Annotated in this window: 175 protein-coding genes (1 of these 175 only partly in view); 69 read left to right on the forward strand and 106 right to left on the reverse strand. The window is 49.9% G+C overall.

Features of this window, described 5'->3' with window-relative positions:
* The coding region (locus AC07OI_RS08370; protein WP_495256888.1) for a HAMP domain-containing protein at positions 1-1,485 on the reverse strand (1,485 nt) is incomplete at its 3' end.
* Positions 1,486-1,805: 320 nt separating this feature from the next.
* On the opposite strand from AC07OI_RS08370, the gene AC07OI_RS08375 reads away from it, so the two are divergent.
* A complete protein-coding gene (locus tag AC07OI_RS08375; protein ID WP_495256889.1) occupies positions 1,806-3,413 on the forward strand; it encodes an ATP-binding response regulator in 1,608 nt (535 codons plus the stop codon).
* Positions 3,414-3,602: 189 nt separating this feature from the next.
* Here the strand turns inward: AC07OI_RS08375 and AC07OI_RS08380 are convergent, their stop codons facing one another.
* The 5 genes from AC07OI_RS08380 to AC07OI_RS08400 form a co-directional block, all read right to left on the reverse strand.
* Positions 3,603-4,022 (reverse strand): response regulator, encoded by a 420-nt coding sequence (locus AC07OI_RS08380; RefSeq protein WP_492704360.1) that lies wholly within the window; start codon positions 4,020-4,022, stop codon positions 3,603-3,605.
* 365 nt (positions 4,023-4,387) lie between these two features.
* On the reverse strand, positions 4,388-6,754 hold the full coding sequence (locus tag AC07OI_RS08385) for a hybrid sensor histidine kinase/response regulator (protein WP_495256890.1): 2,367 nt from the start codon (positions 6,752-6,754) through the stop codon (positions 4,388-4,390).
* Positions 6,755-7,020: 266 nt separating this feature from the next.
* Positions 7,021-8,151, reverse strand: a complete 1,131-nt coding sequence (locus tag AC07OI_RS08390) for a mechanosensitive ion channel family protein (RefSeq protein WP_495256891.1) — start codon at positions 8,149-8,151, stop codon at positions 7,021-7,023.
* 175 nt (positions 8,152-8,326) lie between these two features.
* Positions 8,327-8,863: a hemerythrin domain-containing protein gene (locus tag AC07OI_RS08395; RefSeq protein WP_495256892.1), complete on the reverse strand. Its 537-nt coding sequence runs from the start codon at positions 8,861-8,863 to the stop codon at positions 8,327-8,329.
* Between the two features lie 132 nt (positions 8,864-8,995).
* The gene (locus AC07OI_RS08400) at positions 8,996-9,193 is read right to left on the reverse strand and encodes a hypothetical protein (protein ID WP_495256893.1); all 198 of its coding nucleotides are present in this window, start codon (positions 9,191-9,193) and stop codon (positions 8,996-8,998) included.
* Here AC07OI_RS08400 and AC07OI_RS08405 point away from each other — a divergent pair.
* On the forward strand, positions 9,192-9,605 hold the full coding sequence (locus tag AC07OI_RS08405; RefSeq protein ID WP_186953755.1) for a CopG family transcriptional regulator: 414 nt from the start codon (positions 9,192-9,194) through the stop codon (positions 9,603-9,605). The two genes, AC07OI_RS08400 and AC07OI_RS08405, sit on opposite strands and share 2 nt — an antisense overlap.
* A gap of 42 nt (positions 9,606-9,647) precedes the next feature.
* Positions 9,648-10,913 carry an extracellular catalytic domain type 1 short-chain-length polyhydroxyalkanoate depolymerase gene (locus tag AC07OI_RS08410; protein ID WP_495256894.1) on the forward strand — a complete coding sequence of 422 codons (1,266 nt, stop codon included), beginning with the start codon at positions 9,648-9,650 and terminating at the stop codon, positions 10,911-10,913.
* A 69-nt stretch (positions 10,914-10,982) separates the two neighbouring features.
* On the opposite strand, the gene AC07OI_RS08415 is transcribed toward AC07OI_RS08410, so the two are convergent.
* From AC07OI_RS08415 to AC07OI_RS08425, 3 genes are all read right to left on the reverse strand, one after another.
* Complete coding sequence (locus tag AC07OI_RS08415) at positions 10,983-13,100, reverse strand: catalase (protein WP_495256895.1); 2,118 nt, start codon at positions 13,098-13,100, stop codon at positions 10,983-10,985.
* Positions 13,101-13,364: 264 nt separating this feature from the next.
* Positions 13,365-13,883 (reverse strand): hypothetical protein, encoded by a 519-nt coding sequence (locus AC07OI_RS08420; RefSeq protein ID WP_492704367.1) that lies wholly within the window; start codon positions 13,881-13,883, stop codon positions 13,365-13,367.
* 73 nt (positions 13,884-13,956) lie between these two features.
* On the reverse strand, positions 13,957-14,373 hold the full coding sequence (locus AC07OI_RS08425; protein WP_495256896.1) for a BON domain-containing protein: 417 nt from the start codon (positions 14,371-14,373) through the stop codon (positions 13,957-13,959).
* A gap of 411 nt (positions 14,374-14,784) precedes the next feature.
* On the opposite strand from AC07OI_RS08425, the gene AC07OI_RS08430 reads away from it, so the two are divergent.
* Both AC07OI_RS08430 and AC07OI_RS08435 read left to right on the forward strand, forming a co-directional pair.
* On the forward strand, positions 14,785-14,991 hold the full coding sequence (locus tag AC07OI_RS08430; RefSeq protein WP_492704369.1) for a hypothetical protein: 207 nt from the start codon (positions 14,785-14,787) through the stop codon (positions 14,989-14,991).
* 159 nt (positions 14,992-15,150) lie between these two features.
* Positions 15,151-15,330, forward strand: coding sequence for a hypothetical protein (locus tag AC07OI_RS08435; RefSeq protein WP_492704370.1), 180 nt, complete (start codon positions 15,151-15,153; stop codon positions 15,328-15,330).
* 79 nt (positions 15,331-15,409) lie between these two features.
* Here AC07OI_RS08435 and AC07OI_RS08440 read toward each other — a convergent pair whose 3' ends face one another.
* Positions 15,410-17,380 carry a hybrid sensor histidine kinase/response regulator gene (locus tag AC07OI_RS08440; protein WP_492704371.1) on the reverse strand — a complete coding sequence of 657 codons (1,971 nt, stop codon included), beginning with the start codon at positions 17,378-17,380 and terminating at the stop codon, positions 15,410-15,412.
* 814 nt (positions 17,381-18,194) lie between these two features.
* Here AC07OI_RS08440 and AC07OI_RS08445 point away from each other — a divergent pair.
* On the forward strand, positions 18,195-19,121 hold the full coding sequence (locus AC07OI_RS08445) for a helix-turn-helix domain-containing protein (RefSeq protein ID WP_495256897.1): 927 nt from the start codon (positions 18,195-18,197) through the stop codon (positions 19,119-19,121).
* Between the two features lie 16 nt (positions 19,122-19,137).
* Here AC07OI_RS08445 and AC07OI_RS08450 read toward each other — a convergent pair whose 3' ends face one another.
* Genes AC07OI_RS08450 through AC07OI_RS08475 form a run of 6 tightly spaced genes read right to left on the reverse strand, consistent with a single transcriptional unit; the run spans position 19,138 to position 28,960 of the window.
* Positions 19,138-20,895, reverse strand: coding sequence for an ABC transporter ATP-binding protein (locus AC07OI_RS08450; protein ID WP_495256898.1), 1,758 nt, complete (start codon positions 20,893-20,895; stop codon positions 19,138-19,140).
* On the reverse strand, positions 20,895-22,763 hold the full coding sequence (locus AC07OI_RS08455; protein ID WP_495256899.1) for an ABC transporter ATP-binding protein: 1,869 nt from the start codon (positions 22,761-22,763) through the stop codon (positions 20,895-20,897). The genes AC07OI_RS08450 and AC07OI_RS08455 overlap by 1 nt, the downstream gene beginning before the upstream one ends.
* Entirely contained in the window at positions 22,763-23,956 is a 1,194-nt protein-coding gene (locus AC07OI_RS08460) for an FAD-dependent monooxygenase (protein WP_495256900.1), read from the reverse strand. The genes AC07OI_RS08455 and AC07OI_RS08460 overlap by 1 nt, the downstream gene beginning before the upstream one ends.
* Positions 23,953-25,611: a thioesterase domain-containing protein gene (locus AC07OI_RS08465; protein ID WP_495256901.1), complete on the reverse strand. Its 1,659-nt coding sequence runs from the start codon at positions 25,609-25,611 to the stop codon at positions 23,953-23,955. Before AC07OI_RS08465 ends, AC07OI_RS08460 begins: the two co-directional genes overlap by 4 nt.
* Positions 25,608-26,912 (reverse strand): MFS transporter, encoded by a 1,305-nt coding sequence (locus tag AC07OI_RS08470; RefSeq protein ID WP_492704377.1) that lies wholly within the window; start codon positions 26,910-26,912, stop codon positions 25,608-25,610. Before AC07OI_RS08470 ends, AC07OI_RS08465 begins: the two co-directional genes overlap by 4 nt.
* Complete coding sequence (locus AC07OI_RS08475; RefSeq protein WP_495256902.1) at positions 26,909-28,960, reverse strand: TonB-dependent receptor; 2,052 nt, start codon at positions 28,958-28,960, stop codon at positions 26,909-26,911. The genes AC07OI_RS08470 and AC07OI_RS08475 overlap by 4 nt, the downstream gene beginning before the upstream one ends.
* Positions 28,961-29,168: 208 nt before the next feature.
* Here AC07OI_RS08475 and AC07OI_RS08480 point away from each other — a divergent pair, with 208 nt between their 5' ends.
* The 5 genes from AC07OI_RS08480 to AC07OI_RS08500 are packed head-to-tail and all read left to right on the forward strand — an operon-like array spanning position 29,169 to position 52,478.
* Complete coding sequence (locus tag AC07OI_RS08480; protein WP_495256903.1) at positions 29,169-41,897, forward strand: amino acid adenylation domain-containing protein; 12,729 nt, start codon at positions 29,169-29,171, stop codon at positions 41,895-41,897.
* Positions 41,898-41,949: 52 nt separating this feature from the next.
* Positions 41,950-48,933 carry a beta-ketoacyl synthase N-terminal-like domain-containing protein gene (locus AC07OI_RS08485; protein ID WP_495256904.1) on the forward strand — a complete coding sequence of 2,328 codons (6,984 nt, stop codon included), beginning with the start codon at positions 41,950-41,952 and terminating at the stop codon, positions 48,931-48,933.
* The gene (locus tag AC07OI_RS08490) at positions 48,926-50,074 is read left to right on the forward strand and encodes a Gfo/Idh/MocA family oxidoreductase (RefSeq protein ID WP_495256905.1); all 1,149 of its coding nucleotides are present in this window, start codon (positions 48,926-48,928) and stop codon (positions 50,072-50,074) included. The genes AC07OI_RS08485 and AC07OI_RS08490 overlap by 8 nt, the downstream gene beginning before the upstream one ends.
* Positions 50,071-51,780, forward strand: a complete 1,710-nt coding sequence (locus AC07OI_RS08495) for a thioesterase domain-containing protein (RefSeq protein ID WP_495256906.1) — start codon at positions 50,071-50,073, stop codon at positions 51,778-51,780. The genes AC07OI_RS08490 and AC07OI_RS08495 overlap by 4 nt, the downstream gene beginning before the upstream one ends.
* Positions 51,771-52,478, forward strand: a complete 708-nt coding sequence (locus AC07OI_RS08500; protein ID WP_495256907.1) for a 4'-phosphopantetheinyl transferase family protein — start codon at positions 51,771-51,773, stop codon at positions 52,476-52,478. Before AC07OI_RS08495 ends, AC07OI_RS08500 begins: the two co-directional genes overlap by 10 nt.
* Before the next feature lie 315 nt (positions 52,479-52,793).
* Here the strand turns inward: AC07OI_RS08500 and AC07OI_RS08505 are convergent, their stop codons facing one another.
* Together AC07OI_RS08505 and AC07OI_RS08510 are read right to left on the reverse strand one after the other, a co-directional pair.
* A complete protein-coding gene (locus tag AC07OI_RS08505) occupies positions 52,794-54,314 on the reverse strand; it encodes a tryptophan halogenase family protein (RefSeq protein ID WP_495256908.1) in 1,521 nt (506 codons plus the stop codon).
* Positions 54,315-54,421: 107 nt separating this feature from the next.
* A complete protein-coding gene (locus tag AC07OI_RS08510; protein WP_495256909.1) occupies positions 54,422-57,544 on the reverse strand; it encodes a TonB-dependent receptor in 3,123 nt (1,040 codons plus the stop codon).
* Between the two features lie 861 nt (positions 57,545-58,405).
* On the opposite strand from AC07OI_RS08510, the gene AC07OI_RS08515 reads away from it, so the two are divergent.
* From AC07OI_RS08515 to AC07OI_RS08535, 5 genes are all read left to right on the forward strand, one after another.
* Entirely contained in the window at positions 58,406-60,310 is a 1,905-nt protein-coding gene (locus tag AC07OI_RS08515) for a beta-N-acetylhexosaminidase (RefSeq protein ID WP_495256910.1), read from the forward strand.
* Between the two features lie 113 nt (positions 60,311-60,423).
* A complete protein-coding gene (locus AC07OI_RS08520; RefSeq protein WP_495256911.1) occupies positions 60,424-63,096 on the forward strand; it encodes a beta-mannosidase in 2,673 nt (890 codons plus the stop codon).
* 11 nt (positions 63,097-63,107) lie between these two features.
* On the forward strand, positions 63,108-65,552 hold the full coding sequence (locus tag AC07OI_RS08525; protein ID WP_495256912.1) for a glycoside hydrolase family 31 protein: 2,445 nt from the start codon (positions 63,108-63,110) through the stop codon (positions 65,550-65,552).
* A 1-nt stretch (position 65,553) separates the two neighbouring features.
* Positions 65,554-66,531 carry a glucokinase gene (locus AC07OI_RS08530; protein WP_495256913.1) on the forward strand — a complete coding sequence of 326 codons (978 nt, stop codon included), beginning with the start codon at positions 65,554-65,556 and terminating at the stop codon, positions 66,529-66,531.
* Complete coding sequence (locus AC07OI_RS08535; protein ID WP_495256914.1) at positions 66,528-67,262, forward strand: copper homeostasis protein CutC; 735 nt, start codon at positions 66,528-66,530, stop codon at positions 67,260-67,262. Before AC07OI_RS08530 ends, AC07OI_RS08535 begins: the two co-directional genes overlap by 4 nt.
* An 85-nt stretch (positions 67,263-67,347) precedes the next feature.
* Here the strand turns inward: AC07OI_RS08535 and AC07OI_RS08540 are convergent, their stop codons facing one another.
* The 11 genes from AC07OI_RS08540 to gspK form a co-directional block, all read right to left on the reverse strand.
* Positions 67,348-69,780: a GH92 family glycosyl hydrolase gene (locus AC07OI_RS08540; RefSeq protein ID WP_492704391.1), complete on the reverse strand. Its 2,433-nt coding sequence runs from the start codon at positions 69,778-69,780 to the stop codon at positions 67,348-67,350.
* A gap of 61 nt (positions 69,781-69,841) precedes the next feature.
* On the reverse strand, positions 69,842-71,218 hold the full coding sequence (locus AC07OI_RS08545; RefSeq protein ID WP_495256915.1) for a glycoside hydrolase family 47 protein: 1,377 nt from the start codon (positions 71,216-71,218) through the stop codon (positions 69,842-69,844).
* 59 nt (positions 71,219-71,277) lie between these two features.
* Positions 71,278-72,192: a carbohydrate kinase family protein gene (locus AC07OI_RS08550; RefSeq protein ID WP_495256916.1), complete on the reverse strand. Its 915-nt coding sequence runs from the start codon at positions 72,190-72,192 to the stop codon at positions 71,278-71,280.
* Positions 72,182-73,411, reverse strand: coding sequence for an AGE family epimerase/isomerase (locus AC07OI_RS08555; RefSeq protein WP_495256917.1), 1,230 nt, complete (start codon positions 73,409-73,411; stop codon positions 72,182-72,184). The genes AC07OI_RS08550 and AC07OI_RS08555 overlap by 11 nt, the downstream gene beginning before the upstream one ends.
* A 69-nt stretch (positions 73,412-73,480) precedes the next feature.
* Positions 73,481-74,464, reverse strand: a complete 984-nt coding sequence (locus AC07OI_RS08560) for a LacI family DNA-binding transcriptional regulator (protein ID WP_423004601.1) — start codon at positions 74,462-74,464, stop codon at positions 73,481-73,483.
* A 376-nt stretch (positions 74,465-74,840) separates the two neighbouring features.
* Positions 74,841-76,229 carry an MFS transporter gene (locus tag AC07OI_RS08565; protein ID WP_495257174.1) on the reverse strand — a complete coding sequence of 463 codons (1,389 nt, stop codon included), beginning with the start codon at positions 76,227-76,229 and terminating at the stop codon, positions 74,841-74,843.
* Positions 76,230-77,510: 1,281 nt separating this feature from the next.
* Positions 77,511-77,975 (reverse strand): Fur family transcriptional regulator, encoded by a 465-nt coding sequence (locus AC07OI_RS08570; RefSeq protein ID WP_495256918.1) that lies wholly within the window; start codon positions 77,973-77,975, stop codon positions 77,511-77,513.
* Between the two features lie 557 nt (positions 77,976-78,532).
* Positions 78,533-80,863, reverse strand: a complete 2,331-nt coding sequence (locus AC07OI_RS08575; protein WP_495256919.1) for a GH92 family glycosyl hydrolase — start codon at positions 80,861-80,863, stop codon at positions 78,533-78,535.
* Positions 80,864-80,922: 59 nt separating this feature from the next.
* Entirely contained in the window at positions 80,923-83,280 is a 2,358-nt protein-coding gene (locus AC07OI_RS08580) for a GH92 family glycosyl hydrolase (RefSeq protein ID WP_495256920.1), read from the reverse strand.
* 599 nt (positions 83,281-83,879) lie between these two features.
* Positions 83,880-84,728 carry a glycoside hydrolase family 12 protein gene (locus tag AC07OI_RS08585; RefSeq protein WP_495256921.1) on the reverse strand — a complete coding sequence of 283 codons (849 nt, stop codon included), beginning with the start codon at positions 84,726-84,728 and terminating at the stop codon, positions 83,880-83,882.
* A 131-nt stretch (positions 84,729-84,859) separates the two neighbouring features.
* Positions 84,860-85,891 carry a type II secretion system minor pseudopilin GspK gene (gene gspK / locus AC07OI_RS08590; RefSeq protein ID WP_495256922.1) on the reverse strand — a complete coding sequence of 344 codons (1,032 nt, stop codon included), beginning with the start codon at positions 85,889-85,891 and terminating at the stop codon, positions 84,860-84,862.
* Between the two features lie 925 nt (positions 85,892-86,816).
* On the opposite strand from gspK, the gene AC07OI_RS08595 reads away from it, so the two are divergent.
* From AC07OI_RS08595 to AC07OI_RS08605, 3 genes are all read left to right on the forward strand, one after another.
* Positions 86,817-87,734, forward strand: a complete 918-nt coding sequence (locus AC07OI_RS08595; RefSeq protein WP_495256923.1) for a hypothetical protein — start codon at positions 86,817-86,819, stop codon at positions 87,732-87,734.
* 35 nt (positions 87,735-87,769) lie between these two features.
* Complete coding sequence (locus AC07OI_RS08600) at positions 87,770-89,899, forward strand: ATP-binding protein (protein ID WP_495256924.1); 2,130 nt, start codon at positions 87,770-87,772, stop codon at positions 89,897-89,899.
* Between the two features lie 148 nt (positions 89,900-90,047).
* The gene (locus AC07OI_RS08605; RefSeq protein WP_495256925.1) at positions 90,048-90,317 is read left to right on the forward strand and encodes a hypothetical protein; all 270 of its coding nucleotides are present in this window, start codon (positions 90,048-90,050) and stop codon (positions 90,315-90,317) included.
* A gap of 71 nt (positions 90,318-90,388) precedes the next feature.
* On the opposite strand, the gene AC07OI_RS08610 is transcribed toward AC07OI_RS08605, so the two are convergent.
* The 13 genes from AC07OI_RS08610 to AC07OI_RS08670 form a co-directional block, all read right to left on the reverse strand.
* Entirely contained in the window at positions 90,389-92,551 is a 2,163-nt protein-coding gene (locus AC07OI_RS08610; RefSeq protein WP_492704404.1) for a S46 family peptidase, read from the reverse strand.
* Positions 92,552-92,893: 342 nt separating this feature from the next.
* Positions 92,894-95,416 carry a response regulator gene (locus AC07OI_RS08615; RefSeq protein ID WP_495256926.1) on the reverse strand — a complete coding sequence of 841 codons (2,523 nt, stop codon included), beginning with the start codon at positions 95,414-95,416 and terminating at the stop codon, positions 92,894-92,896.
* A 9-nt stretch (positions 95,417-95,425) separates the two neighbouring features.
* Positions 95,426-96,466, reverse strand: coding sequence for an ABC transporter substrate-binding protein (locus tag AC07OI_RS08620; protein WP_492704406.1), 1,041 nt, complete (start codon positions 96,464-96,466; stop codon positions 95,426-95,428).
* A gap of 154 nt (positions 96,467-96,620) precedes the next feature.
* Positions 96,621-97,436: an arginase family protein gene (locus AC07OI_RS08625; RefSeq protein ID WP_495256927.1), complete on the reverse strand. Its 816-nt coding sequence runs from the start codon at positions 97,434-97,436 to the stop codon at positions 96,621-96,623.
* Positions 97,433-98,611 carry a sulfotransferase gene (locus AC07OI_RS08630; RefSeq protein ID WP_495256928.1) on the reverse strand — a complete coding sequence of 393 codons (1,179 nt, stop codon included), beginning with the start codon at positions 98,609-98,611 and terminating at the stop codon, positions 97,433-97,435. The genes AC07OI_RS08625 and AC07OI_RS08630 overlap by 4 nt, the downstream gene beginning before the upstream one ends.
* Positions 98,612-98,670: 59 nt before the next feature.
* Positions 98,671-99,372 carry a methyltransferase gene (locus tag AC07OI_RS08635; RefSeq protein WP_495256929.1) on the reverse strand — a complete coding sequence of 234 codons (702 nt, stop codon included), beginning with the start codon at positions 99,370-99,372 and terminating at the stop codon, positions 98,671-98,673.
* Positions 99,373-99,430: 58 nt separating this feature from the next.
* Positions 99,431-101,068 carry a response regulator gene (locus tag AC07OI_RS08640; RefSeq protein WP_492704410.1) on the reverse strand — a complete coding sequence of 546 codons (1,638 nt, stop codon included), beginning with the start codon at positions 101,066-101,068 and terminating at the stop codon, positions 99,431-99,433.
* A gap of 262 nt (positions 101,069-101,330) precedes the next feature.
* Complete coding sequence (locus AC07OI_RS08645; protein ID WP_492704411.1) at positions 101,331-101,798, reverse strand: RrF2 family transcriptional regulator; 468 nt, start codon at positions 101,796-101,798, stop codon at positions 101,331-101,333.
* Positions 101,799-101,914: 116 nt separating this feature from the next.
* Complete coding sequence (hmpA, locus tag AC07OI_RS08650; RefSeq protein ID WP_492704412.1) at positions 101,915-103,132, reverse strand: NO-inducible flavohemoprotein; 1,218 nt, start codon at positions 103,130-103,132, stop codon at positions 101,915-101,917.
* Between the two features lie 236 nt (positions 103,133-103,368).
* Positions 103,369-103,929, reverse strand: coding sequence for an HNH endonuclease (locus tag AC07OI_RS08655; protein WP_492704413.1), 561 nt, complete (start codon positions 103,927-103,929; stop codon positions 103,369-103,371).
* Between the two features lie 179 nt (positions 103,930-104,108).
* A complete protein-coding gene (locus AC07OI_RS08660; protein WP_495256930.1) occupies positions 104,109-104,336 on the reverse strand; it encodes a hypothetical protein in 228 nt (75 codons plus the stop codon).
* 460 nt (positions 104,337-104,796) lie between these two features.
* Complete coding sequence (locus AC07OI_RS08665; protein WP_492704415.1) at positions 104,797-105,048, reverse strand: hypothetical protein; 252 nt, start codon at positions 105,046-105,048, stop codon at positions 104,797-104,799.
* Positions 105,049-105,178: 130 nt separating this feature from the next.
* On the reverse strand, positions 105,179-106,144 hold the full coding sequence (locus tag AC07OI_RS08670; protein ID WP_495256931.1) for a helix-turn-helix transcriptional regulator: 966 nt from the start codon (positions 106,142-106,144) through the stop codon (positions 105,179-105,181).
* Between the two features lie 99 nt (positions 106,145-106,243).
* Here AC07OI_RS08670 and AC07OI_RS08675 point away from each other — a divergent pair, with 99 nt between their 5' ends.
* Entirely contained in the window at positions 106,244-106,741 is a 498-nt protein-coding gene (locus tag AC07OI_RS08675) for a DUF1579 domain-containing protein (RefSeq protein WP_492704417.1), read from the forward strand.
* A gap of 47 nt (positions 106,742-106,788) precedes the next feature.
* Here the strand turns inward: AC07OI_RS08675 and AC07OI_RS08680 are convergent, their stop codons facing one another.
* Positions 106,789-107,754: a bifunctional helix-turn-helix transcriptional regulator/GNAT family N-acetyltransferase gene (locus AC07OI_RS08680; RefSeq protein WP_492704418.1), complete on the reverse strand. Its 966-nt coding sequence runs from the start codon at positions 107,752-107,754 to the stop codon at positions 106,789-106,791.
* 262 nt (positions 107,755-108,016) lie between these two features.
* On the opposite strand from AC07OI_RS08680, the gene AC07OI_RS08685 reads away from it, so the two are divergent.
* The 4 genes from AC07OI_RS08685 (at position 108,017) to AC07OI_RS08700 (ending at position 111,151) form a co-directional block, all read left to right on the forward strand.
* On the forward strand, positions 108,017-108,328 hold the full coding sequence (locus AC07OI_RS08685) for a FeoA family protein (protein WP_492704419.1): 312 nt from the start codon (positions 108,017-108,019) through the stop codon (positions 108,326-108,328).
* On the forward strand, positions 108,328-110,217 hold the full coding sequence (gene feoB, locus AC07OI_RS08690) for a ferrous iron transporter B (RefSeq protein ID WP_495256932.1): 1,890 nt from the start codon (positions 108,328-108,330) through the stop codon (positions 110,215-110,217). The genes AC07OI_RS08685 and feoB overlap by 1 nt, the downstream gene beginning before the upstream one ends.
* Before the next feature lie 2 nt (positions 110,218-110,219).
* Positions 110,220-110,489, forward strand: a complete 270-nt coding sequence (locus AC07OI_RS08695) for a hypothetical protein (protein ID WP_495256933.1) — start codon at positions 110,220-110,222, stop codon at positions 110,487-110,489.
* A 110-nt stretch (positions 110,490-110,599) separates the two neighbouring features.
* The gene (locus AC07OI_RS08700; RefSeq protein WP_495256934.1) at positions 110,600-111,151 is read left to right on the forward strand and encodes a hypothetical protein; all 552 of its coding nucleotides are present in this window, start codon (positions 110,600-110,602) and stop codon (positions 111,149-111,151) included.
* Between the two features lie 98 nt (positions 111,152-111,249).
* Here the strand turns inward: AC07OI_RS08700 and AC07OI_RS08705 are convergent, their stop codons facing one another.
* Entirely contained in the window at positions 111,250-112,851 is a 1,602-nt protein-coding gene (locus AC07OI_RS08705) for an ABC-F family ATPase (protein WP_492704423.1), read from the reverse strand.
* 227 nt (positions 112,852-113,078) lie between these two features.
* On the reverse strand, positions 113,079-115,157 hold the full coding sequence (locus tag AC07OI_RS08710) for a 3-hydroxyacyl-CoA dehydrogenase NAD-binding domain-containing protein (RefSeq protein WP_495256935.1): 2,079 nt from the start codon (positions 115,155-115,157) through the stop codon (positions 113,079-113,081).
* 332 nt (positions 115,158-115,489) lie between these two features.
* Here AC07OI_RS08710 and AC07OI_RS08715 point away from each other — a divergent pair, with 332 nt between their 5' ends.
* The gene (locus tag AC07OI_RS08715; RefSeq protein WP_495256936.1) at positions 115,490-116,941 is read left to right on the forward strand and encodes a GGDEF domain-containing protein; all 1,452 of its coding nucleotides are present in this window, start codon (positions 115,490-115,492) and stop codon (positions 116,939-116,941) included.
* 74 nt (positions 116,942-117,015) lie between these two features.
* On the opposite strand, the gene AC07OI_RS08720 is transcribed toward AC07OI_RS08715, so the two are convergent.
* The 12 genes from AC07OI_RS08720 to mltG all read right to left on the reverse strand — a co-directional run bounded on the left by AC07OI_RS08720 (position 117,016) and on the right by mltG (position 128,709).
* Positions 117,016-117,726, reverse strand: coding sequence for an ABC transporter ATP-binding protein (locus AC07OI_RS08720; protein WP_492704426.1), 711 nt, complete (start codon positions 117,724-117,726; stop codon positions 117,016-117,018).
* Positions 117,723-118,487 (reverse strand): ABC transporter ATP-binding protein, encoded by a 765-nt coding sequence (locus tag AC07OI_RS08725; protein WP_492704427.1) that lies wholly within the window; start codon positions 118,485-118,487, stop codon positions 117,723-117,725. The genes AC07OI_RS08720 and AC07OI_RS08725 overlap by 4 nt, the downstream gene beginning before the upstream one ends.
* Positions 118,484-119,770 (reverse strand): branched-chain amino acid ABC transporter permease, encoded by a 1,287-nt coding sequence (locus AC07OI_RS08730; RefSeq protein ID WP_495256937.1) that lies wholly within the window; start codon positions 119,768-119,770, stop codon positions 118,484-118,486. Before AC07OI_RS08730 ends, AC07OI_RS08725 begins: the two co-directional genes overlap by 4 nt.
* Positions 119,771-119,773: 3 nt before the next feature.
* Positions 119,774-120,721 (reverse strand): branched-chain amino acid ABC transporter permease, encoded by a 948-nt coding sequence (locus tag AC07OI_RS08735; RefSeq protein ID WP_495256938.1) that lies wholly within the window; start codon positions 120,719-120,721, stop codon positions 119,774-119,776.
* 94 nt (positions 120,722-120,815) lie between these two features.
* Positions 120,816-122,051 (reverse strand): branched-chain amino acid ABC transporter substrate-binding protein, encoded by a 1,236-nt coding sequence (locus AC07OI_RS08740; protein ID WP_495256939.1) that lies wholly within the window; start codon positions 122,049-122,051, stop codon positions 120,816-120,818.
* A gap of 104 nt (positions 122,052-122,155) precedes the next feature.
* Positions 122,156-123,808, reverse strand: coding sequence for a 3-(methylthio)propionyl-CoA ligase (locus tag AC07OI_RS08745; RefSeq protein WP_495256940.1), 1,653 nt, complete (start codon positions 123,806-123,808; stop codon positions 122,156-122,158).
* A 266-nt stretch (positions 123,809-124,074) separates the two neighbouring features.
* Positions 124,075-124,980, reverse strand: coding sequence for a 23S rRNA (adenine(2030)-N(6))-methyltransferase RlmJ (locus AC07OI_RS08750; protein ID WP_492704432.1), 906 nt, complete (start codon positions 124,978-124,980; stop codon positions 124,075-124,077).
* 107 nt (positions 124,981-125,087) lie between these two features.
* Positions 125,088-125,591, reverse strand: a complete 504-nt coding sequence (locus tag AC07OI_RS08755) for a GNAT family N-acetyltransferase (protein ID WP_492704571.1) — start codon at positions 125,589-125,591, stop codon at positions 125,088-125,090.
* Between the two features lie 5 nt (positions 125,592-125,596).
* The gene (locus tag AC07OI_RS08760; protein ID WP_492704433.1) at positions 125,597-125,986 is read right to left on the reverse strand and encodes a PilZ domain-containing protein; all 390 of its coding nucleotides are present in this window, start codon (positions 125,984-125,986) and stop codon (positions 125,597-125,599) included.
* A gap of 24 nt (positions 125,987-126,010) precedes the next feature.
* Complete coding sequence (gene holB / locus AC07OI_RS08765) at positions 126,011-127,051, reverse strand: DNA polymerase III subunit delta' (RefSeq protein ID WP_495256941.1); 1,041 nt, start codon at positions 127,049-127,051, stop codon at positions 126,011-126,013.
* Positions 127,048-127,695: a dTMP kinase gene (gene tmk / locus AC07OI_RS08770; protein WP_492704435.1), complete on the reverse strand. Its 648-nt coding sequence runs from the start codon at positions 127,693-127,695 to the stop codon at positions 127,048-127,050. The genes holB and tmk overlap by 4 nt, the downstream gene beginning before the upstream one ends.
* A gap of 27 nt (positions 127,696-127,722) precedes the next feature.
* A complete protein-coding gene (mltG, locus tag AC07OI_RS08775) occupies positions 127,723-128,709 on the reverse strand; it encodes an endolytic transglycosylase MltG (protein WP_495256942.1) in 987 nt (328 codons plus the stop codon).
* A gap of 140 nt (positions 128,710-128,849) precedes the next feature.
* Here mltG and ygfZ point away from each other — a divergent pair, with 140 nt between their 5' ends.
* Genes ygfZ through AC07OI_RS08790 form a run of 3 tightly spaced genes read left to right on the forward strand, consistent with a single transcriptional unit; the run spans position 128,850 to position 130,944 of the window.
* Entirely contained in the window at positions 128,850-129,890 is a 1,041-nt protein-coding gene (ygfZ, locus tag AC07OI_RS08780) for a CAF17-like 4Fe-4S cluster assembly/insertion protein YgfZ (RefSeq protein WP_495256943.1), read from the forward strand.
* A gap of 29 nt (positions 129,891-129,919) precedes the next feature.
* Complete coding sequence (locus tag AC07OI_RS08785) at positions 129,920-130,207, forward strand: DUF4936 family protein (protein ID WP_495256944.1); 288 nt, start codon at positions 129,920-129,922, stop codon at positions 130,205-130,207.
* Positions 130,198-130,944, forward strand: a complete 747-nt coding sequence (locus tag AC07OI_RS08790) for an NRDE family protein (protein WP_495256945.1) — start codon at positions 130,198-130,200, stop codon at positions 130,942-130,944. Before AC07OI_RS08785 ends, AC07OI_RS08790 begins: the two co-directional genes overlap by 10 nt.
* A 34-nt stretch (positions 130,945-130,978) precedes the next feature.
* Here the strand turns inward: AC07OI_RS08790 and AC07OI_RS08795 are convergent, their stop codons facing one another.
* The 3 genes from AC07OI_RS08795 to AC07OI_RS08805 all read right to left on the reverse strand — a co-directional run bounded on the left by AC07OI_RS08795 (position 130,979) and on the right by AC07OI_RS08805 (position 134,874).
* Positions 130,979-132,220: an MFS transporter gene (locus AC07OI_RS08795; protein ID WP_495256946.1), complete on the reverse strand. Its 1,242-nt coding sequence runs from the start codon at positions 132,218-132,220 to the stop codon at positions 130,979-130,981.
* An 85-nt stretch (positions 132,221-132,305) separates the two neighbouring features.
* On the reverse strand, positions 132,306-133,616 hold the full coding sequence (locus AC07OI_RS08800; RefSeq protein WP_492704441.1) for a homoserine dehydrogenase: 1,311 nt from the start codon (positions 133,614-133,616) through the stop codon (positions 132,306-132,308).
* A gap of 28 nt (positions 133,617-133,644) precedes the next feature.
* Positions 133,645-134,874 carry a pyridoxal phosphate-dependent aminotransferase gene (locus tag AC07OI_RS08805; protein WP_495256947.1) on the reverse strand — a complete coding sequence of 410 codons (1,230 nt, stop codon included), beginning with the start codon at positions 134,872-134,874 and terminating at the stop codon, positions 133,645-133,647.
* Positions 134,875-135,219: 345 nt separating this feature from the next.
* On the opposite strand from AC07OI_RS08805, the gene bla reads away from it, so the two are divergent.
* The 11 genes from bla (at position 135,220) to AC07OI_RS08860 (ending at position 146,171) form a co-directional block, all read left to right on the forward strand.
* Positions 135,220-136,131, forward strand: a complete 912-nt coding sequence (gene bla, locus AC07OI_RS08810; RefSeq protein WP_495256948.1) for a class A beta-lactamase — start codon at positions 135,220-135,222, stop codon at positions 136,129-136,131.
* A gap of 85 nt (positions 136,132-136,216) precedes the next feature.
* Positions 136,217-136,594 carry an Mth938-like domain-containing protein gene (locus tag AC07OI_RS08815; RefSeq protein ID WP_495256949.1) on the forward strand — a complete coding sequence of 126 codons (378 nt, stop codon included), beginning with the start codon at positions 136,217-136,219 and terminating at the stop codon, positions 136,592-136,594.
* Positions 136,591-138,282 (forward strand): glycosyltransferase family 39 protein, encoded by a 1,692-nt coding sequence (locus tag AC07OI_RS08820; protein WP_495256950.1) that lies wholly within the window; start codon positions 136,591-136,593, stop codon positions 138,280-138,282. The genes AC07OI_RS08815 and AC07OI_RS08820 overlap by 4 nt, the downstream gene beginning before the upstream one ends.
* 6 nt (positions 138,283-138,288) lie before the next feature.
* Positions 138,289-138,660 (forward strand): EamA family transporter, encoded by a 372-nt coding sequence (locus tag AC07OI_RS08825; RefSeq protein WP_162041263.1) that lies wholly within the window; start codon positions 138,289-138,291, stop codon positions 138,658-138,660.
* Positions 138,661-138,724: 64 nt separating this feature from the next.
* Complete coding sequence (locus AC07OI_RS08830; protein WP_495256951.1) at positions 138,725-139,852, forward strand: DegT/DnrJ/EryC1/StrS family aminotransferase; 1,128 nt, start codon at positions 138,725-138,727, stop codon at positions 139,850-139,852.
* Positions 139,853-139,871: 19 nt separating this feature from the next.
* Complete coding sequence (locus AC07OI_RS08835; protein ID WP_495256952.1) at positions 139,872-140,837, forward strand: glycosyltransferase; 966 nt, start codon at positions 139,872-139,874, stop codon at positions 140,835-140,837.
* 10 nt (positions 140,838-140,847) lie between these two features.
* Positions 140,848-141,774 carry a formyltransferase gene (locus tag AC07OI_RS08840; protein ID WP_495256953.1) on the forward strand — a complete coding sequence of 309 codons (927 nt, stop codon included), beginning with the start codon at positions 140,848-140,850 and terminating at the stop codon, positions 141,772-141,774.
* Positions 141,775-141,831: 57 nt separating this feature from the next.
* Positions 141,832-142,872, forward strand: coding sequence for a bifunctional UDP-4-keto-pentose/UDP-xylose synthase (locus AC07OI_RS08845; RefSeq protein WP_110253336.1), 1,041 nt, complete (start codon positions 141,832-141,834; stop codon positions 142,870-142,872).
* A 12-nt stretch (positions 142,873-142,884) separates the two neighbouring features.
* Positions 142,885-143,820, forward strand: a complete 936-nt coding sequence (locus AC07OI_RS08850; protein WP_495256954.1) for a polysaccharide deacetylase family protein — start codon at positions 142,885-142,887, stop codon at positions 143,818-143,820.
* A gap of 36 nt (positions 143,821-143,856) precedes the next feature.
* The gene (locus AC07OI_RS08855; RefSeq protein WP_495256955.1) at positions 143,857-144,339 is read left to right on the forward strand and encodes a peroxiredoxin; all 483 of its coding nucleotides are present in this window, start codon (positions 143,857-143,859) and stop codon (positions 144,337-144,339) included.
* A gap of 116 nt (positions 144,340-144,455) precedes the next feature.
* A complete protein-coding gene (locus AC07OI_RS08860) occupies positions 144,456-146,171 on the forward strand; it encodes a PhoH family protein (RefSeq protein WP_495256956.1) in 1,716 nt (571 codons plus the stop codon).
* Positions 146,172-146,305: 134 nt separating this feature from the next.
* Here AC07OI_RS08860 and AC07OI_RS08865 read toward each other — a convergent pair whose 3' ends face one another.
* The 5 genes from AC07OI_RS08865 to AC07OI_RS08885 form a co-directional block, all read right to left on the reverse strand.
* On the reverse strand, positions 146,306-148,192 hold the full coding sequence (locus AC07OI_RS08865) for an MFS transporter (RefSeq protein ID WP_495256957.1): 1,887 nt from the start codon (positions 148,190-148,192) through the stop codon (positions 146,306-146,308).
* An 88-nt stretch (positions 148,193-148,280) separates the two neighbouring features.
* Positions 148,281-149,012 (reverse strand): polysaccharide deacetylase family protein, encoded by a 732-nt coding sequence (locus tag AC07OI_RS08870; protein WP_495256958.1) that lies wholly within the window; start codon positions 149,010-149,012, stop codon positions 148,281-148,283.
* Positions 149,013-149,014: 2 nt separating this feature from the next.
* Complete coding sequence (locus AC07OI_RS08875) at positions 149,015-150,394, reverse strand: hypothetical protein (protein ID WP_495256959.1); 1,380 nt, start codon at positions 150,392-150,394, stop codon at positions 149,015-149,017.
* Between the two features lie 7 nt (positions 150,395-150,401).
* A complete protein-coding gene (gene lolD / locus AC07OI_RS08880; RefSeq protein WP_495256960.1) occupies positions 150,402-151,127 on the reverse strand; it encodes a lipoprotein-releasing ABC transporter ATP-binding protein LolD in 726 nt (241 codons plus the stop codon).
* On the reverse strand, positions 151,120-152,376 hold the full coding sequence (locus tag AC07OI_RS08885) for a lipoprotein-releasing ABC transporter permease subunit (protein WP_492704456.1): 1,257 nt from the start codon (positions 152,374-152,376) through the stop codon (positions 151,120-151,122). Before AC07OI_RS08885 ends, lolD begins: the two co-directional genes overlap by 8 nt.
* A gap of 137 nt (positions 152,377-152,513) precedes the next feature.
* Between AC07OI_RS08885 and AC07OI_RS08890 the strand changes: the two genes are divergently transcribed.
* Positions 152,514-153,437 (forward strand): hypothetical protein, encoded by a 924-nt coding sequence (locus AC07OI_RS08890; protein WP_495256961.1) that lies wholly within the window; start codon positions 152,514-152,516, stop codon positions 153,435-153,437.
* A complete protein-coding gene (gene recJ / locus AC07OI_RS08895; RefSeq protein WP_495256962.1) occupies positions 153,434-155,122 on the forward strand; it encodes a single-stranded-DNA-specific exonuclease RecJ in 1,689 nt (562 codons plus the stop codon). Before AC07OI_RS08890 ends, recJ begins: the two co-directional genes overlap by 4 nt.
* Positions 155,123-155,138: 16 nt before the next feature.
* On the opposite strand, the gene AC07OI_RS08900 is transcribed toward recJ, so the two are convergent.
* Both AC07OI_RS08900 and AC07OI_RS08905 read right to left on the reverse strand, forming a co-directional pair.
* A complete protein-coding gene (locus AC07OI_RS08900; protein WP_495256963.1) occupies positions 155,139-155,495 on the reverse strand; it encodes a hypothetical protein in 357 nt (118 codons plus the stop codon).
* Entirely contained in the window at positions 155,459-155,845 is a 387-nt protein-coding gene (locus AC07OI_RS08905) for a hypothetical protein (RefSeq protein ID WP_495256964.1), read from the reverse strand. Before AC07OI_RS08905 ends, AC07OI_RS08900 begins: the two co-directional genes overlap by 37 nt.
* Before the next feature lie 357 nt (positions 155,846-156,202).
* Here AC07OI_RS08905 and AC07OI_RS08910 point away from each other — a divergent pair, with 357 nt between their 5' ends.
* The 6 genes from AC07OI_RS08910 to AC07OI_RS08935 all read left to right on the forward strand — a co-directional run bounded on the left by AC07OI_RS08910 (position 156,203) and on the right by AC07OI_RS08935 (position 164,203).
* A complete protein-coding gene (locus AC07OI_RS08910; protein ID WP_495256965.1) occupies positions 156,203-157,822 on the forward strand; it encodes an ABC transporter substrate-binding protein in 1,620 nt (539 codons plus the stop codon).
* Positions 157,823-157,954: 132 nt separating this feature from the next.
* Complete coding sequence (locus tag AC07OI_RS08915; protein WP_492704461.1) at positions 157,955-158,959, forward strand: ABC transporter permease subunit; 1,005 nt, start codon at positions 157,955-157,957, stop codon at positions 158,957-158,959.
* 56 nt (positions 158,960-159,015) lie between these two features.
* The gene (locus tag AC07OI_RS08920; RefSeq protein ID WP_492704462.1) at positions 159,016-159,966 is read left to right on the forward strand and encodes an ABC transporter permease subunit; all 951 of its coding nucleotides are present in this window, start codon (positions 159,016-159,018) and stop codon (positions 159,964-159,966) included.
* Positions 159,967-159,979: 13 nt separating this feature from the next.
* On the forward strand, positions 159,980-160,996 hold the full coding sequence (locus tag AC07OI_RS08925; protein ID WP_492704463.1) for an oligopeptide/dipeptide ABC transporter ATP-binding protein: 1,017 nt from the start codon (positions 159,980-159,982) through the stop codon (positions 160,994-160,996).
* Complete coding sequence (locus AC07OI_RS08930) at positions 160,996-161,982, forward strand: peptide ABC transporter ATP-binding protein (RefSeq protein ID WP_495257175.1); 987 nt, start codon at positions 160,996-160,998, stop codon at positions 161,980-161,982. The genes AC07OI_RS08925 and AC07OI_RS08930 overlap by 1 nt, the downstream gene beginning before the upstream one ends.
* Before the next feature lie 157 nt (positions 161,983-162,139).
* Positions 162,140-164,203 (forward strand): M13 family metallopeptidase, encoded by a 2,064-nt coding sequence (locus AC07OI_RS08935; protein ID WP_495256966.1) that lies wholly within the window; start codon positions 162,140-162,142, stop codon positions 164,201-164,203.
* Between the two features lie 91 nt (positions 164,204-164,294).
* Here the strand turns inward: AC07OI_RS08935 and yoaA are convergent, their stop codons facing one another.
* Entirely contained in the window at positions 164,295-166,286 is a 1,992-nt protein-coding gene (yoaA, locus tag AC07OI_RS08940; protein ID WP_495257176.1) for a DNA repair helicase YoaA, read from the reverse strand.
* A gap of 44 nt (positions 166,287-166,330) precedes the next feature.
* Positions 166,331-166,531 carry a YdcH family protein gene (locus AC07OI_RS08945; RefSeq protein ID WP_492704465.1) on the reverse strand — a complete coding sequence of 67 codons (201 nt, stop codon included), beginning with the start codon at positions 166,529-166,531 and terminating at the stop codon, positions 166,331-166,333.
* Between the two features lie 84 nt (positions 166,532-166,615).
* Between AC07OI_RS08945 and AC07OI_RS08950 the strand changes: the two genes are divergently transcribed.
* Complete coding sequence (locus AC07OI_RS08950) at positions 166,616-167,416, forward strand: PP2C family protein-serine/threonine phosphatase (protein ID WP_492704466.1); 801 nt, start codon at positions 166,616-166,618, stop codon at positions 167,414-167,416.
* Between the two features lie 49 nt (positions 167,417-167,465).
* On the opposite strand, the gene AC07OI_RS08955 is transcribed toward AC07OI_RS08950, so the two are convergent.
* The 3 genes from AC07OI_RS08955 to AC07OI_RS08965 all read right to left on the reverse strand — a co-directional run bounded on the left by AC07OI_RS08955 (position 167,466) and on the right by AC07OI_RS08965 (position 171,287).
* On the reverse strand, positions 167,466-168,113 hold the full coding sequence (locus tag AC07OI_RS08955) for a glutathione S-transferase (RefSeq protein WP_495256967.1): 648 nt from the start codon (positions 168,111-168,113) through the stop codon (positions 167,466-167,468).
* Between the two features lie 96 nt (positions 168,114-168,209).
* The gene (locus AC07OI_RS08960; RefSeq protein WP_495256968.1) at positions 168,210-170,087 is read right to left on the reverse strand and encodes a type IV pilus assembly protein FimV; all 1,878 of its coding nucleotides are present in this window, start codon (positions 170,085-170,087) and stop codon (positions 168,210-168,212) included.
* A gap of 441 nt (positions 170,088-170,528) precedes the next feature.
* Positions 170,529-171,287 carry an RNA methyltransferase gene (locus AC07OI_RS08965; protein WP_495256969.1) on the reverse strand — a complete coding sequence of 253 codons (759 nt, stop codon included), beginning with the start codon at positions 171,285-171,287 and terminating at the stop codon, positions 170,529-170,531.
* A 194-nt stretch (positions 171,288-171,481) separates the two neighbouring features.
* On the opposite strand from AC07OI_RS08965, the gene AC07OI_RS08970 reads away from it, so the two are divergent.
* Together AC07OI_RS08970 and AC07OI_RS08975 are read left to right on the forward strand one after the other, a co-directional pair.
* Positions 171,482-172,273, forward strand: a complete 792-nt coding sequence (locus AC07OI_RS08970; RefSeq protein WP_422950012.1) for an inositol monophosphatase family protein — start codon at positions 171,482-171,484, stop codon at positions 172,271-172,273.
* 89 nt (positions 172,274-172,362) lie between these two features.
* Positions 172,363-173,745, forward strand: a complete 1,383-nt coding sequence (locus AC07OI_RS08975) for a DEAD/DEAH box helicase (RefSeq protein WP_492704470.1) — start codon at positions 172,363-172,365, stop codon at positions 173,743-173,745.
* A 64-nt stretch (positions 173,746-173,809) separates the two neighbouring features.
* On the opposite strand, the gene AC07OI_RS08980 is transcribed toward AC07OI_RS08975, so the two are convergent.
* A complete protein-coding gene (locus AC07OI_RS08980) occupies positions 173,810-174,607 on the reverse strand; it encodes a bestrophin-like domain (RefSeq protein WP_495256970.1) in 798 nt (265 codons plus the stop codon).
* A gap of 259 nt (positions 174,608-174,866) precedes the next feature.
* On the opposite strand from AC07OI_RS08980, the gene mutS reads away from it, so the two are divergent.
* The gene (gene mutS / locus AC07OI_RS08985) at positions 174,867-177,497 is read left to right on the forward strand and encodes a DNA mismatch repair protein MutS (protein WP_495256971.1); all 2,631 of its coding nucleotides are present in this window, start codon (positions 174,867-174,869) and stop codon (positions 177,495-177,497) included.
* A 65-nt stretch (positions 177,498-177,562) separates the two neighbouring features.
* Here the strand turns inward: mutS and AC07OI_RS08990 are convergent, their stop codons facing one another.
* The gene (locus tag AC07OI_RS08990) at positions 177,563-178,120 is read right to left on the reverse strand and encodes an FKBP-type peptidyl-prolyl cis-trans isomerase (protein ID WP_495256972.1); all 558 of its coding nucleotides are present in this window, start codon (positions 178,118-178,120) and stop codon (positions 177,563-177,565) included.
* Between the two features lie 78 nt (positions 178,121-178,198).
* On the opposite strand from AC07OI_RS08990, the gene AC07OI_RS08995 reads away from it, so the two are divergent.
* Complete coding sequence (locus tag AC07OI_RS08995; protein ID WP_495256973.1) at positions 178,199-179,332, forward strand: JmjC domain-containing protein; 1,134 nt, start codon at positions 178,199-178,201, stop codon at positions 179,330-179,332.
* A 306-nt stretch (positions 179,333-179,638) separates the two neighbouring features.
* Here the strand turns inward: AC07OI_RS08995 and AC07OI_RS09000 are convergent, their stop codons facing one another.
* The 3 genes from AC07OI_RS09000 to AC07OI_RS09010 form a co-directional block, all read right to left on the reverse strand.
* Positions 179,639-179,896 (reverse strand): hypothetical protein, encoded by a 258-nt coding sequence (locus tag AC07OI_RS09000; protein ID WP_492704475.1) that lies wholly within the window; start codon positions 179,894-179,896, stop codon positions 179,639-179,641.
* 165 nt (positions 179,897-180,061) lie between these two features.
* On the reverse strand, positions 180,062-180,409 hold the full coding sequence (locus AC07OI_RS09005; RefSeq protein WP_492704476.1) for a c-type cytochrome: 348 nt from the start codon (positions 180,407-180,409) through the stop codon (positions 180,062-180,064).
* A 15-nt stretch (positions 180,410-180,424) separates the two neighbouring features.
* The gene (locus AC07OI_RS09010; RefSeq protein ID WP_492704477.1) at positions 180,425-180,748 is read right to left on the reverse strand and encodes a c-type cytochrome; all 324 of its coding nucleotides are present in this window, start codon (positions 180,746-180,748) and stop codon (positions 180,425-180,427) included.
* A gap of 282 nt (positions 180,749-181,030) precedes the next feature.
* Here AC07OI_RS09010 and AC07OI_RS09015 point away from each other — a divergent pair, with 282 nt between their 5' ends.
* Entirely contained in the window at positions 181,031-181,894 is an 864-nt protein-coding gene (locus AC07OI_RS09015) for an AAA family ATPase (RefSeq protein WP_492704478.1), read from the forward strand.
* Between the two features lie 69 nt (positions 181,895-181,963).
* Here the strand turns inward: AC07OI_RS09015 and acs are convergent, their stop codons facing one another.
* Positions 181,964-183,958 (reverse strand): acetate--CoA ligase, encoded by a 1,995-nt coding sequence (acs, locus tag AC07OI_RS09020; RefSeq protein WP_495256974.1) that lies wholly within the window; start codon positions 183,956-183,958, stop codon positions 181,964-181,966.
* Positions 183,959-184,294: 336 nt separating this feature from the next.
* Here acs and AC07OI_RS09025 point away from each other — a divergent pair, with 336 nt between their 5' ends.
* The 7 genes from AC07OI_RS09025 (at position 184,295) to AC07OI_RS09055 (ending at position 190,362) form a co-directional block, all read left to right on the forward strand.
* Positions 184,295-184,894, forward strand: coding sequence for a TIGR00645 family protein (locus AC07OI_RS09025; protein WP_492704574.1), 600 nt, complete (start codon positions 184,295-184,297; stop codon positions 184,892-184,894).
* 58 nt (positions 184,895-184,952) lie between these two features.
* On the forward strand, positions 184,953-186,476 hold the full coding sequence (locus tag AC07OI_RS09030; RefSeq protein WP_495256975.1) for a fumarate hydratase: 1,524 nt from the start codon (positions 184,953-184,955) through the stop codon (positions 186,474-186,476).
* Between the two features lie 46 nt (positions 186,477-186,522).
* A complete protein-coding gene (gene murI / locus AC07OI_RS09035; RefSeq protein ID WP_492704481.1) occupies positions 186,523-187,377 on the forward strand; it encodes a glutamate racemase in 855 nt (284 codons plus the stop codon).
* Between the two features lie 140 nt (positions 187,378-187,517).
* Positions 187,518-188,177, forward strand: a complete 660-nt coding sequence (locus AC07OI_RS09040) for a MarR family winged helix-turn-helix transcriptional regulator (RefSeq protein WP_495256976.1) — start codon at positions 187,518-187,520, stop codon at positions 188,175-188,177.
* Between the two features lie 215 nt (positions 188,178-188,392).
* Complete coding sequence (locus tag AC07OI_RS09045) at positions 188,393-189,157, forward strand: hypothetical protein (RefSeq protein ID WP_495256977.1); 765 nt, start codon at positions 188,393-188,395, stop codon at positions 189,155-189,157.
* Positions 189,158-189,187: 30 nt separating this feature from the next.
* A complete protein-coding gene (locus AC07OI_RS09050) occupies positions 189,188-189,736 on the forward strand; it encodes a carboxymuconolactone decarboxylase family protein (protein WP_495256978.1) in 549 nt (182 codons plus the stop codon).
* Positions 189,737-189,804: 68 nt separating this feature from the next.
* Complete coding sequence (locus AC07OI_RS09055; RefSeq protein ID WP_492704485.1) at positions 189,805-190,362, forward strand: redoxin domain-containing protein; 558 nt, start codon at positions 189,805-189,807, stop codon at positions 190,360-190,362.
* A gap of 32 nt (positions 190,363-190,394) precedes the next feature.
* Here AC07OI_RS09055 and AC07OI_RS09060 read toward each other — a convergent pair whose 3' ends face one another.
* The 5 genes from AC07OI_RS09060 to AC07OI_RS09080 form a co-directional block, all read right to left on the reverse strand.
* Complete coding sequence (locus tag AC07OI_RS09060; RefSeq protein ID WP_495256979.1) at positions 190,395-190,742, reverse strand: hypothetical protein; 348 nt, start codon at positions 190,740-190,742, stop codon at positions 190,395-190,397.
* A gap of 15 nt (positions 190,743-190,757) precedes the next feature.
* A complete protein-coding gene (locus AC07OI_RS09065) occupies positions 190,758-191,273 on the reverse strand; it encodes a hypothetical protein (protein ID WP_495256980.1) in 516 nt (171 codons plus the stop codon).
* A 95-nt stretch (positions 191,274-191,368) separates the two neighbouring features.
* Positions 191,369-191,866, reverse strand: a complete 498-nt coding sequence (locus tag AC07OI_RS09070; RefSeq protein ID WP_495256981.1) for a hypothetical protein — start codon at positions 191,864-191,866, stop codon at positions 191,369-191,371.
* An 81-nt stretch (positions 191,867-191,947) separates the two neighbouring features.
* Positions 191,948-193,141 carry an amino acid aminotransferase gene (locus AC07OI_RS09075; RefSeq protein WP_492704489.1) on the reverse strand — a complete coding sequence of 398 codons (1,194 nt, stop codon included), beginning with the start codon at positions 193,139-193,141 and terminating at the stop codon, positions 191,948-191,950.
* A 259-nt stretch (positions 193,142-193,400) separates the two neighbouring features.
* Positions 193,401-196,673 carry an amidohydrolase family protein gene (locus AC07OI_RS09080; protein ID WP_495256982.1) on the reverse strand — a complete coding sequence of 1,091 codons (3,273 nt, stop codon included), beginning with the start codon at positions 196,671-196,673 and terminating at the stop codon, positions 193,401-193,403.
* A gap of 246 nt (positions 196,674-196,919) precedes the next feature.
* Between AC07OI_RS09080 and AC07OI_RS09085 the strand changes: the two genes are divergently transcribed.
* Positions 196,920-200,816 (forward strand): ATP-binding protein, encoded by a 3,897-nt coding sequence (locus AC07OI_RS09085; protein WP_495256983.1) that lies wholly within the window; start codon positions 196,920-196,922, stop codon positions 200,814-200,816.
* 5 nt (positions 200,817-200,821) lie between these two features.
* Here the strand turns inward: AC07OI_RS09085 and AC07OI_RS09090 are convergent, their stop codons facing one another.
* The gene (locus AC07OI_RS09090; protein WP_495256984.1) at positions 200,822-201,973 is read right to left on the reverse strand and encodes a CaiB/BaiF CoA transferase family protein; all 1,152 of its coding nucleotides are present in this window, start codon (positions 201,971-201,973) and stop codon (positions 200,822-200,824) included.
* 27 nt (positions 201,974-202,000) lie between these two features.
* Complete coding sequence (locus tag AC07OI_RS09095) at positions 202,001-203,143, reverse strand: acyl-CoA dehydrogenase family protein (RefSeq protein ID WP_495256985.1); 1,143 nt, start codon at positions 203,141-203,143, stop codon at positions 202,001-202,003.
* Between the two features lie 141 nt (positions 203,144-203,284).
* Here AC07OI_RS09095 and AC07OI_RS09100 point away from each other — a divergent pair, with 141 nt between their 5' ends.
* Entirely contained in the window at positions 203,285-203,941 is a 657-nt protein-coding gene (locus AC07OI_RS09100; RefSeq protein WP_492704494.1) for a TetR/AcrR family transcriptional regulator, read from the forward strand.
* A 3-nt stretch (positions 203,942-203,944) separates the two neighbouring features.
* Here AC07OI_RS09100 and AC07OI_RS09105 read toward each other — a convergent pair whose 3' ends face one another.
* From AC07OI_RS09105 to AC07OI_RS09170, 14 genes are all read right to left on the reverse strand, one after another.
* Complete coding sequence (locus AC07OI_RS09105) at positions 203,945-204,937, reverse strand: hypothetical protein (RefSeq protein ID WP_495256986.1); 993 nt, start codon at positions 204,935-204,937, stop codon at positions 203,945-203,947.
* A gap of 40 nt (positions 204,938-204,977) precedes the next feature.
* Positions 204,978-205,352, reverse strand: coding sequence for a hypothetical protein (locus AC07OI_RS09110; protein WP_492704496.1), 375 nt, complete (start codon positions 205,350-205,352; stop codon positions 204,978-204,980).
* 237 nt (positions 205,353-205,589) lie between these two features.
* Positions 205,590-207,020 carry an aldehyde dehydrogenase family protein gene (locus AC07OI_RS09115; RefSeq protein ID WP_495256987.1) on the reverse strand — a complete coding sequence of 477 codons (1,431 nt, stop codon included), beginning with the start codon at positions 207,018-207,020 and terminating at the stop codon, positions 205,590-205,592.
* Positions 207,021-207,085: 65 nt separating this feature from the next.
* Positions 207,086-208,378: an FAD-dependent oxidoreductase gene (locus AC07OI_RS09120; protein ID WP_495256988.1), complete on the reverse strand. Its 1,293-nt coding sequence runs from the start codon at positions 208,376-208,378 to the stop codon at positions 207,086-207,088.
* Positions 208,379-208,380: 2 nt separating this feature from the next.
* Positions 208,381-208,665 (reverse strand): 2Fe-2S iron-sulfur cluster-binding protein, encoded by a 285-nt coding sequence (locus AC07OI_RS09125; protein ID WP_492704499.1) that lies wholly within the window; start codon positions 208,663-208,665, stop codon positions 208,381-208,383.
* Positions 208,658-209,785, reverse strand: a complete 1,128-nt coding sequence (locus AC07OI_RS09130) for an NAD(P)/FAD-dependent oxidoreductase (RefSeq protein WP_495256989.1) — start codon at positions 209,783-209,785, stop codon at positions 208,658-208,660. The genes AC07OI_RS09125 and AC07OI_RS09130 overlap by 8 nt, the downstream gene beginning before the upstream one ends.
* 41 nt (positions 209,786-209,826) lie before the next feature.
* A complete protein-coding gene (locus AC07OI_RS09135) occupies positions 209,827-210,723 on the reverse strand; it encodes a dihydrodipicolinate synthase family protein (protein WP_492704501.1) in 897 nt (298 codons plus the stop codon).
* 325 nt (positions 210,724-211,048) lie between these two features.
* Positions 211,049-211,651: a HupE/UreJ family protein gene (locus tag AC07OI_RS09140; RefSeq protein WP_495256990.1), complete on the reverse strand. Its 603-nt coding sequence runs from the start codon at positions 211,649-211,651 to the stop codon at positions 211,049-211,051.
* 20 nt (positions 211,652-211,671) lie between these two features.
* Positions 211,672-212,316: an urease accessory protein UreG gene (gene ureG, locus AC07OI_RS09145; RefSeq protein WP_492704503.1), complete on the reverse strand. Its 645-nt coding sequence runs from the start codon at positions 212,314-212,316 to the stop codon at positions 211,672-211,674.
* Between the two features lie 24 nt (positions 212,317-212,340).
* Positions 212,341-213,021, reverse strand: a complete 681-nt coding sequence (locus AC07OI_RS09150) for an urease accessory protein UreF (protein WP_495256991.1) — start codon at positions 213,019-213,021, stop codon at positions 212,341-212,343.
* A 2-nt stretch (positions 213,022-213,023) separates the two neighbouring features.
* The gene (ureE, locus tag AC07OI_RS09155) at positions 213,024-213,542 is read right to left on the reverse strand and encodes an urease accessory protein UreE (protein ID WP_495256992.1); all 519 of its coding nucleotides are present in this window, start codon (positions 213,540-213,542) and stop codon (positions 213,024-213,026) included.
* Between the two features lie 3 nt (positions 213,543-213,545).
* On the reverse strand, positions 213,546-215,243 hold the full coding sequence (ureC, locus tag AC07OI_RS09160; RefSeq protein ID WP_495256993.1) for an urease subunit alpha: 1,698 nt from the start codon (positions 215,241-215,243) through the stop codon (positions 213,546-213,548).
* Positions 215,240-215,545, reverse strand: a complete 306-nt coding sequence (locus AC07OI_RS09165) for an urease subunit beta (protein ID WP_495256994.1) — start codon at positions 215,543-215,545, stop codon at positions 215,240-215,242. The genes ureC and AC07OI_RS09165 overlap by 4 nt, the downstream gene beginning before the upstream one ends.
* A gap of 9 nt (positions 215,546-215,554) precedes the next feature.
* Complete coding sequence (locus AC07OI_RS09170) at positions 215,555-215,857, reverse strand: urease subunit gamma (protein ID WP_492704508.1); 303 nt, start codon at positions 215,855-215,857, stop codon at positions 215,555-215,557.
* A gap of 289 nt (positions 215,858-216,146) precedes the next feature.
* Between AC07OI_RS09170 and AC07OI_RS09175 the strand changes: the two genes are divergently transcribed.
* The 5 genes from AC07OI_RS09175 (at position 216,147) to AC07OI_RS09195 (ending at position 221,122) form a co-directional block, all read left to right on the forward strand.
* Positions 216,147-216,749 (forward strand): RNA polymerase sigma factor, encoded by a 603-nt coding sequence (locus tag AC07OI_RS09175; protein WP_495256995.1) that lies wholly within the window; start codon positions 216,147-216,149, stop codon positions 216,747-216,749.
* A gap of 8 nt (positions 216,750-216,757) precedes the next feature.
* Positions 216,758-217,252, forward strand: coding sequence for a hypothetical protein (locus AC07OI_RS09180; RefSeq protein WP_495256996.1), 495 nt, complete (start codon positions 216,758-216,760; stop codon positions 217,250-217,252).
* Between the two features lie 66 nt (positions 217,253-217,318).
* Complete coding sequence (locus tag AC07OI_RS09185; RefSeq protein ID WP_495256997.1) at positions 217,319-218,530, forward strand: hypothetical protein; 1,212 nt, start codon at positions 217,319-217,321, stop codon at positions 218,528-218,530.
* A gap of 395 nt (positions 218,531-218,925) precedes the next feature.
* Positions 218,926-219,999: a threonine ammonia-lyase gene (locus tag AC07OI_RS09190; RefSeq protein WP_495256998.1), complete on the forward strand. Its 1,074-nt coding sequence runs from the start codon at positions 218,926-218,928 to the stop codon at positions 219,997-219,999.
* A 178-nt stretch (positions 220,000-220,177) separates the two neighbouring features.
* Positions 220,178-221,122 carry a VTT domain-containing protein gene (locus tag AC07OI_RS09195; protein WP_492704513.1) on the forward strand — a complete coding sequence of 315 codons (945 nt, stop codon included), beginning with the start codon at positions 220,178-220,180 and terminating at the stop codon, positions 221,120-221,122.
* 4 nt (positions 221,123-221,126) lie between these two features.
* Here the strand turns inward: AC07OI_RS09195 and AC07OI_RS09200 are convergent, their stop codons facing one another.
* Entirely contained in the window at positions 221,127-222,023 is an 897-nt protein-coding gene (locus AC07OI_RS09200; RefSeq protein ID WP_492704514.1) for a LysR family transcriptional regulator, read from the reverse strand.
* Between the two features lie 99 nt (positions 222,024-222,122).
* On the opposite strand from AC07OI_RS09200, the gene AC07OI_RS09205 reads away from it, so the two are divergent.
* Positions 222,123-223,190 carry an NAD(P)H-binding protein gene (locus AC07OI_RS09205; protein WP_492704515.1) on the forward strand — a complete coding sequence of 356 codons (1,068 nt, stop codon included), beginning with the start codon at positions 222,123-222,125 and terminating at the stop codon, positions 223,188-223,190.
* On the opposite strand, the gene AC07OI_RS09210 is transcribed toward AC07OI_RS09205, so the two are convergent.
* The 6 genes from AC07OI_RS09210 to urtA form a co-directional block, all read right to left on the reverse strand.
* The gene (locus AC07OI_RS09210) at positions 223,134-224,012 is read right to left on the reverse strand and encodes an urease accessory protein UreD (protein ID WP_495256999.1); all 879 of its coding nucleotides are present in this window, start codon (positions 224,010-224,012) and stop codon (positions 223,134-223,136) included. The genes AC07OI_RS09205 and AC07OI_RS09210 overlap by 57 nt on opposite strands.
* A 28-nt stretch (positions 224,013-224,040) precedes the next feature.
* The gene (gene urtE / locus AC07OI_RS09215) at positions 224,041-224,739 is read right to left on the reverse strand and encodes an urea ABC transporter ATP-binding subunit UrtE (RefSeq protein WP_422640600.1); all 699 of its coding nucleotides are present in this window, start codon (positions 224,737-224,739) and stop codon (positions 224,041-224,043) included.
* A 12-nt stretch (positions 224,740-224,751) separates the two neighbouring features.
* Entirely contained in the window at positions 224,752-225,594 is an 843-nt protein-coding gene (gene urtD / locus AC07OI_RS09220; protein ID WP_492704575.1) for an urea ABC transporter ATP-binding protein UrtD, read from the reverse strand.
* An 11-nt stretch (positions 225,595-225,605) separates the two neighbouring features.
* Positions 225,606-226,715 carry an urea ABC transporter permease subunit UrtC gene (gene urtC, locus AC07OI_RS09225; RefSeq protein WP_495257000.1) on the reverse strand — a complete coding sequence of 370 codons (1,110 nt, stop codon included), beginning with the start codon at positions 226,713-226,715 and terminating at the stop codon, positions 225,606-225,608.
* Positions 226,712-228,310, reverse strand: a complete 1,599-nt coding sequence (gene urtB, locus AC07OI_RS09230) for an urea ABC transporter permease subunit UrtB (RefSeq protein WP_495257177.1) — start codon at positions 228,308-228,310, stop codon at positions 226,712-226,714. Before urtB ends, urtC begins: the two co-directional genes overlap by 4 nt.
* A gap of 99 nt (positions 228,311-228,409) precedes the next feature.
* Positions 228,410-229,663, reverse strand: a complete 1,254-nt coding sequence (urtA, locus tag AC07OI_RS09235) for an urea ABC transporter substrate-binding protein (protein ID WP_423032630.1) — start codon at positions 229,661-229,663, stop codon at positions 228,410-228,412.
* 632 nt (positions 229,664-230,295) lie between these two features.
* Between urtA and AC07OI_RS09240 the strand changes: the two genes are divergently transcribed.
* Positions 230,296-230,686, forward strand: partial view of an ATP-binding protein gene (locus AC07OI_RS09240; protein ID WP_492704518.1) — the beginning only. 932 nt of this gene lie beyond the right edge of the window; 391 of the gene's 1,323 nt are visible here — the first part of the coding sequence; the start codon lies at positions 230,296-230,298; the stop codon falls past the right edge of the window.

The raw sequence follows: 230,686 nt of genomic DNA on the forward strand, positions 1-230,686 counted from the left end.
CTTCGATAAGTCACCATTCGCTACAGCTGTTGTCACATCAGCAATATTTCTCACCTGTCCCGTCAGGTTACCTGCCATGGAGTTGACCGAGTCGGTCAGATCCTTCCAGGTACCGGCTACACCTGGTACATTTGCCTGCCCGCCCAGCTTGCCCTCTGTACCTACTTCGCGGGCGACACGGGTTACTTCAGATGCAAATGAGTTCAATTGATCCACCATCACGTTGATGGTGTTTTTCAATTCCAGAATTTCGCCTTTAACGTCCACCGTGATTTTCTTGGACAAGTCACCATTCGCCACCGCCGTTGTCACTTCGGCGATATTACGCACCTGCCCTGTCAGGTTGCCCGCCATCGAGTTCACTGAATCAGTCAAGTCTTTCCAGGTACCACCTACACCCTTGACCTGCGCCTGACCACCCAGTTTACCTTCGGTACCAACCTCCCTTGCCACCCGAGTCACCTCTGATGCAAACGAGCTGAGCTGATCCACCATGACATTGATAGTGTCTTTTAACTGCAGAATTTCGCCCTTGGCATCCGCCGCGATTTTCTTCGACAGGTCACCGTTTGCCACCGCCGTTGTCACTTCAGCGATATTACGTACCTGCCCGGTCAGGTTGGATGCCATGAAATTGACGTTATCCGTCAAATCCTTCCAGGTACCACCCACACCTGGCACATAAGCCTGCCCACCCAGTTTGCCTTCGGTACCCACTTCACGCGCTACCCGGGTTACCTCGGATGCAAACGACCGTAACTGATCGACCATGGTGTTGATAGTGTCTTTCAGTTGCAAAATCTCGCCACGGACGTCGACCGTGATTTTCTTGGATAAGTCACCGTTTGCCACGGCCGTGGTCACTTCGGCGATATTGCGCACCTGTGAAGTCAAATTACCGGCCATGGAGTTGACTGAGTCGGTCAGATCTTTCCAGATACCTGCCACGCTGGGCACATTTGCCTGACCACCGAGTTTGCCCTCGGTACCGACTTCACGCGCCACCCGGGTTACTTCTGACGCAAAAGAGCTGAGCTGGCTCACCATCGTATTTGCTGTAGTCGCCGCACTCAGAAATTGTCCTTGCAAGGCGCGGCCATCCACTTCCAGCGCCATGCTTTGAGAAAGATCGCCTTTTGCCACAGCACCAATTACCCTGGCCATCTCAGTCGTGGGACGTACCAGATCGTCGATCAGGGAATTGACAGAATTGACGATGGTTCCCCAGTCTCCCTCCGCCCGTACGGAAGAAGCGCGCTGCAGCAAACGCCCTTCCTGGCCCACCAGTTGGCTGACATTCAGGATACCCTGCGTCATATGCGAGCTATTTTCTATGATCTCGTTTAAGGTGTCAGCGATCTTGCCATTGAGGCCAGTCAGGTCAGATGGCATTTTTACTGAGAAATCACCCTTCTTGAGCGCCGTCAGTGCAGCAAGCAGGAGCTTGGGATCGAGTGTTTCCGAGATGTCAGTGAGCGTGTTCATTCTGGCCTTTTAAGCGATGAAATTGATAGCAAATGTTGCAAAAACACCGTCTCGCTCACCTTCTTCACAAGAGCCTGACTTAGACTGATATGGTGCCCGCCAGGCAGCACCCAAATAAACTATGTATTTTGCAGTGCAATATGCATGCAGGTGATACTAAAAACCTGCAAACAACTATTCAGCGGTATTCGAGTATTTTTCTTTCCGTGAAATGAGATACGGTGACATAATTTACTTCAAATTTAAGGATTTGTGACAATTCAATATTTGTATAATGATAAAAGTGTCGCCAACTGGAAACGGTGCAGGTGAGGAAACCCGTGCAAGCAAAATATAAACCCAAGATCCTTGTAGTCAATGACGATGCGGCGAGTTTGTTTGCCTTAAGCGGATTGCTCACAACCTGTGCAGACGAAAACCAATGTTCGGTGGTCACTGCCAAATCTGGCGAAGATGCGCTACGTCATGTACTGCAAGATGACTTTGCCGTGATACTGCTCGATGTCAACATGCCGGGCATGGATGGATTCGAAACTGCAGAAGCGATACATAAGCGCGCCCGCTCCTCTTCCATACCGATTATTTTCATTACAGCTTTTCTGGCTGATGACCTGAATAAATTACGGGCTTACCAGCAAGGCGCGGTCGATTATCTTTTCACCCCCATCATTCCCCAGGTATTGCAAGCCAAGGTGTCGGTGTTTGTTTCACTGGCGAAAAAAAACCTGGAATTGAAAGCGCAAACAGATGCTCTTGGTCTGCGTACACAGGATTTACAGGCGGTCAATGACAAGCTTCAGCGGGAAATAAAAGAAAGAAAAATAGCCGTCGAACAAAATGAAGCGAAAGATAAATTCCTGGCCATGCTGGGTCATGAGTTGCGCAACCCTTTAAGTGCCATCACCAGCGCAGCATCCATCATCGGGTTTCCAGGCGCAAAAGCAGATAGTGTAGAGCGCGCAAAGAAAATTCTTTCCAGACAATCACAACATCTGACACGCATAGTCGATGATTTACTGGATTTGGGGCGAGTGATGTCAGGAAAAATTGTGCTCGACAAAACTGCGGTCAGTCTTGCAGACGTGGTCACGTCTTGCCTGGATAGCCTCAGAGCCAGCCGCCCTGTTGATAGTTACCAATGGAGTATTGATCCTATCGACGCATGGATAGACGCAGATCCCACTCGCGTAGAGCAAATCGTTACCAACTTGCTGGATAATGCCATCAAATATACCCCCGCTGGTGGCACCATTGCCATCAGAAACAATCATTCTGACGGCAAAGTAAGCCTGATGATTACCGACTCTGGAATAGGCATTACAAAAGACTTATTACCACGTATTTTTAATATTTTTGTCCAGGGTGAACATTCGCTGGATCGGGCTAAAGGTGGTCTGGGTATAGGCCTCGCTCTGGTTAAACAATTAGTCGAATTGCATGGGGGCGACATTATCGCCCATAGTGAAGGTGAAAATCTTGGTAGTACCTTTTCTATCGTATTACCCCAGGCCAGGCAGGGTAAACCCTCACCTGAGCATCACGAGGTTCGCAAACTGGAAACAAGCAGAAAGTTGCTGCTTATTGAAGACAATGAAGATGCCCGAGAAATGACTACACAGTTGCTCAAAGCTCATGGATTCCAGGTTATTGAAGCGGCAACTGGTACCGAAGGGATCGTTCTGGCGAAGAGTGAGAAACCCTGTATTGCCCTTATCGATATCGGCCTGCCGGGTATGGATGGTTATGAAGTGGCACGACGCTTGCGCAGCGACAAGGACACCCGTGACATGTACTTGATCGCATTAACCGGTTATGGCCTCAGAGAAGATCAGAGGCTGACATCAGAAGCTGGCTTTGATTCTCACTTTGTAAAGCCTTTGAAACTCCAGCAACTCATACTTACGATAGAGTCTCTGCAAGTTGCATGAAACCTGCTTAGTACCTTTATCTGAAGTCCTCGGTTGATTGATATAGATTCATAAAACAGTGCTACATAAAGCAGTACCTGCAATCAAGAAACAAAACCCAGTCTGAACTTCAAGATCAATTGGTGGCAAATAATTCGTTGTCGTCAATGGTCAATGTGCATTGTTAAAATCAAAACTCCCTCATTATTATTATGCAGCAAATCCATCAAGGAGTTGTTGTATCTGGCTCAGCTCATAGGGCTTGGTTAACATATGACAGGGGAAATTCACATAAGAATGCATATGCGCACCATGACCGGATGAAAAAACAATATGCATATCAGGCGCATCAAGTACCGCTTGCTTTCCCAAAGCGATGCCGGACATTTTTGGCAGGTTGATGTCCGTCAGCAGCACATCAAAACGTCCTTGTTGAAGTAGCTCCAAAGCGCTCTCCCCACTTCCGGCAGGGGTGGGAATATGACCTATCATATCCAGCATTTCACATAACATCTCCAGCAAATCCTGATTATCTTCAACAACCAGAATACGCAAGCCTGCACCTCGCTGACCATCAGACTCATTAACGAGGGAGGCCTCGTTCCCATTCTCGGGGATAGTATTTATCATAGTTACCTATCTGGACTAAGGACTTCCCTGTCTGGGCAGCGCAGGCAGGATCAGATGCATTTCATTTGTCTGAAGCGAACAAAGTTTTTCATTATTTTGATCAGCTAAAAAACGTGCTCACCTTCAAATTTGCAATCATTTGTAGTTGACATGTTCAAATGCTTTTCTTTGCTTCCATACTTTGCAAAATTGATCAAAACATATATCAAAAGAATATACTTTGAATCCTAAGTCCAAACAGTCTTAAACCCTAGCAATTTAATCCCAAAATCACGTAAGGCAATTCCTACAAACAGGCTTGCACGTCTTTCGTGTCCGGTATTATTCAATTGATTTTTACTACTCCACTATGTCTGCAAGCCTGGTTATCTTCCTTCAATGATAAGTTTCTGCAAATAGTCCAGTTCGACAGGCTTGATCATATGCGCGTTAAATCCAGCATTCTGGCTACGTTCCTTATCATGTTGCTGTCCGTAACCGGTCAAGGCTATCAGCCGAATATTGGTACCACCTGGCAAATCCCGTATGGCGTTCGCGAGTTCATAACCGTCCATGCCTGGCAAGCCTATATCAAGAATGGCAAGCTCAGGTATCGATCGCTGCACTTCTTTCAATGCATCTACAGGATCGTAGACTGCTTTGACATCATGTCCCAGGCTTGAGAGCAATTCAAAGAGTGAATCGGCAGCATCGCGATTATCATCCACGATAAGGATACGTCTTTTTACACTGAGTGACATATGTACTTGTTCTTTTTGTTTTTCCGCCTCCACAACAGTCAATGTATGTGGCAAGGTAATGGTAAAGCGACTTCCCAAGCCTTCGCCGGGGCTCTCTGCGTGCACACTACCTTGATGCAATTGAACCAGATTTGCCACCAGCGCAAGGCCTATGCCCATACCTCCATCCGACCTGTCTACACTTCGCCCACCTTGTACGAAAAGATCAAAGATATTTGGCATCAGACTGTCGGAAATACCGACACCGTTGTCGCTGACACATATCTTGACCTGATCGTCTTCGTGATAGCTCACCAGCGAAATTTCTCCGCCATCAGGCGTATATTTTGCGGCGTTCGTTAACAGGTTTGCTACCACCTGTGCAAGACGTGCGGGATCTCCCACCCAGGTGATCGGTGCAACATCCATGGTCAGGTGATGATTTTTTTTCTCCAGCAGATGACTGGCCATTTCCACTGCCTTATTCATCACGTCACGCAAATTGGCAGCGACTATCCTGAGTTGAACCTTGCCACTGGTTATCCTTGAAACATCCATGAGGTCGTCAACCAGACGTACCAGATGATCAACCTGGCGCTGGATAACTGCCTGCTCCCTGCTGATAACGGGGTTACGCATTTTCATCAACTCCAGGGCAGTCACTATGGGTGCCAGAGGATTGCGCAATTCATGACCCAGCATGGCCAGAAAGTCGTCTTTTGCACGGGAAGTGACATTCAGGTTGTCATTCAGGCGTTCAATCTCGGTTCGTGCCAACACCTGCGTTGTGATATCAATGCCTATGGCCATCAAACCATATACCTGGCCATCTACACGCCTTATCGGGGCAAGGTTGTAAATATAATAGCGATCCTCAGGCTCGCCGCCATGCAGACTAAGACGTATCATGGTTTCATCAGAAACAAAGGGCGTGCCTTCCCGGAAAACCTGCCTGAAAGTCGCACGTACTGATGAATCCAGCAATTCCGGGAAAACTTCGTCAAAGCTACGCCCCAGCACCTGACTTTCCAGTCGGCCAATCATTTTGCAATAGATGGGATTGGCTAACTGATAAACCAGATCCTCCCCTACCATGATCGCGGTTCCTACCGGGGCATCGAACAGCAGACGGTCTCTTTCTGCCGCAGCAAAATCGCGCGCCAATACACTTTCCAGATGAGTGAGTGCGCGACAGACAACTGCGGTAAATTCATGCAGGAATTCCCTGTAAGCAGTATCAAACGGCAAACGTTGCGAGATTTCGAATGTCAGTGAACAATCATGATGAAAATGGAGTTCAATTGCATGGATACTAAAATGAGTATCTTTATTCAAACTGGCGGCATCTTCATGATTGACGGATACAGCCACAATATCTGCCGCATTGTCAGCAGCGACAGCACTGACGGTCATAAAAATTTCTTCCCGGCTTTTACAAAGCATCAATCGCTGCGTCAGGGAAGACAAGGTGGCTTGCCTGCGCTCCGCCAGGATATGCGATGTTGTTTCGGTACACACTACCAGTGTGCCTGCGATGCGGTCGTCGTCACCAAAGACAGGTGTATAGGTATAAGTCCAGTACACATCTTCGATACGTGAATTTCGCCAGATGGGAACCAGGTTATCTTCATACCATAGTGCTGCACCACCAGTCATGACATGGGCTATCTGCGGCCCGATGACAGGCCAGATTTCTTGCCAGCATTCAGCCCCCTCTTGACCTAGTGCTGCAGGATGTTTACCAGCGCCAAAACTGGGTACATAGGCGTCGTTGTATATCTGGATCAGCTTTGGTCCCCACCAGAGAAACATGGGGTGTGCAGAATTCAGGACAATGCCCACGGTCGCCCTCAAGGCTGGCGGCCAGTTGCTGATGGGGCCAAGTTCTGTTGCAGACCAGTCAAAATTCCTGACTGCCTCACGCATAGGTGTCCCGCTGCCTATGAATGCCCATCCCGGCGCGGGAGCCGGAACGGCTGATTTGCCGGCATTATCGTTTTGTATCGGGGACATACTCGGTCCTGAAAATGGGTAAGCAACATCACGGTGCTGCATGGGTCAATATACCGAATAATGCCTCACCCAAATGGCAATAGCAGGCAAACGCATACGCCCAGCATATTTTGAATGCAAGGTTAACGCCATTTTGCAGTATCGGCAACAATTCAAGTGAATGAATTTATGCGTTTGTACTGACTTGGCGGATAGAGAACTTAATATTGGGGAAAATTAAAAGCTCTGGAATCGGTAATACGTCAAAATCCAGCTATCAGGAAAAATCAAAGTTGCCGCGACAACTTTATCTGACTGGCTTGCTGCGGCTTACGCATCTCGCTGTTTTCAATGCTGCTTGCATTCAGGTGTTTTACTTTTTGTACAGGATCAGAAAATGATATATCCCTCTGCAGTAATTCTTTCATAATCTTTAAATTAACCGCCTGCTGTGTATCCATATACAAGCCATAATCCGGTTTCAATACAAAGTAAATTACTTCAAACTCTATAGAGTTGCGGTCGAATAATTTGAGATGGGCACGATCAAAACGTACTTCTGCCTGATCTTCTACAATTTTTTGCAACATGGGTGGAACCTGCTCCACGACATCGGGCGGGGTATCCGAAGCGACTTTGACCGACAATTGTACGCGCCTGTCTTTCATGCGCTTGTAATTGCGTATGGTGTTCTTTAATAAGTCAGCATTAGCGATAACGATCTGTTCACCGCTATCAGCGCGAAGGCGCGTGGTCTTCAAGCCCACATGTTCGACCGTACCTGTTATGCCATTGATATTAATGGCGTCTCCTACTTCAAAAGGTTTGTCTACGGCAATCGCCAGCGAGGCAAACAAGTCGCCCAACACATTCTGCACTGCCAGTGCAATCGCAATCCCGCCTATGCCAAGACTGGCGATGAAAGCCGATACATTGATACCTACGTTCGACAACATCGCCAGGAGAAAAACCACCCACAATACAAACTGCAATGCCCAAACAATAATGGTATGTGAAACCCGGCTGACCGGCGCGCCATCAGTCGCCATCGACGTAAAGTAACGCTTACTCAATACCTTGATGGTTTTGTTGATCCACAACGCCAATTGCAAGCCAAACGCCAGGAACCACAAATGATTGACACGGTCACTCCAGCGCGCTGGCAAATCCAGCACGGCCACACCGATCAGCACTGAAGTAATAATGAGAGTGATATTGCTGGTACCGCCCAAAATTTGAGGGACCAATTGTGAGGTGGCGACTGTACCAGGTTCATTCTCTGCGACCAGCTTGCGTTTAAAGACCCCGATTAAGGCATGCATCACAAAGTAAGCAATTACAGCAACGCCACATGCCGTGATCCAGCTGATGAGTGGAATATCCAGAAAGTTACTATTGATGGCCGATTGAAAATCCATAATTTCCCTGAATTTTTTATGTCATGAGTGTTGCGTGTTGCCCTGTGCGCTCAGGCGATTGCGCTTGGACAGTTGGTATGATGTACGCTTGCATACGCAACACAGTTACTGATGCCGGATTGCAGAAAAATTTCACGCAGCCCGGCACCCATTTTGCGGTGTGGCTTATTTTGGCTTATTGCATAGATGGGAGGCTGATTTCATCCTTGCGTTCTTGTATTGCCTCTCCCAGAGATACCAGGTCAAGCTTTGCTTTTTTTGCCTTGGGAAACATCTCCCCTTCCTCTTCCTTTACATGATGCTCAATTTGTTCGGATAAGACTTTGACCTTGGCATCATACAGATCGTCATCAGGCTCCATAGCCAGAATCTGTGTAATCAAGTCTTTGGCGGCAGCGTGTTCGACAGTGGCCTCATCCATCAAATCCTTGACATCTTCACCAGTCTCGCGCATGGCAGTATAAAAAATCTCTTCCTCAGCGATGGTGTGTTTGGTCAATTCCAGGCAAATCTGATGAGCGACTTTTTTCTTACTGGCAAAAGCGTTATTACCCAGGCTCTCGAATTTACTGAACAGTGCTTTCACATTTTTATGATCTTGCTTAAGCAGACTGACCGCATCTTGCGCTTCAGCACCTTTGTTTTTTTTGGGGAGAGCTACAGCAGAAATGTTCGCAGGTTTGGCTTTTGCCGTAGGGGTCGCAGTGCGCATGATGGTTCCTTTAAGTCATTAATGAGAGAAGTTAATTTCAATAATTACCTGCCTGTCACCATCGCATCCCGCGAATGGCATTCCCCGTGCAGCTTTGCCTTATTCATCTATTCAAAAACATAAGCTACCAACTCAGGCGAGCAGTAAGTTCATCTTAAAACCTGCACCCGCAAATGCCGGTAAGCCGCCGCGCTGACGCCATGTAGGACAAAAACCAAAGATTCTTGTGGCAGCAATTAATGCTTTACTTTGATAAATTCGTTGATATACTCCAATAAACATCCTATTACCATCCATATGGATGGTTAATTTAAAGTAAAGGCGTACCATGACTGTCACCGATATACGGGCCAAGGCCAGCGATACAGAAAAAATCACCATCAATCTTGGCCTGGTCGATCTTGGCCAGGTTGACTTGCTGGTGCAGGAAGGCTTTTATTCGAACCGTACCGACCTGATACGCACAGCGATACGCAATCAGTTGCTGACCCATGCTGAAGTCATACGCCAGACGGTAATACGCAAGAGTCTGGTGCTGGGCCTGCAGCATTACACTCGTGCCGATCTTGAAGCCGTGCGGGATGCAGGGCAGCGTTTGCAGATACAGGTCCTGGGTCTGGCCAGCATTGCAGCAGATGTCAGCCCCGAGCTTGCTGTGGCGAGTATCGAATCCATTTCTGTCCTGGGTGCATTCCAGGCCAGTAGCGCGGTAAAAGCCGCGCTGGCAGACCGCATCCTTTGAATGCACATTCAATCTCACATGCAGCAACATTGAAAGTACAACATGAATTTTAATCAAAACCTGCTAGCCCGTATGCGCATGGCAGGTAAATCCTGGCGCGATGCTCAGGCGTTTGCCGTGCCTACCCAAGGCGCCATTCATCCAGATCAATTGCAGAAATTGACAGCCGTCACAGAATTGATACAACGTACCCTCAACGATAATTTACCAGGGCTGGCTCCAGCTTATCGTGGCACAGGCTCCGCCCATGCGGGACAAGACGATGCAAATGGGAACAACTCTCTGCATGACATCAACCCACGGCCTGAAAAGAAGCACGATAGTGAGGTACGAGGCCAGGCACTACACCAGACAGATGTCATTGATGCTGAAACTGCGGCTGAAACTGTTCCTGAAACTTCACAGACCAGGAAAGCAGATGAAAGTAATATTGGTCGCTTCATTAGCGGCAACTATGCCAACGCACATGGCAAGCGTGCTTATAAGCTGTATATCCCCTCCAGCTATACTGGCAATACCGGGCAAGCCTTGCCGCTGATCGTCATGCTGCATGGCTGCACGCAAGGGCCAGATGATTTTGCCACAGGTACAGGTATGAATCTGATAGCCGAGCAACAACATTGCATTGTGGTCTATCCGGCTCAGGAGCAAGGTGCAAACACGTCCAAATGCTGGAACTGGTTCAAGGCCGTGGATCAAAAACGTGATCAGGGAGAGCCTGCCCTGATTGCTGGCATTACCCGAGAAATCATGGCTGACTATCATATCGACGATAGCCGTGTGTTTATCGCTGGCATGTCTGCTGGTGGAGCAATGGCCGCCATCATGGCTGATGCCTACCCTGAGCTGTATGCAGCAGTTGGTATACATTCTGGCTTGCCGTTTGGTGCAGCAAACGATTTGCCTTCCGCACTGGCGGCCATGCGTGGGGCATCAAGCCAGATTAAAACCCCATCTACTGGTACTGCGATACCGATCATCGTCTTCCACGGCGATCAGGATCACACCGTCAATAGCAAGAATGCCGACCGCATCATGACGCGTTATCTCGACCATAGCCAGTCAAAGGCACTGAAGGCACAAAAAGAAAACGGTAGCGGAAAGCTGGGCCGCCGCTACACCCGCACGCGCTTTGCTGAAAATGCCGCAATCCAGCCAGCCCGTGCCGAACAATGGGTCATTCACGGTGCTGGTCACGCGTGGTCAGGCGGCAATAGTCAAGGCAGTTTCACAGATGCATCAGGGCCAGATGCCAGCAGTGAAATGCTGCGTTTCTTTTTGTCGCAAGTAAATCAGAATCAGGTATAACGCGATAAAATCCAATGAGGAAAGCCTGATGCATAACGATGCACCAGGCTTTCCTCAATAGTGCCGTCTTTACAAAGGTGGTCGCACAAATTTTTCGCGGGCCCACAGCCGTGTTTTTGCCGCAGCGATGAAGTCTTTCAATTTATCTGTCGAAATCACAGCATCATCTTTATCGACACCTGCCGCAGTCAACAGCATTTCACTGCCAGCATCATAGGCTATCGCTTTCAAGTGACTGAATGCATCGCTAACAAAGCCTTTCGCTGTCGTATCCCGTTCCAGTTTTTTTGCAGCTTCATCTGAAAGAACAAGAACGACTGCATCAAATATCACAGAAGGGCTGCCTGCCAATTGACCATTTACCTTGGCTTCCTTACCGTCAGACAAGAGTATGCCATTGATACGCGGAGCAATGAGCTTACACTTGCCCTCTGCGGCTCCAACAACCGCTTTGACTTTTTCCAGAAGCTTGGCATCTGAACCGTCGGCGATGAGAATGCCAACCACACGGCCTGCAAGAGTATCTTTCATCTTGTCAATCAAACCCAGGGCTGGTGATACTGGTAAATCCTGTATCTCTGCGTGAATGGCGGGTGCCGCAGGCAAGTCTTTCACGCCCAGGCCAGCGGCGACGCGTTGCGCCAATTCTTCATTGATATGCAACATATGGCCGACCATCGCTAAGCGTATATGTGGATGCTCAACTTTTGACAGTTCAAAGACCAGCGCCGCAACTATATGCGCTTGCTCGGTTTCGTTCTGGCTAGCAAAAAATTGACGCGCCTGGCTGTAATGATCAGCAAAACTTTCAGGGCGTATCCTGCCTTTGTCACCAGCAACTGGCTCTGCCATACTGTTAAAACCTGTTGCTGGCTGCTCGCGCGGCGCATCCTTTGCCAGAGTATTTGGCTCATATGCAACCCTGCCAACGGGGCGCGTCATTTGCATATGGCCATCACGCTGGTGATTGGCAAATGGGCACTTTGGCGCATTGACGGGAATTTGGTGAAAATTAGGCGAACCCAGTCTGGACAACTGTGTATCCAGATAAGAAAATAAACGCCCCTGCAACAAAGGGTCATTGGAGAAGTCAATGCCGGGGACTATATGCGATGGGCAAAACGCCACTTGCTCAGTCTCGGCAAAGAAATTATCAGGCCACCTGTCCAGCACCATGCGCCCTATGACAATCAGTGGCACCAGTTCTTCGGGGATGAGCTTGGTGGCATCAAGATGATCAAACGGAAATTCATCTGCTTCTTCCTGCGTAAAAAGCTGCACCGCCAGTTCCCATTCAGGGTAGTCGCCAGCAGTGATGGCTTCAAAAAAATCACGCCTGTGAAAGTCAGGGTCAGTTCCCGCAATTTTGACTGTCTCATCCCAAATTGTGGATTGCAAGCCTGCTTTTGGACGCCAGTGAAACTTCACGAAAGTGGCTTCGCCATCCTTGTTAATGAGTCGGAAAGAATGTACACCAAAGCCTTCTATCATGCGCAGTGATCTTGGCAGTGTGCGGTCAGACATGATCCACATCACCATATGCATGGTTTCTGGTGTCAGTGAAATAAAATCCCAGAACGTGTCATGTGCTGTCGCGGCTTGCGGGAAGCCGCGATCAGGCTCCATTTTTACTGCGTGGACAAGATCAGGAAATTTAATGGCATCCTGAATAAAGAACACTGGAACATTATTGCCCACCAGGTCCCAATTGCCTTCAGGGGTATAAAATTTGACTGCAAAACCGCGCACATCCCGTGGTGTATCTACAGAGCCAGAACCACCCGCAACCGTCGAAATGCGGGTAAATACCGGTGTTTGCAGACCCACATCAGTCAGGACTTTGGCCGTCGTGTATTTTTCAAGCGAATGTGTCAGTTCAAAATACCCATGCGCACCAGTTCCACGCGCATGCACGATACGTTCAGGTATGCGTTCATGATCGAAATGAGTAATTTTCTCTCTTAAGATAAAATCCTCCAGCAAGGTCGGCCCTCTGACACTGGCTTTCAGGGAATTTTGATCATCTGCAATGACGACACCTTGATTCGTCGTCAATTCCGGATGAGTTTTCCCTGCGATCTGATGTAGCTCTCCCCCATTACCGATCGAGGTGGCAGTAGGGGTAGTAGTAAGGTTTTTTGTTTTTTTGCTTTCGGCTGTGGCTGTGATCGCATTGGTTTTAGGCATGGTGGGCACTCTAAAAAGTAAGATTTTGACGCGATGAAAATCAAGCACTATGCAAATTGACGCTTAAATTTTGCTCGTTTGAAGATAGACCAAAATGCGGTAATCATTTGTACGGAAACGAACATTAAGGTCAAAGCTGGAATAGAAATTACTTTTTATTTTTTCTATAATTTTTGGAATTTCGCATTCCAAGTTCAAAGAAAAACGGACTGCTTTATGCAGTCCGTTCTTGCGCTACAAATAACCTGTCACTCAGACACAAGCTTAAGAGACACTTGCTTCGGAAGTTGAGTTGATGTCTTCTGCGCCAGCTTTTTTGTAGATTTCTTTTGCATTGGAAGCCTGATCAGAATTATCGGTATGGACTGAGATAAGAACATTGCCTCCGCGAATTTTTCCGTCATACAATTTTGCTTCATATTCTGGAATGCCCAATCCGACCAGCGCACCAATGATGCCGCCAGCCGCGCCCACCAATGCAGCACCACTCAATGCGGCCATGATAGGTCCGGCGGCAATGAAAGGCCCAACGCCAGGAATTGCCAGCGTGCCTATACCTGTCAGCCACCCCAGTATGGCACCCACCCCCATGCCAGCAGCGCCACCAGTGGCAGCTCCTTCAGGTAATTTGGTATTTTGCTCGTGCGCAAAATCCCGTGTACCAGTCTGGTCAGGAAACAAGACTGAAATATCGCCGCTTGGGAATCCGGCAAGTTTCAAATTGTCGACGATGTTTTCTGCCTGAACACGATTTGTTGCGATACAGTAGATTGCGGTTTTCATATGCATACCCCTTGGTGAATTAAATTGCGCGCCTTATTTTGCTGCGTTACTGGCTTGTCACACTTGCCCAGCTTCAATTGGTTTTTACATCCAGTGAATTATTAATGGAACTCACACCTGTGACAGCCTGTACGATTTTTTCGACTTTCAATTTTTCATCTGCAGTTTTTACCGGACCGCGTAAAGTGACTTTACCCGTATCCACCATAATTTTGATGTTATGCGCCATCATTGAGAGCGATTTGTCCTGTACGACTGCGCGCCTGACTGTGGCGAGAAGATTGCGGTCTTCTGGTGTATTGAATTGATCTTCTGGCGTTTTATTCCCGGCATACTTGTCGCGGTTATTGATCGCCGTATTATCGACATTCGATGCGCTCTTCCCTTCCGTGACCACGGGGGGAACAGGATCCGCAGCGAATCCTGTTCCTGGCAATGCGGCAAGGCACAGCAGCGAGGCAAGGCCAATCTGATTTAATATTCGTCCCATTCATCTCTCCTGATTAAGTCCATTGCGGACAAGTAGCGACAGATTAGGAAAATTAATCAACGACATCTGTGCGGTAAGTCACATGCAAGAAAATCAGGCAGGAAGATTCTCCCGCCTGTGTGATCAAAAAGAGTGATGTTATTTCATAGGAAAAACATCTGAAGGAGTTGATTCAAGGTTGCACCCCGGTGTGTCGTCAGATCAGAGAAGATTTCACGCTGATTGCAGATCGCTCAACAGTAAGATTTTTCCTACAAATCAGGTCGCTGTTGTCCTGTACTTAATATGCGGGATTCTCGTTATCATGACAACTCTATCGCAGAGTAACCATCCCTTATCAATCTATGGTACGGCTTATGCTAATGCAGTAGAGAAAGTACACAGCCAACCTATTTTTCCAGAGGAATTATCATGAGGAATTTTTTCGGTTTCCATTTTTTAACTAAAAATCAAAACCTTTCAGCACTCAACAATCAACAAATTGCTCCTGGCATTACTGCAACAGACATTAACAGCGCTGAAAAACCGAAAAATATGACTCCTGCAAAACAGCATATGCATTTGAAGAAAATGGAAGAGCGTAGCCGGCATTTGAGAACCATGTATTTCTCGAGCTAAACGAATGCTCGCCAATAGAGCCTGGCAATTTTTACCGGAGCATTTGAAATGAGAATCCAAACGATAAGTTAAAAATGTGTTTTGCTTTGCTTGCTTATACTCAAGTAATTATCAAGCAGTTAGTTAGTGCCAGGCTTCAATTAATAGACAGGAATGATCATGACAAAAAAAGTCACAGAAAATTCAAACAATCCGCACCGTATATCAAGTTCAGATTTTAAAGATGAACTGGATAAATTGATCAACCGGCTACCCTCTATGTCTGATATTGAAATAAGTGCCGCCAAGGATCAGTTTTTGCGAAAAATAGAAATCGCCATCGCTAGTCAATCTTCATAGCACCAAATCAGAGCCATCTTCTCCCTTATCAATTTGCACTATACAAATCGGATGGTTCTATCAGTGCTACTGCAGACGCTCAGACGCTTTTATGCTGATAAGCACTAGCAATCACAGACCTGACCTTGCGCGCAAGTGCTTCACGACTATACGGTTTGCTCAGCAATTCCACACCAACATCAAGCCGTCCTCCGTGCACGATGGCATTTTGTGTATAGCCCGAAGTAAACAATACCGCAAGATCAGGCAAACGCTCGCGTGCTTTGCGCGCCAACTCAGGACTGCGCAATGATCCAGGCATAACGACATCCGTAAACAGCAAATCAACTTTGGCACCACCCTCGATTATAGACAGTGCACTCTCTGCATCAGCAGCATGTAATACGGTATACCCCAAAGCGACCAGTATCTCGATTGCCGTAGTACGGACTTGCTCGTCATCTTCTGCGACCAGAATAGTTTCACTCCCCCCGACAATTTCTTCCGTTGCCTGCAGCGCCAACCGGCCTTCTTGCTCTTTCGAACGGGGAAGATAGACTTTAACCGTAGTGCCATAGCCAAGTTCACTGTATATATTGATGTGTCCCCCCGACTGTTTGACGAAACCGTAGACCATGGACAAACCCAACCCTGTCCCCTTGCCCTCGGCTTTGGTCGAGAAAAAGGGTTCAAATGCCTGGGTCACAACTTCTGGCGCCATACCTGAGCCAACGTCGGACACTGCCAACATCACATATTCACCAGCGCTGACTTCTACATGAGTACGCGCATAATTTTCGTCCAGAACAACATTACTGATTTCTATGGTGAGTTTGCCGACGGAGTCCATGGCATCGCGAGCATTGACTGCAAGATTAAGCAAAGCATTTTCGACTTGAGCGACATCGACAAAGGTATTCCACAAATCATCAGCCAGAATAGTTTCGACTTCGATAGTCTCTCCCAGGCTGCGTTGCAGCATATCTTCCATATCAATCACAAAACGACCGATATTGACGACTTTGGGATCGAGTGCCTGACGTCGTCCAAAAGACAATAAATAACTGGCCAGCTTGGCACCGCGCCGGACACCGGCGAGTGCATTGGTAACTCGCCTCTCTGCATGTTGATTACCTGCAATCTCAGCTGACAGTAGTTGAAGATTTCCTGAAATGATCTGTAACAGGTTATTGAAATCATGGGCTATGCCACCAGTCAATTTACCTATTGTTTCCATCTTTTGCGCATGCTGTAATGCTTGTTCGGTTTTTTTTAGCGCGATGGCAGCTTCATATTTTTCGGTAATGTCCCTGGTAATTTTTGCATAACCAAGGAATTCATTGAAGGTATTGTAAATAGGGTCAATCACAACATGGGCACGGAATTGACTTCCGTCCTTCCTCACGCGCCAGCCTTCCTGCTCAAAACGACCTTCGCTCCTGGCAGTCAATAGAGCACGCTGCGGCACTCCGCTATGTTGATCTTCTTGCGTATAGAAACGGGAAAAGTGCGTACCAATAACATCTTCTTGCCGATACCCCTTGATACGTTGCGCGCCAGCATTCCAGTTACTGACATAGCCATCTTTGTCCAGCATATAGATCGCATAATCAGTTACGCCTTGCACCAGCAAACGAAATTGCTGTTCGCTCTGGCGCAACGCTTCTTCCGCTTTTCTGCGATCAGTGATGTCACGGGTAATTTTTGCAAAGCCAAGTAATCGACCATTTTCCCGGATGGCATCTATGATGACACTCGCCCAGAAATAAGATCCATCTTTACGCACGCGCCAGCCCTCAGTCTCGTAGCGCCCTTCAGCTTCCGCAATCTGAAGCGACAGTCCAGGAAGACCAGTTGCCTGGTCCTCAGGTGTATGAAATCGGGAAAAATGCTGGCCAATAATTTCTTCGGAGGTGTAACCCTTGAATTTTTGCGCACCGGCATTCCAGCTAACCACGCGACCATCAATGTCCAGCATATAGATTGCATAGTCAGTAATTGCATTAACCAGCAAATGGAAGCGCTGGAGGTCAATCAATTTTTGATCTTCGAGTAAATTTCGGCTGAGCATCGGCTATTTCCACAGTTACAAACTTTGTTAGCTAGCGCGCATCAACCGTATCTGTCTATGACGGATAAGACATCGTGCGTAGTACTTCCATGACGCGTCAAACTGGACGATACATGATTTTGGCATTGTCATCCGCATCATATTCTATAATTAAAAACAACTATAAACTTGAGAACCAAGCTTGATTGTGCGCTAACGTACTGAAAATACTAAAATTGATTTCATAAAACCCTGTCATACGCCCTCTCACATCCCAGTTCTTTCAGATTCATGTGAAGTTTTTTTAAGCTGCGTCGTTGCTTGTTATTTTTACCTGCTTCGATTTTGAGCCAGCTTGAAAGTTGTAATGCATATTTGTCGATGGCTCTGATCGTTTGTGGCTCTGCATAGGCCGGCTCTGTGATTTAAGAGCGCAGAAAGCGCCTGACAATGTTGCGAGAGATCCCAGCCATCTGGCGATCTCGCGTAATGGAATCTGGTCACGCATGTGCCTGCGTCGAATAATATCTGGTAATGCCAGGGCTGTCGCTGTCGTCTCTTACTCATCAAGACAAGCAGGATTGTGTGCCAAACGTGGGTCACAATAAATGCACATGATCCCGCAAAGTGGGGCAATTCTCAGCGCAACCCAATACACTAGCGCAATAGGATGATGTGGTAATAAGCAATATGCTGATCCGGACTGAATATTTTCAAAATAGCTGGAAATAAGATTGATTCTCATTTACACTAACTACGTTGTTTGCCTGACATGCAATTTTGCTTGCAATGCCATGCAGGCTCATTTGTTAATCGTATTTTGTAATGAGCGCTTATGAGCAGCCTGAGATCAATGCCTAATCAGTTTGAAGATACCCGCCATCAAATTTGCACTGGCCCGGGTATCAGAATCTCCCATATCGACTATACGCCACAGCAATATCGTAGTGTGAAATCGGAGTCACCGCCCTGTCTGGCCTTGTGTGTATTTTTGGAAGGTAGCGGAGAGTCCATACTCGCTGACCGTTCAAGAATTAATTTTGCCCCGGATCAGGCACTGTTATTCGCGTCACCTGCCAGCAGTTGTTCCGAAACAAATCTGCCTGCACATCAGCGCTTGCGTGCCATCGAAATTCACTTCACCGCACAGACGCTGGAGCAGATACAGGGGATGCAGATACAACCTATGCTGGAGCGTCTGGCAGCAAATTCAAAGCTGCGCCCGGGTGGGGCCGAGAGTTTTCTGTATCAGTTCCCTGCTTCTGCTGCGATTCGCGCCATTGCAGAGCAGATTTTCCGTCAGCGTACACCTGAGGGAGTCCAGCAACTTTTCTTGCATAGCAAGGCACTCGAATTGCTGTCCTTGATGATCGATGCTTTGTTCTCTCTAATGGAAACACCACAAAGCTTGGACAAACCGGCTATACAAAAACGGGATCATAAAAAACTGGACCGCGCGCGCGAATGCCTGCTGGCCCGGCTGGATCATAACTGGTCACTGGCAGAACTCGCGCATGCCTCCAACCTGAATGAACGCAAGCTGAAAGAAGGTTTCAAGGCTTTGTTCGGTAATTCAGTACATGCCTATTTACAAGAAAAACGCATGCAGGCTGCGGCACATTTGCTTAGCTGCACAGAACTCAGCATCACCGAAGTGGTGATGCAAACCGGTTATGCCAATCCCAGCCACTTTTCCAAATTGTTTCGACGTCATTTTGGCATGTCACCGCGTGAATTTACCCAGCTAAAAACTTCAGCCTGACGCCATTTTTTGTTTCTCAGGCCGCCTGGCGAAAACGCCAATGGCGGCTTTTTTCCTGTTGTTGCCAGAAATGTGCGTACAAGCCTCCATGCTGTATCAGATCCATGTGATTGCCTTGTTCGACCAGCGTGCCATGGTCGAGCACGAGTATCTGATCAGCATCGGCGATGGTATGCAAGCGATGGGCGATCATTAACACTGTCTTGTCGCGCACCAGTGCCGTCATGGCTTGCCGGATTGCATGCTCATTGCCTGCGTCTATGGATGCAGTCGCTTCATCAAGCAAGATGATGGGCGCATCCTTCAAAATGGCACGAGCAATAGATAAACGTTGACGCTCACCACCAGACAAGGTACCGCCCCCCTCACCTATCACGGTCATGTAACCCTGCGGCAAGGCTTCGATGAAGTCGTGACAGCAGGCTGCACGTGCGGCGGCAACCAGTTCATCACGGCTCGCATTCGGTCTGGCGATCCGCAAATTGCTTTCTATGGTGTCGTTGAACAGATAGCTTTCCTGCAGGACGATGGCGAACAGGTCAAGCAGATCGTCCTGATGCAGGTTACGTATGTCGATCCCACCTATGAGTATTTTGCCGCTTGCGACATCATGAAAACGCGCCAGCAAATGTACTATAGTAGTTTTGCCTGCCCCACTTGGCCCTACCAGCGCAGTCACAGTGCCAGGTTGTGCGCTAAATGAGATATTTTTCAGCGTTTGTGCACCGGCTTCAGCACTGTAACTGACATTGCAAAATTCGACGTCATGCCTGTCTGGCACCAAGGCCAGGGCGGGTTCGGGGAGAGATTTTTCACCTAGCAATGCGGCGATTCTTTCAAAGCTTTTTCCATAAAAGGCCAGTTGTGCCATCAAAAGCGCTGATTCGTTCATCATGGTGTAGAAGCGATGGCTCATAACCAGAAACATGACTAACGTAGCATGCACCAGATAACCACTGATATTCAACTGGAAGGCGCGTGCGAGTACAAGTAAAAAACCAATTTCCAGCAAGACAGAAAAGCCGATGGCAGCAATCCCGGCAATGATTTCTACCCGTATGGACAAAGCACGCAGGTTTTGCAAGGCAATCAATACCTTGTCATAACCGCGTGTCGACAGGCCAAAAGCACGTATGACCTTGATACCTTGCACAAATTCCAGCAGTCGGCTATTGGTTGAGGCTTTCTGGTTTACTTTGGCGCGACTGATCTTGCTGGCGTTTTCCTTGATAAGACGAAATAATACCAATCCGGCTGCCACGCTGGTCACGGCAAGCAAGCCCAGTTGCCAGTCTATGTAAAGCAGCAATGCCACTGTCAAGCCTGCAGTGGCCAGCCTGCCACATAATTCACCTGCAAGATGGGTAAAGGCTTCTTCTACATGCAACAGGTTTTCTGTCATGACTGAAGTCAGTTCCCCGGTCTGGCGACGTCCATAGAACCCCAGTGGCAGACGACGTAAATGCTCGGCAATTTGCAGGCGTAAATCACACATCATGCCTGTGCCACCGACAAAGCCATCCACATTGGCGGCAACACTGCACAGCAATTGCAACAGAAGACTGACTGACAGGATAAGCGTGAGACGAATTAAAAGACTCATATCAAAAGAGCCTTCAAACATGGCATTCAATGCTGCAAACAGTACGACATAGGGAATGGTGGCAAATAGTGATTCAGCAATCCGCCACGCTATGCTACGGCGGAACCGGCCTGTATTATTCATCGCTGCGTCGTTACGCACCAGGCGCATTAATCCAAATATCATTTGCATCAGGCAACTCCCTTGACGTGTTCATCGGCTGAGGCACTTTTTATTTTCCAGGTGGCGCTATCGCTTTGCAATTGCCACAGATGACGATATAAAGCGCAGTCTTCCAACAATTCTGCGTGTTTAGCACAGGCTATGACACGGCCAGCATCCAATACGACAATCTGGTCAGCATCTACTATGTTTGATAAGCGATGGGCGATGACCATGACAGTTTTGTCGCGAGTCAGCACGCCCAGGGCTTGCAGTAACTGCGCTTCGTTGATGGGGTCCGAAAATGCCGTAGCTTCATCCAGAACAATAACCGGTGCGTCCTTGACCAATGCTCTGGCGATTGACAGACGCTGTTTTTCCCCTCCGGACAGGTGCGCACTACGCTCACCCAGGACAGTTTGATAGCCTTGCGGCAAACGGCTGATGAAATCGTGTGCCTGGGCCGCAGTTGCTGCTGCAATCACCTGTTCTTCACTGATGTCCTGCCGACCAAGGCGGATATTTTCCAGCACTGTGTCATGAAACAGGAAGACGTCCTGCATCACATAAGCGACCTGGGCATGCATGTTTGCCAGAGGTAGCTCACGGACATCCATACCGCCAATCTTGACAGCGCCTTGCTGCACATCCCAAAAGCGCACCAGCAATTGTGCCAGCGTCGATTTACCAGCGCCACTAGGGCCAACAATGGCTGTCAAACTGCCCGCAGCAATTTTGAAACTGATGTCATGTAAAACACTCACCTCACCATAAGCAAAGCCTGCACCATCAAATTCAACGCTATTATCAGCTGGTATCAGCGCGCTAGCAGTGTCTGGTAGCTCAGGTGCCTCCATCAAATCCTGTACGCGTCCATAACCATCCTGTATCAGTCGCATCAGGCTGCCAAAAAATGCCAATTGAAACAATGGCCGCGTAATACCCAGTCCCATTAACAGGCACAGGATAAACAATTCCAGCGGCAGGCTCCCCTGCAAATACCAGTAACCGCCAAACGGCAATATACAAAGCATGTTGGCACCAATGACCACGGTAAAAGCAGACCAGGCCGGTACCGTCAGCTTCACCATGCGCACGATAACATCGAAATAAGCGGTAACTACTTGGGGTAAACGTATTGCGCTGACCGTGCTTGCTGCACCATGATGATAAGTCTTGATGACTGCAATGCCTTGTACATACTGTACGACCTGGCTGGCCAGACTGGCATTGACTTCATTATGTTCACGCATGACTTCCGGTACTTTTTTCCATAGCAGCAGTTGAACCATTATGGCTAAGGGCACAGTAATCAGAGTGACCGTAGCCATACGCCAGTCCAGGTAAAACAGGATAATGGCGCTGGCCAGTGGCAATGCAAGTCCAGCGGCGCTGTCGTTCAGATGATGGGCAATGAACAGTTCTAGCCGGTCTATGTCGTCACGCAATACTTTGTTGGTGGATTCTGCACTGCGTGCCGTAATCCAGCCCATGGGCACGCGCCTGAGTTTATCGGCCACTGCCAGCCGCAGATCGAACAGGATATTAAACGCTGCCAGGTGCGCCAGTACCCCACCGCTGATCTGCAATAGCCAGCGCAAGCCCATTGCCAAAGCACCCCAGCCTATGATGGGCCAGAGGCCTGTGAGCGTGTTTTTTTGCTCAGGATGGGCCAATTGCAATAGCACCAGATAGATCACCAGCAATGGTACCAGTGACAGCACACTGCTCAACGCACTCAGGAAAGTGGCCCAGACCAGGCTGGATTTGCGTTCGCCAGCCAGTGCCAGCAGTGCACCCATCCCACGTTGACGAGTTGGCGTTTTTGGTGAGGCTGTCGGATTTGACGTGAGTGATGTATTTGAAGCATCTGCTGCACCAGTTGTTTGATCTGTCATTATGCAGCCCGCCTACTCGCCTGCTGTACTTGAATATGCTCGGTGATATGAAGTTCTTCTTGCGCACTTTTGATAAAATAATTAAGCAGCATGGCCTTGGGCATGGCGCTCATGATCCAATTACGCAAGCGGAAAGACCAGACACCATCTGGCAAATATAGCTTGGCGGCTTTACGTCCACGCTGTTGAAGTGCCTCTATGCCAGGGCGCATACGCTGTTGATAACGCAATAGTGCTGCCGGGGTGGAATCTGCCGCCATTTCCTGCGCCAGACAGCAGGCACCAGCCAGTGCCATACTGGCCCCTTGCCCGTTTGCCAGAGTCAGGCAATGGGCCGCATCGCCCAGAAGTACCACTCTGCCGCGACTCCAGTCAGGCAGGTGTACCTGCATCAGGGCGTCCATGTAAACTGAGCTGCTGGCCGACAAATCTGCAATCGAATCAATCACGCGCGGATGGCTGCCGACAAACTGTTTGAGCAGATAGTCCTTGCGTGCATCTTGCGCAGGTGCGGCGTTCTGATCCGATTTCCAGATATGTAATGCGGTGACACCTTTTGTGTCAAGCTGGTAATACATACTCATGCGGCGTGGCTCGGCGATGGCAACCATGTCTTCTTCCAGCTGCGTATCACTATCCATCCAGTAAGCAGCAGCCTGCATGCCCAGATGCTGGCAAAAGTCGGCATCTGGCCCAAATGCGAGACGCCGGGTGGCAGAGCGAAAGCCGTCGGCACCAATTACATAGTCAAAGCGTTGGGTGCCGCCATGATTCAACTGCACGTCGACACCGTATGCATCTTGCTGCAATGATGAAATCCTGGTGCCAAACTGTAATGTAACTGCATCGCTCAGACTCTGGTGCAGGATATCTGCAAGATCGCTACGCAATACCATTTGATGGTTAAGTTGTGTCAGCAGCTTGCCGTGATTGAGTTGCATGATGGTACGCCCACGTGCATCCAGATATAAATTGCGGTTGATTGGCAAGGCAATCTGATGCAAGCACGGTAACAAGCCCATTTCTTCAATGACACACCGCCCCGCACCGGACACACTGAGCATATAACCTTCATCGCGCAGGGTCGCAGTCTGTTCAATAATAGTGACTTCATATCCACTGCGACTCAACCACCATGCAGCGCACAAGCCGCCTATGCCAGCACCGGACACCAATATGCGTTTGCCATTCATGCGACACCTTCACTAATTGCAACTGCGCGATCACGCAACATGGCTTGCACTTCCAGACGGGATTCACGCAGAAAAAAATGCTCGGCATCCACGGTTTTTCCAGCTGTTGGTATCGCACTATAAGCCTGCCAGCCGCGCATATGGGCTGGCGTCACCAGTTTGTCGCGCTTGCCTGCCAGGGTATATATCGGGCATGGCAAGCGGCACTGGTCAAAACGCTGGTAACGCGCACCGACGGCAAAGTCCGCCTGCATGGTCTTTTGCACTGCGCGCATCATGGCCGGTGCTGCCAGCACGTCCGGCGGAGTGCCGCCCAGCACTCTGAGCACCATAGCCAGATCGGCACTATCGAAAGGGATGGTTTGCAATAGGTTCATCAACATGGATGGGAGTGGCAGATGGGGGGGATTGGTCGCAGTCAGCCACAACGCTGCCGGCGGCCTGCCTGATGCTGTCAGTGCCAGCGCCAGTTCATATGCCAGCAAGCCACCAAGGCAATGGCCGAACAGTGCAAACGGCTGCTCATGGCCGAGGGCATCCAGTTGTGGCCGGATCTGTGTCATGGTCCATGCAACCCACTGCTCCATGGTCTGCAAAGGTGCGTCCATCATAAAGCCTTCGCGACCAGGTAGTTGCACCGGGCAGAATTGCATTTCACTGGATAATGTTTGATGCCAGCCTCGAAATACTGAAGCACCACCGCCGGCGAATGGAAAGGCAAATACCGGCAAACGCGAATCCTTGGCTGGTGCACTGTATGGAAATACTTCGTCAACAGCTTCAGGTGTCGTAAAAACCGGCACTTCCGTTGACCTGCCTGCTAATGTCGATAATGGCAAATGCCAGTCTGGCGCATTGTTATCGACGAGCCTGTTGTCACGTATAAAGCGCATGGCCTGATACCGCAAATTTGTGGTCGCCAATGCGGCTTGTTGCGCAGCAAGTTCATCGCTGAGTACCGTTCTCAGGAAATTTTCTTCACTACTGCTCACATTGACAGCGACAGCATTTTCCTGGTACTTGGTTTGCCTGCATGTGGCCGCAGCCAGTACGCCTGCACTCAGGTCACGACTGGAATCGAGAGTGAAACCACAGTCCTGAATACGGCTGACCAGTATTGTCCAGGCAGTGTCGTCAAGCAGATCAGCAACCAATAGGCAGCCACCAGCACGCAAAGCTTGTGCCGCACTACTTACAAAAGCAGATGTTGCCTGCAATTCCTGGAGCAGTTCTATCGCCAGTATCACATCCTGGCTGGCATTCGCGAGTGGCAGGCTAATCGCATCAGCCACTTGCCAGCGTATTTTCAGTCTACCGAAGCTGCGACGGCAAGCGTCAATCTGTTCCGGTGACAGGTCTATGCCAGTCAGTCCGGCAGGCTTGTGCCTGTTCGCAATCGCTGCCAATGATCCACCACGCCCACAACCAGCGTCAAGGATATGGCGAGCTTCCAAGGGAGTATCTCCAATGATTTCCCACAGCAGATGCTCTTGCGTATCATGTACGCTTTGATTACTTTCAGGAGCGGCATAACCGCGATTCATGAATTCAAAACGATGTCCGCCATCCAGGGTGTTTATCAGCTCATTCAGACGCGCATACACCAGGCGTGTCAGCATCGCAGCTTCCTGTACTTGCAATTTTGCAGCCCTCATGAACTGGCCTCGGCCAGCATGACAGATGGTTTGGCTGTATCTGACTGGTCCGCAACGACGTCAGTTACAGTTTCTGTCACAGCACCCGCAACGGCTTTGGCATACAGACGCGGTGCCAGCAAGCAACCTGCAAATGCCAGACCACTGGTGATCATGAAAGTGACACCATATCCAAGTCTGGATGTCACCCAGCCAGCACTCAGACCAAATACCAGGGCGCAAAAAGCGTCGGTGCATTGCAATAATGAATAGTCAGTGCCAGCCTGTGCTGGTGATGCCCAGTCCATCATGATGGTATACAAGACCACGAAACCGAGTGACATCGTTGTGCAAAATAGCAAAAACACAGTCGCCAGTAAAACTTTGGCGTGCCACCCCTGGCTTTCCAATAGCAGATAAGTGAGTTGGAGTACCAGATACGCAATCAGGCTGGCTTTCAGCATGCTTACACGCGAGTAAGGCTTCAGCAATATGCCGCCCAACAAGGCACCGACGACCCCGGCAATGGCAACGCCAGCACCAGACAGGATACCAACTTCAACCACGGCAAATCCACGATCCACCAGATAAGTCAGCATGATGGTGCTGAACCAGCGCATCGACGCCTGGCAACTAATGATGGTTGCCATACCCCAGCGTATGGACGGCCTGCACCAGGCTGCCTTGAGACTGGGCGTTGTTGCAATGACAGGCACTATTGCCACCATGCGCCGTCTGCGCATCCATAAAGCAGGTAAGCCACACACAGCGACCAATGCTGCCAGGGCACGTATGCCGGTTTCCCATCCGAGATAGCCAACCGCTGTCACCAGCAAACCGCCACCCAGTATGTAGCCCAGGTAGCTGCCGCCTATCTGCATGCTGTTACCCAAACTGCGTTGCGCCAAGGGTAAAGCCTGCACCGCCATGCCATCGGTGACGATGTCTTGCGTCACCGATGCCACCATCAGTATCAGCAGCAAAAAAATGATGGCTGACAGCGTTGATTCCAGCGGAAGTAAAGTCAAAATCAGCACACCAAGCAGCAGGAATAGCTGAAAATTACCTGCCCAGCGCAGGCTTTGTTCAGGCTGACCCTCAGTCAGGCGATCTATCCGGGATGCCCATAAAAATTTCAGGGCACTCGGCAAGAACAGCAGTGACAGCAAACCTATTTTGTCCAGCCCTATACCACGTGCACGCAAAAGTACGGGCAAGCCTTCATGTACCAACCCACTCAGTAAGCCCTGTGTGGCATACAACCCACCCAATACCGTAAGCAGGCTGCCAGCAGCTAATGGTGTACCAATTTTTTTCATCATAATTGCGCTTGCAGGCGTAAGCCGACTGTGCGTCCACGATTATATTGGCCGAAATCACCCAGTGGTCCGAATGAGAATGCGTAGTTAGGCACGACACGGTCACTGACATTGTCAACATACGCAGTCAGGCTAAGACGCTTGTTGATTTCCCACTGGACTGAGGTGTCCAGCAGGGTATACGTTGGCTGATGTAATGTATTGGCAGTGTCGAACCACAAATCACCGGAATAAGTAAGGTCAGTACTCCAGCGCAGCAAACCAGCACCTGCCAACTGGAAGCGCAGTTCAGTACCAGCCCGCAGGCTTAACGGCGCAACATAGGGAACGCGTTTACCGTTCAGATCCAGATTGCCTGCCGGCGCATGAAAATTTTCTATAGCGCTGCGCGTCCAGCTTGCACCACCGCGCAGGCTGAAGTCTGGTGTAGCAGCAAAGGCAGCATTAATTTCCAGGCCATTCACCTTGGCATCACCAACATTAGCCAACATCTGAAATGGGCCTGATTGCACAGGTGCCTGCAAGCCCCGCGTTTTACTATGGTAGATAGTGCCATCCAGCTGCAAGCGATGACCCATCAGATCAGCTTTGAAACCAGCTTCCAGGTTACGTATGGTTTCTGCCTCATACGGAATACCACCAGCCGTATTTTCTGCAACGCGGTTATAGCCACCTGCCTTGTAACCCTCGCTGACCAAGCCATACAAACGCCACTCTGGATTTAATTGATAACCCACTGCCAGTTTGGGGCTGACATGGCTGAAACGCTTGTCAGCAACAAAAGACAGGGCCGCCGGACCTGTGCGTTTAAAATCAATATCCGCTTTGTCTACGCTATAGCGCAGGCCGCCCGTCAAATCCAGACGCTCGTCAATATGCCAGACTGCCTCACCAAAAATCGCAGTGGATGTAATGGTTGATGCACTTTTGCTGGGTCCAGGGAACAGGAAGGCAGGTACCGTTGGTACTGCGACACTACGAAGACGTTCAAAGTCCTGTTTTTCATAATACAGACCAAACAGACCATCTACTACACGCTTGCCGCCACTGGTTGCCAGGCGCAATTCCTGATAATAGGTCTTCTGTTTTTCCGGGTCGGCATTCCCGGTGGTGATTACCCTGTCAAATTTTCTGTCTTGATATGAACTGCTGGATGTCAGCTTCCAGTCATTGACGAAGTAATCAACACCAAGCCCGACCTGACTGACCGTGCGGGTCAACACTGGTTCAGTAAAATCAAATGGCGTGCTGGCTATGGCGCGACGATCTTTCAATGGGAAAGATTGAAAGTATTCGTCATGCGCACTATAGCGATCACGGCTGACAGTCAGCATGGCGTCCAGGTTGCCGCCCGTTGGCGCCCAGCGCAATCGTGCACGCCCCAATGCTTCGCGGCTTGAACCCAGATCATCTGCGCCATTCGCGCGTAAGCGACCTGGATATTCGTCAGCATGGACATTGATATCGCCATACAAACTGTCCTTAACCAATGCACCGCCTGCCATTGCATCAAGACGACGCGTCATGTTGCTGACATCCAGAGTCAATTGCGCCTTGCTGGTCTTATTTGGTTTGTTGGTAACGATATTGATAACGCCACCCTGAGCAGACCGACCATACAAACTGCCTTGTGGCCCTTTCAATAATTCGATTTGTGCAACCCCAGTCAGCGGTTGCGCAAAATAGGTCATATCCTGCGGTATGCCATCAACATACACCGTCACAGCAGGGTTATAAAAATCGATCGCGGGTGCACCGCGCATGCTGAACAAGGAATATACGCGCGTACTGCGCGGCATGACTGTCAATTCGGGGAATATCTTTCCCAGTTCATCGGTACGCATCACACCTGCAGCATTCAAGCGCGCTGCTGTCGCCACAGAGCTTGCCACATCAGGCGTCAGGCCGGTGGCATCAAGTTTGGTGGAAGTCACCACCAGTTCTGGCAATACATAGTCTTCACGCTGCTGTGCCGCGACTCCAGTCATGACACCACTTGCGCCTAGCGCTCCACCAGCCAGTAAAACGCTTCGCAAATAACTCAACTTCATTATTTCACTCCCCTTTTATCAGTGGGGGCAGTATCCACGTCAATTCCCTGGAGCACTACCGCGATCGGTGTCAAAAATATCGTAATCAGTACTTTTAATTGATAATCATTCTCATTTATAAGATATTCATATGCTAATACGGAAAACCGATAAGTCCCCAGCGAGACAAGCAGGTTTCCGCCAATGCCAACTGATATCGAGGTAAGAGATGCTCCCCAAACCCACCATTTCCTTGCGCCAGCACGCCACCCTGATTGACTGGATAGAACATCATGCAAAGCATCAACCTGACACCGAAGCCCTGTGTTTTATCGGCCAGCGTGGAGATGGCAGTGATGATGTACGGCTGACTTATGCCGCTCTATCGAAACGCGTGCAGTGCTATGCCGCCAGTTTGCAAAAACATGCGACGCCGGGTGAGAGTGCACTGATTCTGTTCCCTTCGGGAATAGATTATGTCGTGGCTCTGCTGGCTTGCTTTTATGCAGGCATAACGGGCGTACCAGTCAATTTGCCAGGTGCAGCAAGAGTAAAGCGTGTACTGCCAAAACTGGGCGACATCACGCGCGACTGTCGTCCTACCCTGCTTATCAGTAACAAGCAGGTTGCAGAAGCCAGTGGCAGCGATCTGCAAATATTTGCCGATGAACATAAGCTGCATTTACTGCAACTGGAACAAATGCAGGAAGGCGATCCACAAATATGGCAACGACCAACGCTGGACGGTGCTGCACTGGCCTTCCTGCAATACACATCAGGATCAACTGGTCAGCCCAAAGGGGTTATCAATCGCCATGGTCCCTTGTTGCACAATCTCGAATTTCTTGGACGGCTGACTGCAGTCGACACACGCCCTGCCACGGACACTGTCATTGCCAGTTGGTTGCCGTTATTCCATGATCTGGGCTTGATCATGGGCATCTTATTGCCGCTGGCTTATGGTGGCCGCGCCGTCTATATGGCACCGATGGCTTTTGCTGCAGACCCATTGCGCTGGCTGGAAGTGGCAACGCGCGAGTTTGCAACCGCCCTGCCCTGTCCATCATTTGCCTTGCGTCTGTGCGCTGATGAAGTCAAAACAGCCGCGCAAAGACTGTCCAAGATCGACCTTACCTCTGTTACTTGCCTGATGCCAGCGGCCGAACCGGTATTGCCCGCTCAGATAGAGAGTTTCCATGCCACGTTTGCTGCATATGGCTTGCGCCGCACAGCAATCAAGCCAGCCTATGGTCTGGCTGAAGCGACTTTATTGGTGACCGCCCATGTTGATGACCATGATCCCTATTTCATTGACGTAGACAAGACGAAACTGGAGCGTGGGCATATTGTCGTTAGCCCAGCCCTTGATGAAAACACAGATACAGGCATGCGCCGCTACACCAGCAATGGCAATGATTTTGGTGGACAGGATGTACGCATCGTTAATCCTGAAACCTATGCAGCCCTGGCTGAAGACCAGGTTGGTGAAATCTGGATCAATGGCCCTGCCGTTGCAGGCGGTTACTGGAACAAGCCAGAACTGAACCGCGATATCTTTGGTGCCTGCATAGTCAGCATCAATATCAATGAAGAAGACTGCAAGCCCTATCTGCGTACTGGCGATATGGGTTTCATGCATGAGGGACACTTGTTTGTCACGGGCAGGCTGAAGGACATGCTACTGTTCCGCGGACAATGCCATTACCCGAATGATATAGAAGTCACCAGTGGCCGCAGTCATGAGGCTGCAGTGCCGGAAAGTGGCGCTGCATTCTCGATCACTCAGAATGATGAACAAACAGAGCATCTGGTCATCGTACAGGAAGTCCTTAAGCAGGCTGATGTCGATTACCAGCATATAGTCAAGACCATACGCACATCAGTGGCCGAAGAGCATCAGCTGAGCAGTCATGCCATCGTACTGATACGTAAAGGCACTTTACCGCGTACTACCAGTGGCAAGGTGCGACGTGCCGCGGTGCGTCAGGCCTATCTTGATGGCAGCTTACCTGTCTTACACCGGCATGTACTGGACACACAACAAATCGTGGAAGTATCCGCGGATACTGCTTTACTGGATACATTGCGCCCACTGTCACTGGCACAACGCCACCAACATTTACGCAACTGGCTGGCAAACGAAGCTGCCACCATACTGGGTACTGTCACAACAAGAGCAATACATCCCGAAGCCAGCCTGTTTAATTATGGGCTGGACTCCATGTCGGCAGCACGCCTGGCCACAAGCGTAGCCAAATCTCTGGGAATGGGCTTGCCGGACAACGTGATATTCGACCATTCCAGTCTGACTGAACTTGCAGTGCACTTACAAACTGTCTTGGTGACCCAGGCACGCTTGCCACTCGCTGCCGATAATTCGTTGCCAGTTTCGACCACTCCGGACCGCGATACAGGAAAAGCAGTTCCCGCTTCCACAGACAAAGAAGCCATCGCCGTCATCGGCATGGCATTCCGCTTGCCAGGTCAGGATGGGCAAGATGCCAATAATGATGAAGCATTCTGGGCCATGCTGGAGCAAGGCGGTTGCGCCATACGCCCTGCGCCATCAGAACGTTTCCGTACCCGTGAAGATATACCCGGTTTTGGTGCTTACCTGAACCATGTTGATCAGTTTGACGCTGCCTTTTTCGGCATGTCACCGCGTGAAGCGATGAATACAGATCCCCAGCAACGACTGTTGCTGGAAGTGGCATGGCATGCGCTGGAAGATGCAGGCCAGCGCCCTACTACCTTGCGTGGTAGCGACACCGGCGTATTTGTGGGCATAGGTACGGGCGATTATGGCCACCTGCCCTTCATCAGTGGTGAACCTTCACATTTTGATGCCTACTGGGGTACTGGCACTTCATTTGCTGCCGCCTGTGGTCGCCTGTCTTTCAGCTTTGGCTGGGAAGGGCCATCCATGGCAGTGGATACGGCATGCTCGGCTTCGCATAGTGCCTTGCATCTGGCGGTACAAAGCCTGCGTGCGCGTGAATCTGGCTTGTCACTGGCTGCCGGGGTCAAATTGCAGTTATTGCCGGAAGTTGATCTGGTATTGCACAAGGCCGGCATGCTGGCTCTTGATGGTCGTTGCAAGACACTGGATGCACGCGCTGACGGTTATGTACGTGGCGAAGGATGTGTGGTGCTGGTGCTGAAACGTTTGTCCGATGCTTTGGCCGATGGTGATGCCATACGTGCCGTCATCCGCGACACGACGGTACGCCAGGATGGTGCAGGTAGCAGCCTGTCAGCACCGAATGGCGCTGCCCAGCAACGCCTGCTGAGCCTGGCGCTCAAAAAAGCGGGGCTGACACCCGCTGATATCGACTATATCGAATTGCATGGCACCGGCACCCGCCTTGGCGACCCGATTGAGTATCAATCTGTCGCTGATGTTTTTCGTGGTCGCGACCTGGGTGATCCTTTATGGCTGGGTTCAGTCAAGACCAATATCGGTCATCTGGAAGCTGCCGCCGGAGCTGCCGGTCTGGTCAAGACCATACTCGCCATCGAACATGGCAAGTTGCCGCCTGCTGTTGAATTGCAAAATGTTAATCCGTTGATCGATCTGGATATCATTCCTGCGCGGGTGCCAGGTCAAACCATCAACTGGCCCGTGCGTCAGGCTCTGCGTCGCGCGGGTGTGACCTCATACGGCTTTGCTGGAACCATAGCCCATGTCTTGCTGGAGCAGGCACCTGTGGTAGCTAGCGCCAAGCCATCAGAAAAAATCACTGCATCCCAGCTTTTCCTGCTGTCTGCACGCTCAGCAGAATCACTGCGCATGCTGGCATCCAGCCATGCAGAAAATTTAGCAGGCTGCGATGACTTGCCTGCCCTGGCACGCGGCATGGCACGCCAGCGTGAGCACCACAGCATGCGCGCCGCCGTACTCGCATCCAGCCGTGAAGAACTGGCTAGCGGTTTGCAGCAACTGGCAGCACCCGGATATACAGCGACAGAAGCAATGCGTAATCCACGCATAGGCTTTTTGTTTACCGGACAGGGTTCACAATATAGTGGCATGGCACGTGAGCTGTATGCACAGCAGCGTGATTTCCGGCAGGCGCTGGATGCCGTTGATGCTGCGCTCGCTGCTGACCTGGGCATGTCTGTCATCACCCTGATGCATGACGATGCACAAAATGAACGCTTGCAACAAACCGCATTTGCCCAGCCAGCTCTATTTGCACTTGGCTATGCGCTGGCAAAAATGTGGCAGGCTTTTGGTGTGCAGCCAAGTATCGTGCTTGGTCACTCCATAGGTGAATTCGCAGCGATGGTCATTGCTGGCTCGCTGACACTAGAACAGGCTGCGCGCCTGATCGTCAAACGTGGCGCATTGATGCAGGCACTACCGGCTGGTGGCGCCATGCTGGCGGCTCGTGCAACGCCGGAACAGGCAATTGCCGTATTGGCCCAATTGCATGCTGGCCATGCAAGCGAGATTGCCATTGCAGCCTTCAATGGCCCGCAGGATGTGGTGTTTTCTGGCTCTGCAGCCGCCATGGAAGCCGTACAAGCCCTTTTGACTGAACAACAATTGCATGCACGGGCTTTGCAGGTATCCCATGCCTTCCACTCTCCCTTGCTTGATCCCATGCTGGCTGCATGGGAAATCGAGTGTGCAGCACAAACGATGCAAGCCCCCCGCATTGCAGTCTGCTCCAGTCTGACAGGTGAATTGCTGATCCAGGCACCCGATGCTGTCTATTGGAAAAATCACGCGCGCCAGCCAGTACGCTTTGACCAGGCCTTGCAAAATGCTGCCAGCATCTGCGACATTCTTTTGGAAATAGGTCCAAACGCCATTTTGAGTGCGGTAGCCCAACGTAACCAGGTTGTGCAGCAATGGCCACATGCTGTCAATTGCCTGGCAAGCCTACGCCGTGGTAGCAATGATCTCGTTGCCATAGGCGATGCCTGCGCAGCACTATATATCGCCGGGCAAGATTTTGATTGGGATCATGTATTTGCTGGGAGCCTGCCATCTCCACGCAGCTTGCCGCGCTACCCATTTGAACGCCAAAGCTATTGGCTCGACTATGACGATGATGCACCACGCCTGCCTTTGCAACTGCAACCGCAGCCAGAACGCGCAGCGGCGAAGCCGGTTGATCTCTACGCCATGCAGTGGGAACACTTTACGCTGGCAGAAAATGACACACATGCGGCGCGTTATTTCCTGCTGGGTGGTGACCTTGCACATACAGCCACGTTTGCTGCCGGATTGAAAGCCACTGGCGCCAATATCTACTCACTGACGGCAGGTGAATGGCCGCTGGCAGCAACTCAACTGGAAGACAGCGATATCGTCATTTATCTTGATGGCTGGCATGCGCAAGCTGAGCCCGCGACACTGGCAGATCAGCAAGGCTGGCAATTGACTGAATTCGTCAAGGTGCTGCAACACTTGCAAAAGAAACCACGCATCCTGCTGCCTACCAATGCGGGCCAGGCAATTGCAGGTGATTCAGGAAATCCTTTGCAGGCATCGTTATGGGGTGCGGCAAGGGCATTGGCGCTCGAATATCCAGGCCCGCGCTGGCTGATGGCAGACAGCGATGCTGGCCTGCTGCCGTTCGCATCTGCCCTGTCAGCCCTGCTCCCCTTGTTTGGCAATGAAGAAGCCGTCGCCTTGCGCAAGGGACTGTGGTTGCGTCCGCGGCTTGAGCATGTCAGTGCACAAGCTCATGAAATGGCAGCACCGCCAATGTTGAAACGGGACGGCATCTACCTAGTGGCCGGAGCCTATGGTGCACTTGGACGCCATGCCACTGACTGGCTGGCAAGCCGTGGCGCTCGTCATCTGCTGTTACTGGCACGTCGCTCTGCGCCAGCAGGCTGGAAGGCACGACTGGCTTTATTAAAAGCTCAGGGCATACAAATCATTCATATTGATGCCGACGTGGCAGATGCAAATGATATGGCCCGAGTGTTTACGCACATCACCCACATGGAGCAGGATAGCGGCCTCAGCTTGGCTGGTGTCTTCCATTGTGCAGGCACCAGCCGTTTCAATGATCTGGCCACGATCACGAATGAAGATTACCAGCTAGTCAGCCGCGCCAAGATACAGGGCGCATGGCTGTTGCATGAGCATACGCGCAGTCGCGCACTGGATTACTTTGTCTGCTTCACTTCGATTTCCGGCATCTGGGGCTCACGCTTGCAAATTCCTTATGGCGCAGCGAATGCCTACCAGGATGCCCTGGCGCGCATGCGTCATCACCAGGGCTTGCCTGCACTGGCAATTGCCTGGGGTCCCTGGGGCGGCGGTGCAGGTATGTCGGAAGTAGATGAAGACCTGCTGCAATTGTTGCGGGCAGCGGGTATAAGGCGGCTGGCACCAGCACGCTATCTTGCCACGCTGGATAAACTGCTGGGTGGCGAATACGTCACGGACAACGGCACTTGCGTCGCCGTCGATGTCGATTGGCAGCAATTCGTTCCCCTATACGCCTTGTACAACCCAGCCAATACTTTCGAGCGTTGCCTGAGTGCCAGCCAGGCAAATGCAATTGCCGTATCGGCCACTACAGAGACTCCCAGCGCCCTGCACGCCCTGGATGAACAGGCACGCCAGGTAGCAGTACATGCCTTCGTGATTGCCGAACTAGCCCGCACCCTGCGCGTCACACCTGCACAACTGACACCAGATATCCAGTTACTGAAGCTGGGTATGGATTCCATCCTGGTCATGGATTTCTCACGCCGTTGTGAAACTGGTCTGGGCGTCAAATGTGAATTGAAAGCCATTTTTGAGCGCAACACTCCGCAAGGCCTGACTGATTACCTGCTGGAACAAGTGGGCAAACAACTGTCGGATAGTCATGTTCATAAAGAGACTGAGCAAATCATCGCTGATCCAGCCAATGCCAACGCCCCCTTCCCGCTGACTGAGCTCCAGCATGCGTATTGGATAGGTCGTCACAGCCACTATGGCCTGGGTGGCGTAGCTTGTCATGCCTACCTGGAAGCGGATGCACCCAAGGGCCTGGACCTGGATTTGCTGGAACGCTGCTGGAATATACTGGTAGCCCGTCACGGGGCGCTGCGTCTGGTAATAGCTGAAGATGGCCAGCAACGTGTGTTACCGAAAGTGCCTGACTACGCCTTGCGTGTGGCTGACCTGACTGATGCTGGCCAAACCACGGCTGATGCGCATTGCACGGCATGGCGTGAAACCATGTCACATCAGGTGATGGATGCAGCACAATGGCCCTTGTTTGACCTGCGTGCCAGCCGCCTGCCTGGCGGAGCAGTCAGGCTGCACATCGGTATAGACATGCTGATCAACGATGCTACCAGTGGCCAGATCATCTGGGAAGAACTGGCTGCGCTATACCAGTCCAAGGCGGATATGCAGCTTGCCGGTTTATTGCCATTCCAGATCAGTTTCCGTGATTATGTACTGGCCAAATACGTCCATAGCAAGCAGCGCCGTACTGAGCGCGAATCTGCCAAGGCATTCTGGCTGGAGCGCATCCCTGTCCTGCCACCGGCCCCACAACTGCCTTTGCGGGCTGAAGCCTTGCGCCAAACCAGTCCGACATTCTCACGCAGACAACAGCAACTGGCAGCACCCTTGTGGCAAAGCTTGCGCGACCAGGCGGCCCAGGCAGGTTGTACCCCCGCATCATTGTTGATCGCGGTGTTTGCCGAAGTGCTGGCAGCCTGGAGTGCAGAACCGCAATTCACGCTGAACCTGACTATTTTTGACCGCCTACCCTGGCATGCCGATGTGCCGCGCCTGCTGGGTGACTTTACTGCCGTCACCTTGCTGCCACTCGATTGCAGCGACGCACTGCCATTTGGTCAGCGTGCCGCGGCCGTTAATGGCACAGTGCTTGAACATTTGCAGCATCGTGCTTTCAGCGCCGTCGATGTCATGCGTGAATGGAACCGTGGCCGCGAACGTCAGGATGCGATAGCCATGCCTGTCGTTTTCACCAGCCAGTTAGGCATGAATGATCCGACCAAGGGGGCAGCGCCGGACAGTGCACTCGGCGATGTCGTCTACGGCATCAGCCAGACCCCACAAGTGTGGCTGGATCACCAGGCATGTGAGCTCGATGGCGCACTGATTTATAACTGGGATGCTGTCGATGCCTTGTTCCAGCCGGGTACGCTGGATGCCATGTTCAATGCCTATCACGGCTTGCTGGAAAAGTTGGCGACACAGCCACAAGCCTGGCAGCAGGCATTGCCAGCATTGCTGCCACCAAGCCAGCAAGCGATACGCGCCCAGGTCAATGCCAGTGCTGCCCCTATGTCTGATCGTTGTCTTGATCAGTTGTTCTTTGAACAGGCGCAGCGCAACCCGCAAGCTGTCGCCATGATCGCCCATGAACAACAATGGTCATATGCAGAACTGGCAGACTGGTCCTTGCGTCTGGCGAACGCCTTGTTACAGCATGGCGCAAAGCGTAGCGACCGCGTTGCTGTGGTCATGCGTAAGGGGCCGGAACAGGTAGCTGCCTGTCTTGGTATCCTGGCGGTCAGTTGCGTATACGTGCCGGTAGATGCCGATGTACCTGCAGCACGTCTGCAAGCAATACTTGATGGCAGCCATATAAAACTGGTGTTGACACAGGCTGATTGCCTGCCCATCGTGCAGGAAATGTGTGCCGGTCGCGAAGTGACCGTGCTGGATGCCAGCCACGCTGCGACACAAATCTGGCCAGCCAGCCTGCCACAAGTTGAACGGGCAGTGACAGATCATGCTTATGTCATTTACACCTCAGGTTCAACCGGCATTCCCAAAGGGGTATTGATTGATCATCGTGGTGCGGTGAACACGGTACTGGATATCAACCGCCGTTTTGATATTGGCCATACTGACCGGGTACTGGGCTTGTCCTCGCTGTATTTCGATTTATCTGTATATGACCTGTTCGGTATTTTTGCGGCTGGTGCTGCACTGGTATTGCCAGCAGTAAGTGGCACACGCGACCCCGCGCACTGGCTGGATTTGCTGTTGCGTCATCGGATCACAGTCTGGAATTCAGTACCAGCCCTGCTTGAACTCTTGCTTGATGAAGCAGAAGCTGCCGGTGCATCACTGGCTGGCCTGCGTCAGGTATTCCTGAGCGGCGACTGGATAGCACTGGGCTTGCCAGCACGACTGCGCACGCAGGCACCGCAGGCAAGGCTGGTAGCCATGGGTGGTGCAACCGAGGCGTCGATCTGGTCCAACTGGTTTATCGTGCCAGAAGTACTGCCAACACAATGGCGTTCCATTCCCTATGGTTATCCACTTGCCAACCAGCATTACCGCGTGCTGGATACACGGCTGCGTGATTGCCCTGACCATGTCAGCGGCGATTTGTACATAGGTGGCATAGGTCTCGCTGTGACCTATGAAAATGATGCCACCAAAACTGCTGCCAGCTTTATCACTCATCCCGTACATGGCGAACGCCTCTACCGTACTGGCGACCTGGCCCGTTACTGGGGTGATGGCACGCTGGAATTTTTGGGAAGGCGTGACTTCCAGGTCAAGATCGCTGGCAACCGCATAGAGCTGGGTGAAATTGAAAGCGCGCTCTTGAGCCATCCTGGTGTTCGTGAGGCAGTTGCCGATGCTGTCGGTCCGGCACGTGGTAACAAACGACTTGCAGCGTGGGTAGTGCCAAATGTCGCAGATACCAGTCTGTATGATGCATTTTCTGGCAACCCTGTCTTGCACAGCGAGCGCTGGGATGCTGTTGAGCAGGCTGGCAGTCAAACTTTTGCTCAGGCATATGACACGCAACAAACTGAAAGACTGGAACAATTCTGGACTTTGATGGACCACATTGGTCAATGCATGATGCGCGATACCTTGCTGGCTGCTGGTGTCGTCTCCGGCGATCATGGACAAATACTACAGATGCTGGCACCCGCACCGGACCTGGTAGTGCTGGCACAACGCTGGTTGAACACTCTGGATCTTAATACGCAATATGACAGCGAATCTGCCTGGAATAGCCTGACGCCGGCAGCACTGGACTTCGGCTTATCACGCGCGGTCTTGCAACGTCTGCGTTCAGGCGCGACTCAAAGGCTGGAAGTGTTGCGCGGCCAGGCCAGCGCGCTGGAAGTGTTTTATGGCGCGGATGACACTCTGGCACCAGAACAAATGACACGCATGAATCCGCTGTCCAGTCTTTGCACATCTGCGCTGGCCGCCACCATACACAGTGTTGCGCAGCGTCTGGGACGACCTTTGCGCATACTGGAAATTGGTGCGCGCAGCGGTGCAGCAACACGTGATTTGCTGGCACAGTTAAGCAATTGCGCGATTGACTATACCCTGACCGATCCTGCGCGCAGTCTGGTCGAACAGGCTGAACAGGCGTTTGCCGCACAAGACAGCAGTCCCTTGCACGCCATGCATTGCCGGGTATTTGAGCATGAACGGGCAGCAGCAACACAGGGAATGCCGGAATACGAATTCGATTTACTGATTGCCTTCAACGCCCTGCACCGCAGTCGCAATATACCGGCCTTGTTGCATCGTCTGCGTAGCCTGTTGAATGCGGGCGGCATGCTATTAGCCCCGGAAATCACGCGTAACAGTGATTTCCAGTTGGCGACCGTCGCCTTGCTCGAAGGTGGCTATACCCAGTTTGAAGATCGCAGGAAATTAAATGGAAATGCGCTTTTGGCAGCAGATGCGTGGCTGGATGAATTAGCGCAGGCAGGCTTTGCAGCCAGTGCTGCATCTGGTATAGGCAGCAATGGCGGCATGCATTTGCTGACCGCACGCCAAACCGATACGGTGTTGCGTTTTGCCTCGCGTCGCCTGGTGGAACACCTGACTACCTTGTTACCAGCATACATGGTGCCGCAGACTATTCTTGAACTGGATGCCTTGCCATTGTCTACTACTGGCAAAGTCATGCGCCAGCAATTGCCACGTCCTGAAATGGGAGGCTCCCGCCGCATTAGTCGCCAAGCTGGCAATGATGCGATGCCACCAGCAAACGATCTGATCAGGATATGGCAAGAATTGCTGGGTGTTGAAGACCTGCATTGTGACGATGACTTCTTTGATCTCGGTGGTGATAGCTTGATCGCCGTACGTCTGATAGAAAGAGTACGCCACGGCATGAATGCACATGTCGCTTTGTCAGACCTGTTCGATGCATCCAGTCTGTCTGCATTTGCAGAAAGAGTAGCAAAGGCAGCCCCATATGAAGACAGCCTGCCACCATTGCTGCCTGATGCAGCGGAACGCTATGCGCCCTTCCCGTTGACGGATGTACAGCAAGCCTACTGGATAGGACGTGATGAAAGTTTCGAGCTGGGTGGCGTCTCCACACATCTGTATGCCGAGATTGAAGTTGAAGACCTTGCCCTTGCTGATCTGGAGCGAGGCTGGCAACAGGTCGTGGCACGCCATGACATGCTACGTGCAGTCATTAATGCTGACGGCATGCAACAGGTAGTGCAGGATTTGCCCGCCTACCATCTTGCCAGCCATGATTTGCGCGCTGCCAGTGCCTCCGAGGTATCCGAGTGGCTGGAAATCACGCGACTGGAACTGTCGCACGAAGTGTTCGACACAGCACGCTGGCCTTTGTTTACCGTGCGTGCCGCGCAGATGACAGATAGCCGTGTACGTTTGTTTGTCAGCCTCGATAACCTGGTGTGCGATGGTCGCTCCATGCGTACCCTGCTGGCAGAATGGTCGCAATTCGTCCGTGATCCGGCTTTGCAATTGCCGCCACTGACGGCAAGTTTCCGCGACTATGTCATGCTGACCCAGCAAATAGAATTGCTGCCATCTTACCAGCGCTCGCTGGCTTATTGGCATGACAAGCTGAGTACCCTGGCACCTGCCCCAGCCCTACCGCTGACGCACTATGCTCCGGAAGATGTATCGCCACCTCACTTCACCCGGCGCGAAGCCAGCCTGACACCGCAAAATACACTAGCCTTGCACGCACAGGCGGCAGCACATGGCGTCACTGTCAATGCAGTATTGCTGGCAGCTTATGGTGAAGTGCTTGCCAACTGGTCTGCAATACCGCGCTTTACCTTGAACCTGACCCTGTTCAACCGCCCGCCTGTGCATGAAGAAATCGATGCCCTGGTCGGTGATTTCACTTCACTTGTGTTACTGGGTTTTGATGCAGGTGTAACAGCCAGCTTTGCTGAACGGGCATTTTCCATGCAGCGTCAGATCTGGGCTGATCTGGAACACATGCAGGTATCGGCAGTCCGTGTATTACGCGAAGCCGCGCGCCGCAACCGTCGCCTGAACCAGGTTGCCATGCCGGTAGTGTTTACCAGTGGTCTGGGTGTAGCCAGCGATGGCGCTGCAGAACTTGACTGGCTGGGTGAGTTTGTCTATGGCATCAGCCAGACACCACAGGTATGGATAGACCAGCAGGTAGTTGAACGTGATGGGGCCATGGTATTCAACTGGGACTCTGTCGATGCTCTGTTCCCTGAAGGCTTGCTGGATGAAATGTTCCAGGCATACCACGGCTTGTTATTGAATCTGGCGCAAGACAGTGATGCCTGGCAAAGCAAAGTCCTTATGCCAGTGAATCGCTGGCCTGCCTCAACGCTCAAATCCGTGAGTGAAATTTCAACAGCCGCATTGCCAGATGCCAGCCCTGTCATCGACGATAAATTGCTGCGCATGGTCAGCAGCCGTCTTGCTGTGCTGCTTGGTCATGCTGAACTTGCGCCACAGACCAATTTCTTTGAATTGGGCGCCACCTCACTGGATTTGATACGACTGCGCCAGCAATTGCAGGCGGATACCGGTTTGGTGCTCAGCATTACCGAAGTATTCCAGCACACCAGCATCGCCACCCTGGCCGCCCATTTGCGCAGCCGTGATCAGTCACTGGTAAACGAAGATATTTCCAGTGACGAGGCAGGACAAGCCCGCAAACGCCAGCGTCTCGACAACGACCGCCGCCGCAAACGTGGCCAGCAATCCAAAGCCTGATGACTAAAAATCACAATAAGAAATCACAAAAATAAAATATACAAGGATATTTATGAATACAAGCAATCAAATCAATTCAGCGACAACACCAGACTATGGTGACAGTATGCCTGTCGCCATCATCGGTGCCGGCTGTCGCATGCCGCACGCTGATGATATTTTTGAATATTGGCGCAGACTGGCAGACGGTGAAGAACTCATCAACTTCTTCGACGCAGAGCAATTGGCTGCTGCTGGTGTCAACCCCGCCCTGTTGCAACGCCCAGGCTATGTGCCAGCCGCTGCGGTTGTGGCAAATGCAGACCGCTTTGACTGGGGTTTCTTTGGCTATTCACGCCATGAAGCAGAATCCATAGACCCACAGCAAAGACTGTTCCTGATGTGCGCATGGGAAGCGCTGGAAATGGCTGGACATGCTCCCGCCGAACTGGCCGCCAAGGGTGACGAATTGAAGATAGGCGTTATCGGTGCCTGCAAGATGAGCAGCTACCCCGCCGCTTCTTTCGATAAAATGGAAGAGATCGCTTCACCATCCACCTTCGCCCGACTGATAGGCAACGACAAGGACTATCTTGCCACCCGCGTATCCTACAAGCTGGGGTTGACCGGCCCCAGCATGACAGTACAGACCGCCTGTTCCAGTTCTTTGGTGGCGATACATCTGGCTTGCGAACAGATTGCCAGCGGTGAATGCGATATGGTATTAGCGGGTGGTGCTGGCATAGGATTCCCGCAAGAATCTGGCTATGTGCATCGCGAAGGCATGATTTTTTCCAGGGATGGCCATTGCCGCCCGTTTGATGCAGAGGCAGGCGGTACCACGATAGGCAATGGCGTGGCCGTGGTCTTATTGAAATCACTGGAACGCGCCCTGGCTGACGGTGACCCGGTACTGGCCATCGTCCGTGGCTCTGCCGTCAACAATGATGGTGCTGGCAAGGCAGGCTATACCGCGCCATCGCCAGAAGGCCAGGCACGCGTCATCAGCGAAGCCCTAGTGATGGCAGAAGTAGATCCAGCCAGCATAGGCCTGGTAGAAGCACATGGTACAGCCACCCCGCTGGGTGACCCTATAGAAGTGGAAGCACTGACCCATGCCTGGCGCAAGCACACCAGTGCCAGCCAGTATTGCGCCCTTGGTTCAGTGAAATCCAATCTGGGTCATCTGGACACTGCTGCGGGTGTCGCCAGTTTCGTCAAAGCTGCGATGGCCTTGCACTTTGGCCAGGTGCCACCCAGTCTCCACTATGAACAAGCCAATCCGGCCATAGATTTTGAAAACAGCCCTTTCTTTGTTCCACAAATGTTATTACCGTGGCCCCTGGATCAAGGGCCACGTCGGGCCGCTGTCAGCGCCTTTGCCATAGGTGGCACCAATTGTCATGCGATACTGGAGCAAGCCCCGGTACGAGCCACATTGGTGCCTGCCAACGGAGCACCAGTATTCTTGCTACTCAGCGCGCGCAGCGAAGCCGCCTTGAAAACGCTGGCGCAGCGCCATGCATGGCGTTTGTGTGAATGGACCGCCGATCAGTCTCTGGCAGATTATTGCGCCACCAGTGTCCATCACCGCAGCATCTACCCTTATCGTCTGGCACTGCTGGCCAATGATGCCGACAACCTTATCAATTTACTGTACGCCTTTATCGATGGCGATGATAAAAAAAGCAAAAAACTCCAAAGTCAGCAAACTCATGCATGGATAGCTGATGCATTAGTTCCTGATGCTGGCAAGCTGAGCTTGCTTGATTTTGTAATAGCACAGGCCAGCGCTGAACATCCTGCTTGGGAACAGCACCCTGTTTGTGCTGTCCGCCCTGTGGCACGCGCCTTGTTACCAACTTGCCCTTTCGAAGGTGAGCGTTGTTGGTATGCGAAACCCATAACTGTTCCAGCCATCATTAGTAGTGGCGAGCATCCCACATGGCAAGTGATGCGCAATGCAGGTCATCAAAGCGCAGCAGTATTGGCTGCCGACCTCGACTTGTCAGCTCTTCCACGTGAAAACGAAGGTGTTGACGCTTTGCATGCTGCCTATGTGGGGCAGGCATTTTCCACGCTGGGAATATTTAATAATAATGATGAATGGATGGATGTAAAAGCTTGCCTGCAAGCCGCTGGTGCACCTGTCCGCTTCCATCAGTTATTTGCCCGCCTGTTGCGCGACCATGCTGATGCTGGTTTGCTGGAAACACGTGATACTGGTGAGCAGCTCAGTTATCGCAACCTGCACAAAGATCTGCCGGATCCACATCCCTGGCTGCTGCTGATGCGTGAACTGGGTTATCAGCAACTGGCTGACCTGGTTGAACGTACTGGCCCGCGTCTGGCCGAGATGCTAGCTGAAAAAGTGGATGCAGTCAGTATCGTCTTCCCTGGTGCCGCCACTGACGATGTTGAGCACATGTATCAGGACCAGCCGTATTCTGTCTACCTGAATAGTATCGCCGCCGCAACTGTAGCGGGCTTGGCGAAAGCGCATGGACGACCACTGCGCATACTGGAAGTGGGCGGCGGCACCGGTGGTACGACGCGTGACATACTTGCGCAATTGCCTGCTGGTGCTTGTGAGTTGTATACCTTTACTGACCTGGGTACACTATTCCTGCAAAAAGCACGCAAGAAATTCGCGGCTTACCCCTTCATGCAATACCAGAGTTTTGACATGAATGGCCCTGCTATTGCACAAGGCTTGAAAGCAGGCAGTTATGACCTGATCGTCGCCGCCAATGTACTGCACAATGCGCCTGACCTGCGCGTCATGCTGGCCAACCTGGCTACGGTGCTGGCTCCAGACGGTGTGCTGATGATGCGTGAAATCACCACGCCCAAAAAACTGTTCGACTTTGTCTTTGGCCCCTTGGTACCTGCATTAAGCGATAGTGATCAGCGTGATGGAGAATTGTTTGCCAGCTGCCTGCACTGGCAGCAGGCACTGACTGATGCCGGTTTTGTACAGACCGATGCCATGCCTGCAGCAAACTTGCCTACTCACGCACTGGGTGAACAGATAATACTGGCCCGCTGGCCAGGCATGGTCAAGGACAGCGCGTCAATAAATACGGTTGTTGCCAAGCCCGATAACGCCCATGTGCTGACAATACCAGAGCCAACTATCGGTAAAGTCATCGCAGCCGTTTATGCCTGGCTGCCGCAGGCTGGCAGATGTCATTTGGAAAACCTGCGCTGGCATCTGGATATCAGCAATGCGCCCTCTCCCTTGCGATTGGCATTGTCTTATAGCGGCGACCGCTTGCATGCAACGGTAACAGACGCACGAGACATCCAGCAAACTTTGTTGACCGCCACTGTCTCGCATCCCCGCGCATTGCGCAGGCAGAACAGACAGGTCGCAGAAGCTATTCATCTGGACCCGTCTGATCATACATTGCTTGACCGTGTGATCGGAGCTTTGAATGACGATGCATCCCGGCTTGCTGGCATGGATAGCCTGTATTTGGTCACATCTACAGACAATGTGCAAAGCCTGCGCCTGCATCTCACTGAACACGGAGCTGTGGTGACTGATGCCACAGGCCAGGTGCAGCTCGACCTGCGGGGAATAGATTTGTTATGCCGTCCTGCCGCTTTGCCGACTTTGTGGTCTGACAAAGGCGATGCAAAATTGTTTGGCTGGCAATGGCAGCCAGTAGCTGCGACAAACCAGTCGCTTCTATTGCCACAACTATTGCCGCGACGTGTGCTGTATATCAGTCATGATAATCAAACCGACTTCAGCCAGGCACTCACCAATGCTGGTGTCGATTGCCGCATGCTATCTGTAGCTGAACTTATGCAGGATAAACAGGCACTGACGACACTACTGTGCTCAGATACTACGTTTGATGCCGTCGTGTACAAACCAGAGACCACCAAGAATCTCGATGATGCAATCTCGCTCTTTGACACCATGGGTGTAACACCACTGGTGAATCTGATGTCGGTATTGGCGACACTAGCTACCGTGCCGCCTCTATTCATCCTCACTCCAAATGCCTATGCAGTCACAGAGATGGACCATTGCACTTCCTGGCCAGCAGCTGGTACGAGTGGATTATTGGCGGTAGCACGTCAGGAAATGCCAAATCTGCATTGCATGCAGCTAGATACTGCAAATGCCAATGCACAAGAACAAGTGCAAGTGATCTTGCAATTGCTAAGGGATACCCAGTTAACACATGTGCCTGTGCTCGCTATGCGGGATGGTTTTTTATATCGCCAGCAATTGACGCCAGCGACCTTGCCAACAGCGTTACCCTTACCCGAGGGCCGTCATGTGCTGATAGGTGGTTTATGTGAACTGGGCCTGGAACTGGCACATTGGCTGGTTGCCAATGGTGCACGTGGCCTGGTCTGGCTGACGCGACGCTCACCTGATAGCAAAGAAAAGCAGGTGCTGGACATGCTGCGCAGCCAGGGTGTCGCGATCGATGTCGATGCCAACGCCGATGTGACCGACACAGAAGCGTTCACAGCAGCATTGCAAAGACTGACCGACGGGCCAGCACTGGGCATCGTCTTCCATCTCGCAGGCCTGCTCAATGATGCTCCATTGAGCGCCATAAAAGCTCAAGACTGGGAAGCCAGCCTGACAACAAAATTGCGTGCTGCCTTGCGCCTGCATGCGCTGGAAGCGCAATTGCAGCCTGCTCTGACAGTCTACTTCTCTTCAGCAGCCAGTGCATTTGGTCCTGTAGGCCAAGGTGCCCATGCTCTGGCGAATGCCACCCTTGAAGCATTGGCAGAGCACCGTAGCCGCGCTGGCTACGACACCTTGGCATTAGCCTGGGGCTTCTGGCGCGAGATAGAAAGCGAGAAGCGCCAGGGGCTGGCAGCTTATCTGGCCGAACGCGGCATGCTGGGCATGTCAAACGCCCAGGGCTGGGCCTTGCTGGCCAGTGCCATAGGCGGCAATGCCTCGGTTTATCTGCCTTGCAATGTGGACTGGAAACGTTTTGCAGCGCAAGCGACTCCAGCACAGCAAGTACGCTTTAGCCGGTGCTGGAATGAGGAATCACCTGGCACAATTACGCAGAAACCGGCATCGGCAGAACATGCAACCATACCCCTGCTACATCAATTGCGTCAGCATATCGCTGGTGTGCTTGGTTGTCCTGTTGATCAGGTGAATGAAGACAGCAAACTGGTACAGATGGGCCTGGATTCATTGCTGATGCTGGATCTGGCCGAACAATTGAAGCAAAAATATGGTCTGACCGTGTCTGCAGAAACTCTGATCAAGGCCGATACGCCAAAAACACTGGCTGCGGCATTACAACTGCAAATGACTTGGCAAACCGATCCTGTAGCTGCCTTGCTACAGGCAGACACTGCCTCAGTCTTGTCTGCAGCACAGCGTTATTTGCGTAGCCGCCTCAGTAATCTCTTGCAATGTGCTGAAGCAGATATGAGTGAGGATAGCAAACTGGTCGAGATGGGACTGGATTCCCTGCTTTTTCTGGAGTTGAGTGAAACCATACAGCAGGAGCTGGGTTTCAAACTGTCTGCTGAAGTCGCATTCCAGGGTGGCAGTATTGCAGCCCTGGCAAAAATACTGGTGAATGCACTGCACCCAAATCTGGATGCAGCAAGCAAAGCCTCGGCAATATCAGGATTACGACAGGCATTGTTGGAACTGGAACAGCGTGAAGGCGGCTGGCTGGCCAGCAATGGTGATGTACTGCCAAGACCAGACAACAAGGCACAAGCACTGACAGGCTTGCGCAAACTGCGCTGGCAATTACGCGGCAAAGACTTGCCACAACAGTTGTATGTGGAATTCGACAAGCCAGGTAATTTTGACCTGGCTGGTTTTGAACGTGCATGGCAATTACTACTGGAACGCCACGCTGTACTACGCACGACTGTCGACGCGCAGGCAAATTTGCATGTCATGGCAAAAGCACCGCCTTACCTGTTGCAGACAAATGACTTGCGCGAACTGACAGCTCAACAAAGAGATATAGCACTGGCTGCATTGCGCGAAGAAATGACACACGTAACAAGTGATCTTCAAAATTGGCCACATTTTGACTGGCGTGCCAGCAAAATCAAGCTGGAAAACCAGGATGTCCTGCGCATACATTTGCGCATAGATACCACGTTGACAGACATAGAAAGCTTCCGCATCATGCTGCGAGAACTGCATTTGTGGGTGCTTGATCCGCAACGGCGCTTACCTGCTCTGCAGTTCAATGCCAGCGACTACTATGCATGCGAACAGGCCTTGGCTACGACTACGGTTCATGCAAAACAATTGGCGACGTACGGCAAACAACTTGCGCAACTACCACCGGCGCCAGCGCTGGCAAAAACTGGTGCCATTGAGGTATCAAGCGGTGAAATCAAAGTCTGGCGTGAAGCCCTGCCCCGCAGCAGTTGGCTGACATTGAAGGCAACTGCTGCGCAAGCAGGCCTGACCGGCACCGCTGTCATGCTGGCGGCGTATGCCACAGCCATCGCCGCATGCTCAGAGCGCCCTGACTTCAGTCTGCGACTCGACTATCCTGATCGAAAACCTCTACATGCACAAATAGGCACTGTCATGCTTGATGCCAGTGATACGGCCATCATAGGCTGCCATACCAATGTCGCCAATATCATGAGCTTGGCACATGCATGCGCTGAGGCCGTACAGCAAAGACTGGCAGTTGATTTGCTGGACGGAGCCACAGTGCTGGCAGCCTATCAGGCAGCAGGCTCGGGTCGCCCAGCCTTGCCCGCCGCTGCCATGACAAGCCTGCTGGGTGTACGCACCACCTACGCAATCCCTGAAACTTCCGACCCTTTGCTGGGCATGCCTGCCTATGAAATAGCCTCTCAGCCAGGTACGGCACTACACTTCCAGGTACTAGAAGAAGAAAGCGCGCTACTGTATAACATAGACTTGCACACGGGGATGCTACCCAGAGTACTGGGTGATACGCTGATGCACCATCTCGGCATTATCCTGCAGACCCTGGCCAACTCACCTGCTGCATGGAACTCCAGTCCGCAAAGCTTGCTGCAGTTTGGTAAAGAGGTGTCGCATGACTGATATCCTCAACGTGGTTGTCTGCGGCACCCGCTTTGGCGAGCATTACCTGGCCGCCCTTAATTGTGCCGAACATCTGTGGTCTGCCCGACCCGCACATCTACCTCGTTATCGCCTGACTGGCATCGTGGCAAGGGGAAGCGCCAGATCACGTGCACTGGCTGACAAACTGGCGGTGCCGCTGTATACCGATGTTGCGCAATTACCCGGCAATATAGACATAGCCTGCGTCGTGGTGCGCAGTGCCATCGTCGGTGGCGATGGTTCCTTATTGGCACGTGCGCTGCTGTCAAAGGGTATACATGTATTGCAGGAACATCCCGTGCACCCGACTGACATCCTGCGCTTGCGTGCACTCGCTGCACAGCATGGCAAGCGTTATCACGTCAATACTTTTTATCCACATCTACCTGCTGGCAAGCGTTTCATTGACTATGCAAGGCGCAGTGCTACTGAGCGCCCACCAGCTTTCATAGAAATAACCACGAGCTTGCAACTACTGTATTCAAGTTTGGATATTGTCTGCCGCACCCTGGGTAAAGCCGCTCCTTTTGCTTGTTCAGAACCTCTGCTATTGCAGGGAACGCTTGCAGACTACGCGTCGCCATGGCCCTTCCGGGCTGTACAGGGTTTGATAGGTGGCGTGCCGTTTTCACTGAACCTGCAAACCTGGCTTGACCCGCAAGATCCCGACCATCATAGTCTGGTAATGCATAAAATTGCCATTGGTGGCCCTGAAGGTAATGTCTTGCTGGTCAATAGCTATGGGCCGGTAGTCTGGAGCCACCCTATCTACGCGCCTGACTATGAACGCGATGATGCCCAGTCCTCTTATCTGCTGGCAGAGGATCAGTTTGCAGAAAGCCGTTTCAACCGCCAACCCACTGCAACGATATTTGGCAAGCCACACGGCCCCAGCCTGACTGAAGCTGCTGCACATGACTTCCCTCTGGCAATACATGCCGCGCTTGATGAGTTGGTGCAGGATGACGCCCCGGTTCATCAAGACCAGTGGTGGCAAGCTCATGGTGAGGCATGGTTGGGCATCATGCGTGCAGTCGGCCCTGCGCAGACGACCAATTGCTCACCACCACAGCCGCCCTATCCCAACCCTGTTCGCTATGCAAAGGAGTATCAGTCATGAGCCAGACTACAATGCAATCGCAATCAACAGCAAGTGCCACATTGGAGCGCAATCGCCAGGCCTATGCAGGCCTGGCGGAAGTGCTGGAGAACGCCGGCCTGGCAGAACATGCGCTTTACTTGAACTGGGGCTATGCACCACAAACTGGCTTACCGGATTGGGCATCAAACACCCTGCCCTCCGGAGAAACCGGCATGGCACAAGCACGTCTGATACTGGAAGTGCTTGGTGATACCTCATTGGCAGGCAAGCGCGTGCTGGACGTAGGTTGCGGCCGTGGCGGTGCACTGGCCTTGCTTGCGCGCTTATATCCCGACGCCAATCTGGCTGGTGCCGACCTCAGCGCAGCCAATATTGCTTACTGCCGCAAACGCCACCAGCATGTCCGTTTACGTTTCCAGGTAGCCGATGCCTGCCGTCTGCCATACGCAGACCAGAGTGTCGATGTCTTATTGAATCTGGAATCATCGGGGGCTTACCCCGACCTGCCCGCCTTTTTTGCCCATGCTTATCGCGTACTCAAACCCGGCGGCCGCTTTTGTTATGCCGACGTGCTGGCCGCCGACACCCTTAAACCCATACGCCAGGCATTGCTGCAAAGCGGCTTCGTGCTGGAGCGTGAACGCTCGGTCAGCAAGCAAGTATGCGCTGCCAGAACTGCCAGCCCGGCAGGTCTATGGACAAGGCTGGATAAGGCTCTCGATACTCTCGATAAACCCGGCTTGCGCGTAGAGCTCGAACGCTACCTGGCGCAGCCTGAATCCGGCCTGTTCCACGCATTGCAAGATGGTCGGGCTGACTACCACGTCTTCCATTTGCGCCGTGCCGACGCGCCAGCGGGCAAAGTCAGCCAAGAGATTGCAACAAAACTGAGCGGGCGCTCTGCAAGGCTGGACCAACTGGAAAACACGGCAGTGACTGCTGTCTCTACTTCAGAGTGGTTCCCATTTACTACACCGGATGCAAATAAGGGATGCAATGTTTTCGCCTTGCCGTATGCAGGCGGCGGTGCATCAGTGTACCGTCAATGGCAATTGCCACAGTGTGATAGCAGACGTGCATGGCGCATATGTCCCTTGCAATTACCTGGCCGTGAAAGCCGGTTGGCAGAAGCTGTTATCAGCGATATGGACACCATGGTGGACCAGATTGTCATGGCGATCATCCCATACACACATCTGCCCTGGGCGTTGATGGGATGCAGCCTGGGTTGCAAGATTGCTTTTGAAGTAGCACGTCGCCTTGAACACATGGGGCATAGACCGGCATTACTGTTCCTGATGGCCTGCCCTGCCCCCAGCCTGCCATTAAGACGCCGTGTATCAGCTTATAACGATCATGACTTTGCTGGTGAAGTAAGACATCTGGGTGGTACACCGTCAGAGATCATGGCAGATGCAGAAATGATGCGCACCATCATTCCTATCCTGCGCAATGACAGCGCTCTGGCTGAAGCATATGTCGCCTCAGCCGACGATAAAATCCATGCTCCCATGCTCATGGTTGCAGCCAGCGATGATCATCTGGTCACGGTAGAAGAAGCGCGTCGCTGGGGGCGCCATGCTGGGGCAGGTTTCGATTGGCGCATGGTTGATGGTGGACATTTCTTCTTGCGCAAACGTCGTATTGAGCTGCTGGGCTGGCTATCAGATGCACTCAGAGCGGATGAAAATACAAAACTGTATGAGGATTTAGCATGTCAGTAGCAGCATGTGCGACCAGGCACATACTGGAAAATATTCATTTTTTTTCAGATGAAATACTCGTCATTTTGGCCAGACGTCATTTGGCAGACTGGATGGAGCTAAGACTATTGAATGATAAAGAACAAGCCCGGTATCATGCCTACGTTTTTGAAGCCGATAAACAAAGACATTTGCTTGCACATGGTCTAAAGCGTCAGATATTAAGCAAACTGACTGGCTTGGTGTCTGCATCACTGCAATTTGATACCGGGCCAGCTGGCAAACCTTACCTGTCCGGTCAGGGGAATAAAGAAATACATTTTAATATGTCGCATAGTGGCGACTGGGTAGCCTTGGCTTTCAGTCAGTCCCATCCTGTTGGTATCGACGTAGAGCAAGCAAGGGATATTGATTATCGGAGTTTGCTCCCTGCTATCGTTCATCCGCGAGATGACCTTTTATTTTCCAGACAATCGGCTGAAATGAATTTCCTGGCAAATTGGAGCATGAAGGAAGCCGTGACAAAATGCATGGGTTCAGGTTTGTCCGTGCCATTTACTTCGCTACGGCTAAATAACCATGAGAATGCGAACTACACTTGCAGCTTGAGCGGCGATTCCTGGCATGTCCAGCATCTTCTACATGGAGATACGCACTTTGCCATTGCGGTTCCAGATGTCAAAACAGGCAGGCAGTTCCGGACCATAGAAATTCAATAGGCTGCCGTCTGCCAGCCTTGAAGTGCCAAATAAGCAAAACTAGCAAAATAGCACCGCTGATTCGGTGGTACATCGACCAGATGTGGCGACTATCATCTATCATCTGTAATCAGATAATACAAACCATATCCACTCATAGTCAGCCAGATCAGCAAACTGATCATTAGCCAAGCAGTCAATAAATTACGGCGAACATTACAAGCGCGGCGAATGTGATTATTTAATAAACTGCCAAAAATTGTTGTCGGTGCTCATAAATAATACTCCTCAAGCCAATTTCGAGACCTGCTGATGCATTCAACTGTGTGCTCATTTTCATTTCGCTGTCGACTTCCAGTACCGATCTATCCATTGCTGGTGCGTTGGCATCGCAGCTGTAGCATGCAAGAGCATTGTGCGCATCCCCTCGACATATTCATACAGTTTGTCTTCAGGCATGTCATCGACTATGGGGTGGTAGCTTTGCGGCATGATGCGCTGGCCCAGCATGACCTGGACCCAACTCGGTAGCGCAAAAAAATCTTCGCCGTTACGGAAGTAGCGACCATCGTAGCGGAACAGTGCTATCGCCTCGCCCAAGCTATCCGGGATTTCCATCGTGCGGCAATGATTCCAGAACGGCGTGTCCTTTCGTTCTGTTGCATGGTAGTGCAGGATCAGGAAATCGCGAATGCGTTCGTATTCGGTCACGGATTCACGATTGTATCGTTCGGCCAGCAACGGATTGAAATCGCGCTTGGGAAACAGGCTCAGCAAGCGTGTGATACCGGACTGTGCCAGGTAGATGCTGGTTGACTCGAGTGGTTCAAGGAAACCGCTGGCCAACCCCAATGCCACTACATTCTTGTTCCAGAACTTCTTGCGCATGCCAGCGGTAAAGCGCAACTGGCGCGGATCGGCCAGCGCCTTACCATCCAGATTGGCCAGCAGGGTTGCGGCAGCTTCGTCATCGCTGATATGCTGACTTGAATACACGTAGCCATTACCAACCCGATGCTGCAGCGGAATGCGCCACTGCCAGCCTGCTGCACGTGCGGTGGCGCGCGTGTATGGGGTAATCGGATCGACACTTTCGCTCGGCACTGCCAGTGCGCGGTTGCACGGTAACCAATGTGTCCAGTCGAGGTAGCCAGTCTTTAGTGTTTGCTCGATCAGCAGCGCGCGAAAACCTGAGCAATCGATAAACAATTCACCGCCGACGACTGTACCGTTTTCCATCTTCACCGACTCGATGAAGCCATCGTCAGCTCGTTGATTCACGCCGACGATTTTGCCTTCTATGCGCTGTACGCCACGGCTTTCTGCCAGTTCACGCAAATAGCGTGCATATAGCGTGGCGTCGAAATGATAGGCATAGGCAATGTCAGCCAGCGGCGAGTTGGGCGGTGCATTATGGTCGCCGGGCGCGAACTTGCCGCGTGGTGCCATCACTGTCTGTGGGGAGTAGTCGCCGATCGGCGCAGCGCGGCCAGAGAGAAACAGCTTGAGCCAGAACTGATGAAACGGCAGCGGCCCCAGTGAACGACCGATTGCGCCGAAGCCGTGGATATAGCTGTCGCCGATGCGACCCCAGTCATTGAATTGAATGCCGAGCTTGATGGTGCCCTGCGTGCGCTTGACGAACTCGGCTTCGTCTATGCCTAGCCATTGGCCATTGAATAGTCTGATGTGCGGGACGCTGGCCTCACCTACGCCGACGATGCCTATCTCTTCGGACTCGATCAGGCGTATCGTGGCCCCCTTCCCAAGATACGTAGCAAGAGCTGCAGCAGCCATCCAGCCCGCGCTGCCGCCACCGACGATAGTGATATTACTGATCCGGTTGTTCGTGGTCATTGCGTCTCCCAGAAAAAAACGGCAGTGACCGTTTGGTCGGTCACTGCCTTTAAAGACACTCCCCGGCCTTGCGGCGCGGGGAGTTTGCGGGTTTTGAAGCTTGTAAATCAGAACTTGTAATTCAATCCTACGTATATAACGCGGCCAGCATAGCTGTTGGAGTAGAAGCGGTCCTTGGTGTCATTGCCGAGATGGGAACTCGACTCTGCCTGGGTCAGGTTCAGCACTGAGGCGGTCAGACTGAGCTGCGCATTAAAGTTATACGCTGCATTCAGATCCAGCTGGCTGTATGGGTCCTGATAGACATTCAAGCCATTTACCAGGCCGCCCACGACTTCGCCACGACGATTGTACGAAGCGCGCACCAGGTATTTGTCATTGCTGTAAAACACGGTGAGATTGGTCTGGTTCCTGGCGCTGCCAACCAGCGGCGACTTGCCGATTTCCTTGCCATCAGCAAGGGTGATCGCAGCCTGGTTGGTATTGTTGTAGGTGTAGTTGAACTGGAAGCCCAAACCAGATTTCAGCGTATGCTGCGCATATAATTCAATACCTTGGGACACGGCATCGCGGCCGCCAGCACTGGTCGAGTAGTTTTGCACGGTCACAGTATTGCCACCAACAACCATGGGCATGCTCAGCACGACTGGCACCGCGAAGTTGCTGACGTTCTTGCGGAACACGCCTGCACCCAGCACAGAGCCACGATGGAAGTACCATTCCAGACCGAGATCGAACTGAGTAGCCTTGTACGGTTCCAAGGCCTTGTTGCTGCCCTGACCAAACCAGCCCTGCTGGTCGGCACCACCGATCAGGCGGCGGTCATTGACATATTCCTGGCTGTAGTAATTCAAGCTGCCAGGAGATGCGATGTCACCATAGCCTGGCCGCGCCACTACCTTGGAAGCTGCTGCGCGCAACACCAAATCGTCACGAAGATCATAGGCAAGATTAAAGCTTGGCAGTACGTCGGTGTAGCTACGATCAAGCGAGCTGACTACGAACGAGGATTTACGTCCAGTGCTTTCCGGCAGCGTGGTATAACCGCTGATGCAACCAGAGCCAGCGGGAGCACCGACAGCTGGCAAGCCACCCGGACGGCATGGTGCCGGTGTGCCATTGGCACCATTAAAGAAGTAATCGTTGTAGTAGTCAACCTGGTCAGTTGAATCGGCATGCTGTTTGGTCTGTACCAATCGCAGACCGGCATTTCCGCGCAAGCGATCGGTCTTGATATTGGCCTGCAGATAAGCCGCCGTAATCTTCTCATTGACGTTGTAGACGAAGTTGTCTTCGTTTCGCGTCCGCATCTCACCGTAAGTCTGATTCAAGTGAGCGATGTAAGCAGGAAAATTGATCGCCGGGAACGCACTGGCGTTAAAGCCGCCTGCAATATTGTCCAGCGATGTCGGGTACAGGAAACCGGGCTGGAACTTGGAGGCGCTGGAATCGCAGCCGGCCTGGTAGCGGTTGTCGTAGTTGCTGCCATCAGTGCCCTTGCAGGCCCAGTAATTGTTGCCGGTGCTGCGGTGGGTGCCACCGTCACGGTACTTGACACCAAACTGCAAGGAATCAAGCCAGTTGCCATCTGTATGCCAGGTGAAATCAGCCTGGGCGTACTTTTGCTCGGTACTGTTCTTGGTCCACGACGACGACGTTGAGCCAAGGTCGATTTCGCCTATGCCTTTTTGCAGGTTCGCCATCAGTTGAGGTGAGAACACCATAGTCGGCGTACCGACCGTACTCCAGGCGCTGGCGTAGTTACCCAGTGTCCAGCTGCTATCTGCGTTTTGCATGCGCGGTTTGATCGGCATGGTAAATTGCATCTCTGGACCACCGCTAGCCCAGGTGCGACCGCCCTTGAAGGTAGCGTCGACCGATGTGCCGCGCCATTCGGCTTCAAAGTCGGCAGTCTGCGACAACGAGCGTTCACGGTTGTAGCTGCCGGTGATCTGCGGTGTTGGTATGGTGCAGTCGTCCGGACCGAAACCGCCCGTATTTTTGATGCCGCCTGCAGCCGCTGCATCGCCACTGCAATAGTAAGTCTTGCCAGGGCGGGCACTGTATTGCGCGCCAGTGACGATGGTGCCACTACGGTCGAAAGTCAGGCCGTCAAGCATGCGTCCACCGGGCCAGTTGCCGTCACCGTCATAGCGGGCCAGGTTCCATTCCGGCACCTTCAGTGTATTAGTCTGCGAGTTTTGCGACAGATCGAAACGGAAGTAGTTAGCCGTCAGATTAAGGTTACGCACCGGTTTGAATTGCAGCGTCAATTGCCCGCCTTTGCGTTCACGGTCCTCGTTCTTGACATCAAGATTGACCGAGGTAGGCATCATGAAATTAGTATAGTACTTGCCACTCTGGTCGTAAAAACCAGACTGCCCCCACCATTTGGAATTCAGGCCAGATGGCCCACCATTGACATCGACTGCTGGATGGGTCTTGTAGTTGTCTGCATACCATTGCCAGTTTTCTGTACTGGCCCCCATGGTGCGCGTGGTGCGTTTTTGCTGGGTATAGCCGACCAGCACGCCCAGGCGATTGTCTTCATCATGCCATGCATACTGACCTGAGAACTGGCCGTCGACCTTTTTACTGGTGTCGGCCCAGGTCCCTTCGGCTGAGACAAAACCACTATTGGACTTGACTTCCAGCGGACGGCGCGTGCGCAGGATCACCGTGCCACCTATGCCACCTTCATCTAGACGCGCTTCCGGTGTCTTGTACAATTCAGCACTTGAAAGCATATTCGAGGGCATCAACATATAGTTGAATGAGCGTGTAGGGTCGCCGTTGGATTCTGCAGTGGCGATGTAATTGCCATTCAACTGCGTCAGCGTCAACTCAGACGACAAACCACGAACGCTGACATTTTTACCCTCGCCTCCACTGCGGTTAACGATGACGCCCGGCACGCGTTGCAATGCATCAGCCACGTTTTTATCAGGAAATTTGCCTACATCTTCAGCGGTGACAACTTCAACAATGGCGTTGGCTGAACGCTTTTGATCAAGGCTTTTCTCGATAGCATAACGATAGCCGGTCACGACCACTGAGGCCGGCTGTTTGGTGTCGGCCGGAGTCTCTGCCGACTTCTCTGCCGTTTTTTCAGTTGGTGCAGTTTGTGCGTGGGCAGTGGAAAGGGCCAGCAGAGCGGCTCCCACTGCCAATGCAATGGGTGTTGCGCGGTAACGGCGCTGGTGTGAAGCGAGATGTGTTCTGAAGCTCATGTATGTCTCCTGGTTATGCCCAACGACGGGCTTGTTATATGGCGCTGGCAGGGTTCCCTTCATTCGTGGAACAAGCGGTTACCTTCCGCATTTGTTCGCTTTCCCAATCTGCGGGTAACGCAAATTAGTGAGAGTCCCGACGATTTACTAAACGACACAAAACCATTTGCATGTCGTCGGGCATCGCATTACACCCTGAGATGTTTATACAAAAGAAAACTCAGCGCTCAAACAAAATTTCAAAATTAGGGTGAAGTTTAGTTTGATTAGTAAACGCTGGCCGAGGAACAGGTGTGGCGATTCTGCCACACTTACCAGTTACAGAAAGACCCGATCCTTCAGCGCATTGGCGAGCATCAAGCAGATATACGCGACGCGTAAAATTGGAGAGTGAGATGGGCAAGCAATACTGTCACAAGTGTTTTACTTGCACGACCTGCTTAAGGTGAGCATGACAGGAATACGAAATTCACACTCCAAACGAGTTTGCACTGCGCCACCAAAGATGCGGCGAGTGAGTTTTCTATCTAAAGAGCAGTTCTTTTGTTTAGTGAACTTTATAAACAAACACGCATTTTCTTGATTCATTTGAAGTAAATAATTCGACGCGATATAAATATCATTAAGAAAAAAACTTGATGCAAACACGAAAACGGCAAAAAACAGAGTCTTTGCGTTTATTAAACCACGGCAAAGAGGCTATGAAAATGCAGCAACACAATCTAGCCCATTTCATGTTGGCGTGAGCAAGTACACGGTCCACTTACATTTATTTAAGCATCATTCCTTGATGTTGTTTAGGTATTTCAGCCAACCGGCACCCTGCCCTGGCTTTCATTTCAGCTTGATTGGAGTCCCGCAATGTCCCACCAGGTTTTGGCAGTTCTGACACTTTGCAGCAGTATCTTCTGTGCAAACGCATTTGCGGGGCAGGGAGAAAAGCCAATTCAAAAACCCGTCGAGTTGGCAATTATTCCCAAGCCCGCTAATCAACAACTGGGACAAGGCAGTTTTAGCCTGTCTGGCAAAACCAGGCTCTTCGTCAGCGATGCTGCAGCATTGTTGAATGCGGACCTATTGAATGACAGACTGGAGCAGACGCTGGGTTTCAGGCTGGTCGTGCTACAAAGACTGCCTGGCAAGGACGATGGCAACTATCTGCTCTTAAAAACTGAAACAGGTGCGCTGAACACGGTAGCTCATAAGCAAAATCAGGATGAAGCCTATACGCTAACGGTAAATCCGTATTCCATAGAGTTGAAAGGCTCAGCAGCAGGTCAGTTCTATGGCATGCAAACCTTGCTGCAAATGATGCCAGCCAAGACAAGTCCTGTCGCCCATCTGCGCACCGTTAACATTGCTGACACTCCCCGATTTCTCTGGCGCGGCATGCATCTGGATGTGGGGCGACATATGGTATCGGTAGAATTTATCAAAAAATTCCTCGACCAGATGGCATTCTACAAAATGAACACTTTTCACTGGCATTTGACAGAAGACCAGGGATGGCGCATAGAAATCAAAGCTTATCCCAAACTGACAGAAGTGGGTGCCTGGCGCAAGGAAAGTGCGCTAAAGCGCCATGTAGAACCTTACATAGGCGATGGTAAGCCCTATGGTGGCTTTTATACCCAGGAGCAGGTAAAGGAAGTCGTTGCCTATGCTGCTGCCCGCCATATCACGGTGGTGCCAGAAATAGAATTACCAGGTCATGCCCAGGCTGCCTTGGCAGCTTACCCTGAGTTGGCCTGTACTCCAGGGCCATTTGATGTGGCGACTAATTGGGGTATATTTGAAGATATCTTTTGTCCCAGCGAGGCCACCTTCCATTTCCTGGAAAACGTGCTGACCGAGGTCATGGCTTTATTCCCTGGCCAGTACCTGCATATCGGTGGTGATGAAGTCCCTAAAGCACGCTGGAAGAAAAGTCCGCTTGCACAGGAGGTCATGCGCAGGGAGGGCTTGAAGAATGAAGAAGAATTGCAAAGCTGGTTTATCCGTCGCATAGAAAAATTCATTAACAGCAAAAACAAGCGCCTGATAGGCTGGGATGAAATTCTGGAAGGTGGCCTGGCTCCCAATGCCACCGTCATGTCCTGGCGTGGCGAAGATGGTGGCATAGCGGCAGCAAGGCAAGGCCATGATGTAATCATGAGTCCGACCAGTCACTGCTATTTCGATGCAGGCCAAGGGCCGAAAGAACAGGAGTCATGGGAACTGGGCGGTGAATTGCCGATAGAAAAAGTGTATGCCTACAACCCCGTGCCTGCCGCGCTCAAAGGCGAAGAACAGCATCATATCAAGGGTGTGCAAGCCAATATCTGGACTGAATACCTGAGCAAGCCGGAGATGATTGAATACATGGTCTATCCCCGTCTGCTGGCGATGGCAGAAGTGGCATGGACTGCGCAGCAAGGAAAAGAGTACGCCAGCTTTGAAAAAAGGTTGGCGGCCCACTATCCCAGATTGCAGCAAGCAAGACTGGCATATCGCATTCCCCGGCCAACTGGCCTGCCGGCACAAGTCAATGCGACAAATAAAACACATCCGCTGACCCTGCACTCGCCTGTGGCGGGCAGCAAGATGTATTACACCTTTGACGGCACTGTACCCGATACCAGCTCGGCCCAATATCTCCGCCCGCTGATAGTCGTTGTCAAGCCAGGTCAGGATAGCCTCGTACAAGTGCTGACGGTCAGCCCCGATGGCAGGCACAGTCCCATACAGCGCAGTGTCATTCGCTCTCCAGGCATTGCGCAAAAATAAGTTGACTATGTACTGCATGGGATCTCGGTAACGTCCGCCATTTCACATGGTGGACGTCGGTAGTCACCGTGCCAGCCTGTCTCCCCTCATTCCTTTCATCATCGGATTTCAATATGAACACCTCCCGGTATTCCTTCAGGCGATTTGTACACAGCACTTGCCTGGCCTTGCTTGCTGCCTCGTCCAGCCTGTTCATGCTCACGCCTGCCGGGGCAGCCACTACCCGTGAGCAGGATTTATCCGGCAACTGGACTTTTCGCTTGCTACCCGACGACACCGCTGCTGCCAAGTATGCAAAAGCCACACAATGGCATGCGGCACAAGTACCTGGCCACGTCCATACGGATTTGCTGACGCATCAGTTGATTACCGATCCATATGCTGGCGATGCCGAAACTGGCTTGCAATGGATAGGTAATGCCGTCTGGGAATACAAACTTGAATTTGACCTGAATGAAAAACACCTGAAATCAAAACACCAGGACCTCGTGTTTGAGGGCATAGATACATTTGCTGATATCTATTTGAATGGCAAGAAAATTGCAGCGACAGACAATGCCTTCCGGCGCTGGGTCCTGCCTGCCAAAACGCTACTAAAAAAGCGCCAGAATGAATTAAAAGTCATTCTTCATTCACCCATACAAAGACTGCTGCCACAAGTGCAGGCCATGCCCACCAAGCTGGCGGGCAACTACCCATCGCCGTTTGGTGATGAACCACGTGATGCCATGACCGGCAATTTCGCCCGCAAGCCAGGCTATCATTATGGCTGGGACTGGGGGCCACGCTATGTCACTGCCGGTATTTGGCGTGCTGTAAAGATCGTCAGTTATGACGATATCCTGCTTCAGGATTTCCATATACAGCAAGACAGGCTCAATGCACAAAGCGCAGAGCTGCAAGCCAGGTTTGAAGTGCAAGCAGATAAAGACGGCCAGCTTGATCTGGAGCTACGCGTCTCTGACCCGGATGGCAAACAACTCATGTCCAGGAGCTTGCAAGCCAGAATCAGGAAAGGCCAGAACCAGCTATCGTTGCCACTACGGATCGAGAATCCACGCCGCTGGTATCCGCATGGTATGGGTGAACAAGCCTTGTACGGTTTTAATCTCAATCTGAAAAAGGGCAAGCAACTGATCGCCGAAATAAAAAAGCGCACAGGTTTGCGCCAGGTTGAACTGCGTCGCGACCATGATCAATGGGGACAATCATTTGGCTTTGTCATCAATGGTGTGCCGGTATTTGCCAAGGGTGCCAATCTGATTCCTTTCGATATGTTTCCCAACCGCGTCAAGCCTGAACAAATGCACGCGATTTTGCAGTCAGCCAAAGATGCCAACATGAATATGTTGCGGCTATGGGGCGGCGGTTACTACGAAAGCGATGCCTTTTACGATATGGCCGATGAAATGGGTTTGATGCTCTGGCAAGATTTCATGTTTGGCGGTGGCGTAGTGCCTGGCTATGATAAGAAGTTCCGTGAAAATGTCGTTGCCGAGGCAAAGGAGCAGTTATTGCGCTTGCGTTCCCACCCCAGCATCGTACTCTGGTGTGGCAATAATGAAGAAGAAACTGCCTGGAAGGACTGGGGCATAGGAAAAAAACTCACTGAAGAAAACCCGATTTTTGCAGAGCATGTCTGGGCAGGCTATGTCGCCCTGTTTGGCAAGGACTTGCGTGAACAGGTCGCGCTGTATGGTGCAGGTGTCCCCTACTGGTCCAGCTCACCCAGTAACGATCTGGCTGACAAAGCCAATGACAGCAATAACGGTGACAAGCATTATTGGGATGTGTGGGCCGGTTCGCAGCCCGTCGAAGCTTATTTATCCGAAACGCCGCGTTTCATGTCGGAATTTGGTTTGCAAGCCTGGCCGGTACAAAGCACGGTCGATGCTTTTGTACCACGTAATGAACAAAAGATAGATGGCTCGCTGATCCGTGCTCACCAGAAGTTCTTGGCGGGAGATGGCAACCAGCGTTTGCTGCTCTACATACGCGCCAATTATCACGAGCCAAAAAGCTTTGCTGATTTTATTTACCTTAGCCAGTTGATGCAGGCAGAAGGCATAGAGATGGCGTCCCTGCATCACCGCAGTAGCATGCCGCGCACCATGGGCTCGCTGTACTGGCAACTGAATGATGTGTGGCCAGGTGCCTCATGGTCCAGCGTTGATTATTTTGGGCACTGGAAGGCTTTGCATTTCCACGCCAGGCGATTTTTCGCACCACTGACCATCGCCGCCTTGCATGACAAGGAGGCCACCCGCCTGAGCGTGATCTCCGATTTGCAGCAAGAGCTAAACCTGGCATGGCGGCTGCGCATCATGGACGTGCATGGCAAGGTCTTGCGTGACGAAACCCAGCCATTCAAGTTGCCTGCCAACAGCGCCATGGAACTGGCGCAAATCAAGGATACAGATTTGCCAGCCACAACGGATACCAAAACCACCTATGTCGTGGTCGAATTGATGAAAGATAGCAAAAGCATCGCCCGCAGCATTGCCTATTTACAGGCATCGAAACACATGCAATTACCAGATCCGGGGCTAGAAGCAACTATTGTCGCCGACGCTGACCATTATCGTCTGGACTTGCGCACGGACAAGCTGGCGCGTGCAGTCTGGCTGGATTTTGGCGAGCATCAAGCACACTTGTCGGACAATGCCCTGACATTACTTCCTGGCGAAAGCATTTCCCTGCGGCTGGACAGTGTGCAAAGCCTGGTTACTTTGCGCGCTAGCCTGCGCATACGTCATCTGGCCCAGCTTCAAACTACGTCTCCTTAAAGAAAAATCACATGCGAAGAAAATTGCTCAATCTAAAAACTACCGTGTCTATCCTGCTATGCAGTGCCTGCCTGTTGCTGGAGTTAAATCAAGCCTCGGCCCAAACCGTCATGCAGGCAGGGAAGCTGACATCATTCACGCGTAATGCCAACGGCGTAGTGATAAAAACCGAGCATGCAGACGTTGCGCTGACGGTATTCGCACCCGGTGTCATACGGTTGCGCATGGACAAGAAAGCCTTGGCGCCGGATTTCTCTTATGCCGTCGTCGGCAAGCCCGACAAGACGGATTTTCAGCTCAGTGAGCATGAAGACAAGTTGACCCTGACGACAGCTGCATTGCAGGTACAGATACAGAAGCGCCCATTTTCTGTGCGATTTGAAACACCTGATGGCATGCTCATCAACCAGGATGAAGCTGGCTTGTCCAATGCCTGGATAGGTGATGAAGTTAGCAGCTACAAAACACTGCAAGAAGGCGAGCGTTTTATCGGACTGGGTGAAAAAACCGGCAACCTCGATAGACGTGGCAGCGCCTATACCAACTGGAATACCGATGCCTTTCGCTATACCGGAGAAACCGATCCCCTGTATGCCAGCATCCCTTTCTATATAGGCATACATCATGGCATGAGTTATGGAATTTTCTTTGACAACAGCTACCAGACTGATTTCAATTTTGGGGCCAGCAACCGGCGATTTTCTTCATTTTCGGCTCAAGGTGGTGAACTTAATTATTACTTCATTTTCCAGTCCCGAGTGGCAGACATTATCCGCGCCTATACAGACCTGACCGGGCGCATGCCCTTGCCACCCTTATGGAGCCTGGGTTATCAGCAAAACCGCTGGTCTTATTATCCCGAAGCAGAAGTGATGCGGATAGCGAATACCTTGCGCGAAAAGAAAATTCCGGCGGACGGCATCACCCTCGATATCCACTACATGGATGGCTACCGGGTATTCAGCTGGGACAAGCAGGCATTCCCCGATCCCAGGGCCATGACAGACAAGCTGGCCGCGCTGGGTTTCAAAACCACCGTGATTGTTGACCCCGGCATCAAGATAGACCCAGGCTATGGCACTTATGCACGTGGCATGCAGCAGGATGTATTTCTACGCTATGCCGATGGCGCGCCCTATGCTGGCGAAGTGTGGCCAGGCTGGGTGTATTTCCCTGACTTTACCCTCCCTGCGACCCGAGCCTGGTGGCAGGCTGAAGTCGCCAGCTATGCAAAACAGGGGGTTGCAGGTTTATGGAATGACATGAACGAGATATCCACCTGGGGCCAGAAAATGCCCAATAATATCCTCTTCGATTATGATGGTCACCTCACTACCCACAAGCAGGGCCGCAATGTCTATGCGCTGGAAATGGCCAGGGCCAGCCATGAGGGGATGAAGCAGGCCACGGGAGAGCGCCCCTTCACCCTGTCGCGCTCAGGTTATGCTGGCTTGCAGCGCTACGCGGCGATCTGGACGGGCGACAATACGGCAGATGAAGATCATATGTTGCTGGGTGTACGTCTGCTCAATAGCCTGGGCCTGAGTGGCATGCCATTTACCGGCATGGATATCGGTGGTTTCACCGGTACACCCACACCTGGCCTGTATGCGCGCTGGATGCAGATAGGTGCTTTCACGCCCTACTTCCGCAACCATGCTGCCAGTGACAGCCGCTCGTCTGAACCATGGACTTATGGCGAAGACGTGCTCAACATCAGCCGCAATTATATTAATTTGCGTTACCGGCTCATGCCTTATCTGTACTCCAGCTTTTACCAGGCTAGCAACTCCGGCCTGCCCCTGATGCGCTCACTGGCGATAGATTACACCCACGATGAACAAGTCTATAGCAGGCATTACCAAAACCAGTATATGTTTGGCGATGCTTTCCTGGTTGCACCTTTCGCCAGCAACAAGGAATTTGGCCGCCTCTACCTACCTCAGGGTGACTGGTATGACTTGTACAGTGACAAGTTGGAACATGGCAAGCAAGCCAAAGCCCTAGAGTTGCGACTGGACCGCTTGCCAGTCTATGTCAAGGCTGGCAGCATCGTGCCCATGCAGTCACTGGTACAAAGCACCGCGCAACAACCGGAAGACACTTTGTTCATCCATGTGTATCACGGACAGCAAGGCAACGTCATCAGTTATTACGAAGATGACGGCAAATCCTATGCCTACCAAAATGGGGATTACTACAAACGCCAGATCAGCTTCATACCTGAGCGCAAGGAAATACAATTCGATGCGGCAGATGGAAAATATGCCTCCAAATTCCGCAAGCTGGAAATCTACTTTCACGGCTTCCAGGGCATCACCAGTGTAGAGCTTGATGGCGAGACTCTCCCTGTGCAGATGCGCCGGGTTGGCTTTCTCGGCAAGGAGGATAAAGAGTTGAGTTTGCCTGGTGTGACGGTCGCCAACCGCACCGGAAAAATCACGCTCAGGTATTGATATGGCCAGCCTGTCATCGAGCAAACTGATCGTCGCTGATGTAGGGGGCACCCATGCCCGTTTTGCCATTGCCGGGATAAACCCGCATGGCGAGCCCGAGATCAGGGATTATCATCACTTTGCCTGCGCAGACTATTCCAGCCTGGCTGCCATTATTTGCGCCTATAGCGAAATGATGCGGCAGCAATTCAACCATGCCAGTATCGCTATTGCTGGTGTGATTGAAGAAGACCGGGTACGTAACAGCAATTTGCCCTGGCCGGTCTCTCGCAGGCAAACCATGCGGGAGAGCGGTCTTGCGCAACTGCGTTTCGTGAATGACTTTGCAGCACTCGCCTGGTCGGTGCCACTCATCAATCCAGCGAACGCGGTCATACTCAATCAGGGCAATACGCCAGCGCTGGCTGGTCCTGTGCTTGTGGTAGGGCCAGGAACCGGGCTGGGCGCAGCGGTCTGGTTGCCTGGACCACCTTCTTTGGTACTGGCGACGGAAGCTGGCCATGCAGCACTGACGGCTGGCAATCCACAAGAGGCATTACTGCTTGCGCAATGCTGGAAATCCACGCCCTACATCGATAATGAAATGTTCTTGTCTGGCCCTGGCTTGTTGCGTCTATATCGCACACTCGCGCTCATCCAGGGTCAAACCAGTTCTCTGGCAACCCCTGCTGAAGTCAGCGCCGCTGCCATCGCCAAACAAGACAGCATAGCCCAGCAAGCCGTAGAGATGTTTTGCGGCATGCTGGGCAGCCTGCTGGGCGACCTGGCGATTTATTATGGGGCGCAGACAGTCTATCTGGCGGGCGGTATCCCCACACAAATCAGTGAACTGATACAAAAAAGTGAATTCAGGAATCGCTTCCTGAACAAGGGTGTGATGCGGGCCGTGGTGGAAAACATCCCGGTCTATCTGATAGAACCTGGGCAGCTAGCCTTGCTGGGTGCGGCCCACTGGCACAGGCAGGAGAGTCAGGGATGACAGGCGTGCTGCTGGAAATTGCCGCGAATTCGATAGAGTCTGCCTTGGCCGCCGAGGCCGGTGGTGCAGATCGCATAGAGCTTTGCGCTCATCTCGAGCAAGGCGGTACCACACCTTCCCATGGCACTATCGCAATTACACGTGAACGTTTGCAAATTCCCATCCATATATTAATACGGCCACGCTCAGGCGATTTTATCTATACCGAAGCCGAGCGTGAAGCCATGCTCTACGATATAGAAAACTGCTTGCGGTTGGGCTGTGATGGCGTGGTGGTCGGCGCACTGGATGCTGAAGAGAGTATAGATAGCAAATTCTGCCGTGCCATGCGCGTAGCGGCTGGCAATATGTCACTGACTTTTCATCGCGCCTTTGATCTTTGCGCCACGCCTGAGCAAAGTCTGGAGGAGATTATCGCGCTTGGCTTTGAACGCATCTTGAGCTCAGGTATGGCGGACTCTGCCCTCCTGGGGCAGGCACAGCTCGCAAGCCTGGTGCGTCAGGCAAACAAACGAATAAGCATCATGGCTGGTGCAGGCATCAGGCCGGAGAATCTCGCCGCCGTACTGGCAGCAAGTGGTGTCACGGAGGTACATGCCTCAGCCAGTGGCCCGCATTTTGGAACGGTACATCACAAAAGAAAATTGCACGGACTTGCGCCGGATTTTCTGGAAACACAAACCCATATCGTCAGAACGCTACGCCAGGTGCTGGATCAACTGGATTGCTGATATACAAGCAGGAAAAAAGAAAGCAGGACCGGGGGCTGTCCTGCTTTTTAAGCTTGCTGCGTCAAAGAAATTTTAGCTATCCTTATTATTTATCCAGCGCACCTGGAGGCAATGCCTGCAAACTGCTACCCCAGGATTTGGCCTTGTCGTCACTGCTCAAGTCCAGGCTGAGTTTACCGCCAGCTTGTATCTGCTCCCAGGATAGCCACACTTGCGACAAAGGCTTGCCCTGCCACTGCGCCTGGCGGATATAGCGTACGGGGGTGCGCGCTGCAGCCTTGCTGTCTATGCTGAGAGTCTTGCCATTCCCGAGATCGATATCGGCTTTGGAAAATTTAGGCGCATGCAGCAAGAACTGACCACTGCCCGGCATCCAGGGATAGATACCCAGGCTGCTGAAAATATACCAGGCTGACATGGTGCCAAGATCGTCGTTACCAGTTACACCATTCGGGGCATTGCTGAACAGGGTTTCGGCAGCGCGCAGGACGGTCGTGGTTTTCCAGGGCTGGCCTGCCAGGGTATACATCCATGGCACATGCAAATCCGGTTCGTTATTGGGGTTGTAGCGATACTGATTATAATAACTATATGGCCCCACGACCCAGTCCTTGCGCACAGCCTGGTAATCGTTTTTCTCGATTTCATCAAAGGCAAAGAAGGCATCCAGGCGCCTGGCTGCCGCCTCACGCCCGCCCATAGCAGCAAAAAGGGCTTGCGCATCCTGCGGCACCAGCCATTGATACTGCCAGGCCGTGCCTTCATGAAAACCATGCTCGGCGCGCGGGTTGTAATGGCCTTGCAGTTCTGTATACCAGTTGCCATTTTCCAGCCGTGGACGCGGAAAGCCCCTGAAGCCCAGTTCCTTGTCAGCAGCATCCTTGTCCCACAGCTTGCGCCAGTTTTGCGCACGCTGACGCAATATGGCGGCGTCTGCCTTTTCGCCCAATGCTTCTGCCATGTAAGACAGTGCGCCATCGGCTGCAGCATATTCCAGGGTCGCCGAGCCGCCATGATGCGGGTCTACATCCATACCCTTGGCCCTGAAGCCCTTGTCGTATTGCACGAAACCATCGCGCAAATATTGCGGATTGCCTGCCCGACCTTCTGAGCGCAGTTTGAAGCTGGGCACTTCAAAGGCATTCTGGCGTAATGCCGCGTAGGCAGCTTTTTCCTTGCCGGCCAGGGCACCGTAGCGCCACAAGTCGGCCATAAAAGGCGTGACCGGGTCGCCCGTCATGACATTCGATTCAAAATTCGCATAGCCCCAACGTGGCAACCAGCCAGCCTGCTCTTGTATCTTCAAGACGGAGTCAGCAATATCACGTGCTCTGGCTGGGCGCAGCAAAGCGATAAGCTGATTCTGGGCGCGATAAGTGTCCCACAGCGAAAAGAATTCGTAGTAGTTACCGTTATCGACTTTATGGATGACATCGTCATAACCACGGTAACGCCCATCAGTGTCATTGCCTGTCAGTGGTTGTAGCAACGCATGGTAAAGTGCGGTATAGAAGACAGTCCGGTCATCGGTGTTGGCACCTTCTATACGTATGCTTGACAGTTCCTTGTTCCACTCGTCTTGCGCCTGCTTGCGCATATTGTCAAAGCTGCGCAGCTTGCCATTGGCTTTGCCTTCTGCCCGCAAATTTCGTCTTGCACCTTCTGCATCGACATGTGAAATGGCGCTGATGGCCGTAACCGCCTTGTTAGCTTTCAGGTCAAAACTTAGCCAGGCACCATGCGGCTTGCTGTCACCTTGCTGGCTCAATTGCATGCTGGCTTCGGTGCCGCCGCTTTCATCCCAGATGCCATGGCTACGGAAAGCCTGGTCAAATTCCATCCTGAACCAGGTCGTGTATTGCGCACCACCGCAGAAACTGCGTGTGACTATCTTGCCTTCCAGCGTATGGCTGTCTACCACTTGCAAATGACTACCAACAACAGAGTGACGCTCATTTGCCTGGCCAAGGTTGACCAGAATGTGGCCTGTGTCAGTCGTTTCATGAAAAGTATAACGCTCGGCCCCGGCCCTGGTGAGTGCCGTGGTCTCTGCAATGATGCCACCATAGTCGGTGAGCCTGACCTTGAAGTAACCAGCATGGCCCACTTCACCATCGTGTGTGAAGTTAGAACCATAGACTTTATGGTCAAAACTACCAGCCTTACTTGTATCAAAATTACCACCGGGCTTGATACTGCCTGTCACTGGCAGGACTGAGAGTTGCCCACCCTGCTCCCAACAACCTGCACCAGACAAAAACGAATGGCCAAAGCCTCGAATTTTTTGATCGGTGTAGCGCCAGCCTGAATAGTGCTCACCGATGGGGCTCAGTTGTATCATGCCAAAGGGGGCGACTGCACCGGGGAAGGTATTGCCGTCATCCTGGGTACCAATAAAAGTATTGACAGGAAAGTTTTTGTCTTTTGCCGTATCTGCGTGAGCAATACTGCTTGCGCTGGCCAGTATCGCCACCATGCCCAAGATGGCCACACGCCTGAAGGTGGATAGTGTATTCAATTTGTCTCCTGTGTTTTTGTCTTGCCTCCACTACGGTAGCGGCAAGCTTCATCTTTTTGCTTTATTTCTTTTGGTTCAGCTTGAATGGATGGGCTTCTGTATTAAAAGTGATCGCATCAAAATCAAGGGTCTTTTTTGATGCGAACAGCAAATAAAAATATTTAAAGGTTTCGGCAAACACAAAGCTTTCCATCGAATCTTCCCGGCTACCATTGCGTACGTCCTTAAGCGCGGTAAACCCTGCCTCGCTACGGCAACGCTTGACAAAGTCGAGGAAAAATTCTTTACCCATGACGCGGTACTTGTTGTCACCTGTATAGTGGTGTAGGTAATAGGCAGACTCGATAATCTCAGGGCGCAAGGCATATTCCGGCGATGTGACTTGCATGGTCTGGTAGTTCAGGGCCTCTGGTTCTATGCCATGCAAACGCCACATTTTCAAATTGGAATCCTGCAGACGTTTTGCCCTGTCCATGTCACCACCGAGGGCCAATAAAGCTGGCATGAAGGCATCCAGTGCGCCATATTGTGTGGCCTTGCGGCTACCTGTCTCCATGTCGGCATGGCCGTACCAGAGTTCACCGCGGACTTCGTCGCCCAGATACTGGTTGACGCCGGGAATACTTTTGTCCCACATGGTTTTGCAATCCTGGTCGGCAAACAGCTTCCAGCATTTATACAGGTACTCATAATAAGAATCGATACCGCCGCCGATGTGAGCATCTTTGTTGACCCATACGCCAGCTTCAACATCAATGGCTGACCCGACCAGGCCCAGTTTGGAGCGTAGCTCATACGTAGCTACCAGCGCCCGTTTGGCTTTATCATAAAAAACAGGGTTGCCAGTCAGCTTGCTCAGCATGCCAAACTCAAGCAACAGGGTGCCTGTTTCAGCCGGATTACTGACCTTGCCACGTACCTTGCCTGTGCGTAAATTCACATGGGTATAAGGCATGCCGGTGGGTGATTCAAACACAGGCAGCAGGCGCTGACCCAGGTCGGTTGCCAGGGCCAGCAATCTTGGGTCTTCGGTCATCTGATAGGCGGATAACAAGCCACCCAGCAAACGTATGGTAATTTCAAAATTCTGGATTTCCATGTCCTTGTCGAAAGAGAGTTTACTGGCAATCAGCTCACGTGCTTCGTCAGCCTCTTTCTTCAGGCCCATCAACAACAGGGTATCAAGCGCATCTACCGGAGTCATCAACAAAGACTGGGCATACCAGTTATGGCCGGACTTACTCACGGGTTTCAAAGCATCCTGACCCCAGGCATAGCGCTTATAGGATTGCCAGGCATGTTGGGTTTCTTTTTTTACTTGCAGCGCCAGTTGGGCAGCTTCTTTTTCCGTCAGGTTTTCCTGTTTGGCGGCGTGGCCCAGGTTAGCCATGCCCAAGGCGGCCACCAGCAATATGCCGGGCAATAGTTTGATACGCATGTTGTTCTCCTCAATCACTGATATGGATATTATTTTTTTCAAGGCGCTGAATATGGCCACTATTCGTGACCTCTATACAAGGTCTCTATTTGTTGCAGGCTCGGCGCTTGCGCTCCCGAAGCCAGGCAGGCCGCAGCACCAGCGGCGAGAGCAAATCGCAGGTGGCTGGCCTGCTCTCTTTCTGGGTGCATGGTCAGGCTGTAGAGCAAGCCTGCAATGCTGGCGTCACCCGCACCTATGGTGTCGGCTACGACTATCTTCACGGCATCTGCCTGCCATGCCCTTTCCGCGACATGCAGCGACGCCCCCAGTTCACCACGGGTGTACAAGACTGTGGCAGCAGGATTGATGGCGCGTAGTTGCGTGAATGCCTGGTCAGCATCCTGACAACGGAACAAACCACGCAAGTCATCATCGGACACCTTGATCAGGTCTGCCAGTTGCCCCATCTCACGCAGGATGGGATCATAGTCGGCGTTCATATTGTTACGGAAATTGGGGTCATAACTAATCCGTACACCTTGCGCCTTCAACTGGCGCGCCAGTCCCAGGAGTTTGCCCGCCAGCGGCTGGCGGGCCAGGCTGATGCCGCCAAAGTGCGCCCATTTCAAACGTGCACTCCAGCCGACTGGTAACTGTGCCGGGTCAAAATGCAGATCTGCACTATCACTTCCGATAAAGAAATAACTGGGTGGCGTACTTTCGCCGACGATGGCCAACAATGGCGGGCGATCATATTGCTGTAATAAGCGCAAATCCAGTCCGGCATCGGCACTGGCGCGAACCAGCTCCTGCCCAAACAAATCCTGGCTGACTGCGCCTGCAAAGCCAGTTGTCAGACCCAGTTTGGCCATGCTGCGGGCCACATTCCAGGTTGAGCCGCCGACCACGCTGCGCCATTGGCCGGGGCCGCAAGCAATCATATCGGTCAGGGCTTCGCCTGCGCTGAGCATTACAGGGAATTCAGCTTCCATGTTGCTCCTCCTTCAAGACGCGCAAGATTTCATAGCAGGCACCCATGGTGTGATAGTCCACTTTACCAGCCGGACTTTTTTCATCACTGAGCTTGTGATTTTCGCGCGACAGTATCCTGAACCAGGCACCAAATTCATGATCTATCATGTGCTGCCAGCTGTATTGCCACAGATGCTCATAACTGTCCCAGTAGCTTTGCTTGCCAGTACGTTTTGCCAGCAGGGCTGCGGCAGCCATGGATTCAGCTTGCACCCAGAAATATTTGTCACCATCACATATGCTGCCGTCGGGCGCAAAGCCATAACAGATGCCGCCATATTGCTCATCCCAGGCAAATTGCAGCGCTTTCTGGAACAAGGCTTCGGCAGTAGGCAATAACCAATCCTTATCATGTTGCAGATGCTGGGCGTGGTTTTCCAGTTGCAGCAATAACTTGGACCACTCGGTAAAGTGACCCGGCTGGAATCCCCAAGGGCGGAACAGATTAGCCTTGTCATCCAGGTTGTAATTCCAGTCTATGTTCCAGTTAGCATCGTAGTGCTCCCAGATCATGCCGTCTGCCAGCGCTGCCTGGCGCTGAGTGATATTGTGTGCCACGGTTTCCGCCCTGTGCAAGAAGTGCAGCGCACCCGTTGCCTCATAAGCTGCCAGCAGAGCTTCGCAGGCATGCATATTGGCATTCTGACCGCGATAGTTGTCCAAAACCTGCCAGTCTGCACTGGCCTGGTCGGCATACAGACCATGTTGTGGCTCCCAGAAGCGGCGTTCCATCAACTCCATGGTTTCATCCAGATAGCCGCGCGCCTCTGCTACACCAGCCATCAGGGCATGGGCATAAGCCAGCATGACGAAGGCCAGGCCATAGCAGTGATTGTCGCCATCGATGATGGTCTTACCGGCGTTCTCCCAGCGCAATTGCCAGGCGTAACCACCAGTCACCGGGGCACGGTGTACTTGTCGCAAAAAGTCCACGCCATGCCTGACTTGTTCCAGATAAGCCGGATTGTCAAAATGACGATAGGCCATGGCATACACAAAGACAAAGCGGGTACTGCTGACCAGATGGCGGCTCTGGCTATCATAAATACTGCCATCATCTTTGAAGTAATGATAGAAGCCGCCACTGGCATCAACACTACGCGGATAGTAAAAATTCAGTGTGTCACTGATATGGTCAGTCAGGACAGAAATTGATTTGAAGTCAGGAAAAGGATGCATACGAATATGGGTGGTGGTCAATAAGGGCCAAAAATTTTTACAGCCAGGCGTTACAGCCAAGTGCTAAAACTAATCATCGCAACTGCTTTCGCGCACGATCAGTTCAACTGCCAGGGTTTTTTCTACTATCTCGTCAGTTTGTTTGCGTATCAGTAAATCCACACCGGAGGCACCGAGTGCTTCCTTGTTCACCCTGATACTGCTCAATGGGGGAATCGACTTGGCGGCGGCACTGATGTCATCAAAGCCAACAATGGCAATGTCATGGGGCACTTTCATGCCAAGGTCAAGACAGTAATGCAGTGCTGTCAGAGCGGCGCTATCGTTGTAGCAAAATACGGCATCAGGAGGGCGGGTCAGGCTCAGTAGTTCCCGCATGGCTTCACGCACGCCATTTTCAATATTACTGGGGTCTGGGATGCTGACTTCGAGGCTAGGATCTGCCAATGTCTTGGATTCATACAGAGCCTGGCGGAAACCACGTGCACGCTCTTGAATACTGAAATGTGCCAGCGGCCCTGATATCATGGCAATACGTTTTCGGCCTGACTGTATCAGATGACGGGTAGCGAGAAATCCGCCCAGCCGGTTGTCGGGATTGATTGAGGTGTAGCCGCGCAAACGCATGTCCACCAGCACGATAGGCTTGCTGGTGTGCAGTAGGGCTTGTAGCAACTCGGGTTCAAAAAAACCGGCACACAAAATCGCGTCAGGCTGGTGCAGGCGTATCTGCTCCATCACTGGTTCTGAGGGTCCAACCGCCACAAATGAAAGTACGATCCCTTCCCTGCGGCAAGCTTCTTCTGCACCATGCAATACTGGAGAGTAAAAGGGACTGCTTGCCAGGGTATTGTGCTGGCGGTGTAGGAGAAAAACAATACGCCTGATCCGCCCCTGCTTGAGATTGCTAAAGTCATAGCCCAGTTCACGCGCCACTTTGCTGATACGCACGCGTGTGGCTTCGGTCAAGCCCCCCTGGTTCTTCAATGCGCGTGATACCGTACCAATCGACAGTCCGGTAGCCTGTGCAATATCGCGTATGGTCACACTCATGAAGTGAACTCCTTACTGGTTATGTCAGTTTCAATATCTGGAAAGCGGGCATTCATCATGTTTATTGCATTTAATTCGTTTTTGCGTTTATCAATATCATCAAGCCTGCCACGCTTACCTGCTGCACATGTGTCGCTAAAGGCAGGTTTAATAAACGGATCAGTTCGTAAAAAAAATAGAAATCGCCAGGAAATGCTGTGTTTTACAGAGTAACTCTTTTATACAGGCGGCAAAATCGAGGGTCAATCAACTGCAGGAAAATTGCCTTAGTTTATTAATTTTAGTAAACAAGGTGACAAAAACGCACATTGCTCACTTGGCTCAAAAAAAATGGCGCACCAGACATGGCGCGCCATACAAATCAAAACCAGCAATTCTAGTGTGCGGCTGCACTGGTCTTACCCAGCTTGATACCTTGCGCACGCAATATGCCTTGCACTTTCCAGGCATAGAATGCCAGGTAGGCAAAGCAGATTACCCCCACCAGGTAACTCATTTGTATGCCTATTTTGTCGGCCACAAATCCCTGCAACCAGCTGACTATACCGCCACCCATGATCATCATGATCAGGTAATTGCTGCCCTGCCCTGTGTGCTTGCCCAGGCCACTGATCGCCAGCGTGAAAATGCATGGCCACAGAGTGCTGCAGAACAAGCCTATGCTGGTGAAAGCGTAGACGCTGACCATGCCTGTGGTACTCATGCCGACGAGCAGGCCGGCAACTCCCAGCAGGGAAAAGATACCCAGCATTTTGGCGGGATTACCCTGACTCAGCATGTCAGCAGCGATCAGTATCAGCACGATGGCGGCATATACATAGAAATGACTGAGCTCATGCTGGGCTATCGCGTTTACCAGCAAAAATACGCTGAAAGCCAGATAAGGAGCGAGGAATTTAAGCAGCTTTCCCAGCCCAGCCCGCAAATCAAAGGCTTCAACTGCGCCTGTCCAGCGTCCTATCATCAGACTGGCCCAGTAAAGAGAAATAAACGGCGCCACATCCTTTGTTTGCAAGCCCAGCTTGCTTTCCATGTAGGCTGGCAAATTGCTGGCAGTGGACACCTCCACCCCGACATACACAAAAATGGCCAGCATGCCCATGACCAATTGCGGGAATTGCAGTGCCGATTGCCTGTCCGATGCATGCCCGGCTTCTTCATTGACCTGCATGGCAGGACGGTCAGGCAGGGACGAGAACTTGAGCATGATGGCGACCAACAAAAAAGCCGCACCCAGCATCAGATACGGAAACTTGACACTTTCTATGCTGAGCTGACGGTTCATACTCGTCGGCGCACCAAATATTGCAAAACTGACGATGAGCGGGCCTATCGTGGTGCCAAAATTGTTTACCCCACCCGCCAGAGTCAGCCTTTGCGAACCTGTCTCAGTTGATCCCAAGGCGATTGCCAGGGGGTTGGCAGCGGTCTGTTGCAGTGAAAAACCCAAGCCCACAGTAAACAATCCCGACAACATCAAGGGGAATGAACCTGTATTGGCTGCTGGCAAAAATAGCAGAGTACCTGCCGCAGAAATCAATAATCCGAGCGCCAACCCGTTCTTGTAACCCAGCTTATTGACCAGATCCACACCGATGACGCGTGAAACTGCCAGATAAATGAGCGAGCCCACAGTATATGCTACATAGAAAGCCAGAGACACGAGCTGACTTTGCTCCTGGCTGAGATGAAAGGCTTCTTTAAAGACGGGGATGAGAATATCATTGCTGGCAGCAACGAATCCCCAGAAGAAGAACACTGTCACCAGTGGCAAAAATTGTCCCCATTGTGTTTTTGTATTAGTCGCATGCATAGTGATATAAGTAGTTTAGGTTTGACTGCACATGTTGCACTTGCCAGGTTTTGTTTTTCCCTTTTCGATTTGGTAGTTTTGTCCGGATGCGATGGTAGCAATCGCTGTTATCTGCACTTTGATTAGGAAACTGCAGTTTGTATATATACCGCTCTATGGACGGACGTGCAATTCCAGTTTTAAATTTGGGTGATGTTTATGGTTTTTACTAAACTAACGCCTCCCAGAAACTCCTGACAATAAAAGTGTTCGTTTGTCTGTTGAATTGATCCGATCAGCTTGATCCGCCTTCCAACTTTCCAGTGAAAGCTGCCACCCAGTCGTACACTCCTTCCAATCCCAGCGCTTTCAGATCCAGATGATTTGTCTTAAGCTGTGCCGTTGCTTGCGATTTGTACCAGTTTGGTTTTAAGGTAGCTTGAAAGTTGTGGCTCATATTTATCAATGATGTTTGTTGTTACCACGCATAGGCTGGTTCTGTGACTTCAGAGCGCGGGCCCGGTCGTCTGGCGATCGTCTGTAATGAAATCTGGTCACGAATGTGCCAGTATCGAATGAATTCTGGCAATGCCACGGCGATCATTCCTTTTTCCTGCCCTTTAAGGTCAGCCAAATTGTGCACTAAACTAGAACTCATTTCATAAATATGTTGAGATGCGTTTGCCTCATAACGTGGGCTGGCAAGGGTAAAGCAGGGAATTCGTGCAGCATGATGCACGCCTGCGTACGATGTGCGCTTGCAAGCGCACATGTGCCCTGCAAGGGGACGAGGCAGTCAATAGCGGTGCTATTGATCACGAGTCGAATTGTCAAAACCTGCAGTCCAGCACGCGTTATGAGGCAAACCCTTAGTGAATTGACGATTTGGGCGCATTGCAGCGTGCAGTTTGTTACCTCGCCCTCGCTAAGGCACCAGCCTTAGCTTCACAGGGTACACACCTTAGGCCTTGCACTGCATCCCAAATCGTCTTGTTCGCACTCATCCTATTTATGAAATGAGTTCTAGTGAAATGCATAGTATTTAGAAAAGTGGGGCAAATTTCAGTACAAATCAACAGCTTTGGTTTAATAGCTGCGGTACATCTTGCTTTCAGATATAGCACTATCCCTGATCTGATGAAATTGAGGCAGTACATTATTGAAATTTGTTAATGCCGCGCCACCAGCATCCAAAACACAATCAGCATAGCAGTGCAGAAGTATATGACTTCACCTTATTTATGCCCGGAACTCTCAAGCTTTTGCTGCTACATTCACCCGTATCAATAAGGGTGACGATGACGTTTCCATGCCATGTTGACGCACAAGTTGATCTAATTTGGCCCGGAGTTCACTTTCATGGACCGTAACGCTACGGCCAGACTGCTCACAAAACAGGCATATCTCTTCAGCTGCAATATTTGCATGAGTTAATCGATACTTTGCTTTGCCATCGACATCAAAAGAGCGTTGCAGAAAATTGATGGAAGTTAAATCTGCAAGCACCCTATAAATGGTTGTAATGCTGCCTAACCGGCCCTGCCTTAGCAATTCCCGCAAAATATCTTCCGGGTAATGATAGCCGTCCCCAATCTGAATAATCGCAGCCAGCATCCCGACTCTGCCAACTGTTGGGCGCAGTCCTGCACGTTGTAACTGTTCTGCCAGACCCGGTATCTCCCCCGAAGTCATCGAGTTGAGTCTAATTTTCTTTTCCATTTTTATCATTTAAACATGTTTATAGAGTATGCAATTGCCTAAGCTTTTCAGCTATGACAGTAAGCATAACAACAAACAAATAATAATGATTCTCATTATCGCTTGCAAGGATAATGTTTGTAATTTTATATTTCATGACGCCCCTCCTTTGATCGCAATGAATTCTATGAATTTATACAATCACTTTCGGGGTAAAAACAGCGGCAAATTGGATGCAAAAAAACTTTGCATCCAATAAAACAATGCTGTAAGCATATATACAACCAAGGTGCCTGATCAAAAACGGAACATCAACGCGAATAACAGACTACTTTACAAAATTCCAAAGCGGGTTTCGGTGAAAACAGGCGGGAATAATGCCAGACATGAAGATATGAAAGGCACCATAGCGCGGACTGCATGAATCTCGGTTTTCATACTGGCGTACTCACATAAGAATCACAATGCACTTCATCACCAAGATGACTATTGACGCTGCCTATACTAATGTTCCACATGGCCTTGTGACCTGCATCGCAAAACAAGGGCCGTGTACGCTGATTTGTTCATCATCGATTTCATTGGTACGGTGTTTGTGTATAGGGCCGAGCATCTTTAGAATTGCCCCACTTCTTGTTTGGCTCAGCCTGCATGACAAACACCAGCTCGCCACCAGCCATGATTTGCTCATGGCGCAGATAGTTTTGATCCAGCTTTTTCCCATTCAAACTGATACTTGCCACATAGGGATGGGCATCACTCAAATTCTGGGCGCGTATGGTGAACTGTTTGCCATTCGGTAATTGCAGCGTCGTTTTATCCAGGAACGGGCGGCCAAGTATGTATTCATTACTACCTGGTGCTACTGGATAAAAACCAAAGCTCGTGAAAGCGAACCACGCAGACATCTGACCAAGATCATCGTTACCAGACAGTCCATTAGGCTTAGCCTGATACTGGCTTTGCATGATTTGCTGCAAGCGTTGTTGCGTCTTCCATGGTGCGCCGAAGTAATTATATAAATAAGCGACATGATGCGAAGGTTCATTACCATGTGCATAATGTCCTATCAAACCAGAAATATCTTCCATATGGGCATAGACTTTGGGATCCACTTTAGCATCGAATACCTGGTCGATTTTTGAGATGGCAGCAGCATCTCCTCCCAGCATGCTGATCAGGCCGGCATTATCATGCGGCATATACCATGAATATTGCCATGCACTGCCTTCGGTATAATCACTGCCAAAGTTGGACACGGCTGGGTCAAAAGGGACACGGAATTCACCATTCGATTTACGCGCACGGATGAAACCAGTCTTGGTGTCAAACACATTACGAAAATTCTGGGCACGGGCATAATATTTTTTCGCGATATCAGCTTTGCCCATTTTCTCGGCCATACGCGCAATGGTCCAGTCATCAAAAGCATATTCGACGGTTTTGGATGCTGCTTCTGGTTCCAGGTCGGTTGGCACATAGCCCAGTTTCATATAATGCTTCAAGCCGCCATAAGGACCATATTCAGCACTGGCTATCATTGCATTCAATGCGCTATCTGCATCAAAACCAGGAATGCCCTTCATATAAGCATCTGCTATCACGGGTACAGCGTGATAACCTATCATGCACCAGGTTTCCAGACCATGAAATTGCCATACCGGCAGTATCCCTTCAGGGCTATGCTGTTGCGATGCCAGTAGTGATCGCACAAAATCAGCATTGCGCTGCGCGGGCTGTATCAAGGTTAGCAAGGGATGGAGCGCGCGGTAGGTGTCCCATAAAGAAAAGGTGGAATGGAAACGGAAGCCATCAGCCTGATGGACCTGATTATCCGGCCCACGGTAGCGGCCATCCACATCCATAAACAAACTGGGGCCTATCATACTGTGGTACAAGGCGGTGTATGCCTTGGTGCGCATCTCGGGTTTTGCCTCAATGCTGACTGCTGACAAAGCCTTGTCCCAGGCCTGTTTCGATTTGGCGCGCTGCGCAGCAAAATCCCAGTTCTGCATTTCAGACAGGTTTGCAATCGCACCATCTTCACTGACAGCCGAAATCGCCACTTTGACCATCAGAGTTTGGTCGCTGGGAACACCAAAATCCAACGCCGCAACCAGTGCCTTGCCTTCAATTTTAGCTTTATCCTGAGGTCCACTGCCTGGCCCGGTAAAGCCACGGTATTCGACTGCATCTTCGCGGTTATGGATTTCACGCGCCAATAATGGCCGTGAAAATTGCATCGCAAAATAAACCTGGCGGCCTGCCGCCCAGCCACGGGTTTCACGCATACCGGTAATGATGCCGTCTTTGCGTACACGCATGCTGGACCACAAGTTTTTTGTTTTGTAATCGTAAATACTACTGCGTAAATCGACGATCAGCTTTGCGGCTTCACCTTTGGCAAAGCGATAGCGATGCATGCCTACCCTGTCACTCGCCGTCAATTCGACATCAATCTCATGGTCCAGCAATTTGACTGCATAATAACCAGGCTCGGCACGCTCTTCCGTGTGACTGAAACGTGAACGATAACCGCTGAAAGGTCGCTCTGGATAGCCTGGCTCGAGTTTGGTGTCGCCGCTATAGGGCATCAACAACACGTCACCCAGATCAGAATGGCCGGTGCCAGAAAAATGCGTATGCGAGAAGCCAAGCATGGAATCATCTTCATAGCGATAGCCAGCCGCCCAGGGATAACTTTGACGAAAATGCCGTACCTGCGTATCGGGGCTTAATTGCACCATACCAAAAGGACGTGTCGCTCCCGGGAAGGTATGACCATCGCCACCAGTACCTATGAATACATTGACTGCATCAACCGGACGTGAACTATTGGCTGGAGCGGCATCAACGCTGCTGGCGATGAGCACGCCCAGGAAAATTAGCCCGCAAATACGAAACATCATATATACCTTTTCAGTGGATTCTTTTAAAACTACGGATACAGCAACTGCCTGAATTAAATTTACTCAAATGATGGTGGCAATTCACCCGGCTTGATGGCCCACTTTTTATTGGCTTGCTTGCCAAGTTTAAAATCCAGGTTCAGCTTGCCGTCCAAAGCAGTTTCATCGAGCCATGATTTCGTCAATGATTTGCCGTTCAATGTCAGGCTTTGCACGTATTTAAATTGCATGCCAGTCTGATCTGCATTGATGGTCAGCAGCCCTTGTTTTCGTTGAACCACGATCTTCTTGAAAGTTGGACTGGCAATCAGTAATTCCGCCCGGCCCGGGTATTGTGGATACAAGCCCATCGCTGCCCATACATACCATGCAGACATCTGACCCAGATCATCGTTGCCAGGTATGCCATCCGGGCGATTGTGCCAAAGCTGCCCTAGTACTTCGCGTACCACTTCCTGGGTTTTCCAGGGTTGTGAGGCATAAGAGTATAGCCAGGCTGCGCCTATGGAGGGTTCATTATCCATTTCTGAATGATGTGGACCAGAGACAGTCAGCGTCCATGCGCCTTGCTCATTCTTGAAAAATTTATCCAGTCGCTGCGTGGATTTTTCAACACCGCCCAAAGTCCTGATCAAGCCGTCAGCATTGAATGGCACCATCCAAAGATACTGTGCACCACTACCCTCTACCATACCCTCGTCTGAGGCCGGGTCAAACGCTGTGACAAACTGACCATCCTGTTTGCGTTCCTGCAGATAGCCAGTGGCGGGATTGAAGTGATTTTTCCAGTTTTGTGCGCGTGCCAGGAATTCTTTCTTGGCAGTCTGATCCCCCAATTTTTCAGCGAATGAGGCCAGCGCAAAGTCGGCACTTGCATATTCCAGTGCATCAGATACCATGCCCCAGCCTGGCGCTGATTGTGGCATGTAGCCATACTTTATCCACTGATCCAGACCGGGTCTTTGCCCTACACACATGACAGGACAACCATCCTTGGATAAATCCAGCCTGGTTGGGGTGCGCGCCGCTTTAGCGAGTGAAGTGAAAGCCGTAGCCACATCAAAATCACGCGCACCAAATGCGTACATGCTGGCAACCGAGGCAGTAGCAGGATCACCGTTCATGACGCCAGTGGCACCATTGTTATGCGTCCAACGGTCCCACACGCCATTGTTTTGCTGAGCCTGGTTCAATAAAGACTGTGCTATGTCACTGGCGATTTTTGGCTCGATCAAGGCTATCAACTGCACTTGTGAACGATAAATATCCCAGCCTGAAAAATTGGCATATTGCGCCAATTGGGGAGCCGTTACTTTATGCGTCTTTTGATCAAAACCTGCATATTCACCATTTACATCGCTAAAGAGATTCGGATGCAATAAGGAGTGGTACAAGGCAGTATAGAAAATCGTGCGCTGATCTTTGTCGCCACCTGTCACATCAATTTTAGCCAATTGCTGATTCCATGCCTTGCGGTTATCTTTTACAACCGCCTCCAGAGATTTTTCTGCAGATATTTCTGCATTCAGATTTTCTGTAGCGTTTGCTACGCTGACATAGGAAATACCAATCCGTGCTTCAACATTTCTGGCATTACCAAAATCTATCCAGGCACCTGAGCCTTTGTTGAGTTGCGGAAAACCTTTATCATCCAACTCGGTCGCACCTTCTGCCGCTATACCATTGGGAATGATTTTCTCGTTTTGCCAAGTTGCGGTTGCGGCAAATTTTTGATTAAAGCGGGCTACAAAATGAACCGTGTAATAAGGCCGGCGCGTCACAGGATGCAGATATCCACAAAAATTGCCGCTGCTGACCGAACCGCTGACGGTATTAGTCTCAGTATCAATTTTCAAATTAGCCGCAAAACTGCCTAACTGTGAATCTGAATTGCGTATCAAAATCGCTGCCTTACCCTGTGATGGATAAGCAAAGCGTGCGATGCCTGCACGCAGGCTGGCACTTAATTCAGTTTGTACTCCATTTTCCATGCGTACTTTGTAATAACCAGCTTGTACTGTTTCATTTAAATGGGAATAGCGGCTGGCATAATGCTCATCCTTGCTGTCTAGCGAAGGCGAGGTGCTCAGCTCTTTCGTGACTGGCATAAAAGGTATATCACCGCTGGCACCACGGCAACCTGTGCCTGACAAATGCGTCAGGCTGAAGCCTCGTATTTTCCTGGCCTCGTACAAGTATCCACCTGGAGCTGCCGCCTTGTTTTTTTCGCCTTTGCTGGTCTCGGGACTGAAACTGAACATCCCAAAAGGCATGACTGTCCCTGGAAAAGTGTTGCCCAGGTTTGTTGTGCCTATCATTGGATTGACTTCAGCTACAAGATCAGTCCCAGCCTTTGCATGCGATTGGGAGGTGCAAAATACAGCAATCGAAGCAAACGAAATTATCGAACGGCGCATGTTTTTTCCAGAAATGATATTAAGGTGAAGGCTTAATCTGACGACAGGTTTTGTTAAACCGCTTGAACACCATTGCCCCTTACAACCAATTGCACTTCAAGAATTGGCTCCAGTTTTTCTCATTGCAGAACGCGCGAGGGTAGCACTGAGCCCCCTAAGCGTTTGTTTCCAGTTCTTATCAAGTACGAGTGCACACGTCACTGCGGTCAAGCCAGTCTGGTTTTTCAATGTGCGCGAGACTGTTTTCACTGAAAAGCCTGCGGCCTCGGTTAAAGTACGCATGGATATGCCCACCACATAAAAAAGCAAAACAAAGTCGTCGTGAATTGCTAAACAAAATCAGAAAATTGCTGTAAAAACGATATTTGATGGTAACTTTGTCTGGAAAAGCCGGTCAATCAATGTCAGGCCTCATGTTTTAGTTTAGTTTGATTACTAAACAAATTAATGGGTTTCAACAACAATTTATTGAGAGGGCCGAATTGAATAATGTCTGATCAATGCTACGTGTGCCCCAGTGAATTGAGACACATGGTACTGTGCGGTGCCATAGATAATTCCCCAAGACCCCGCACGTAAATTGAAATGCTCTGTTTTTATCAATAAACACTGACCTGATAATTTTTATTGTAGAAGTGACCGGAACCAGACTTCACTTCCGTTCCGGCCTCTACCATCATTACATAGTAGGTACTCTTAAATACGTCCGCCCTCCTCCGTGCTGCTTCTGCAAAAAAATATTTCAGGTTTTTGTTGAAGTACCTGGCATTAACACGTTTTCGGAATTGCATGACGGGCCAGCTATTGCCATTGGAAGTCATGGTCGCTTGCCAGACATCCCATGTTTCTCCATCCAGTACGAAACTGGTAGCGTCTTTAACGCCCCAACCTGATGTCTGCGAGTTGGCTGAGGAGTCGGGAATGACCATGATTTCTCCTTTGAGATAACTCATGTTCCAGATATTGGACGAATGAAAAAAGACGTCAATGGCATGGTTATAGGTACCTGTAATATTGCCCGTGCCATCGTAACCGGCCGTGGTAAAGTTCCATAGCACATCGACGTTTTTTGTATTGCTGCCGAACAGGTAAGGCAAACCAGAGGTTGCAGGGTTGTTTTGGCTATTGCTGGCACCCCGGCGTATGCTTGGGTAAGATTTAACACTGCTGGTATCACCACCAAACCCCGTCCATTTATAACCAGCCCCATCCATCGTCGTGGTTGAATTGGTAAAGATGGTTTCAGACCAACTGCTTCCCGCACCACTGACGCCCCACAGGTTTGTGGACAAATCATACTGACCAACATAAATATGCTTGTTACTTGCGTCCGCAGGGCTGGCAGATGCGGAAGCTGCTTGTGCCTGATTGCACATCAACAGTCCGAATACCAATCCCGCCGCGATCGTCTTGACTTTGCCTGTATTGAAGTTTTGCATCTTAATCATTTTGTCTCCATTATTTGATAGTTTTTTAATTTGATAAACAAGGTCTCTCGTGGTGAGTGCAAATATGGAGGACCTCGGGCACGGATGGTGCCAAAGCGTCGTTGATTGACCTGGAATTGAGGCATAAGTCCTTATCGGCCTTTACGCATCCAGAGGACTGAGGTAGGCAATACCTCGTCTCTATCTTCTGCATCGGGTATACGCCCTCCTGTCTTGCGATGAACCAGTGCCTGTGAGGACAATGCTATCCGACCAAATTTGATTTGCTGTTCAATCAAAAAATAGTCACTTTTGATGTCAAGCATGGGGGCTTTGGCTGGCAGTTCTTCTTCCAGGCGTAAGGAAATTTCAGTTCGATCACGTAAAGCTTGTCGTTGCCGCCCCATCATCAGTGTTGCAGCTTTTTGTTGTGATATTCCAGTAATGGCGGACAGCAGAACTAGCGGTGCTGTATTGACGTTCAGAGAAGTGGGTTCGGGCAAGAGCACCACAAACTCCCTGATGGCAGCTAGTATTTGTGGCGTATATCCAGGGATTGTGATCAAGTCATCGATGTGAATGAAGGCAAACTGCTGCTTATCCGGCCAGATATTTATCTCTGGTGATGGTCCGTCAGCACCCGGTAATAGCGATTGGGTGCGTGCGATGGCAATTGCTGTTTGCTCAGCCAGATCGGGATCCATCTTGAGTGCCGTCAGCAAACGGCGGTAACTATTGACGTGTCTGTCATTAATCTGGCGACCCGTTGCGAGATTGGTCAAGTTATAACGCGACTGAGCATCCACAATCCTTACAGTTAAAGTAGCGTCGCTGTTTTCGCCAAAGCCAGTCAACTCCTCCAGCCTGATGGCAGGGACAGGTTTGGCCCAGACCCCAACCAGGCTGGTCACATTGCCATTCTCCATGGCATCCAGACGCAAAATCTGGCGTGTGTCGTCAATTGACTCTCTAAGCGCCACATTTGCCTGATGATGCTGCAACTGGTTTTCAACTGCCCGTGACTGAACTTGTTGTGGCCAGAACAAGCTGCTTACTATCGTCACTGCAAGCGCTGTCAGCAGCAAGGATAGAATAATGGCAACCCCACGTTGAGGCAGCAATTGCCGCGGCGCAGCCCATATGCTTTGACAAACCCGGCTTTGCATTTTTTTATGAGCGCTCATGCCTGACATTCATCCCCCGCCTCTGAAATTTTCTTTATTTTCAAGGACATGCATTAAATAGCCGATTGGTACCGCTACCATTTATATAAAATGGTAGCGGTACCCAATAAAGATGTCAACTCTTTTTTGGCTTTGAACGTGAGGGCTTTTGGTGCATGCGTCATCACTGGCCTGTTCTACTATGCGGTACTCCCGAAACGGTAACGCTTCTCCTGCATGCAGAAGATTTTATTTGGTAGCCAAAGAGCTGGGATGGTCTTTAACTGGGGCCAAAGGCAAGAACGACGGGGCATTAAGACGCACTAATACCCATGGCATCCATCCGCGCCGTAAACCGATATCAGGATACGATCATCCTAGGTGGCATTATTTCGATGGCAGTTTTGACGGCCTCAACCTGCGGACCAGACAGGGAAAAATTGTTTTACATAGAGATATTGATCGTCTACCCCGTTCGCACCTGTGAAAGTCACCTGACAGTATGTCAAGTTGATGTTGCCACGACCTGACGGTATCAGTATCACAGGTCATACAACGCGCTGATAAAATGATGGCGTGCATCTGCATAGCTTAAAATTGCGCTTCATCGAAAAACGATCTACGACCAATAACACAATTGGCAAATTACGACAGACCATCTATGCACTCAGACACATTTTCTCATTTGCTATCGCAGTACATGCGCCGCATCCGTGCCAGCGCAGCTGGGGTTGCGGCAGAAATTGGCCTGAGCCGGGAATCAGTCAACAACTGGAGAAATGGAACGTCGCTTCCCAGTCCAAGATCACGTGACAGTCTGCACGCTTGCGCACGTTACCTTCGGTTGACAGAAACTGAAACCAATCTTTTTTTTATTACTGCTGGTCTTGAATCGGAATTTCCTCTGCAAAGTGAATTGGAAAGTGAAACACCGTTTGCCGGATTCATGGATCAACTGTTTGTGCGGCTGGCTCAGTCTACTCCCTACCCCATCACTTTACTGCTATCACAGGCCCACTGGGGACAACCGCCATTCCGGGAAAAATTGCTTGCCCGTGCGCGCGCTCAATACGGTGAAAAAGCTACGCTGCATATACAACCACCCTATAGCATCAGTGCGGATAGCAGCGAGTATTTTGCTGCGATTGGGCGCCAATGTGGTTTTACGGATGTTAGTACAGACTATGAATTTGAAGCAGCTCTTGAACAAAGATTGAATGCTGGTGAGCGGGTATTTTGCCTGGTCAGCCGGTTTGAGCAAGGTACACCGGCCTTGCGTGAGGCATTGGCAGGCATCCTGCGCAGCCTGAGTGAAATGCATGGTGGCCGCCTGCATCTTTTACTATGTGGAGGCGAAACACTGGCTGACCTGAAATACCGCAGCGGCGATCTGTCTTTGCTCAATATTGCACAAGTCAGCCATTGGCCTGATGCCAGTAATGAAGATTTGCATATTCTCATCAAACAACGCTGGCCAGAGCATGTCATTGCACCATCCAGGCTAGCGGAATTGACATCCTTGTGTGGCGGTCACCCTGCACTGTTTGAGGAGGGCATGCAATGGCTGATCGACAATCCTGACGTTAAAGAAAATGATCTTTCGACCTTACGGATTTATCTGACGCACAGTTCCCGCCTGTGGCAGACCTTTTTGCCGTTGACGCAAAATCCCACATCGCTGACACGCTTGCACACACTATTAGCCTCTGATGACTTGGGGCGAGCCCGCCCCTATCTTCAGGACGAGGATTTACGCCGTCTGTTTTGGGGGAACCTGATCCACGTTCGCGGCAGTGGTGATCAGGCACGTCTTTACTGGCGCTGCGACATTATTCGCGAAGCTGGCCTGATGGTACTGGAATAATGCTGGAAAAAATTTTACAGCTTTTGTCAGGAAAAATGCCACGTACCGTATTCATCATTGTACTGACATTGTTTATTGCAAGTGCTCTTCTCACACCAAAACTGAATCCATTGACACGTGGCGGTATTCTTGCAGCAGAAAATATCGGTTCAGTCTGGAGTGATGTAATCCAATGGCGTGTCGCCTTATCGGAGGCGCACAGCACCAGCGACGACTGGCCAAAAGATATTCAGCAATATGCCCCACAAACGACAAACTCACATCTCAATGTCACATCACCACGGCCTTATATATTGCAGGTGGATATTGCCAGGCATGGTGAGTTGGGGTCATTGTCAGGTACTCAGCTGATTTTTGAACTAAATCCTTCAAGCCATACCTGGCAATGCAGGACTGGCACTCCACCAGTACCAGCCAGATTTTTACCTATGAATTGTGATGGCATCACTTCTGCAGAAGTGAATTTCAGTGCACTCAGAATGTTGCTACTGATTTGTGCATGCATATTTGCAGTGGTCGCTATTCTTTTATTGCTGCGCCACCCCTTGCTGGGGCCGACCCAACTTCGTCCAGACAAATTACGTCGCACACCCTATCCCGCCTTACCCAAACTGGATCGTCTGTTGCGGCTTGTTGGCAGACGGCAATCCACATTGCAAGCAGCAGGTATATCAACTGTGGCCTGGCAGCGCGCCGTCAATTACGTCAACGATGGTGCAGATAAACAGCAGGCATACCTCGCTGCACGTTTATCGGCACAAAGCAAAGCCAGCAAAGACTGGACGCTTCCTGGTGAAGTCTTTGAATGGCAATTCACCAGCAACCTACCTGTTTCACTGGATAGATGCCTGGTTTTCGTTCCCTATGTTGATGCTAGCGAGGACCTTCTTATACCCGCTCTGATGACCGCACAAACTGGGTCAGATGTGATGTTAATACTCATAGGATCAGATACAGAAGCTCAGCAAGCATCGTTGCAAGCGTACTGCGATGATAAAGCCAATATGTTCGTCATGATAGATAGCGCCAGCCAGACAGAATGTCTGCTCAGCAGGCAACCGGCTACAGTATTGTTGCGCCTGCTAGCGGCACAATTGCGTGTCACGCGCATTTCGCCCTATCAGACCAGGGGAGCCATTACCAGTGCAGGTGCTTTTTTTGGGCGTGAACAATTACTTGCCCGTGTCATAGGTCGTGAGCCATCCAATTATCTGGTTGTTGGTGGTCGCCAGTTGGGTAAAAGCAGTTTATTAAAAGCGGTTCAACGTAGCCTTCAAGGGCATCCACACATAGTCTGCCATTATATTTCCTTGCGCGATCATCGCCTGGCACCGCGCATGGCATTGCAGTTTGGACTTGATGCAACGACTCCGATCGAAGTTATCATTTCTCACCTTGAAAACAATTTTCTTGGAAAACGACTGTTCTTGTTAATTGATGAGGCTGATCTTTTTTTTCGTGATGAGTCCACTAATAATTATCCGCAATTGTCTGCCCTGCGAGCCTTGAGTGACGAAGGCCGCTGCTGGTTCATGCTAGCCGGCTTTTGGGATCTGTATGCAACCGCTGTACTCGATTACCAGTCACCATTGCGTAATTTTGGTGAAGTATTGACGATAGGTGGACTAGAACAACAGGCTTGCAAAGACTTGGTTACAGTACCTTTATCACGTCTGCGTTTCGGTTTCACCAGCAATCAACTGGTGGATCAATTGGTGGAGGCCAGCGGTCAAAGAGCAAACTTGCTTGCAATCCTGTGTCAGGAATGTCTTGAAGTCTTGCAGCCAGGTGAACGTGCCATAGAACCCCGTCATGTCGCGCAAGCCCTGTCTTCACAAGCTGTGCAGGACGCTTTGGCTGGTTGGGGGCGGCTAAGTCATGATGAAGCTTCCTGTCGCCTTGATCGCATCATTGTTTATCACACTGCGCTTAAGGAGAAAACCAGTTTATCAGCACTTTCAACACTCTTTGCCAGTAGTGGCTTGAACATTGAACCTGAAACCATGCGCCATGCACTCTCCCGTCTACAATTAGCCTATGTAGTCAAGCGTGATGGTTCAGAGTTCGTGTTTGCCGTTCCTTTACTGACAAAACAATTTGAGCAAAGTGAGCTCATGCTTTTACTTGATCAGGAGTTGAAGTCAATGAATACTGCAAATTTGTGACAGCCCCAAATTCAAAGGAGATCATCAGTGTCTGAATATATTTCCATCCTGCAAACCTACATGAAAGCCTTGGGTGATGCTGACTATGGCACCATCAAAAACTTGTTCACGGAAGACGGCAAAAGTTTTTTCACCATTCCTCGGTGAAATGGCAGCGAGCCCTTTCTTTGACAGGCTGGCTGAAGCATCCAGCCGCAATGTCATCACTCCTATCGACATTTTTGTCAGCACCACAAAGAAACATCATGCGACAGCCTATTTTCAATATGACTGGACGGTTCGTGACGGGACTTTAATTACATTCAAAGTCATGGACTTGTTTACTTTTGACGCAGATAGCAACAAAGTCAAGTATCTGGATTTAATCTATGACACGCATCCTATCCGTTCTACTGCTGGTAATAAATACGAGCTTTAATGTCATCAGTAAAGAAAAAGCCCTGCAATTGATATTTGCAGGGCTTTTTTACTTTGAGGCAGTCTGCTCTATTACTCTGCACCCATTTCCTTCAACAGGCGGTCAGCTTTATCCACATGCTTCATCTGCCACAGCATATAACGCAGATCAACTTGTATGGAACGGGAATTCGCCTTATTGTAGTCCCAGTCAGAAATAATGGAATCCAATGTGCCATCAAATGCCAGACCGATGAATTCACCTTTGGCATTCAATGCTGCGGAACCCGAATTGCCCCCTGTGATATCGAGTGTCGCCAGATAGTTCACGGGAACTGTTTTTAATTGTGGATCAACATATTTGCCGAAGTCTTTGGCCTTGATTGCTGCCAATTGTGCAGCCGGTGCGTTGAATTCGCCAGTACCTGTTGCTTTTGGCGGGATACCATTTACTGTAGTGAAGGCATTCCATGCCAGGCCATCAGCAGTACCATGGTCACGGCCAGTAACTTTGCCGAAGGTAACGCGCAAGGTGCTGTTTGCGTCAGGATATACCGCCTGCCCTTTGCTCTTCATGTAGGCGATTTTTGCCTTCATATAGTTGCCATAGGCTTGCTGTATTTTACCCATTAATTCTTCATCTTCAGCTTCACGCTTCAAGCCACCTTCGTACATCGCCACCGCTGCTTTGACAAAACTGTCATTGCTGGCTTTAAAATCTTCTGGCTTTGCGGTCAACCATGCGCTGCGTGCTGTCTTGTCACCCAGTTTGCTACCGGCATACAAAGTGTCCAGCAGGGACTTTAGATCGGCTTCAGACATACCATCCTTAATGCCCAATGCGGCATCAAAATTGGCGCTACGGTCAGCCTTGGCTTGTGCAGCATATTTACTCAAGTTGTACAAGACCAAAGCCTTGTCGACTTTTTCATCATAATTGCGTTCGATTGCATCGACTGTCGCCTTGAAGCGCGGCACATCACGTACCTGATAACCAGCTTTACGTTCTGCATCTGCCTTGGTCGATTCATTCGACAGGCGGTACAAAGCTCGTGCCGTAGTCAGGAAGCGTGGGTAAGAACTACCCAGATAAAAGTCGCGCTTGCCCAGAGTATCGCGCTCTGCAATCAGTTTTTCTACCTGCTCAATATCACCGGCAAATTCTTTGGCGCGTGCAGGATTGCTGTTGATCCATGCTTTCAGATCATCATGCTCTTTGGTTTTGCGTGCAAGGATGTCGCTGCCAGCATAACTGTCCAGCATGCCCTGACGGTTTTTGTAGTAGTTGTTGATGCCTGCAACCTGACCAGCATATTTAAGTTTGGCATCCGGATTGCTATTGGTTTCTTTAGCGATGATGGCCAGCATATCGCCTGAGCTTTTCACAAATGTTGGATAGTTCCAGTCAAATGTGTAGGCTACTTCTGATGGCAGGCGGTGACGATTGGTGCGGCCTGGATAGCCCAACACCATGATGAAATCGCCATCTTTCAAATTATCTTTGGCCAGCTTCAGGAAATGTTTAGGTACGTAAGGCACATTGTCTTTGCTGTAGTCGGCAGATTTGCCGTCTTTGCTGACATAGGCACGGTAAAAACCATAGTCACCAGTGTGACGTGGCCACATCCAGTTATCGGTATCGCCACCAAACTTGCCCACACCTTCAGGAGGAGCATGCACCAGGCGTACGTCTTTGATTTCCAGTTGTTTGATAAGGTAATACTCAAGGCCGCCATAGTAAGGATAAACGTTGCAGCGATGACCAGCATCTTTTTCGCATTCTGCGATGATGGCTTTTGAATTTTTTTCTATGGCATCAACACGGGCTTTGCCATTCAGCTTGGCAGTGTTTTTGTCGATGATCTTGCTGCTGACATTATTGACTTCTTTGGTCACGAAAATGCGTGAACCGGGAGATGCCGGCAATTCTTCTTCCAGGCTGTTCGCCAGAAAACCATTGGCCAGCAAGTTACGCTCTGGTTTGGAATTATGAGCAACACTGTTGTAGACGCAATGATGATTGGTCGCAACCAGACCTTGTGGTGATACGAAAGAGGCTGAGCAACCACCCAGGCTGACGATGGCACCCATAGGGAACTCCGTCAATTTGGTCAGTGTTGCCGGGTCCAGTTTCAAGCCGTCTGCCTTCAGTTGCCTGGCGACTTGCGGTAGTTGTTGCGGCATCCACATGCCTTCATCTGCGCTAGCTATCTGGCATAGGCTCATGACCGCCAGCGTGGTAAGTGTTTTTTTCATCATATTGTTATAAAAAGATGTGAAAATATAGAATAGTTATTCCCTCATGACGCCTCTGGAGTAAGCCTGAGGCGCGGACAGTTTAGTCCTAAAAACCTTGGGAAAGTTCACTATTTTGTGCGAACTAGTGCCAATTGCGTGAATTTCGCCAGGCAAGGACTCAAAAAGAGGCATATTGCCCTCACAAATTGACCTGCCCTGTTACTTTTCGTGGAAGTTTGCTGTGCTTGTCTGCAGTCAAAATTGCAAGATGCAATTTGAATATGCATTTATTTTATGCGGACGCAATATGATGAAGAGGATGTGGAATTTACGATAGGCCGGTTTAATGCACTTGCAAAGTCAAAGAATTTTTCTCAGTGCCTCGCGAAGTTCCGACAGTTTTGGGGGTTTGCTCAGCACACAATCCACATGTGAAGGCGAATCTCCATCATCAACCAGGCGCTGGCCCCAGCCAGTCAACATGATGATCGGGGTCAAGGGTGACACTTGCTTGATTGAACTGGCCAGCTTGCGGCCATCTATATATGGCATGCCAAGATCCGTGATGACGACAGCGAAAGGATCACCTTTTCCATGAGCGTCATTAAATGCATTGATACCAGCCTGCCCGCCATCAGCCGAGAGTACGCTGTGACCATCAATTTCCAGTATGTCACGCAATGACTTTAAAACCATGGGATCATCATCAACGACCAGAATACGTCTGTGCGTGGGCACGGCTTCAGGCGCGGGGGTTCTGGCAATCGGACTAACTGCCGTAGGCACCAGGAAACTCATGCGCATGGTGGTGCCTTTACCAATCTCCGTCAGAATGTCGATATGGGCACTATGCCGTTCTATCATGCCATACACCATGGCCAGACCCAGCCCTGTCCCCCGCTCACCTTTGGTAGTGAAGAACGGTTCCAGGCAACGGCGCCTGGTATCGTCAGACATACCTACACCAGAATCGCAGACATCAATATGTACTTGTTTCAAGATGACTTCTTTTGTTGACTCCAGCAGGTCTTGTTCGACGCTGGTACGCAAAGTAAGTACACCGCCATCGGGCATGGCATCAACCGCATTGAAAATTAAATTGGTCAGTGCTTCCCTGATTTCGCCATGCACACCCATGATGTCTGGCAAATCAGTGGCGAGCTCAGTGTGTACACTGATTACGATGCCACGTTGCTGTGGCATATCACTCCACCTGGCGCGGGTAAGATCGATGACTTGTTGTACCAGACTATTCACATCGACAGGTGACAAAGCTAGTTGTGGCGCACGTTGACGATAAAATTCCCGCATTCTGGCAACGGTGGCGGCAACATCATCTATCGCACGTGAAATGACCTCAAGATAATTTCTACCTTTAACACTCAGATTTTTTTCTGTTTCCAATAAGGATTCTGTGTACAGCGCTACTGGAGAAATTGCATTATTGATGTCATGTGCTATGCCACTTGCCATCTGCCCCAAGGCACGCAAACGTTCTTGCTGCATGATGGACTGCTGGGTCTGGCGCAAATCATCATAAGCTTGCTGTAATGCAGTATAGAGCTGGGCCTGATTGGCAGCCAGGGCCACATGCTCGCTCAATTGCCTTAAAAATTCACATTCACCACTATTAAAGCTGTGGGCCTCGCGCTTGGCGACGACCAACACGCCAAACACCGTACTTTCTGCTCTTAATGGTGCCATCACCACGGCACTAAGACCGCCTGCAGCCAGTCTTTGCGGAAAAGGAAAGTTGACTTTGCTGATGTCTGCTTCATAGACCAACTGACCACGCACACAACGCGATAAGCCATTTTCATCAATAGAGACCTGGGTATTTTGGGTCATGGACAATTTTTGTGCCAAAGACTCGCTGTGCAAGCCAACGCTGGTCACCTGCAGCTGATTTTTTGCCTGATCATAAAGACAAACACAACTGAAATCGACAGGAAGATGATCTTCCAGACTGCGGATAACGACTTGAAAAATACTACGTAAATCCTGACGCTCACCGATGGAACGTGTGATTTGATGCAACAGATTCAAACGTGCAAGCTGCGCCTGGGCCTTTTTCTCGATTTGCTGACGTTCTATGATCTCGGCTTGCAAGGCTTCGTTGATATCAACCAGCGCATCACGTGAAACGGTGGTCAGTTTGAGTTTTTCAGTCATGCCATCAAAGGCGCGGGCCAGGTCCCCTATTTCATCCTGAGCATCAAATCGCAGGGAAAAATCCAGGTTGCCGGCACCAACGATAGCTGTTCCTTCGCGCAATTTTTCCAAGGGTCGGCTGACACTGCGCAGCGTGATATAGATAGTGACTGTCACAACCAATACAACAATGCCGCCAAACAGAATGACAGCATTAAATGCCCTTTGCTGAGCATTCAAGGCACCGATACGGCTTTGTTCAGACAAACTCAAGGCATCCGAAATCATGGCCTGCGTTTTATTGGTGATCTGCCCCAACAGTCGTGACTCTAATTCTTCGAGTATCTCGGCTTTGTCTCTCTCTTTCATCAATTCACGGTGATTACTCACCAGTAGAGCAAATAATTGCGCTATATTTTCATTGCCACTTCGCAATTCAGAGATTGTATCTTTGTCAGCGAACTCAGTAAACTCTTCGGCCCCGGCCAGGCGTTTGGAGAAAGAATTGCTACGCAATTGCCACTGCGCCCTAGTACGCTCATCATGACGTAAAGCATATTCCAGCGTCAGATAGCGCAATGAAGTTACCGCCTGCAATAATTCGCCAGCAGCCTCATTTTTGGCTATTTCCCGCTTCATTTGTAATGTGGTGGACAATAAAATGACCACGATCATCGCCACGATGGCTAAAGATATTAATTCCGCAAATTTCAGACGAGTTGAAATTTTCACGTTGGAATCTCAATGTATGATGGTCACTGCCGATGGCTTGACTTTTTCCATGCCGTCCAGGTAAATATAGTCAAGGTAATTGGGTACTTCAGTTTTATTGGTCAACTTGTTTTTAATTGCCCATCTGGCCTGGTCTTCCAATGCCAGCAATAATCCCTGATCAAGTCCAATTTCAAAACGATATGTCGCCCAGGCAGCCCTCTGCTCTTTGGTATTGGTTTTTTTACCTGCCTCGTGCAGTACGCGGGCAGCATCAGGCATCTCATTACAGTAATTGCTGCCCTGATCCAATGCACGCAACACCTTGTTGATCGTTTCTGGTTCGGCAGAAATATAACTGCGCATACCAACTACGTTGTAAAGACTTTCATATACATCTTTACCATAAAAAACCACGCCATTATCCCCAAGCCGCGTCATCATGGTATTCAAAAATGGCTCCCAGGACGCTACGGCATCAACCTCGCCGCGCTCTATCGCATCGGCAAATTCTTCCGGTTTGTAGTTAATCATGGTCACATCTTTGACCGACAGTTTCTGGCGGTTCAAAAAAGCGCTGAGCGTGAAATGACTGGAGCTGCTAAGCGTCACACCGACACGCTTACCTTTAAGATCTGCAGGCTGAAGTATGCCGCGGTCTTTGCGACCGACAATGCCATGATCTTTATCGGTTTTAAATATGGTGGCAATTGCTGCTACCGGCCTTTGATCAAGGCCAGCAAACATGACGGGAATATCGGCTACTGTTCCCAAATGGGCCTGCCCTTGTACTACCGCCTCCATCGCGGCTTTGCCACTCGAATGCGATTGGATGAGTACAACAATCCCTTCTTTGGCGAAATATCCTTTTTCTCTGGCTGCGGTGATAGAACAGGTACCTACATACTCTGTATTTGTCGCAATAATGACTTGTTCCAGTGGAGCTCTGGAAACAGGTGCACGAATTAGCCAGACATAGATCAAACTCAAAAACAGGACGATGAAAAGCAGGCAGGCAAGCCAGATGAGAATTGACTTGTAAGAAAATTGCCTGAGCTTTATACCTGTCATGCCGATTTCCTCTTCCCAGTATCCCAATACACGCTTTTGCATGGCAACAACAGTAAAAACTTTGGCGAATGCTTCAGAACTTACATAAGGCAGATCCAAAACAACTCAATCATCCAACGTTAATTCTCATCATGCAAGTATGAAACATTGTTTTTTATTCTAGTTCCTCGAGTAAATTTAAGCAAGCAATTGCGGTTTTATTATCGAGGTCTTCCTCCTCATGCCACGCTGAAACAGACACTGCAATTAACTTGAATTGACGCAATACTGAAAAAAGCGTCCGCATCTGCGCATGCGATGGACCTTGTTTCACATGGTATTTAAGTGCAGGCAATTCACCCCTGTCATCGATCACGTCTGTATCAAAATGTAGATAGATATTCTCATGTGGAGACAGATGTTTACTTATTTCATCGATTTTACAGGTGAGGATTTTTGAACTTTCCAGCGATTCTTTCTCTCCTGGATCCAAATCACGCGCATCGGACAGTATGATTCGCTCTTCCGGGTAAGCCTTGATGCCGACTTCATTTAAAAAAGCACCGATGGCATCACGCTCATTTTTGCGCCTGTCACGCCTACCGACCAGCATGGCCAAAGGCATACCCCCCAGATATTTGGTCAGCGTGGTTTCCCACGTGTGAAAATCGCCATGCGCATCCAGCCACAAGATGCGGTCAGGTTGCTTGCCTGCTTTTTGTAAGCCGGTCACCACAGCCAATGTAGAAAAACAATCGCCGGCGATACAAACAGGCCTGTCACCGTGTTCAATAATTTGCTGAACCTTGTCGGCAAGACTTGCGTAAATTTGTCCCATCCTGCGCAATTTTTCATTCGCATCAGCAATTGATGTTTCTTTGAATTCAGGGATATTCACTATCTCCCAAGGGTGTGCGCTGACATCGTTGACACGCCCAAGGCCATCCCTTCTTTGTCCCGTTAAAAACGGTATGAGCAAATGCTTGTTCATAGCCAAGTTTGAGGATCCATTTGATAAGATAAAGCATCCATCATCATTTGCACATCCTTTCTTTTCCCCATGCGCAGCAAACTGTTCTCCCGTTTGTGCCAGCGTCTGATTTTAGGCGCCTCTGTCGCCATCGTTACTGGAAAAACTGGCAAACTCCCCATTTCCTGCAAACCTAAATAGGAGGTAATTTTCTTTATGATTTCGACAGGATCTGATAAAAATTCTTCAAATGAAACGGGCAGAGATGTCACCTGACTGTCGATGATGGCCTGGTGCGCAGATAGCCACTGGTTCAGACACACATCTTCCAGGTCGGCATTGATATATTCCTTCCAGTTAGGCGGCAAGTCAAATTTCCACCAGCGTTTGCCAAAACTCACAATATCTGAATACCCCTTGATCGACAAACTCATGCCTATACGTTCAACGTCACGTGAAAAGAAAGCGACTGGTGATAACCAGCCATCCATCAGGCCATTGACTGATTGTGCATAGCCCCTGGTCAGATGCAGATATTTGATTTGGGCATTTGGAAATAATTGCTCATACAAGCCTATTCTATAAACATCAGGCGGCGTCTTGAAGAGCAACATCTTGTCTTCAACATCTTCAGGTCTTAATTGCCGCCGGTGATGGCGGGGAATGACGAAAGGTGGCTCCTCCAGCTTAAACGACTCATTAAAACAATGACTTGCGGCAGGATTTTTTTTTCCATCGTAATAATCCAGTCGCCAGGTTTCACTATTAAACACGCGCGACAGGATCAGGTCTTGCAGCATTGCCTCGCCATGGATTTTCTTTTCTTGCGCCACATGAAAGACTGCATCCAGATCGTGTGTGAGCTGAAGGTAAGCCCGGTCATCCGTAAATAAAACAGGAAACTGTAAAAGCAGGCGTTTTTTCCATCTGCTTTTTAGTAGAGAAAAATCAGTATTGCCCTCGACAGGCAAAGTCATGTCATCAAAAATATTGTCCAGCAAGGCCTCTTGATTGTCCAAAACTTTCAGAGCATCACTATCTGCATTAAAGGAAAAACCATTTCTTGTCAGCGCAAGAAATGGTTCCATTTCACCATCAAGTGAAGCTATATCGGGGTGGGACGACAGTACGCTTTTGAGCAGGCTGGAGCCCGACCTGGGCGAAGTCAGAATTACAGCCACATTTTTGACACGCAAGGCAAGCTCAGTATGGGCTACCTGGCGCAAATTATTGACGGCGTCTATGACGTCCATCACTACACCGATTTCTTTGCACGCCTCATTACAAAGGCATAGAATTTTTTTGTCTCTGCCTTGTCTGCGGCCGCGCTTGCCAGAGTCCTGACTGAAAAACCAGCGGCTTTTGCCAATACCTTGATCTGGTCAATCGCACCAAAATTGGATTGGGCGAAATAGATACGGCCTTCAGGCTTCAAATGTTTGCCAACGTCCGCAAAAAATTGCGTATTTGTCTTGAAATCAGTATCCCATTGTGAGCTGGCAACCACGTCATGCGCTGGTTTGTCACGAAATGGCAGATTGGCTGTAATCACATCAAACTGCTCATCCTTAAGAGCCTGAAAGAGATTGGATTTTTTGACTTTCATGATCTTGTCAAAGCCATGCAGTTTGGCATTGTGTTTCGCGCTTTTTATAGCTGCAGGATTAATGTCAACTGCCGTGACTTTGCTTGCACCGCCGTAGCAAGCAAAAATAGCGATGACCCCTGAACCTGTACCTACATCCAATACACTTTCACCGGGTTTTATCTTAAAACTCTTAACTAGCGGTTGACTGTCTGTGAATGGCCAAAAAGTTTCTGGGAAAACTAAAAATTCCTTCCCCAGATATTTCACCACTTTCCCTTCGGGATTGATGGACTTAAATGCCTTTTGCCTGTTTTTTTGCCACCGATCTATGTGAGCAAGGCTATTTGCTGATGTCTGTTCCATGACCATCCTTTCAGATATAAAAACACTAGGGGAAAGTGTTCATCAGCATGATGAAGCTGATGCTTTAAATCGGTTTTTTACTTGCGGCAAACTCCAGAGCAAGGTCTACGGCCAATGCAAATTGCTCAATGTCGATAGGCTTGGTGATATAAGAGAAAAAACCAGCTGCCTTTCCATTTTCAAGATCTGCAGGCATTGCATTCGCAGTAACCGCAATGACTGGAATATGGGCAGTCCTGGGATCACTTAGCAAATATCTTCTGGTTTCAATACCATCTATACCGGGTAAATTAATATCCATCAAAATGACATCTGGCAAATGCAGTCGCGCTTGCTCTATTCCTAGCAAACCATCGGTTGCAGTCAACAAAACCAGGTCAGAACGCAGACGTATCAATTCAGCCACCAACCTTAAATTGGTGGGGTTATCTTCGACATACAGCAGGTATTTCTGTGTACTTGATTTTTCGCCAGGTGCAACTTCGTAGACCATTGCTTTGGTGTCTGGCTGCTGGTACTGGATACCTGCAACAGTTCCGGGAAATTTGACCCAAAACGTGCTGCCAACACCAACCTGACTATTGATCCCTATACTGCCCTCCATGGCTTCAACCAGGTTTTTGACCAATGACAGACCTATACCAGTCCCCTCTTCATTAAACACCTCTCGCCCCAGGCGGTTAAAAGGTTGGAAAATGGTTTCCAATTGAACCGAGCTCAAGCCCACTCCGGTATCAATCACCTGAATACAGATATGACTATCATCCGCCACATGTGCGGCAACACTGACGGTGCCGCTTTGCCGGTTATATTTGATGGCGTTCGACAACAGATTAATCAACACTTGTTTAAGTCGAATCCGGTCTGCGCTGACATGCAAATTAGTATTTTCTGCAAAGCAGACATTGATTCCACGTTTTTGAGCCAGCGGATCAATCATTGTTTTGCATTCGGCAAATATCTCATCGAGAGTGATGGCCTCAATAGACAACTTCATTGCCCCGGATTCTACTTTTGCCAGATCGAGAATTTCGTTGATCAAAGTCAGCAAATGACTCCCGGCTTCTTCTATGTGTTTGGCAAATTCTTTTTTCTCATCAAGGCTGGTTTGCAAACTATCCGACGCCAGGATTTGGGCAAAACCAAGTATGGCATTCAGAGGTGTACGTAGCTCATGACTCATATTCGACAGAAAAGTCGATTTTGCCCGATTGGCAATTTCTGCCTGCATCCTGGCCTGATCCAGGTCTTGATTCAAGATCAACAGTTCAGCAGTGTGTTCGCGTAGTTGCAGTTCAAGTTTGGCATTCGCCATGCGTAACTGACGCGTCTCCATGGCGCGTACAAGTACCGGCAAGATGGCTGAAATTTTGAAGGGTTTGATGATGTAGTCGAGTGCACCGACTTTCATGGCCTTGACTGCTGATGTAATACTACCTTCACCTGTCATGACTATGCATGCCAGATCAGAGTCAATTTTGCGGGCTGATTCCACCATGGCAATGCCATCCAAACCTGGCATCATCAAATCTGTGAGCAATAAATCAAATGTATTGTTACGCAGATAATCGAGTGCTTCAATTCCATTTGCAAAACCGGTAGTTTCATAGTTGTGGTCGCGCAACAAATCACACAATGCCTGCAAATGTGCAGTTTCATCATCAACTATCAAAATGCGTGCTTGCATTTGGGATGCTGTCATCTGAACTCCTGACGTTAGCTAAATGCTCATCTATCGCTGACCCGGCAATATGCTATTTCTTGCTAGGAGATCATTGTCCTTGCAAAAACACAATGCCAACATGCTTCATGGTCTTATTACATAGCCTTGTAAGCATATTAGCATTTTTTAAAAAACAATAATAAGGAATAAGCAATGCAAGATTAAAAGACGAAAAGCAGATATATCGATCCAGGAGAATCGCTCACCAGTAGTCAGTACAGCTAGAGAGCCAGAGAATATATTAGAGAAGATGTTTGAGTTTTGCATGATCAACAAAACCAGACCGATGCAACATGATGATGGCTTCTTGTGTATTACCGCCGATGGCATCTTGTAGCGTATATTGATCGAGTGCTGTATAAAATACAGTCAGTGCCTGATCAAGTACTGATTTGAGCTGGCAATTGCCACGTAGCACACAAGGCGGAGTCGCACAGTCTATCAACGCATCCCCGCCTTCCAGTTCACGAATAATGGTGCCCAGGCGATAGGCTTTTACATCTTGCGCCAGTGCCATACCGCCACCTTTACCTCTGGTCGTGATGATCCAGTTTTTTTGCGCCAGAAAATGCACGACTTTGACGAGGTGATTGCGGGAAATAGCAAATTTAGTGGCAATTTCACTAATGGTCACTGGCTCTTGCCTGTCTTTGTGACTCAGATACATGAGCACGCGCAGGCCAAGATCGGTAAAGTGTGTTAATTGCATAAATGATTTTCTGATGTCCCTATAGCCTGCGCATGTTAATACAATTAATACAGAACTGCAGCAAGGCAATGCCATAGGCTCTTATTAATCCGAGCTATGGCATATTGACAAACTAATCAGTGCGCAAATCCACCGCTGCCAAAAGCTTCTTTATGGATGCGTGAGGATGCAATGCCCAGGTTTTGCAAACTGGTGATTTGTGCATGCATGAATGGACGCGGCCCGCAAACATAGTAATCAGCTTCAGGAAGTATGAAGTCATTCGCGACAGTTTCCAGATCCAGCCTGCCTTGCTGATCGTAATCTACAGACTGCCGGTCTTCTGCGCGCGGCGCTTCATAGTATGTCAGCGATTTGACTTGAGCATATTGCTCACTCAACGCACGCACTTGCTGTTTGAAGGCATGTACCCCACCATGGCGACAAGCATGCACGAAACGAATTTTGCGTGTCGTGTTTTGTTTGAGTAAATGCTCAAGCATGGCCAACTTTGGTGTGACACCAACCCCTGCACTGATCAAGACTACAGGTGTATCCCGGTCTTCGTGCAAGATATAATCGCCCATGGGTGGTGCCACATCGAGTATTGAACCTTCGTGAAAATCTCTATGCAACACATTAGACACCAGGCCTGCAGGTTTTTCTGCCAGTTCAGCTTCTCGCTTAACTGAGATACGTAAATACTCCTGCCCTGGGGCGCATGACAGACTGTACTGACGTGGTTGCATCATACCCAGTTCAGGTACAAATACTTTGACAGAGATGTACTGGCCGGGTTTGTAATCAGGTACAGAACCACCATCTGCCGGTCGCAAATAGAACGATGTTATCTCTTCACTTTCAGTTTCTTTTTTACTGACAATAAAACTACGCCACCCTGTCCAGCCACCTGGCGTCATGGCTGCTTTTGTATAAATCGCTGCTTCTTGCGCAATCAATACATCTGCCAGTTGTCCATACGCAGCCGCCCAGGCTGCCATCAATTCATCACTGGCAGCGTCACCCATGACTTCTTTGATTGAAGCCAGTAAATGCATACCCACGATAGGATAATGCTCTGCCCTGATACCCACACTGACATGCTTATTTGCGATCAGTGTCAATACCGGCATCAATACCATAGGGTCATCTATGTGCTCTGCATAAGCCAATACTGCCATTGCCAAAGCTTGTTGCTGGGTACCAGATTGTTGGTTACCCTGATTGAAAATGGGTTTCAATTCTGGATTATGAGAAAACATGCGCGCATAAAAATGGCGTGTCAGTGTGACTCCATGTTCTTTCAATACCGGGACTGTAGCTTTTACTAGATTTCTCGTATTAATGTCTAACATATACACTTATTCAATAGATGCAATACAAATACATGTTTAAAGTCAAATGAAGCAACGAAGAGCTTTAAACAACCAGGGAATTCAACGACGATCCGCGCCATCATAATCCATTTAACATGTATTGTAAATACACCTTAATATTGGCAATATGAGATCATTAAAATATCAAATGAAATCCGGGATTTAAAAAAGGTATGAATCCACGTTAATACACATGGGATTCATACCCTGCGTCACTATAACAAGCGGCTATGCTTGGGCAATTTTGCTGAAAGATACTCCAGTTGATCAGCAATCACATTTCTTCCACTTAAAATGAAATGTTCGAAACGGCAAGGCGCATACGGCACATATATCAAAGGTTTGAAGTCGTGCACGAACTTGTTGCCTTTCGCATGATTACAATCTTTACAGGCAGTCACACAGTTTTCCCAAGCATCTTTTCCACCACGTGAGGTTGGCAAAATATGATCGCGTGACAGTTCCTGATAAGGGAAGGTCTCACCACAATATGCGCAGATATGCCTGTCCCTTGCATATAGCAGCCTGTTGCCATCACCCAAAGGAATTTGGTGACGGCTGTTCCTGGACATGCGTTCACTATTGCGTATGGAGATAATAGGTTTGATGAAAATCCTGGATTGTTCACCATCCTTGTTATAGCCACCGCGCAGCATGAAGACCTGATCACCAATATCCCATGCCACTTTTTTTGCGGCGTACTGAGTCGCAGCATCGTTCTGACTTATCCAGTCGTAAGGCACTCCAGCTATATCCAAAACCAATATTTGTTGCATACATCACCTGTTTGTATGGGATGTTTTTCCAATTTGGGAAGACGGACTGATAAAACTTGCTGCATAAACCACCAGCATGCCACCAATAAAACGACAATCTGCCCTTTCATTGTAGACACGAATTGCTGATGCTGTAAGGCATGATTGATTTAATTCGTATTACTAACCCCCATGCACGTCTAACGACGTTTTTTCCATGAATATTCAGGTCCGGCATCAGCAACACCTGCATGGCCAACTGAATCCGGGTTTTCACAAGACATGGTGATATGGCGAATTGCTGCGCCCTGACGCTGTTCCATACGCAAAGACTCAGTGAATCGCAAGGCATCAGCCATACATTCATTGGCAAACTCTTTTGAGCATGCCAGTTCTTGTCCATCAATATGAATGGACCAATAAATCATAAACATAATTTTCTATTTTTCTTGTTTTTATAAAATGACAAAGTACATACCGCAATCTGACGTGGATATTGGTCTCATCCCTGAGAAATATACCCATGTTTAAAGTATCGACTTCACCGCAAAATGAAGCGCGCCAGCATGTTAAAAATGACCTGGTCTCAAGTCACTTTTAACATGCAGCGAATATCTCAAGATATTCGCTGCATATCCCCTCCTCGCCATGTGTACAGAACGCATAGCAGAAGGATTTATCAATACATCTTCCCGAATTGTTAAAGAATCCCGTGTTATCCGGCGTTTTCCGGCACGACCGCCAAACGGCGGGTTTTACTACTGGGTTTCTAAAGCGCGTCTATCAAAACGCAAATTAAAAACCATAAAAGGCAAAAAGCCCGGAGCTTTACAGGCATCCGGGCTTTTCAGCTCTCATCAGGAAGCAGCTTCATCTGCCTTCCTGATTTCAAGGGTTAACACCCCGAATGTCCATCATGATGGTTCTGTGAAATACCAACTCCCAGCTGCCATCCTTACCGCTAAATTCTGTGGTGGCTTCGCAGGCTGTCAACTGTGCAGGAGCTGGCCTTGCAGCAAAGCCGACAACTACATCATGAACTCCACGTACTTCCATCCACTTGCCCAATAGCCGCCCAGCTCGCGCCGCAAGGCTTGAGATTGTTTGATACAGCGATTGATAAGTGTTTTGGGTATTCATAGATTTGTTAATTGCTAAGCTTTTTTAGTTTTCACCGTATTATCTTGTCATAGCTTTCTTTAATTAACAAGCCTTTTAAAGAATAATTTCTTCATATAAAGAAGAAATTGTATTTTCTGTGACGTTTACGTCAGGTTTTGGGTAGGCAATCCCGTAATAAACGATTCGCCACTTCCTTGAGCTCAGTTTGCAATTGTGCTGGCTTACGGATTTCAAAATCAAAAGGCAAAGCGGCCAATTGCCTTGCAAACCAGTTTAAATCTTCGGACTGGTTATACAGAAGCACTCCCTCCTTAGTCTGCTCCAACACGGCAATCGTGTCAGACAGATGCCTGCGCGCTCTTTGCATATCTGTTTTCAACATCACTTCCACACTATAGGCACGTGGAATAGTCGCTACGGCACTACGCAAATAACTGAGTACCCTGAAATTGGCGGGACTATCAAAATACCGGGTTTGTAAATCTGCTTGAGCAACCCTGTCCAGCCTGAAACTGCGTATGTCTTTCCGCAAATGACAAAAACCAACGAAATACCAACATGCAGCATGAAAGGCCAGGCCATAGCCGTCTACCATCCGTTCACTCTCTGCATCATTTGCGCCTCGATATCGCAAGTGTATGGATTGTTTGTGGGCGACTGCATGGCTTAGCCTGGCTAATATTTCCTTGTCAGCCGGTACCATTGCCGATTGAAGATTGAGTTCTATCGCTGCATCTGCTGCCTTCAATCTTTGCCTGAGCTTGTCAGGCAAAATTCTTTGTAATTTTGCCTGTGCACTTTCTATTGATGACGCGGCATCCAACAACTTCATTTGACGAGCGACGGACAGGGCAATGGAGATGGCGAAGCCCTCCTCCTCATTAAACATCATCGGTGGCAATTTAAAACCGGGCATGATGGAATAGCCACCGTAACGCCCTCGCGTAGTCATGATGGGTATTCCCATCTCTTCCAGCGTGACGATATAGCGACGCAAACTGCGCCGGTCAATTTCCAGCATCTGCGCCAGATCAGCTCCGCTGACCTGCCTTTGATTTTGCAAGAGTTCCAGCAGAGCCAGGACACGAGTGGTGGGATGGTAGGCTTGCGACATGGAATAAGTTTAGTCAATTAATAGGATAAATTATGCCCTATATATTCTTTATCCTCATGTTTATTGCTTCAGCCGGAGCAAACCTATCAAGGAGAGAACATGAATTCAGCGATCAATACTACCCAAACCGCAGGTATCAACGACTTTGATTTTTTTATTGGCAATTGGCAGGTAAAGCATCACCGTCTCAAGGAAAGACTTGCCGGTTGTCACGAGTGGCTGGAATTTGATGGCAGTACATCCGCCAGCAAAATTCTTGGTGGCGCTGGCAACATTGATGACAACTTGCTTGAAATGCCGGGTGGTGCCTATCGTGCAACGACTTTGCGCTCATATGATGCAGAAAAAGGCATATGGTCTATCTGGTGGCTGGATGGCCGCTATCCCACACACCTGGATGTGCCTATGCAAGGTCGGTTTGTGAATGGCGTGGGTGAATTTTATGCAGACGATACATTTGCTGGCCAAGAAATACGCGTGCGCTTTTTATGGAGCATGCCTGCCGCAAATCAACCACGCTGGGAACAGGCATTCTCAGTTGATGGAGGCATCAGTTGGGAAACCAATTGGATCATGAATTTTCAAAAAATAGACTAGGCTTGCCTACCGATCATCCATGCGCTCATGATCATGCTGATGGTTGCTTACAGCATTATTGGAGTTGGGCGGGAAAACCGTTGTTCTGTGACCTCTTCTCCCCATTGCCGGCCAGGTAACTCTTCAAGCAGCACAAAACCTGCTTCTTCATACAGGCGGCGTGCTGCATCCAGACCTTTAAAGGTCCACAGTTGTATTTCGCTGAATTGCTGTTGATCACAGAATGAAATCGCTTCTCTGAGCAAACGCCTGCCAACACCGCTACCGCGCAATTCATCGTCAACAATGAACCAACGCAGATGAGCAATATTGTTCCCCAGATCTTCACCATCAATAGCAATGGTAGCTACGATTTTGTCATCATTGACTGCAAACCACAATTGATTCACCGGATTATTCAGGCGTCCGACAAAACCAGCCATGCCACTGGCGACTTTCGCTTCAAAGAACTGTCCGAATCCTGCAGCGCGCGCGTAATAGCGTGCATGCATTTCCACGGTACGGCCAAGCACACCGGAGTGATATCCGCATCGAATATTTGCGTGAGGGACGGTAGCTACCGACGGCCCCTTGCGACTAATCGCAAGTGCATCTGCATACATGGTCAAGCCATGTACTATTTTGTCATGAACTGGCGCAGGAATATTTTCCAGCGCACTGCTGACCTGCATCTGCGCAAACTGATTGATAGCAGCCAGGGTCTGCTTACCTTTTAATGTCAGAGCAAGCTGCTTTTCCCTGCCATCTTTTTGACTGCTGTTTTCTACCAGTTCACCACCATCTATCAGCTTGCGCACCATGCGACTGACACTGGACTTTTCCAGACATAGCACGTCACAAAGTGCTGTTGCACTATGTGCGCCATGCTCACCAATCTCAATTAAGGCATGCACAGCAGATGCAGGCAGACTGGTGCCAGCCAGTGTTGACTTCATGAAGCCAAGTTCACGTACCAGCCTGCGCGATGCATCGCGGATTTCTTGGATGTGGGGTAGAGAGATAGCAGTATTCATAGCCAGCTTACTTATAGTTGCATAATGCAACTATATTTTAAAATACAGCTTTTATGCAAGAGTTTATTTTGAACATCCGCATGATGCAAAAATTAACAAAACGGCAAATTTGTTACTAAAGGAAAAATAAAATCATCAAAGACCTGAGGAATCGCAAAGTCAGTCATTTCTGACTGTATAGCGATTGAAACATAAGCGGTATTGATATATATTCTCATTATCATTTAGAGTTACATTTTTTCTTCGCCACGGGAATTTCGCCATGAGCAGTTTGCCATTACAGCAAGCAATTTCTACCACATTGAATCTGATGAAAGTCGGTGACTCTGGCGTCGTTGAAGACGTGCAAGAACAAGGCGATGCGAAGGACGACAGCCTGTTCAATATTACCCGCCGCTTGAAAGAGCTAGGCTTTGTCAAAGGCGAAGCGGTAAAGGTATTGCACAAAGGGTATTTTGGTGGCGAACCACTGGCAGTCAGGATAGGCCAGTCGACCTTTGCATTGCGAAATTTTGAAGCAGCCTTGATTGGTGTTGTCCCCGGCGTTACTCATTCAGAAAAAGTAGGAACATAGTGAACGAATTGTTTTCTCCGCTCATCGCTCTTGTCGGTAACCCTAACTGCGGAAAAACTGCACTTTTCAATCGATTGACAGGTGCACGGCAAAAAGTAGCAAACTATGCAGGTGTCACAATAGAACGGAAAGAAGGCAAATTCCGCTCAGATGCAGGACGTCAATGGCAGGTACTGGATTTACCAGGTACTTACAGCCTGCATGCCATCACACCGGATGAAAAAATCACCCAGGAAGTCGTCACCGGCCAGCGTACTGATGAAACCATGCCAGATGCCGTGGTGTGCGTAGTCGATGCCACCAATTTGAAACGCGGCCTGCGCGTGGTGTTTGAATTGCTTGCACTTGGTCAGCCATTGATCTTGGCAGTGAACATGATGGATATCGCCAAGAAGCGTCATATCCATATCGACATCGCCGCATTAAGCCGTACGCTGAATATTCCTGTTGTCGAGACGGTTGCAGTCGACCCCAAGGGTATCGATGCCCTCCTGACTGAACTTGAGACGCTGGCACAAACACTGCTGCCAAATGGCAATACAACGCCTCATGCACTTTCCGCACAAAGCCCCGAGAGCTTGCAGCAACAAGCCAATGCAGTACTCGAGGCCTGTGTTACTCAGGATACGGACGCTGCCAGCGAGCGGGCCGCCAGTTTGAGTTATCGCCTGGATAGCTGGATTTTGCACCCGGCTATTGGCCCCATCATTTTCGCCACCCTGATGTTTCTGGTATTCCAGGCAGTATTTGCCTGGGCGCAGGCACCAATGGACTTGATCAAGTCGACTATTGATGCAACAGGAAGCGCAGTCGAATCAGCGCTGGCACCTGGCGTACTGCAAGGACTGCTGGTAAAGGGCGTGATAGGTGGCGCTGGCAGTGTGCTGGTGTTTTTGCCGCAGATCGTGATCCTGTTCTTCTTTATCCTGATCATGGAAGACTCTGGTTATTTGCCACGCGCTGCCTTTTTACTTGACAGAGTCATGGGTAAAGTCGGCTTGTCTGGCCGCGCCTTTATTCCGCTGCTGTCCAGTTTTGCCTGCGCCATCCCCGGCATCATGGCAACCAGGACAATACAAAACCCGCGTGACCGTCTGGTGACAATCATGATTGCCCCCTTGATGACTTGCTCAGCGCGCCTGCCAGTGTATGCCCTGATCATTGCCGCCTTCATCCCCGATCAAGCCGTATTAGGCATCCTGAATTTGCAGGGCCTGGTATTGTTCCTGCTGTATCTGGGTGGCATAGTATCAGCCATGCTGGTAGCCTACTTCTTTAAAAAGAAATGGGGCAGCGAAGTGCATCAACAGGCATTGATGCTGGAATTGCCGGACTACCGCTGGCCCAATGTACGCAACCTGCTACTGGGTTTATGGGAAAGAATCAAGATTTTCACTACCCGCGTCGGCACAATTATTCTGTCTCTCATGATTTTGCTGTGGTTCCTCAGCAGCTTTCCTGGTGCGCCAGAAAATGCGACTCAGCCGCCGATTTATTACAGTATTGCCGGTTATCTGGGCCGTGCACTTGAAGTGATATTCGCCCCCATAGGTTTCAACTGGCAAATCTGTATTGCCCTGGTACCTGGATTGGCAGCACGTGAAGTTGCCGTCGCCGCACTAGGTACGGTATATGCGCTCTCACAATCTGGTGAAGAACTGAGCCGCTCACTTGAGCCGCTGATCGCTCATTCATGGAGCATACCAACTGCCCTGTCCCTGCTGGCCTGGTATGTTTTCGCCCCGCAATGCGTGGCGACCCTGAGCGTTGTCAAACGTGAGACCAATACCTTGCGTTACCCGGCCATCATGGCGGCTTATTTGTTTGGCCTCGCCTATTGCGCCTCTTTCCTGACCTATCATATTTCCAGCTTTTTCTTAGGGAGATAATCATGCAAAACCTGATCGCAGTTTTGCTTCTGGCACTGGCATCCGGGTATCTGTTATTAAAATGGATGCCTGCCGCAACCAAGGAAAAGATCAGCGTATTTGGTGCCAGTCGCGTCCCCGTACTGGCACCCCTGTTTGCCAAAGTGGCCAGGCAAACCACAGGATGTGGTTCTGGTTGCAGCAATTGCTCATCCTCATCAAACGACACTTGCTCCACGTCCTCCGAATTAAAAACTGTGAAACTAATCCGTAACGCATCCAATCAAAGATAAGAGCGGGCTTATGCCTGCATTTCATTGGCAGCCCGGCTGAATTGATGTATCCTCGAATAAAGTGGAAACAATTTCTGCTATATTGAGACAAGCAAAGGCCGTAGCTGGATATGAACGCAAGCATCTACGACAAGACCGAAAAAGGCCGCGAAGAAATCACCACCAGAAAGTATCAACTGGCGTCCAGATTGCGTACTTTACTGGTCATGATAGACGGCAAGCAAAGCGCCGCTGACATCATGAAAAAAGTGGCAGCTCTGGGTTTGACAGAACAAAATCTGCAAGAACTGCTGGAACAGGAATTCATTATTGAAATTGCTGTTCAGGTCGACACATCCCCCACCCCGACAGAATCTACCCCTCCGCCAGTAACTGAAGCAGCAACTGCTATCAATGGTGCAGCGAAATTGCCAGAAGCTCCTGCACCTGCAATGACAGATACCGAGCGTTTCCAGGCGCTGTACAACTTTTATAATGAGACCATCAAGAGCGCCATCGGTTTGCGTGGTTATGGGCTGCAACTCAAGGTTGAACGCGCCGCAAATATCGACGATTTTCGTGCACTACGACAGGCATATGTAGAAGCAGTTCAAAAATCCAAGGGACCAGAAATGGCTCGCAGCCTGAGTGACAGACTTGATTTATTGCTCGGTAAAGCTTAGTTGAGTAGCGCTTGTCCAGGTAAAATTTAAACAGCCACCCAGCTTGCGCACGTAAAAAAAGCCAGGCAAGCCTGGCTTTTTCTTTACTCACAACTCTTTTATTCAATACCTTGGCTGCTCAGGTATTCTTCATAAGTACCCTGGAAGTCGATGATTTTATTTTCCTTGATTTCCAATATACGCGTCGCCAAGGACGAAACGAATTCGCGGTCATGCGAAACGAAAATCAAAGTGCCTGCATATTTTTCCAGCGCGATATTCAGCGACTCAATGGATTCCATATCCATGTGATTGGTTGGTTCATCCATCAACAAGACATTGTGGCGACCCAGCATCAGCTTGCCATACATCATTCGACCTTTTTCACCGCCGGATAAAACCTTGACTGATTTTTTAACGTCATCACCACCAAACAGCAGACGACCGAGGATGGAGCGTACCGCCTGGTCATCATCACCCTCTTGTGTCCACTGACCTATCCAGTCAGTCAGGTTTTTATCAGATGCAAATTCTTCAGTAGGATCTTGCGGCATATAACCGACATTGGCGTTTTCTGCCCATTTGACCGTACCGTAATCAGCATGCAAACCTGTGATGTCATCACCACCTATGCAGCGCAATAAGGTGGTTTTACCGATACCATTAGCACCGATAATCGCAATTCTTTCACCTGCTTCGACCATCAAATCGACATTCTTGAACAATGGCTTGTCATAAGCTTTGCTCAAGGATTGCACCTCTACAGCCAAGCGATGCAATTTCTTTTCGCCATCGAAACGGACGAAAGGATTTTGACGACTGGATGGCTTGAAATCTTCAATCTTGATTTTATCAATCTGCTTGGCACGTGAAGTCGCCTGACGCGCCTTGGATTTATTCGCAGAGAAGCGACGGACAAAGTCTTGCAGCTCAGCGACCTTTTCCTTGGCCTTGGCATTGTTCGCCATTTGCTGCGCACGTGCCTGTGACGATGCCAGCATGTAGTCGTCATAATTACCTGGGTACACTTTCAGTGTGCCGTAATCCATATCGGCCATGTGCGTGCATACCTGATTCAGGAAATGGCGATCATGCGAAATGATGATCATAGTGGAATTGCGCTCGTTCAGAATATCTTCCAGCCAGCGAATGGTGTTGATGTCCAGATTATTCGTCGGCTCATCAAGCAGCAAAATGTCTGGGTTGGAGAACAAGGCCTGCGCCAGCAAGACACGTAGTTTCCAGCCTGGTGCAACCGCACTCATGACGCCCTGATGCTGATCAGTTGGTATGCCAACACCCAGCAATAATTCACCGGCTCGTGCCTCAGCAGTGTAACCATCATATTCAGCAAACTTGGCTTCCAGGTCTGCCGCTTTCATGTAGTCGTCGTCAGTTGCTTCAGGATTGGCATAAATCGCATCCCGCTCCGACATTGCTGCCCACATTTCTATGTGGCCCATCATGACCACGTCCAACACACGCATGTCCTCAAAAGCAAACTGATCCTGGCGCAATTTACCCAGACGCTCATTCTGATCCAGCATGACCGTACCTGAAGATTGCTCAAGGTCACCGCCAAGAATCTTCATGAAAGTGGATTTGCCGCAGCCATTGGCACCGATCAGGCCATAACGGTTACCTTCGCCAAATTTGACTGAGATATTTTCAAACAGCGGCTTGGGGCCGAACTGCATGGTGATATTAGCGGTAGAAAGCACAGAAAACCTTTTGCAATAAAGATGGGGATTAACCGTGCATTATAGCATTGTGCTTTTGGTGGCTTCCAGACAAGCCCATGATTTATAGAGAAATTATGGAATTTGGAAGGCAGAAATCTGCGTCCTGGCAGTTTTTGTTAATGAGATTACTTCTTTACCAATAGGAAATGGCTTACCTGAAGATCAATTCCTCAGGCAAGCCACTTATTAATTTCAATTAAGTTTATTTAATTGAAAGTTTTTCCTTCTGCAGCCAGTTTTGCCAGCAAAGGTGCTGGTTTCCAGGCGTCGCCATGGCGGCCTTTGGCATATTTCTCCATGGCCATGACAACATTCGGCAAGCCCACGGTATCTGCGTAGAACATAGGGCCGCCGGTGTGCAATGGGAAGCCATAGCCTGTCAGATACACCATATCGATATCAGACGCACGTGTCGCTATGCCCTCTTCCAGGATGTAGGCAGCTTCATTGACCAGAGCAAATATCAGGCGCTCGACAATTTCCTGATCAGAAATCTTGCGGCGCGTAATACCCAGGTCAGCAGAGTGCTGGATGATCATGTCATTCACAATGCTTGAGGGATAAGCTTTGCGGTCGCCCGGTTTGTAGTCATACCAGCCTGCACCGGTTTTTTGTCCAAAACGACCCAGTTCGCACAGCAAATCTGCTGTTTTGGAATACGTGATCTGTGGTTTTTCTACGTAACGGCGCTTGCGAATATACCAGCCGATATCATTGCCAGCCAGATCGCCCATACGGAAAGGTCCCATGGCAAAGCCCATTTTTTCGACGGCTTTATCAACCTGTTCCGGTGTGCAGCCCTCTTCCAGCAGGAAGCCTGCCTGACGACTATATTGTTCTATCATGCGGTTGCCGATGAAACCATCGCAAACGCCAGATACCACGCCAGTTTTTTTGATTTTTTTGGACAGGCCCAACACTGTCGCCAGCACATCTTTGGCAGTTTTTTTACCACGTACGATTTCCAGCAATTTCATGACATTTGCCGGGCTAAAGAAATGGGTACCGATAACATCTTCAGGACGCTTGGTGAAGTCAGCAATCTTGTCGACGTCCAGTGTTGATGTATTCGACGCCAGGATTGCGCCCTTTTTCATGACTTCATCGAGTTTTTTGAAGACTTGTTCCTTGACACCCATATCTTCGAACACGGCTTCAATAACAATATCTGCCTGGGCAATCTCTTCATACGACAAAGTGCCTGTAATCAGGCTTACACGCTGGTCAAATTTCTCTTGAGTCAGCTTGCCTTTTTTCAGCGTGTTTTCATAATTCTTGCGGATGGTCGCCAGACCTTTATCCAGTGCTTCCTGCTTCATTTCCAGTATTTGCACAGGAATGCCAGCATTGGCAAAGTTCATCGCAATACCACCACCCATGGTGCCGGCACCGATAACGGCAACGGATTTGATAGGACGAGTTGGCGTATCTTCAGGCACATCCGGCAATTTGCTGGCCGCACGCTCGCCAAAGAAGGCATGGCGCAAGGCTTTGGATTCTGTAGTTTGCACCAGGTCAACAAACAGTTCACGCTCAAACTTGATGCCATCATCAAATTTTTTGGTGACTGCGGCTGCCACTGCTTCCACGCATTTCAAAGGCGCTGGGAAAGGGCCAGCCATGGCGCGCACTGTATTGCGTGAGAATTGCAGATAAGCTTCATAGTTCGGGTAGTCGATCTTGATATCACGCACTCTTGGCAAAGGGCGCACATCAGCAACTTTAGCTGCAAATGCGAGTGCTGCTTCCAGCACATCGCCTTCCACCACTTCATTGAAGATCGCTGTCTTGGCCAGTTTTTCTGATGGCACTGCTGTACCGGAAACAATCATGTTCAAAGCCATTTCCAGGCCCAGCACGCGCGGCAGGCGTTGTGTGCCGCCGGCACCAGGCAAGATGCCCAATTTAACTTCAGGCAAGGCAATTTGCGCACCTTTAGACGCGACGCGATAATTACAACCCAGAGCCAGTTCCAGGCCACCGCCCATGCACACAGTATGAATAGCAGCGATGACAGGCTTATCAGACCCTTCGACCACATTGATCAGCGTATGCAGGCTGGGTTCTGCAGATGCTTTTGGAGAATTGAATTCTTTGATATCCGCACCGCCGGAGAATGCTTTACCAGCACCTGTGATGACGATGGCTTTGACTGCATCATCGTTCAAGGCCTGTTTCATGCCATTCACTGCTGCTGCGCGGGTAGCATGACCCAAGCCATTTACAGGCGGATTGTTCAGGGTAATTACGGCAATATTGCCATTCACTTGATATTCGGCGCTCATGTCTCTTCCTATAGGTGAAATACTGCTTGGATTTGCCAGTTCACGGCTTTTAAAAATCTGGTATAAGCTCATTTTTTGATTACTATACCGCAAAATAGTACGAGCGTATTATTTTATTTCAATCTCCGTCTCAACAAATAGAAAAATACTCCCAGGCTTTGCGGAATACTCCTTAGTCAACTGTATGGCATGTTAGCTGTTACAGTACTTTAGTTCATTGAGAACCCGCATATTGGAAAATCTGATAGTGATAAAACCAATATTCACCCTATGATGAAGTAAGTTGAAATTTATTTCTTATAAAGTCTGTGGAGAATTGGAGTATCTGAGTAATGTCCTATCCCATATCAAGCTGGACTGAGCAGATAAAAACGGCAGCGATCACCTGTGCTATCGTATTTGCTGCATGTTTATTGGGGATACTCAGTCGTCCCATGGGGCATTTGGCGGCTTTATGGCCAGCCAATGCGCTGCTGCTTGGTCTGTTCGTACGTTTCCCACAATTTAACAAGCCATGTGGCTGGTTTGGCGCAATATCGGGCTATGTTGCTGCCGACATATTTGCAGGCAGTAATTGGTCAGTCAGTTTGTTGCTGACTGGCGGAAATCTTGTTTGCGTCATCACAGGTGTTTTACTTTTTTCCTGGCTGGATGACGAGCACCGACGTTTGAAACATCCGCTCTCTGTGCTCTACCTAGCTTTGGTCGCTTCGTGCTCAGCGGCCGCAGCTGGCGTCGTTGGTACGATTGCTGATCCCATATTGTCCAATGCAAGCCCGCTCAAAAGCTGGGCATTCTGGTCCGTCACCGAATTGGTTAATTTGATGGCAGTTTTACCTGTCATGCTCAGTTTGCCGGATTTATCAGGATTCAGATTAAATCGCCGCCGCACTTTTAAAACTGAATACATTCATATCAGCAAAATTTTGCCTGTGTGCGTCCTCCTGATATCTTTTGTATTGGGCATCATCGTAGGTGGTCCCGGTGCACCTGTCTTCCCTATTCCCGCCTTGCTCTGGTGTGCATTAAGCTACGATATCTTCATTACCAGCATACTGACTTTGCTGTACAGCAGTTGGGTATTGATTGCCATGTCACTTGGCTACCTGCCCATCTCCATCGTCAATATGAATTCGCGTCCCATGCTGTTGTCTATACGCATAGGAGTGAGTTTGATGGCGTTGGCACCGCTGACCGTGGCCTGTGTCATGGCTGCACGTGAAGAACTATTGCGTCAGCTAAAGTACATTGCTGAACATGACCAGCTAACGGGCTTATTGAACAGGCGCGCCTTTAATGAACGTGCTTCCAGCCTGCTAACCAGGTTGACTGAACAAAACAGACCAGTAGCAGTCTTGATGCTGGACATTGATAAATTCAAAGACGTGAACGATACCTACGGACATGCCGGTGGCGACCGCGTGCTGGTGGCCTTTGCACATGTTGCCAGTGCCGGATTGCGAGACATTGATACCCTGGGTCGTATCGGCGGAGAAGAGTTCGCAGCGATACTACCTGGCTGCGGGCGCAAGGAAGCGGAAATGATAGCGCAACGCGTACGCAGCAAGTTTGCCAGTACATCCGTCGATATTGGTGATGGCCAGAAAATCACTGTGACGGTCAGCATAGGCGCCAGTTTTATCCATCAGGCTGTTCCTGATATTGAAGCCCTGCTATTGGTCGCCGACAAAGCACTTTACCGCGCCAAAGAAAATGGGCGAAATCGCGTAGAAAGTGATGATGTTGATGATATAAAAAGTGAAGGTGATCAAGTTCAAACATAGTCAGGATAACTATCATTCGAACTTGATCACACCAGACATGCATACAGAGTTGCTCTCACTGTCTGCTGCTAGTGCTAAACCTCCAGCCATTCTTTACGGATGTTTTCGTTGGCACGCAGATCAGCTGGTGTGCCTTCAAAAACGATACTGCCATGCCCCATCACATATACCCGTTGCGAGATTTCCAAAGCGATGGCCAGTTTTTGCTCTACCAGCAAGACTGATATGCCACGATTCTTTAACTCCTTCAGATATTCTGCTACCAGTTCGACAATCTTTGGTGCCAGGCCTTCTGTTGGTTCATCAATCATGATCAGGTCAGGGTCACCCATCAAGGTGCGGCACAAGGTCAGCATTTGCTGTTCGCCACCTGACATCACACCTGCCTGAGTGTTCCTGCGTTCACGTAAGCGCGGAAACATCTGGTACATATCCTCTATGCTCCAGCGTGGTTTGCTGTCTTTGGAGCGACCAGATTTCTCACCCAGCATCAAGTTTTGCTCAACAGTCAAAGTGGGGAAGATATCCCGGTTTTCAGGTACATAGCCCAAGCCCTTATGGGCAATCTGGAAGGCTTTCAGGCCGATGATTTCTTCCCCCTTGAACAGGATGGAACCTGTCGCATTCACCTGCCCCATAGTCGCCTTGACAGTGGTTGAGCGACCGACACCGTTACGCCCCAGCAGACTGACAATTTCGCCGGCATTGACCTGCATGTCCACGCCATGCAAGACATGGCTTTTTCCATAGTAGGCATTGAGATTTTTAATCGTGAGTAAGCTCATTCAACCTCCACTGGTGCATGACCACCCAGATAGGCGTCTTTGACTTTTTGGTTATTGCGGATATTGGCCGGGGTATCGCAGGCAATCACTTCACCATATACGACCACGGCAATTTTATCGGCCAGCCCAAACACCACGCTCATATCATGTTCCACCATTAACAGAGATTTACCGACAGTGACTTTGCGTATCAGTTCTACCGCCGCATCAGATTCAGAACGGCTCATACCCGCAGTAGGTTCGTCCAACAAAATCACATCAGCGCCGCCAGCGATGGTGATACCGATTTCCAGTGCACGTTGCTCTGCATACGTCAGCAAACCAGCTATGACATTACGCCTGCGCTTGAGACCAATTTGTTCCAATACGGCCTCTGCCCTTTCATGCGCATCCTTCAAGCCATTTAGCCTATGCCAGAACGAGTACTTATATCCCAGCGACCACAATACTGCGCAGCGCAGGTTTTCATACACAGACAGGCGATGAAAAATATTTGTAATCTGAAAACTGCGTGACAAGCCGCGGCGGTTGATTTCATATGGCTGCAGGTCCGTAATGCTCTCGCCATTAAGCAGAATATCTCCAGAGCTAAGAGGAAAACGACCAGAAATCAAATTAAACAGCGTGGACTTGCCGGCACCATTGGGGCCAATAATGGCAAAGCGCTCGCCTTTGGGCACCTGCAAATTAGCCCCCTTGATAATTTCTGCACTGCCAAAGGATTTGCGTACATCTTTTAATTCAAGCGAAAAGCCTGTCATGCTTGCGCCCTCCGCATTTGTTCTTCGATTTCAGTATTGACTTCGCCCCAGTGTTCAGCAAAACCACCTTTGAGTTTGGCGCAGGCAAAAACACCTATGCCTATAACAATGATTGTCATTGCCCACCAACTGCTGCTGGCAGTATCTATGGAAACACCAAACATTTCTATAACAGCGCTTTGGGTAGATTCCAGCGTGCGTTGATACAGCATCTCCACTGCCAATATGACACCGGCTGTCGTTATTGCTGCTGCCAGCACAAGTTTCCACATGCTTGGCCACACCCGTTTAAATAAACCAAATTTAGCCACGCGCAAATTCATCATGATGATACTGGCTATACCACCCGGTGCATACATGACAATCAGGATAAAGAATACACCCAGATATAATTGCCAGGCCTTGGTCAGGTCCGACAACATGACAGTCAGGAAGACACCCAGTATCGCTCCTATCATAGGGCCAAAGAAAAAGCCGACACCACCAATAAAGGTAAATAGCAACACTGCACCCGAGCGTATGGCGCTGACATTTTCAGCAGTCACAATTTCAAAGTTAATGGCTGACAGACCACCTGCAATACCCGCAAAAAAAGCAGACAAAATCAACGTCAGATAACGCACCCATTGCGTGTCGTAACCGATGAACTCGACGCGCTCAGGATTGTCCCGCACAGCATTGACGATGCGCCCCAAAGGGGTTTGCGTAAATGCATACATGCCTATGGTACTGATGAATAACCACAAGGCGATCAGGTAATACACCTGAATTTGCGGGCCATAAGTAATTCCGAGGAAAGATTGACCAATGACACGATTGGTAGAAATACCACCTTCACCACCAAAAAAACTGGGGAACATCAGCGAACAGGCAAATACCAGCTCCACCATACCCAGGGTAATCATGGAAAAGGTCGTGCCCGATTTTTTAGTCGTAACATAGCCAAACAGAACACCAAAGAACATGCCGGCAACACCACCGATCAAAGGAATCAGCGTAATCGGGAAGATCAGGCTGCCCGCTGTCACGAGATTCATCGCATGAATGGCGAAGAACGCCCCCAGGCCAGAATAAACAGCATGACCGAATGACAGCATCCCACCCTGCCCCAACAGCATGTTGTAGGAAAGACCGAAAATCATCAAAGTGCCCATTTGCGAGAGCAAAGACAATGATCCGCCGGTATTAAATATCATCGGTGCGAGGACAAGCAGGATGGCAAAACCGCTCCAGATTATCCAGCGTGCCAGATTGATAGGTTTGAATACTAAAGGTTTGCTCATCTTTTATCCTTCACGTGTGCCGAGTAAACCTCTGGGCCTGAAAATCAGGATGAGTACCAATAAGAGATAAGGCAAGATAGGCGCGATCTGGGCAATCGTCAGGCTCAACAAGGCATAACCAGGCGCAGTGGCATTGATGATCATGCCTAGTTTGGCAAACACGGTGACAAAGGAATAATCCAGTGCGACGGCAAATGTCTGCAGAACACCGATTAACAGCGATGCCACAAAAGCACCCGCCAGTGAACCCATACCTCCCACCACCACCACCACGAAAATAATGCTTCCCAGGGTTGCTGCCATTCCAGGTTCAGTGACAAAGGCATTGCCACCGACAACACCGGCAAGGCCCGCCAACGCGCAGCCACCACCAAATACCAGCATGAAGACGCGGGGAACATTGTGACCCAGAGCTTCCACAGTATCAGGATGAGTAAGAGCAGCCTGTATTACCAGGCCGATACGGGTACGTGTCAGCAACAGGTAAATCGAAGCCAGCATCACCAGTGCCACCAGCATCATGAAACCGCGGTAGATAGGGAAAGTCGTTGTGTACAAGGTAAACAAGGGGCCATCCAGTGATGCAGGGATAGGATAAGGCACGGTAGACCTGCCCCAGATCAATTGCACCAATTCCACGATCACATAGGAAAGCCCGAAGGTGAACAATAACTCAGGTATATGCCCGTATTTATGCACGGAGCGTAGACCATAACGTTCGACCATGGCCCCCAGCAAACCTACTAGCAGCGGCGCTAAAAACAAAGCTGGCCAAAAGCCTATCTTGATGCTGATGGCATAGGCAAAATAAGCACCCAGCATGTAAAAACTGGCGTGGGCGAAATTGAGTACGCCCATCATGCTGAAAATCAGCGTCAGTCCGGATGAAAGCATGAACAACAGCAATCCGTAACTGACACCATTCAGCAAAGTGATCAGTGTGAATTCCACAGCAAAGATCCTTTTCAGAAAATTCTTGAACGATCGTACTATTTATAGGTAAAAAAAGAGAGTACGCATAAAGCGACTCTCTTTTTTTATAGGATTAGCCTGGTCGTTTCATCTGGCAAGAAGATGGCTGCGATGCGACAAATGCATCTATCTTCTGATTGGTTTTCCAACCCATGCCGGTATTTTCCTGATCAAATTTGACATCTTTACCGTTGGTTTTCACCCAGGTAGCGATATACAGAGGCTGTTGAATCTGATGATCAACCTTGCGCATATTATCGTCACCGTTCAGGCTCTTGAAGTTCAAGCCTTCCAGCGCAAATGCAACCTTGACCGGATCAATGGACTTGGCTTGCTTGACTGCCTGGGACATACCTGCGAGCACAGAATAAGTCGCCATTGAATAATAATCATCCTTAAATTTGGCTTTGAACCCTTCGACAATGTCTTTGCCAGCGAAGGTTTCGTTATTCGCATTCCAATAACCGACGTATTTAACGCGGTCTATACCAGAAGCGCCCATAGCAGTGGGGACACCAGTAGTTGATGCGTAATAAGTATAAAAGTTGGATTTCAGATCTGCATCTTTGGCAGACTTGATCAGCAGAGCCAAATCTGCCCCCCAGTTACCAGTAATGACAGTGTCTGCACCGGAAGCTTTGATTTTTGCTACGTAAGGAGAAAAATCTTTCACCTGGCCAATCGGATGAAGGTCATCACCAACAATTTGTATATCAGGACGCTTGCGTGCCAAATACTCTTTGGCTGCACGTGTTACCTGATGGCCAAACGAGTAGTTCTGACCAATGATATAAACCTTCTTGATATTCTTATCTGCTGCCATGAAGGTCGTCAGCGCTTCCATTTTCATGTCCGAATTTGAATCAAAGCGGAAATGCCAGAAGCTGCACTTGCTGTTGGTCATATCAGGATCGACCGCAGCATGGTTCAGATAAACAATTTCTTTGCCAGGATTACGCTCATTGTGTTTGTTGACGGCATCCAGCAAAGCCAGGCCTACGCCAGAGCCATTACCTTGCGTGATGTAGCGAAAGCCTTTATCAATGACCGTTTTCAATACATTCAGCGACTCTTGCGGGCTGCCTTTATTATCAAAACCGACAACTTCGAATTTGTGTTCGCCAGCCCATTTTTCGGCATTGGCCTTATCAGCGATGTACTGATAGGAATTCAGAATATTTTGCCCAACTGGCGCAAAAGCACCTGACAGTGGATCGATGTAGGCAATCTTGATGGTATCAGCCATCACTGCGGGTACGGCGAAGATTAAGGCGACTGCAGCAAGGCTGGCACGTAAAGGAAATTTCATTTGTCTCTCTCCGGTATTCTCATTGTTTGGAATCTAGATTTTTTTCGTTTTGTCGCTACTTCCAGAACCTTGACTATTCATACCCAGACCAGGTTCTGCACTTCTTATGCAGTTGGTAGTTTATATTCCTTGAATTGCTCCCTCAGTTTATTTTTCAAAATTTTTCCTGTGGCCCCTAACGGCAGGCTCTCTATGAAAACCACATCATCAGGCAACCACCACTTCGCAACCTTGCCATCAAAAAATTGCAGTAATTCTTCTCTGGTGACTTCTGCTCCCGGTTTCTTGACTGCCAACAGTAGTGGACGTTCATCCCACTTGGGATGGAATACACCAATACAAGCCGCTTGCAAGATGGCAGGATGAGAAACAGCCACATTTTCCAGATCTATCGTACCTATCCACTCCCCCCCAGATTTGACAACATCCTTGCTGCGATCAGTAATCTGCATGTAACCATCAGTATCTATGGTAGCCACGTCACCGGTAGGGAACCAGCCATCTTCAAGGACATCACCACCTTCATTCTTGTAATAACTGTTGATAATCCAGGGTCCCTTGACCAGTAAATTGCCATAGGTTTTGCCATCCCATGGCAATTCCGTGCCAGCATCATCAACGATCTTCATATCAACGCCGTACAAGACATGACCTTGCTTCTGAAGTATGGTTTGCTTCTCTTCTTCAGCCAGGTCAGTGTGCTTGGCCATCAAAGTACCAGCTGTGCCCAATGGCGACATTTCTGTCATGCCCCAGGCGTGCACCACTTCCACGCCATAAGTGTGGCGCAAGGTTTTCATCATGGCAGGTGGGCAGGCAGAGCCACCAATCACTGTGCGTTTGAAGGTCGAGAACTTGAGATTATTTTGTGCTACATAGGTCAGCAAGCCCAGCCAGACCGTAGGCACACCAGCAGAGAAGGTAACCTTTTCCTGTTCGAATAATTCGTAGAGAGATTTGCCATCCAGATGTGGACCTGGGAAAACCAGTTTGGCACCATTCAGTGGAGCAGAATAAGGCAGGCCCCAAGCATTCACATGGAACATCGGGACCACTGGCAAAACAGAATCACGTGCCGACACATTCAAGCCATCTGGCAAGGAAGAACCATAAGAATGCAGGATGGTAGAACGGTGGGAATACAAGGCACCTTTAGGGTTACCCGTCGTGCCGGATGTATAGCAAAGGCTGGAGGCAGAGTTTTCATCAAAAACCGGCCAGACGAAATCGTCACTATTGGCTTCGATCAAATCTTCATAGGCCATCAGATTCGGGACTTTGCCATCTGTTGGCAATTTATCCCGGTCGCACATCATGATATAGCCTTTAATGCCCGGGCAATGTGCCGCTATCGCTTGCACTATCGGCAGGAAGGTCATGTCAAACAGCAGATACTGGTCTTCTGCATGATTGGCGATATAGGCAATCTGCTCAGGATGCAGCCTGGGGTTAATCGTATGCAAGACAGCACCAGAACCAGAGACGGCGTAGTAAGCTTCCAGATGGCGATAACCATTCCAGGCCAGGGTAGCAATACGGTCACCCAGTTGTACGCCGAGTTTGGCGAAAGCATTCGCCAGCTGTTTTGAACGCTTGTGGCATTCACTATAGTTATAACGGTGGATATCGCCTTCGACCCGGCGAGAAACAATTTCATTCTTTCCAAAATAACGGTCAGCATGTTCGATAAGGCTGGAAATAAGCATGGGCTTGCTCATCATTTGCCCCATCAAGGGACTCTTCACATATGACGACATTTGTTCTCCTGAAATGTGCAGCTTTATTGATTACTTTGGTAATTGCTCAAATTGCTGAATATTATTCTTTGTCGATTTTTGTACGACCGTACTAATCCGTCAATCAGTATTTTTTCCGCAACGCACAAAGGACTACTCTTTCATCACCCTGGTTTTAGTCGTTCCACAAACAAAAAATGCGGAAGATAAGCTCTTCCGCATCGCAACATTCAACAAATTTACTTTGTGTCGAAAAAAGAGCCTGACTCTCTTAGCCGACCGCCTTCTTAACGCTTACCCGTTGAGCCCGCTTCTCCCGACTCAAGTACGAAACCTGCTTTTGCATCTTTTCCCAGTACTTTGACCAGATAGGGCATGACTTCTTTTAAGGTAGCCAGCAAGGTCCATGGAGGATTAAGGATGAACATGCCGCTGCTATGCAAACCAAAACCATCTGGCGAAGGGCCACTGATGGACAGGGTGACATTCAGCCAGCTATTTGCCTGCAGACGCTTGAGTTTTTCCGGCAGGGAACGGGATTCCTGACGTTGCAGTACCGGATACCAGACAGCAAAGGTACCGGTAGGGAAACGTTTCAAGCCATCTTCGAGAGACACCTTAACGCGTCGGTAATCATCCTTGACTTCATAAGGGGGATCTATCAGCACCATGCCACGACGGGATGGCGGCGGTAGCAAAGCCTTCAAGCTTTCAAAGCCATCGCCAGCAGAAATGATGACGCGCTTGCCTCTGACGGTCTGACGCTGGCCCTGCTCTGCTGCATGGTTATCAAGCTTGCGGAAGTTTTCGCTCAGTATTTTGATTTCGCTAGGATGCAATTCAAACAGGCGCAGGCGATCCTGCTCGCGCATGACAATATTGGCGCAGTAAGGTGAACCTGGGTAGTAGCGCATTTTTCCACTGGGATTGAGGCCTTTGATCAAATCCATATAGGCAGCAAAAGACTCAGGAATATCTTTTCTGTCCCACAAAGGACCGATACCGGTTTCAAATTCAGCGTTTTTGCTTGCATAACCACTGTCAAGCGCATACAAACCAGCGCCTGCATGCGTGTCTATATAGGTATAGGCAGTGTCTTTTTGCCCAAGGTATTCAAGCAATTGAATCAGGACAAAATGTTTCAGGACGTCGGCATGATTACCGGCATGAAAGCCGTGGCGGTAGCTCAGCATAATAAAATCTTTCAAAAATGAATAGGCGACCTGCCGCTGGCAAGTCGCCCGAAAATGGTAGCAAGCGGCGAGAGGTAGTGAGGGGCTAATTTATTTAGCCAGTTAATCTACCCTACCCGTTTGCCAAGTATGATCAAATCGCGCTCTATGCCGTCCAGCGTTGCTACCTTCGGCATATTTGCCCAGGTCGCAAAGTCAAATGCAGCAAATAACTTCAAACTAGGCACATTATGACCAAAAATGAAGCCCAGCAAAGTGTGAACCTTGATTTCAGGTGCATACGCAATGGCCTGCGTCAGGAAATAACGCCCCAGACCCTGACCACGCGCAGCCTCGTGCAAGTAGATGGACAATTCAGCAGTGCCTGAATAAGCAGGTCTGCCGTAAAAATTCGAAAATGACAGCCAACCTATGACTTGCCCGTTCTGCTCGCAGACCCAAAGTGGGCGTGTCTCAGGATGATGCTCTTGAAACCAGGCATGGCGTGATTCTACCGTAACAGGTTCCGTATCAGCAGTCACCATTCGTGAGGCAACTGTGGAATTATAAATTGCGACAATTTGCGGCAAATCTTCAAACCGCGCCAGTCTATGCGTAAATTCGGCTGCCATCATCATTAAATTGTATGTGTAGCCCGGGAAGAACGTACTGCCGCACCCAGCAACTCCTCTACACGCAAGCGTATGCGGACGCCACTTTCATCTTCAGGGAAATGCACACCTATACCTTGCGACTTGTTATTGCCTGCGCCTGCTGGCGTAATCCAGGCCACCTTGCCAGCGATAGGGTATTTATTCGGGTCGTCCAACAAAGTCAAAATGAGATAAATCTCTTCACCCAGACGATAAGTTTTATTGGTAGGCACAAAAATACCACCATTTTTTAAAAATGGCATATAGGCTGCAAACAGCGCAGCTTTTTCTTTAATTGCCAGCGATAACACCGAAGGACGATTCGGTGAAGGCATATTAAGCGGAGCACTAGGATCTGCTGGTAAATCTGACATGTTCTGGCTTTCGCAATTCTTTAATCAAATAGTGCCGAATAACGCGGAATATTCAAGCAGCATATCTTCCAAAAATAATTTGGCCGATAAAGGGTGACTGGCAATCGCCTGTCTTTCATTGCAATTCTTGATGAATTGCTGCAAAGCAGACTCATCAACCTGCATGGACAATGCCTTTAACTCCCTCTCATAGCGAGGATGATACCGGATTCTGCCACTTTGTTTATAGGAAAATATATCGTAGAGCCAACGTTGTAGCCAGCCGACGACGACAGGCATTTCCATTTTTTGCATCTTGTCGGCAGTTTTAAGGCTCAACTCCGTACCAGGCTTACTCAAAAAGCGTATAAATTCATCCAGGTCAGCACGCAAGTCTGAATGTGCCATGTCAAATGCTGCCAGCGGCGCACCACCTTGCTGCGCCAGCCAGACGTCGGCATCCTTGATACCCTGTTTATGCAGCCACTCCAGCGCAATCCCTGCATCCGGCAAGCCCAGGCCAAACTTGTGACAACGCGACAAGATGGTAGGCAACAACCTGTCTATGCTGTTTGAGACCAGGATGAATACCGTATTGGCGTTGGGCTCTTCCAAAGATTTAAGCAACGCATTTGCTGCGGGCACATTCAACGCTTCGGCAGGATACAGAACGATGACGCGCCGGCCGCTACGATGAGTAGAAATATTCATAAAATCCGACAGTGCCCGGATTTGGTTGATGACGATTTCTTTAGAAGGTGCCTTGCTCGCCTTGCTGGTTTTTGTGGTGCTTTCTGTCTCATCACCAACTGGTGCATCTTCTTCATCCAGCAACTCTGGCCTGACACGGCGGTAGTCAGGATGGCTATATTGCGCAAACCAGCCACAAGAGCCACATTGCTGACAAGCGTGCCCACCCTGCCCCGGGCTTTCACAAAGTAGTGATTGCGCCAGATGCTCGGCAAATACAGTTTTACCTATGCCTTGGGGTCCGTGCAATAAAAAAGCATGAGGCAAGCGTTGTCCCAGAGCCTGTATCTGTTGCCAGGAGTCCTCTTGCCAGCTATACAAAGGGTGCTGGGTCATATCACTTGCTGAGCAGAGCTCAAGAGGTCATCGATCAATGCGTCCAGTTGCAAACGTATTGCCTCTATGCTTTGTGTGGAGTCAATAATCCTGAAGCGTTGAGGAAATTCATTAGCTCGGCGCAGGTATTCATTGCGTGTGGCAGCAAAAAAGTCTGCCTTTTCCTGTTCAAACTTGTCCAGGTCGCGCGTAGCATCCAGACGGGCGCGCGCCACTTCCAGCGGCACATCAAATAATAGAGTCAGATCTGGTTGCAAATTTGGGTGCACCCATTGCTCAAGGGCATTAAGCTTGTCCAGCGACAAATTCCTGCCGCCCCCCTGATAAGCAAAGCTGGCGTCAGTAAAACGGTCAGAAATGACCCAGTCGCCCCGTGCCAACGCTGGTTCTATGACTTGGGCAATGTGTTCACGCCTGACGGCGAACATCAGCAGAGCTTCTGTCTCCAGATGCATTTTTTGCTTTAATAGCAATTCGCGCAAAGTTTCACCCAGGGGTGTGCCACCAGGCTCACGGCTGCAAATCACTTTTACATCGGCTGCTTGCAACTTGCTTTGCAAACGCTCTGCCACATAGGCGATGTGGGTGGATTTTCCTGCGCCGTCTATGCCTTCAAAGCTGATAAATTTTCCTGTGGGCTTCATTCTTTAATTCTGTTTTCTAAATATTTATTAGCGTTGATACTTGTTTACTGCGCGATTATGGTCGTTCAAGTTGTCAGAAAACTGGCTGGTACCATTACCACGCGCCACGAAGTATAAAGCATCGCTATGAGCCGGATCCAAAGCTGCGGAAATCGATTCCATGCCTGGCAAGGCAATCGGCGTGGGCGGCAGACCAACTCGCGTATAGGTGTTATAGGGCGTATCCGTCAGCAAATCACGCTTGTATATCTTGCCCTGATAGCGCTCACCCATGCCGTAAATGACGGTAGGATCAGTTTGTAGCAGCATGCCCGTACGCAGACGATTGACAAAAACCGAGGCTATCATGGGGCGTTCTGATTTTTGGCCTGTCTCTTTTTCTATGATGGAAGCCATGGTCAGAGCCTCATAGCGATTCTTGTAAGGCAAGCCATCTGCGCGTTTTTTCCAGACCTCATCGAGTTTTTTCAATAACTGGCTATGTGCCTGCTGATACAGTTGCACGTCTGTGCTGCCCTTGGCGAAACGATAGGTATCCGGGAAAAACAAACCTTCCGCTTGTGGAAAGTCCGGTGTGATCTTGCGCATCAGCTCAGCTTCACTCAAGCCCTGGGTTTCATGCTTGATGGCAGGATGCGCATCTACCAGCTTACGCATTTGCTGGAATGTCCAGCCTTCTATGACTACCAGGCTAGCCATCGAGAAATCGCCATTGACGATCTTGTTCAGCAATTCAACGGGCGTTTTGCCAGCTTCTATCTCAAAAGAACCGGCTTTCAATCTGTTCGCTTTACCCATCAAACGCGCCAGTGCTTCAAACATCAGAGGCTGGACAGGTATGCCAGCTTCATACACCTGACGGGCAGATGCGCGCACGCTACTGCCTGGCCTGATGGTGAATTCCTTGACCTCACCCTCAGTAAAAATGGCTTGCTGCATCCAGTAATAGAAGCCACCACCGACGGCCAGCGCAAGCAGGATCAACAATACAAATAGTTTTTTTATGAAACCCATGTAGGCAGCTTAATCAAAATTGAGGGAGTTCTGACGAGATTTTGCAGACGCTACTATAATTCGCCTGAACAGGTGCAGGCGGTATTGTAAAGCCAGCGCGTACATTAAGCGAATCAGTAAAGAAGAGTGAGTATAACAATATGATGTGGGAAGACTTTTTATCCAGCCAGGGTGCCACGGTGGAAAACCTGAATACGACCGGTTTTGCCCCACATTGGCAATCAGATGCCCTGCAGACAGGATTTATTGCCCCTTTGACCGATCTTGGCTTGATCAGGGTTACTGGTGAAGACGCCCCGTCATTTTTGCATAATCAATTAAGCAATGATGTAGAGCATCTGGGTGCTGCCGAACTGCGCCGTGCTGCTTATTGCACCCCCAAAGGACGTATGCTGGCCAGTTTCGTGTATTGGAAAGATGGCCAGGATATTATCTTGCAGCTATCAAAAACCATACAAGCTACCGTGCAAAAACGTTTGCAAATGTTTGTTTTACGGGCGAAAGCCAAATTGCACGATATCAATGATGAATACGTCGTTCTGGGGCTAGGTGGCACTGCTGCGCCCTTAGCACTGCAAGCGTGGTTTCCAGAGTTGCCAGCAAAGATCGACCAAAAACTGAGCAACGAATATGGCAGCCTGCTGCGCGTCGCGGATGCCAACAACACACCACGTTATCAATGGATAGCGCCGGTGGAAGTTGCCCAGCAAGCCTGGCCCAAATTAAGCAGCCAGTTACGGGCGGTGAACACTAGCGGCTGGCGCGCGACTGAAATTCAAGCTGGCATTGCCATCGTCATCGCCAGCACACAAGAGAAGTTTGTCCCGCAGATGATCAATTTTGAACTCATCGGTGGTGTGAACTTTAAAAAAGGCTGCTACCCCGGGCAGGAAATAGTCGCTCGCAGCCAATATCTGGGCAAACTCAAGCGCCGCATGGCAATAGCCTTGGTGCATGCGACAGATGTCGCAGCAGGAACTGAAGTATTTAATAGCGATGATGTCAGCCAGCCCTGCGGTATGATCGTTAATGCAGAACAACATCAGGAAGACAGTTCGCTGGTGTTGATAGAAATGAAGCTGGCCGATCAGGAAAGTGGTCAACTTACGTTAGGCTCGGCAACTGGCGCTGCAATGGAGCTGTTGCCTCTGCCGTATGCGATAACAGATATTACACAATAATCGCGCAACAAAGAATCAAAAGCAGGCATATGAATTGCTATATCTATTTTAAGGCCAGCACTGACAAAGAAGCTGAAGTACTGCAGCAGGAACGGTTATTGCAAAACCTGATGCGTCAGGCTGATCAGCAGGGGCCCGGCTTGCAGAAACGTCCGGCAGAACAGGATGGCATGCATACCTGGATGGAGATTTATCATCAGGTCGCGCCTGATTTTGAACAGCGTCTTGAGCTGGCTTACGCGCAAACCGGATTGCAGCAATTACAGTCTGGTGAGCGACATATGGAATATTTTGTGGATGTAGACTTATGTGCCTGATCGTCTTTGCCTGGAAACTGATACCCTGCACACCTATCGTGTTTGCAGGCAACCGTGATGAATTTTATGACCGGCCTGCGGCTGCCGCTGACTGGTGGCAGGACTACCCTAACATATATGCTGGACGTGACCTGCAATCGGGCGGCACCTGGTTGGGTATGACTACACTCAATGGGGCGGATAGCCTGACCAGCAAATTTGCCGCCATTACCAATATCCGTGCACCGTCTGAAAAGCGTGAAGATGCCCCATCGCGTGGAGAACTGGTTGCGAATTACCTCAAGAGTGATTTGGGCGCGCAAGAGTATATCGCCAGCATTCGCGACACTGTTGCTGACTATAACGGCTTCAATTTACTGATCGGCGACAAGGAAGACCTGATCTGGTTTTCCAACCGCAATCTGGATGATGTACGCAATGGTCAGCCCCTGCCTCCGGGTATTTATGGTATTTCCAATGCGTCTCTGGATACGCCCTGGCCAAAAGTTGTCAGGACCAAGGCAGAATTTGCCAGCATGATATGCCAACGCGCACCCGTAGATGCCTATTTTGAAGTATTGGCCAATACCACCCCTGCCCCAGATTGCCGTCTGCCTGATACCGGCGTTTCATTTGAGATGGAGCGCCTGCTGTCATCGCCATGCATAGTGTCACCAAGTTACGGCACGCGGGTTTCTACTGTAGTCAAAATCCATAAAGACTATCCGGCAGAATTCGATGAAAAGTTGTTGCGCTAAGTAGGTTTGGACAATCAGTCCATACTTTGTACCTTTATACTTTTTCCAGCCTGGCTTTGCACAGCAAGGCTGCTGCCAGCAATTTCAATATGCAAGGTAAAGCGGCGTAAGCCAATGTCAACGCCTGCAAGCCACTCTCGCTGGCCAAACCCGGTACATAGCCCAAGTACTCCAGGGCTGGCAATGCCAGGCCTGCGGCCAGCGCCAGGTTCATCTTGCTGGCCCAGTTCCAAACGCCAAAATAACTGGCTTCATTTTTTTCGCTATGCCCTGCAGCATGAATGACTCCAGCCAGCAAGGCTGGTGGCAAAGCCAGGTCTGCACCTAAACTCATCCCTGAAAAAATGCAAATCAGGGAAAAGGCCCATGCATCACCAACACCTAATGCAAGTACACCAACGAAACTGAATACGGACAAAAACATTGCTAACAACCATGCTTTGACCTCTCCTTTTCTTTGTGCCAAGCGGGTCCATAAAGGCATGGACAAGGCAGCCGCCAGAAAATACATCAGCAACAAAACCCCGGATAAATGCGCCAGATGCAAACGGTCTTTAGTGAAAAACAGGAACAAGGTTGCCGGTATCGCTGCGGCAATGCCGTTAACCACAAATACCAGAAACAAGGCACGGAAACTACGGTTAGCAAACAACTGACGCAAAGACAGCGGCACATGAGTCGCGCCTGTCACACCGGATTTTCGCGGTGTTTGGCGTATCAGGAACCACGCTGTCATCAGCAGGCTGAAACTCAACATGCCAGACAAGATCGTGACATTGCCAAACTGGATGATAATGGCTGTCGCAATCACACCAGCCAAACCACATGCCTCACGTGCACTGGTCAGTCTTATTCTTTGCCCAGGTTCCTGCGTCAGGGCCGCACCCCAGCTCTGGTAAGCAATACTGGCCAGGCTAAATCCTGCATACACGACCACCAGCGTGACAAAGAACCAGAGAAAAGCAGGATTGCCTGATAACTGAGGAGGATGGAACAGACCAATGAAGCCAGCAATCAATAATGGCAATGCCAGAGTGATATACGGCGCGTAAGTACGGCTTTGCGGCCTGCGGTCTATCACTGCACCAATAAAAGGATCAATGAAGGCATCCATGATACGTGTCAACAATAGTGCTGTGCCTATGGCCGATAAAGACATGCCAAATCGATCCGCATAAAATTGGGGCACATAGACATAGATGGGCAATGCCACCATCGCCAGCGGGAAGCCAAACAAGGCATAGGATAGCAAGTGCGAGAGTGAGAGGCGCGGCATATCATCCTGTTTGTGCTGTCTTTAGAAAGTAAAAAAGCGCGATCATTATTCCATGACCGCGCTTTTTCGTTTGAAGTCTGAAGGTTTAGCTCAGCTCTTCCAGGCGTAACTTCGTCACTGCACCAAAGACGGAATCGAGCTTTTCGATTTTTTCTATGGCTGCAACGATATTTTTTTCCTTGGTCTGATGCGTGAGGATAATGATGTCTGTCTGCGTTTCGCCTTCTGCCGGTTCTTTTTGCAGCATGGCATCGATAGAGATCGTCAAATCTGCCAGGATGCGCGTGACATCAGCCAAAACACCAGGCTTGTCTGCCACATGCATGCGCAGATAATAGCTGGTGACGATTTCTGCCATAGGCAAGACCGGCAAATCACTGAGGGAGTTAGACTGGAAGGCCAGGTAAGGTACACGATGCTCAGGATCAGCCGTTGCCAGGCGCGTGATATCAACCAGATCGGCAATCACTGCAGACGCGGTAGGCTCGGAGCCAGCACCCTTGCCATAGTACAGGGTCGCACCGACTGCGTCGCCATGTACCAGTACCGCATTCATGGCACCTTCGACATTGGCGATCAGGCGTTTTTCAGGAATCAGGGTTGGATGTACGCGTAGTTCTATGCCAGCCTCAGTACGTTTGCTGATACCCAGCAATTTGATGCGATAACCCAGTTCTTCTGCATAGCGGATGTCGCTGGCTTGCAAGTTGGTGATGCCCTCCACATGGGCTTTATCAAACTGCATGGGGATACCATAGGCAATCGCCGCCATGATGGTGGCTTTGTGTGCAGCATCGACACCTTCGATATCAAAGGTAGGGTCAGCTTCTGCATAACCCAGCTCTTGTGCCTGTTTCAGCACAGTTGCAAAGTCCAGCCCCTTGTCACGCATTTCAGACAAGATGAAATTGGTCGTGCCATTGATGATGCCAGCAATCCACTGTATGCGATTAGCAGTCAGTCCTTCACGTAAGGCCTTGATAATGGGAATGCCACCAGCAACCGCAGCCTCAAATGCGACCATGACACCTTTTTCTTCTGCCGCCTTGAAGATTTCATTGCCATGTGTTGCCAGCAAAGCCTTATTGGCCGTCACCACATGCTTGCCATTGGCGATGGCTTTCATGACCAGGTCTTTGGCAATGCCATAACCGCCTATCAATTCGATGACGATATCGATATCCGGGTTGGTAACCACCAGATTGGCATCATTGACGACTTCACATTCACCATTGGTCAACTCTCGTGCCCGCTCAACATTCAGGTCTGCCACCATGGCAATCTCAATCGAGCGACCTGCGCGACGCGTAATCTCTAATTGATTGCGCTTCAAAACGTTGAAAGTGCCGGAGCCGACGGTGCCTATGCCTAACAGGCCTACTTTGATGGGTTTCATAAGTTTTCTAAACAGTAAATTAAATTAATTAATTGGTGCCGTGACGCTTTCGATATGCTTCGAGGAAACTAGCAATACGCCCGAAAGCATCAGTCAAATCATCCGTATTGGGCAAGAACACGACACGGAAATGGTCGGGATTGATCCAGTTAAATCCCGTTCCCTGTACCAACAACACGCGCTGCTCGGTCAGCAGTTCGTGGATAAACTCCTGGTCATCCTTGATGGGATACATCACGGGGTCCAGTTTGGGAAACATATACAGCGCAGCCTTGGGTTTAACGCAAGTCACACCAGGAATTGCCGTCAACAGCTTGTGCGCCAGATCGCGTTGCTTGAGCAAGCGTCCACCTGGCCCAACCAGATCATTAATACTCTGGTAGCCACCGAGTGCCGTCTGGATTGCAAACTGCCCCGGTGCATTTGCGCACAAACGCATGGAGGCTAACATATTCAAGCCTTCAATATAATCCTTGGCATGACGTTTTTCGCCGGATACCACCATCCAGCCAGCGCGATAACCGCAAGAACGATAGTTTTTAGAAAGACCGTTCAGCGTCAGGAACAGCACATCATCAGCCAGCGAAGCAATGGAGGTGTGCAATTCGCCATCATACAAAGTCTTGTCGTAAATTTCATCAGCAAAAACGATGAGCTGATGCTGGCGCGCCACTTCGACTATCTGCTGCAAGACCTCAACTGGGTACAAGGCGCCTGTAGGATTATTGGGATTGATGACGACGATGGCCTTGGTTTTAGGCGTGACCTTGCTTTTGATATCGTCAATATCCGGCATCCAGTCTGCACTTTCGTCACAGACATAATGCACAGGTTTGCCGCCTGACAGGCTCACCGCCGCTGTCCACAAGGGGTAATCAGGGGCTGGCACTAATACCTCATCACCACTATTGAGCAATGCATTCATGCCCATGACGATCAGTTCTGAAGCACCATTGCCGATATAAATATCTTCTATGGTCACACCTCGGATATGCTTTTCCTGGGTGTAATGCATAATCGCTTTGCGCGGCGCAAACATGCCTTTGGAGTCGGTATAACCGGCTGCATTTTGCATGTTACGTATCATATCCTGCACGATTTCATCCGGCGGATCAAAATTGAAAACTGCCAGATTACCGATATTGAGCTTGATGATCTTGTGACCTTCATCCTCCATCTGCTTGGCTTTTTCCATGACGGGGCCACGGATGTCATAACAAACGTCTGCTAGTTTTAATGATTTTTGTATGGGTCGCACCGCTGCAATCCTTGATAATATTCATGAGTTGGCTGCATCCATGTTTTCCAGCCAGGCCGAAATTGAATGCAAGCGCATGATAAGCTGCAATACAGAAATGCTGCACTGCCGAACGTTCCATTCTGCACAATGCGCCGAATTTTATCAATCAGAACTTGGCAAAAGCTGAACTCCAGAGCAAATTTGCCCAAATAGAGTCGCATCATGTATCGTAAATGATGGTTTTACAACCTAATAGACTTGAACAAGCAAAATTAGTAAGAACGAAAAAGGATATTGCAAGTCTAATACCAAGTAAGAATCAAGCGGACTGTATCGAGTAATTACCAACCAGTAGAAGCGGTCATGAAAAAACTATTTTTATCCCTGTTGTTCAGCATAGCTGGCATGAATGCTGCCTTTGCACAAAATGTGATTGAATCCATCGCCATGGACAGTGGTGGCAGGCTGGGAGCAAGTCTATTGGTTTTGGAAACCGGGCAAAGCTTGTGGATATTGCCTGATACCCCAGCTCCCATGCAGGGAGTTAGCAAGTTACCCGTCGTTATGACAGTGTTGGCTGCAGTCGATAAAAACAAACTTCAGCTGGATCAAAAAGTCACTGTCGGTAAAGAGGATTTACTGGCTGCAGAGCTAGCCAGCCCTCTACGCGACGAGCATCCGGACGGTAATTTCAAAATTACTGTCAAGGCATTGATGCATCACGCGATTGTCGATAATGATGGCACAGCCACTGATGTCTTGCTGCGCTTACTGGGCGGACCAACATCGGTCATGCAATATCTGGCGCAACTGGACATAAAAGATATCAAAGTCCTGGATACAGAAAAAGAAATTGGTAAATCCTGGAACATGCAATACCGTAACACGGCCACACCCAAAGCCATGATCAAGTTGTTGCAGGCTTTGCAGCAAGGCAAAGCCTTGAGTCCCAAAAGCAGTGAATTATTACTGAAATGGATGACAGACAAGGAAGCCGACCTGAAATCCACTTCAAACACCGCCCCCAATCCCAATGTCGCCCGCATCAAGGTTCTACTACCTGCTGGCACACCTGTGATCCACAAAGCTGGCAGTTCGCCAACTCATGGCAGCCTGACTGCGGCCCATAATGACGTAGGCATTGTTACTTTGCCGAATGGTCATCATATGGCAGTGGCCGTATTTCTAACGGATAGCAAAGCACCTCATGCATCCCGTGATTTAACTATCGCTAAAATTACCCGTGTTGGCTGGGATGCATGGTCAAAAAAATAGGCCCGTAGCGTTTAAGCATCCCATGGAAGCTGATAAAAAACGTTACAATGCGCCTCTTTACAGTCTTAACCCTTGAGCTACATCGATGAAGTTGCACTCTACTCCTACGCAGCAATACCAGACCATCACTGCTTATGAAAAAGACAGTGTAGAAATTAATGCAATTACTTATACCCACAGCCTGATCGTGCTGCCGGAAACCAAGCCGCAGCAATGGTCGGCCACCAGTTTTGAGCAATTGAATGCTGAAGATTTTGCGCAAATCGAAGCTACTGTGCCCGATGTTGTCATTTTGGGCACAGGTAACAAGCAGCGCTTCGTTCATCCCAAACTGACCGCTGCACTGGCTGCCAAACGTATAGGCGTGGAGTGCATGGACAATCAGGCTGCCTGTCGTACTTATAATATCCTGATGGCTGAAGGCCGTAAGGTTGCGCTTGCCCTGATTATGGAAACTGCATGAACAAGACCTCTCCTTACGATTCACCGCGTACATTATGGGCGCTGAGTATCGCCTTCCTGCTGGTCTGGTTTTACATGCTGGGAGCAAGAACTCTGGTGCCAACCGATGAAGGTCGTTACGCCGAAATGGGTCGTGAAATGCTGGCCTCAGGTGACTGGATTACCTTGCGTCTGAACGGCATCAAGTATTTTGAAAAGCCTCCTCTGCAAAACTGGATGAATGCCCTGACCTTTGCCGTCTTCGGTCTGGGTGACTGGCAAGCGCGCTTGTGGACTGGCTTGAATGGTTTGCTGGGCGTTGCTGCTATGGCTTATACCGGCAACAAGATATTCAGCCGCCGCGTTGGCATCATTGCTGCCCTGGTACTGGGTTCAAGTTTCTGGTGGGCTGGCATGGGCCACGTCAACTCCCTGGATATGGGCTTGTCTGGCATGATGACTCTGGCCTTGTGTGGTTTGCTGGTCGCTCAAATGGCTGATGCAAATAGTAAGACAGAGCGCAATGCCATGCTGGTTTGCTGGGCAGGCATGGCATTGGCGACGATGTCAAAAGGATTGATCGGTTTTGTATTGCCAGGAGGGGTATTGGTCATATATACCCTGGCAACACGCGACTGGGGTTTATGGAAACGCCTGCACATGGGCAAGGGCCTGATCCTGTTTTTTGCCATCACTGCTCCCTGGTTTATCTTGATAGCCATAAAAAACCCTGAGCATCCCCACTTTTTCTTTATCCACGAACATTTTCAGCGTTTTACCAGCACCGTACACAAACGCGGAGGACCATGGCATTACTTCATTCCCCTGCTACTCGTCGGTATCGTTCCATGGATAGGCGTCTTACTTCAAGGCTTATGGTCTGGTGTCAGGGAAAAGACCTCGGGCTTTCAACCCAGGAAAATGCTATTTATCTGGGCCGCTTTCCTGTTTTTCTTTTTCAGTATTTCCGGCTCAAAGTTACCAGGATATATTCTGCCTATCTTTCCAGCATTGGCTCTTTTGATTGCCTGCCACCTCGAACAAACGGATAACCGTCCAGTAAAAGTCGCCGGTATTCTATTCGTCATAGTCGGCATAGCTGGTGCAGTTGGCCTGGCGACTTATCTGGGGAAACTGGATACCGCAGATACATTCGACCACGCGCTAGCCACTGCTTATGCACCATGGATAATCGGTGTTATAGCGCTGGCGATAGCTGGTGGCGTGCTCACCTGGCTGCTGGCACGCAAAGGTGACACTGGAAAGGACTGGGCCATCATTTGCCTGGCTGCCAGTGGTTACCTCGTCGGGCAAATTGCCTTTCTGGGACATAATCCATGGGGAAAATACATTGCGGGCAGCGAATACATACCTGCAATCAAGGCTGAACTGACCTCACCGACTACACCTTTCTATGCAGTTGGCCGCTATGAACAGGCCTTGCCGTTTTATCTGGAGCGCACCACGACACTGGTTGAGTTCCCTGACGAAATGCAGTTTGGCCTGGAGCAGCAGCCAGAATTGTGGATACCCAAGCGTGAAGACTTCGTCAAAAAATGGCAGACGCATCAAGACAAAGGCGAAGCTGCAGTTGCCATCTTGCGTAATGATATTTATGAAGACTTGAAAAAAACCGACTTCCCCATGCGAATAATCGCCAAGGATCCGCGCCGCGTCATCGTTGCCAATCTGGTTAATAAAAACAAATAAACAATTATGAATATCAATACCTTTGGCTTTATCTTCACAGGCATTATGCTCAATGCTGTTGCCCAGCTTTTGCTCAAGAAAGGTACCAATGCAGTTGGCGCGATTCATCTGACTGCAGAGAACTGGTTTTCAACGGGCTTGCAACTGGCAACACAGTTACCCATCATCGGCGGCCTGACTTGCTACGTCATCTCTGTCGTCGTCTGGATCATAGGTTTGTCACGTGTTGACGTCAGCATTGCTTACCCGTTGCTATCATTAGGCTATATCGTCAATGCCATCGGTGCCTGGTATTTCCTGGGTGAAGTCATGTCCATGCAAAGGATGCTGGCAATTGGCGTCATCATCATTGGTGTGGCCTTGCTAGTTAAAAGCTGAATTGATTCATTGGCACACACCTTATATTCCATAAGAATAGCTTTGTTTTATTGAAAGGTTCACCATGAGTGACACATCCAAATTCCTGCCATTCACCAAACCAACTATCGATGAAGAGACCATCGCTGCCGTCACAGAAGTCTTGCGTTCTGGCTGGCTGACCAGTGGTCCCAAAGTGCAAGCTTTAGAAGCACAATTGTCTGAATATTTTGGCGGCCGCCCTGTGCGCACTTTCAATTCTGGCACCTGCACCATGGAAATTGCCCTGCGCATTGCTGGCATAGGCGCAGGCGATGAAGTCATCACCACACCAAATTCATGGGTAGCAACCGCCAATGTCATTATAGAAACTGGCGCGACACCTGTGTTTGCTGACATTGATCCCAAAACACATAATATCGACCTAGACAAAGTTGAAGCAGTGATCACACCACGTACCAAGGCGATCATCCCCGTGCACATGTGCGGCCTGCCTTGCGATATGGACAAGCTGTATGCAATTGCCAACAAATACAATTTGCGCGTCATTGAAGATGCCGCACAAGCCATAGGTTCCAGCTGGAAAGGCAAGCGCATAGGCTCTTTCGGCGACTTTGCTTCATTCAGCTTCCAGGTCAATAAAAACATCATGACAGGCGAAGGTGGTTGCCTGGTGTTGAACAACGCAGAAGAAGCACACCTGGCAGAAAAGTACAGACTGCAAGGCGTGACGCGCAGTGGGCTGGATGGTATAGATGTTGATGTGCTCGGTGGCAAATATAATATGACCGATATTGCCGCTGCCATAGGTCTGGGGCAAATGAAACATCTGGCAGAGTTCAATACCAAACGCGCGGCCCTGGCAAAGCACTATTTCACCAGCTTTGGTACTGAGTTTGAACAAAAGACAGGTGCAGAGTTGCCCGTTGCCGACTTTGAAAACAGCAACTGGCATATGTTCCACCTGGTCTTACCAGAAAGCGTTAATCGCGCGGCTTTCATGCAGCAAATGCTGGATCAGCAAATTGGCTTGGGTTATCACTATCGCGCCATCCATTTGTTCAGCATGTATCGCGAGCGTGGCTTTACCGATGGCATGTTCCCCATTGCAGAACGCATAGGCAAGCAGATTGTTACTTTGCCATTATTTCCATCCATGAACACAGAAGATGTCGAAAGAGTCGTGTCTGCGGTAAAATCCTGCCTTCTCTGAAATCGGCAGAACAATACCAATGAAACCCGAACTCTCTGTTGTCATACCCGTCTATAACGAAGAAGCTGGCCTTGCCAAGCTGTTTGAACGCCTGTATCCGGCGCTTGATACGCTGGCGGCACGCGGTGTCAGCTATGAAATTGTATTTGTTAACGATGGCAGCCGCGATAACACGCCTGCCTTGCTGGCTGACCAGTATCGCTTGCGCCCTGACGTCACACGGGTAGTGCTGTTCAATGGCAATTATGGCCAGCACATGGCTATTCTGGCTGGTTTTGAAGCCACGCGCGGTGAAATCATCGTTACCCTGGATGCCGATTTGCAAAATCCGCCAGAAGAAATCGGTGCCCTCGTCGATAAAATGCGTGAAGGCTATGATTACGTAGGCTCCATACGCCGCAAGCGCCAGGATTCTGCCTGGCGTACCTATGCATCCAAGGCGATGAACCGCTTCCGTGAGAAGATCACGCGTATCAAGATCACGGATCAAGGCAATATGCTGCGCGCCTATGGTCGCAACGTGATCAATTTGATCAATCAGTGTAGTGAAGTGAATACCTTCGTCCCTGCCCTGGCTTATACCTTTGCACGCAAGCCAACAGAAATCATCGTTGAACATGAAGAACGTTCTGCCGGCGAATCAAAATATTCGATTTATAGCCTGATACGTCTGAATTTTGACTTGATGACCGGTTTTTCCATCATGCCTTTGCAATGGTTCTCCATGCTGGGTATGGCGTTATCGATCCTATCTGGTGGCCTGGTATTGCTCTTGTTGATACGCCGTTTTGCACTGGGCGCAGAAGCAGAAGGTCTGTTCACTCTGTTTGCTATCGCCTTCTTCCTGATGGGTGTGATCCTGTTTGGTATAGGATTACTGGGTGAATACGTGGGCCGCATTTACCAGCAAGTACGCGGTCGTCCGCGTTATGTGGTGCAAACCATATTGGAACAATCCACCCCGGATTTGCCTGAAGTTAATTAAGAAAGCAGTGATGACTACATCAGCATCCCCTGCAACAGCAGTGGTTTTTGCCTATCACAGCGTCGGTGTGCGTTGCATCAAGACTTTGCTGGCTCGTGGCATAGCCGTCAAACTGGTCGTCAGTCACACTGACAATCCGGCAGAAACCATCTGGTTTGAATCAGTGGCCGATTTGTGCCGTGAGCAAGGCATACCTTGTATCACGCCCGATGATCCAAAATCAGTTGAGCTAAAAGAGCAGGTAGCAGCCATAGCGCCTGATTTCATTTTCAGTTTTTATTACCGTCATATGCTGCCGCTGGATGTATTAGCACTGGCCAAGCGCGGTGCTTACAACCTGCATGGTTCTTTGCTGCCTAAATACCGTGGTCGTGTACCTGTCAACTGGGCAGTCTTGCATGGTGAGACTGAAACTGGTGCCACCCTGCATGAAATGGCCTTGAAGCCTGATGCAGGTGATATTCTTGCCCAAGTATCAGCACCTATTTTGCCGGACGACACAGCCTATGAAGTATTTGGCAAATTGACTGTCGCAGCAGAGCAATGCCTGTGGACTGCGTTACCGGATTTGATAGCTGGGACCGCCACGCATTTGACTAACGATTTATCTGCCGGCAGCTATTTTGGTGGACGCAAACCGGAAGACGGGCGCATCAACTGGCAACAAACGGCGCAACAGGTATATAACCTGCATAGAGCAGTAGCCCCCCCCTACCCTGGTGCTTTTACCGATCAGGCTGGTCATCGTTTTGTTATCGGAAAAGCACGCTTATCCAAAACTGATGCGGCAAATTTGCCGACAGGCTTACATGTAGTAGATAATAACGTCCTTGGCGTGTGCGGCGATGGCCGGGCATTGCATATTATTGAATTGTTAATGGATGGCAAAATCATGGGGGCGCAGGAATTAGCGACCCTATTGAAGCAAGCGGCATAAGCCCTCGCTTTGCGCATCTGAACTGGCAATCAACATTTACTTTAAAAAGAATTCATTATGAAAAAAGTCCTCATACTCGGCGTGAACGGTTTTATCGGTCACCATTTGTCCAAGCGCATTCTGGAAACCACAGACTGGGAAGTGTATGGCATGGACATGCAAACCGAGCGTCTGGGCGACATGATCAATCACCCACGCATGCATTTCTTTGAAGGTGACATCACCATCAATAAAGAATGGGTTGAATACCATGTAAAAAAATGCGATGTCATCCTGCCTCTGGTTGCGATCGCGACACCTTCCACATACGTAAAACAGCCTCTGCGCGTATTTGAACTGGATTTTGAAGCCAACCTGCCTATCGTTCGCTCCGCTGCAAAATATGGCAAGCACCTGGTATTCCCGTCGACTTCTGAAGTCTATGGCATGTGCCATGATGAAGAATTTGATCCTGAAGAATCTGAACTGATCTGCGGCCCTATCAATAAACCACGCTGGATTTACTCTTGCGCCAAGCAATTGATGGATCGCGTGATCTGGGGTTATGGCATGGAAGGCCTGAACTTCACCCTGTTCCGTCCATTCAACTGGATCGGTGCTGGCCTGGACAACATCCACACACCTAAAGAAGGCAGTTCACGCGTTGTGACGCAATTCTTTGGTCATATCGTCCGTGGTGAAAATATTTCCCTGGTGGATGGCGGCGCGCAAAAACGTGCTTTCACTTATATCGACGATGGTATCGATGCCCTGATGCGCATTATCGATAACAAAAACGGCGTAGCCAGCGGCAAAATCTATAACATCGGCAACCCGACCAATAATTTCTCCATCCGCGAACTGGCACACATGATGCTGGATCTGGCTGCAGAGTATCCTGAGTATGCTGAAACAGCCAAAAAAGTAGAACTGACAGAAACCACTTCTGCTGCCTACTACGGCAAAGGTTACCAGGACGTGCAAAATCGCGTACCGAAAATCACCAATACCTGTGAAGAACTGGGCTGGAAGCCAGTGACAACCATGCCAGACACCATGCGCAATATTTTCGACGCTTACCGCAGCCAGGTAGCTGAAGCACGCGCCTTGATGGATTAATTACTGGACTACATGCCTACCATCGTTCTCAAGATCGACGTCGATACCTATCGCGGCACTAAAGAAGGCGTACCTAACCTGGTGCGCATTCTCAAGAAACATAATGCAGGCGCAACTTTCCTGTTTTCTTTGGGCAAGGACCACACTGGTTGGGCCTTGCGCAGGGCATTTCGCCCTGGCTTTTTCCAAAAAGTGTCGCGCACTTCGGTCCTGGAACATTATGGTTTCAAGACCCTGATGTATGGCGTATTTCTGCCAGCGCCGGATATAGGCAGTTGCACAACCGAAATGCAGGCAGTGCGTGATGCCGGTTTTGAATGCGGCGTCCATACCTGGGATCACGTAGTCTGGCAAGATAATGTGCGGGTGCGTGACCTGGATTGGACGCGCAAGCAGATGCTGCAAGCTCACCAGCGCTTCCAGCAGATTTTTGGCGCAACACCAAAAACTCATGGTGCGGCTGGCTGGCAAATGAATGATCACGCTTTTGCCCAGCTTGACCAGTTCGGCATGCAATACGCATCTGACGGGCGCGCCATGCTCAATGTAGATGGCAGCCTCGCCGATGCGGATGCTGGCCCTTATCGCCTGCAAGTCGACAGTAATGTCATGTCCTGCATACAGATGCCAACTACCCTGCCCACGCTGGATGAGTTGCTGGGACGCGACATCGCTGGCAATGTCATTAGCGAGTCAAATATCGCAGCCAATATACTGAAACTGACAGCAAATCCAAAAGATCATGTATTTACCTTACATGCAGAGCTTGAAGGACAAAAACTCGCCCCCATATTCGAGGAATTGCTGACAGGCTGGCACAAGCAAGGTTATCGTTGTATTTCCATGGCGGACTACTATGCGTCCATCAAGAATAGTGACTTACCGACACGTCCATTGTCATGGGCAAGCTTGCCAGGCCGTTCCGGAGAGCTGGTCGCCCTGATCTAGTCAGTCAGCAACATTTCTCCACCCCTAACCAAGGAGATGAAAGTGGCTGAGACCCCTTCCGCACTGCACTGCCAGGTACCAGAATTTTCCGCCGCCATGACTGGCGACAAAGCGTTTCAATTAAGTGATTATGTTGGTAAAAATATCATTATTTATTTTTACCCAAAAGACAATACCCCGGGCTGTACCACGGAAAGTATCGCCTTCCGTGACTTGCACCCACAATTCCAGCAAGCTAATACTGACGTTTTTGGTATCAGCCGTGACAGCCTGCGCTCTCACGAAGGCTTTAAAAATAAATTAGGCCTGCCTTTCGAGTTAATTTCTGACCCTGACGAAACCTTGTGTCTGTTGTTCAATGTCATGAAAATGAAGAACATGTATGGCAAACAGGTGCGCGGCATAGAGCGCAGCACATTTGTGATTGACGGCAATGGTAAATTAGTGAAAGAATGGCGTGGAGTTAAAGTAGCAGGACACGTAGACGAAGTACTCGAATTTGTGAGCGCCCAAACTTAATTGAACTCTCCAGAATTACTCTTGATAAAAGCCGTGAAAGACAGTGCCAGCAGCAATGCTGGTATGTCCTTAACGGCTTTTAACTTTTCAGCTCTCACTTTTTGATTGAGGTTTTCATGCCATTGCCAAAAATGCCGACCAAGCCAGCAGCACTGCTTTCACCCAAGGATTATCCGAAGGCAGAAAAAGGCAAACCAGCCAAAACAATAAAATCCGCAACGCCAGAGAAAATCAAAACCATAGATGTCGCCCCGGCACCACAAAGAAAGAAAGTAGCCACGGTCCCGGCAGTGGTCAGCAAACCTGTTGCAGAAAAAACGACACCCGCAGTCGTCGCCAAAACTTTGCCAGCCATTGCTGCAAGCAAGGCCAAAACCCATGACAGCCGCGTCAAGTCCGGCACCAGCCGTGCCGCAGACAAATCCGGCACCACCAAGCTGTTTGTACTCGACACCAATGTCCTGATGCATGATCCTTCATCCTTGTTCCGCTTTGAAGAGCATGATGTCTACCTGCCCATGATCACCCTGGAAGAACTGGATGATCATAAAAAAGGCATGTCAGAAGTTGCCCGCAATGCGCGCCAGGTATCACGTTCTCTGGATGCCCTGGTAGGTGATATCGATCATCACGATATAGAAAAAGGTATCTTGTTATCCAAACTGGGTAACAAGGATGCCAAGGGCCACCTGTACTTCCAGACCAAGCTGCAAAGTGCCGACCTGCCAGTCGGTCTGCCTAAAGGCAAGGCTGATAATCAGATACTTGGTGTAGTTCGTGCGCTGGAAACAGAAAAGCCAGGTCGCCCAGTGGTGCTGGTGTCAAAAGACATCAATATGCGCATCAAGGCACGCGCCATGGGCTTGCCTGCTGAAGACTACTTCAATGACCACGTGCTTGAAGATTCAGATCTCTTGTATTCAGGCATCGTGCAATTGCCTGATGATTTCTGGAACAAGCATGGCAAGGGCATAGAAACCTGGCAAGAAAACCGCAATGGTCTGAGCACGACTTTCTATCGTATTACTGGCCCGGTCATCCCTTCCCTGCTGGTGAACCAGTTCGTTTACCTGGAACCCAAGAATGGCGAAGCGTCTTTCTATGGTCAGGTCAGACAAATCAACGGCAAGACTGCAGTACTACAAACCTTGCGCGACTATGGCCATATCAAGCATAGCGTCTGGGGCATCACTTCACGCAATCGTGAGCAAAACTTTGCATTGAATCTGTTGATGGATCCGGAATGCGATTTCGTTACCCTGCTGGGTCAGGCTGGCACAGGCAAGACCTTGCTGGCACTGGCAGCAGGTCTGGCGCAAGTTCTGGAAACCAAAACCTATAATGAAATCATCGTCACACGCGTTACTGTGCCGGTTGGTGAAGACATAGGCTTCCTGCCAGGTACAGAGGAAGAAAAAATGTCGCCTTGGATGGGTGCGTTTGACGACAATCTCGAAGTGCTCAACAAGTCCGACAATGATGCCGGTGACTGGGGGCGTGCTGCCACTCAGGATTTGATACGTTCGAAGATCAAGATCAAATCCCTGAACTTCATGCGTGGCCGCACTTTCGTCAATAAATTCCTCATCATCGACGAAGCACAGAACTTGACACCTAAGCAGGTCAAAACTTTGGTAACTCGCGCGGGCCCAGGTACCAAGATCATCTGCCTGGGTAATATTGCCCAAATCGATACGCCTTACCTGACTGAAGGTTCCAGCGGCTTGACTTATGTCGTGGACAGGTTCAAAGGTTGGGCACACAGCGGCCATGTAACACTGGCACGTGGTGAGCGTTCTCGTCTGGCAGATCACGCGAGCGAGATTTTATAATCGGGCTCACGCAGTAAAACTGTAGCAAATAAAAATGGCGCATCCAATATTGGATGCGCCATTTTTTCATTTAATTTAATTTCATTTAATTGAATCAGCTTAAATCAATTTAAAGGTTAAGCTGGCATCCAAATTTATTTCCATTCCCCACGCAATTCACTGACCTTTTCCTGCAGAATCTGAGGTGTCACATCTTGTGGCGGCATGACATCACCCACCACCAATTCCAACTTGGAAAATGGTCCGCGACGGAAAGCGCGCTCAAAAGGATTGCTTTTATCACGCGACAATACACTGCCCCATAAACCACGCAGAGCAAGCGGATAGACAGGAACAGGACTACGCTCCAGTATCTTCATGACGCCGCCTTTGAATTCATTCAGTTCACCTGTTGCTGTCAATTTACCCTCAGGGAAAATACAAACGAGTTCACCTTCATGCAGAGCCTGGGCGACATCGATAAAAGATTTTTCCATCAGCCATGGGTCTTCTTTTGCCGGCGCGATAGGAATCGCTTTTGCAGTACGGAATACCCAGGACAGGAAAGGTATTTTAAATATCCGGTGATCCATGACAAAACGTACTGGCCTCGGGCTTGATGCCATGATGACGATGGCATCCATATAGCTGACGTGATTACAGACCAGTATGCCCGCACCTTCATCTGGTATACGGTCAGTATTGATGGTCTTGACCTTGTAGATGGTATGTATCAGCAGCCAGGCAATAAAGCGCATCAGGAATTCTGGCACCAGGCTGAAGATATAAATCGCCACGATGGCATTGAGTATGGCTGTCGCCATGAAGATCTGCGGTATCGTGAAACCCCGGTCAAGCATTGCCACAGCGGACAATGAGGCAACCACCATGAACAAGGCATTCAGGATGTTCATGCCTGCTATTGTGCGTGACAAATGTTTTGGGTCGCAACGTGTCTGTATCAAAGCAAACAGAGGAACGATATACAGGCCACCAAAAATACCTATCATCGTGATGTCAAACAAAATGTGCAGACTGCCTGTTTGCTTGACAAATTCCATTGCACTTACGGTGGCGATATTGGTATAGCTGATGCTGGATAAATACAGATCAAAACCGAATACGGACAATCCTATGGCACCAAACGGCACCAGACCAATCTCCACCTTATGACCAGAGAGCTTTTCGCACAACAAAGAACCGGCACCAATGCCAAAAGAAAAAATCGTCAGCAAGAGTACGAAGACACTGTGATCACCATGCAGATAATCTTTGGCATACAACGGGAATTGCGCAAGAACGATGGCACCATAGAACCAGAACCAGGAGTTACCCAACAGGGATAAAAATACCGGACGGTTTTGTTTGCTGAAACTGATATTCCTGATAGTTTCTGTCGCCGGGTTCCAGTTGATTTTCAATTCCGGTGCAGGAGCTGGCGAGTCTGGGATACGCAGGGCGGTCAGGTAACCCATGATGGCGACGACTATCGCACCACCAGCCACCAGTTCTGTGCCCCAGGGCTTATGCACCACCAGCATGGCGCCCAAAATTTCACCCAGCAAGATGCCAACAAAGGTGCCCATTTCTATCAGTCCATTACCGCCAACCAGTTCATCTGTCTTCAGATGCTGAGGCAAGTACGCGTACTTGACAGGCCCAAACAAAGTGGAATGTATGCCCATGCCGCACACAGCAGCAATCAGGAGCCATAGATTATGTGTCTGCCAGCCTACGGCAGCCACCAACATGATGCCAATCTCGAGCAACTTGACCTTGCGGGCCATGCTGCCTTTTTCAAACTTGTCGGCCAGCTGCCCTGAAGTCGCAGAAAACAGCACAAAGGGTAAAATGAATAAGCCAGGAATCAAGTTATTGAGCAACCCAACGTTCATGTCAGTCCAAGACAATGCGTCGTACGTCAGTATGGTCAGCAAGGCTGTCTTGAATACATTGTCATTGAATGCGCCAAGGAACTGAGTCCAGAAGAATGGAGCAAAGCGGCGCTGGGACAGCAGGGTAAACTGGCTATGTTGGCTCATGGATGGTGTCTGCTACCTGAAATTTAGATTAAAACCGCAAGAATTGTAACTTACCCAAGTCTGAATTGAGTAAAAACCATATACACGATCAGGAAAGAAAAAAATCAATTGCTTTATGAACTGGCAATATCTGACAGCTTTCTTGCGTTGCCGTCCGTAAGGCGTTTTCCAACAAAGCGGGTGTTGCCCCCCATGGGCCGGGGGTTTCACTTACTTCGTGGGTATATAAAATCAACCAGCCACCTACTGTGGCAGTATGCTTGATTAAAGCACCAATTTCATCGACATTGTTATTGGCTGAGTACAGGGCTTGCGCGCGCAATGCAGACAAATCGGCTCGTCCCGTCTGGGTACCTCCGCCAGTGATACGGTTATATGAAAATCGTTTGGCAGCCGCCAGCTTGCTACCCAGGTCGTAGGCGCCAAAGGGAAAGGCAAAACCGTGATTAATGATCCCATGCTGTTTGAAAAAAGCCTGATTGCGCTCCCAGTCCTCCGACAGAAAACTGGAAGTAGCATTGGCGCAATTTGTATGAGAATAGGTATGGCAACCAATTTCATGCTCGTTTTGTAGCAGCCGCTGTAAATCTTGAACGCTATGGCAAGGCTGATTTTGCTCGACACCATCGGTCAAACTGCCGCATATATAGAAAGTGCCGCGTGTCTGATACAACTCCAGCAACATGGCACCCTGATGACAGGCACTGGCTGGCACATCATCAAAACTGAAACTGACTACTCCCCTGCCCTTGTTCAATGGCAACCAGCGATTTGCTGTGTGGCGTGCCGCGAAACGGCTTAATCTTTGTGTTAGCCCCATGATCAGCGCAAACTATCCGAAGCACTTAAGGAATGTTGGTAGCGTTTCAAACCCATACGCGAATTACTTCCCGGTAAATTTTCATAGGTATATTCCAGGCCCAGCTTGATCACTGCCTGTTTCAGATTCACACCGTCAGACTCACGCTGTACTTTTTCATAAAAACTATCAAGAACCAGGCGGAAACCACGCTCAAATTCATAAGCGCCACCCAAGCCTATGCGCATCAGTTTTTCCTTGCGCGATGTGCCATCGGCCAGCGTTGCCAGACGAGGCACAAGTACATTATCGCTATTTTGCAAAAGCGTAGAGAAATTCATTTGTGATTTGTCTGAATACTTCCACTGCGCATCAAAGCGCATGGCTTTACTAAGTACATAAACGACAGTGCGGTCTACAATGGTAAAAGGCCGGTCCCACAATTGCAGGTCAAGACGCAATTTAGGAGAGTAATGATAAGTACCACGCCACAGGATATTCGATAAATTGGTATTTCGCTCAGTCAGCACATCGTACTGACGCTTGATGACACCAAGATGAGCGCTGGTAACCGATTTACTGCTATAACGCCATTCTGCATCGATAAAAACTTCTGACTCTTTATAGGCCTTATCCAGATCAGCAATATCCTGCTCGTTCCTGTCCGGGAAACTGGTTTCCGACAAGCGCGTACCGATTTCTACACTGGAACCGGTCGGTGCATAATAGCGCCCACTCAATTGCCTGCCGCGCTCATCGAAATTATATAGCTGGTTCAGTGGCAAATCATAATTCAGGCCAGCCCTGTCTACCCTGGCATTCACAGACCATTCATCCGTCAGTTTAAAGTTGACATTGGCAGCTGCGCGTTTTTGGTGCGAGATATCTTTATCTGTCAGGCTGCCGTTAATGTATTGGAATAATCTGTCTTCTTTGCCAGCAGTCACCTGTCCATTAACGATGTTGCCGGCAGCCCATTCGAAAGTAGCGTCGGCAGCCTTCAAATTGTGGTCAAGGTTCTTATAATTTTTATAGTGTCGTTTACCAAGCGAACCTGTCAAAATCAGGCGGGTGCGGTCAGACAAAATGGGGAGAATGGCACCTGCTCTTATATCAGTACCAGTAATGCTGTCACGGTCGCGAAACTGTTTATCCGGTGCAGACTCTGGCTGATCTGCTTGATCCGGCCTGGCAGTTTGCTCGTAAAATCGAAATGGATTACTGTCACTGGTCAGTGAAGTTTCCAGTTGCAATACCAACTCCACTGTATCTGCTACACATACAGATGGAGTCAATACTGATGACAAGCCAAGCACTAGCCAGCCACCTGATCTGGTAGAAAAACGAGATATGCGGGATACTTTACTACGCACCCTGCCATTCATTTTACTTGTCTTTTGCATGCCATTTCTATTGTAATTGCAGGCCACTGTCAGTTAAACGAAAAACACGGTCACAGCGCCCGGCCAATTCTGCATCATGGGTAACAATAACAAAAGCTGTACCCAGAGTACGCGACAATTCCAGCATCAAGGCAAATACCTGTTGTGCCGTACTGCCATCCAGATTGCCAGTAGGCTCATCTGCCAGCACACAAGCCGGCTGGGTTACCAGCGCACGCGCCAAAGCCACACGCTGCCTCTCGCCGCCGGACAACTCACCGGGCACATGTTTAAGTCTATGCCCCAGCCCCACTTTTTCCAAAATGCTTTGTGCTATTTTTTGTGCTTCAGTTCTTGCCATGCGACGAATGATGAGTGGCATGGCGACGTTATCCAATGCTGAAAATTCCGGCAATAAATGATGGAACTGATAAACAAAACCAAGAGCATGGTTACGCAAAGTACCACGGGCAGTTTCATTCAGACTGGCAAAATCCTTGCCTTGCAAAGTCACGCTACCTTTGCTGGGCGCATCCAGGCCGCCCAGCAAATGCAGCAAAGTAGACTTGCCGCAACCAGAAGCACCAATGATGGCAACCCGTTCTCCCCTGAAAACACTCAGGTTAATTTCTTTCAATACATTGACAGATTCCAGCCCTTGCGAAAATGTCTTACCCAGATTGCTGCAGGATAAAACTGCTTCTTGCTCATTACTTTGCTTGTTCTGTTCTTTACTCAATACTTGATCACTCATAACGCAATGCCTCCGCAGGTTTCACGCGTGAAGCACGCCAGCTAGGATAAATGGTGGCCAGCATTGCCAGGATCAGGGCAACGCTGCCGATAGTCAATACGTCGGATAACTGTACATCCGATGGCAACTTGCTGATGACATACACCTCTTTGGAAAGCAGCTGTATACCCAATATACTCTCTATGAAAGGCACGATGACGTCAATATTCAGGGAGATCAACAAGCCCAGGCCCACACCAGACAGCGTACCCAGGCAACCGACGATAGTGCCTTGTATCACGAATATTTTCATGATGGATGAAGGTGCTGCACCCAGGGTGCGCAAGATGGCGATGTCGGCCTGCTTGTCAGTCACTGTCATGACCAGGGTAGAAACCAGATTAAAAGCAGCCACGGCGATGATCAGCGTCAGGATGATGAACATCATGGTTTTTTCTGCTTTTACCGCAGCAAAATACACCTTGTTCTGTTGTGACCAGTCGCGTATCAGCAGGTCACCAGAGAGGGTACGTGACAAATCCAGCGCTACCTGAGGTGCCTTGAGCATTTCTTTTATACGCAGACGCAGGCCGGAAGGCGAACTCAGGCGGAAGAATTTTTGCGCATCCTCTATATGCATGAATGCCATGCCGGAATCATATTCGTAATGGCCAGCCTCAAATATCCCCACCACATTGAATGCTTTCAGACGGGGCACTACCCCTGCCGGTGTCATTTGTCCTTCAGGTGCTGCCAGGGTAATTTTTTCGCCTATGCGCACCCGCAAACTATTGGCCAGTGCAGAACCGAGCACGATATTGAATTCGCCCGGCTTGAGATCAGCCCATTTGCCATACTTGATCTTACTGGCGACATCCGAGACCTTGGGCTCCTCTTCCGGCAGGATGCCGCGCAAGATGACGCCGCGCATGACATCTTCGCGAATGATCATGGCCTGGCCATCAACATAGGGGGCTGTCCCTGTGACCGCAGGATTTTTTTGCACTTCCAGCGCAGTCGAGCGCCAGTCAGGCAAGGCACCGCTGGCATCAAAGACTTCAACGTGGGCCAGCACGGACAACATACGGTCACGCACTTCTTTCTGAAAGCCATTCATGACTGAAATAACAACAATCATGGCTGCCACACCCAGCCCTATGCCCGCCATGGAAATCAGCGAGATAAAAGAAATAAAACCATTACGACCACTACGCCGCCCGGCACGCGTATAACGCAAGCCAACCAGCCATTCAAAAGAGAGATTTTTCACTGCATTTACACTTGTTGTGAAGGCAGCCAGCAGTTTGCCATACGTTTGCCCTACAATACAGCACTATGAACCATTTAGAATTGATAATCCCATTCGGGATCCCGCCAGCAAGCCTTGCCAAAGACCTGTTAAAAGAAATGCGTACCCCTGGTTTAGCCAGGTTAATCGCTTGCGCAGGCAGCGCCCAGACACAGACGATAGACGATTTTTCACGCGCGCTTAGTTATGAATACTGGCTTGCTGACCAGTTTCCTCCAAAGGAAAAAGCAAATAGTCCGGCCATTGCCTGGAACAAGATGACAGCCTGCGGTCTGACACCTGATGCTGGGCATTGGTTCATTCTGCAGCCCGTCCACATTCATATTGCCCGTGATCACCTGGTATTGACAGATCAGCGACGCCTGAATATTAGTGAGGCCGAATCCCGCCCGTTGTTTGAACAAGCCAAGGCAAGCTGTGAAGAATTGGACTTGCAACTCTTGTTTGGTGACGCGCAGACCTGGTTTTTGCGCGCTGACGACTGGGTAGGTCTGCAAACAGCCACAGTAGACGCCGCTTGCGGCCATAATATTGATATCTGGATGCCTAAAGGCGAATTTGAACGCCCCTGGCGCAAACTGCAAAATGAAATACAAATGCAGTGGTTCACCCATGACATCAATGCTCAGCGTGAAATGCGCGGTGCTAAAGTCATCAATTCTGTCTGGATATCAGGTGGGGCACAGAGTTTGAATCCAGACCTGAGGCAAGTTAGTTTGGCAACTGACTTCACGCAGTACCTGTCCAAGCGGCCAGCGGGGGACCAGCAAGCACCAGTTTTGCTCGGCAACCTATGCGAAGCTGCCATCAATAACGACTGGGCGTTATGGCTGGATAATATGCATGATCTGGAAAAAAACTGGTTTTCTCCTTTGTTGGCAGGTTTGCAGGATAAACAGGTCCCCGGTTTGAAACTGACCTTCAGCGATGCCCACAGAATAGCCAGCTTTAATCTGACACCCTGGTCCTTGCGCAAATTCTGGGTCAAACCCTCATTACATCACTTATTTTCGATTTCATGACACGCATTACTGTACGCCCCTGCCCTTTCCGTGAATCTGAAATGTTGCGCCAGAATGGCCTGCATCCTGTTCTGGCTCGCCTGTATGCATCACGCGGCGCAACAGGAGAAAAAGAACTCAGTACCGAATTGAATGCCATGCTGCCACCAGCCGGGCTCTTGCATATAGACCAGGCTGCAAAGTTTTTGGCAGATGCCATCGCACAAAATAAAAAGCTGGTCATCGTGGCCGACTATGACTGCGATGGTGCCACTGCCTGTGCAGTAGGCTTGCGCGGGCTGCGCATGCTGGGGGCAAATGTTGACTACATCGTCCCGAATCGCTTTGAATATGGCTATGGCCTGACGCCAGAAATCGTCGCATTGACGCAAAAAGAGAAATCGCCAGACGTCATCGTCACCGTCGATAATGGTATCGCCAGTGTAGATGGCGTTGCAGCGGCCAATGCACAGGGGATTGCCGTGCTCGTCACCGATCATCACTTGCCAGGCGATCATCTGCCGGATGCTGCCGTGATCGTCAACCCCAATCAGCCAGAATGCGGCTTTTCCAGCAAAAACCTGGCTGGGGTCGGCGTCATGTTCTATGTATTGCTGGCTTTACGGGCAGAATTGCGCCAACGCGGCGTATTCGACCAGCAAAATCAACCCAAGCTGGATACTTTGCTGGATCTGGTCGCTCTGGGCACGGTTGCCGATGTGGTCAAACTGGATGCCAATAACCGCATCCTGGTAGCGCAGGGCCTGAAACGCATGCGCGCTGGCCGCATGTGCACCGGGATCGCAGCCTTATTCCGCGTAGCTGGTCGTGAACCACGCAATGCCAGTCCCTTTGATCTTGGTTTTGCCCTGGGGCCAAGACTGAACGCTGCTGGTCGCCTGGCTGATATGGCGCTGGGCATAGAATGCCTGACTACGGATGACGAAGGTCGCGCCTGGCAAATCGCTCAGGAATTAAATAGCATCAATGCTGACCGCAAAGACATAGAGCGCGAGATGCAGGATGTGGCCTTGCTGCACCTTGATGATTTCCAGCCACAAGACAGCAATACCATTACGGTGTTTGATGAAAGCTGGCATCAAGGCGTTATCGGGATTGTTGCCTCGCGCCTGAAAGACAAGTTTTACCGTCCGACCATCACCTTTGCGCCTGGTGGCGAAGGCTTGATCAAAGGCTCGGGCCGTTCCATACCTGGCTTTCATCTGCGTGATGCACTTGATCTGGTATCCAAACACGCCCCTAGCCTGATACAAAAATTTGGCGGTCATGCGATGGCAGCGGGCCTGACTTTACGCGCTGAAGACTTCCCTGCATTCCAGCAAGCTTTTGAATCTGTAGGAAAAAGCTGGTTACAAGCACACCAGCTTGAACGTGTCGTAGAAACAGATGGTCCACTGGAAGATGCCTATTACACGACAGACTTTATCCGGTTGCTCGATACCCAGGTATGGGGGCAAGGCTTTCCTCCCCCTATATTTTGCGATGACTTTAAACTGATTTCGCAAAGAATATTGAAAGAACGCCATTTAAAGCTGGTGCTGGAAAAAAATAAGCTGCGCTATGACGCGATCTGGTTCGGCCACACTGACAGCCTGTCTGAAAATGTGCATGTCGCCTTCAGGCTGGATGCCAATGAATACAATGGCGTTACCAGAGTGCAGTTAATGGTTGAGCATATAGATTAATGTTGCCCTCAATCCTTCATTCCAACAAAAACTCTTGAATATGTTCAGCCAGCAATTGTAGATTACGATCAAATTTGCTGGCCGCAGTCGCCGCATCGGCATCTGGCATTTCCAGACTATGGTTACCGTCCAGCTCAATGATATTGAGCTTCGCTGATGTACTTGCCGCAAATTGATGCAGCGTTGCCAGCTCACAATGGGGATCTGCATTTCCGGTAAGCATAAGAACCGGCCTGCCCTCAAGTTCAGCACCTGGATAATTTTCTTTGACAAGGCTTAGTTCATCTCCTCCTGATTCTGCTGCCGTGCATAGTGGCGTCAACAAGGCGCAATTTTTCAAAGCAACGTCATCGCGAAAAACTCGCCAGGCCACGATGGAACCAAAAGATTTGCCAGCAACAGATATTTGCTCTTGCTGTATACGCGCATCTTTTTTTGCAAGTTCAATACCAATCTCAAGTCTTGCAGCTCAGCAGCCAGATCATCCGCCGGTTGGCCATGGACAGGATCCGCTATATAAAAAGCCCAGTTAAACCGGAATACAGCAAAACCTTGCATCAACAAATGGCTGGCAACTTGCGTAATGACTGGTCTGTGCATGTCATAGCGCAAACCTGGCGCAATAATCAATACGGGAAATGGCCCGGCTCCAGCAGGAAATTCTGCAAAAACTTCTACTATTGTGCCATCAGGCTTGAAGATTTTTTCGATAATGGAATGCATGAATTTTTAAATTAAATTCTTAAATTAATTCTTTTTGTTTTTCTGTAGCTGCTTATACCTTGTACTTATATAGAACTTCGATACTGAAATATATCTTTTGGTTCCATCGGCACGGAGACAAAATCCATCCATCGCAGTGCATCATATTTGCAACATCGGGCAAATCTTCTTTGCAAGTGAATCAACACAATAGCGTCATTCAGGTTTGGTCGTTTTATTTTCAAAATTTTCTTCGGGCTTGTAACAAAATAATACAAATCTTATCGAATTGCTGCACAATACAAAAATCTGTGCGGTCGGCTATGGCACAATCGTTTTGTCGTTTTTACTGGTACTTATTCACTGTGGAGAGTCTGGATGAAAAAAGGTAATTGGCTGTTGAAGACTGGCGCTTTGGTTGTCATTGGCGCATTTGCAGGTTTGCATGCTGGCGCAGCGATGGCAGCAAAGACTTTGGTATTTTGCTCTGAAGGTAGCCCAGAAGGTTTCAATCCGCAATTCTTTACCACTGGCACCACAGCCGATGCAGGCTCAGTGCCCATGTATAACCGCCTGGTAGAAATGGAAACCGGCACCACCAATATCACCCCTGCCCTGGCAGAATCCTGGGATATTTCTGCTGACGGCCTGACGTATACCTTCAAACTGCGCAAAGGTGTCAAGTTCCATACTAATGCCAAGTTCAAGCCCAGCCGTGACCTGAATGCTGACGATATCCTGTTCAGCTTTTACCGCATGGCAGATGAAAATCATCCCTTCCATAAAAATACACCCGGACAAACCTATGCCTATTTCCAGGATCTGGGCATAGCCAAGATAGTCGACAAGCTGGAAAAAGTCGATGACCTGACCGTGCGTTTTAAACTTAAACGTCCAGAAGCTCCTTTCCTCGCCACACTGACGATGGATTTCATGTCAGTGCATTCTGCTGAATATGCGCAGAAAATGAAGGCTGCCGGAACACCAGAATTGATAGACAAAGAAATCATCGGTACAGGTGCTTTCCAGTTTGTGTCCTACCAAAAAGACGCCATCATCCGCTACAAGGCACATGATGGCTACTGGGATGGTCGTCCGAAAATCGACAATCTGGTGTATGCAATTACTCCCGATGCATCGGTTCGTTATGCCAAACTCAAGGCGGGTGAATGTCATGTCATGGCTTTGCCGAAACCGGCAGATGTGGAGTTGATGAAGAGCGATCCAAATATCAAACTGTTGTCACAGCAAGGTTTGAATATTGGTTATGTCGGCTTCAACGTAGAGAAAAAACCCTTTGATAACAAGCTGGTACGTCAGGCTTTGAATCTGGCCGTTGACCGTGCGTCGATATTGAAATCTGTTTATGCAGGCACAGGGCAAGTCGCCAAGAACGTCATCCCGCCGACCATGTGGTCGTATAACGACAAGATCAAGGAATATCCTTACGATGTAGCGCAGGCCAAAGAATTGCTGGCCAAGGCTGGTTATGCAAACGGCCTGGAAATTGAACTTTGGTATTTGCCAGTATCTCGCCCTTACAATCCAGACGGCAAGCGCATGGCCGAATTGATACAGGCAGACTGGGCCAAAGTCGGAGTCAAAACCAAGCTCACGACCTACGAATGGACTGAGTATAAAAAACGCAGTAAGACTGGCGAGCAGCATTCCATGATGTTTGGCTGGTCAGGTGACAATGGCGACCCGGATAATTTCTTTGAGCCAATTTTGGGATGCGAAGCAGTCAAAGGTGGCGGTAATATTCCAAGGTGGTGCAATAAGGATTATGAAGACTTGATCCAAAAAGCCAAATTGACACCAAAACAAGCAGAAAGAGCCAAGCTTTACGAAAAAGCACAGGAAATAGTGCGCGAAGAGGCACCTTTGCTCCTGTTGGCACACTCTTTGCGTTACACCCCAGTGCGCAAGAATGTGATTGGTTTCAAAATGGATTCCACCGCTCATCATTACTTTAAAAAAGTAGATTTGGATAAATAAGCATTACCCACGCGTGGCACCAATTTGCAAGATATTTGCAAATTGGTGCCACCGTTGTATCTGACACGCAGTTTTCACATTATCTGAAACTGATTGTTGTCCTGATGAATTTTGTTTGAAAAAGGTTTTTCGATGCTGGGTTTTATTCTCCGACGCCTGGGTGTAGTGATCCCCACTTTCCTTGGCATCACGCTGCTGGTTTTTTCATTGATACACTTAATACCTGGTAATGTCGTCGAAGCCATGACGGGCGAGCGCGGCATGGATGCCGAGCGTTATGCCAGTCTCATGCATTTGTATGGACTGGATCAGCCTTTATATCAGCAGTATTTTTCTTATCTGGGTAAAGTCTTGCAGGGTGATCTGGGGCGCTCCATCATCACGCAAGAATTGGTCAGCAAAGAATTTTTCACCTTGTTCCCGGCAACACTGGAATTGTCGCTTTGTGCGATTATTTTTGCGGTTGTGCTGGGACTGCCAGCGGGCATACTGGCCGCATTGAAGCGCAATAGCTTTCTTGATTATTCTGTCATGGGTGCATCTCTGACTGGTTATTCCATGCCTATTTTTTGGTGGGCACTTTTGCTTATTCTGATGTTTTCTGTGACCCTGGGCTGGACGCCGGTGTCTGGCCGTATTGATATTCTGTTTGACCTGCCCCATGTGACTGGCCTGATGCTGGTTGACAGTCTGCTGTCAGGCGAAGAAGGTGCCTTTAAATCAGCTGTCATGCATTTGATCTTGCCTGCAATTGCACTTGGCACTATTCCACTGGCTGTAATTGCCCGCATGACCCGTTCAGCGATGCTGGAAGTGCTCAAGGAAGATTATGTGCGTACTGCGCGTGCCAAAGGTATGTCATGGATGCGGGTAGTCTGGGTGCATGCCTTGCGCAATGCGCTGATACCTGTCATCACCGTTATCGGTATGCAAGTGGGAACATTGCTGGCCGGTGCCATCCTGACTGAAACAATTTTCTCCTGGCCAGGCATAGGCAAGTGGCTGATTGAAGCGATACAAAGGCGTGATTACCCTACCGTACAAGGTGGCATATTACTGATTGCCACCATCGTCATCACAGTCAACCTGATTGTGGACGTGTTGTATGGCGTGATCAATCCACGTATACGCCATTAATACAATGCAGCCATGTGTAACTTCACTCATCACTTAAAAGATTTGATCGCAGAATTATGAGCAATACCAATTTACCTGCCAGTACAGTGAATGCCAGTACTGCAGCAACAGCGGCAAACTTGGCACCACCCCACCCTCTGATTGAGTTCTGGCATTACTTCAAGCAAAACCGCGGTGCCGTTATCGGCCTGGTGCTGGTTGGTATACTCAGCCTGTGTGCCCTGTTTGCAGAATGGATAGCGCCGCATTCTGCGATAGAACAATTCAGGGAGTCCACGCTAACCCCGCCTGCCTGGACAGCAACCGGCAGCAGTAAATTCATACTGGGTACTGATCCGGTTGGCCGCGATATTTTATCTCGCCTTATTCATGGTTCACGCCTGTCATTGATCATAGGCCTGGTATCCGTTACCCTTTCCATGAGTGTTGGCGTCACCCTGGGTTTGATCGCCGGGTTTTCCCGCAGCTGGACCGGGCGCTTTGCACGCATGCTGGAAACGATCATCGTACGCTTCATGGATATCCTGCAAGCCCTGCCCAGCCTGCTTCTGGCAATCGCAGTCGTAGCGATACTCGGCCCTGGCCTGATGAATGCCATGTACGCAATTGCGATTGTCCTCATGCCCTCATATGCCAGGTTGACGCGTGCAGCAGTCAGTGGTGAGCTGAACAAGGATTACGTCAACGCCTCCCGCATCGCTGGCGCTGGCAATTTGCGTCTGATGTTCAATTGTGTGCTGCCTAACTGCGCTGCCCCCATCATTGTGCAGGCTACGCTGGGATTTTCCACAGCGATCCTGGATGCGGCAGCTCTGGGCTTCCTGGGCCTTGGCGCGCAACCACCTACGCCTGAATGGGGTTCAATGTTGGCCAGTGCCATGGAATTCATACAAAGCGCCTGGTGGGTAGTTACCTTCCCTGGTCTGGCGATTCTGATTTCCGTACTGGCCTTTAACCTCATGGGTGATGGCTTGCGCGATGCACTCGACCCCAAGTTAAAACGCTGAACGAAGATTCAACATGAAACCATTATTGGATATTAAAAATTTGCGCGTTGAATTTGGCTCAGAAACTCAGCCATTCAAGGCAGTTGACGGTCTTGATCTGTTCATAGAACAAGGTGAAGTGGTTGGCATTGTCGGCGAATCAGGCTCAGGCAAGAGTGTCACCTCACTGGCCTTGATGGGGTTGATCGATTTCCCTGGACGTGTGCGGGCAGACCAGATGGAATTTGATGGCCGCGACCTGCTGAAGATGAAAGACAAGGAAAGGCGGCAATTGCTGGGCAAGGATATTGCCATGATCTTCCAGGACCCCATGACCAGCCTGAACCCTTGCTATACCGTGGCTTTTCAGTTGATGGAAACCCTGCGCCTGCATCAGGGAGGCAAGGAAAAAGACTTGCGCGCCAAGGCGCTGGCTTTATTGAAGCAAGTCGACATCCCCGACCCGGAAAGGCGCATGAATGCTTATCCGCACCAACTCTCCGGTGGCATGAGCCAGCGCGTGATGGTAGCTATCGCCATCGCCTGCAACCCGCGCCTGCTGATCGCGGATGAACCTACCACTGCGCTGGACGTTACTGTACAAGCGCAAATGCTGGAATTATTACTGCAATTGCAGCGTGAACGCGGCATGGCCCTGATGCTGATTACTCATGACCTGGCCGTAGTTGCCCAGACTGCCAAGCGTGTTGTCGTGATGTATGCCGGCCAGGTGCTGGAAACAGGTACCGTACCAGAAATATTCGACACCCCAAGACATCCTTACACCCAGGCTTTGCTGGCGGCCCTGCCTGAACATAATCTGGGCAAGACGCGCCTGCAAACCATACCTGGTGTAGTACCTGGTCTATATGACCGACCAACAGGCTGCCTGCTCTCGCCACGCTGCAGCTATGCAACGGAGCGCTGTCAAATCGAAAGGCCACAGTTGCAAGGACAGGCGAACGCCCAGGTACGTTGTCATTTCCCTCTGGATGCGCAAGGTATACCAGGCAATGGATGGCAGGCTACACAAATTGATCAGGCAGCATGATGCAAAATACGACTACTACACCTGTATTGCTGGAAGCAAAAAATCTGGCCAAGCATTATCCAGTCTCACAAGGTTTTCTCAAACCCAAAGCAATGGCCAAGGCGCTGGACGGTGTCTCATTCGAACTGACTGCCGGCAAAACTCTGGCCGTGGTTGGTGAATCTGGCTGCGGCAAATCCACCCTCGCCCGCCAGATCACCATGATAGAGACGCCCAGTAGCGGCGAATTATGGATGGGTGGTAAAAATATTGCCCACGCCGATAAAGTCACGCTCAAGCAAGTCCGGCCTTTGGTGCAAATGGTATTCCAAAACCCCTATGCCAGTTTGAACCCACGTAAAAAAGTGGGTGCCATGCTGGAAGAGCCCTTGATCATCAACACTCATCTGTCAGCCAAAGAGCGAGAAGAAAAAGCAAGGGCAATGATGGCACGAGTGGGACTACGTCCTGAACATTACGGGCGTTATCCTCATATGTTCTCAGGTGGGCAAAGGCAGCGCATAGCGATTGCCCGGGCACTCATGCTTGATCCTGAGGTCATCGTCGCCGATGAGCCAGTCTCTGCATTGGATGTATCAATCCAGGCGCAAGTCTTGAACTTATTAATGGATTTACAACAACAAAATGGTGTCGCCTACCTGTTCATCTCACATAACCTGTCAGTAGTTGAGCATATAGCCGACGATGTTCTGGTCATGTACCTGGGGAAAACCGTAGAACATGGCAACAAGCAAAGCATTTTCCAGAGCCCGTTACACCCTTATACCAAGGCTTTGCTGGCATCAACTCCGCGTATAGATCCGGCGCAACGCCAGCAAAAAATGATGCTGGACGGCGAATTGCCCTCGCCGCTAGCCCCACCACCCGGATGTGCCTTCAATAATCGCTGCCCGCATGCGAATGAAAGATGCCGTCAAGAAATACCCCTATTGCGCCCATTTGACAACCGGCTCGTCGCTTGCCACCGAGTGGAAGAAATTACCTAAAACTTTTACTAAATATGGCGAACTTCGTTAAACTCTCGCAGTCTTACTCAGACTAAGCGACTGCTGCAAGGGCTTTATTTGTTTTTGCAGCAATTTCCAGGTGGCCTTGATGGCTGCCTTATTGTTAACCTCACCTTCACTCCCAGGAGACCCCAAAGTGAAAGCACAAGTACTTAGCGCTATCGCGCTGATGATCGCCGGTACAGTTGGCAGCCAACTCGCGACAGCCGCAGAACCAGCGAAAGCAGCATCTGCAACATCGGTCTTATTGTCCGGCATAGAATCCAAACATAATGATGCTGCAGTGCGTGCCCAGGATGATTTTTTCCGTCACGTGAATGGCAGCTGGTTAAAAAATACGGAAATCCCTTCTGACAGGTCTTCTGCCGGTGCTTTCATGGATTTGCGCGAAGCGACTATCCCGCATCTGCATTCCATTATCGAGAACCTGGCCAAGACAAAAAACAAACCAGGTACGGATGCACAAAAAATTGCGGACATGTATGCCAGTTATATGGATATAGCGCACATTGATTCCCTGGGTTTGAAACCATTGCAAACTGAATTTGCCAAAGTAGATGGCATGACAGATAAAAAGCAGATCCCTGGCCTGATGGCCTGGTTGAACCGTGCCAGCATAGGCGCGCCTTATGACTTCCAGATTCACCAGGATAATAAGGATTCTACCAAATATGTACTCGATATCACTCAATCAGGCCTCGGTTTGCCTGATCGCGACTATTATCTGAATAATGACGACGCGAAATTGAAAGAATTCCGCGCGAAATACCTGACACATATAGAGAAAATGCTGACACTGGCTGGCGATAAAGACGCAGCCAAGCATGCAACTGACATCCTCGCCCTGGAAACAGAACTGGCTAAAATACAGTGGACCAAGGTTGAATTACGTGACCCGGTCAAGGCCTACAATAAAATTGAGATCAACAAACTGGACGCCCTGACGCCAGGATACGACTGGAACGCCTACCTGAGTGAAATGGGTGCCAAAGGCAAAATTGATTACATCATTGTCAGCCAGCCTAGCTACCTCACCGGCCTGAGCAAGATTTTGCAAGATACGTCTCTCGACAATCTGAAAACTTATTTCAAATGGCATATCCTGCGCTCTGCCGCAGGACAGCTCCCGACAAAATTCAGCGATGAAAATTTTGCCTTTAATTCCACGATCCTGTTAGGTGTTCCAGCTCAGGAAGCACGCTGGAAACGTGGTGTGCGCCTGGCTGATTCTGCTCTTGGCGAGAGCCTGGGCAAACTGTATGTCGCCAAACACTTCCCTGCGCAAAGCAAAGCAAGAATGGAGAAACTGGTTGGCAATCTGCTGCTGGCCTACAAGCAAAGCATAGACACACTGGACTGGATGAGCCCGGAAACCAAGAAAGAAGCGCAGGCAAAACTGGCGACTTTCATGCCCAAGATTGGCTACCCTAACAAATGGCGTGATTACTCTGGTCTGACCATCACCAAAGGTGATGCCGTTGGTAATTTGCGCAATGCACGCTTATATGCTGCACAATTTGAACTGAACAAACTGGGCAAGCCGGTAGACCGTGATGAATGGGGTATGACGCCACAAACCGTCAACGCTTATTACAATCCGGAACTCAATGAAATCGTCTTCCCGGCAGCGATTCTGCAACCACCATTCTTCAATGCCAAAGCAGATGATGCAGTCAACTACGGTGGCATAGGTGCCGTTATCGGTCATGAGATCAGCCATGGTTTTGATGACCAGGGTGCACAATATGACGGCGTGGGCAATCTGCGTGACTGGTGGACGAAAGAAGATCACGCCAAGTTTGCTGCCAAGACTGCAGTGCTGGTCAAGCAATACAGCGCATTCAGCCCCATCCCTGGCTATAACGTGAATGGTGAATTGACATTGGGCGAAAATATTGCCGACAACTCCGGCCTGGCCATTGCCTATAAGGCGTACAAACTGTCACTTGGTGGCAAACCAGCTCCAGTAGTTGGCGGTCTGACGGGTGATCAACGCTTCTTTATGGGTTTTGCTCAGGTATGGCGCGGAAAAATGCGTGACCAGGCAATGATTGCGCGTTTGAAGACTGACCCTCACTCTCCAGGTGAAATCCGTGCGAATGGCACCTTGCGCAATATGCCGGGTTTTTATGATGCCTACAAACTCAAGGAAGGTGACAAGATGTTCCTGACACCATCTGAGCGTGTAAGTATCTGGTAATCCAGGTATAGCGAACATGGAAAAGGCAGCACTGTTTTCAGTGCTGCCTTTTTTATCTGCAACGATAGATTCTTTTGACGAGTAAATCTAATTATTCGGGATTTTTGATCTTCTTGAAAAATGCCTGCACATCCGCCAATTCCCTGGTGCGTGCGAAGCTGGGCAGGCTTTGCCAGATGCGCTTGCCATAGGGTTTTGAGATCAGACGCGGGTCACAAATCATCAATACACCTTTATCACCCTCATCGCGTATCAGGCGGCCAGCGCCCTGTTTGAGATTGATAATCGCTTCCGGCAATTGATGGTGAACAAAACCGTTGAGACCTTTTTTTTCCATCGCTGCTATGCGGGCAGACAATACCGGGTCATCTGGGGGTGCGAATGGCAGTTTATCGATAATGACCAGGGACAAGGCATCGCCACGAACGTCTACACCTTCCCAAAAACTTTGACTGCCGATGAGCACGCCATTGCCAGCTGCACGGAAGCGATCCAATAACTCTGTTCTGCCTGCGTCACCATGAACAAATAGAGGGAAGTTCAGGCCGCGCTTCTGGAATTCATCGCGCAAGCGTTCGGCACTATGTTTCACTGCCTTCAAAGTCGTGCACAGCAAAAATGTCTTGCCGCCAGCCGCTTCTATGACGGGCAAGGCTGCGTCAATCACAGCATCCATGTATTCATAAGAGTTGGGTTGCGGCATGCCGTTTGGCACATACAGGAAGCCCTGCTCCTGATAGTTAAAAGGACTGGGCCAGGTACGGGCTGGCTGATCCCACAGGCCCATTTGCGACACATAGTGACTAAAGTCATTCTTTACCGCCATGGTGGCGGAAGTGAATATCCAGGCGCGTGGTACGCCTTCGCGTTGTTTGTTAAAAATAGGAGCTATCGACAAAGGCGTGCGATGCAATTGCAGAGAGGTGGAAAACGCCTCTACCCACAACACGTAATCACCGGATTTACCGTCATCGGCGGCGCTCCATTTTTCATATTGCTCGGCCAGCAAAATCGAACGTGCGCGGCATTGCTCTAAAGTTTCGGCACGTTCTGCCTGTTTCTCCAGCACGGCAATCATGTCGCTCATACTGGATTTCAAGGTCTCCAGCGCCTCAAAAAAGGGGCTGGAAGGCGCAATCTGGTCCAGGGAATAGCGCACTATGTCTTGCGGGAAGGCCAGGCGCAAATCGCGTGCGGCACGCTCAACCGGCGCCACCAGCTTGGCCCACTCTGCGCCATCACGTGCATGCGATAAACCTTCGGCCAGCACATCACGGCAAAGCTCCAGCACTTGCGAGGTCGATACCGTCTCCCCAAAAAACAGGGTGGCAGTTTCTGGCAACTGATGGGCTTCATCAAAGATGACTGTATTTGCTGAAGGCAAAAGTTCAGCAATGCCGGTGTCTTTCAAGGCCACATCGGCAAAAAACAAATGGTGATTCACCACAACGACATCTGCCTGCTGCGCTTCTTTACGCGCTTTCATGACAAAGCAGTCTTGATAATACTGGCACTCCGAGCCCATGCAGGTATCCTTGGTCGAAGTCACCAGGCCCCAGACCGAGGCATTTTCTGGCACACGTGCCAGTTCTGCCTTGTCACCAGTCATTGTGGTTTTTATGAAACGGCTGATGTCACGCAAATAGCCAACGTCTTCTCGTGAACTCAGGCGGCCATTTTGTATGGTTCTCTCAAGATGGTAATGACACAGATAATTTGCCCTGCCCTTGAGCAAGGCAATTGATACCGGTGCCTTCAATACTTTACGTATGGTGGGGATATCGCGCAAAAACAACTGATCCTGCAAGTTTTTAGTCCCTGTAGAGACAATGACCTTGCCGCCCCATAATAACGCGGGGGTCAGATAAGCGTAGGTCTTCCCAGTACCAGTTCCCGCTTCAGCCAGTAAAGTTTTTTGTCCCGCGATGGCATCGGCGATAGCCTTTGCCATCTCTGTTTGCGCCTGTCGCGGGCGATAACCGTTCACCGATGCACTTAATGGTCCGGTCAAGCCAAAAATATGTTCTACTTCTGTATCGTGAATGCCGTTTGCATTCGGTGTGGCAAGTGGTTCAGTCAAAATGAGGCAATCAGAAACTAACTATAAAGCTAAGGAAAAGTGGATAATTATGCAGGAACATCAGGTGTCAATTGCATTCTTAATAATGTAATATGATCTTTCAACTGCAGTTTGCGTTTTTTAAGACGCCGCAGTTGTAATTCATCATGAGAGGGATCTTTAATCAAGGTCTCGATTACCACATCCAGGTCTCTATGTTCAACCTCGAGCTCGATAATGCGTTGTAGTATTTGTTCTGGGTGGCTCATAGTCTTCTGGTTGCAGTAAAATAAAGTTTAATTAAGGAAAGACCATTTTTGGGTTTATCCCGTTAGTTTAATCTACCAAGACGTATGAGCCAATATAAGATCGAAGCTGGAACCGGACAACATATCGGCGACAGGCAGGAACAACAAGACCGCACAGCACTTTTTGCGGCACCACATGCACCAGGTTATGTTATGGCCGTGGTCGCTGATGGCATGGGTGGCAAGAGCGGTGGAGCCCTTGCTGCCGAACAAGTCGTGCGCACAGCAAAACAATTATTTGATGAATTTTACCCGGGCAATAATGTTCGTAGCCTTTTGGAAAATATCGTCAACGAAGCACATACTGTCATTAAATTATCTGGCGTTTCATCTGAGAAAGAGCCACATAGTACAGTAATCGCGTTAGTCATTACCCCACAGCAAGAAGCTATCTGGGCCTATGTTGGTGATTCTCGCCTGTATCGCTTTGACGGCCCCAACTATGCCGAAAAAACCAAAGACCACTCTTATGTAGAAAAATTGGTGGACGAAGGCAAAATTACGGCTGAAGAAGCTAAAACCCACAGATTATCAAATATTCTGGTTAACGTACTTGGCTCTAGCACCACTGCACCTTACATCACCTTTGGTGAGCATGCGCCCTTGAAAGCGCATGACAGCTTTTTGCTGTGCTCAGATGGTCTCTGGCATTATTTTGAGGATCATGAATTGTCTGCCGCTGTTGCTGCCAATAGCCCACGCCAGGCCTCAGAATTTTTGATCAGGAAAGCCAGGGACAGAGCAAGCGGCCGCGGGGACAATTGCACCTTCGCGATAGTCAAACTGGTAGAACCGCCTGCGCAAGCCAAAACCTATACCGTACAAAAAATGCGCAGGGCAGTATAAATTTGATCAAATGGCGCTACAAATAAACTCTGTAGCGCCGTTTTCTTACTTATTTACTGCGATTAGCCATCAACTCCTGGTTTGCCTTGCGGTCAGTATTGACCTTTTGCATGGCCGGACGCTCTGAAATATGCTTCACATATTCACGTGTCGGCAAGTCTGCCAAAAAATCCCTGCCATAAATGATCTTGGTCGCCATCGACACCAAGGGGAAATGCACGACAGCAGCGCAATCTGCCAGTGAGAATTCTTTGCCGCCGACAAAGGGGTCAAACTTTGCAAGGGTAGCAAATGCAGGAATATTACGGTTAAGCTGTTTCTCTATTTTTGCCTTGACTTCATCTGCAACCTTGCCACCGAAAAAGGCTTCTGCATACAACTCGCGCGCAGGCAATTCCATGTGCAGCTCAATAAAAGTAATCAATTCACGCAATTTAGCAGCTGCAAATGGATCCGCAGGCATCAAGGGATGCTCAGGAAAACGATTTTCCAGATATTCAACGATCACCTGCGATTCGCAAAGCGAACCATGTTCAGTTTCTATATAGGGAATTTTACCCAAAGGTGAGTGTTGTAATAATTCAGGTGACTTGCCAGTCCAGACTAGCTCTTCTTCAAAGGGAATTGCTTTTTCCAAGAGTGCCAATTTGACTTTATTGTAATAATTACTGACGGCAAAACCGCAAAGCTTGATCATATATCTCCATCCATTTTTTATTGATACAGCAAAAGCTTACACTCAAATCAATAAAGTTGGCTGTCTGCGCTTCGGCAAATCCAGATTTTCTGCTTATTATTTTTCTTTGGGAAAATCTATCATCTCAAAATCGATCACGTTCGAGTCTGCTTCCGCTTCTTTTTCCGAGTCGGCAATTTCATCCGGGGGCAAACCTGGCACATTTGCCCATGCACGATTTCTTTCTGCAGCACCAAAAGAGCCCAGTTTCTCAAGCTCATTCGCCACCGAGATCAATAACAGGATATCCCGGTAAACTGGCAGTTCAAAACCCATGCGTTTCCCGTCCCTGTCATCTACCAGGAGGCTTTCAAGGAAAGGCAAAATATCGTTCGAGTTCCACATATTGCATATGCGGTTCATCAGATGCTCAAAATCGTCCAGGTGCCTGCTGGGCAAGGTCGCTGGATCGACTTCAAATTCAGGAACATTTGCATTAAAAAATACAATGAACCTGTCTCTTAAAGTATCGTATTTTTCTTTGCTGGCAGTGACTCTGTACAAGTCAATCAGATACAACCAGGGTACTGGCGATTCAGGTTGTTCAACATCAGCCAGCGGCTCAAGAATTTCAATTGCCCTTTGCGGGTCATTGACGGAAATCCAGAATTCTGCCTCTTGCGTCACGTCAGAAATTTCTTCTACCTTGACCGATTGCCCTTTGGTAGAAAAGAAATTGAAGGTGCTGCTATTACTGTCCTCCAGCGTAGGAACATAAGCCTTGCTGAATATCGAGGGTGTATCGAGCTTACCAAGACCAGCATCTGCTGCCGTTTTTCTGACGGGTTTTGTCACTGGACGACTATTGCCAGACTCATCCTTATCATCATGAACCTGATACAGGGAACTGGTTGTCGTCGGCCCATAAGAGGCCTGTATACTATCGACGATTTCTTCTATATTCTTTTTGGACTCAGGTTCAGACGCAGGCTCTTTTTGCTGCCACCAGCTTTCATGCAGCCTTTTACGAATACGGCTGACGTACAGCAAGAGCAAGGCGATAATCGCCAATCCTGCAGCAATAAATACGCTCAGCCCCACCACCCAGTTATTTGAAAAACTGTTTTCACGGGCCACTTCCAATGCTGCCTTATCCAGTTGACTCTGACGCTTGAGTTGCTGCGCCTCTTGCTGCAAACTCAGAATTTTTTGCTGCTCATTCTTAAGCTTATCAACAGAAACCTGCCCAGGTTTTTCATCACGCAACATTGCAGCAAGTTGCGCCTGTGCTGCACGCAGTTCTTCTATGTTGGATTGTGGGGTACTGGTAGATAACTGGTCACTCAGACGCAAGCCTTGCGTCAAGATAGGTAAATCATCAGACAGTTTCAGAGTATCGCGGGGCCGATCAACTTGCTTGTCAGTGTTGACTTTATTCCCAGTTGATTTGGATGATTTTTTTTTTGTTGTTGGCGCATTACCAAGCGTACCAACAATTTCTGTCAATTCAGTAGCGGGCTTTTCTACCCTGACGCGAGGCTTGATTTTCACCTGAGGTAACGACTCGCCTGTCGCGAAATCCTTGCTGTCATTTGCAGCCTGTGCAGGCTTCGTTGCAACTCTGGCTGGATTGCTTGCGGGTGGTGTCAAGACAGGGGCAGACAATGGAGGATCCAGCAGGATCAGAAATTCTCTGTGCAATTGAATTTCACACCCCATGTTCACCACTATCTTGACTGCTGGCTCAAGTATGGTACTTCTGGTCACCAGCGTCAGATAACGTGCATTTCCCTTTTGAACCAGCGTGACATTCACCGGTGCCAAAGCATAGCCATCCGGGCTGTCTACTTTGGCCTTGAAGCAGGTTTGATCAATTTCTGCTGCATCATTCCCAGTCAGTTCCAACTGAGCCCGCAATTGCTGTCCCAATGCTGACTGGACCGTTAAATTACTAAATCCCAGAGCATAAGCATTCCCTGCTGCTCCAGATGCCAAGGCACCAAGACAAAGCAGGTATAGCGCAGATCGGCGGAATGGAACAAAAATAATAATGACCTCAGAAAGAAAGTGTTTACCTCAGAAAATCAATTGTTATTCCTGAATGTATATTAACTGCAATCTTACTGGCTTTATAACAATCCTTGAAGGCGTTACCAAATGTAAAACGCAAACAATGGTGAGAATGTTTGTTGATTTCAACATATTTATCAATTGCAACAACATTCGCGCATCGCTGTTTCATTCAGCATAGAGCAAATTCTTAATGTATTTTCGATACATTTGAAGGAAAACTACGCATTATTATCATACGAAAGCCTAGCCTTCGTATGCAGTCTGATTTGCTAAAAAGACACAAAATATCAAATTGCCTATCCCTTTATTTATTCCTATTAGAACAGAAAACTTATTCTCCTTCAGGCAACGCCCAGGCAAGGTCTATTTTTTTCTGACATCCAGTATTTTTCTTGCAATACCCCGCAAGATGTTGACTTCCTCCACCTCCAATTGTGTGCGGGACAGCATGCGTTTCAATCGGGGCATCAGCTTTTTAGGATTATCGGGATGCAAAAATTCAATTGCGACAAGCGCCTGCTCCAGATGCTTATACATGCCATCTATTTCATCCACTGCCGCCAATTGCCCCTGAAAACCAACATTCCCGGCGATTGGCACGCCAGTATCAGTCGCCATGCGGCACTCATAAGACAAGAGTTGTATGGCCTGTGCCAGATTCAGTGAGGAATAGGCCGGATTGGCAGGGATATTGATCAAGGCATGGCAGTTCATGACAATGTCATTCGGCAGGCCAAACCGTTCATTGCCAAAAATCAGTCCAATTTTGGCATGCTGGCTTTTCGCCATGGTTTCTGCAAATACTCTGGGGTTGAGAATTGGAGGTGAAAACTCCCGCAATCTGGCGCTGACAGCTGCCACATATTCACACCCCTGCAGTGCTTCATCAATATGATCAACGATACGGGCATTGTCGAGTACGTCTTGCGCGCCACTGGCAAGAGCTATCGCTTCAGGGTTTTGCAGGGCATCTGCAAAACGTGGTTTTACCAGGATTAGCTCATTAAAACCCATGGTTTTAATAGCCCGGGCGGCTGAGCCTATATTGCCCGGATGGCTGGTTTCAACCAGGATAAAGCGCAGGCGCTGAAAAAGAGATGTGTCGGTTTTGGGCAAGTTCATTTAAAATAGAGGTATCACGCGTTAATTTTTTATTCGGTTGTGCGTCTTGATTGTGCATATTATCAAGCAGACGGATGGCTGTCGGACAAGAATTACGCACGCTCTTTATCATTTTTGTCTAGCATCGTAGCGACATCCTTTTCAGGGGATAGTCGTTTGCATGCTGTCATTTTATCGGAAACCTTATGCACCCAATGCTGAATACGGCAGTAAAAGCTGCTCGTCGTGGCGCGACTATTATCAATCGCGCATCTTTTGACCTTGATCGCGTCCAGGTCACAGAGAAACAATTCAATGATTTCGTGACCGAAGTCGATCACGCTGCCGAAGCGGCCATCATTGAAGTATTGACTTCTGCCTATCCTGACCATGCCATTCTGGCTGAAGAATCAGGTGCTTCCGCTAACTTGCACGACGAAAATGATAATGTCTGGATCATTGATCCACTGGATGGCACGACCAACTTTATCCACGGCTTCCCACAATATTGCGTTTCCATCGCCCTGCAACAACGCGGCGTGATTACACAAGCTGTCATTTACGACCCTACCCGCAATGAAATGTTCACAGCCAGCAAAGGCGCAGGTGCTTTTCTGAACGACAAGCGTATCCGTGTTACCCGTTGCGACAAACTGGCTGATGCATTGATAGGCACGGGCTTTCCATCCCGCGACTTGTCTGGCCTGGATGAATACCTGGCCATGTTCAAAGTCATGACCACCAAATGTCAGGGCCTGAGAAGACCAGGCTCTGCCGCGCTTGATCTGGCTTACGTAGCCACTGGTCGCCTTGATGGCTTCTTTGAAAAGGGCCTGGCACCATGGGATATCGCTGCTGGCTCGCTCGTCATTACTGAAGCTGGTGGCATCGTCGGCAATTTCTCCGGCGATTCCGACTATCTGCATAAAGGTGATGTATTGGCAGGCACACCTAAAGTATTTGCTCAGATGGTCAATGCGTTGCAACCGTTTTCCGCTAAAAAGTAATTTCTCACGTCCCGGTTACTTGACCGGGACGCCCCTCTCTCTGGACTGGTAAAAATCAGTCCGGTCATAAAGAAACACAGTAAAACCACATGGCATCATTCAACGAACTCGGCTTATCCGAGAACATTGTCCGCGCAGTAAGCGAACAAGGCTACACCTCTCCAACCCCGATACAGCAGCAAGCAATTCCTGCCGTCATCAAAGGCGGCGATCTGCTGGCTGGGGCACAAACCGGCACAGGCAAAACCGCTGGCTTCACCCTGCCTATCCTGCAACGGCTGTCCACTTCAGCCAATGCACCAAAAGATAAAACCAGCAGACGCCCCATTCGCGCCCTGGTACTGACACCAACACGCGAACTGGCCGCCCAGGTAGAAGAAAGCGTCAATACTTACGGCAAATATGTACCACTGAATTCTGGTGTGATTTTTGGTGGCGTTGGCATCAATCCGCAAATCAAATTATTGAAGCAAGGTGTAGATATTCTTGTGGCGACACCTGGCCGCCTGCTTGATCATCATCAGCAAGGCACGATAGACCTGCGCAATATCGAGATCCTGGTATTGGATGAAGCTGACCGCATGCTGGACATGGGCTTTATCCATGACATCAAAAAAGTGCTGGCGATCTTGCCTGCCAAACGCCAGAATTTGCTGTTCTCTGCCACCTTCTCCGACGACATCAAGGCCCTGGCCGACCGCCTGCTGGACAACCCGGCGATGATAGAAGTGGCACGCCGCAATTCCACTGTCGAAATCATTGCGCAAAAAGTACATCCGGTTGACCGTGACAAAAAACATCCATTGCTCGCTCATCTGATCAAGACTCACCAATGGTCACAAGTGCTGGTATTTACCCGTACCAAGCATGGTGCCAACAAACTGGTTGAGCAATTGGGCAAAGACGGCATTGCCGCCATGGCTATCCACGGCAACAAGAGTCAGTCCGCGCGCACCAAGGCTTTGGCCGAATTCAAGGATGGCAGTCTGACCGTACTGGTCGCGACAGACATCGCTGCCCGTGGTATCGACATTGACCAGTTGCCTCACGTCGTCAATTATGATTTGCCAAATGTGCCAGAAGATTATGTGCATCGCATAGGCCGCACTGGCCGCGCTGGCGCTACTGGTGAAGCAGTTTCCCTGGTCTGCGTTGATGAATTCAAATTGCTGGCTGATATAGAAAAACTCATCAAGCGTCAGATACCGCAAGAAATCATTGATGGCTTCATCCCTGACCCGCATGCCAAGGCTGAACCTATACAGTTGCGCAGCTTTGATCATCGTGGTGGCGGCGGCCGAGGCCAGCCATCAGGCCGTGGTCAACGCCCTGCCGGTGACGGTAGAGGACAGCAAGCCCGTACACCAGGCAAAGCCGCTGCACCGCAGGCTGCCAAGCCTCGTCCGGCAGGTCCAAGGCCAGCCGTAAAACAATCCGCGCCGCGCAGGTCTGGTAGCCGTGGCAACGGTTAACATCAGCGTTAAATTGGATTAAAAACACAAAGGGCCATTTAGGTCCTTTGTGTTTTATGGATATTCATTTATTCGTTGCATGAATCGCCTGCTGCAAACTCAGCATACTCGTCTGGCTTACCTGTATATACCCTCGCCGAGGACGATCCAGGTCTATCGTCAAGAATACCGCCATACCAATCAGTATTTGCAATGCCAGGGTCGCAAAGACAGCCCTTTGCCCAGTCAGGCCAGAGGCATAACCTATCGTCGCGGCTGTCATGATGATGGTGATCAATAAAAGCAAAACAACTGTCTCAGGCACATGCCTCTGCAAGCCTGCGTCCCTCTTCCCAAAGGCATCAATAGTGTCATTCAGAGACTGTATGAACATGCCGGTGGTCACGGCATTCTTATCCAGCTCTACCGATTTCATGGCTAGCGCCCACAATTGATCGGTGATGTGATTGGATTTTTTCACCAGAAGATCGCGCTTTTCTACGTCTGCCAGACTAACCTGGCCTTCTTCTACTCGTATGTCTATATACTGCATCAGCATGGTCTGCGCCTGCTCGCGTATGCTGACGGGTAACAACTGGGTACGCAAATAGGTGGTGCCAATCGCATTTGCTTCACTCACTACAGATTGATTGCGCTCATCAAACCTTTGCAGTGCCAGAGAAAAGGCAAAACTCAACAACAAGGCCAGCAAACCCAGCATGGAAGCCTGTAAAGTATTGATCTGCGACTTGGCAGCATCATTCGCCACTGCTTGTTTGCGCAAGCCATTTCTAAACGCAAGCTCGGTAGCAATCAGCATGCTGGCAAGGAGCAGGAAAACAATCAGGGCAGTACTTTGCCCATACATAAATTCATTCGCCATCAGCCTATGTCCTTTCGATATTGAGGAGGATATTGCTACAATCAGATTTTTCCATTTTAACAATATCTCAGACAAATTTTGCTTTTACCTGTCAATTGTGCGACCTGTAAGTTATTGATATCAACAATAAAGCCAGACAACCGTAGACCAAGGCAATCGTCTATGATATGGTGCGCACCAAATTTGGACTGACTGGATATAAATTCCAGCGCTTCAGCAAGCAAAAACAAGAAAACAAAACGAATAAAATCAAAGTCTTATGACCGCAAAAGAAATACAACATACTCCCATGATGACCCAATATCTGCGCATCAAGGCAGACTATCCGGAAACTCTGGTGTTTTATCGCATGGGCGATTTTTATGAACTGTTTTTTGGCGATGCCGAAAAAGTCTCGCGTCTATTGGGCATCACGCTGACTCAGCGCGGCAGTTCTGGTGGCGAACCAATCAAGATGGCGGGTGTGCCCTTTCATTCACTGGAACCCTATCTGGCCAAGCTGGTCAAGATAGGTGAATCAGCCGCCATCTGCGAACAGATAGGTGATCCGGCAACCAGCAAGGGACCGGTAGAGCGCAAAGTCATGCGCGTGATTACCCCAGGTACACTGACCGATACCGATTTGCTGCCAGAGAAATCTGACCGTCCATTGTTGTCACTGTGCATGCTGCAACAAAGAAAGACCGTCAGCATAGGCCTGGCCTGGCTGTCACTGGCTAGTGGCGCTTTGAAGTTAATGGAAGTATCGACGGATGAAAAATCCTTGCCGCAACGCCTGCAGCAAGAACTGGAACGCATCAGTCCTGCAGAAGTATTGCTGTCCGCCGGTACACTTTTACTGGATGAACACTACAGCCAGTTGCCGGGCAAATTTTCTGAATTACCTGACTGGCATTTTGATGTCAAGCAGGGACAAAAAGCCTTGCAAGACCAATTAGGCACTGCTTCATTGACAGGCTTTGGAGTAGAAAACCTGAATGCTGCCCTGGGTGCAGCAGGTGCTTTACTACGCTATGCAGAAAGCACACAAGGCCGTGGCCTCAAGCATGTCAATACGCTCAATGTCGAAAGCGAACATGAATTCATAGGGCTGGATACCGCCACACGTCGCAATCTTGAATTGACTGAAACCCTGCGCGGGCAAGAATCCCCCACCTTGTTTTCTTTGCTTGACCATTGCCGCACTGCCATGGGCTCACGCCTGCTGCGTCATTGGCTGCACCATGCTCGCCGCGATCAGGCAGTTGCCAGGGCACGCCACGATGCCATCAAGGCGCTGATACAGGCGGATTCCACCGATGGCCTGGCAACCACCTTAAAAGCCATTCCGGACATAGAGCGCATCACTACGCGCATCGCCCTGCAATCTGCGCGCCCACGTGATTTATCTGCGCTGCGAGATGGCATGCAAAACCTGCCCGGTTTGCGCAATTATGTCAGTCTGTGCATCGCCGACAATCAGACCAGTCTGCTGACCAAGGTTTTGTCTGACCTGGACACGCCAACTGAATGCCTGGATCTGCTGGAGCGCGGCCTCATGCTGCAACCAGCTACCATGGTGCGCGATGGCGGCGTGATTGCGACTGGCTTTGATGCTGAGCTCGATGAATTGCGTGCGCTGTCAGAAAATGCGGGTCAATTCCTGATAGAACTGGAAGCATCCGAACGTGAACGCACTGGCATTGCCAATCTGCGTGTTGAATACAACCGCGTACATGGTTTTTATATTGAAGTCACGAATGGGCAAAGCGATAAAGTGCCGGACAATTACCGCCGTCGCCAGACTCTCAAAAATGCCGAGCGCTATATCACGCCAGAATTGAAGGCCTTTGAAGACAAAGCCTTGTCAGCACAGGAACGTGCGCTGGTACGCGAAAAAATGCTGTATGAACGCCTGCTGCAAGAATTACTGCCACAAGTGCCCCTGCTACAAAGAGTAGCAAATGCAATTGCACAACTCGATACCCTGGTCAGCCTGGCTGAACACGCGACCAAGAATAGCTGGTGTGCGCCGCAATTGGTGGATGAGCCTACCCTGCATATCGTCCAGGGTCGCCATCCGGTGGTAGAAAACCAGATAGAGCGCTTTATTGCCAATGATTGCGATTTTTCTGCCGAGCGTAAATTATTACTGATCACCGGCCCCAACATGGGCGGTAAATCGACCTTCATGCGCCAGGTAGCACTGATCACCCTGCTCGCTTATGTAGGCAGTTATGTACCGGCCTCTGAAGTGACGATAGGCCCGATAGACCGTATTTTCACACGTATAGGTGCAGCGGATGACCTGGCGGGTGGCCGCTCTACCTTCATGGTGGAAATGACGGAGTCGGCAGCCATCCTGAATGGGGCAACTGACCATTCACTGGTATTGATGGATGAAGTAGGTCGCGGCACATCTACATTTGATGGTCTGGCTTTAGCCTGGGCAATTGCCAAGCATCTGATACAGGTATCCAAGAGCTATACCCTGTTTGCTACCCATTATTTTGAACTGACGCAATTGCCTGAAGTGCACCCATCTGCAGAAAATGTGCATTTGTCGGCGGTTGAGCATAAGGAAAACATCGTTTTCCTGCATGCAGTACAAGCTGGCCCTGCCTCACAAAGCTATGGTTTGCAGGTGGCGCAACTGGCGGGCATACCTCAGGCAGTTATACGCTCCGCGCGCAAGCATCTGGCTGATCTGGAGGCACAGTCACTGCAATCAACGCCACAGTTTGATCTGTTTTCTTCAGCAGCTTCGGTACCAGAAACGGAAGTCGTGGAGCAAATTCCAGTCAATACTGAACTATTGGATACCCTTGACACCATGGACCCAGACAGCATGACACCAAGGGAAGCTCTGGCTGCCTTGTATGAATTAAAGAATCTGGCAAACAAGGCCTGATCAGGGTAAGCCCCCGAAAGAAAAAATGCCGCTGAAATCATTCAACGGCATTTTTTTATACAAGTTTAATGCAAAGGATGGCTGCGATATTCATCGCCCATGCCCTCATCGTCCTCGTCATCTTCGTCGTGATGATGTCCGTGGGCACCATGCACATGGCCATGAGCAACTTCTTCATCGGAAGCGGCACGTACGTCTTCAACCGTCAGGCTAAAGCGCAAGGCGATGCCTGCCAGAGGATGGTTGCCATCCAGCACGACTTTGTCATCCGCAATGTCAGTGACAGTAAAGATATGGGCATTGTCATCGTCTTCCGCATCTTCTGCCTCTTCGGGCATACCTTCAAACTGCATGCCAACTTCCAGCGGTGATGGGAAACGCTCGCGTGGCTCCACTTTCACCAAAGCTGCGTCATAGTCACCGAAAGCGTCTTCGGGGTTCAGATGGATAATAGTGCTAAAGCCCTTTTCCTTGCCTTCCAGGGCCTCCTCTATCTTGGGAAACACATTGTCGTACCCGCCATGCAGGTAAACCATAGGCTCCTGACCTTCTTCTATCAGATTGTCTTGTGCGTCTTTCAAGGTATAGACTGCAGTAACAACTGAATTTTTGCCTATCTTCATAGCAATTCCTTAAAAATTTATTTGCCCTGAGATTATACCCGTCTAGTCGAGTCGTTTGCCTCGGCCTATAATGCGGGCATGAAAAAAAATACCACTCCCCTTCCCCTGCTGGGCGGCATTACAGCAGAAGAGTTTCTCAGCGAATACTGGCATAAGAAGCCCTTGTTGATACGCCAGGCTATTCCTGGTTTTCAACCCCTGATCCCTAAAACTGATCTGTTTGACATGGCTGGCCGTGAAGATGTTGAATCCAGACTCATCAGCTTCTTCAACAAACACTGGGAAATGAAGTCCGGCCCGCAAGCCAGCCTGCCAGTCAAGGAAAAGAAAGACTGGACACTGCTGGTACAAGGCGTCAATCTACATGATGACAAGGCCGATGCACTGCTCAGACAATTCCGCTTCATCCCTGACAGCCGCCTCGACGACCTGATGATCAGCTTCGCGGCAGATGGCGGCGGTGTTGGACCTCATTTTGATTCTTATGATGTATTCCTGCTACAAGCACATGGCCAGCGCAAATGGCGTATAGGTGCGCAAAAAGATTTAACGCTGATTGATGGCATGCCCCTCAAGATATTGCGCAACTTCAAGGCTGAACAGGAGTTTGTGCTTGAACCGGGCGACATGCTGTATCTACCTCCAAAGTATGCGCATGACGGTATCGCTGTAGGTGAATGCATGACCTATTCCATAGGCTTCCGTGCACCTTCATATCAGGAGCTGGGCGAGTCCTTCCTGCATTTCATGTCAGACTCGATAGATTTGCCAGGCCGATATGCCGACCCTGACTTGAAAGTCAGTACCAAACCCGCAGAAATCAGTAATGAGATGCTGGAACAGGTTGCTAAAGAGATTGCCAAGATTCAATTTACCGACGATGACGTGCTCATTTTCCTTGGAGAACACCTGACAGAACCCAAGCCCAGCATATTTTTTAATGGCCCGGAAAAGCCTCTGGCACCTAAACGTTTCCATCAGACTGCGCTGAAAAATGGTGTAAAACTATCACGTAAATCACTGATGTTATACAAAGGAAAACATGTGTTCATTAACGGCGAATCATTTGCTGTTGGCAAAGAAGACAAGATTTGCCTGAGCAAATTGGCAAATCAAAGAGAACTGGATGGTGTGGACCTGGCACACATTTCCGCAGATGCGGTAGAAACATTCTGCCTCTGGTATGAAGATGGCTGGCTTGAATTACGCTGACAAATGCTGCAACGCGCCATTATTTTAAAATATGAAAGGAAATTTTCTTCCTGCAAGTAGGCTATTTTCATGGAAAACCTGAAATTTCCCACTAAAAATAGCGTCTTGTCTAGAAATAATGGCTGATTTGAGTGCAAAAATGCATCTATGCCTATTCCATTAATGGAAAAATCATTATAATTCCGGGTTAGGAAACTTTCGTAGGGGCCGAATGTCGTTTTGGCGAGAAGCTCGCGAATTAACCTATAGAGCGATAATTACCGGTAATTATTCATCGCAAAGTTTTGATCTTCTTTTTTGATCTATTTATTGAAAGTACAAACATGAAAAAATCACTCTTGCTCGTTTCCCTGTTGGCATTGACTCTGGCTGCTTGCGGCGAGAAAAAAGCTCCTGAAGCATCCGCTCCAGCAGCATCTGCAACAGCACCAGCTCCAGCATCTGCTCCAGCAGAAGCTCCAGCAGCTGCTCCAGCTCCAGCAGCAGCATCTGACGCAGCAGCAGCATCTGGCGCAGCTCCTGCAGCATCTGCAGCAGCTTCCGCTCCAGCAGCAGCTTCCGCATCTGCTTCCAAGTAATTTTTAATTACTTAAGAAAAACCGACCTTCAGGTCGGTTTTTTTTCGCCCAGGGAAATACAAATAACGATTACTTAAAAAATCCCTCATGCGAAACAGAAGATACAAAAAAAGCCACGATAATTCGTGGCTTTTTCATCATCAGGCAAAACTTATTTTTTCAATACCAAATTACTTGGCAAACTATGCAAGTAAGCTGCGATATTTTGTATATCCTTGTTTGATAAAGCCTTGGCTTGAGTCGCCATGGTTGGATCAGAACGACCGTTCGCAGCATCGCCACCACGTTGGTAAGCACGCAGAGCTTGAGCCAAGTAATCGGCATGCTGGCCTGCAAGCTTTGGATAGGCTGGCTCTTTCGGGTTACTGTAATTCTCACCATGGCAAGACGCGCAATTAAACTTTGCTGCAGCTTCCTTACCCGCTTGAATATCACCACCCGCATATGCAGCGAAAGACAGAGTAGACAACAAAGTTGCCATCAACAGAGTTTTCTTCATAATCCTATCCTATTCTTATTTTTGTTGAGAGTAATATGCTGCCAAATCCGCAATATCCTGATCAGACAGGCTGCCGGCAATGCCACGCATGGATGGATGCTTGCGGTCACCTTTTTGATAAGCTTTCAAAGCCTTTTCTATGTATTTTTCAGATTGACCGCCAATCATCGGCACCTGATAGACCTCAGGGAAAGTCGCTTTGTAGCCAGGAATAGCATGGCAACCGATGCACATTGCGATTTTCTTTTCAGCGGCATCTTTAGGATTACCAACCGGATCTGCTGCAGTAGCAGCTTGAGCGAGGCTCACCATAGCGAGGAGTGCAAACAATTTTTTCATATTAGCGATTATTAATTAGCAGGCAGATCAATAAATACAGTGTTTTGATATAACTCAGTATTTTAGCTGATTACGAGCAAATTTGCGCAAAAAACCTGGGGCCAGCCCCTATGTGCGGGGCAAAAAAGCTGCATTTATGCAATTTCAAATGAAAAATTTATTGTCTTCCCGTACGGCTTGCATAGAAAAAAGAACAGCCGTTCACAAGAGGGTAAATTCTCGCTTATACTCTTTACATCCTCATTTACATCCTCAAGCAACCAACATGTCGAGTTTATATCCATGACACAAGCCCCAAATACTTTACGCTTTGACGGTGCTGACAATTATGTCGCCACTGATGATTTGAAACTGGCAGTCAATGCAGCCCTGAGTCTGCAACGTCCGCTATTGATCAAGGGCGAGCCTGGCACAGGCAAAACCATGTTGGCAGAAGAAGTTGCTGCGGCCCTGAATATGCCTTTGATGCAGTGGCACATCAAATCCACTACCAAGGCGCAGCAGGGCTTGTATGAATACGACGCAGTATCACGCCTGCGTGATTCTCAATTGGGTGACGAACGTGTCAAGGACATTCACAACTACATTATCAAAGGGGTGTTGTGGCAAGCCTTTACTGCTGACGAGCCTGTGGTTTTACTCATTGATGAAATCGATAAAGCGGACATAGAATTTCCCAATGACTTGCTGCGCGAACTCGACCGCATGGAGTTTTATGTCTATGAAACCCGTGAAATGGTACGCGCCAAACATCGTCCGCTGGTAATCATTACGTCCAACAATGAAAAAGAATTGCCAGATGCCTTCTTGCGCCGCTGCTTCTTCCATTACATCAAATTCCCTGACAAGGAAACGATGCAAAAGATCGTCGACGTGCATTTCCCCAAATTGAAATCGGATTTGCTAGCGCAAGCACTGCAAACTTTTTACGAAATCCGCGACGTTGCCGGTCTCAAGAAAAAACCTTCAACCTCAGAATTTATAGACTGGCTAAAACTTTTGCTGGCAGAAGATATTCCGCTGGAGGCCATGCGCAGCAAGGACAATAAGGCCATCGTGCCTCCCCTGCACGGTGCTTTACTGAAAAATGAGCAGGACGTGCATTTATTTGAACGCCTGGTATACATGTCGCGCACCAACCGCTAAGCAAGATGCAATGAAAAATGGCGCTGCAGTGCAGCGCCATTTTTTTATTATATTGATCGGAAGTCCAACTTATTGTGCCTGCTTCAATTGCTCCAGAATAGCCGGATTTTCCAAGGTTGAAATATCCTGGGTGATTTCCTCACCCTTGGCCAATACGCGCAGCAAACGACGCATGATCTTGCCGGAGCGTGTCTTGGGCAGATTATCACCAAAACGGATTTCTTTTGGCTTGGCGATAGGGCCAATTTCTTTCGCCACCCAATTGCGCAATTCAGTCGCAATTTGTTTCGCTTCATCGCCAGTTGGACGTGTGCGCTTCAATACAACAAAGGCGCAAATCGCTTCACCTGTCGTTTCATCAGGCTTACCTACTACGGCAGCCTCAGCGACCAAAGGATTGGCAACCAGAGCAGATTCGATTTCCATCGTCCCCATGCGGTGACCAGAAACATTCAGCACGTCATCGATACGGCCAGTGATGGTGAAATAGCCCGTATCTTTATTGCGTATCGCACCGTCGCCAGCCAGATACACTTTGCCGCCAAATTCTTCAGGGAAGTAGCTTTTCTTGAAACGCTCAGGATCACCCCAGATCGTACGTATCATGGATGGCCATGGACGTTTCACTACCAGAATACCGCCCTGTCCATTAGGCAAATCATGACCTGTCTCATCAACAATCGCAGACATGATGCCTGGCAAAGGCAAGGTGCAAGAACCCGGCACCATGGGCGTTGCACCTGGCAATGGCGTCATCATATGACCGCCTGTTTCTGTTTGCCAGAAAGTATCAACAATAGGGCAATTGGTGCGACCAATGTTATTGTAGTACCACATCCAGGCTTCAGGATTGATAGGCTCACCGACAGATCCCAACAAACGCAGGGATGACAAATCAAATTTATTGGGGTGAATATTGGCGTCACCATCCGCAGCTTTGATCAGGGAACGTATCGCTGTCGGTGCAGTATAGAAAATGGTGGTCTTGTGTTTTTCTATCATGCTCCAGAAGCGTCCGGCATTCGGGAAAGTTGGGATACCTTCGAACACAATCTCCGTCGCACCAGCGGCCAGTGGGCCGTAGGTAATATACGTGTGGCCAGTCACCCAGCCTATGTCAGCAGTACACCAGAACACATCGGATGGCTTGATATCAAAGGTCCATTTCATCGTCAAAATGGCCCACAACAAATAACCACCAGACGAATGCTGTACGCCTTTTGGTTTGCCTGTGGAGCCAGATGTATAAAGTATGAACAAAGGATGTTCTGCACTGACCCATTCAGGCTCACAGACTGCTGACTGCGTTGCTACCAGTTCATGCATCCACACATCACGGCCAGTCGCAACATTGATATTGCCGCCCGTACGTTTATAGATGACGACGCTTTTTACTTTTTCACAATCACCCAAGGCCAGCGCTTCATCCACAATGGCCTTCAAGGGTAAATGTTTACCGCCACGGACTTGCTCATCCGCAGTGATAACCGCTACTGCACCCACATCCACAATACGCTCTTGCAGGGATTTTGCCGAGAAACCACCAAACACAACGGAATGTGTTGCACCTATGCGTGCGCAGGCCTGCATGGCGACCACACCTTCAATGGACATGGGCATGTAAATAACAACGCGGTCGCCCTTGCTGATGCCCAGAGATTTCAAGCCATTGGCGAACTGACAGACTTTTGCGTGCAAATCTTTGTAGCTCACCTTGGTAACTTCGCCACCATCTGCCTCGAAGATCACTGCCACTTTATCGCCATTGCCGTTTTGCAGATTCACATCGAGGCAGTTGTACGATACGTTCAGCAAACCATCTTCAAACCATTTGTACATGGGTGCTGTCGACTCATCCAGCACCGTGCTGAAGTCTTTATGCCAATGCAGGTTTTCACGCGCCAAGCGCGCCCAGAAGCCTTCATAATCTTGCTCGGCTTCTTTGCATAATGCGTTATAGGCATCCATGCTTGGGATAGCCGCATTGGCAACAAATGCTGCCGGTGGATAGAAAACGCGGGATTCTGTTTTAGCTTCAGCTTGCGCAGCGTTGAGGTCAGACATTTGTTATCTCCAGCTTGTTATCGTTAGTTTGAAATCTTCACTTCTGTTAAGTCCGGGCAAAATACCTAAGCGCTTTGCCACTATCCTAACAGCCCCACCCTAAGCTGATATTGCACCAGATTGTGGCAGTAATTTTGACAGTTAAGCACAGCGCAAACCTTAAACTTGGAGACTTACTCAAGCCTTACGGTTGTATTTTTGAAAAATGATACCACAAAGATACCATTACATCTCCACTACATACCTGCCTTTATCAGCTACGCTACCCGAGCAGGCTCCGCCCATGTAAAATATCGGTTCGCACTAAAATTGCCCCTTTCACCAACGATTGCCGACATGACCAAACCAGTTTCTTCAGCAAAACTATCCCCCCTTGCCAGCCTGATTTTTTTTAGCCGTTGGCTGCAACTACCACTTTATCTCGGATTAATACTTGCGCAATGTGTTTATGTATTTCACTTCTGGGTAGAACTGGTCGATTTAATTGGCGCAGCAATGGGCAATGAAACAGCCCTTCAGCATATTATTGATGCCGTATCTACTGGCGGCGCAAAACCAACAAAACTGACTGAAACTACCATCATGCTGGTGGTGCTAGGGCTGATAGACGTAGTCATGATTTCCAATCTGCTCATCATGGTTATTATCGGTGGCTACGAAACCTTCGTCTCACGTCTGGGACTGGACGGTCACCCGGACCAGCCTGAATGGCTGTCACACGTTAATGCATCGGTACTCAAAGTCAAGCTTGCCATGGCGATCATTGGTATTTCATCGATACATTTACTAAAGACCTTCATCAATGCTGGCAACTATGAAACGAAAAACATCGTTGCTCAAACGTGCATCCACATCGTCTTTTTGATGTCAGCTCTGGCGATTGCCTATTGCGATCAGATCATGACCAAAACTGCGCAGTCAGGCAACGATCATTAATTCAACAGACCATTTATTTTTTACCAATTAGTTTTATTACCTAGCCAAGAGCCAAATCATGACAGTCATCAAGCAAGACGATCTGATCGAGTCAGTAGCCGCCGCGCTGCAATACATCAGTTACTATCATCCAGCCGACTATATCGCCCATCTGGCGCGTGCTTATGAAGCCGAGCAAAACCCGGCAGCAAAAGATGCGATTGCGCAGATCCTGACCAACTCGCGCATGTGCGCCGAAGGTCGCCGTCCTATCTGCCAGGACACTGGTATTGTCAATGTATTCCTGAAAATCGGCATGAGTGTACGCTTTGAAGGTTTCAGTGGTTCCATCATCGATGCAGTCAACGAAGGTGTGCGTCGCGGTTATAACGATCCCGACAATAAACTGCGCGCCTCCATCGTTGCTGATCCTCATTTCGAACGCAAAAACACCAAGGACAATACACCTGCCGTAGTACACATGGAACTGGTTCCTGGCGATACAGTCGATGTCAAAGTCGCAGCCAAAGGTGGCGGTTCTGAAAACAAGACCAAGTTCGTCATGTTGAACCCTTCTGACTCTCTGATTGACTGGGTCATGAAAACCGTGCCGACCATGGGCGCAGGCTGGTGCCCTCCCGGCATGCTGGGTATAGGCATAGGTGGTACTGCAGAAAAAGCCATGCTGATGGCGAAAGAATCCTTGATGGATGACATCGATATGTATGAGCTCAAGCAACGCGGCCCACAAAACAAGACTGAAGAATTGCGCATAGAGCTGTGCGACAAGATCAATGCACTGGGCATAGGCGCACAAGGCCTGGGTGGCTTGACGACAGTACTCGACGTCAAGATCAATATGTATCCTACCCATGCTGCATCCAAGCCTGTTGCCATGATCCCCAACTGCGCGGCCACACGCCATGCGCATTTTGTGCTTGATGGTTCAGGCCCCAGTTACATAGAGCCACCAAAACTGTCTGACTGGCCAGATGTAAGCTGGGCACCTGATACAGAAAAATCCAAGCGCGTGGATCTGAACACTCTGACCAAGGAAGAAGTCGCTTCCTGGAAGCCAGGCCAGACCTTGCTCTTGAACGGCAAAATGCTGACTGGCCGCGACGCAGCTCACAAGCGCATTCAGGACATGCTGGCCAAAGGTGAGCAATTGCCTGTCGATTTCACCAACCGCGTGATTTACTACGTAGGCCCGGTTGATCCTGTACGTGATGAAGCAGTTGGCCCAGCTGGCCCGACTACCGCCACCCGTATGGATAAATTCACTGACATGATGCTGGAAAAAACCGGTCTGATCTCCATGATAGGTAAGGCAGAACGCGGCCCGGTCGCCATTGAATCCATACGCAAACACCAGTCTGCATACTTGATGGCAGTAGGCGGCGCTGCTTACCTGGTTTCCAAAGCCATCAAATCAGCCACCGTGGTTGGTTTTGCTGACCTGGGTATGGAAGCAATTTATGAATTTGATGTCGTCGATATGCCAGTCACGGTTGCGGTTGACTCCAGCGGCACATCCGTACACAATACCGGCCCGAAAGAATGGCAAGCAAAGATAGGCATCATCCCTGTCAGTGCATCCTGATCGCATTCTGATTATTGTTGAATATTACTAACTGAAACAGGAACCAATGTCCCCGATGGTACCAGAGGAATTTGCACGCTCTGCTCCAATTGGGGTATTTGATTCTGGCCTTGGTGGTCTGTCAGTATTGCAGCACATACGCCAAACCCTGCCACATGAAGCATTGCTCTATGTGGCAGATTCGGGTTTTGCACCCTATGGCGACAAAACCAGCGCAGAGATTCTGGAGCGCAGTATTGCCGTCACAGATTTTTTGTTAAGCAAGAAAATCAAGGCACTGGTCGTTGCCTGCAATACGGCTACTGCCGCCGCCATCAAGCATCTGCGGCTGCATTACCCAGACCTCATCATTGTTGGCATGGAACCGGGATTGAAACCGGCAAGCCTGCTCAGCAAGACAAAAAAAGTCGGCGTACTAGCCACTCTGTCCACAATACAAAGCGAAAAGTATCAAGCTTTGCGCATGCAGTTAAGTGCGGATACTGGCGTGGAATTTATTGCCCAGGCCTGCATAGGCCTGGTGGATCAAATAGAGAAAGCCGAAGCAGATTTAGATGAAACCCGGCTTTTGCTGGGAAAATATCTGAGCCCCTTATTTGATGCAAAAGTCGATACACTGGTACTGGGTTGCACCCATTATCCTTTTGTAGCCCGCCTTATACATGAGCTCACGTCCGCGCATATTTCTGACGGTGAACCCATCACACTCATTGATACCGGAAAAGCCGTTGCATCTCAAATACAACGTTTGCTGGTTGAGCGCGATCTGAAAACCAGCAACAGCGATATTCCCCGCATTAATGCTTACACCAGCGGAATTCCAGATAAGCTGCGACACGCCTGCACCCAGTGGATTAACATACCTGAGGACAAGTTAAGTGTTTCCACCTTCCGCACCTGATTTCAGCACCGGATGCATCCGGTTTCGACTGCACTGATAAAACCCAATCATAGAAGCAGGCAAATCCACAATAAAGCTAAGCACAAATAATTTAATTAGGACTCCTTTACATATCTATTTTATTACGCCATAATGTGTGCATGAAAAAATCAGCCAAGCATCCATGGGACGAAACACCAGCAACCAGCGAACGCATACTGGATGCGATTGCCAGAATTGCAGGCGTATTGCGCTCGGGCACTTGGCAATTCGCCACGTCTGAAGGTTTGAACCCTACGCAAGTCGATATCATAGACATGCTGGCAGCACGCAAAGATGCTGTCAGGCTGTCATGGATAGCCGAGCAATTGGGCGTCAGCACGGCCAGTGCCAGCGACTCGGTGAGTTCATTGACTGCAAAAGGTCTGGTAGAAAAAGCCCGCGCTCCCGACGATGGGCGTGCCATAGCCCTGAAACTGACTGCCGATGGTCATGCCCTGGTCAAAAAAATAGCTGGTGCAACCGGTTTTGCCAGCGAGGCCATCAAGCAATTATCACCCGCGGCACAAGAACAAACTTTTACCAGCCTGTTGAACCTGATAGGCAAATTGCAGCAAGCCGAGCATTTTCCGGACATACGCGCCTGTGTCACTTGCGTACATTTTATGCCTGACAGACATGACAATGCACTGGCACCCCACCATTGCGCTCTTGTAGATGCGCCTTTACGCAAAGAGCAATTGCGCCTGGATTGTCCTGAACATCAACAAACAGCGAGCAACATCATTCGCAGTAACTGGAAAAAGATTGAAATGAAATAAAAATGAAATAAAAATGAAATAAGTAAGAATGAAGTAGCCGAAAATGAGTTAACCAAGGCAGATCGCCTATTTTTTTGACCCACTTAATTAGGACTCCTACCAATAATATTTGATGCTGTGGTTCTTGCATCGGATGTGAGCAGCACACGCAGCAAAAATCAAGCGCGCAATGCGTGGCAATAAAAGAACCGTCACATGACATTTGAAAGCTAAACATGAAACACAGATACAAAAAACTCTGCCTTTGTTTTGGTCTTGGCCTGACTATGGCCAGCGCGACTCACTGGGCAGCAGCTCATGATCACGCACATCAGGGTGGCATACAAACTGAAGCCAGCAGCAAGATCAAACCTGACTTTGATATTTTCCATACCAAGATAACGACTGAAGGTAATGTGGCAATTTTTCATATTGCCGTCTCTGGCAAGGCTGGCAAGACCAGGCCTGCCAAATCAGGCAAGCTGGCGGGCAGCTCTGTTTTTTCCTATGTGTGGCCTACTACGATAGATCCATCTGCCGTTGGTTTCGAACCAAAAAGTGGCATCCTGGCTTTTGCTGTGACATCTCATCCTGACTTTGATGACACCCCATTGTTCGATGAAAATGGCGATGGCAATCCCAACAATGATGGCAATGTCTGGCACTCACATTGGGTAGTCTTGCAGCCCGACCAGGCCTGTGGCAAAGATGCACTGAAGGTGGTTGATATTCCCGAGGGTAACAAACCCCGCCTGCCCAAAACCTGGCCAGGTTTGCCAATACTCATAGACAGCCCTGGTTGGAGCCCAACTTTCAAAGGCAAGGCGCTGGAAGTGCGCGTGCCCTTTGATGATATAGCCAGCATTCAATCTGCCGGTTTTGATGGTGTCACCGCAGCCCTGCGCGTCAATGCCAGTGTCCACGCTCCATTACTTTGCGTCAGCAATGTTTTCAAAGTCGCCTCAGGCAATCTCAGCCTGCCAGGTAAATTCAATCAATAAGTCGAAACCACAACCCAAAAAGGAATCACCATGTCCAATGTTCAACTCATCAATCTCAAAGAAACATCTGGTACACGTCATGCCATTTTGAATGACATCAATACCGCTTTTGCTGCCACGCCAAATATGTTCCGCGCAGTCGCCAACTCTACTGCGGCCCTTAATAGCATGTGGTCTTCGTTTGCGGCCCTGGGTAACGGCGTCATCCCGGCAAAACTGGGAGAGCAAATTGCAGTGGTAATTGCAAACTACAATCAATGCGAATACTGCCTGGCGGCGCACACAGTTCTGGGGCAAAAAGCAGGTGCCAGTGGTGCAGAAATGGCAGCAGCCCAGTCAGGCAATTCGCATGATGCGAAAACTGATGCCGTATTGAAATTTGTCTTGAAGGTAGTCAACCAGCGGGCGAAAATCAGCCAGGATGACGTCAAAACACTGCGGTCACATGGCTATGATGATGAACATATAGTCGAAATCATGGCGCACGTCGCACTCAACCTGTACACCAACTATATCAATGTGGCGCTGGATGTTCCTGTGGATTTTCCAAAGATTAAACTGACCACCGCATCAGCATAATTTAATCAGGCTTTTTCTGAGTGCGGACAGCTCCGCACTCAATTCAAATGAAAGTAGAGGAAATGAGAATGTCTATGATCAACAACATCGCACCTGAGCTAATCACTTCAGACTGGCTCAATACTGATACTGCGATCAGCTTGCAATCTTTACGCGGCAAAGTCGTATTTCTGCATAGTTTTCAAATGCTATGCCCTTCCTGCGTCACACATGCATTACCCCAAGCAAGCGCAGTAAGAAATGCATTTTCGCAGCAAGAGCTTGCAGTCATAGGATTGCATACAGTGTTTGAACATCATCAAGTGATGGGTAAAGCAGCTTTACTAGCCTTCGTCCATGAGTACCGATTAGGTTTTCCAATTGCTATCGATATGCCAGATCCGCTCAGTGGAATACCTTTGAGCATGCAGAAATATGGCCTGCACGGTACGCCCAGCATTTTGCTCATAGACAGACAAGGACGCGTCAGATTTCATCACTTTGGTCATATTGATGACCTTAAACTGGGCAGCATGCTAGGTCAGTTGGTGGCGGAAACAGATGCCACAAAAAAGCTTGTCTCCGCGAATAACGGCAAACCCAACCAAGCCATTGGGTGTAATGAAAATTCGTGCAGTTTGCCTTAGAAAAATCGCCTTAGAAATGTGCTAAATAAGCTTCAGGAATTCATGACAGGAACAGGTAACACCAGATTGGTCGCCTTGGAAATTGCAGTCCACAGTACACCGACGACTGCATTCCAGACTTTTTCTATGGTGACCATCAGCAAACCGCGCAAGGTTTTGGCGAAACTCAAAGCCATATCTTCCAGCCCATCCAGAAAGAATTGCTGTGTTTCACTGGTAATTTGCTTGGTCAATATGCCGGTACTGACCAGTTCAGCCTGTTGCGCAATTGCCTTTAATTGTTGCTGCGTAAATCCGCGCAAGGTAGTCACATCAGCTTGTAGCACACCAGTTGCAGCTGCCTGCATATCAGTAACGAGTTGGTCAAGATCGAGTGCCATATCTGTTCCCCAGAATTAACGTTGCAAGAAATTTTCGTAAGTAATTGCCTGATCCAGATAGATCACAGCCTGCCCTTTGAAGGCTTGCGCCTCAAAAGCAGTCACACCCTGCAACCTGTCGGTATCGCGCATTTTACCCAGGGTTTCAGAGACTTTTTTTATTGCATAAGCACTAGGTGGCGTGCTGTCGTCATCTGTCATAGCCGTGCTGCCGCGCTTGTCCAGTACCCGATTGATGGCGTCAGTGACTCTGTTCTTGGGCACAGGTCTGGCACCGGCTTGCAAACTTAAAGCGTCAAACCGGCCTATCAGGGAATTGTATTGATTTTCACGGGTGGGGAAACTGTTTTTATCAGTTCCGTTAGAGACGTTGGCAAACAAAATCATGGTATCGGTATTGGCTGCGCCAAGTCCATCAACGACAGCCTTATCGTAGCCAGGTGCCAATTGAACCGCACATCCTGCCAATGTGATGCAAGACAGCAACAGGCAAAACTGTAGCTTAAACAAAACCGATTTTAGCTGCTTCATATGTCACCACATCCGTATATATAGATACAGAATATTAACACTTTGAAATGTAGTTTCAAGTGGCTGCGAACAACATCAATCGAGATTGCACATGTTTATTTTTTCGATTTGCTTTCCAATTCTGGCTTGAATGAACTGGCAATACGTTTGGTCGCCTCATCGTATTTATCTCTGTTAGCGGCAGCATAAGTCCATTCCAGAATGCTGCACCAGCCACCATCAATGACGACCTTGTCATAAAAAATATTGTCAGCTTTGGTTCCGGAAACAACAGCGAATGATTTACCCTTGGCGCGATAAGTGATTTGCCTGCCATCTTTCTTTTGCAGCTTATTAGCCCTGGCGATAAATTCTTCTGGAGTGGTGTCCAATTCATCAATGCAGGCTCTCGCATACACACGCAATTCAGCATCTGTATTGGCCGAACTGAATACCTGACCATCACCATTCGCAGCTTCGCCTTGTGGTTTCAGGTAGTCAGGATAATCGACGACAAAGCCGTAGCGTTTATTGACATAAGTCTTGTATGCGGCATCGGCGCTTGCCTCGGTACAGAACAGCACCAAAGGCAAAAATAGTAAATATCTGGGCATATCAATGCAGATTTTTGGGAGGGCGTACGGACTCAAAATGCAAAAATCCCCCGCCTCAAGAAAGCAGGGGACCGGGCAGACTTAAGCCAGAACAGCGGCAATCGCGCTAGCAGTCGCTTCAACGTTACCAGTATTCAAGCCAGCGATACACATACGGCCAGAACGTACCAGGTAGACACCGAACTCTTCTTTCAGGCGATCACACTGCTCAGCAGTCAAGCCTGTGTAGCTGAACATACCACGCTGCGTCAGGAAGTAACTGAAATCACGGCCTGGCAATTTTGCAGCCAGCACATCATGCAATTTACGGCGCATGAGCTGAATACGGTCACGCATGGCAACGACTTCTGCTTCCCACATAGGACGCAGTTCAGGGTCACTCAATACACGGGCAACCAACTGACCGCCGTGCAGTGGCGGGTTGGAGTAATTGCGGCGGATAGTTGCCTTCATCTGGCCCAGCACATTCACTGCCTGTGCCGCATCCGGGCAAACCACGCTGAGGGCGCCGCAACGCTCGCCATACAGGCTCATGCTCTTGGAGAAGGAATTGGCAACGAAGAAGCTCAAACCCTGGTCGGCCAGCAGGCGCACGGCATAGGCATCTTCTACGATACCGTCGCCATAGCCCTGGTAAGCCAAGTCGAGGAAGGCGATCAGTTCACGCTCTTTCAATACCGGCACCAGTTGTTGCCATTGCTCCTGCGTCAGGTCTACACCAGTAGGATTATGGCAGCAGGCATGCAGCAGGACGATGCTTTTCTTTTCTGCGGCTTTCAATGCTTCTATCATGGCATCAAAACGCAAGCCACCAGTTGCTGCATCATAGTAAGGATAGGTTTTAACAGTCAGACCACAACCTTCGAATACTGCCTTGTGGTTATCCCAGGTAGGATCGCTGACCAGCATGGTCGATGTGGGGAAATAACGTTTGATGAAATCACCGCCAACCTTCAGGCCACCGCTGGAACCAACCGCCTGGATAGTTACGACACGGCCAGCTTTGACTGCCGCACTGTCTGCACCAAACAAAAGTTCCTGCACAGCCGTGCGGAAATTTGCTGCGCCTTCCATAGGCAAATAAGGACGGGCACCGGCATCTGCCACAACCTTGTGTTCTGCTGCACGCACGGACGGCAACATGGGAATCTTGCCAGCATCGTCAAAATAAATACCGATAGACAAATTGATCTTGTTGGTACGCGGATCTTTACCAAAGGCCTCGTTCAAGGACAAGATAGGGTCGCCAGGATAGGCTTCGACGTGCTGAAACATGATAGAACTCCAGATGGTTGGACATAGAATCAAGGCTGCAAAGTCGGTAATTAAATATCATTAAAGCAAGATAAAATGCACCAGACTAATGCGTCAAACCTCTATTGTGACACATGCCATCTGCAAATTAGGATACAGGCTGTTTGAATAGCTGAATCAAACTGTATGTTTAGCTGATGAAAGATATAAAAAATGCAGCTATTTTTAATCAATAGCTGCATTCTTCATTCACGATCAAACCCAGTAGCTCATCCGGGTATCAATGGCCATGCGCATGCTCATCAGCTTCTATAGGCATTTCACCACCGCCCTTGCCTTCAAAAAAGAAAGTCTTACGCACTTTTTTGGTTTTACCCACTTCATTCAAAGTACCTGATTCATACAAACGCCCATTCAGCATGACATGACTGAGTTTGTCTGATTGCCGTATGTCTTTGAGTACATCACCATCAATAATCATCAGGTCAGCCAATTTGCCCACTTCCAGAGAACCGATGTCCTTATCCATGCCCAGATAACGTGCGCCATTGATGGTACCGCTGCGTATTGCCTCCATCGGTGTCATGCCGCCTTTGACCAAGGTCCACAATTCCCAGTGCGCTGCCAGGCCTTCACGTTGTCCATGTGCACCCAGATTGACAGGAACACCGGCCCGTTGCAGGGCCGTTGCAGTCTGCGCCACCTTGATGACATTGAAGTCTTCTTCCGGTGCGGTTTCACGTCTGACGCTACGTGGCTCAAGTACTGAACGTGGAACATATTTACTCAGGAGTGGATGCTTCCAGACATCGGTATGGGCATACCAGTAGTGCTCGCCATCCAGGCCGCCGTAGGCGACTCCCAGTGTCGGGGTATACCCTACCTGCGTCTGCGACCACAGTTGCTTGACATCGTCATAGACTTTTTCTACTGGCAAGGCATGCTCAACGCCAGTATGACCATCGACTACCATGCTCATATTGGTCTGGAACAGCGAACCACCTTCAGGCACCACCATCATTTGCGTCTGGCGTGCAGCTTCCAGAACTTGCTGGCGTTGCTCGCGCCTTGGCTGGTTATAGCTCTTGACTGAAATCGCGCCCGCTGCCTTGAGACGCTTCAGATGCGTCAAGGCATCATCGAGATTATTCACGATAGCGGCGAAATTACCCTTGGCACCGTAGAGTATGGTACCGGTAGAGTAAATGCGTGGTCCCAATACCTGTCCGGCTCTTTGCAATTCACTTTGCGTGAATATTTCGCCCGTGTCGTTCGACGGATCATGGATAGTCGTCACCCCAAAAGCCAGCGAAGCATAATTAACCCAGCTTTGTTGCGGGATGATGCCGCTCTCACCCATGCTGCCATGCCAGTGCACATCGACCAGGCCGGGCAAGATGGTTTTTCCTTTAGCATCAATCTGGGTTGCTCCTGCAGGTATGGCCACATCGGCAGATTTGCCGACGCCGACGATACGGTTATCCTTGACGACGATACGGCCATCTTCGATGACTTCTTCGCCTTTCATGGTGACGATTCTGGCACCGGATATGACTGTATAGCCATTCGGTTTGTCAGCCGCCTGGCGGAAGCCTATCTTTTGCCCCTGCTCTGCTGGCTTAGGCAACTCGGCAGGTGCGCCCGGCACGAAAGCAAAAGCATCTTTCAATTCACGGCTGAATAATTCATCGCCGAGAGAAAAGTTGATACGCTTGCTGTCGCCGGACCAGTGCAGGTATTGACCGGCATTCACATCCAGTTGCTTGACTGGCAGCGCGTCCATTTTCTGACCTATGGTGACTGCCTTGCCAGCCAGTGGTAAGGGTGTCACATAAGCATGGTAACGTTCGCCAAAAGCCAGCCATTCACCATCTGGCGAAATCGCAAATTCACCGGCAAACTCACTTTTTGCGACTGGCTGCTCAGGCTTGCCATCCAGAGCTACGCGTACCAGCGAAGTGGTCCAGTCAACTTCACCGGTATATTGTGTACGGGTGACATACACTGCCTGCCCATCCTTGCCAAATTGTGGTGCACCTCCCTCTTCCGTCAACAGGCGCGGCTCGGACTTACCATCTGCATTCGTCAGGAACACGCCTGTTTCCATGCCATGCCAAGGCGTAGTCAGGTAGCCCCCCTTGGCTTTGACGTAGGCAACTTGTTTGCCATCAGGTGAAAAACGCGCTTGCAGGTATTTACCCGGGGCCTTGGTCACAATGGTTTCCTTGCCGTTGGCAAGCTCTACTGTTCTGACGGCACCTAGCTTTTCATCATTCCAGCTACTGAACACCACAGATTTACCATCACGTGAAAAGCTGGGGAAGAATTCAAAATGCGTGTTTTGCGTAGTCAGGCGACGCGGCGTGCCATTTGGCAGGTCTTTGACATAGATATGTCCCAGCGCCGAGTAGACAACTTTATCCCCCTGCGGGGCGACATTCACCCAGCGTAGCTGATGCACATCAAACTGGTCAGGCGCGACTTCTTGCGGGAAGCGCAAGGCACTGCGCACTTCCCTTGTATCTTGCACATGGAAAGGAATATCGACTGCTTTGCGGCTGAATGGATCGAGACGCCACAGTTTACCCTTGGCCCAGACCACAATCTCCTTGCTACCAGGCATCCAGGCAAAGGCTGGATACACACCTTGAATAGCCCAGGCTTCTTGCATGTCACGCTCCAGCTCTGGCCAGGCTGCTGTTTCTTCGCCCGTCTGCAGATTTTTCAGAAACAAGGCCGACTGGTTGCGAATGCGGCGCACAAAGGCCAGGTACTTGCCATCCGGCGAAGGCACGGGACGCACTGCGCCGCCAGGGCCACTGACAAAAGCTTTGACCTTGCCATCTTGTAGATCACGGCGGAAAATCTGGTAAATCTGTCCGTTGGAATTTTTGTTGTATTCAAAGGACGTGCCTGGCGTCGTGTCTTGCGAATAATAGACATAACGGCCATCTGGTGAAAATGCCGGCTCACCCAGGTCTTTTTGCCAGTTTGGTTTTTCATTCAATTGCACGCCTGTGCCACCACTCTGATGATACAGCCAGATTTCGCCAGAACCCAGTGAGCGGGTACCGGTATAGTGCTTGCGCGCCGCAATATACTGCCCATTAGGATGCCAGACTGGATTATTCAAGAGGCGGAAATCTTCTTTGCTGACTGCATGCGCATTGCTGCCATCGACATTCATGACCCAGACATTGTCACCACCACCAGCGTCAGACATATAGGCTATCTGTTTGCCATCTGGTGAGAAACGCGCCTGCATTTCCCAAGCCATGGAATGCGTCAAGGCCTTGGCTTCGCCGCCAACTATAGGCAGAGTATATAGATCGCCGAGCAAATCAAACACCAGTTGCTTGCCATCCGGACTGACATCCACACTCATCCAGGTGCCGGTACGGGTATCAATATTGACTGTCTTACTTTCGCCGGGAGGATGATTGACATCCCACTTCTTTTTCTCAGCTTCCGGCTTGGTGACTGGCTCTGCAGCCAATGCCGGCAAGCACAGCATGACAGCCCAGGCCAGCGGCAACAGTTTTGACACACGCATAGATTCTCCCTCTTGGATTATTATTTAATTTATCAGATTTCAAACTTGGCTACACTAATCAGCAGGCGATAATATATCAATAGAATATCAACCAAGTCGAATCAGATGCATTAGCTGCTAAAAAGTTCCTGTTTTGCTACTGACTAAACATCTACTCCTGCCGAGTTTGCAACAAAACCCTTCTCATAATCCTTCAAGCAGCTTGGCATAAGGTATGATTTGATCAATTCTATTTCGCCAGCGACCATGAATCTATTTGCCACTGAAGAAGAAGTAAACCAGCTTTCCAACAGGCTGACTTCGGCACAGGGGCTGGATAAATTCATCAGTCAATTGACGCTTGCCTGGTATCTGCGGCAAAGAGATAGCCAACGCGCTTCTGCGCTGGCAATGGCGGTACTGGCCGATCTTGCAGATCTGGAAGCACCTGAAACCCTGAGAAGGCAGTTTCATGCCCGACTGTGCCTGATCCGGGCAGAAATCGCTGCATTGTTTTGCGATAAAAAAAGCGCCGAACTCTTGCTGGCCGAAGCCATCACAGTCTTTAGTGACTTGAATGACAGCACCGGTCTGGGAGACGCCAGCCTGACTGACGCGGTACTGGCGCTGGAGCAAGGTGACCCGGCCAGAGAAGCACGTGCATGTGCAGCCGCAATAAGTTGGTACACCAGGGCTAATGACAGCCTCAGGCTTGCCATTGCCGAATCCTGGGTTATCTACGAACTGGCATTTTATGACCCACTGGCTGCATCGGTCAGGCACACAGCATTTGACAAACAATATCAGTATCGCGATCATCCCGCCGTCGCTGCACATCTGACAGCCGCATCTGGCGTAATTCAAGGCAGGCGTGAACCAGCACGGGCATCTGTTTATTATCTACAATCCAGTGAATTGGCTCGTCAGGCCGGCTTGATACGACTGGCGATCATTTCTGCTGGCAATTCTGGTGAATCCATGCAAACCGTCGGCGACCTCGAAGGCGCTGCCGGTGTCTTCGACTGGGCCGCCGAGCGTGCACATGAAACCGAATGGCCAGCCTTGATAGGTTATGCCATGTCCCATCTGGGTAGTCTGTTACGACAATTGGGGCAGTATGAGCGCAGCCAAAAAACCCTGGAAGAAGCGCTGAATGGTTTTTCCAGAACACCAGGCGGCATCAACAAGGCCATCGTTCATGCTGAACTGGCAGAATGCCTGCTCATGCAAGGTGAAATCGACAAGGCCGTTGCTGCTTTTAGTGAAGCAATTGCCCTGTTTCGAGCTGCCCATTCCATGGATGACCTGCCGCAGGCACTGATACGTTATGCGCGGGCATTGTCAGTGTCGGGCCAGGCCGATGCTGCACTGGCCGCCATCGCTGAAGCCAAATCGCTGATACACCAGCACCAGTTCACTGCGCTTGGTGTCACCCTGAACCAGACACTGGCCGAGATACATGCGCGTCATATCATTACCATGCCAGAAAAAATGGATGCGCCGAATGCCATCATTCATTATCTGGAAGAATCCTTGCAGACAGGTGAACTGACTGAAGGCTGGCAAGCCAGTACAGAGTTACTGATGGCGCTGAGTGACGCCTGGGCCGACGTCGGTGACAGCAATAAAGCCTTGCAGTACGCACGACAAGCCATTACAGCGGAACAGCGCGAAAGCAAAAAGCAGGCGAATAACCGCACCGCCATGGCACAGGTCAGGCATGAAACCGAATTAATACGCGCCGAGGCCGAACAGCACAGACTGGTTGCCGTATCCGAAGCGCGCCGGGCTGCGACTTTGCAGGAGGCCGGTGCAACGCTGGAACGTCTGGGCCGCATAGGCCAGCAAATCACCTCCAACCTGGAACCTGAGGCAGTTTTTGAAGCTATTCACTTCCATCTCAAAGATTTACTGGATGCGACTACCTTCATCATCTACATGCTGTCACCAGATGGACAAATGCTGACACAGGCTTTTGGCATAGAAGAAAACCTGCCCCACCCCTATCACGAAGTCGAGCTGACAGATGAGCGCGCCTCCAGTGCACGCTGTGTACGCGAAAGACGGGAAATCAAGCTGGAACTGCGGCCAGATAATGATTTCCCTGTCGTGCCTGATACACTGGAAACCCTGAGTCTCTTATTTGCCCCCCTCAGCATTGGAGACCGCATCCTGGGTGTCATGAGCATACAGACGCCGCGTGAATATGCCTATGGTGAAAGGGAATGCCTGATCTTTCGCACGCTTTGCTCTTACGGCGCAATTGCACTTGACAATGCCAATGCCTATCGTGAGCTACGCCTGACCCAGCAGCAACTGGAATCTGCCAGCATGACAGAGAGGCAGGCGCGCAAGAAAGCAGAGGATGCGACAAGATTAAAAAGTGAATTCCTGGCGAATATGAGCCACGAAATCCGCACGCCCATGAATGCAGTCATAGGCCTGGCCCATCTTGCCTTGCAAACCAGGCTGACACCCAAGCAATACGACTATGTCAGCAAAATCCATCATGCGGGTGAATCGCTGCTGGGCATCATCAATGACATACTGGATTTTTCCAAGATAGAAGCTGGCATGCTGGATGTGGAGAATATTTCATTTGCCATCAAGGACGTGCTTAATAGTGTGTCCACCCTGACCAGCCAGAAAGCCATAGAAAAGCAAATCGCCTATATCATACACATTGCTGAGGAAGTACCCGCGCGCTTGCGTGGTGACCCGCTGAGGCTTGGACAGGTATTGACCAATCTGGTCAATAATGCCGTCAAATTCACTCCCGGCGGCGGTGAAATAGAACTCAGTGTCGTCAGACCACCAACAGCGTCCACAACGACTGATCTGACATTCTCGGTGCGTGATACTGGCATAGGCATGTCTGCCAAGCAGCAGCAAAGCCTGTTCCAGCCCTTTACTCAGGCTGATGGTTCAACTACCCGCAAGTATGGCGGGACTGGTCTGGGTTTATCAATCTCGCGTCGCCTGGTCGAATTGATGGGTGGGCAAATTGAAGTCCACAGTCAAGAGAATCATGGGTCTACGTTTTCATTCACTTTGCCACTTGAAATAGATTTCACTTTACACGCTGAATCAGAAGCGCGCCTGGAATCGCGTAATGCATACAGTGCCAATATCTCGGCACAAAACCATGCTGGTCGCCGCGTCTTGCTGGCGGAAGACAATCCCGTCAATCAGCAGATTGCCATTGAGCTACTGAGCATGGTAGGCATTACCGCTGATGTTGCCGACAATGGTGAAGAAGCGGTACGCCTGATCATGGCAAACGAGCCGGGATATTACGCCATGATATTCATGGATTTGCAAATGCCCATCATGGATGGCCATGAAGCTGCGGCAAAGATCAGGCAAGATGCTCGTATGGATGACACGCCCATCATCGCCCTGACTGCACATGCCGTTGGCGATATCCGTGAACGCTGCATGCGCGAAGGCATGCAGGATTACCTGACCAAACCCATACAACCTGACGCCTTATTCGCCATAGTCTCACACTGGATGGATACTGAGCATGAATTGCCGGTACCTGGCAGCCTGATTACCAGCACCGTCTTTGATGATGAGGACGCGGGATTCCCGCAATTCAATGAACTTGATACCAGCCTTGGCTTGCATTATATGGGCGGGCGTCACGAGTTTTATATCAACATGTTGCACAGGTTTGAACAAAGTCAGGCCGATACTTTGCATGAATTAAACAGGCTCATACAAATTAGTGAGTATGGCAATGCAGAACGACTAAGCCATACACTGAAAGGATTGGCTGGCAGCATAGGGGCCACGAAACTGCAAAAAATAGCAGCAGAGCTGGAATATAAACTCAGCAAGGAAGAAGGCAGGGAATTCATTCTGGAAACCCTGGAGCCACTTGCACAATCGCTCAATGCAGTACTCGATGAGTTAAAAGCTGTATTGCCGGGAATTTTACCCCAGCATGAAGAAATCATCGTCGATGAAGCCGAGGCAAAAAACATTGTAACCGAGCTGCGCAGCTTGCTGGCTGCCTCGGATGCTGATGCACAGAGCTTGTTTGAAGAAAACGAAACCGCAATTGCTACTCAATTCAATCCGGATGCCATGATACAACTCAGGCATTTCATGCATCAGTTTGAATTTGAATCCGCAGCAAAACTCATAGAGCAGCAATAACGGCCTCAAATCACCTGGTGTTCTTTTAAATGGGCGGTACGCTCTTCGCTCATCCCCCAATCTAGCAAAATTTCTGCACTATGCTGGCCTGGCGCTGCTGGCGGCCTGCTGATTTCTGGCGCGGTCCTGCTGAATCGCGGCGCAGGTGCTGGCTGCAATATGCCTTCAATATCAGTAAAATTGGCCCTGGCCAGATTGTGTGGATGTTCAGGTGCTTCTGCCATATCCAGTACTGGGGCAAAACAGATATCTGTTCCTTCCATTAATTCACACCATTGCTGGCGGGTCTTGGTCTTGAACAAAGCCATGCACTTTTCCTTCAGCTCCGGCCATTTCTGGCTATCCATTTGTGCATTGAATGCGGGATCAGTGATGCCTGCAAGTTTCAGCAACAAGGCATAAAACTGAGGCTCTATCGCGCCTATGGAAATGAATTTACCGTCAGCGCAGGCATAGGTATCATAAAAATGTGCGCCGCCATCCAGCATGTTCGCGCCACGCTGGTCTGACCATGCACCAAAAGCACGGAAGCCATAAATCATCGCCCCCAACAAGGCTGAACCATCGACCATGGCAGCATCCACCACCTGCCCCTTGCCAGAACTGCGTGCCTCCAAAGCAGCACAAACCACACCAAAAGCCAGCATCATGGCACCACCACCAAAATCGCCGACCAGATTCAAGGGCGGTGCTGGCGGCGTATCTGCCCGCCCCATGGCATGCAACATGCCGCTGAGGGCGATGTAATTCAGGTCATGCCCTGCCGCCTGCGCCAATGGACCGTCCTGGCCCCAGCCGGTAATACGCCCATATACCAGACGTGGATTGCGTTGCTGGCAAACTTCCGGCCCCAGACCCAGCCTCTCCATGACACCAGGCCGGAAACCTTCCAGCAGGATATCGGCACTGGCTACCAGATCCAGCAAGACGGTTTTGGCTTCTGGCTGTTTCAAGTCCAGCGCCAGCGAGCGCCGCCCTCTGGCCATGACATCATATTTGGTGCCCAGCATGGGGAAAGGATTATTTGCGCCCGGTGCCAGCTTGCGGTCTATGCGTATGACTTCTGCCCCCATGTCGGCCAACATCATGGCAGCAAAGGGACAAGGTCCCAGTCCTACCATTTCTATGACACGTATACCTTGTAAAGGTCCAGCCATGCTTTATTCTCCGCTTTTTATCCTGGTTTATAAGTTACGAGAAATGATCTCTTTCATGATTTCATTGGCACCGCCATAAATGCGCTGTACCCGCGCGTCGACATACATCTGCGCTATAGGGTATTCAAGCATATAGCCATAACCACCAAATAATTGCAGGCACTGGTCTATGACCTTGCACTGCAAATCGGATATCCAGTATTTGGCCATCGATGCCAGTTCGGTATCCATGCGCCCTTCCATCATATCGACTATACAGCGGTCGATAAAGGTACGGGCTATCGTTGCTTCGGTCTTGATTTCCGCCAACACAAAGCGGGTATTCTGCATCTCTATCAGTGCCTGGCCAAAAGCTTTGCGCTCACGGGTATGGGTAATCGTCAGATCCAGTGCCCGCTCTATGGCAGCGACGCCGGATACGCCCAGTATCGTGCGTTCATAAGGCAACTCAGTCATCAACTGGGTAAAACCCTTGCCTTCGACGCCACCGAGTACCCTGTCCAGCGGCACACGTACATCATCAAAGAACAACTCGCAAGTGTCCTGGCCCTTTTGCCCTATCTTTTCCAGTATGCGCCCTACCCGGTAACCCGGACAGTCTCTGGTTTCTACCATGATCAGTGACACGCCCTTGGCACCGGCTTCAGGATCAGTCTTGGTCACGACCACCACCAGATCGGCCATATAGCCATTGGAGATAAACGTCTTGGAACCGTTAATGACATAACTGTCGCCATCGCGTCTGGCGGTTGTGCGTACGCCTTTCAGGTCAGAGCCGGCACCGGGTTCAGACATGGCGATGGCGGCAATCATTTCACCTGAAGCCAGCTTGGGCAGGTATTTTTGCTTTTGCTCTTCCGTCCCCTGATTCAAAATATAATGGGCGACGATGGCATGTACGTGTATGCCAAAGGCCATATCACCAGCATAGGTCAATTCTTCAAACACGATCGATTGATGGGCAAAGCTGCCGCCAGAACCGCCATATTCTTCAGGTATGTCAGCCAGCAAGATCCCCATGGCACCGCCCTTGTCCCAGACATCGCGGTCTACATGTTGCTGTTTTTTCCAATGCTCCTGGTGCGGAGTGACTTCGGCAGCGACAAAGCGGCGTACTGCGTCGCGAAAAGTTTCCAGTTCTGGCGTCATCCAGCTTGGTTTGATTTGCATACTGTGTCTCCTATATTATGGTTTCAGGCTTTTTTGCCTGATTTTTCTGGGCTGATTGATGGCAGCTATGTTTAAGGTTACCATCAAGAGCTGTCAGAAAAGCGCACCACCACATTTTTTAGAAGACTATCCCCAATAGCAATGCCCAAAGAAATTACTACAGACGCGACAGAGCCAGCATTGCCCGCCTCAGAAACCGCAAAAAAGCGCGGCCGCCCTGTGCTGGACGAATCAGAAAGCATACGCCAGGATTTGATCAGGAAATCAGCACAACTATTCAGGAAAAAGGGTTATGACAACACCACCGTGCGCGACATCGCTGCGGCCGTAGGAATACAGTCAGGCAGCTGGTTTTATCACTTCAAGACCAAGCAGGACATCCTGGTCGCCGTGATGGAACAAGGCATGCAAAAATCACTGGAAGAAATAGAGAAGCTGACTTTGGCAGATTTGCCTCCGCGCCTGGCGTTTCAGCATTTGGTCAAAGTCCATCTGAATACCTTGCTGGCTCCCGAACATGATTTTATTGCGGTACTGTTGTACGAATGGCGCGCACTCGACAAACCGGCGCGCGCCCGTATCATTGCCCTCAAGGACAGGTATGAAGCTGCATGGGAAAAAGTCATCATAGACCTGCATGCCTCAGGGGATTGGGCCATGCCCACGCACATAGATAAATTGCTGATGTTTGGCACGCTGAACTGGACAGCGCAATGGTATAGACGCGGTTCAGGCATCAGCATAGATGAACTGGCAGAACAGGCGCTGCAGTTCATTTTGCGCACCAAACCTGAATAGAACTTATTCTTCCAGAGCCATTTCCAGTTTGCGCGTATCAATAATCAGCTTTTTACCCAGAAAAAGCTTATTCCCGACCATCCCACCTGCGCCCAGGCTGCTGATTGCCAGTTCTTGCAAGAAGCCCATATCCTGGATGTAACTGATCTCTTTCACAGGCAGCTTGATGCCTGCTACTGTTGCCTCTGCGCTGGTTTCTACCGTATGCGCGGTTAATACCTTGTCCCACGAACGAATGGGATAAGCCACGGGGCTGGCATCCTGCTTTGCCAGTCGCTGGAAAGTTTTTTCATTGCTTAACCAGGAAAAAGCGCTGGAACCGCTGTCATACATCACTGTTTTCTCTTCCCCATCAAAAGTAACAGGCATGACTATCCTGCGGCCAGAAAAACTGAAAGGCTGGAATTTGCTGCTTGCCAAATGCAAGCCTTTGCGTTCACGGGCAAATTGCACTATATCTTTTTTGAAGTCCAGCACTACTACCCTGCCATCAATCAAATCTGCACCTATGGTGCCGATTACTTCTACGCTGTCCTGACTCCAGTCAACACCTGCTCCTTCGCGCTGCATGATGGAAATATCTTTGGCCAGCACTTGCATATCACCGAGTTTGAAATTAACTGCGGCGAGCTTGTCGCCAGAATTCACAAATTGATATTTCTCGGCAATAGCCTTCCATTTATGAGAATAAAAGACGGTAGAGGGATGACCCAGATCAAACTGCATATAAAATATTTTTTCCTCGCTACTGCCAAAGTGTACTGGTAACAACAAGGCAGCATGATCAAGTGGCGGCAAAGGCAATGGGCGCGGTAGGGCACTCCACAAGATTTTCACTTCGCCACCGTCACCTGACAATTCTACTTGTGCAGGTGAAAGCTTGCTGTCAGTTGCGCAGGCTGAGAGGAACAAGGCCAGGCTCAAAAGCAAAAAGGAAGTAAGCCACTTCCTGTATTTGCCTGGCTTGACGGGATTAACGATGTCAAGCGTGTACATTTATTGACTCCACAAGCTATGGATATATCCAGAATTCAGTTCAGGCAGTTTTACGGCGTGAGAACAGGGCAACCAAACCCACCACCAACAAGACAGGGAAAAGCAAGGGCAGCAATGCCAGTGCCAGAGAACCCAATACTACAGCGAAAATCACGCATAACAATATTGCCACACCCGCCAGTACCATGCCAGTCAGGCCAAGAGCAAACACTACCGCCACTACAGCAACCCCACAGCCGAACAAAACGCCAAAGAAGCCAAAGAATCCACCTACGCCATCGATGTCGTCGCCGTCAATCTGCACATCGACACCATGAAAGGACGACATGACTATCACGGCAAAAACCAGGATGGACAAGAGGATAATGGCGATGCGCTTGTTTGAAGTGATGCGTGATGTGATAGCAGATGTCATGATGGGCTCCCTTTAGCTCAATTGTGAATTTGATGATTTCTTGTGTTCTGTGATTCGATGTAAGCATCTTATAAAAGAACATCAGGGGCTTCCATGGGCTTGCGACAGAATGCGCAAATCACGGCTTGAACAGTGATAAGGACGGAGGAATGGGACAAAAACAGGAAAAAACAGGCACTAAAAGCAAAAAAGCAGCTGCTAGCTGCTTTTTTTGCCTCCTACAGAGCGAATTCAAGATCAGCTACCGGTATAACTGGTCTTCATCGTAGTAAAGAATTCCACAGCTGCACTTCCCTGTTCACGGGCACCATAGCTGGAAGCCTTGCTGCCACCAAATGGAACATGGTAATCAACCCCAGCTGTAGGCAGGTTGACCATGACCATACCTGCGCGCGCATGACGCTTGAAGTGAGTTGCGTATTTCAATGAGGTCGTGCAAATCCCTGCTGTCAGGCCAAATTCAGTATCATTTGCCAGCTGCAGCGCGTGCTCATAATTTTTGGCTGGAATGACGGACGCTACCGGGCCAAAAATCTCTTCCCTGGTATGTTGCATGGCAGGATCACAGTCTACGAACAGGGCCGGATTCAGGAAATAACCGTCGGTATCACGCGATAGCCGTTCACCACCAAAGGCCAGTTTGGCACCTTCATCTTTGGCTATCTGTATATAGCGCAAGTCCTGGTCCAGTTGAGACTTGTCGACAACCGGGCCTATATCTATGCCTGTCTGCAAGGCATGTCCTACTTTCAGGCTCTTCAATTTATCGATCATCGCAGCAACAAATGCCGGATAGATTTTTTCCTCAACAATCAGGCGTGAAGATGCTGTGCAACGCTGGCCAGTAGAAAAATAAGAGCCTTGAATTGCTGCATTGACGGCCACATCCAGGTCAGCATCTGCCAATATCACCAGCGGGTTTTTGCCACCCATTTCCAGTTGCACCTTGGCGCGGCGTGCGGCGCAAGCTGCCAGCACCCTGCTGCCAGTACCGACGGAACCGGTAAAGCTGATGGCATCTACCCTGCTGTCTTTGCTCAAGGCTTCACCAACAATACGGCCAGGGCCAGACAAGAGATTGAATACGCCCGCAGGCAAGCCAGAACGGCTTATGATTTCTGCCATAGCCCAGGAGCAGCCTGGCACCAGCTCTGCTGGTTTCAAAATCACAGTATTGCCATAAGCAAGCGCCGGTGCAGCCTTCCAGGCTGGAATGGCTATGGGGAAATTCCAGGGGGCTATAATGCCAACAACACCTACCGGTTCGCGGGTGACATCAACATCCACACCCGGGCGCACCGAAGCCAGTTTGTCGCCGCGTATGCGCAAGGCTTCCTGTGCAAAGAATTTGAAGATGGCTGCTGCACGGCCAACTTCGCCTATCGCTTCTGGCAGGGTTTTGCCTTCTTCACGTGCCAGCAGGCTACCGAGCTCAGCTTTGCGCTCATTGATTTCTGTGCCTATCTTGTCGAGCGCGTCTGCCCTTTGCTGCACGCCAGAATTACGCCAGCCTTCTGCTGCATCACGCGCAGCGGCAATTGCCAGCTCTACCTGCTCATTACCCGCACTGGCGTATTCGCCAACTACCTCACTCAAATCAGAGGGACTGCGTGTGACAGTTACGTTTGCGCCGTCATGCCAGCTACCATTGATATACAGTTGTTTCATCTTTATTCTTCCTTATTTTTTCAATCTTGTTGTTCAGTCTTGCTTTTCAAGCGTATTGTTCAAGCTTATTGATCAACATTACCCGCCGTACCACTCAGTGCAGCGAGAGTTGAGGTTTTTGTCGGGAAAACCGGTTGTCTCAGCCCCGGAGCCTCCCAGCCAAACATGAACTGGCAGGCTGCACCACAAATACGCCCCTGACAGGCGCCCATCCCTGCCCTGGTCATCAGCTTTGCGGTACGCCAGTCACCATGTTCGCGCAATTGCCTGGCACTGACATCTTCACAGCGGCATACCAGCGTATCTGACTTGCATAACTTGCGCAGGCTGTCATCTGTGGCAAAACTCTGCTTGAGTAAATCCGCAAATTGCCTGGCATGGGCCCGGCGCGCAATATCATCTTGTTCAGCCGCCTGCCCAATCGCAGCCAAACCGGCAATGTGCCCTTCTGCCAAAGCCTTGTCAACACCGCCTATACCGCAAGCCTCGCCCGCCACCCAGACATCGGCACGCGTACTGGCCTGGTTGATATCAACCACGATACTGCCATCCCTGATTTCGCATCCCATCACGGTGCCGATTTCCAGATTGGGTAACAAGCCAAAACCGCAGGCAAGTAAATCACAACTCAAGTCAATTTTCTTGTCGCCATGCTGCAGACTGATGCCGAGCAGGCGTTGCTCGCCATGTGCCTTGATCACCCTGGCATTGTGTCGATAACGTACACTCTTGAGTTGCCAAAACAACTTCAGCGACTGTAGCAGCTTGCCGCGATGCGACTTAAGCAAGGCTAAGAAAAACTGTATCAAGTGTTCGCTTGTTTTTGTTTCGATGATACTGACTACGTGACCACCGGCACGTATCACCGTTTCTGCCACTGCCAGCAGCAAAGGCCCACTACCAGCAACGGCCACGCGCTTACCTTCCACTGGCATGCCGCCCTTGATCAAGGCTTGCAAGCCACCAGCACCAGTCACACCAGGTAAAGTCCAGCCGGGGAAAGGCAAGAGCAACTCACGGGCGCCGCTACAAATAATCAACTTATTCCATTTTAATTTCTGCGCCCCGTCTGCTGTCTCCAGCAGAAACTCTTTCTCAGCAGAGGCAGCAACAATACGCACGCCATACACCATGCGTACATTCAGGCAATTTGCCAGCGCCTGCCACAAATCATGCGCCCGCCCGTCACGCCATGCGCCTGGACCACCGCGCCAGATTTGCCCGCCAGGCGCGGGGTTTTCATCGATCACAGTGACGATGGATGATAGTTCAGCGGCGGCCAGCGCCGCTGCCAGGCCTGCCGGGCCAGCGCCTATGATAAGAACATCCGTGGAAAACGGTAAGATCGCTGATACCATCGTCAGACTCCCAAACCAGCGGTTTCAGTATTAATCACCATGCCTGAGCGACAGTATTCCTGGCAAGCCAGTTTATGCGGCTGACCATTGATACGTACCCGGCATTCCTGGCACACGCCCATGCCGCAAACAGCAAAGCGCGGCTGGCCAGAAACCGACTGACGTGTCTGCATATTGTCATACCGCATCAGGGCCGCAGCCACACTCATGTCCGTCGTCGCCTCAAAGGGAGAGCCATTAATCCAGATTTTTGCAATTACTTCTTTGCCCGGATCGTGTTCACGCATATTTCAGCTCCTGCGCAAGGAAAAAACGTTCAGGCGAATAATGTTGATAATCTATTTCTCCTGCCCGTCCGGCAATCTGATCTGCCAGCATTTTTGCTGTCGCCATGGCCGTCGTCACACCCAGGCCTTCATGCCCAGCTGCCAGCCAGACGCCAGCCAGTTCAGGATGAGGCCCGATAATGGGATGACCATCAGGTGATGCCGGACGCATGCCTGCCCAGGCGCGTATGATTTGCATGTCGGCCAAGCAAGGTAATAGCGTCATGGCAGATTGCAATACTGCTCCCAGAGCCTTGGGATCCAGGCCATTATCTGTCTGCTGATCCTGTCTGCAAGAACCGATCAGCCATTGTCCGTTACTACGTGGTTGCACATTGGCAGCCACGGCCAGTGCATCGGCTGAGACTGTGGCCTGTCCATAATTCATGCTGACAATCTGATGTGAAAGACGACCAGGGTAACGATCAGTAATCGCCAGATGACCTTTGCGGCCAAACACGGCAATTTCAGGCAAGAGTTTAGCTACTTCGAGGCCTGCAGCGACGATGATGATATCTGCAGTCAGCTTGCTGCCATCAGCAAAAATCAACTGGTTTGCCGCTAGCTGCGCAACTCGCTTGCCCAGAATTACATTGCCACCACGCTTGACCAAAAGCTGAGCCATGAAATGCGCCAGCTTGGGTGGGTACACCACACTGTCGCCAAAGACTCTGACACCACCAGCAAGACCAGGGCGTAAAGCAGGTTCCAGTTTTTGCACCTGTTCACCAGTCAAGGCTTCTGCACGCCATAGCCGCGCATTCATTGCTTGCGCACGATGATGCGCCTCCGAAAGCTGGTCTTCGTTCTCTGCCACCCATAAGGTGCCACACTGGCTGACTTCTCCTATACCAGGAAATTCAGTGAAGAAGTCTTTCCACATGCGCAAAGAAAGCAGGCACAAGTCCAGCTCCTGCTCGCTTTCATCCAGAGCAACCAGATGTCCCATACCTACAGCGGTTACCCCACAACCGGGAGAAGCCGCATCAATCAAACTAACCTGATAGCCCTCTTCCTGCATTTTCAAGGCGCAGGTAGTGCCGACTATGCCAGCACCAATGACACACACTGTTGTCTTCATAGGCATGCTTCCTGCGCCATCACATTCACTAAAACAAACGATCAGTTAAACGTTGGCAAAACCGGACGATTGGCGAGGGAAGCGCTGACCACTTGCTCTACACGGGTGCGCAGAGCACCTTCCAGCGGCAGACGCGGGGCGCGCACGCGGTCATTGGAATCGATAGCCAGTGTTTCTACCAATTTGATGTTTTGCACCAGATAAGTGGACACATCCAGGTCCAGCAAAGGACGGAACCAGCGGTAGATATCCAGCGCCTCGTTATAACGGCCAGCCTTGATGAGACGGTAAATGGCGACTGTCTCATGCGGGAATGCCACAACCAGGCCAGCTACCCAGCCAGTTGCACCAGCAGTCAAGGCTTCAAAAGCCAGGTTATCTACACCAGTGAACAAGTCATAACGGCTACCCAGGCGGTTAATGATTTCTGTAGTGCGACGGATATCATCGGAAGATTCTTTTACTGCTACAAAACGGGCATCATCAGCCAGTTCTTCCAGCATGTCTGTCGTCACATCAACGCGATAAGCCAGACGGTTGGAGTAAATCATGACAGGTAAATCACCGGCAGCGGCGATGCTGCGCAGGGTTGCTACAGTCTCACGATGATTGGTGTGATAGATGGTGCTAGGGACAACCATCAAGCCATCAGCGCCAGCTTTGGCGGCTTTTTCTGCCAGGGCACAGGCATCACGTGTGGCTGCCTCGGCGACGGTCAAAATGGCAGGCTTGTTACCTGTTACTTCTTTCGTCAATTTCAGCACATCGATACGTTCGGCATGGGATAACAAAGGGCCTTCACCCAAAGAACCACAAGCGATCAGACCATCACAACCGGCATCCATCAAATAACGGAAACAGCGCTCCATTTCCTTGAAGTCCAGCGTATCGTCCTGGTTGAATTTTGTTGTAACTGCGGGAATGACGCCTTGCCACATGATATTTGCCTTGTCTCCGGATAAAACCGGTCAATTTTTGAAAATCAATCAAAGAACCTGATGCTGACAAATCGCGAAGAAATCGATCACAGTAAATATAAGCTATTTGCAAACTTATTTCACGCGCTGCCAGATTCGAACATGACAAAGTGTAAGCCCGCAAAGAGGCCCAGTCTTGATGTTTGTATGCATTTTGAAAGACGAAATCGGCACAGTCGATTATTACTGTGCGACAAGGGTAAGCCGGAGCCAGCAAGGCGCAGCAGGCAAGGAGAAACGTCTCTCCTTGCCTGGCAGATGAAATTTAATTAACTAATAATGCGTATCAGGCAAGAGCAGAAAGGAAAAAAGCACCTGCCACAGTGATCATCACTCCTGCGTAGCGTGGCAATGTGCTGGTCAGCATCTTTTGAGCTGCGTTGCTGGCAAACCAGCCCGCAGCATGAATCAGGGCCGTCGCCAGCACGAAACCGGCACCATACAACACGGCAGATTCATTCACTGGCATTTCCTGCCCATGGGCATAGCCATGCGCCACTGCAAATATGGACACTAAAGCCATTCCTGCACTAACAGGCAGCTTGACCGCAAAACTGATCAACAAACCAAGGATAAGCACCGAGGCTGCAATACCGTGCTCCACGCCCGGCAAGGCTATTCCGGCAAGGGCCAGTGTACCGCCAACGACCATCATCAAGGGAAAACTGGCCGGTATCTGCCAGGCTCGTGCATGTTTTTGTTGCGCCGCCCAGATACCTACGGCCAGCATGGCCAACATATGGTCAAATCCAGTGAATGGATGGAGAAAGCCGTCCTGCAAAGCATTCACAGAATGCAGCACACTATCATGCGCCAAGGCTGGCAATGAAATCATGGCGCAGCCCAGGGCCGCAACCACATACAGACAGCGCAATTTATTCAGTTTCATATTGATCTCCAGATTGAAAATTAGTTTTTGACTTCATCCAGCATGCCTTGCTGGCGAATGAAGCTGACGACTGCTTCCAGCCCGTCACCAGTACGCAAATTGGTAAATACAAAGGGGCGTTCGCCACGCATACGCTTGGCATCTTGTGCCATGATGTCGAGATTAGCCCCTACGTGCGGTGCCAGATCGGTTTTATTGATGATCAGCAGATCAGAGCGGGTAATACCAGGCCCTCCCTTGCGCGGGATTTTTTCACCACCGGCCACATCGATGACGTAGATGGTCAGGTCAGACAGTTCCGGGCTGAAGGTCGCAGCCAAGTTGTCGCCACCGGATTCCACCAAAATCAAATCAAGATCAGGAAAATCTGCGCTCATGCGGGCTATCGCTTCCAGATTGATGGAGGCATCTTCGCGTATGGCTGTGTGCGGACAGCCACCGGTTTCCACTCCCATCAAACGCTCGGCAGGCAAGGCATCGGCACGCAGCAGGATTTCCATGTCTTCCTTGGTGTAGATGTCATTGGTGATAACTGCCATTTCATACTGGTCGCGCATACTTTTGCATAGCATTTCGCACAATGCAGTTTTACCGGAACCGACAGGGCCACCTATGCCTACGCGTAAGGGATTTGGTTCTGGCAAGCTTAAATTTTGGGTGTTCATCTATTCGTTTCCTGTTTTTAATTTTTATGATCTGTACAAACGGCTGTACTGCACCTCATGCTGCATGGAAAGCAAAGACAAGCCTGGGGCCCAGTTCGATAATTGATCGTCTTCCAGTTCTTGCGCCAGCCTTGCTGCTTTTTCCAGCTCGGGTCGCAGCGATAGCAGCAAGCGTTGTCCTGAAACCTGGCCCAAGGGGATGGATTTCACGCCTACCAGCACCTGATTCTCTGCCCATGAAAACAGCATGCCCAGCAAAACTGACTCCGGCGGCACCTGCAAGGCAACTGCAGCAGCAGCCATGGCCGTGGGCAAAGGCAATTCGTGTTGTGCCAGTAAAATTGCCAGTAGCTCAGCATCAGCAATCTTCAAGTCGCTCACCAGCTTGCCCAGCGAATAACCCATTTGTATGCTCTCCGCCCGAAATTCTGCCGTGTCCCTGGCGGCAATGAACAAGCTGGTCCAGTGCGATACAGCAGTCAGGTTCCTGCTCTCAAAAGCCTGTAACAAGCGCCACAGTACCGGCGCCTCAAAACGGGCCACCACCTCATGCAGGCAATTGATGATCCATTCCCTGGCTGTGGCTTCGTTACGTACCAGGCCTTTTTCTATCGCCGCTTCCATCCCTTGCGAATAGCTATAGGCGCCGATAGGCAAAGACGGGCTGGCCAGTTGCAGGAGATGGAGTAAGGCCGCAGATTGCATGCTCAAGCCTTGTTGTCTGAAGGACGGTGTATGCGCTGGCGCAAAGGTATAGGTGCCAGTGGATTATGCGGATGCCCGTCATCCCCGCCATGATGATGGCCACCACCATAAGCACCTGATTCCGGCTCGAAGCTGGCCTGTTCTTCGGTGACGAGTGCACCCAATCCCTGCAACATTTCCTTTAGCACCGGGTCTTTGCGTATGCGCAAGAAGCCGTCGCCGACCTGCGCCTGGGTATGCCGGTTACCAAGGTGGAAGGCACAGCGCAATAAGTTAAAAGCAGTATCACATTCCACTTTATAGGTTGGTTCAGCAGCAGCAATAACTTCAACCACACGGCCATCATTGCCCAGCATAAGGTCACCATGGCGCATGACGGTACCACGCACGGTGAATACTGCTACATCTTCGCCGCTGGCAAGGGTGGCACGCAAACGGCTTTTTTCACGTAATTCATACGGCAAGACCAGTTGCCCGGCGATGCTGTCTGCAGTCGCTATCTTTGTTTGTAATGTCAGCATTGTTTAAAATAAAAAATAACGTTGGGCCATGGGCAGGATTTTTGCCGGCTCACACACCAGCAATTCACCATTGGCACGGACTTCATAGGTTTCGGAATCGACTTCCATTTTCGGCGTCAGGCTATTGTGTATCATGTCCTTCTTACGAATCTGGCGCGTGTTCTTGACAGCGATCAGGGTCTTGTTCAGCTTCAGTTGTTCTGCCAGACCGGCATCCAGCCCCGCCTGCGAGACAAAGGTAAATGACTTTTTCAGCCCACCACCAAAGGCTCCAAACATCATGCGGTAATGCACAGGTTGTGGCGTTGGTATCGATGCATTCGGGTCACCCATCTGGGCAGCGGCGATCATGCCGCCCTTGATGATCATTGATGGCTTAACACCGAAGAATGCCGGCTTCCACAAGACGATGTCGGCAATCTTCCCTACTTCCAGTGAGCCAACTGCATGGGCGATGCCATGGGTCAGCGCCGGGTTGATCGTGTATTTGGCGATATAGCGTTTGACACGGAAGTTATCGTGACGCGCATTGTCTTCTGCCAGCGAGCCGCGCTGTTGCTTCATCTTGTCTGCAGTTTGCCAAGTGCGCATGATGACTTCGCCTACGCGACCCATGGCCTGGGAATCGGAAGACATCATGGAGATGGCACCAATGTCATGCAAAATATCTTCAGCAGCTATGGTTTCGCGTCGTATGCGTGACTCGGCAAAGGCGATATCCTCTGCAATCGCCGGGTCAAGATGGTGGCAGACCATGAGCATGTCGAGATGCTCATCCAGAGTATTGACGGTGTAAGGCCGGGTAGGATTGGTGGATGATGGCAGTACATTCGCCTCGCCCACCGCCGCAATAATATCCGGCGCATGGCCACCACCTGCACCTTCGGTATGGAAGGTGTGGATAGTCCTGTCCTTGAATGCGGCCAGGGTGTGCTCCAGGAAACCACCTTCGTTGAGCGTATCGCTATGAATGGCAACCTGCACATCCATAGCGTCTGCCACGGTAAGGCAGTTATCGATGGCTTGTGGTGTCGTGCCCCAGTCTTCATGCAGCTTCAAGCCTATGGCACCTGCTCTGATCTGCTCTTCCAGCGGTAAAGGCAGGCTGACATTGCCCTTGCCCATAAAACCCAGGTTCATGGGAAAAGCATCTGCCGCCATCAGCATGGAATGCAAATGCCAGGGGCCAGGAGTACAGGTGGTTGCCGCCGTCCCGGTTGCCGGGCCGGTGCCGCCACCCAGCATGGTGGTAACGCCGCTCATCAATGCTTCTTCAATCTGCTGCGGACAAATGAAGTGGATATGCGAATCGATGCCACCAGCGGTCACGATCTTGCCCTCACCGGCAATGATCTCGGTCGCGCCGCCAATTGCCATGTCAACGCCGGACTGTATGTCAGGATTGCCAGCCTTGCCTATGCAGGCAATCAAACCATTTTTAATGCCAATATCTGCTTTGACGATACCCCAGTGATCAATAATGACCGCATTGGTGATGACCGTATCCATGACTTCTGCATGCGGCCTTTGCGACTGGCCCATGCCATCGCGTATCACCTTGCCACCACCAAATTTCACCTCTTCACCATAGATGGCAAAGTCTTTCTCGATTTCTATGAATAGATTGGTATCTGCCAGACGGATGCGGTCACCCGTAGTTGGCCCGAACATTTCAGCATAGGCATGACGTGAAATTTTCATAGCGCCCCCATGACTTTACCGCTGAAACCATAGACTTTCCTGTCACCCGCCAGGGCCACCAGCTCTATACTGCGTTGCTGCCCCGGTTCAAAGCGTATGGCAGTGCCAGCGGCAATATTGAGACGCATGCCATAAGCAAGCTGGCGCTCAAATTGCAGGGACGGATTGGTTTCAAAAAAATGAAAATGTGAGCCTACCTGTATCGGCCTGTCACCGCTATTGGCCACAGTAATGCTGACGACTGCACGACCCACATTCAGTTCTATGTCCCCATCCTCTATCAGGATTTCGCCTGGTATCATGGTTTTCTCCTAAGGAATGGGGTTGTGAACGGTAACCAGCTTGCTGCCGTCCGGAAAAGTCGCTTCGACCTGGATATCAGGAATCATTTCCGGCACACCTTCCATGACATCGGCACGGCTGAGTATTTGCGCACCTTCCGACATCAGTTCAGCCACCGTCCTGCCATCGCGTGCACCTTCCATGATGGCGGCGGTGATCAGGGCGACTGCTTCCGGGTAATTCAGCTTCAGGCCGCGCGCCTTGCGTCTTTCTGCCAGCAAGGCAGCGGTAAAAATCAGCAACTTATCTTTTTCTCTGGGTGTCAGATCCATATCTTCTTTCGCTTATTGTCTGCACTATCACCAAACTTATTATTTATCGCCATTTATAAAATAACAAGCAAGTCCACTAAGGTGACAGGCCAGCCCTCTAAAAACATTATAAAAAGCAACACAGCAAGTTTCGAACCAAGGGCAAATAACCTGGATTACCGGAATGCGCACCAAACAAAGGCAAGACCTCACCAAGTTAGTGCATTTCATGCAAATGCAGATAGCGCGAAAATATTTGGAACTTTTGATGCCCCTGGGAGTAATACCTTAAAACAGCCAACAAATAAACGTGGATAACAAAGAGACAGATTCCAGCTTGCTGACACAAATGCGCGACGGTGATGTTGCTGCATTTCAACGCCTGTACCAGCGCCACCAGGGACCTATCTACCGATATGCTCTGATGCGATGTGGCCAAAGTGCACTGGCAGCGGACGTGGTGCAAGATGTTTTCATTGGATTGCTGAGCAAGTCTTACCGTTATGACGCGGGCCTGGGCAGTTTGCAGAATTTTCTGTTTGGCGTAGCAAGGAATTTATTGCTGAAACAGGACCAGGCAGAACGCCGCCACCAGCCATTACCAGGTTATAGCGAAGAAGATGGGGAAGAAGTTTTGATGAGTGAAACGACAGAACCGGCGGATGTCATCTTCCATCAGCAAATGACTGAACATGTGCGGCAGGCAGTCTCGGTACTGCGCCCTCATTATCGTGACGTGATTATTTTGTATGAATTGCAGGAACTGTCGTACGCAGAGATAGCCGTGATTTGCGACATAGATATAGGAACAGTTCGCTCTCGCCTGTCACGGGCGCGGGCAGCGATACTGCAATACAGCGAAAGACTGGGCTGGCGACCCGACGCAGCGACAAAAACCGGAACACAAAGATGAAAGACCTTATGAATACCCCACAGGACGCCAGCAATGGAGATGCCTTGCTGGATCAGCAGTTCAGCCTTTTGCGCAAAGATTTGCAGGAGCTGAATACGCCAATGGCTATAGAGCAGACTTTATTGCAAGCTTTTGCCAAACAACAGGCCAAGGATAAAAAGCAGGCACGCAGCAAACGCCTGCGCCCGTGGCTGGCAGGTTTGTTGACGCTGAGTGGCAGCCTTGGTCTGGTCATGCTGACGGTCGTGTTTCCAGTATCGCAGCATCAATTGACGCCGGACAGTACCACTGTTTCAACTACAGAGCTTCCTCCTTTCGTCGCCCTGGTACCGCTGGAGCGCCTCAATAACGAAACGCCAAGCATGCTGGAAGCAGAAGTCCCGGCTGCCTGGCTCGCCAGCCTGGGCATGCCAGTATCTCCGGAAATAGCCGGTGACATGGTGCAGGCACAAATGCTGGTCGCTGCCGATGGTGAGCCATTAGCCATGCGACTCCTGAAATAAGCAATAAGCTACTCAATAACAAAGCAGCATAGAAAGACAAAAATGACACACAGAAAAGGACGCATCATGAAAACCAAACTGCCACTCTTCATATTGTTAAGCTCTGCCTGGGCAATGGCACATGCCAATAATACAGACGGTGACACTGCAAACCCAGCCGAAGAAAAACCTGTGCGTCGCCACGTGGAAATCATACAAGTGCCTGCAGTACCACCGCTGCCGCCCATGCCACCGATGCCCTCAATGTCACCTATGCCACCAATGCTGGCACTGGCAGACATACCCGACTCAAAAAACATCAGCAAAATCGTGTCCGACGCCATGAGCCAGGCATTTGTCAGCATGCAAGGCATGCATAGTATCCGGCCAATAAAAAATGCGCCATACAGCGCAGAAATTGTCACCGAGAAAACCCAGACCCTGGCCGATGGCAACCAGATCAGCAACAAAACCACCAGCCTGAACTACAGGGATGCAGCTGGCCGCACCCGTCAGGAGATGCGCGATAGCAAGGGCAATGTTCAGCACATCGTCATCGTTGATCCGGTTGAAAACCTGCGCTACATACTCATGCCAGAAAAAAAGACAGCAACAAAAATGCATATGGGTAAAGACCTGGATGAAAAAATGGCGAGTGCCAGAGAGAAGCTTGATGCAGCCAAAGAAAAGCTGGACAAGCTGAAACAGGAAGGCAAAACAGTCAGCGTAGAAACACAGCGCAATGGTGACGAAGTCATCGTCAAGCGTATAGAACGCAAAACCAGCGGCGACAAGGCAGAAGGCAACAAAGATGTGCGCGAAGAAGTTCAGGTCAGAGTCATCCGTGCTGGCAACGCCAGCGACATGCCCGCACTGCATACCAGTCTGAGTTCTACGTCAGGCAATTTCACCAGCCTCATGGCCCTGAGCCCCATGTCGATGGCATTCGTAGACAATCGCTGGACAGCCAAAGGCAATACCAAAGACTTGGGTAGCCGTGATATTGATGGGGTACGCGCAGAAGGAAAAATGCGCTCCTACCAAATCCCTGCTGGTGAAGTCGGCAATAAAAATCCGATTACCGTCACTTCAGAAAGCTGGTATTCACCAGAACTGCAAATGACCGTCTATGCAAAACAGACGGACCCACGTACAGGTGAATGGAATTACAAGCTGAATAATTTGAAACGCACTGAACCGGCGGCGAATTTATTTGGTGTGCCTGAAGGGTATACGGTGAAAGAAATACCTGCGACACCGAGAATCGTTGTAGAAAAACGCGAAGAAAAGAAACCCTGATCCCTCTGGCCCACCGGGTCGTTTTTTGCAGGGCTTGTGAGTGGACAGGGCCAGGACTCCCGACCTGCCCTGCCACTCTTTTTTAAAGTTTGCTTGCCATTGCTGCCGGGATTGGTTATAGTTTTTCCATGCACGCAATTACTCATCCCCTGCTGAACACGAACTTATGCGCAATTAATGCCGCGTCTGCTGTCGTGCATGCAATTGCGCTGCCTGCTGTTTCCGTCTGCGACATTTCCATTATTCGAATTATTCCGGGTCGTTAAGCTACGGCGTATGCCGATGCCTGGCGGCCCTTCAGCTCATCCTATTCTGATGTCCTGAGCGCTATTGCTATCACTATTGCGCTCACACTCTTTCTGATTTTTTCTGCTGGTTTTTATTCTGGAGTTTTTATGTCCCATGTCGCCACAGACAGGCCTTTGCACGCCCCTACGTCCTTGTCATCCACCTTATTAAATGCAGATTTTCCTTATCCCTCACTGGCAGATATCCGCAAGACTGCTGCCAGATTATCGCAGCAAGTTTTGCATACCCCTGTCTGGCACTGGCAAACCGGATCTGCGCTGGACAAGCTGGAGCCTGATACTGAAGTCTGGCTCAAGCTGGAATTGTTCCAAAAAACCGGCACGTTCAAACTGCGCGGGGCTTTGAATTGCATATCTGCGCTGGATGCAGATGCGCGTGAGCGTGGCGTGGTCGCTGTCAGTGCAGGCAATCATGCGATGGCAGTGGCCTATGCGGCCAAACTGGCGGGCGTCTCTTGCAAAGTGGTGTTGCCACGTCACGCCAGCCCTACCCGTATCAAGGCTTGCCGACAAGATGGTGCTGAAGTGATACTGGAAGCGGACATGCATAAGGCATTCGCCCTGGGTCAGCATATCGTTGGAGAAGAACAGCGCACCATGATCCATCCTTATGACGGCCCGTTGACTGCACTGGGTACAGCGACGGTGGGGCTGGAACTGATGCAGCAAGTGGTGCAACTGGATGCCGTGATCGTACCTATCGGTGGTGGCGGTTTATGTGGTGGCATTGCTTCTGCCGTCAAACAACTGGCACCGCATTGTGCCGTCTATGGAGTTGAACCCTATGGCGCAGATGCCATGTACCGCAGTTTCCAGTCTGGTCAGCCAGAGAAGTTAAAGGAAGTCGACAGCATAGCCGACAGCCTGTGCGCGCCTTATGCAATGGAATATAGTTTCAGGGTATGCCAGCGCTTTGTGGACGAGATTGTCAGGGTCAGTGACGATGAAATCTGTACAGCCATGTCGGACTTGTATCACGACGTCAAGCTGGTGGCTGAACCTGCTGCCGCGGTTGCCACAGCAGGCTTGTTTGGCCCATTGCGTCAAAGACTTGCAGGTAAACGTGTGGCTGTAATTGTTTGCGGCTCGAATGTAGACCCAGCCAGATATGCAGAATTGCTTGCCAGGGCCGGATCATCAGCACATGGACTGGCCGCCTGATCTGGGAACCTCGGATACAGTTGGAAAGCGGCTGCTCAGTTTGCAACAGGCATCATACGTATGATATGCAAAGCCTCGCAATGCCCTACAATAGGGGTTCACTCAGGCATAAACATAGACGGATTTTACATTTCCCGCTCTGTGCCTGTTCACTGCATGATTATTAATGGAATTGCATATGCAACAAGGCTGGCTGACAGATTTTTTTCGCCAAAACGATAGTTTGATGGTGTTTGTCAACGTCCTGTTGCAGCAACTGGGCTTGCCTGTGCCAGCAGTACCGACCATGATGTTCAATGCCAGCCAGGCCACACAGTCCGGGCAATTGCTGGTTTTGTTGATGGCAGCAGTAGGCGCTTCGCTGATTGCCGACCTGATCTGGTATCAGGCTGGCAAGAAATTTGGCTACAGCGTGCTGAAGTTTTTATGCAAGATGTCAATCAACCCTGGTTCTTGTGTGAATCAGACAGAAGCAAGGTTTCATCGCTGGGGTGTTTGGTCGCTGGTGGTAGGCAAATTCATCCCCGGCTTTTCTACCGTGGCACCGCCGGTAGCCGGTGCTTTGGGTATGCCGCGTACATCATTCATGCTGGCTTCTGCTGCAGGTGCCGCTTTATGGGCGGGCTTGGCTCTGTTGGCCGGTTTTGCCTTGCAGGCGCAAATTGAAGCTGGCCTGGTATTTTTGTCGGCACAGGGCATACGTATCGCGGCCATCTTCATTGGCCTGGTATTGAGCTGGCTGGCCTGGAAATTCTGGCAAAAGAAACGCTTTGAAAAGCTCGCGTCCATTCCTCACTTCAGCGCAACCGAAATGTCGGATACATTGAAAACCAGTACCCTGCCCCATATCATCGATTTGCGCAGCCCGGCGTTGATTGCAGAAACTGGCACCATACCCCATGCCATGGTCAGCGAGGTCAAGCAGGTTGGCAATGCTGCCCAACAATGGCCACTGCATGAAATGATCATCACCATATGCGCTTGCCCTGGCGATGCAGGTGCTGTACACGCTGCCCATACGCTGAGACAGTTGGGTTTTAAAGATGTCAGGCCTTTTGCGGGAGGCTTTGATGCATGGCAGGAATTATCTGCCCAGCACCCACATTTACTTGTCAAGGCCTAGTAGATTACGCCTTTTGCAGCAATGCCTGTAGCTCCTTGACCAGATGATCAAAGGTAACCCGGTAACGCTGGCTGGACCGTAAATCTTCGTGCATGACTACCCATACTGGAAAGTCAATTTGAAATTCATCTGCCAGCACGCGTTGCAGATGAGTATGCTGCTGGGCCAAGCCAAGCTGGCAAATACCTATGCCATAGCCTTTGCGTATGGCGGAAAACTGCACCAGATCACTATCCGCACGCAAGGCAAAGGCCGCGCGCTGTATTTGTGGATAGCGTTTTTGCAAAGCCCTGATATAGGGAAATTCCCGGTCAAAGCCTATCAGGCTGTGGTCTTTCAACGCGTCCATGTCAGCGGGCATACCGTGGCGAGTCAGATAATCTGCATGAGCAAAAAAGCCGAGACTGATTATCCCGGTACGACGCGCAATCAATGCATCCTGCAAGGGCTCGGTATTGCGTATGGCAATGTCTGCATCACGTTTGAGCAAATCCTGGGTGTGGTTGGATATCTGTAATTCTATGCTCAGTTCAGGATAGCCTTGCCGCAAACCTGCCAGCATGCCTGGCAATATCTCTACCCCCATGACTTCTGATGCGGTAACACGCACGGTGCCTCTTACCTCATTTGCTTCTGCTGACACGCTGCGCAGCAAGGCACTTTCAGTTGCCCGCAAGCTTTCTGCATAAGGTTTCATTGCCAGCGCGGCAATGGTCGGTGACAGACCAGATTGATTGCGCACAAACAAACTCGTGCCCAAGGCCTGCTCCAATGCCTCGATATGCCGCCCTACTGTAGGCTGCGTCAAACCCAGGGCACGGGCAGCGCCTGATAACGAGCCTTCTTCCAGCACCGCCAGGGCGGTACGGTAGTAGTCCCAGTGGATATTTTTGTCATCCATACAGAAATGTATATCACCTATGCAGTTTTAGAGAATTGTATATAGCTTGGCAAAGATACACAATGGCTACATCAACTACCCCATTAAAGGAGAATCAACATGAATCAGCAAGTACAAAACAATACACAGACTAATATGCAAGCCAACAAGCAAGCCCTCGTATTGGGTGCAACTGGTGGCGTAGGTGGTGAAGTGGCGCGCTTGCTGATGCAGCGCGGCTGGCAGGTCACTACCCTGCACCGCAACCCTGATCAAGTGAAAGATAAAACGGCAGCACATATCTGGATGAAAGGTGATGTCATGGTGCAAGACGATGTGGTGCAAGCTGCAGCCGGAAAATCTGTCATCGTCCACGCAGTCAACCCACCTGGATACCGCGACTGGGAAAAACTGGTGCTGCCTATGATAGACAACACCATCGCAGCAGCCCAGGCCAGTGGTGCACGCATACTGCTGCCAGGCACTGTTTATAACTACGGCCCCGATGCCTTCCCGCTGATTGCAGAAAACGCGTCACAGTTCCCCATCACCAAGAAAGGGAAAATCCGGGTAGAGCTGGAACACCGCCTGCGTCTGGCTGCCAGCAAGGGTATCAAATCCCTCATCGTCAGGGCTGGTGATTTCTTTGGCCCCAAAGCTGCCAACAACTGGTTTTCACAAGGTCTGGTAACACCAGGCAAGCCTGTGAGTGTAGTGCGCTACCCTGGCAGTGCTGGCGTTGGTCATCAATGGGCATACTTGCCTGACGTGGCGGAAACCATGGTGCGTTTGCTGGAGCGTGAAAAAGAACTCGGTAATTTCGCCCGCTTCCATATGGAAGGCCACTGGGATCATGACGGCAAGCAAATGGTCGCCGCAATTGGCCGCGTCACTGCCCAGCCGACATTGAAGGCAAGCTGGTTCCCATGGCCGGTGTTCGCTCTGCTGGCACCTTTCCAGCAAACCTTCAAGGAAATGCTGGAGATGCGCTACCTGTGGCGTACGGAAGTCAAAATGTCGAACCAGGCTTTGGTAGACTTTTTGGGTGAAGAGCCACGCACACCGCTGGATGTGGCAGTTCGCTCCAGTCTGGCAGGTCTGGGTTGCATCAAGCGTAATGCTGGCTACGAATCAAGTGTTCCAGATGCGCGGAATTTTGGCATCACACCCAATCACGACAGAGCGTAAATGCTGCCACACCAATTGCATCCAAAAGCGGGCAACTTCGCTGGAGTTGCCCAGGTAACGCGCAACAACGACAGACTTCATTTGCGTGACACCGCACAGGGCATCCGCTTCACGCTCAGACAAAAAGGCCGATGTTTGTTCACGCAAAGTCTGCAATTGTTCGCCAGACAGCATGGCACCAGAAGCCAGTACCATCGCCGACACTGATTTACCATTCAAACCCAGCGGGCTTTGCATGGCAGGGCTGCCACCTTGCAAACTGCCCTGTTCATGCCAGATCATCTTGTCTTCACGATAGATGCTGCAATGCTGCTTGATCCTGCCGCTGTCATAGGTTTCGCCAGAGGCAGTGCGGCCAAAACAGAAAATATCAGCAGCAATCAGCCTCGCGTCTGCCGCCAGGTGTATGGTCTGGTGCAAATCGACACAGGCATCGTCAAAAAAGATGGTTTCTTGCGGCAGCCATTCCAGCCTGGCACCTGCATCAATTTTCAGATTGATATGTTGTGCGGATATGTAGCCATTACTGCGATACCATTTTGCCGCGCCTGGTGTGGTTACCAGCGCATGCGTGTCAGCAGCCAGTTTGACATCTATCTTTAACTGATCGCCACCGACTACCCCACCTGGGGGATGGATGACGATGGCATGGCAAATTTCATCGCCTTCAGGATACAACGGTTTTTGCACGCGCAAGGGGCCATTGTGCTTACGTTCTGTCAGACGCGTAATATCGCCATCCTTGCTAAAGCCCAGTTGCAGACTGGCTTGCCAGTGTGATTTTGTGATACTTGAAGGTAGTGCCGGACTGCAGACATCCATATTCAGCTAGCGAAAGGTAAAGACAGCACTATACCGCCAGATGCCGCTTGACGTCATCACCATCCATCAATTCCTGGCCGCCATAGGCCACCACTTCACCGCGCGACAGCACAACAAAATGATCTGCCAGCTCACGGGCGAAATCGAAATACTGCTCGCACAGCAAGATGCCGATATCACCTCGCTCACGCAGCAGGCGGATGACGCGACCTATGTCCTTTATGATGGATGGTTGTATGCCCTCAGTAGGTTCATCCAGGATGATGAGCTTGGGTTCAGCCAATAAGGCGCGGGCAATGGCGAGTTGCTGTTGCTGGCCGCCAGATAGATCACCACCTCGCCTGTGCAACATTTCTTTCAATACGGGAAAAAGCTGATATACCTCATCCTTGATTTTACCTGCCTTGCGTGCTGGCAGGCTGGCCATGCCCATGAGCAGGTTTTCTTCCACCGTAAGACGGGCAAAAATCTCGCGGCCTTGTGGCACATAAGCTATCCCGGCCCTGGCTCTGTCATGTGGAGAGAGCTTGTTGATGTCGCGACCTTCAAAAGTGACTGTGCCTTCAGTAACAGGCAAAACGCCCATCAGGCATTTCAGCAAGCTGGTCTTGCCGACACCATTACGGCCAAGCAAAGCCATGCACTCACCTTTTTTGAGTGACAGTGAAATGCCACGCAAGGTGTGGCTGGAACCGTAATGCTGATGTAGTTGTTTGACTTCAAGCATGCTTTGCTTTCATTAACGTCCCAGATAGACTTCAATCACGCGCTCATCTGCCTGTACCTGCGCCATTGTGCCCTCGGCAAGTACAGATCCCTCATGCAATACCGTGACTTTGCCCTGTTGGGCAATTTCAGTGACGAAACCCATATCATGTTCGACCACCATGATGGAATGCTTGCCACGCAGTTCATTGAGCAATTCAGCAGTGCGTGCAGTCTCGGCATCTGACATGCCAGCCACTGGTTCATCGAGCAAGATCAATTGTGGCTCCTGCATGAGTAGCATCCCTATCTCCAGCCACTGCTTTTGACCATGCGATAGCAAACCAGCCTGCCTTAGCTCTTGCCCATCCAGGCGTATCAATTGCAGGATGGCGGCGATCTTGTCTTTTTGTTCGCTGTTCAAGCGGGCAAACAGGGTGGTCTTGACGCGCTTGTCCATTTTCATGGCCAGTTCAAGATTCTCAAATACGCTATGTTGCTCAAAGACCGTGGGGCGCTGGAACTTGCGGCCTATCCCGGCATGGGCAATATCCACTTCGCTCATGCGCGTCAGGTCCATGGTCTGGCCAAAGAATGCAGTGCCAGATGTGGGCCTGGTTTTACCAGTGATCACATCCATCATCGTGGTTTTGCCAGCGCCATTGGGGCCGATGATGCAACGCAGTTCGCCCACCGAGATATCCAGGTTCAGATTATTGATAGCCTTGAAGCCATCAAATGACACCACAATATCTTCCAGATAGAGGATGGCGCCGTGGGTGGTGTCCACACCTTCCGGTTTGATGCGGCCATAAGACACGCCCTGGTCACCAGTAGCACCCTCGTACTGCTGCCCTGGTCGCAAGACGCCACTCATCATATAAGAAGTCATGCTAGCTCTCGCTGTTTTTTGAACTTGCTCACCAGGCCCAATACGCCCTGCTGCATGAACAAGGTCACCAGTATGAACAGCAAGCCCAAGGCATACAGCCACAAATCAGGGAAAGCGGCAGTGAACCAGCTCTTCAGACCATTCACGGTAAAGGCACCAATAATAGGCCCCAGCAAAGTACCGCGTCCGCCTACTGCTGCCCAGATCACCATTTCTATGGAATTGGCTGGCGACATTTCAGACGGGTTGATGATGCCAACCTGAGGCACATACAAGGCACCGGCAATACCGCAAATTATGGCCGACAAGGTCCAGACAAACAGCTTGAACCACAAAGGGTTGTAACCGATGAACATCAACCGCGATTCTGAATCACGTACAGCCTGTAACACACGCCCCAACTTGGAAGTGACTATCCAGCGACACAGGAACAAAGCCGACAATAAGATCAGCAAGGTAATCAGGTACAAAGCTGCCTTGGTACCGGGCGCAGTGATGGTAAAACCCAGAATGCGCTTGAAGTCGGTAAAGCCATTATTGCCGCCAAAGCCCGTATTATTTCGGAAGAACAGCAGCATGAAGGCAAACGTCATGGCCTGGGTGATGATGGAGAAATACACACCTTTGATGCGTGAGCGAAAGGCAAAAAAACCAAAGATAAAAGCCAGTACCCCAGGCACCAGTACCACCAGCGCCATGCAATACCAGAAGCTGTCTGTCATGGACCAATACCAGGGATAGGTTTTCCAGTCCAGGAAAACCATGAAGTCTGGCAGATTGCTTTGATAAACACCGTCACGGCCTATGGCACGCATCAGATACATGCCATGTGTATAGGCACCCAATGCAAAGAATACTCCATGTCCCAAGGACAAAATCCCGGTATAACCCCATACCAGATCAAGTGCCAGCGCAGCCAGGGCATAGCACATGAACTTGCCAACCAGAGCTATCGTGTAGCTGGAAATATGCAGGGCATGGCCAGCGGGAAAACTCAGGTTAAGGATAGGCAGCAATAATGCGATCACAGCACACACCAATATGCCTGTCCATGCAGGCTTGGAAAACAGCCCCTTTGCTGTTGCAATCGTCGTAGTCGCACTCATTCCACACTCCTGCCTTTGAGCGCAAACAAGCCTTGCGGTCTGCGTTGTATGAAAATGATGATGAATACCAGGATGACGATCTTGGCCATGACAGCACCTGCTACTGGCTCCAGAAATTTATTCACTTCGCCCAGGCCAAAAGCCGCAATCACGGTGCCAGCCAACTGCCCTACCCCGCCAAGCACCACGACCATGAAAGAATCGACGATATAGTTTTGCCCCAGGTCAGGGCCGACATTGCCCAATTGCGACAAGGCCACTCCCCCCAGACCTGCAATGCCAGAACCCAAACCAAAAGTCAGCATGTCTATCTTGCCGGTTGCCACACCTACGCAATCAGCCATGCGGCGATTTTGTGTCACGGCCCGTACGAATAAGCCCAGACGTGTCTTGTTCAGGATCAGCCAGACTGCCAGCACGACGAACAAGGCAAAGAAGATAATGATGATGCGGTTATAAGACAGCACCAGCGAACCCAGCACTGTGATACCACCCGACATCCAGGAAGGATTCGCAACCTCGACATTTTGCGCACCAAAAATCGAACGCACTGCCTGCATCAAAATCAGGCTGATGCCCCAGGTGCACAACAGGGTTTCCAGCGGGCGACCATATAACCAGCGTATTACCGTTCTTTCCAGCAAAATACCAACGGCGGCAGAAACCAGGAAAGCCGCGGGCAGAGCCAGCAACAAATAAGCATCCACAGCACCAGGCACGAATTTTCGGAACAGCATCTGGCAGACATAGGTAGTGTAAGCACCTATCATCAGCAACTCGCCATGCGCCATATTGATGATGCCCATCAGGCCAAAGGTGATTGCCAGACCCAATGCAGCCAGCAACAGCACGCTGCCCAGCGATACTCCATAGAACAGATTACCGAAAAATTCCATGCGCGCCAGGCGGCCATCAATGGCATTCAGGGTATTGGCGGCTTCCAAACGTATGCTGGCATCGGCTTCGTTGTAACTGCCATCAGGATTTTGTGCGAGCATTTTTTGCAGCACAGGTTTTAAATTGGGGTTGGGGCTATCCAGCAAAGCCTTGACGGCAGCCTTGCGCACCACCGGGTCACTGGCCTGCAAATTGGCGGTGGCAATCAACATTTGCAGACGGGATTTGATTTCGCTATCATTTTCTTTCAGATAGGCTTTGTTCAGCAAGGGCAATTGTTCTGGCGTTGCTTCTTTTTCCAATGCAGTTGCTGCGACCAGGCGGGTATTTTTGTCCGGTGAAAATAATCTCAGGCCTGACAGCGCACTATCGAGTGCGGCACGCAGGCGGTTATTGATGGTGATTGCTTCTGCATCATCCGGCAGTTTTTGCATTTTCCCAGTGCTAAGGTCTTTTGCCTGCTCACCATCGACCAGGTAAACAGCGACGTCCCTGGCAAACAATTGTTCATTTTTGAGTGCAGTCAATACTTCCACAGCCTCTTCATTGCCCAGGGCCGCAATGGAGTTGACGGCGGTAATGCGTGCATCAGGATCTTCACCCGCCAGCGCCCGCAAGAGCTTGCCATCAATAGCCGCGTGCACTGTCAGGCTGAACAAGAGCAAGATTATGCCCGCGCAGATTTTACGAAATATCATAGGCAACCAGGTCAGGGATGGAAAATCCGGAACAGTACTCAGGGCGAACATGCATATGCCCTGAGTATCTGTATCATTCCTTAAATATCACTCCTTGAATTACAGCTTTTGCTTCCCTTCATTGCCCGGGATGAAAGGGCTCCATGGTTGCGCACGGATAGGTGTCTTGGTTTTGTAGACGACGCTGAACTGACCGTCAGCCTTGATCTCGCCTATCATGACTGGCTTGTGCAGGTGATGATTGGTTTTATCCATCGTCAATTCAAAACCGGATGGCGCCTTGAAAGTTTGCCCACCCATGGCGGCTATGACTTTATCAGTATCTGTGGATTTGGCTTTTTCAACGGCCTGCTTCCACATATACATGCCTACATAAGTCGCTTCCATAGGGTCATTGGTCACCACTGTCGCAGCATTAGGCAGTTTTTTGGCGACTGCATAGTCTTTCCATTTTTTGATGAATTCAGTATTCACCGGGTTTTTCACAGACTGAAAGTAATTCCAGGCTGCCAGGTGGCCGACCAGTGGCTTGGTGTCGACACCGCGCAACTCTTCTTCGCCAACAGAGAAGGCGACAACAGGTACATCCGTCGCCTTCAGGCCAGCATTGCCGAGTTCTTTATAGAATGGGACATTGGAGTCACCATTGATGGTAGAGATAACCGCAGTCTTGCCACCCGCAGCAAACTTCTTGATATTGGCAACGATAGTCTGGTAATCAGAATGGCCAAATGGGGTATAGACCTCATCGATGTCAGTATCCTTGACACCCTTGCTATGCAAGAAGGCGCGCAGGATTTTGTTGGTGGTGCGCGGGTACACATAATCTGTACCCAGCAAGACAAAGCGCTTGGCGCCGCCACCCTCTTTCGACATCAGGTATTCAGTCGCTGGAATAGCTTGCTGGTTAGGTGCAGCGCCAGTGTAGAAAACATTTTTCTCCAGCTCTTCACCTTCATATTGAACCGGATAAAACAGCAGGCTATTGAGTTCCTTGAAGACCGGCAAAACTGATTTACGCGACACCGATGTCCAGCAACCAAACACGACGGATACCTTGTCTTGCGATACCAGTTGGCGGGCTTTTTCTGCAAACAGCGGCCAGTTGGAGGCCGGATCAACGATCACCGCTTCCAATTTTTTGCCCATGACACCGCCCTTGGCATTGATTTCATCTATCGTCATCAGGGCCACATCTTTGAGCGATGTCTCCGAGATCGCCATAGTGCCAGACAGGGAATGCAGAATGCCGACCTTGATGGTATCGGCGGCTTGTGCTTGCGTGAGCCAGCCAGAAGCGGCCAGGGTCATTGCGGCAACAGCAGTTGCTTTCAAAACAGTACGACGTGACATGTTTTCTCCTGATAGTGGTGAGGTCATGGAAAGAAAAACCGAACTTCCACCAAGGCAGGTAGCAGATAACGTGCCAACTGTTAAAAACAAAAAAAACGAATCCCGCACGTAAGTAATTCAGTCGCTGCAAATCCGGTCTGGATAGATACGCAGGACGTCAGCCAAGACTTCAATAAGCGAAATTTACTAACTATTCCAGTGCATGTGAACTATGAAAACATCAGAAATAATTGACGAAAATGATGCAAAAATAACTTTAAAATATGCCAATTCCACTTTTCGGTGCGTTTGCGCGCTGAAATTGTGCAGAAAATAAGATCATTTTCTTTCGCATGGTTTTACCTGGAAACTAAGCAAAACAAAAAAAGTGCCAATTGAAAACATATCAAAAAGCAACAATCGATTCAAAAATAATTTTCTTTCATATGATGTAAGTCCATGTTTTATTGGACTTAATTCATAAGTTATTAGTAAAAATATGGAATTTTCAGGATATTTATCCGGAGCAGAGCTAAAACATATAAAACCTGATTGAAAAAAATAGCACTTTACATACTTGTTGCTCTAATATGTAGACATAAGGGAATTTTAAAAAAAGCAATATTTCTATTGGTTTTTTCCTAATGGTGGTCATGGTGAATCAATTTGATGAATTCAGTGTTCTACCGGCGGCTAATGCCGCCCCACAGCCCGCCTCGGTCGTAGGCATTTCCACGGATGCCAGGCTGCAATACCTGATCGACAATACCCCAGCCATCATCTATAGCAGCGTACCTACGGGTGATTTCAAAATGACTTTTGTCAGTAACAATGCCTTGCATGTGCTTGGCTACCATCCTGATGAAATGGTTGCTGACCCTAATTTTTGGTTTGAGCATATACACCCTAGTGATGTACCTGAGATTTTCTCCAGCATTGCCAAATTGTTTACCGAAGGTGAAAGAACCTACGAATATCGCTTCATGAGCCGCAGCGGCCAGTATGTATGGATGCACGACATGCTGAGGCTGATACGCGACAAGG

This window comes from Undibacterium sp. GW821-FHT07F11 (assembly GCF_059418665.1).

What these genes read in the sequence shown, in the direction of transcription:
- AC07OI_RS08950 (WP_492704466.1), top strand. Translation starts at nt 166,616, where the DNA reads ATGAGCCAATATAAGATCGAAGCTGGAACCGGACAACATATCGGCGAC.
- AC07OI_RS09085 (WP_495256983.1), top strand. Translation starts at nt 196,920, where the DNA reads ATGAATCTATTTGCCACTGAAGAAGAAGTAAACCAGCTTTCCAACAGG.
- AC07OI_RS08835 (WP_495256952.1), top strand. Translation starts at nt 139,872, where the DNA reads ATGAAACCCGAACTCTCTGTTGTCATACCCGTCTATAACGAAGAAGCT.
- AC07OI_RS08800 (WP_492704441.1), bottom strand. Translation starts at nt 133,616, where the DNA reads ATGAAACCCATCAAAGTAGGCCTGTTAGGCATAGGCACCGTCGGCTCC.
- AC07OI_RS08970 (WP_422950012.1), top strand. Translation starts at nt 171,482, where the DNA reads ATGCTGAATACGGCAGTAAAAGCTGCTCGTCGTGGCGCGACTATTATC.
- AC07OI_RS09030 (WP_495256975.1), top strand. Translation starts at nt 184,953, where the DNA reads ATGACAGTCATCAAGCAAGACGATCTGATCGAGTCAGTAGCCGCCGCG.
- AC07OI_RS08415 (WP_495256895.1), bottom strand. Translation starts at nt 13,100, where the DNA reads ATGCCTAAAACCAATGCGATCACAGCCACAGCCGAAAGCAAAAAAACA.
- AC07OI_RS08385 (WP_495256890.1), bottom strand. Translation starts at nt 6,754, where the DNA reads ATGTCCCCGATACAAAACGATAATGCCGGCAAATCAGCCGTTCCGGCT.
- AC07OI_RS08745 (WP_495256940.1), bottom strand. Translation starts at nt 123,808, where the DNA reads ATGTCGTCATATGTGAAGAGTCCCTTGATGGGGCAAATGATGAGCAAG.
- urtE (WP_422640600.1), bottom strand. Translation starts at nt 224,739, where the DNA reads ATGCTTGAAGTCAAACAACTACATCAGCATTACGGTTCCAGCCACACC.
- AC07OI_RS09010 (WP_492704477.1), bottom strand. Translation starts at nt 180,748, where the DNA reads ATGAAAAAATTGTTTGCACTCCTCGCTATGGTGAGCCTCGCTCAAGCT.
- AC07OI_RS08665 (WP_492704415.1), bottom strand. Translation starts at nt 105,048, where the DNA reads ATGAATACCCAAAACACTTATCAATCGCTGTATCAAACAATCTCAAGC.
- AC07OI_RS08550 (WP_495256916.1), bottom strand. Translation starts at nt 72,192, where the DNA reads ATGGAAGCTGAATTCCCTGTAATGCTCAGCGCAGGCGAAGCCCTGACC.
- ureG (WP_492704503.1), bottom strand. Translation starts at nt 212,316, where the DNA reads ATGAACACCCAAAATTTAAGCTTGCCAGAACCAAATCCCTTACGCGTA.
- AC07OI_RS08860 (WP_495256956.1), top strand. Translation starts at nt 144,456, where the DNA reads ATGCCATTGCCAAAAATGCCGACCAAGCCAGCAGCACTGCTTTCACCC.
- AC07OI_RS09200 (WP_492704514.1), bottom strand. Translation starts at nt 222,023, where the DNA reads ATGGATGACAAAAATATCCACTGGGACTACTACCGTACCGCCCTGGCG.
- AC07OI_RS08390 (WP_495256891.1), bottom strand. Translation starts at nt 8,151, where the DNA reads ATGGATTTTCAATCGGCCATCAATAGTAACTTTCTGGATATTCCACTC.
- bla (WP_495256948.1), top strand. Translation starts at nt 135,220, where the DNA reads ATGAAAAAACTATTTTTATCCCTGTTGTTCAGCATAGCTGGCATGAAT.
- hmpA (WP_492704412.1), bottom strand. Translation starts at nt 103,132, where the DNA reads ATGTTAGACATTAATACGAGAAATCTAGTAAAAGCTACAGTCCCGGTA.
- AC07OI_RS08410 (WP_495256894.1), top strand. Translation starts at nt 9,648, where the DNA reads ATGAATTTTAATCAAAACCTGCTAGCCCGTATGCGCATGGCAGGTAAA.
- AC07OI_RS08655 (WP_492704413.1), bottom strand. Translation starts at nt 103,929, where the DNA reads ATGCAACAAATATTGGTTTTGGATATAGCTGGAGTGCCTTACGACTGG.
- AC07OI_RS08440 (WP_492704371.1), bottom strand. Translation starts at nt 17,380, where the DNA reads ATGCTCAGCCGAAATTTACTCGAAGATCAAAAATTGATTGACCTCCAG.
- AC07OI_RS08575 (WP_495256919.1), bottom strand. Translation starts at nt 80,863, where the DNA reads ATGATGTTTCGTATTTGCGGGCTAATTTTCCTGGGCGTGCTCATCGCC.
- AC07OI_RS08870 (WP_495256958.1), bottom strand. Translation starts at nt 149,012, where the DNA reads ATGGGGCTAACACAAAGATTAAGCCGTTTCGCGGCACGCCACACAGCA.
- AC07OI_RS08420 (WP_492704367.1), bottom strand. Translation starts at nt 13,883, where the DNA reads ATGAAAACCGCAATCTACTGTATCGCAACAAATCGTGTTCAGGCAGAA.
- AC07OI_RS08625 (WP_495256927.1), bottom strand. Translation starts at nt 97,436, where the DNA reads ATGAACAAGCATTTGCTCATACCGTTTTTAACGGGACAAAGAAGGGAT.
- AC07OI_RS08605 (WP_495256925.1), top strand. Translation starts at nt 90,048, where the DNA reads ATGGCAGCGAGCCCTTTCTTTGACAGGCTGGCTGAAGCATCCAGCCGC.
- AC07OI_RS08785 (WP_495256944.1), top strand. Translation starts at nt 129,920, where the DNA reads ATGAATTGCTATATCTATTTTAAGGCCAGCACTGACAAAGAAGCTGAA.
- AC07OI_RS08670 (WP_495256931.1), bottom strand. Translation starts at nt 106,144, where the DNA reads ATGTCGCAAGCCTACCATCCCACCACTCGTGTCCTGGCTCTGCTGGAA.
- AC07OI_RS08610 (WP_492704404.1), bottom strand. Translation starts at nt 92,551, where the DNA reads ATGAAAAAAACACTTACCACGCTGGCGGTCATGAGCCTATGCCAGATA.
- murI (WP_492704481.1), top strand. Translation starts at nt 186,523, where the DNA reads ATGTCCCCGATGGTACCAGAGGAATTTGCACGCTCTGCTCCAATTGGG.
- AC07OI_RS08750 (WP_492704432.1), bottom strand. Translation starts at nt 124,980, where the DNA reads ATGCTGAGCTACCGCCACGGCTTTCATGCCGGTAATCATGCCGACGTC.
- AC07OI_RS09100 (WP_492704494.1), top strand. Translation starts at nt 203,285, where the DNA reads ATGCCCAAAGAAATTACTACAGACGCGACAGAGCCAGCATTGCCCGCC.
- AC07OI_RS08915 (WP_492704461.1), top strand. Translation starts at nt 157,955, where the DNA reads ATGCTGGGTTTTATTCTCCGACGCCTGGGTGTAGTGATCCCCACTTTC.
- AC07OI_RS08685 (WP_492704419.1), top strand. Translation starts at nt 108,017, where the DNA reads ATGAGCAGTTTGCCATTACAGCAAGCAATTTCTACCACATTGAATCTG.
- AC07OI_RS08600 (WP_495256924.1), top strand. Translation starts at nt 87,770, where the DNA reads ATGCCACGTACCGTATTCATCATTGTACTGACATTGTTTATTGCAAGT.
- AC07OI_RS08545 (WP_495256915.1), bottom strand. Translation starts at nt 71,218, where the DNA reads ATGCGTATCAAACTATTGCCCGGCATATTGCTGGTGGCCGCCTTGGGC.
- AC07OI_RS08480 (WP_495256903.1), top strand. Translation starts at nt 29,169, where the DNA reads ATGCTCCCCAAACCCACCATTTCCTTGCGCCAGCACGCCACCCTGATT.
- AC07OI_RS09040 (WP_495256976.1), top strand. Translation starts at nt 187,518, where the DNA reads ATGAAAAAATCAGCCAAGCATCCATGGGACGAAACACCAGCAACCAGC.
- AC07OI_RS08930 (WP_495257175.1), top strand. Translation starts at nt 160,996, where the DNA reads ATGCAAAATACGACTACTACACCTGTATTGCTGGAAGCAAAAAATCTG.
- AC07OI_RS09075 (WP_492704489.1), bottom strand. Translation starts at nt 193,141, where the DNA reads ATGTTTCAGCACGTCGAAGCCTATCCTGGCGACCCTATCTTGTCCTTG.
- holB (WP_495256941.1), bottom strand. Translation starts at nt 127,051, where the DNA reads ATGACCCAGCACCCTTTGTATAGCTGGCAAGAGGACTCCTGGCAACAG.
- AC07OI_RS08700 (WP_495256934.1), top strand. Translation starts at nt 110,600, where the DNA reads ATGAACGCAAGCATCTACGACAAGACCGAAAAAGGCCGCGAAGAAATC.
- AC07OI_RS08635 (WP_495256929.1), bottom strand. Translation starts at nt 99,372, where the DNA reads ATGGTCATGGAACAGACATCAGCAAATAGCCTTGCTCACATAGATCGG.
- AC07OI_RS09115 (WP_495256987.1), bottom strand. Translation starts at nt 207,020, where the DNA reads ATGAAACAACTGTATATCAATGGTAGCTGGCATGACGGCGCAAACGTA.
- AC07OI_RS09140 (WP_495256990.1), bottom strand. Translation starts at nt 211,651, where the DNA reads ATGAAACTGAATAAATTGCGCTGTCTGTATGTGGTTGCGGCCCTGGGC.
- AC07OI_RS08515 (WP_495256910.1), top strand. Translation starts at nt 58,406, where the DNA reads ATGTCCCACCAGGTTTTGGCAGTTCTGACACTTTGCAGCAGTATCTTC.
- AC07OI_RS08460 (WP_495256900.1), bottom strand. Translation starts at nt 23,956, where the DNA reads ATGAATGGCAAACGCATATTGGTGTCCGGTGCTGGCATAGGCGGCTTG.
- AC07OI_RS08725 (WP_492704427.1), bottom strand. Translation starts at nt 118,487, where the DNA reads ATGACAGGCTTTTCGCTTGAATTAAAAGATGTACGCAAATCCTTTGGC.
- urtC (WP_495257000.1), bottom strand. Translation starts at nt 226,715, where the DNA reads ATGAGTGCGACTACGACGATTGCAACAGCAAAGGGGCTGTTTTCCAAG.
- AC07OI_RS08840 (WP_495256953.1), top strand. Translation starts at nt 140,848, where the DNA reads ATGACTACATCAGCATCCCCTGCAACAGCAGTGGTTTTTGCCTATCAC.
- AC07OI_RS09025 (WP_492704574.1), top strand. Translation starts at nt 184,295, where the DNA reads ATGACCAAACCAGTTTCTTCAGCAAAACTATCCCCCCTTGCCAGCCTG.
- AC07OI_RS09195 (WP_492704513.1), top strand. Translation starts at nt 220,178, where the DNA reads ATGCAACAAGGCTGGCTGACAGATTTTTTTCGCCAAAACGATAGTTTG.
- AC07OI_RS08875 (WP_495256959.1), bottom strand. Translation starts at nt 150,394, where the DNA reads ATGCAAAAGACAAGTAAAATGAATGGCAGGGTGCGTAGTAAAGTATCC.
- urtD (WP_492704575.1), bottom strand. Translation starts at nt 225,594, where the DNA reads ATGAGTGGCGTCTTGCGACCAGGGCAGCAGTACGAGGGTGCTACTGGT.
- AC07OI_RS08485 (WP_495256904.1), top strand. Translation starts at nt 41,950, where the DNA reads ATGAATACAAGCAATCAAATCAATTCAGCGACAACACCAGACTATGGT.
- AC07OI_RS08675 (WP_492704417.1), top strand. Translation starts at nt 106,244, where the DNA reads ATGAATTCAGCGATCAATACTACCCAAACCGCAGGTATCAACGACTTT.
- AC07OI_RS09005 (WP_492704476.1), bottom strand. Translation starts at nt 180,409, where the DNA reads ATGAAGAAAACTCTGTTGATGGCAACTTTGTTGTCTACTCTGTCTTTC.
- mltG (WP_495256942.1), bottom strand. Translation starts at nt 128,709, where the DNA reads ATGGGTTTCATAAAAAAACTATTTGTATTGTTGATCCTGCTTGCGCTG.
- AC07OI_RS08400 (WP_495256893.1), bottom strand. Translation starts at nt 9,193, where the DNA reads ATGGTACGCCTTTACTTTAAATTAACCATCCATATGGATGGTAATAGG.
- AC07OI_RS08465 (WP_495256901.1), bottom strand. Translation starts at nt 25,611, where the DNA reads ATGAGGGCTGCAAAATTGCAAGTACAGGAAGCTGCGATGCTGACACGC.
- AC07OI_RS08645 (WP_492704411.1), bottom strand. Translation starts at nt 101,798, where the DNA reads ATGCAATTAACACACTTTACCGATCTTGGCCTGCGCGTGCTCATGTAT.
- acs (WP_495256974.1), bottom strand. Translation starts at nt 183,958, where the DNA reads ATGTCTGACCTCAACGCTGCGCAAGCTGAAGCTAAAACAGAATCCCGC.
- AC07OI_RS08455 (WP_495256899.1), bottom strand. Translation starts at nt 22,763, where the DNA reads ATGACAGATCAAACAACTGGTGCAGCAGATGCTTCAAATACATCACTC.
- ygfZ (WP_495256943.1), top strand. Translation starts at nt 128,850, where the DNA reads ATGATGTGGGAAGACTTTTTATCCAGCCAGGGTGCCACGGTGGAAAAC.
- AC07OI_RS08530 (WP_495256913.1), top strand. Translation starts at nt 65,554, where the DNA reads ATGGCCAGCCTGTCATCGAGCAAACTGATCGTCGCTGATGTAGGGGGC.
- AC07OI_RS09210 (WP_495256999.1), bottom strand. Translation starts at nt 224,012, where the DNA reads ATGGATGTCTGCAGTCCGGCACTACCTTCAAGTATCACAAAATCACAC.
- AC07OI_RS08975 (WP_492704470.1), top strand. Translation starts at nt 172,363, where the DNA reads ATGGCATCATTCAACGAACTCGGCTTATCCGAGAACATTGTCCGCGCA.
- AC07OI_RS09180 (WP_495256996.1), top strand. Translation starts at nt 216,758, where the DNA reads ATGAATACCCCACAGGACGCCAGCAATGGAGATGCCTTGCTGGATCAG.
- AC07OI_RS09150 (WP_495256991.1), bottom strand. Translation starts at nt 213,021, where the DNA reads ATGCAATCTGCGGCCTTACTCCATCTCCTGCAACTGGCCAGCCCGTCT.
- AC07OI_RS08910 (WP_495256965.1), top strand. Translation starts at nt 156,203, where the DNA reads ATGAAAAAAGGTAATTGGCTGTTGAAGACTGGCGCTTTGGTTGTCATT.
- AC07OI_RS09120 (WP_495256988.1), bottom strand. Translation starts at nt 208,378, where the DNA reads ATGGTATCAGCGATCTTACCGTTTTCCACGGATGTTCTTATCATAGGC.
- AC07OI_RS08500 (WP_495256907.1), top strand. Translation starts at nt 51,771, where the DNA reads ATGTCAGTAGCAGCATGTGCGACCAGGCACATACTGGAAAATATTCAT.
- AC07OI_RS08450 (WP_495256898.1), bottom strand. Translation starts at nt 20,895, where the DNA reads ATGCAAATGATATTTGGATTAATGCGCCTGGTGCGTAACGACGCAGCG.
- AC07OI_RS09105 (WP_495256986.1), bottom strand. Translation starts at nt 204,937, where the DNA reads ATGTACACGCTTGACATCGTTAATCCCGTCAAGCCAGGCAAATACAGG.
- AC07OI_RS08430 (WP_492704369.1), top strand. Translation starts at nt 14,785, where the DNA reads ATGAGGAATTTTTTCGGTTTCCATTTTTTAACTAAAAATCAAAACCTT.
- AC07OI_RS09060 (WP_495256979.1), bottom strand. Translation starts at nt 190,742, where the DNA reads ATGGCACTCGATCTTGACCAACTCGTTACTGATATGCAGGCAGCTGCA.
- AC07OI_RS08405 (WP_186953755.1), top strand. Translation starts at nt 9,192, where the DNA reads ATGACTGTCACCGATATACGGGCCAAGGCCAGCGATACAGAAAAAATC.
- AC07OI_RS08585 (WP_495256921.1), bottom strand. Translation starts at nt 84,728, where the DNA reads ATGATTAAGATGCAAAACTTCAATACAGGCAAAGTCAAGACGATCGCG.
- AC07OI_RS08495 (WP_495256906.1), top strand. Translation starts at nt 50,071, where the DNA reads ATGAGCCAGACTACAATGCAATCGCAATCAACAGCAAGTGCCACATTG.
- AC07OI_RS09130 (WP_495256989.1), bottom strand. Translation starts at nt 209,785, where the DNA reads ATGAAGACAACAGTGTGTGTCATTGGTGCTGGCATAGTCGGCACTACC.
- AC07OI_RS08790 (WP_495256945.1), top strand. Translation starts at nt 130,198, where the DNA reads ATGTGCCTGATCGTCTTTGCCTGGAAACTGATACCCTGCACACCTATC.
- AC07OI_RS08695 (WP_495256933.1), top strand. Translation starts at nt 110,220, where the DNA reads ATGCAAAACCTGATCGCAGTTTTGCTTCTGGCACTGGCATCCGGGTAT.
- AC07OI_RS08425 (WP_495256896.1), bottom strand. Translation starts at nt 14,373, where the DNA reads ATGGGACGAATATTAAATCAGATTGGCCTTGCCTCGCTGCTGTGCCTT.
- AC07OI_RS08520 (WP_495256911.1), top strand. Translation starts at nt 60,424, where the DNA reads ATGAACACCTCCCGGTATTCCTTCAGGCGATTTGTACACAGCACTTGC.
- AC07OI_RS08850 (WP_495256954.1), top strand. Translation starts at nt 142,885, where the DNA reads ATGCCTACCATCGTTCTCAAGATCGACGTCGATACCTATCGCGGCACT.
- AC07OI_RS09080 (WP_495256982.1), bottom strand. Translation starts at nt 196,673, where the DNA reads ATGCGTGTGTCAAAACTGTTGCCGCTGGCCTGGGCTGTCATGCTGTGC.
- AC07OI_RS08795 (WP_495256946.1), bottom strand. Translation starts at nt 132,220, where the DNA reads ATGCCGCGCCTCTCACTCTCGCACTTGCTATCCTATGCCTTGTTTGGC.
- AC07OI_RS08535 (WP_495256914.1), top strand. Translation starts at nt 66,528, where the DNA reads ATGACAGGCGTGCTGCTGGAAATTGCCGCGAATTCGATAGAGTCTGCC.
- AC07OI_RS08980 (WP_495256970.1), bottom strand. Translation starts at nt 174,607, where the DNA reads ATGGCGAATGAATTTATGTATGGGCAAAGTACTGCCCTGATTGTTTTC.
- AC07OI_RS09000 (WP_492704475.1), bottom strand. Translation starts at nt 179,896, where the DNA reads ATGCGGAAGCTGCTGCTGGAGCGGAAGCTGCTGCAGATGCTGCAGGAG.
- AC07OI_RS08680 (WP_492704418.1), bottom strand. Translation starts at nt 107,754, where the DNA reads ATGAATACTGCTATCTCTCTACCCCACATCCAAGAAATCCGCGATGCA.
- lolD (WP_495256960.1), bottom strand. Translation starts at nt 151,127, where the DNA reads ATGAGTGATCAAGTATTGAGTAAAGAACAGAACAAGCAAAGTAATGAG.
- AC07OI_RS08445 (WP_495256897.1), top strand. Translation starts at nt 18,195, where the DNA reads ATGAGCAGCCTGAGATCAATGCCTAATCAGTTTGAAGATACCCGCCAT.
- AC07OI_RS08710 (WP_495256935.1), bottom strand. Translation starts at nt 115,157, where the DNA reads ATGAGCGCCGAATATCAAGTGAATGGCAATATTGCCGTAATTACCCTG.
- AC07OI_RS09050 (WP_495256978.1), top strand. Translation starts at nt 189,188, where the DNA reads ATGTCCAATGTTCAACTCATCAATCTCAAAGAAACATCTGGTACACGT.
- AC07OI_RS09205 (WP_492704515.1), top strand. Translation starts at nt 222,123, where the DNA reads ATGAATCAGCAAGTACAAAACAATACACAGACTAATATGCAAGCCAAC.
- AC07OI_RS08525 (WP_495256912.1), top strand. Translation starts at nt 63,108, where the DNA reads ATGCGAAGAAAATTGCTCAATCTAAAAACTACCGTGTCTATCCTGCTA.
- AC07OI_RS09165 (WP_495256994.1), bottom strand. Translation starts at nt 215,545, where the DNA reads ATGATACCAGGCGAAATCCTGATAGAGGATGGGGACATAGAACTGAAT.
- urtA (WP_423032630.1), bottom strand. Translation starts at nt 229,663, where the DNA reads ATGTCACGTCGTACTGTTTTGAAAGCAACTGCTGTTGCCGCAATGACC.
- AC07OI_RS09170 (WP_492704508.1), bottom strand. Translation starts at nt 215,857, where the DNA reads ATGGATCTGACACCCAGAGAAAAAGATAAGTTGCTGATTTTTACCGCT.
- AC07OI_RS08620 (WP_492704406.1), bottom strand. Translation starts at nt 96,466, where the DNA reads ATGACAGGTATAAAGCTCAGGCAATTTTCTTACAAGTCAATTCTCATC.
- AC07OI_RS08905 (WP_495256964.1), bottom strand. Translation starts at nt 155,845, where the DNA reads ATGCATTCCATTATCGAAAAAATCTTCAAGCCTGATGGCACAATAGTA.
- AC07OI_RS08595 (WP_495256923.1), top strand. Translation starts at nt 86,817, where the DNA reads ATGGATCAACTGTTTGTGCGGCTGGCTCAGTCTACTCCCTACCCCATC.
- AC07OI_RS08475 (WP_495256902.1), bottom strand. Translation starts at nt 28,960, where the DNA reads ATGAAGTTGAGTTATTTGCGAAGCGTTTTACTGGCTGGTGGAGCGCTA.
- AC07OI_RS08740 (WP_495256939.1), bottom strand. Translation starts at nt 122,051, where the DNA reads ATGAAATTTCCTTTACGTGCCAGCCTTGCTGCAGTCGCCTTAATCTTC.
- AC07OI_RS08865 (WP_495256957.1), bottom strand. Translation starts at nt 148,192, where the DNA reads ATGAGCCAACATAGCCAGTTTACCCTGCTGTCCCAGCGCCGCTTTGCT.
- AC07OI_RS08470 (WP_492704377.1), bottom strand. Translation starts at nt 26,912, where the DNA reads ATGATGAAAAAAATTGGTACACCATTAGCTGCTGGCAGCCTGCTTACG.
- AC07OI_RS08830 (WP_495256951.1), top strand. Translation starts at nt 138,725, where the DNA reads ATGAGTGACACATCCAAATTCCTGCCATTCACCAAACCAACTATCGAT.
- urtB (WP_495257177.1), bottom strand. Translation starts at nt 228,310, where the DNA reads ATGATATTTCGTAAAATCTGCGCGGGCATAATCTTGCTCTTGTTCAGC.
- AC07OI_RS08815 (WP_495256949.1), top strand. Translation starts at nt 136,217, where the DNA reads ATGAAGTTGCACTCTACTCCTACGCAGCAATACCAGACCATCACTGCT.
- AC07OI_RS08720 (WP_492704426.1), bottom strand. Translation starts at nt 117,726, where the DNA reads ATGAGCTTACTCACGATTAAAAATCTCAATGCCTACTATGGAAAAAGC.
- AC07OI_RS08715 (WP_495256936.1), top strand. Translation starts at nt 115,490, where the DNA reads ATGTCCTATCCCATATCAAGCTGGACTGAGCAGATAAAAACGGCAGCG.
- AC07OI_RS08555 (WP_495256917.1), bottom strand. Translation starts at nt 73,411, where the DNA reads ATGCATCCTTTTCCTGACTTCAAATCAATTTCTGTCCTGACTGACCAT.
- AC07OI_RS08820 (WP_495256950.1), top strand. Translation starts at nt 136,591, where the DNA reads ATGAACAAGACCTCTCCTTACGATTCACCGCGTACATTATGGGCGCTG.
- AC07OI_RS08580 (WP_495256920.1), bottom strand. Translation starts at nt 83,280, where the DNA reads ATGCGCCGTTCGATAATTTCGTTTGCTTCGATTGCTGTATTTTGCACC.
- AC07OI_RS08855 (WP_495256955.1), top strand. Translation starts at nt 143,857, where the DNA reads ATGAAAGTGGCTGAGACCCCTTCCGCACTGCACTGCCAGGTACCAGAA.
- AC07OI_RS08660 (WP_495256930.1), bottom strand. Translation starts at nt 104,336, where the DNA reads ATGATTTATTGGTCCATTCATATTGATGGACAAGAACTGGCATGCTCA.
- mutS (WP_495256971.1), top strand. Translation starts at nt 174,867, where the DNA reads ATGACCGCAAAAGAAATACAACATACTCCCATGATGACCCAATATCTG.
- AC07OI_RS08570 (WP_495256918.1), bottom strand. Translation starts at nt 77,975, where the DNA reads ATGGAAAAGAAAATTAGACTCAACTCGATGACTTCGGGGGAGATACCG.
- AC07OI_RS08955 (WP_495256967.1), bottom strand. Translation starts at nt 168,113, where the DNA reads ATGATCAAGCTTTGCGGTTTTGCCGTCAGTAATTATTACAATAAAGTC.
- ureE (WP_495256992.1), bottom strand. Translation starts at nt 213,542, where the DNA reads ATGCTGACATTACAAACAAAGATAGCGACTGCAGACAGCATCGCCGGG.
- AC07OI_RS08760 (WP_492704433.1), bottom strand. Translation starts at nt 125,986, where the DNA reads ATGTCAGATTTACCAGCAGATCCTAGTGCTCCGCTTAATATGCCTTCA.
- AC07OI_RS08395 (WP_495256892.1), bottom strand. Translation starts at nt 8,863, where the DNA reads ATGCGCACTGCGACCCCTACGGCAAAAGCCAAACCTGCGAACATTTCT.
- AC07OI_RS08995 (WP_495256973.1), top strand. Translation starts at nt 178,199, where the DNA reads ATGAAAAAAAATACCACTCCCCTTCCCCTGCTGGGCGGCATTACAGCA.
- AC07OI_RS08965 (WP_495256969.1), bottom strand. Translation starts at nt 171,287, where the DNA reads ATGAACTTGCCCAAAACCGACACATCTCTTTTTCAGCGCCTGCGCTTT.
- AC07OI_RS09015 (WP_492704478.1), top strand. Translation starts at nt 181,031, where the DNA reads ATGACACAAGCCCCAAATACTTTACGCTTTGACGGTGCTGACAATTAT.
- AC07OI_RS09190 (WP_495256998.1), top strand. Translation starts at nt 218,926, where the DNA reads ATGTCCCATGTCGCCACAGACAGGCCTTTGCACGCCCCTACGTCCTTG.
- AC07OI_RS09185 (WP_495256997.1), top strand. Translation starts at nt 217,319, where the DNA reads ATGAAAACCAAACTGCCACTCTTCATATTGTTAAGCTCTGCCTGGGCA.
- AC07OI_RS08435 (WP_492704370.1), top strand. Translation starts at nt 15,151, where the DNA reads ATGACAAAAAAAGTCACAGAAAATTCAAACAATCCGCACCGTATATCA.
- AC07OI_RS08490 (WP_495256905.1), top strand. Translation starts at nt 48,926, where the DNA reads ATGACTGATATCCTCAACGTGGTTGTCTGCGGCACCCGCTTTGGCGAG.
- AC07OI_RS08825 (WP_162041263.1), top strand. Translation starts at nt 138,289, where the DNA reads ATGAATATCAATACCTTTGGCTTTATCTTCACAGGCATTATGCTCAAT.
- AC07OI_RS09090 (WP_495256984.1), bottom strand. Translation starts at nt 201,973, where the DNA reads ATGGCTGGACCTTTACAAGGTATACGTGTCATAGAAATGGTAGGACTG.
- AC07OI_RS09095 (WP_495256985.1), bottom strand. Translation starts at nt 203,143, where the DNA reads ATGCAAATCAAACCAAGCTGGATGACGCCAGAACTGGAAACTTTTCGC.
- AC07OI_RS09065 (WP_495256980.1), bottom strand. Translation starts at nt 191,273, where the DNA reads ATGAAGCAGCTAAAATCGGTTTTGTTTAAGCTACAGTTTTGCCTGTTG.
- AC07OI_RS08755 (WP_492704571.1), bottom strand. Translation starts at nt 125,591, where the DNA reads ATGGCAGCCGAATTTACGCATAGACTGGCGCGGTTTGAAGATTTGCCG.
- tmk (WP_492704435.1), bottom strand. Translation starts at nt 127,695, where the DNA reads ATGAAGCCCACAGGAAAATTTATCAGCTTTGAAGGCATAGACGGCGCA.
- AC07OI_RS08640 (WP_492704410.1), bottom strand. Translation starts at nt 101,068, where the DNA reads ATGACAGCATCCCAAATGCAAGCACGCATTTTGATAGTTGATGATGAA.
- AC07OI_RS09125 (WP_492704499.1), bottom strand. Translation starts at nt 208,665, where the DNA reads ATGCGTGAACACGATCCGGGCAAAGAAGTAATTGCAAAAATCTGGATT.
- AC07OI_RS09045 (WP_495256977.1), top strand. Translation starts at nt 188,393, where the DNA reads ATGAAACACAGATACAAAAAACTCTGCCTTTGTTTTGGTCTTGGCCTG.
- AC07OI_RS09070 (WP_495256981.1), bottom strand. Translation starts at nt 191,866, where the DNA reads ATGCCCAGATATTTACTATTTTTGCCTTTGGTGCTGTTCTGTACCGAG.
- ureC (WP_495256993.1), bottom strand. Translation starts at nt 215,243, where the DNA reads ATGAAAATTTCACGTCATGCCTATGCTGAAATGTTCGGGCCAACTACG.
- AC07OI_RS09135 (WP_492704501.1), bottom strand. Translation starts at nt 210,723, where the DNA reads ATGTGGCAAGGCGTCATTCCCGCAGTTACAACAAAATTCAACCAGGAC.
- recJ (WP_495256962.1), top strand. Translation starts at nt 153,434, where the DNA reads ATGACACGCATTACTGTACGCCCCTGCCCTTTCCGTGAATCTGAAATG.
- gspK (WP_495256922.1), bottom strand. Translation starts at nt 85,891, where the DNA reads ATGAGCGCTCATAAAAAAATGCAAAGCCGGGTTTGTCAAAGCATATGG.
- AC07OI_RS08925 (WP_492704463.1), top strand. Translation starts at nt 159,980, where the DNA reads ATGAAACCATTATTGGATATTAAAAATTTGCGCGTTGAATTTGGCTCA.
- AC07OI_RS08945 (WP_492704465.1), bottom strand. Translation starts at nt 166,531, where the DNA reads ATGAGCCACCCAGAACAAATACTACAACGCATTATCGAGCTCGAGGTT.
- AC07OI_RS08510 (WP_495256909.1), bottom strand. Translation starts at nt 57,544, where the DNA reads ATGAGCTTCAGAACACATCTCGCTTCACACCAGCGCCGTTACCGCGCA.
- AC07OI_RS08730 (WP_495256937.1), bottom strand. Translation starts at nt 119,770, where the DNA reads ATGAGCAAACCTTTAGTATTCAAACCTATCAATCTGGCACGCTGGATA.
- AC07OI_RS08380 (WP_492704360.1), bottom strand. Translation starts at nt 4,022, where the DNA reads ATGATAAATACTATCCCCGAGAATGGGAACGAGGCCTCCCTCGTTAAT.
- AC07OI_RS08990 (WP_495256972.1), bottom strand. Translation starts at nt 178,120, where the DNA reads ATGAAGATAGGCAAAAATTCAGTTGTTACTGCAGTCTATACCTTGAAA.
- AC07OI_RS08890 (WP_495256961.1), top strand. Translation starts at nt 152,514, where the DNA reads ATGCGTACCCCTGGTTTAGCCAGGTTAATCGCTTGCGCAGGCAGCGCC.
- AC07OI_RS08920 (WP_492704462.1), top strand. Translation starts at nt 159,016, where the DNA reads ATGAGCAATACCAATTTACCTGCCAGTACAGTGAATGCCAGTACTGCA.
- AC07OI_RS09110 (WP_492704496.1), bottom strand. Translation starts at nt 205,352, where the DNA reads ATGACATCTGCTATCACATCACGCATCACTTCAAACAAGCGCATCGCC.
- AC07OI_RS08560 (WP_423004601.1), bottom strand. Translation starts at nt 74,464, where the DNA reads ATGAGTGTGACCATACGCGATATTGCACAGGCTACCGGACTGTCGATT.
- AC07OI_RS09055 (WP_492704485.1), top strand. Translation starts at nt 189,805, where the DNA reads ATGTCTATGATCAACAACATCGCACCTGAGCTAATCACTTCAGACTGG.
- AC07OI_RS08505 (WP_495256908.1), bottom strand. Translation starts at nt 54,314, where the DNA reads ATGACCACGAACAACCGGATCAGTAATATCACTATCGTCGGTGGCGGC.
- AC07OI_RS08845 (WP_110253336.1), top strand. Translation starts at nt 141,832, where the DNA reads ATGAAAAAAGTCCTCATACTCGGCGTGAACGGTTTTATCGGTCACCAT.